Here is a 230,221-nt window from a genome sequence, read left to right as displayed (position 1 = left end):
GGCCGGTGAGTACCGCTGGCTGACCGTGGTTTCGCCACAGGCGCCGGCCGGGGTCGAACTGCTACTGGAACCGGACGCCCATCCGGCTGCGAAACCGTTCAAGAACGCGCTGATGGAAGACGGTATCCCGTTCACCTCCTTCGCCGTCGACGATGTGCACGCCGAATACGACCGGCTGCGGGAGCTGGGTGTGCGCTTCACTCAGCCCCCGGTGGACCACGGCCCCGTCACCACCGCCGTTCTCGACGACACCTGCGGAAATCTCATCCAGATCGCGGAGCACAAGGCCTGATCCAGATCGCCGCTGGAGTTCGGCCGCTCAGCCGTTTCCGCTCAGAACCGATCCCGGTTTTCGCGCACCCAGTCGGCGAACCGCCGGACGGGCCGGCCGAGGACCCGGTCCAGGGTGCCGTCGGGAATCCGCGCTTCCGGCGGCGGGTCGGCGTACCAGCCCACCACGTACTCGGCGTCGGCCCGCGAGGCTCGAGCCTGGTCCACGCCACTCCCGACTGCTCGACCGCTTTTTCGGCCGGGCCGACATAGCCGCCCCACAGGATAGTGATCCGCCCGACCCCGGCGTCCACCGCGCGGCGTCGGCCTATTCGATGACCGCAGTCGCCTCGATCTCCACCATCAGATCCGGCTCACCGAGACCCGCCACCCCCAGCAGGGTGATCGGTTTCAGCGGATCGATCCCGCGTTTCGCGGCTGCCCGGGATACTCCCGCACCGAGCAGCGGATATTTGTCGGCACTCCAGTCGACTACGTAGATCGTCAACTTCGCGATATCGCCGAAGGTGCCCCCGGCCGCCCGGACCGCGGTATCGACATTCAGCAGGGCCTGTTCGACCTGCGCGGCGAAATCGCCGGGCCCCACCGGATTCCCGTCGGCATCACGCGCCACCTGACCGGCGACGAAAACCAGTTTCGATCCCTGCGCCACCGACAACTGCCGGTAGACGTCCGGCTTCGGTAGCCCCTCCGGATTCATCAGAGTTACGGCCATGACATCCCCTCTCGGTCCGCGGATGCACTTAACATAACACTGATATATATTGTTGTGCCATGGTTCGCACGAAAGATCCAGCGGTCCGGTCGATGCTGATCGAACGAGCGGCCGCCATGCTCGTCGCCCGCGAAACCGTCACCATCCGATCGTTGGTGGCCGGTACGGGCGTCTCCACCATCGCGGTCTACACATATTTCGACGGGTTGCCCGGACTGTGGTCGGCAGTCCGGCAAGAGGGCTTCACCCGATTGGCCGCCCAGCTCGACAGCGTCCACCCGACCGAAGACGCGGTCCACGATCTCGCCGCGCTGGGCGCGGTCTACCTGGACAACGCACTCGCCGCCCCACACCTCTACCGGGTCATGTTCGAGGCCGATTTCGAGCTCGCCGACCCAGCCGCCGCCGACGCCACCCTGCACCATCTGGTCGTGGCCGTGGAACGCGCCAAGGACGCCTCCCGCTTCCGCCCCGATATCGACCCGCTGACCCTGGCCACACAGACCTGGCTCATCGGCCACGGCGCCGCCTCACTCGTCTCGAACGGACCACTACCGGCGGAGACGATCGAGCTGACACTTCCGGTGCTGGCAGCCCTTTTCACCGCCGCCGGCGACGACACCGCGCGCTGCCGGCGGTCGGTGGAAGCCGGATGGCGCTCCCGATTCCCGACCCGGCCCCGCACCTGAACCGTCGGCGGTGGGGCCTCCGGGAATCTGCCAGGATGGCCGCATGAGAACCACGGCTCGCCCCGGCACGATCTCCGCCGGGACTCTGGTTCTGCTGACCGCGCTCTATTTCGCGCAGGGCCTGCCGTACGGGTTCTTCACCCAGGCACTGCCCGTCGTACTCCGCGAATCCGGTTTCTCCCTGATCGAGATCAGCGCCACCGGAATCCTGTTCGCCCCGTGGGCACTGAAATTCCTGTGGGCACCCTACGTAGACCACTACGGCACCCGCCGGCAGTGGTTGTTATCGCTGCAGCTCACCGCCTCGGCGATAACACTCGGGCTCGCCTGCCTCGACCTGTCGTCCTCGCTGCGCTGGCTGCTGGTGGGCATCGCCGTGATCAACGCAGTCTCCGCGACCCAGGACATCGCCACCGACGGCCTCGCCGTGCAACTCCTCGGACCTCGACAGCGCGGCCTGGGCAACGGTATCCAGGTCGGCGCCTACCGGATCGGCATGATCGTCGGCGGCGGCGCGTTGCTGTGGCTGTTCGCACTCGCGGGATGGCGGAGCCTGTTCCTCGCGATGTCGATCCTGCTGCTGATCACCGCGATCCCGGTGTGGTGGTCACCGCGCACCACGATTCGCAGCGCATCGGAGAAGACGCCGGTGAGTCCGAGCCGGTTGACGATGGGGTGGTGGAACCGGCTGCGGCGACCGGGGATGATCGCGTTCATACTGCTCATCGGCGGTTTCAAATTCGGCGACTCTATGGGCTCGGCGATGGTCGGCCCGTTCATGTCCGATACCGGACTCACCCTCGGTGAGATAGCCCTGGTCAAAGGCGTCCTGTCCTCTGCGGGCGCGCTCGCGGGCGCGGCCCTGGGCGGCTGGCTGTGCTACCGGCACGGCCGGCGCCGCGCCCTGCTCATCGGCGGTATCACCCAGACCCTGAGCCTGGCCCTCTATCTGCTCGCCGCGCTGGGCATCGGCGGATTCGAGTTGATCGTCACCGCGAGCCTCGCCGAACACATCCTCGGCGGCGCCGCGACAGTGGCGGTGTTCACCCTCATGATGGACGCCGCCGACCCCGACCACGCGGGCAGCGACTACACCCTGCTGGCCTGCGCCGTCGTGACGGTGCAGGGGATCGCCGGTTTCGCCGCGGGGACAGTCGGCGAACTGCTCGGCTACCCGGCACTGTTCGGAACGAGCCTGGTGCTGTCGGGAATCGGTTGCACGGCGCTGATCATCGCGACAGATCGCGGCGCCGGACCGGCTGGGGTGCACGCCGTGTGGACGGTGCCGGGCCGGGCGGACGCGCACCGGCGCCCGGTCGGTCGTGGATGAGCGCCGGATCGGTTCGACGATCACGGCACAGCCGCTGAACCCGAGTCCCGCGCCCGCACTGCCGAACGTCGCGCATCGCGGGTTGCGCGGAAATCGCGTTGTTCAGGCTTCATCCCGTGCGCATACACGGAGCAGGGCGACTCGCCGGTAAGTCGGCGGCCAGGCGGCCCAGCGCTGCGCTATCGTCGGCCCCCTGATCGACCTCCCGAACCCTCGATCCGCGGCCGCCCGGGATCCCGCGTCGTACACCTTCGCTAACAGCGCATCGCTGAGCCGGGTACGCCGACACCCGAAGGCACGATCAACTCCGATGATATCATTGATTGCATGGCAAGCATAACGATTCGGGAACTGGACAGCGCCGTCAAAGAGCGCCTGCGCCGCCGGGCCGCCGCGCACGGACAGAGCATGGAAGCCGAAGCCCGGGACATTCTCGCTGCGGCGGTGCGCCCGACGCGGTTACTCCACGAACTCTTCGAGCGCAGCCGCCCCTACGCCGCCGAGCTCGACATCCCGGAGCAGCCTGAAGCAGGAGCAGCGCCACTGTGATCATCGCCGATACGAATGTGGTGTCGGAGCTGTTCAAACCGGAACCGGATGCCCGCGTACTCGCCTGGCTGGAGAAGTCCGTCGATGTGGCCGTCACGACGGTGACCATCGGCGAAGTATGGGCAGGCATCGAGAATCTGCCGGAAGGGACTCGCAAGGCAGGCCTGGCCGCGCTGGCAACGGACCTGTTCGAGGAATTCGGCGACGAAGTCGAGGTCTACGATTTCCGGGCAGCTCGCGCCTACGGTCGAATTGTCGCCGAACGCCGTCGTATCGGACGCCCGATCGGCTATGCGGACGCACAGATTGCGGCGATCTGCATGGTGAACGACTGTCCGGTGGCGACGCGGAACGTCAAGGACTTCACCAACCTCCGCATCGCCATCATCAACCCGTGGGAAGTCTGACCGATCAGGGATACAACCGGACTCGTTCGATCTGCTCGAGCGAACCCGAGCACGGAATGCGAAGGTCGACCGGTCCAGGGATGCAGCCGATCCAGTTGATGGCACGGGAAGCGACGCGGGGCCCCATTCAGGGCTGCGCGGGGCAGCAGGCGTGCCTGTCACGAACGGTTCGAGTAACAAGCGTGGCGCGTGTGCGATGTGATCCAGACAACATCGATTCAGGAGGTTCGGAATGCTTTCTGCGAAACGACTCGCTGCCGATACCGCCGTTGTGGCCGCAACTGCGGCCACTGTGCTCGCCGGTGGTGGCGTGGCCCAGGCCGACGTACCGGTGTGGCAGGCCAACTGTCACGTTTACAACGTCTTCAACACCGGCGGGATGGCCAATTGCGAGCTGCCGACCTGGCATCAGGTGAAGCTCACTTGCGTTGCGTGGCCGGTCCCGTTCACCTACTGGAAGTACGGCCCGGCGCAGTACGGCCAGAACCAGTCCTGGGCCAGTTGCGACTCATTGAACGCGATGGTGGGGATCGAGGTCATTCAAGCGTAGGTCGTTTTCGGGCCGATCTGCCCGGCGATCTCGTAGGTGTCGAGCCACCGCACTCTCACTCGCCGCGGTTCCTGTTCCACAGCTGATGCGTCAGACCGCTGGGGGTGCTGATGGACTCGACACTGAATCGCTCTTCCAGTCCGGCGAGGTGATCCCAGATCCGAACACCGGCACCGAGCACGATCGGAATGATCGACACGTGCAGAAAGTCGATGAGATCGGCTTGGAGGAACTCGCTCACGGTGGACGGCCCGCCGCCGATCCGGACGTCCAACCCGCCGGCCGCGTCTTGCGCCAAGCGAAGCGCCTCCTGCGGCGAGGCATCCACGAAGTGGAAACTGGTGCCGTTGTCGAACTCGAGTACTTCATGCGGGTAATGGGTCAGCACGAAGACCGGGGTGCGGAAGGGCGGCGCGTCTCCCCACCATCCCGTCCAGCCGTCGTCCGGCCATTCGCCCGCCTGCGGGCCGAACTTGCGACGACCCATGATCTCCGCCCCGATGCCCTGGCCCCACATACTGAACATGGCGCGATCCACGGTGACCGGTTCGTCGATTCCGTGAATGCCGTGGATGAAGCGGCCGTCGAACTTGCCGAAGAGTGCCCCCGCTCCGCCGATCGGCGCTTCGAGCGTCACGTGATCGCCGGCGGCATACCCGTCCGAGGAGACGAAGAGGTTGTGGACTCGCGTACGGGACATAACGACTCCGATACAGGTGGTTGCAAAATGAAATCACTCGCATCCTAACGTAGAGTGATTTCCATCTGCAATCACTTTGGAGGTCGGATGGCGAGAGAACAGCCCCGATCGGGGTGCGCAATCAATGCGGCGGTCGAGGTGCTGGGCGACGCCTGGAGCCTCATCGTGCTTCGCGACATCGTTTTCGGCGGTCGCCGACACTTCCGCGAGCTCCTGACGCGCAGCGACGAAGGCATCGCGTCGAACATCCTCGCCAACCGCCTCCGAAATCTGGTCGAGGAGGGCCTGCTTTCTCGTGACGATGCGACGCGGGGGCAGCGAGCGGCGTATTCGCTCACCGAGGCAGGGATTCAGACGGTTCCGGTGATGGTCGCCCTCGGGGCCTGGGGCATGCGTCATCGACCCACGTCACACGCCTTGACCGTGCGCGCTCGCATTCTGGCCGAGTCCCCGGAGCTCGTCGACGACCTCATCGACGAGCTCCGCGAGATTCACCTCGGCATTCCGCGACCCGCCCCCGAACGCCCCCTTGCGTCCGAACGACTGCAGCACGCGTTCGAGGCCGCCACAGAGGGAGCGGGGACCTGGTCCAGTGGCAGCGACGCGCCCGAACCAGCAACCTCGAACGCCGACGCCTGAACGTTCGGGCGGGGCGATTGCGGGAGCGTGGACATGATCCTGGCTACACAGATGACTTTCGGGTGGATCTCCCGTCGGTACCTCTGGGTAGACCGACAGACAGGAGTCCAGGCATGACAAGACCACTTCGATCTGACGTGACCTCGGTACGGACGAACGGTGTGGATCTGGGCATCGAGAGTTTCGGCCGCGCGGACGATCCGCTGGTCCTGCTCGTCGGCGGCACAACGATGTCCTGCGGGATCTCGCCGCCGACGCGGCCGCGCTCGTCGAGGCGCTCGGTGCCGGGACCGCCCATCTCGGTGGAGTCGGCGTCGGCGGGATGGTCGCTCAGGTGGCCGCACTGGACCACCCGGACGTGTTCTCCGCACTGACCCTCGTCGGCACTCGGCCGGTGGCCCCGGGCCCGGTCGACGAGGACCTGCCCGACCACGACCTCGCGGTCATGGCCCCGTTGTTCTCCCGCCCACGGCCGGACTGGACCGACCGGGACGCTGTCGCGGCGTTCGCCGCCTCCGGGTCCGAGGCGATGGGCAATAATCCGGAGGAGGCACGATCGACGGCGGCCCGAATCTGGGACCGGACGCGGTCGAGCCATCCCGTGGTGCACCAGGCGAATCAGCTCGGGATGGTGTTCTCCCGGATCGACTGCGCCCCACGCTGGCGTGGCCGGCTCGCTGAGCTCGACGTGCCCACGCTCGTGGTGCACGGCCGCGCCGACCCGTTCTTTCCGCTCGGCAACGGCGAGGCCCTCGCCGCCGAAATCCCTGAGGCGCGACTGCTGGTCCTCGACGACATGGGTACCGCTCTGCGACACACCGCGGCCGACCGGGTCGATGCCGCCATGCTCGCCTTGTGACCGCCGGTTGGGAGGCATCCGGAGCCGGCGGAACGCACCACAATGCCGCAGACCGCGACGACCGGATCGCCCAGCGTGCGGCGCACGAGAAACTGATCCCCACCCCGACACCACATGAGGCTGAGTAGAGCTTCTACCAGCAACGATAGATGCGCCGCACTACTTCCTCCCAGACGCTGACCGTCTACACGTTGAAGCGGAACTCGACCACGTCGCCGTCGGTCATGACGTAGTCCTTGCCCTCCATCCGGACCTTGCCCGCCGCCTTCGCCGCGGCCATGGACCCCGCCTCGACCAGATCGTCGAAGGCGACTACTTCGGCCTTGATGAAGCCGCGTTCGAAGTCCGTGTGGATAACCCCGGCCGCTTTCGGCGCGGTGTCACCCTGGTGAATAGTCCACGCCCGGGCCTCTTTCGGGCCCGCGGTGAGATAGGTCTGCAGGCCGAGGGTGTGGAAGCCGGCGCGGGCGAGGGCGTGCAGGCCCGGTTCGGTCTGGCCGATGGATTCCAGGAGTTCGGCGGCGGATTCTTCGTCGAGCTCGAGGAGTTCGGATTCGACCTTGGCGTCCAGGAAAACCGCATCGGCGGGCGCGACAGAGGCTTTCAGCTCCGCGACCTTCGCCTCGTCGCTGAGCACCGACTCGTCGGCGTTGAACACATACAGGAACGGCTTGGTGGTGAGCAGAGACAGCTCTTTGAGCAGTTCCCCGTCGATCTCCTTCGCCGCCGAGAAGAGAGTTCGGCCGCCGTTGAGGATCTCCTGTGCCTGTTTGGCGGCATCCGCGTACGGCTTGCGGTCCTTCTTGATCTTGGCTTCCTTCTCCAAGCGGACGACCGACTTTTCGAGGGTCTGCAGGTCCGCGAGGATCAGTTCGGTTTCGATGACCTCGATATCGGAGGCCGGGTTCACCTGGCCATCCACGTGCACCACATCGTCGTCGGCGAAAACGCGGACGACCTGGCAGATGGCGTCGGCTTCGCGGATGTTGGCGAGGAATTTGTTGCCCAGACCGGCGCCCTCGGAGGCGCCCTTCACGATCCCGGCGATATCCACGAAGGAGACCGTGGCGGGGACGATGCGGGCGGAGCCGAAGATCTCGGCGAGCTGGCCCAGGCGCGGGTCGGGCAGCGGGACCACCCCGACGTTGGGCTCGATGGTCGCGAACGGATAGTTCGCGGCGAGCACGTCGTTGCGGGTCAGCGCGTTGAACAGCGTCGATTTTCCGACGTTGGGCAGGCCGACGATTCCGAGGGTGAGACTCACGAGGACAGCAGTCTACGCGGGCGGCCGGGTGGGTCGGCGGTCGGCCGTGCCGTGTGCGCGAGCGCACGCTCGGAGGCTCCGCGAGCGCAACGCTCGGTGGCTCCGCGAGCGCACGCTCGGAGGCTCGCAGCGAAGGCAGCGAACTTCAGGCGGTCTCCGGTCTGCGGGGTGATCTGGAGCAATTCGGCGGGCGCTCGTGCTGGGCGGCACGGGCGGCGAACCCGGGGACGAGTCCGATGTCACCGGACCGGCGTAGCGTGACAGCCATGGAGCCGACCTCACAGGTGGTGACGGCCCACCCCGCCCCCGCACTGTCCGCCTTCATAGACCGGTATGTCGGATACCGCATGACCGGATACGAGGCGGGCCTGCATCGGGGGCTGCCGTCCCGGCACATGACTTTCATCGCCGCGATCGGTGCTTCCATCGATGTGATCGGCCAGACCGACACCCACCAGCCCCCGGACGACTACCGCTGTGTGCTGAGCGGGCTCCAGGACACTCCGGCGATGATCGCGCACGACGGCACCCAGGAAGGGGTGGCCATCGAGCTCACCCCGCTGGGCAGCCGCGCGTTGTTCGGGCTGCCCGCGGCAGAGTTGTGGAGTACCTCGATCGAGTTCGCCGACCTCATCGGATCGCCGGGGCGGCAGCTGTGGGAGGAATTGCAGGAACAGTCCGGGTGGACGCAGCGATTCGCGGCGTGCGATCGAGTACTGACTCGGCTGCTGGTGCCGGAGCGGGCGGTGGGGCCCGAACTCAGCTGGGCGTGGCGGGCGGTCGCGGGATCACACGGCACGATCGGAGTCGAAGCGCTCGCCGACCGTATCGGCTGGAGCCGCCAGTACCTCACCAAACGGTTCACCGGCGAATTCGGCGCCAGCCCGAAGGTGGCGGGGCGGGTGGCGCGGTTCGAACGGGCCAAACAGATGCTGCTGCACACCCCGTCGTTCGTATCGATAGCCCAGGTCGCGGCCACCTGCGGCTACTACGACCAGCCGCATCTGAACCGCGAATTCGCGCGACTGGCCGGTTGCAGTCCGACGCAGTGGCTGGCCGAGGAGATTCCATCTGTCCAAGACCCGGAGATGGTCGGAGAGCCAGGCTGAAACCATGACCTCAACAGCGAAAACCACCAAGACAACAGCCCCCGCGCCGACCGTCTGGCCGTGCCTGGCCTTCCGGGATGCCCGCGGCACCGCGGACTTCCTGGTCCGGGCGTTCGGCTTCGAACCGACGGCGATGTATGCCCGCGAGGGCGATCCGTCGGTGATCGAACACGCCGAGCTCCGCTGGCCGGAAGGCGGCGGAATCATGTTCGGCACCGCGGCCAAGGGCGGCGGACTGCCGGAACGCCGGACGCCGGGAACCGAGTCCGTCTATATCGTCTGCGCCGATCCGGACGCCTTGTACGAACGGGCCACCGCGGCCGGTGCCGAGACCATCGCGGGATTGAAGGATGAGGACTACGGGTCGCGCGGATTCACGGTCGCGGACCCGGAGGGCAACTTCTGGAGTTTCGGAACCTATCGGGGCCAGTGAACCGCGTCGTTGCACAGGATCGGGACCGGCGCATGGTTCGCTGATCCGGGTGGCCGCGGCGGTGTCGAGCCCTGCCGCGGCGCCTCTGCGAATCGGCACCCCATACAGCTTGACCTTCAGGTTGCTCGAAGCCCGATGATGGGCGGGTGCCCGAATCCGACCTGATCACCATCGGCGCGTTCGCCCGCTCATGCGGCATCACGGCGAGCGCGCTGCGTTTCTACGACGACTCCGGTCTGCTGTCCCCGGCCGGAGTCGACGAGGTCACCGGCTACCGCTACTACGCCCCCGCCCAGGTGACCCGGGCGGTGACCATTCGACGGCTGCGCAATATCGGTATGCCGCTGGACGGTATCGCCCGGGTACTGGCGTCCGACGCACACGATGCCGCCCGGTTGATCGACGACCATATGACGCGAGTGGTCGATCGCACCCAGCAGGCGCGGCGGACCGCCGAAGTCGTGAAAGCCACACTGGGCGAACCCTCCGGATGGTGGATGGCGACTGTGCGGGGGCCGGTACTGGCGGCCGCGGTCGAGCAGATACTGGCCGCCACCGGGACCGACCCCGAGATCCCGGTCCTGGCCGGTGTGCGCCTGGAGGCGACACCCGAATCACTGACCCTCACCGCCACCGACCGTTACCGGCTGTCCACCCGCACCCTCGTTCCCGAGCAGGCCGGGTCGGGCGACTGGGCCGCCACCGTGGACGGCACCGACCTGAGCGCGGCGCTGCCGGAGATCCGAGGCGCCCACCTGCTCGATATCGAAGCCGGTGAGCACAGCATCCGGTTCCGTACCGCCGAGGGGTTCGCGCGCGGCTGCCGGACACTGCCCGGCCCCTTCCCCGATCACCGTTCGCTGCTGGCGGCGTTACCCACGGCCCGGACCCATGTGACGGTGTCGAAGCAAGAGCTGATGGGCGCACTGGAAAAGCAGCGGGCGCGATACCTGCGGCTCACGATCGCGGCCGGCTCGCTCGCGGTCTCGAGTGCCGCGGAGCGACCCGGGACGGGGCTGCCCGCGCTGGTCACCGGCCCACCCGGCGATCTCGTCTTCGGTTTCACCAACTTGTACCCAGCCGTCGCCACCGCCATCGGACCCGATGTGCGACTGGATCTCGGCGGTCCCACCGACCCGATGGTCGTCCGGTCCGCGGACCACGGCGACCTCACCACCCTGGCCATGCCGGCCGGCCCGGCCGCTATCGACGCAGAGAACGGATCCCCCAGTTGACCTCCACCGAACCGCTGTCCCCCGACGCCACCATGAACGCGATCACCGAAGCGGTCGCGCTCGGCCGAACCGGTGATACAGCGACCGCCCGCGGCCGCCTCCTGAAGATCTGGCACGGAATCGGCACGGGCGGCGATCCGCTGCACCGCTGCACCCTCGCCCACTACCTGGCCGACCTCTACGACGACCCAGCCCTCGCCCCTGGCCTGGGATATCCGCGCCCTGGACGCGGCCGACGCCCTCACCGACGACCGGGTTCAACGCCATCACACGAGCCTGCGGGTCGCGGGGTTCTACCCCTCGCTGCACCTGAACCTGGCCGACAATTACCGGCGGCTCGGGTCGTGGGACGCGGCGGCGGAGCACCTCGCCGCCGCCCGGGCACGACTGGAGACCCTCTCCGACGACGGCTACGGGACGATGATCCGGACGGCGCTCACCGAGGTCGCGGAAGCGGTCACCCAGCGGTCCACCACGCGACGCGCGAGCGCGCCGGGCCCGCAGTCCTGACGATGGACACCGCGAGCGTGATCAGTCCGCGGTGAGCTTCGCGAAGTCGGGGGCGTAGACGGTCATCCAGTGCGGACGCAGACGGAAGAAGACCACATCGTTGTCCCAGTCGAAGGCCTCCTCGCCGTAGAGATCCTTGAAGTACGCGAGCAGTTCCGGCCACTCCGCGTCCGGTTCACCCCCTGCCGGATTCAAGGTCTCCGCGGTGCCGTGGGTGAACACACCCAGCTCCTCACCTCGCATATGCGCGACACTGGCGGCCGGCCGAGCGGTGAGGTGGCGCGCCTTGGCCGCGGTGCGCGCGGTGCCGAAATACCACCGGCCGTGCAGGAAATGACCATCGACGCCACTGATCCGCGGTTCCCCTTTCACGGTGACCGTGGACAACGCCAGGGTGCGCATACCGGTGAGAATCGTGGTGAGCTGCTCGGCGGTCAGCGTTCGGTCGGGGGCGATGATCGAGCGGAGATGACTGGTCGACCCGGCGAGGGACGCGTCGAGCAGGGCCTGTAATGCGGTGAGTTCTTCCGGGGTTTCGCGCATTGCACCACCGTAAGCACGCCGGACTTGCCGTCGCCCGACCGAAATTGCTCGATTCCGCGTCGGCCCGAGTTATCCCGAGCTCCGGGATTGTCCGGTGAATCCCGCCTACCCCGATTCGTCGGCGGCCCGGGCGATCCGGGCAGCCAGTTTCCGGGAGTAGCTGATGAGTTCGTCCGGTCCTTCGATGGTATAGGGCACGCCGACCGTGGCGAGCGTGACGGACAGCCATTCCCAGGAGTCGGTACCGGCGGTGTAGCGGCAGCTGGTGTCGTCGATGGCTTCCAGCGATCCGGCGTCGGCGATGAGCCGGTCGGCGACCACTGCGAGCGGCGCCGCGAAGGACACCACACCGCGGTGGCGGGTGCGGGGAAACCGAGCGCTGTCCTGGACGAAGCTCACCGGGTGGGTGGCGGGCAGCTCGCGGGGAGTGAAGGTGGTGCCCGGGAGGGTGAGTGCGTCGATCCGGTCGATGCGGTAAGTGCGCCAGTCGGCGCGGTCGCGGTCCCAGCCCAGCAGGTACCAGCGGTGGCCGAGGAGTACCTGGCGGTTGGGCTCGACGCGACGTTCGGTGTGCTTTCGGCTGCGGCTGGTGTAGCCGAAGCGCACGTCCTGATGCAGGTGGGCCGCGGTGGCGAGCAGTTGCACGGTACGCAGATCAAGGGATCCGGGGGCATGGGAGGTGACTTCGGTGGCGGCGGTCAGCGCCTGTATGCGGGCGCGCAGCCGGGTGGGTACAACCCGTTCGAGGGTGCGCAAGGCGCCCTCCGCAGCATCTCCGGCGCGGCCCGTCAGGGTGAGGGCGGCGATTCGGAGGCCGACAACCGTGGCGGCTGCCTCGTCGTCGGTGAACAACAGCGGTGGCATGGCGCGCCCGGCGACCAGCCGGTAGTTGCCGCCGGGCCCGCGCGTCGACGAGACGGGGTAGCCGAGAGTACGCAGGCGGTCGAGGTCGCGCCGCAAGGTGCGTGGTGATATGTCCAGCCTTGCCGCCAGTTCGGTCGCGGGCCAACTGCGCCCACTCTGCAGCAACGACAGCAGCTCCAGAGTCCGTGTGCTCGGATCGGTCATCAGGCTCAATGTAAACGCAATTGTGGTCAGGATTCGACCACAACCTGTCCTATCGTCGCGGGCATGGCAAACGAACATCCGCGTCGGAAGATCGTCGTCACCACCCCCACCGGACACGTCGGATCCCGAGTCGTGCAACTTCTTCTGCAGGCAGGTGTGCGTCCGACACTGCTGCTGCGCGCGCCCGACCGACTCGATGCGCAGACGCGTGACCGCGTCGACGTCGTGCAGGGCGACCAAGGAGATGCCGATATCGTCCTGCGCGCAACTCGAGGAGCCGATGCCCTCTTCTGGGTGGACCCACCCACACCGGATGACGACCCAGCTTCCGGTTATGCCCGCATGGGCGCCAACGCCGCGCGCGCGGTCGAAGAGAACGGCATCGCCCGCACCGTATTCCTCAGCAGCGTGGGCGCGGAGAAGCGGCACGGGGCCGGTGAGATCGACGGACTGGCCCGCACCGAGGAAATGCTGGATGCCACCGGCGCCGGCGTCCTGCACCTGCGGTGCGGCTATTTCTTCACCAACCTGCTCATGGGGCTCGAGGCGCTACGCACGGGCGTACTCGAGACCACGTGGCCACTCGACTACTCCATGGCCTGGGTCGATCCCCGCGACATCGGCGATATCGTGGCCACCCGACTGCTCGCGGACAGCTGGTCCGGCCGCCGGGTACAGGCCGTGCACGGGCCCCGAGACCTGACCTTTGCGCAGGTGGCCGAGATCCTGAGCCGAGCGCTGGGACGCGAGATACGCGCTGCGCGCATCTCCGATGACGACGTCCGCACCGCACTGCGCGCCGCCGGCGCGAGCACCGGACAGATCGAGGGGATCGTAGGCATGTCGATCGGGCTGCGCGAGAACTTCGTCCCCGAGAACGAGCGGACCGTCCTCACCACGACGCCGACGACGCTCGAGGCTTGGGCCCACGCGCATCTTCGACCTGCGCTCTGAGATATTCCTGTCTCGGTCCGGGCAGTCCCGCTTGCCGCGTCGTAGCGACCGTTCGTCGCAATCATCGCGGCGCCGAACGGTGATCGGTTACGTTCTTGTGACCGGCATGTCCGCTCGCTGTACAGGAGTTGCCCGATGGGGACTATCGAATATCTCAAGACCGACCCCGGCCTACCCCCCGTGGGTGTGGTCGACCGGTCCCCGATCACGCCGGCGAAGAAGGCGATCTTCGCGGCCATCGGGGTGCTCGGCGCCGTGGCCTGGACGGTTCTCGCGATCGCCCGGGGCGAATCCGTGAACGCCGTATGGATCGTGATCGCCGCGGTGTGCACCTACATCGTCGCCTACCGGTTCTACGCGCGGCTGATCGAATACAGGGTCGTCAAACCCCGCGACGACCTGGCGACTCCGGCCGAGATCCTGGACAACGGCAAAGACTTCATGCCGATGGACCGGCGAGTGTTGTTCGGGCACCATTTCGCGGCCATCGCCGGCGCGGGTCCGCTGGTCGGGCCGGTACTGGCGGCGCAGATGGGATATCTGCCGGGCACGATCTGGATCATCGTCGGTGTCGTATTCGCCGGTGCGGTACAGGACTACCTGGTGCTGTGGGTGTCGATGAAACGACGCGGCCGCAGCCTCGGGCAGATGGCACGCGACGAACTCGGCGTGATCGGCGGCGTGGCCGCGATCATCGGCGTGCTGGTGATCATGATGATCCTGCTCGCGGTCCTGGCACTGGTCGTGGTGAACGCGCTGGCGCACAGCCCCTGGGGTGTCTTCTCCATCGCGATGACCATCCCGATCGCCCTCTTCATGGGCGTGTACCTGCGGTATCTGCGCCCCGGCGCGGTCGGCGAGATCTCGGCCATCGGTTTCGTCCTGTTGATCCTGGCGATCATCGCGGGCGGCTGGGTATCGCACAACGACACCTGGGCGGGCTGGTTCACCTTCCACCCGGTCACCATCTCCTGGATGCTGATCGGCTACGGCTTCGTCGCGTCGGTACTGCCGGTGTGGTTGCTGCTCGCGCCGCGCGACTATCTGTCGACGTTCATGAAGATCGGCACCATCGGCCTGCTGGCGGTCGGCATCCTGGTGACGATGCCGGTGCTGAAGGCACCCGCGGTCTCGGAGTTCGCGACCTCCGGTACCGGCCCGGCCTTCGCCGGGAGCCTGTTCCCGTTCCTGTTCATCACCATCGCCTGCGGTGCGCTCTCCGGTTTCCACGCACTGGTGTCCTCGGGTACGACACCGAAACTGCTGGAGAAGGAATCGCACGCCAAGGTGATCGGCTACGGCGGCATGCTGATGGAGTCGTTCGTCGCGGTGATGGCGATCATCACGGCCTCGATCATCGATCAGCACCTGTACTTCGCGATGAACGCCCCGGCCGGGGCGACCGGCGGAACCGCGGAAACCGCCGCCGCCTATACGAACGGCCTGGGCCTCTCCGGTCCGCCTACGACGGGCGCCGAATTGAGCCAGGCCGCGACGGATGTCGGCGAGGAATCGGTCATCTCCCGTACCGGTGGTGCTCCCACGCTGGCGATCGGGATCTCCGAAGTGTTCTCCGGGTTCCTGGGCGGCGCCGGGATGAAGTCGTTCTGGTACCACTTCGCGATCATGTTCGAGGCGCTGTTCATCCTCACCACCATCGATGCCGGCACCCGCGTGGCGCGGTTCATGCTCTCCGATTCACTCGGGAACCTGCGGGGTCCGGCGCGGAAGTTCGCTGATCCGTCGTGGCGGGTGGGTGCCTGGCTGTGCTCGGCGGTCGTGGTGGCGGCCTGGGGTTCGATCCTGCTGATGGGTGTGACGGATCCGCTGGGCGGTATCAACGCACTGTTCCCGCTGTTCGGTATCGCCAACCAGTTGCTGGCCGCGATCGCGCTGGTGGTGGTGTTGACCATCCTGGTGAAGAAGGGTTTGACGAAATGGGCCTGGATCCCCGGTATCGCCCTGGCCTGGGATCTCATCGTCACCATGACCGCTTCTTGGCAGAAGATCTTCTCCGCCGATCCGAAGGTCGGGTACTGGAAGCAGAACAGCATCTGCCGAGCCGCCCGCGACGCCGGTGAGCTGTGTTTGACGGCGAAGACGCCCGGCGACGTGGACGCGGTGATCCGTAATACGTTCATCCAGGGTGTGCTGTCCATCGTCTTCGCGGTGCTGGTGCTGATCGTGGTGCTGGCGGCGGCGTGGGTCTGCTACCGGACGGTGAAATCGGGTGATACCTCGACCACCGAATCACCGGAGGAGCCGTCGAAGATCTTCGCGCCCAGTGGTTTCCTGATCACCTCGGCGGAGAAGGACGTGCAACGGCAGTGGGACGAGCGGATCGCGAAGGGCGAGGCCGCGGTACCCGGCGCGGCGCACGCGGAGGTGCGGAGTTGACCGGGTGGCCGCGGCTGCGCGGGATTCCGGCGACGCTGGCGCGGGGTGTCCGGGCGGTGTTCTGGTATCTCGATTCCGTGGTCGGCGGACAGGACTACCAGCGCTACACCGCGCATATGCGCCGGACGCACCCCGGCCACGCGGTCGCGAGCGAGCGGGAGTATTGGCGTGAACGGTACGCCGACGCCGAACGCAACCCGGGCGCACGCTGCTGCTGAACACCTACCGCGTGAAACGGCGGGGCCGGTCCGACCGGCCCCGCCGTCGCGTTACCGCAGCACCCCCACCGGCCTCGGTGGACCACGCGGCAACTAGCGGACCTGCGCCTCCCGTTGCCGCGGCTATTACCCCGCGTTCGGCGGTGGTGTCCGTTTCCCGCTAGCTCGAGGCTCCGTGAGCTGACATCGTGTGTGGGGTGAGCATCACGGCCCTGGATTTCGAACGTTGCTATCGCGCGGTCTCGTCCCGCGACTCCCGTTTCGACGGACAGTTCTACACCGCCGTGCGCACCACCGGAATCTATTGCCGGCCGTCCTGCCCGGCGATCACTCCGAAGCGCACCAACGTGAGCTTCCTGCCGACCGCCGCGGCGGCCCAGCAGGCGGGTTACCGTGCCTGCCGCCGCTGCCTACCCGACGCCGCACCCGGATCCCCCTTGTGGAACACCCGTGCGGACCTCGCCGCCCGCGCCATGCGCCTGATCGGGGACGGCGTGGTGGAACGCGGGGGCGTACCCGCGCTGGCATCGGCGCTCGGCTATTCGCAGCGCCAGCTCACCCGAGTACTGACCACCGAACTGGGCGCCGGACCGCTGGCGCTGGCCCGAGCGCACCGGGCGCATACCGCGCGCCTGCTGATCCAGACCACGGCCATGCCGATGTCGGATATCGCCTTCGCCGCGGGCTTCGCGAGTATCCGACAGTTCAACGACACCGTCCGCGAGGTGTTCGCCGTCAGTCCGAGCACCATGCGCACCGAAGCACAGCGCACCGCCGGCCGCGCCGCCGCGGCCAACGGGACACTCGCCCTACGCCTCCCCTACCGGGCGCCACTGGACCGCGACTGGCTCGATTGGTTCATGTCCGCCCATGTGGCGCCCGGTCTGGAACTCTGGCAGACCACCTCCGGCGGCGAGAACCACTATCTACGCAATATCCGCACCCCACACGGCCACGCCGGAGTACGGCTGGCAGTACGGCCCGGATATGTCCAGGCGGAACTGACTCTGCGCGATATGCGCGACCTCGCGCCCACAGTCGCCCGCGTCCGGCATCTGCTCGACCTGGACGCCGACCCGGTGGCGATCGACGAGGCGCTCACCCGGGCCGGTGAGACGACCGGCGCACCGCACGCTTCCCGCACCCGATTCGATCCCGGGATACGGGTGCCCGGTTGTGTGGACGGACCGGAATTACTGCTCCGCACCATGATCGGTCAGCAGATCTCGGTGGCCGCTGCCAATACCCACACCGCGCGGCTGGTCGCCGCGCTCGGCGATCCGGTGGAGGGACCCGTGAGCCGTCTCTTCCCCACTCCGGACGCGATCGCCGAACGCGGCGCCGAAATACTCACCGGCCCGGCCCAGCGGGTCAGGTCCATCACCGCCGCCGCGGCGGCCCTCGCTTCCGGTGATCTGGTCCTGCACCAGGGCCGGACCGCGGCCGAGCTGCGGCGCGACCTGCTGGCCCTGGACGGGGTCGGCCCGTGGACCGCGGACTACGTCACGATGCGGCTGCTCGCCGACCCCGACATCATGCTGCACACCGATCTCGTCGTCCGCCGCGGCGCCGCCCGGCACGGTATCGATCCGACCGATACGACCCACTGGTCACCCTGGCGTTCCTATCTCTGTATGCACCTGTGGCGGACCGAACTGCGCACCCGGACCGAATCCGGGGCCCCCGCCGCGCCCGCCACCGATTCCGATGCGAAAGCGAGTACCGACTGATGTCCGCCTCCACCGCCACCCTGCCCGCACCGACCAACACCGGCACCGCCGATTTCGCGATCGTCGACACCCCGCTGGGCCCGTTCACCACGCTCGTCGCGTCCGACAGCGCGGTCCTGGCGTCCGGGTGGACGGCCGATCCCGAAGAGCTCCGCACACTGGTCCATCCCGGGCTGCGTCCGACCGGGCTGCGTGCCCGGCGCGAACTGGGTGCCGTGACCGATGCGGTCACCGCCTACCACCGCGGCGAAACGATCGCGATAGACCCGATCCCGGTGCGTCAGCGGTCGGGCGAATTCCTCCAGCACGCGTGGGATGTGCTGCGTACCGTGCCCGCCGGCGAACCGATCACCTACACCGCTTTCGCCGCGCTCGCCGGCCGCCCGGCGGCCACCCGCGCCGCGGCGAGCGCCTGTGCCCGCAACGCGGCCGCGCTGTTCGTCCCCTGCCATCGGATCCTGCGCACCGACGGCACCCTCGGCGGTTTCCGCTGGGGCCTGGACATCAAGCGACAGCTGCTCGATCTCGAAGCCTGAGGTCCGGGTCAGGCGATGGTGGCGTGCAACCGGGAACCGTTGCGGCCGCGCACGACGTGCAGGCGGCTGGGAATGCGCTGGCGCATCTCGTCGACATGGCTGACCACTCCGACCACCCGGCCCCCGGCACGGAGCTCGTCGAGTACGCCCATGACCGCGTCGAGGGTGTCCGCGTCCAGGCTCCCGAATCCTTCATCGATGAACAGCGTGTCGAGGATGATGCCACCGGCCTCGGCCGCGACCGTATCGGCCAGCCCCAGCGCGAGCGCGAGTGACGCCATGAAGGTCTCACCGCCGGAGAGGGTCCGGGCGGGCCGGATGGCGCCGGTGTAATCGTCGCGGATATCGAGGCCCAGCCCACCGCGCCGGCCGTGGGTGCCGGCTCGGTCGGTGTGCACGAATTCGTACCGGCCGCTCGACATCCGGCGCAGCCGGGCCGAACCCGCCACCGCGACCTCCTCGAGCCGCGCCGCGAGCACGTAGGAGCGCAACGACATCCGCCGGTTGTTCTCGCCCCGGCCGGCCACCACTTCGGCCAGATCCGCCAGTTCCTGATGAGCCCGCTGCGCGGGCGCGATCAGGTCCACCGCCGCCCACAACTGTCCGCACAAGGTCTCCAGCTGGGTGACCCGGTGCACGGCGGCCGAATGGGCGGCTACCGCCCCGTCCAGGGCGGTACGCGCGCTCCGCACAGCAGCGGCCGAGACTTCCGGATCGCCGGGGGCGACGGTCGCGGCGGCCCGGATCTCCGGTTCATCGAGTACGGCCTGGGCGGCGGCGCGGATCTCGTCGGCGGCGGCGAGATCCGCGCTCAGCGCATCCTGCCGCTGCGGGGTCCGAGTCGCGGCACCGACGAGCGGGGAGTACACACGCAGGGTCGCGAGCATCTCCGCCGAAGTGGAATCGGTTTCGCCCGCTCCGTTACCCGGATCCCCGGCTGCTGTGTCCGTCGGGGCGGCCGAACTCGTCGGCGGGACCAGCCCCGCCGATCTCGCCAGCCTTTCGACCCGTACGACGCAGTTGGCGACCCGCGCCCAGGCCGTCCGCACCCCGGCATACGCCTCCCGACGGTCGCCGGCGGCGCCGATCAACGCGTGCAGACGCTCCCGGCGACGCCCGATGGTCCCGTCCCGGCCGGCGGCGGTACGCAGCTTGGCTTCGATCTCGGCGAGCCGGGCCGCGGCAGCCTCGCTCCGGGCCGCCACGGATCCGGCTCGGGTCTCGGTGTCCCGCAACGTGTCGTGCAGCCGGGTCTCGTCGGTGCGCAGCCGCGCGAGCTCGCCGGCGCATGCCTCGGCCGATTCGGCCAGTTCCTCGGCGTCCTCGCACTTTTCGGTGGCAGCCCGCAGGGCCGCGGCGAGTTCGACCCGGTCGGTATCGCCGCCGCGCGCGAGCAGCGCCTCGATCTCCCGCTCCACCTCGGCCAGCGCCTCCTGGGAACGATCACGCGAGGCCTCGGCGGCGCGTTCCGTGGCGACCGCCGCCGCCTCGTCCCCTTTCGATACCGCGCCCGCCGCCTGCTGCGCGGGGTGGGGGTGTTCGGCCGATCCGCAGACCGCACACGCCTGCCCGTCCACCAGGTTGCCGGCCAATTCCGCCGCCATTCCGGCCAGCCGTCGCTCCCGCAGGTCCAGCACATGTTCGCGGGCCGTCAGGTGCCGGGCTCGTGCGGTATCGAGATCCACCCGAACCCGATCGAGCGTGGACCGCGCCCGGGCCAGGTCCACGGCCGCTGTCGCAGCCTCCTGCAACCGCTTACGTTCGGCACGCAAGCCGGGTAGCGCCGCCTTCGCGTCGTCGGCATCGCGCGCTCGCGCATGCGCTCCGGCGATGACCTCGGGCAGCCGGGCCCGGCGATCGGTGAGTTCGGCCGCCCGCCGGCCGAGCTCTTCCGCGGAGGTGCGCAGTGTGCCCAGTTCCTCGCGCAACTTGTCGGCGGTCGCCGCGTCGGCGCGGATCTCGTCGAGCTTGCCCAGTACCGTGCTCCACCCCCGGATCGCGGTGTCCAGGCCGAGATCCTCGTCATAGCCGGCCCGGTCGGGGTCTTCGGGCCCATCACCACGCTCCTCCTCGGAGTGATTCAGTACCAGGTGGATCCCCGGAACATCGGCGCTGTCGGGTTCGGCGGCCAGCCGGGCCAGCCGTTCGGCCGCGGCCACCGATTCCGTTTCACAGCCACGAACCGCGCGGACCGCGGTCTCGGCCTCGCCCAGCGCGGCGGCCACCGGTTCGGCCCGCCGGGCACGATCCAGCTCGCCCCGATCCGCGGCTCGCATCTCGGCCGCGGCGGTGTACTGCACCAGTTGCTGTCGCGCCGACTCCAGCCGGCGCCGCTGCTCGACGGCCCGGCGTTCCCGTTCCGCATTCTCGTCGGCGGTGGCCGACTCTTCCCGTCGCCGGTCCAGTTCGTGCTGTGTGGTCTCCAGGTCGCCGCGGGCACCGGTCAGCAGATCCTGTGACCATTCGACCGCGTCGAGGATATCGATCCGCTCGGTACGGTCGATCCCGGCCGTCACCGCGACCCGGGTGATCAGATCCTCCACATTGCGCTGCTGAGAGCCGATCTGCTCCCCCGACGCCTTGCGCTGGGCGGCGAGCCACTGTTCGGCCGATCCGAAACGACCCGTATCGAAAAGTTTCTCGAGCAGTCGTTCGCGATCCTCGTTCTCCGCGCGCAGGAACTTCGCGAAATCACCCTGCGGCAGCAGCACCACCTGGAAGAACTGATCGGCGCTCATCCCCAGCAGTCGCACGATCTCGTCGCCGATCTCGTTGATCCGCGACAGATTGGTGCCCTGACCGTCCAACCAGGCCAGGGTGGCCTTGGCGTTCTCCACCCGGGTCCCGCTGCCGCGCAGTTTCGGCCGCTCGAATTCCGGCCGTCGGGTGAGCCGGAGTCGCCGGCCGCCCAACGTCGCCTCGAGCATCACCTCGGGGCGGATATCGGCGGGCGCGTGATCGGAGTGCAGTCGCTTGTCGCCGCGAGCTCCCGGGACCCGCCCGTAGAGCGCGTAGGCGATGGCATCGAGCACCGTGGTCTTACCGGCCCCGGTCCGGCCGTGCAGCAGGAAGAGCCCATCCGCGCCGAGTTCGTCGAAATCGACCGAGGCCGTCGCGGCGAACGGGCCGAAGGCCGTCATCTCCAGCCGGTGCAACCTCATGCGGTGAGTTCCGTATCAGCGACCGCCGGCTCGCCGATATCGTCGCGAACCACCTCGGTTTCCCGTACAGCCGCGGCCATGGCGCGGGCCAGCCAGTCCATCTCGGCGGGGTTCGGCTCACCGCGCACATCGGTGAGGAAGGTGCGGGCGATATCGGTGTCGTCGCGGCCGCGCACCCGCTCCCGGTAGTGCAGGGCCGGGTCGCCCTGCGGTCGCTCCCATTCCACGTGTACCGCGTGCGGGAAGCGCTCGCGTAGTTTGCGCATGGCGTCGACCGGCCGGGCATAGTCGGTGAGCGTTACCGAGACGTAGTGCTGTTCGGCCGTTTCCCACGCGGGGTCGGCCAGGAGTTCCTCGAGAGTTCCAGTGAGGCGGCTCAGGCCACGGACCAGCGGTAATTCGTATCCGACGACGCGGGCGGGGCCCGCGGCGTCCAGTTCCACGAGCCATACCTGCTTGCGGTGGGTGCTCTCCCCGAACGAATACGGCAGCGGCGACCCCGAATACCGCACCGCCTCGGCGAGGGTCTGCGGCGAGTGCAGATGCCCGAGCGCCACATAGTCGAATCCCGGCTCGGTGAACATGCCCAGCGGCACTGTCTCCACTCCACCCACCGAGATCGACCGCTCCGAACCGGTCGCCGCGCCGCCCACCACGAACGCGTGCGCCAGCAGCACCGCCCGGATGCCGGGCCGTTCACCCATATCCGTCCGGATCCGGTCCACCACCGCCTCGAGCACCTCGGCGTGCGAGCGTGCCTGCGGTATCCCGAGCTCGCCGCGGCATATCTCCGGCTCCAGGTACGGGATGCCGTAGAAGGCGATCTCACCGTGCTCGTCGGACAGCAGTACCGGCCGGGCCGAATCGGCCACCGTGGTCCGCAGATACAGCCCCCCGGCCGCAGCGAAACTGGCGCCGGCGCCGAGCCTGGTCGGCGAATCGTGATTACCGGAGGTGGCCACGATACGAGCCCCGGCCGCGCGGATCGCCTCGAAACCCCTGTTGCACACCGCGATCGCGTCCGCACTGGGGATCGATCGGTCGTAGACGTCGCCGGGAACCACGACGGTGTCCACGGCTTCGGCCGCGACGAGCTCGGCGATCGCTTCGAGTACCCGCGACTGGTCGGCCAGCAGGTCCACGCCGTGAAAGGTGCGGCCGATATGCCAGTCCGACGTATGCAGGATTCGCATGACCGCGAATTTAGGGCAACTCACCGACAGCTTCAACGCCGGTGCCGATACCCGGGACGCCACACCGGCAACACGCCGAGGTTGTCCGCTCCGTTGACGGTGCCGAACCCATAACCCGCGGAGGACATGTCTCGAATGCGCCATCGTGTTGCGCGCCACCCAGGTCCGTGGCGCCGCCTGCGGCGATGAGGTCGGAGTCGTCGCGCCCCCGACTCGTCCCTCTCCCACTCCGCCGGTCCGGAGCCGGGGCCGGCTCCTGATCACTCGACAGGATGAATACCGCCGCCGACCACACTTTCCGGACAATCGTGGGACCGGACCCGCCGTGCCGTAACACGGTCGACCCTTCCGGACGATAGTGTTCAATCCGTGGCTGCTTCCCAACGAGTGAATTCCCGGGTGCCCGCGCCGCAACGTTCGTTATTGCCGACGGTGCCGGGTGTCCCGGCCTATGCCGCGGCTCTCATCGCTGCGGCCTGCACCTTCCTGGGTTTCCTCATCGATGCCCTCGGCGATGTCACGGACCTGACCGGCACCTTCAGCGCGTTCTACATCCTCGGGTGTCTCGCGGCGGTGGCGGCGGTGCGGTTCCGCGGCCTGTTCACCACGATGGTGTTACCGCCCCTACTACTCTTCGTGGCCGTACCGATCGCCTATCGCCAGCTCACCGGGACCAGCACCGCCTCCCTCAAGGACATCCTGCTGAACCTGGCGATCCCACTGGTGCACCGCTTCCCGCCCATGATGCTGGCCACTGCGCTGGTGCTGATCGTCGCAGGTATCCGGATCGCGCAGTTCCGCTCGGAGAACGCGGCCCAGGAGACCGCCGCCGCGCGGCGCGGGACGAGCTGGGGCCGCAGCGAACGGCGCGCGACGCGTGGCGAATCCAAGGAGCGGGCAGCGAACCGGACTCGGCGCGATACCGCGAAGCGGCCGAGCCGTGGACAAGCGAAACGTTCCACGGGCGGCGAGGGGAAACCGGCACGTGCGAACAAACTGTCGCGCGCCGAGACCCTCGCGGCCCGTTCGAAGACCAACGGCAAGACCAAGGCGAAATCGCGGCCGAAGCGGCCCGAGCACCCCGAGCCCGATTACACCCGCGAATCGTTCGACGAACCTCCACGCCGCGGGGACCGGGGCCGTCCGCCCGCCGAACCGACCGTACGGGGCGCCGCACCGCGCACCCGTGAGATGCGCCAGCACCGGCCCGCCCGCCCGGGAGCTCCCGTCCAGGAGGAACCGGCGCGCGCGAACGCCCGTCGTGGGGAGCCGGCGCGAGCACCACAGGCCGCCCGCGTCCGGGAACCGATCCCGGAGCGGCAGCGGCCCGAACGCGGGTGAGGGCGGCGGGTCAGCTCCGGGCGGTCCGCAGTTCCCGTGGCAACGAGAAAACGAGTGTCTCATTGGCGGTGGTCACCGGCTGGACCTCGCCGAACCCGTGTTCGGCGAGCATATCCAGCACCCCGCGCACCAGGATCTCGGGAACCGACGCGCCGGAGGTGATGCCGACCGTGCGTACACCCTCGAGCCACGCGGGGTCCACCTCGCGCGCGTAGTCCACCAGATACGACGCCCGGGCGCCCGCGCCCAGCGCGACCTCCACCAGACGCACCGAGTTCGAGGAGTTGCGCGAGCCCACGACGATCACGAGATCGCATTCCGGTGCCATCGCCTTCACCGCGACCTGCCGGTTCTGGGTGGCGTAGCAGATATCGTCACTGGGCGGATCCTGCAGCGCCGGGAACTTCTCCCGCAGCCGCGACACCGTCTCCATGGTCTCGTCCACACTGAGCGTGGTCTGCGACAGCCAGATCACCTTGGACTCGTCGCGCACGGTCACCTTCTCGACCGCGCCGGGGCCGTCGACCAGTTGTACGTGTTCGGGGGCCTCACCGGCGGTTCCCTCGACCTCCTCATGACCTTCGTGGCCGATCAGCAGGATGTCGTAGTCGTCGCGAGCGAAGCGTTTGGCCTCCTGGTGAACCTTGGTCACCAGCGGACAGGTCGCGTCGATGGTGCGCAGACTGCGCGCGGCGGCGGTCGCGTGCACCGCGGGTGAGACACCGTGCGCGGAGAAGACCACGAGTTCCCCCTCGGGCACCTCGTCGGTGGTGTCGACGAATATCACTCCGCGTTCGCGCAGAGTCTCCACCACGTGGCGGTTGTGCACGATCTCCTTGCGGACATAGATCGGCGCGCCGTGTTTCTCGAGTGCCTTTTCCACGGTCTCCACCGCGCGGTCCACACCCGCGCAGTATCCGCGCGGTTCGGCGAGCAGCACTCGTTTTTCTTCGGGGCCGGCGGGCGCGGCGCCGGCCGAGCGAGTGATTCCGACATTCAACGGTATGGCCGAGGACATGCCCCACAGAATACGTGCGTACCGCCGCGGCCGCTCCCGGCGTACGCTCCCCCGCTCGCGGCGCAGTCCATACCCTTGTCCGGCTATATTCGCGCCGGTCATCCGCCACCCGCGTCGCCAACGCGGGATGCGAGCGAGCGGTTGTCCCCGTGCCGTCAGGGTGGGCGGATTCACCGCCGAGAGCACAACGCCGAGCGGTCTACCTCAGAAGTCGGGGCCCGCCCCGGTTCTGGAGCGACAGAGCGAAGGAGCGCAGCGACTGAGCGCCGGAGTGAAGAACCGGGGTCACGAGGGCCCCGACCGCCCCGCCGCAGGCGGGGCAATCAGACACAGTCGGGGCCCGCCCCGGTTCTGGAGCGACAGAGCGAAGGAGCGCAGCGACTGAGCGCCGGAGTGAAGAACCGGGGTTAATAGGGCCCCGACCCGCCCCGCCGCAGGCGGGGCAAAACAACACAGCCGCCCTCTTTTGCTGATCACGCCATATCGGGCAGGCTATTACTATGTTTCGACCACCGTTCCTGGCCCGCGTCGCCGCCGGAGCCGCCGTCTACGTTCTCGAGGAGACGCGACGGCTGCCTTCGACCGCGGCGAAACTACCTCTGACCGCGGTGAGCCAATTACTGCAGACGGGTATGCACGTCCAGCAGTTCGTCACCAGTCTCGCGATCAAAGGCGATTCGGTTTTCGACCGGATCGTCAATCGTCCGGAAGAGCGGCCCGAATGGGCCACCTTCGAGGAGGACGACGACGACCCGCCGGTCCGCGAGCCGGGCGCCGCCGCCCACGGCCGCAGCAGCGGTTTCGACCGTTTCGAATCCGATCCGGTCGAGGTGGAGCTGGCCCTGCAGGAAACTCTGGCGGGTTTGCGCGCGATCCAGAACAACGGTAGTGCGGTGCCCGCGGCGCACATCTTCGACGCCGAGGCCACCTTCGATATCGGTGCCTCGGACGATCCGGGCGATGACGTGGTCGTCGGCGCTGCCGCGGTCGACGGGCCCGAATCCGCCGCGTCGGCGGATCCCGAACCGGTTGCCGAACCGGAGCCGGCGGCCGGACCCGTACTCCCCGAGGTCGGCGCCCGCTACGACTATCCGAATATGACCCTCGCCCAGCTGCGCGGCCGGCTGCGCACGCTCACGGTCGCCGATCTGGTCACCCTGCTCGACTACGAGCAGCGCACCCTGGACCGCGCGGCGTTCGTGACGATGCTGACCAACCGGATCGCCACCGTGCGAGCCCAGTGACCGGGGCCGATCCCGCGCCCGCGGCCGGCCCGACCCGTTCCGGCCGGCCCGGGCAGGCACCCGCCCCCGCCAATTCCGCCGAGCAGCCGTGGCCGGTGCGCTCGGTGTCGATGAAGGTCGTCCAGTGGATCGACCGGCTCGGCAGTATCTGGGTGGAGGGGCAGCTGACCCAGATCAATCTGCGGCCCGGCACCCGCACCGCCTTCCTCGTCCTGCGCGACCCGGCCGCCGATATGTCGCTGTCGGTGACATGCGATCCCGCGCTGCTGCGTAATTCCGCCGTTCCGCTGCAGGAGGGCAGCCGGGTGGTGGTGTACGGCAAACTCTCCTTCTTCCCCGGCCGCGGCACCCTGTCGTTGCGGATCTCCGAGATCCGCCCGGTCGGTATCGGCGAACTGCTGGCACGGATCGAACAGCTCAAGGCGCTGTTGGATGCGGAGGGCCTGTTCGATCCGCGGCTCAAACGCCCGGTCCCGTTCCTCCCCGGCACGATCGGGCTGATCACCGGCCGCGGCAGCGCCGCCGAACACGATGTGCTGAGTGTGGCCCGGGATCGTTGGCCCGCGGTGCGCTTCGAAATCCGCAACACCGCCGTGCAGGGTCCGTCCGCTGTCCCGCAGATCCTCGACGCCCTGGGCGCGCTGGATCGCGATCCGGCGGTCGAGGTGATCGTGCTGGCCCGCGGCGGCGGCAGTGTGGAGGATCTACTGCCGTTCTCCGATGAGACGCTGTGCCGGGCCATCGTCGCCGCGACGACCCCCGTCGTCAGCGCCATCGGACACGAACCCGATTCGCCGGTCTCCGACCTGGTCGCTGATCTGCGGGCCGCCACTCCGACCGATGCCGCCAAACGGATCGTCCCGGATGCGGCCGCGGAGACCGCGACCGTGCGTGAACTGCGTTCCCGTTCGGCGGCGGCGCTGCGCGGCTGGGTCGAACGGGAGACCGCGGCGCTGAAACAGCTGAGGTCTCGACCCGTGCTGGCCGACCCGCTGCGCGATCTCGGTCACCGAGACGAGGAGATCGAACGTCTGCGCACCGCGACCCGCCGGAGCGCCGAGAGCCTGATCCGGACGGAGTCGGTGACCACCGGCCATCTGCGGCGTCAGCTGACCGCGGTCGGTCCGGCCGCGACCCTGGCCCGCGGCTACGCTGTCGTGCAGCGGGTGAACGGTCCCGAACGGCATGTGGTGCGTGGAATCGGCGATGCCCCTACCGGAAGCCAGTTGCGTATCCGGGTCGGCGACGGCGCGATCTCCGCGGCCGTTCTCGGCACCACCCCGCTCGGTGAGCGCGGCTCCCCGACCCGCCGGACCGACGACCCCGAGAGGACTTGACCGTGTCCGACACCAGCGCCGACGACCTGGCCGATATTGCGGGCCTCGGCTATGAACGTGCCCGTGACGAGCTCGCCAACGTGGTGAAGATGCTGGAGCAGGGCGGGATGGATCTCGACGACGCCCTCGCATTGTGGGAACGTGGCGAGGCGCTCGCCGATCGTTGCGAGGAACATCTCGCCGGGGCGCGACAGCGGGTCGAGAAGGCACTCGCCGAATCCGCCGACGCGGATTGACCGGCCATCGTCGCGGCCTACGGATCACCCGCCCGCAGTGACCTGAGCGGCACCGGCTTGCGGCAGCCTAGGTGGCCGGCAGCGGCCGCGCGGTCCCCACCGCGGCAGCCAGCGTCTCGAACGCCTCGGCGTTACCGGCGCCCCGGATCAGCACCCGACTGTCACCGAAATCCGCGACCCACGCGGGTTCGGCACCGGGCTCTTCGTAGACCACCCATTTCTGCCCGGCGATCTCCCGGGTCCCCGCGGGATAGCGGCCGGCGACGATATGCCCGGCCAGCACCTCTTCCTTGGCATCGCTCTGGTCGAGTTCCATATAGGTGCCCGCGCCGGTGACGTATCCGATGGTGCTCACCGTGCCGCCACCACGTTGGGTGATGGTGTCGCGGCTGCCGGAGTTGGCCTGCCAGTTCGGCGGGAGCTCCGGTTCGCGGATCGGGAACGAGAGGTTCTGTGCGTCCGAGCGGAGTGCCGCGGGGGCGTCGAAGCTGGGAACCGTGCCCTGGGTCGGCCCGCCCGCGGAGAAACTGCACTGGCTGGTCAGCCCGGCGAACACCACGGCGATCAGCACCAACGGGATCAGCGACCAGACCAGATCCCGGTAGTCGTTCATGATGCGTGGCTTCTTGTTCGGCACGATTCCAGTATCCATTGTGGTAAGAGCGAGGCCCCGCGCCGCCCCCGGTACTGCCGTACCAGGTGAACACCGGCACGTATTCCGGCGATGCGACAATTACGGCAAGTTACACAACCTAGGAGGCACCCGCTATGACGGCATCTTGGACCGCTTCGAGCCGCCGCGAGGCACCGGATCGCAACCTCGCGCTCGAACTCGTCCGCGTCACCGAGGCCGGCGCCATGGCGGCGGGGCGCTGGGTGGGTAAGGGCGACAAAGAGGGCGGCGACGGGGCCGCCGTGGATGCCATGCGACAACTGGTCAGCTCGGTTTCCATGAGCGGCGTGGTGGTGATCGGCGAGGGCGAGAAGGACGAAGCGCCCATGCTGTACAACGGTGAGGACGTAGGCGACGGCACCGGTCCCGAGGTCGATTTCGCGGTCGATCCGATCGACGGGACCACCCTGATGTCGAAGGGTTCGCCAGGCGCCATCTCGGTGCTCGCGGTCGCCGAGCGCGGTGCCATGTTCGACCCGTCGGCTGTGTTCTACATGGAGAAGATCGCCGTGGGACCCGACGCCGCCGATGTCATCGATATCTCACTGCCGATCCGGGAGAACATCCGCCGGGTGGCCAAGGCCAAGAAGGCGTCGGTCTCCGATATCACCGTGTGTGTCCTGGACCGCCCTCGGCACACCGGGCTGATCCAGGATATTCGCGATACCGGGGCCCGGATCCGCCTGATCTCCGACGGTGACGTGGCCGGCGCGATCGCCGCCGCCCGACCCGATTCCGGCACCGATATCCTCGTCGGTACCGGCGGCACCCCCGAGGGCATCATCGCCGCGGCGGCGATGCGCTGTATGGGTGGTGCGCTCCAGGGCAAGCTCGCGCCCAAAGACGACGAAGAGCGGCAGCAGGCGATCGACGCGGGTCACGATCTGGACCGGGTGCTGAGCACCGAGGATCTGGTGGCCGGTGACAATGTCTTCTTCTGCGCCACCGGCGTCACCGATGGTGATCTGTTGCGCGGAGTCCGTTACTACGGTGGCGGCGCGTCCACTCACTCCATCGTGATGCGGTCGAAATCGGGCACCGTGCGGATGATCGACGCCTACCACCGGCTCACCAAACTGCGTGAGTACTCGTCGGTCGATTTCCACGGCGACGAGCACGCGGCCCCGCCGCTGCCCTGACCTCCCCCCGTGGTCCGGGGCTCGAGAGTGCCGGACCACGTGCCGGAGTTCCACCGATCGCGATCGCTACCGCCAACCGCCGCGTCACAGCAAATTTCCGGCATCCGGCCAAATCCTCGACTGTTGCGGGTAATATCCGCGTGGCCACCGAACTGGCAGCGTCACGGATCTTGCGCTGGGTAGCCGTTGCGTTGCCGAATTCACAGCCGGAGTGATGAACCACCAGGACCAGTCCGTCCATCACACCGGCCTGTCGCGAGAGGATGGACATGCACCACTTCGCTCGACGTTCGGCCGGATTCACCATGGCACTCGCCGCCGCGGGCCTACTCGTCGCCGGCTGCGGTGACGACGACACCTCGGTGTCGGACACAGCCGGCTCCCTTACCTCGGCGGTCATGCCGGGCAACGGCAGCGCCACCAACGAACCTTCCGCGTCCCCCGGCGCCGAGGGTTCGGCCACCGAGACGACGGGCGCCGAGGGCTCGGCGACCCCCGACGAGGACCCCAATGCCGATGCCGGGGAAACCACCGTGCAGACCCCGGACGGTACCGATGTCACCGTGAAGGGCAGCATTTATCAGAAGTACACCGACGCGGGCGGCCCGACCGGCACACTCGGTATGCCCGAGGGCGAGGAGCAGGTCGCCGGGGACGGCGGTCGCTACCAGAACTTCGCCGGTGGCACCATCTTCTTCAGCACGGACACCGGTGCCCATATCGTCTGGGGCGATATCCGCGAAGCCTGGGAAGCCAACGGCGGCGCCGATGGCGAACTCGGGTTCCCGACCTCCGACGAGGAGACCACCCCCGACGGCAAGCAGAGCCAGTTCGAGGGCGGCACCATCACCTGGAACTCATCGGACCGCTCCACCACGGTCACCGAGAACTGAGGACCACGGCACGGGGCGTCCGCTACGGCGGGCGCCCCGTCGCTGCCCGGGGGCTTCGCACGGCGCTTTCCGGAATCTGCGTTCACATCCTGTGAGCAGCGCGCATTGTGCGCGGACCTCATCCGGGACGGCCGGATCGCCCATATCCCCCAACCCGACCCCGGGGCTCACGCCATTCTCCGGACAACCCGCTACCGTGTGTGCGTGCAGAAACTGTTGACCGACCGCGACCTGCTCGAATCGCTCGCGGTAGAGGTGGAACTGACCATGCGGCGCCATACCGAGATCGCCGATGAATGGCAGCCGCACGACTTCGTCCCGTGGGACGACGGCCGCAACTTCGCGTTCCTCGGCGGTGAGAACTGGGATCCCGCACAGTCCGAGATCGGCGATACGGCCCGGCTGGCGCTCACCGTGAGCGTGCTGATCGCCGACAATCTGCCCGCGTATCACCGGGAGCTCGGCAAGTATCTGCGCACCGGTGCGTGGTGGCGCTGGGTCGGCCGCTGGACCGCGGAGGAGGCCCGGCACTCCATCGTGATCCGCAACTACCTGATGGCGACCCGGGCCTGTGACCCGGTGGAGCTGGAGCGGTTGCGGATGGGCCATATGACCGACGGATTCCGGCGCGAGCCGCTGCATCTGCTGGATGTGCTGGCCGCCTGCGCGTTCGAGGAGACCGCCGCGGCCATCCGCCACCGCAATACGGCCGCTCTCGGGGAGAACCCGCTGATCACGGCGATCAGCGAGCAGATCGCGAAGGACGACGAGAGGCAGGCCGCGGTCTTCGCCGACCTGGTGGCCGCCGGTTTCGCCGAGACCCCGGACCAGACCATGCGGGCTGTCGCCGATCAGGTCGCCGCATTCCGGGTCCCGTCGCTCATTCTGCCCGACGGGCGCAGCAGCGACGTGGCGCTGGCCGAAGCCGGGATCTACGATCCGGCGAAACAGGACGAACTGGTCCTCGCGCCGTTGCTGCGCCGCTGGGATGTGTTCGGCCGCACCGATCTCGGCGAGACCGGAGAAGCGGCTCGCGAGGAGCTGGCGCGGTTCCGGTCCTGAATCCCCCGGTGCGACGCGATCGATGATTTGCGATCGCGTCGCACCGCACCTCTCCGCGCATGCCGAGGCGACGCACGCCGTCCCGCGGGCGGCGGGTCCGTTCGTCTGCTTCAGCTGTTGTCGATATTCGTCATGGACAGAACATCCAGGCGTCGATCGAGTTCGGCTTCGCTGAGCTGGTCCCCGATCAGCCCACGATCGATCACCGTCTGCCGGATGGTCTTCTGTTCACGCAGCGCCTGTTTGGCCACCGCCGCCGCCTCCTCGTAACCGATCACCGAATTCAGCGGAGTCACGATCGACGGGGAGGATTCGGCCAGCGTCTGCAGGCGTTCGACGTTCGCGGTCAGCCCGTGCACACACCGGTCGGCGAACAACCGCGACACCGCCGCCAGCAGCCGGATCGATTCGAGCACATTACGTGCCATCACCGGGATGTAGACGTTCAGCTCGAAATGTCCGCCCGCCCCGGCGAACGCGACCGCGGCATCATTTCCGATCACCTGTGCTGCCACCTGGGTAACCGCCTCCGGCAGTACCGGATTCACCTTCCCCGGCATGATCGAACTACCCGGCTGCAGATCGGGGAGTTGCAGCTCACCCAGTCCGGTCAGCGGACCCGAACCCATCCAGCGGATATCGTTGGCGATCTTGGTCAGGCTCACCGCGACGGTCCGCAGCGCCCCGGAGACCTCCACCAATCCGTCACGGGCCGCCTGCGCCTCGAAATGATCCTCGGCCTCGGTCAGCGCGTCGATCCCGGTGGTCCGGACCAGCTCCGCCACCACCTTTTCGCCGAACCCGGCGGGCGCGTTCAGGCCGGTCCCGACGGCTGTGCCGCCGATCGGCAGTTCACCCAGCCGCGGCAGCGTCGCCAGTAGCCGCTCCATACCGGCTGCGATCTGCCGCGTATAACCGCCGAACTCCTGACCGAGCGTCACCGGAACGGCATCCATCAGATGAGTGCGCCCCGATTTCACCACTGTGCGCCATTCGGTCGCCTTGTCCAGCAGCGCCAGCCGCAGATGTTCCAGGGCCGGCAGCAGATCCTTGATCACGGCCTCGGTGGCGGCCAGATGCGTCGCAGTCGGGAAGGTGTCGTTCGACGACTGGGACATGTTCACATGATCGTTCGGATGCACAGTGACCCCGTGACCTGCCGCGATCGAGGCGATCACCTCGTTGGCGTTCATATTCGAACTGGTCCCCGACCCGGTCTGGAATACGTCGATCGGGAACTGGTCGTCGTGACGCCCCTCAGCGATCTCACCAGCGGCCGCGACGATCGCCGCGGCCCGCGCCTCGTCGAGCAATCCCAGGTCGCGGTTGACGATCGCGCAGGCACCTTTCAGCAGCCCGAGCGCCCGGACCTGCGCCCGCTCCAGCCCACGCCCGCTGATCGGGAAGTTCTCGACCGCCCGCTGAGTCTGGGCACGCCACAACGCGTCCACCGGAACGCGGACCTCGCCCATAGTGTCGTGCTCGATGCGGTACTGCTTCTCCTCGCTCATGATTCCGACCCTATGCCGCTTCCGGGCTGTGTCGGCGTGCCACGCGTGAGGTCTGGGTCACCGGGTTACCGAACCGGCTCGACATCGGCGAGGCTCCCCCGCTGCCTCGACCGGCAGCGACGCTTCCGACAGGGAGTGGCGGTACTACGCCCGGCATCCCGGCCGGCTTCGGCCCCTACTGCCTTCCGGACGAGATCAACCGTTCGATCTCACGGCTCAGCTCGGCATGCGAGATCGGGTCGATATGAAAATCCTGATAACGATGCTGGTAGACATAGCGCCCGTCATCGGCGATATCGAACCAGCTCAGATACCGGGGCGGCGGTGGATCCGCTTCTCGCACCCGGTGGCGTGCCTTGAGAAAACCGGAACCCGCGCGCGGCGCCTTCAGCAACCGGCGCATCCGGTCGGCAGGCTGTGGCGTTCCGCCGTTCCAGACTTCGTAGGTGTCCCGGAGCCTGTCGATACTCTCCACAAGTGGTGGCCGGGTCCCCTTCGGCAGTTCACCGAGAATCTGCAGGAATATCTTGGGAACGATTGCGGGCGAACCGGTCTGGATCACGAATTTTCCGTCGAAATCGGTAGTGGTGCCGGGGAACTGCACTGCGGTGACGGCGGTATTGCCGGCGAACGCGCCGTAGGCGCGGATCCGGAGCCGGCGGGAACCGGAAAGACTGAGCGTGTACTCGGGATCGGCCGCGATCCGCAGCGCGCCTGTGAGATTCGGGTCACCGCCGCGAGGGTATGCGGTCGCGATCCTGGCAGCCAACTGCTGGAACTCGTCCTCCCAGCGCATCGACGACCGCACCTCCATCGGGTACGGATACCGGTCCATACCCGTCTCCTGCCAGACGTGCATGAACTCGTCCGGGGTGAACTCCCACTTCACCGCCGGTCCCCGCGATCGTCGGCAGGCTGCGCGGCGGGCGCGTCCGCCCCGAGAACCCCGCCCAGGGAGACGATCCGAGGTCCGAACAGTTCTTCCTCTCGGTCCTGGATCAGGTAATCGGGAGTCTTGTGCTCATCGTCGTCCTCGCCGCGTTTGCCCGCGCCCGGCGACATCATGCCCGGCATCCCGGACGTACCTCGGTTGGCACCTGCGGCGGTAGAGGCCGCGGCAGGACCACCCGTGGAAGTGCCGGGGGTGCCGGGTGCGCCCGCGACCGTCTTACCCGGGGTCCGGGTCTGGGGAGTACCACCCGGCGTTCCGGAAGGCGCCCCCGACGGCACCGACGGTGCGCCGGTGGTCGTGGTCGATGAGGTGGTGCGTTGCGGATCGCCGGTCGGGGTGCCGGTGGTGGCGCTCGGCTGCCGAGTGGTCGGGCTCTCGTCGGTGCCCGCGGCTGTGGTCTGGGAATCCTCCTCGTTACCTGCGGTTTCCGTATCCTCGCCCGGAGTTTCGTTCTCCCCGGGCGTTTCGGCACCGGGAGTCTCGGTGGAGGGGTTGGCAGAGGTCGTATTGCTACCGTTGGGGCCGGAGGTCGAGGTTCCCCCCGGAACAGACGAATCCGACTGATCCCCCGGACCCTGGACAGGTACGAAAGTCGGAACACCTTCGCCCGCAGGCTGATAGGTCGGTTTGTAGGCCAAATTCATGGCTTCCACCGCGACCAGCCGCTGCTCTTCCTTGAACCGATCGAGTGCGGCGGCGGCGACAGGGTCGGTGGCGCCGACGACAGTCTGGGCAATCTGGGCCGGGTCGTTTACGGACGTGGTGATCGCGGGGTCGGTTCCGGGTATTCCCGGCAACTGGGTAGGCGGTGGCGGCACGGATTTGCGCACGACCTCGGCACCGTATGCGGCCGCTTTGATCCGCAAGCCGACTGAACGGATCACTTCCTGCACATCGGTCGACTGGTCGTAGAACTTGCGGGCGGCCTGGTTGGCGGCGTCGGCGAACTGGCCATCCATACCATCGGAGAGCTCGCGCTGGATGGCCAGGTGGGCGCCGAACAACCCGCCACTGAGAGCGATTGCGACTTCCTCGTATGTATCTGAGAACTGTCGCATAACTCCCGGGCGCATTTTCCCGACTTTCTCATATATCTCTTGATGCGAGAGCCCCTCGAACTGCTCCATAGCAGTGATATAAGAAGGATCACGATCGCCATGAGATACTTGGCTTCCGAAGTACTCCGCACCCGATTGACTCTGCTGCCCGGAGAGCCGTTGCTCGACCGCCGAGGGAGCGATTCCGAGCCCTGGACCGAAGAGCCCCGGCAGCGCAGGCTGCTGTTCTCCGCCCACCGCTAGTTCTCCATTCCGATCGACGGCTCCAGAGTCTCCGCGATGTGCAGAACGCCATCGCAACGCGCGAGCCCGGCTTCTGAACCCTCGAAAGTCATTTCAGTACTGAAGATTACAAAGCCGACCTCGGTTCGTACGTGAATATCGCAAGTCTTCACCAACTGCGGGTCGCGAACCCATACCGCTTCACGACCATTGACTTTCAACGGCTCACTGTTTGCACTGTTCTTGTCCAGGTCTTCTTGCCAGCTCACATTGCCTGAATCGATCTGCAAGTCCCAGTTCGACCCATCAAAATCGCAGGTCAAAAAGGTGTACTCCGCGACGAGATCCCGGCCTCTTCGCCGGCTTTCAGGATCCAAGCCCGCAGCTGTGATGGCGTCATCGCTGATCCAGGTGCACGGGTCGAAAACGACCTCCGGCCGTCCCTCGGTCGTGTACTCGTTCTGCTGCGAAGGCGGCTGCAACCGGGGTGCGGTGAGAGTCGATCGAGGTGACGCACTCTCCGAACTGCCCGACACAACTGCCGAGGCCGAGGGCCCTTCGGTAGGCGTCTGCGACTCCTGCGCACATCCAGCGCTCAGCAACACCAGAGCACAAGACGCGGCAGCTGTCGCAAGTTTGGATCGTGTCGTCACTATTGGACCTCCGCCACTGCGGCGATTGCACGCCGGTTCATTTGATCGGCCTCTTCGAACGCACCACCGGCCTGGAGAAAGGCTGCAGCCATACGCAAGGCAGCTTCTTTCAACCCAACCATCGCCTCAATCGTGCGGGAGTGCTTGCCGTCGAAACCGTCTCGGAGTTCCGAGGCCGAGTCGAATCCTCCGAAGCCATCCAACCGGTCGATGCGTCTCATCACGTTGAGCTGCTGGTCCACACACGAATCGACCAACCGCGTGTACACCGCCGCACACCGCTCCGCGGCCCCCCGCTCCATCCGGAATGTCCCCGCCACAGCCTGCTGATACAGCGCGGTCGCGGTCCCCTGCCCCACTTCCATACCGCTCGGCCCACCCTTCCGTAAACTTCACTCACCATACTGGACGCACCCGACCCCACTCCGGTTCCCACAGAGCCTCCAGAACCGCCACACCACAGATCGACTCGCTCACCCGGCGGCTTCCGGGTGACCGTGCGATCAGTCGACCCAGAGCACCACGCAGCCTCGGCAGCCGCCGTTCATCCGAGTGGGTTGCCGCCGACGCGGGCTTTCGTCGGGATGAACCTTTCTCTCCTCGCGCGACAGACCGATCCAGAACTGTCTTCGCTCGGTAGCAGGAAAGACCGTGCCGGCTCTCGAGCACACCACTGTCCGAACCGGCGCGCATCAACCCGCGGCAACGCGGGAATTCCCGACTCCGCTGCCCGCACCGGCCCGATCTCCCCGCCCACGGAATCGAACCCACGATTCACCGCGAACGCCGCGTGGCGCCCCGCGATAGGCGGCATAGTGAGGTACATCACGCTTATCCGGCGTGCGTTAAGCGCCCGAGTCGACCGAGGAGTTCGTTATGACCTACGCCAAGCCCGGTGCCGACGGCAGCATCGTCAGCTATGCCGCCCGATACGACAATTTCATCGGCGGCGAGTGGACCGCGCCGGTCGAGGGTAAATACTTCGACAATCCGTCACCGGTCGATGGCCGGACATTCTGCGAGGTAGCCCGCTCCACCGCCCCCGATGTGGAGTTGGCTCTCGATGCCGCGCATGCGGCCACCGACAGCTGGGGGGCTACCTCCACCACCGAGCGCGCCAATATCCTCAACAAGATCGCGGATCGGATCGAGGAGAATTTGGAGGCTCTCGCCGTCGCCGAGACGTGGGAGAACGGGAAACCGGTCCGCGAGACGAAGGCGGCGGACCTGCCGCTGGCCGTGGATCATTTCCGGTACTTCGCGGGGGCGATCCGCGCCCAAGAGGGCGGGATCAGCGAAATCGATGCGGATACCATCGCCTATCACTTCCACGAACCACTCGGCGTGGTGGGGCAGATCATTCCGTGGAATTTCCCCATTCTCATGGCCACTTGGAAATTGGCACCGGCGCTGGCTGCCGGTAACACAGTTGTGTTGAAGCCGGCGGAGCAGACTCCGGCGTCGATCTTGAAAGTGGTCGAGTTGATCGCGGATCTGCTGCCGCCGGGTGTACTCAATGTGGTGAACGGGTTCGGGGTGGAGACCGGCAAGCCGCTGGCGTCGAGTCCACGGGTCGCGAAGGTGGCGTTCACCGGCGAGACCACCACCGGCCGATTGATCATGCAGTACGCGAGCGAGAACATCATCCCGGTCACCTTGGAACTGGGTGGGAAGAGCCCGAATATCTTCCTGGCGGATGTCATGGCGGCCGATGACGATTTCCTGGACAAGGCCGTCGAGGGTTTCGTGATGTTCGCGCTGAACCAGGGCGAGGTCTGTACCTGTCCGTCGCGGGCGCTCATCCATTCGTCGATCTACGACGAGTTCATGGCCCGCTGTGTGGAGCGCACCGAAGCGATTGTCAGCGGTGATCCGCTCGACGACGCGACCATGATCGGCGCGCAGGCGAGCAACGACCAGTACGAGAAGATCATGTCCTACATCGATATCGGCAGGAAGGAAGGCGCCGAGGTGCTGACCGGTGGCGGCTCGCGGTCGGTCGAGGGCTATCCGGACGGCTTCTATGTGGAGCCGACCATCTTCAAGGGCAGCAACGATATGCGCATCTTCCAGGAGGAGATCTTCGGCCCGGTGGTTTCGGTCGCCACCTTCGATTCCACCGAGGAGGCTCTGAAGATCGCCAACGACACCCTCTACGGTCTCGGCGCCGGGGTGTGGACCCGTGACGGCAATACCGCCTATCGGCTCGGCCGGGGAATCAAGGCCGGCCGGGTGTGGACGAACTGCTATCACGCCTACCCGGCGCATGCGGCGTTCGGCGGCTACAAGAAGTCGGGTATCGGCCGCGAGAACCACGCCCAGATGCTGGACCACTACCAGCAGACCAAGAATCTGCTGGTCAGCTACTCACCGCAGAAGCTCGGTTTCTTCTGATGCCGGATCCGAACCGAGTGGAACTCACCGGCGGTGCCGCCGATCTGCTGCACGACCTGATCGAACGGCACGGCCCGGTGATGTTCCATCAGTCCGGCGGCTGCTGCGACGGCAGCGCACCCATGTGTTACCCGCGCGGCGAGTTCCGGGTCGGCGCGCAGGATGTGCTGCTCGGCCGGGTGGACGTGGACACTCCGTTCTGGATGAGCGCTGACCAGTACGAATACTGGAAGCACACTCATCTGACGGTGGACGTGGTGCCCGGGCGCGGGAGCGGGTTCTCGCTGGAGGCACCGGAGGGTGTCCGGTTCCTGATCCGTTCCCGGCTGCTCACCGACGAGGAATTCCTCCGCCTCGAAGCCGCATCGCCACCTCCGACGGGCGCGGATATCTCCGAATGACGTGCCCTTGCCGGACCCGGATCGGAACCGACCGGGTCCGGCGAGTCGGGCCGTCTGCGAGACGCCGGTGCCGGAGTATCGATCGAACCCGCCGGCACCGATCAATTCCGGCTCCGGGATTCGTCGTCAGTACATACCGGCCGTCCGCTGAGGAGGATCGTCATGCAGAAGATCGTCACCAATCTCTGGTACGACACCCAGGCCGAGGAGGCCGCCGAGTTCTACTGTTCCCTGTTCCCCGACAGCAAGGTCACCGGGGTCCAGCGCTATACCGAGGCGGGTATGCGCGAGGCGGGAACAGTGATGCTGGTCGATTTCGAGCTCGCCGGGCAGCAATTCACCGCGATCAACGGTGGCGGCGACTACCACTACACCCACGCGATGTCGCTGCAGGTCAACTGTGACGATCAGGCCGAGGTGGACCGGTTGTGGGAGGCTCTGCTCGCCGACGGCGGCGCGGAGGTCCAGTGCGGCTGGCTCAACGACAAATACGGTGTGCCGTGGCAGATCTGGCCGAGCCAGGCCAACGAACTGCTCTCCCGTGACGACCCGGCCGCCGTCGATCGTGCTCTCGCGGCCATGTACCAGATGAAGAAGATCGATCTGCGGGTGATGCAGGACGCCTTCGCCGGCGGGTAGACCGCCGACACGACCCGGCCGCCGGTCGGTTCAGGCGCGTTTCCAGCGCCAGGCGAACTCGCCCGGCCGCGGTGGCGGACCCGGCAGGTCGCCGTCGGTGGTCAATCCATCGACCAGGACGGCCAGTACCCGACGCCGCAATTGTGTGGTGCGCTCCTTGCGGGGCACCGCGATGGCTGCGCACGCCTCCAGCATCAAGCCGATATCCTGCGGCGTCACCCCTTCGCGCAACCTCCCGGTCTCGCCTGCTCTACGCACCAACTCGGCGGTTACCGTGTCGGCGTGCTCGACATCGGGCCCCATTTCCGGGTCCGGTGTGAAGGTGCCCGCCAGGTGGACCGTGAGCGAGTGCACATCGGCGTCAACGATCCGCTCCAGGAACCCCACCAACGCCTGCCAGCCGTCCGGTTCGGCCAAGGCCGCATCGGCCTCCGCGTTGTAGCGACGCAGCCCTTCGTGGCAGAGCGTGCGCAGTAGCGCCTCTTTGCTCGGGTAGCGGCGGTAGAGCGCGCTGATCCCGACCCCGGCCCGTTCGGCCACCGCGGAGATCGGGGCCTTCGGTTCGGCGAGGAACACTTCCCGCGCCGCCTCCAGGACAAGGCTGTCGTTGCGTGCGGCCTGCGCCCTACGGCCGGACAGTGGCTTGTGTGCAGGCGTTTCCGCTGATTTCGGCATACATCGACCCTACCATTTGAAACGGAATGCTCCATTCTGATATCGTTCTAACAGAACAAAACATTCCGTTCCGAAGAAGAGGATTCGACATGGCCACCGTTCAGCCCTTCCGCATCGAGGTCCCGCAGGCCGATATCGACGATCTGCACAACCGGCTCCAGCGCACCCGCTGGGCAGATCAGATCCCCGGTTCCGGCGACGACTACGGCGTGAGCATCGACCGGGTGCGCGCGCTGGCGGACCACTGGCTACAACTCGATTGGCGGAAGCTGGAGGAGCGGCTCAACACCCATCCCCAGTTCGTGACCGAAATCGACAGCCAGCGGATCCATTTCCTGCACATCCGCGCACGGCAGGGCGTCGGCTTCCCGCTGGTCCTGACCCACGGCTGGCCCGGGACCTTCGTCGAATTCCTGGACCTGATCGATCCGCTGACCGCGGCGGGCTTCGATCTCGTGATCCCCTCGGTGCCCGGTTACGGGTTCTCCGGCCCCACGACCGAGGCGGGCTGGAACGACCAGCGGATCGCCCGGGCCTGGGCCGAACTGATGAGCCGATTGGGCTACGCGCGCTACGGCGCGGTCGGTAACGACGGCGGCTCGTCGATCTCGGTGGAATTGGGCCGGGTCGCACCCGATCGTGTGGTGGGCATGCATGTGGCGCAGGTGTATTCGTTCCCGTCGGGCGATCCGGCCGAGATGGCGGACCTCGATGCCGACGAGCAGCGGTCGCTGGACACCCTGAACTGGTTCGTCGAAAACAAGATGGGGTTCAATGTGCTGCAGTCACAGCAGCCGCAAACCCTCGCGCATGCTCTGGCGGATTCGCCGTCGGGCCTGCTCGGCTGGAACAGTCAGCTACTGGGCCCGGATCTGGACGACGAGTTCGTGCTCACCAATATCGCCGTGCACTGGTTCACCGGCACCGCGGGTTCGTCCATCCGGCACTACTTCGAGAAAGACAAGGCGACCACCCCTGTCGAGCCGTCGACCGTACCGCTGGCGCTGTGCGGGTCCGCGGGTGATTTCCACGGAATCCGGCGGTTCGCCGAACGCGACCACAACATCGTGTCGTGGCGGACGCACGAGGTGCACAGCCACTACCTGCATCATGTCGCGGCGGATCTCATGGCCGCCGAGATCACGGAGTTCTTCGGCGAGCACCGGAGGTCATGAGTGCTCGTTCAGATATTCCAGATAGAACCCGCGCAATGCCTCCGCGAGTTCACCCTCGCCGGCGTGTGCGTAATCGTCGAGCATCGGCACCACCCATTTGATATCGGCTTCACTCTCCCCCGTTCGCCCCGCCGTGGCCTCCGCGGCCGGGATTCGGGTCAACAGGTCCCAGAGGAAGCGGATATCACCGTGCCGCACCGCGAGCTTGACCGCGCGGTCGTGCAGCTCCTTCGACGAGAGCTTGTCCAACTCCTCGTGCTGGGTCATATCGCCGACTCTAATCCCGGAACGCGGGTCCGGGTCCGTTTTCGGCCCGGGTCGCCAGGGACGAACGCCGCGTGGCGCGCCCGCTTCCGCCGGATACCGTGTTGCGATGACCGGATGACCGACGAAACCCTGACCACGCCCCCCGGCTTCCAGGTCAAACGTCACTCTGGTCACGGCCGTCAAGGAGCCGGGTCACAGTCATGTTCCGGTACTGATGGAACAGTTGCACGATTGACACGACACGGAGGCGAACCCGGAGCGAACACACCGTCGGGATGAGAGACACGACAGATTGGACCCATACCCGATCCGAATCGGCCGAGAGTCGAAAATATCCATCCTGAACTGCGCAAATCCAGCCAACCCGAGCCGCGTTCACAGCGAATTCATCAAAGCCTCCCGCATTTCTCCGAGCGCTCAGGGGTGGTGACGAGGTAGCTTCGGAGTGGCGGGTCGCACGTTGCGGTTCGCTCGGGAGGTCCTGACCGTGACTGAGAAACTCAGTACGAGGGGGCCGGCACCCGGTCCTCGTGGCCGCTGACGCACTCCGCCAGCCGCCATCCGGACCTACCGGCCCAGCGAGACTGTCTGTGTGGGTGCCGCGCAGACCCTAGGAGCCTACCGTGACTGATAATCGCTCCGTATCCGCCCCATCGGCGAATTCTCGCTTCATTCAGAAAGGTTTGAAAACCTTCGTCATCGACACCTCGGTACTGCTGTCCGATCCCTGGGCGGTAACCCGATTCGGCGAACACCATGTGGTGTTACCGCTGGTCGTGATCAGCGAACTCGAAGGTAAACGGCATCACCACGAACTCGGCTGGTTCGCCCGCGAGGCCCTGCGCATGCTCGACGATCTACGCGTGGCCCACGGACGGCTCGACGAACCGCTGCCGATAGGCACCGAGGGCGGCACGTTGCAGGTGGAACTGAACCACACCGATCCCTCGGTGTTGCCGATAGGCTTCCGCACCGAGAGCAACGACTCCCGCATCCTGGCCTGCGCGCTGAACTTCGCGGCCGAGGGACGCCAGGTGGTGCTGGTGTCCAAGGACATCCCGATGCGGGTGAAGGCCAGCGCGGTAGGTCTACGGGCGGAGGGCTATCACGCACAGGATGTGGTGACCTCCGGTTGGACGGGCATGGTCGAGATCGACACCGCCTCCGAAATCGTCGACCGGCTCTACAGCGAATCGGTGGTCGACCTCGACGATGCCCGAGAACTGCCCTGCCACACCGGAATCCGGCTCCTGGGCAGTAGTTCGAGCGCTCTCGGACGGGTGACCCCGGATAAACGGGTGCAGTTGGTACGGGAACGGGAGGCGTTCGGCCTGCACGGCCGGTCGGCGGAACAGCGGGTCGCACTGGACCTGCTGCTCGACGAGAGTGTCGGCATAGTCTCGCTGGGTGGCCGGGCCGGCACCGGTAAATCGGCGCTGGCGCTCACCGCCGGTTTGGAAGCGGTGCTGGAGAAGCGCACTCAGCGCAAGGTCGTCGTGTTCCGGCCGCTGTACGCGGTGGGCGGACAGGAACTCGGCTACCTACCCGGCACCGAGAACGAGAAGATGGGCCCGTGGGCGCAGGCCGTCTTCGACACCCTGGACGGCCTGGTCAGCCGCGAGGTGATGGAGGAGGTACTCAGCCGGGATATGCTAGAAGTCCTTCCGCTGACCCATATTCGCGGCCGATCGCTACACGATTCCTTCGTGATCGTCGACGAAGCCCAGTCGCTGGAACGCAATGTCCTGCTGACGGTGCTGAGCCGGCTCGGCGGCGGTTCCCGGGTCGTCCTCACCCACGATGTCGCCCAGCGCGACAATCTACGGGTCGGCCGCCACGACGGTGTCGCCGCGGTGGTCGAAAAGCTCAAGGGGCATCCCCTGTTCGCACACATCACCCTGACCCGCAGTGAACGGTCCCCGATCGCCGCACTGGTCACCGAGATGCTGGAGGAATACGGGCCCAACTCCTAGGACCGACGCACAGCCGTTCGGGAGCGCCGCGGCGTTCCCGAACGGCGTGGCGTGTCACCGGGACCCGGAGGATCAGCGACCGAAGAGCGCCTTCACGACCCCGACCGCGGTGCCGCGCAGGAAGTTCTCCCAGCTGAAATGGTCGTGCCACAACACGATCCGGCCGTCACGCAGCTCGAACGTCCCCATCACCCAGAACGAGATGTTCACCGGCCCGAACCGCAGCACATCGGTGCGATCGGTGAGCACCACCGATCCTTCCGCGGCGATATGGTGCATCTCCGCGGCGAAACCGAACTGATCCCGGTCCAGCCCGCGCAGCACCTTCCCGACCCGGCGCGCCCCGCGCACATCCGGCAGCGAGGTGTTCTTCCAGACGATATCGGGATGCACCAACTCCAGCGCCTCGTCGAGCGCGCCGATCTCCATCGCGGTGAAGAACTCACGGACGGTGGTGACAGCGTCCTGATTCAGATCGGTATCCATCACCCGAGCCTAAGGCCGTCGCCGGGCAGGGGCCAGGGTTGAAGAAGCGGACTGTGTCTTTCGGCGCCGCCCGCGGCCGCCACGCGATCCGCTGACCGGCGTTGCACGTCCGACCGACGACGACTGACCCACGGACCAGGAGTGAAGCCAGCGGTGAACTCGAGCCCCGCGGTGGTCGTCGACACAGGCCGACCTGTGCGTACCCGCCACCCCGGACCGGCGTTGCACGTCCGACCAGGAGCACGCCCCGACGCCGACAGCGCGAGCAAGCCACATACAGACCGAGACCTCGAGTCCCGACGCAACCCGCATGAGTCGAGTTTTACGAGACACCCCAAAGGGTTGAGGCCGTCTCGCCGTTCAGCGCCCGAAGCGCATGCGACGTGCGGTCGGCCATCCGATGGACCGACCGTTGAGCACCTTCGGCCGAGGTGAACCCACCCAGGCCAGGGTGCGAGTCTCGAGGCCTGAACGGCGAGACCTCAGGGCCTCAGCCCCCGCGCCGCCGCAGGCGGCGCCGAAAACACAGCAACATCACAGCAGGTTCCAGTCCTCCAGGCCCTGGTAGAGCGGGAAGTCGTTGGCCAATTTCTTGACCCGGCCGCGGAGGGCGTCCAGGTCGGCGTCGCCGGCGAGGGCGGTGGCGATGATATCGGCGACCTCGGTGAATTCGGTATCGCCGAAGCCGCGGGTGGCCAGAGCGGCGGTGCCGATACGCAGGCCGGAGGTGACCATCGGCGGGCGGGGATCGAAGGGGACCGCATTGCGGTTCACCGTGATGCCGACCTCGTGTAGCAGGTCTTCGCCCTGCTGGCCGTCGAGGGCGGAGTTGCGCAGATCGACCAGGACCAGGTGGACATCGGTGCCGCCGGTGAGGACGCTGATGCCCTTACCCGCGACGTCGGTGCCGGTGAGGCGTTCGGCCAGGATCTTCGCGCCGGATACGGTGCGCTGCTGGCGTTCGGCGAACTCCGGTGTACCGGCGATCTTGAACGCGACCGCTTTCGCCGCGATGACGTGCATCAGCGGCCCGCCTTGCTGGCCGGGGAACACCGAGCTGTTGAGCTTCTTGGCGTAGTCCTGCTTCGCCAGGATGAGTCCCGAACGGGGGCCGCCGAGAGTCTTGTGGACGGTGGAGGACACGATATCGGCATGCGGTACCGGGGAGGGGTGCAGACCGGCGGCGACCAAACCGGCGAAGTGCGCCATATCCACCCACAGGTAGGCGCCGACCTCGTCGGCGATCTCGCGGAACGCCGCGAAGTCCTGGTGCCGCGGGTAGGCCGACCAACCGGCGACGATCACCTTCGGCCGCGATTTCCGCGCGATGGCCCGCACATTGTCCATATCCACCCGGTGGTCTTCTTCGGAGACGCCGTAGGAGTGGACTTCGTAGAGCTTGCCGGAGAAGTTCAGCCGCATACCGTGGGTCAGGTGGCCACCGTGGGCCAGGTCGAGGCCGAGCAGACGGTCGCCCGGATCGAGCAGCGACATCAGCACGGCGGCATTGGCCTGCGCACCGGAATGCGGCTGCACATTCGCGAAGTCGGCGCCGAACAGCGCCTTGGCGCGCTCCCGGGCGAGGTTCTCGACCACGTCGACGTGTTCGCAGCCGCCGTAGTAGCGGCGACCGGGATATCCCTCGGCGTACTTGTTGGTGAGCACACTCCCCTGTGCTTGCAGCACCGCGCGCGGGACGAAATTCTCCGACGCGATCATCTCCAGGGTGTCGCGTTCACGGGCCAGCTCACCCGCCATCGCGGTGGCGAGCTCCGGGTCGAGCTCACCGAGAGACTGGGTATTGACAGAGGCGGTCGTCTGCGTCACGAGGTAAGTGTATGAGCCACCTCCGTGCTGTGTTCAATTGCCCCGCGGCTTCGGTCGTGGAGATGAGAGCCGGTCGATCGCGGATTCGTCTTCGCGGGCCGGCGCAGCTGACTACGCGGCAGCGCGCAGGGTAGAGGGGATGAGGGGTTCGTCGAGCAGGCGGCGGAAACGGTCGGCGCGTTCGTCCTCGTCGGCGGCGCGGTCCAGCCAGCCGCCGAGCAGCTTGTATCCCTCGACGTAGGTGCTCGTATAGGCGCGCCACAGCGGCGAGGACAGGAAGCGCAGGGACTGGCGGGCCCGGTCGGCAGTGGTGAGCGACCAACGTTCCAGGAAGGCGGCCACCTCGTCGGCGTCCTTGCCCTGGTCGTGCAACATGAGCGCGGCGTCCTGGCGGACTCCCAGCAGCCGGCCCGAGGCCTCGGACAACCGCTCGGCGCGTTCCCCGTCGAATCGCAAGCCGAGGTCCGCGTAGATCTCCTGCGCCCACCGACCCCATCCGGGTCCGACGATCGAGCGCAGGGCGAGATCCGCGAGCCCTTCGGCCATCAGGCACTGCGGGGTGTTCACCAGGAAGATGGTCTGCTCGGCGTGTCCGGCGGCCACGAGTCCGGCTTCCTTGCGGCAATGTTCGGTGTGGTGACCCGGGTAGGACTCGTGCGAGATGAGCCGCGGCAGGTTCGCCATATGCTGGCGCAGATCGGAGTTGATCGCGACCGTGGACCGGTAATCGCCGAGGTAATAGTTGAATCCGGACCACGGTTTGTCGCCGACCACCTCGTAAGTGACATGTTCGTGGTCGGGCAGCGGGTATCGCGCCCGCACGAGTTCGCGCAGCGCGCCGGAGAACGCCTGCACGCAGGCTTCGAGCCGGTCGGGTGGGATCTCGTCGGCTTTGCGATGGGCCGCCATCCGTTCGGCCAAGGGCCCCGAGCCGCCCAGGACCTCGTCGATCCTGCGGTGTGCCTCCTGGTAGTCGTCCGGGTTACCGGCAGCGATATCGACATCGAAGTAGGCCCGGACCTCGTCGACGAAGCCGATTTCGTCGCCGGCGAATTTGCGGCCCGAACATTCCAGTGCCCGCAGATGCACATCGATGAACTCGGTGCGCTCCGGGGTCAGGCCCGCGTTCGGCAACTCCGAGCGCAGGCGCGCGGCCGCCCGGGCCAGATCCCGGGGTTCGGGCTTCGGCGCGTTCTCGACCTCCTGCCGCAACCGGGGATCGGCCGTGTAGGCGTCGACGAATCCCTCTTCGATCCGGTCGAATGCCAGACCGAGCCGCAGGTATTCGATCACCAGAGGATGGGCTTCCATGGCACCGACCCTATCCGGCACGGTTGGGCGAAACCATCCGCGATCCGGGCGCAGCCGGAGCGAAGACGGCGCCGCGCGGGCGATCCCGCTGGACGCTCTTGCCACGACAACCGGTAATGGACCCCCTCGTGCGCCCGCTCCCCCATGAGGGGCAGAATTCAGCCATGAGGGCACAGCCAGAGCGCCGGACCTGCCGGGGTCGCGACAGCCACAGCGGCGGAATCCCACGAGAACGACACCGTGAACACGAGTGTCCGGCCGAGTGGGAGCGCTGAATAGATGGCCAAGGCGAGCGAGCCGAGTCCGTATGTGGAATTCGACCGGAAACGGTGGCGGGAACTGCGCAAATCGACTCCGCTGGTGCTCACCGAAGAGGAACTGATCGGGCTGCGGGGTCTGGGCGAACAGATCGATCTGGAAGAAGTGGCCGAGGTCTACCTGCCTTTGGCGCGACTGATCCATCTACAGGTGGCGGCCAGGCAGCGGCTGTTCGCGGCCACCGCCACCTTCCTCGGGGAATCGCATCCGGACAAACAGGTGCCGTTCGTGATCGGGGTGGCCGGCAGTGTCGCGGTGGGCAAATCCACCACCGCCCGCGTCCTGCAGGCGCTGCTGGCCCGCTGGGATCACCACCCCCGTGTCGACCTGGTGACCACCGACGGATTCCTGTATCCCACGGCGGAACTCACCAGACGCGGCATCATGCATCGTAAAGGTTTTCCGGAGAGCTACGACCGCCGCAAACTGCTGCGATTCGTCACCGAAGTGAAATCGGGCGCCGAAGAAGTGTGCGCGCCGGTCTATTCACATATCTCCTACGATATCGTCCCGGGCGAATTCCACTGCGTACGCCAGCCGGATATCCTCATCGTCGAAGGTCTGAACGTATTGCAGACCGGCCCCCGGCTCATGGTTTCGGATCTCTTCGACTTCTCGATCTACGTCGACGCCCGGATCGAAGATATCGAAACCTGGTATGTACGCAGGTTTCTCAGCCTGCGGGCGACCGGATTCGCCGACCCGAAAGCTCATTTCCACCACTACGCCAAATTCACGGACGCCGAGGCGACGGCGGCCGCGAAAGACATCTGGAACTCCACCAACCGACCCAATCTGGTGGACAATATCCTGCCCACACGGCCACGAGCGACGCTGGTCCTGCGCAAGGATTCCGACCACACCATCAACCGGTTGCGGCTGAGAAAGCTGTAGTACGGGAGGGGCTGGGGTCGCGAAGGTGAGAAGTGGGCCCACTGGCGAACGTCAGAGGCGAGCCCACCCGCGAACCTCAAAGGCAAGCCCACCCGCGAAGGTGAAAGGTGAGCCCACCCGCGAAGGTGCTGTGTTTTTGGCGCGCTGGCGCGCGCGGGGTTGAGGCCCTGAGGTCTCGCCGTTCAGGCCTCGAGACTCGCGCCTTCGGCGCATGCGCTTCGAGGCCTGAACGGCGAGACGGCCTCAACCCTTTGGGTGTCTCGTAAGACTCGACTCGGGTGGTTGTGTCAGCGGTCGCGGTCGCGGTGGCATGCGGACCGGCCGGGAGGGGCGGGACTCGTATCTGGGCATTTTATGAACAGCCGCGCGATCACTGTGATGATTTTGCGAGGCTCGCGAAGGTCGAGGGCCTGTGGCCTGTGGCGCGGCAGTTAGGTGCCGTAGCGGCGGTGGCGAGCGGCGTAGTCGCGCAGAGCTCGCAGGAAGTCGACCCGGCGGAACTCCGGCCAGTAGACCTCGGTGAACCAGATCTCCGAGTAGGCGCTCTGCCAGAGCAGGAAGCCGGAGAGTCGTTGTTCGCCCGATGTGCGGATCACCAGGTCGGGGTCGGGCTGGCCCGAGGTGTAGAGGTGCTGGCCGATGGCGCTGACCGTGATGGACTGGACCAGGTCTTCGCCTGTTTCCCCGGCCGATATCTCCTGGCGGACCAGTTGGCGGACCGCGTCGGCGATTTCTTGGCGGCCGCCGTAGCCGATGGCGACGTTGACGTGGGTGCCGGTGCGTTCGCGGGTGCGTTCGGTGGCGGTACGCATACGTTTGGCGACGAGGTCGGGGAGGCCGTCGAGGGTGCCGACGATACGGACTCGCCAGTTCTGTTCCGGGGCGGCCAGTTCTTCGACGACGTCGGTGATGACTTCGAAGAGGGTTTCCAACTCTTCTTGGCCGCGGCTGAGGTTTTCGGTGGAGAGCAGGTAGACGGTGACGAGCTCGATTCCTTCGCCTTCGCACCAGCTGACCAGTTCGGCGACTTTGAGGGCACCGACACGGTGTCCGTGGGTGATATCGGTGAACCCGTTCTCCCGGGCCCAGCGACGGTTACCGTCGCACACCACGGCAACATGGCGCGGATGCTGTTTACCCGCAAGCTGCTTGGCCAGACGGGCCTCGTAGATGCGATAGGGAAAGCCCCGCAGCCGACTCGGAAATTCCACGACGACCAACAGTACGCCTTTTCCGGTCCGTGCCCGTAGTTGCCGCGGAATGCGCTGGCGCCCACGGCCGGGGACAAGACTGCCCGTCTCCGGTATCGAGCCGGTACAGTAGGCCGAGATAAACCTACGCTGCCGTAGGTTACCCACGGGTTGTCTATCGATCGCTGGTCGGGCCGCGGCTACTGTCCGCGGGCCCGACCGGCGGCCGGACCCGTCGTGCTGCGGCCGGAGGCGGTCCAGCGCAGAGCCGACCAGGAGGTAACGTGCCCGACCAGTCCCCCGGCGGTCCTTTCGATCCCGGCAAACTCGATCCACCCGGCGCTGTCCTCGATACCGGGAGCGATCCACGGCCCCGCCCCGACAACGACGATCCCGTTCCGAATCCGGCCGACTCCTTGGTCGCGCTGGTCAAACCCACGATGCGCGGCTGGATCCACACCTGGGCCGCCGGTATCGCCGCGCTGGCCGTGATCGCCCTGGTCGCGAAGGCGACCACGGTCTCGGCAACCGCGGTGGTGGCGACGCTGATCTACGGGCTGACCATCTGCGCCCTGTTCGGGGTCAGCGCCATCTATCACCGCATCACCTGGACCACGGTCCGGGCGCGAACCCGGATGAAACGCGCCGACCATTCGATGATCTTCCTTTTCATCGCGGGCACCTACACCCCCTTCGCGCTGCTCGGACTGCCCGAACCGACCGGCCCGATCCTGCTCGCCGTGGTGTGGACGGGAGCACTGGCCGGGGTGGCACTGAAGGTGCTGTGGCCGCACGCCCCACGCTGGGTGGGGGTGCCGCTGTATCTATTGCTGGGCTGGGCGGTGGTGCCGGTGGGCGGCGAACTCTATCGGTCGGTCGGTCTACCGGCAGTGTTGCTGCTGGTCGCCGGTGGGCTGGCCTACAGCTTCGGCGCGATTCTCTACGCGACCAAATGGCCGAATCCGTGGCCGAGCACCTTCGGTCACCACGAGTTCTTCCACGCCGCCACCGTGGTGGCCGCGCTCTGCCACTATCTGGCTGTCTGGCTGGTGCTGATCGGTTGAGCAGGTCGTGTCGGTAGGGAGCAGTCGTTCACGGACATATGCCCAGCTGCGTCGATTAGGCTCCTTGTTCGTGTCCTCCGATACCGGCCGCCCGTGCTCCAGCGGCCACCGCGGGTAGCTGTCCGATGGCCTACAGTCTCGGGTCCCGGCCCCGGTCCAGGTCGATCACCCGGCTGATGCAGTGGACCGTCCGCGCCCGCTGGGGGCTGGCATCGGTCGTCATCGCCGCGCATCTGAGCGGTCTCGCGGTGATCGTCACCCAGCTTGTGCTCATCGGGTTCCCCGGTCGCGTCGGCGCCCATCAGCTGGCCGGGCTGGCGCTTGTCACCGTCTACCCGATCTTCGCCTCGCTGATCGGTATCGGTCTGGCCGTCCGCGACCGGATGAGTTATTTCTCCTGGCTGGACGGGGCACGCAAACCGACACCGGAGGAAGCCCGGCGGATCCTGCACCTACCTGCCGGAGTGACTCTGCGGTCGCTTGTGCTGTGGGTTCCCGGGGTGGTGCTGTCCGCATATCTGCTGGCCCGGCTCACGACCGAGAACGATTTCACCGTCCTGGTGGCCATGTTCTCGATCGGCGGGCTCGAATCCGCCGGTCTGACCTACCTGATCGTGGACCGGGTGATCCGGCCCGTGGTGCCGATCGTCGCCGGAGTGCTCGGTGTGACCATGCACTGGAGTTCGTCGGTATTCGTCCGGGTGGCACTGGCCTGGGCGGTATCCGGTGCCATGCCACTCAGCGCGCTGATCGTGGTGCTGGCCGATCCGGCCACGACCATGGAACACCGCATCCGGACCGGCATCTACCTCGCGGCCATCAGCCTCCTCGTCGGAGTGCTGGCCACCTGGGCGCTGGCCCGCGCGGTGGCCGCGCCGCTGCGGACGCTGCGGATCGCGGTGGACCGGATCACCCGCGGCGATCTCGATGTCCGAGTCTCGGTCGGCAGCGCCAGCGAGATCGGGCGGCTCGAGCATTCGGTCAACGAGATGTCGGCGAATCTGCGCGAACGGCTGCGGATGCGCGATGTGTTCGGCCGACACGTAGGCGAGGAGGTGGCCGAACGGGCGCTGGCCGGCGGTATCGATCTCACCGGTGATGTGCGGGAGGTCTCGGCGCTGTTCGTGGACGTCACCGGATCGGTGGCGATCTCCACCGGTCTGCCCCCGCAGGAGTTCGTGGACATGCTCAACCGGCTGATGGCCACCGTGGTCGCCGCGACCGAGGAGAACGACGGGCTGGTGAACAAGTTCGAGGGCGATGCGGCGCTGTGTATATTCGGTGCCCCGATCGCGCTGGCCGACAATGCGACTCCCGCCCTGCGGGCGGCCCGGCGGATCCGTGACGAGATCCTGGCTGCGGGCGAATTCGATATCGGGATCGGCGTGGCGCGAGGGCGGGTGTTCGCCGGGGATATCGGAACCGACACCCGCCGGGAGTACACCGTGATCGGGGACGCCGTGAACGCGGCAGCCCGGCTCACCAGCCGGGCCAAAGAGGTGCCACGACGGATTCTGGTCTCCCAGAGCGTTATCGACGCGGCCGACCCGAGCGAACGCGCCGAATGGGTGAAGTACGGCGCCGTGGCGTTGCGCGGCATCGACGCGCCGACCCCGTCCTGGACCGACCGCGAAGACACCCCGCCGCACTGACCCCCCGCGCGAAGGTCACAGCATCGTCAAGCTCTCCGCGTGGAAGACCACCGCACCGACCGGGTTTCTACGCCGAGGCCGCAGGCCCGGTCAGCGCGGCACGCAGCGCGGCGGGGGTGGTCACCGGCAGATCGCAGACCGAGCCGCGGCAGACGTAGGCGGCCGCGGTGCCCTCGATCGAGGGCCGATCGGCGAGCAGCGGGACGGTATCCACATCGGCCCGGACGACGACGGTGCCGCCGGGCGCGTAGGCCCGCGCGATCTCCAGCAGTTCCGCGTCACCCACCGGTTGGTAGCCCGTGGTGGAGATGGCGATCTGCAGCGGACCCTGTAGTGCGGCTTCGGCCACCGTCAACCACTGTCCGGCCGAGCGGGGCGCCTTCGCCAGCACCACCGCACCGCGTGCCAGCGTCTGTTCGGCCAGTTCGCGGTAGCGGGCAGCGCGGTCCGGTTCGACGACAGCCGATGCGGTCAGCAACGCCTCGGCCAGTACCGACGCCCCGGCCGGGGTGGCGCCGTCGATCGGATCGCGGGGGCGCGCGATGAGCGTTTCGGCGTCATCGGCGGTATCGAACCAGCTGCCGGGTTCGTCCGGGTCGGCGAAATGCGCGACGGCCGAGTCGAGGATGCGGTGGATATCCGGTAGCCAGCCCGCCGAGCCGGAGTACTGGTGCAGGGCCAGCAGCGCGGTGGCCAGCCAGGCATAGTCCTCGAGTACCCCAGGCGCGCTACCGGCGACTCCGCCGAGCGAGGCCCGCAGCACCCGATCATCGACGACGTGCAGGTCGAGGATCACCCGGGCGAGGTCGTAGGCGGAGTCGAACCAGTCGCGCCGGTCGAGGGCGCGCGCCGCCTCGCACAGCGCGGTGATCGCCATACAGTTCCAGGCGGTGACCGCTTTGTCGTCGCGATCGGGTTGTGGGCGACGTTCCCGGGCGGCACGCAGCGCGGTGCGGGCCTGCGCGAACCGGTCCGCGTCCTCCGGATCGGCGCGCAGGGTCAGCACCGAACAGCCCTGTTCGAAATTCCCGGCCGTCGTGACCCCGAATACCTCCCCGGCCCAGGCACCTTCGATAGGCCCGAGCTCTCCGATCAGCTCGGCGGGGTTCCAGACATATGTCGCGCCCTCCACACCGGGCTCACCCGGTTCCACATGGGTGTCGGCATCCAGGGCGGAGGCCAGACCGTGCGCGGTGGACAGATCGTCGAGCAGGAACCCGACCAGTTCCTCGGTGATCCGGCGCGGCAGCCGGTCGTCGGGACTCCGGCGCGCGAGGTGCGCGTAGAAGCGCAGCAGTTGCGCATTGTCGTAGAGCATTTTCTCGAAATGCGGGACCACCCAGGCCGCGTCCACCGCATAGCGGGCGAACCCGCCGCGCAACTGGTCGTAAATACCGCCGCGGGCCATGGCCTCGGCGGTGCGGTCCACCACGGCCCGTACCGCGGGATCGCCGGTGCGCTCCCAGCTGCGCAACAAGCCCTCGAGCAGCGCGGCGGGCGGGAATTTCGGGGCGCCGCCGAAACCGCCGTGGGTCTCGTCGAAATCGCGCAGGACGGTGCCCGTGGCATTGTCCAGCAGCTCGGCGGTGACGGTGAGCTCGGATTTCGGGATCCCGCCCGCCTGCTCGCGTAAAGCCGCGGCCACCTGTTCGGAGGCGGTGTCGACATCGGCTCGGCGGTTCCGCCAGGTATCGGTGATCGCGGTCAGTAACTGGGTGAACGACGGCATCCCGCCCCGCGGCACCTTGGGGTAGTAGGTACCGCAATAGAACGGTTCGCCCGCCGGGGTCAGAAAGCAGGTCATCGGCCAGCCGCCCTGGCCGGTCATCGCGACGGTGGCGTTCATGTACACCGCGTCCAGGTCCGGACGCTCTTCGCGGTCGACCTTGATGCAGACGAACTCGTCGTTCATCTGCGCGGCGGTGGCCTCGTCGGCGAATGATTCGTAGGCCATCACATGGCACCAGTGACAGGACGCGTACCCGATCGACAGCAGGATCGGCACATCGCGCGCCGCGGCTTCGGCGAGCGCGTCGGCATCCCATTCCCGCCAATGGACCGGGTTGCTCGCGTGCTGACGCAGGTACGGCGAGGTGGCACCGGATAGACGGTTCATACCCTCCAGCCTTCCACAGTCACCCGCGACCGCGCCCCGGCAAACCGGTGCACGATCTCTCGACAGCCGGGTCTCGCTGATCAGCTGACCACCACTGCCGATTCGACAGCCTGCCGCCTCTTGTCCACCTTCCCGCGCCAGAAGCCCGTTGAAAACAGGTTTCAGTATATTGCGGAATCGCTGACTGTTCCCGAAGGAACAGGCGGGCAGCCCAACCCTACGACCCCGGCAGCCAAACCATCTGTCAGTACCGCGCGGACCTGCGCAGCGGCGTCCGCAAGTGTGCGGAGCCCCGCGACCTGATCGTCGACGGCATTCATGGTTGTGCCGATCCAGCGTTGTTCCTCCAAGGAAGGAAGGATGATCGTCTGACAACCCAGCGCATCCTTGCTCAGGGTAGCGACCGCAGTGCCGGTCGTACGGGCGGCTATGTCGGCCAGAATCCGGGGACTCGACAGGTAGACGAGCAGGTAGAGCGGATCGACCTCGGCATTGCCCTGGACTCGAATTCGAATCAGGTTATTACCCAACAACATCCGAGACTGATCGGCGTCGACAATGGCCGGTGGGATCATGGAACCGGAGCGGGCCAGCAAAATATCGTTCGGTTCGAGGAGGTACTTGCCGAGCCGGTCGGCCGCCCTCTCACCGATCGCCTCGGCAGAGGCGCCATCGACCCGGAAGTCGCGCAGATGTTTCCGCTTCACCACCGGCACCGAGCGTTCCTCAGCGGCCTCTCCTTTCGGCATGAGGTCGTGCGAGAGTCCCGGTTGAATGTCACAGATAGCGTCCAGCCGGACTACTCGCCGGGCCTCCGGATCGTCTCGTAGAGGTCCGTCATCTGAACACAGCCGATCGAGCACGGCCCGCGGCTCAGTCGATTCCCGTGATCGCCCGAATGCGGCGATTGCTCGACCGATATCGCCCAGCAGAGCATCGGTCCCGTTCTGCGCCGCACGACGGATATAATCCGCGGGGCGCAGCCCGAACCCTGCCTCACCGATCATGTCCAGGTCCGCGTTGATCGCCGACCCACCCCCCGCCAGTTCCACGACGTGCTCCGGCGGCAGAGAGCGCCGGTTACGGAAGCAGTCGGTGATCGCTGCCACCGCGTGGTCCGGCAACCGGATGCGGTTACCATCCCGCACACCCATGTTCCCTGCGTCCATTAGCAACACAGCTTCAAAGTCCGTCACGCCACGGGCGACGATCCACACCGATGCCGCGATATCGGTGTTCGGGAATATTCTGGCTGGCAAAGTGACCACTGCGCGTACCGCGCCCGCTGCCACCATTCGACGACGGATTTCCATCTCGGAGCGGTCGGCGGAGACTGCTGCCTGCGCGGGCATCAGCACCACTGCCACGCCGTCCGGCGCCAGACTCGCCACAGCGTGCTGCAGCCAAGCAAAGTTGTCATTGTGTGACGGCGGAACACCGAAATCCCAGTCTTCGGATCGATAGTCCGAGCGGCGTTCGGTCCGATTGTTGAACGGCGGATTCGTCAGGACTATGTCCGCGCGGACACTGTCGGAGTCCTCATCTTCCCACGGCGCCGAATCCCTCTGCCGAAAGTCGCCGGTTCGGCCCGCGATCGCGGTCCGCATGGCAGCTATCCGCAGTGATTGCATTGCCTGACCGACACCCCGGACACGGACATCTGCGTCCGGATCACACTCGCCTATGGCGGCCAGCAGCAATTCACCACCGCGGGCATATGGGTCGTACAACAGCCCGGATACCCGGCCGTCGGCGCTCGCGAGCGCTGACATGAGAGCGGCCGGCGAGGCCGGTGTGAAGTACCCGGCGCTGCCCGAGTCAGTGATGGCGGCGTAGCGGTCGACTAGGCTGGAGAATGCGTGCGGACCCAGATTTTCGCATCCATCGAGCATTTCCCGCACATCGCGGACCCGCCGCGCGTGCAGTCGTTCCATTACTGGACGCACACCTGGTGCGATGGCGTGCGAGCGGAGCACGACGTCGATGCGCCAGCCGGCCTCCCGAAGCAGTTCCTCACCCTGTTGCTGCCCTGCCGCACGCCGCAACTCGCACCAGGAGTCGTTATCGCGCACCCGAAGAAATATCAGGCACATCAGAATGACCAGGTAGTCCGGTTCGGACACCGCTCCCGCACGTAGCCGGAACCCGCTCGGCCCCAGCAGATTCGCCAGCACACGATTCCGGCTCTTCGCATCGACTTCACTGTTGACCGCGGTGGTGTGTTCCGCTTGCTCGGCAGCGAAGCGGCCACGGACCCGCTGCCCGTAGGTGATACCCGCCGGCTCTCGCACCGCATCCCGCTCCTTGTCTGGAACGGTACGGTCCGCCAACCAGTCGACAATCTGGTCGAGCCGGTAGTACGCGCCTCGGTCATCGGAACCTTCCGGGCGCGGAAAGGTCGCGGAATGCCGTTTCTCCCACATGGTGACGGTGGGCCGGCGCACCCCCGCCAACCTGGCGATATCCGGCTTGTGGACATAACTGAGGCGCTGCGTCCGGTCGGCGTGGTTCAATTCTGTCCCTCGGGTGAATCGTGTTTCTGATGGCATTCAGCGCGGCACGCGTCCGGCGCGCCGGGGTCGCAATCGCACCGCCGGGCCGGTTCGATCTCTTCAGCCAGATCCTTCGGCAGCAGACGATCGAGTACGCCACCGGCATCTCGGCGACGCGACCGGTCCGGATGCCATACCGCGCACAGCGCGGCCATGAGTCGTTCCGGCCCGAGGTGAGTGGCCCACCAGGCGACGGCAGGAGTGGCTGAGATGGCGATCAATTCCAGCACCATCGGCGGCATTCCGTTCCGGGCCGCCGAGACCGGCAATATAGCGCCGCCGGCAGCGGCGCGAGTCGACGAGTCATGACCTCTCGTTCAGGGCGTAGTAGTGGGTTGACACCAAAGACGCTATCGTCTCCGGCACCGCTCGACCGATAACCTGATTATCACCAAACCAAGCCGACTCAGCAAAGATTTCACATGGCGATCCGGGCAACTGCTGGCAGATATGCACTTCACAAGGCATTTACGGCACCCACGCAACAGGCCAGTGCACGCTGAAACATATCTGAGCACCGCCAATGGTCAGCAGGTCAGTTCGTCAGTAACTCCGGACCGATTGCTCTCCGTACCGCCCTTACCGACCCTTCGATAGGGTTCACCGGTGATCACCGGCGAACTCCGCACCAAGATAGACAGCCTCTGGGATGCCTTCTGGTCTGGCGGCATCTCCAACCCCCTCGAAGTGATCGAGCAGATCACCTACCTGATCTTCCTGCGGCGATTGGATGACATCCAGACCGTCAAGGAGCGCAAGGCGAATCGCACATCCAGCCCGATCGATCGGCCTATCTACACCGACGAGACCGACTCGCTACGGTGGTCGAACCTGAAGAACCTCCACCCGGACCTGATGTTCCCGCGGTTCCAGGACGGGGTGTTCCCCTGGTTGCGTAACCTGAGCGGCGCGGACGCCAGCGACGAATCCACCTACGCCCACCACATGCGCGACGCCCGCTTCACCATCCCCACCCCCGGCCTGCTCGGCAAAGTGGTGGACCTGATCAACGAACTTCCGCTCGACGCGGGCGACACCAAGGGCGACCTGTACGAGTACATGCTCGGCAAACTCGCCACCGCCGGCCAGAACGGCCAGTTCCGCACCCCTCGCCACATCATCGACCTGATGGTGCGAATGATGGCCCCCGGCCCAAACGACGAGGTCTGCGATCCGGCCTGCGGCACAGCCGGGTTCCTAGTCGGCGCGGCCGAGTACATCGCCCAGACCCACCACGAGGACCTGCTCGATCCGGCCATCCGCGACCACTACGACCACGGCATGTTCCACGGCTTCGACTTCGACCGCACCATGCTGCGCATCGCCAGCATGAACATGCTCATGCACGGCGTCGACCAACCCGATATTCGCTACCGAGACTCCCTGGCCGAAAGCGCCGCCGGCGAGGCCGACAAGTACTCCATGATCCTGGCTAACCCACCCTTCGCCGGCAGCCTCGACTATGCGACCACCGCCAAGGACCTCCAGACCATCGTCAAAACCAAGAAGACCGAGCTGCTCTTCTTGGCCTTGTTCCTGCGCCTGCTCAAACCCGGCGGCCGGGCCGCCGTCATCGTCCCCGACGGCGTGCTGTTCGGATCCACCAAGGTACACAAGGAACTTCGCAAGATGCTGGTAGAGGGCCACAAGCTCGACGCTGTCGTGAAACTCCCGAGCGGGGTGTTCAAGCCCTACGCGGGTGTATCCACCGCCATCCTGTTCTTCACTAAAACCAACAGCGGCGGCACCGATTCCGTATGGTTCTACGAGGTGACGGCCGACGGATTCAGCCTCGACGACAAGCGCACCCCGTTACTGCCGGACAGCAAGCTCGGCGCGGCCCCCACCACTGCTCTCGCTGATGACGAGCATGCCGAGAACAGCCTTCCCGACGTACTGACCCGCTGGGCGCTGCGCAACGGCAGCGAGCACGACCGGCCCCGGACCGCCCAGAGCTTCTGTGTGCCAAAGGCCGATATCGCCGCCCAGGACTACGACCTGTCGCTCAACCGGTACAAGGAAATCGTCCACGAGGAGATCGAACACCGACCACCGATGGAGATCATCGAGGAACTGGAGCGGATCGAAGCGGAGATCCAGCAGGGCATGTCGGATTTGAAGGGGCTGCTGGGGTGAAAATACCTGCAAGGCTAGACGAAGTCGCAGAAATCATTATGGGCCAGGCACCCCCCGGAGAGTCGTATAACTCAAATTTTCACGGTCTACCGCTAATCGCTGGAGCGGGCGATTTCAGCAAAAATGGGATCCAGCCGAAAAAGTATACAACAAGCCCATCCAAACAGTCTATTCCAGGCGATATAATCCTTGGGATCCGGGCGTCGATCGGCGACAAGAGAATTGCCGACAAAAAGTACGCCTTAGGCCGGGGAGTTGCTTCGATTCGCCCGACCGATCAGCTCTCCCCTAGATTTCTGTGGCATTGGATCGGCCACTTTTCAAAGAAACTCTCAGAAAAAGGAAAAGGTGCAACCTTCAAGCAGGTGAACCGCAAAGATATCGGAGAGTTACCGATCCATGTGCTCCCATTATCCGAGCAACTCCGGATTGCGGACGTGCTGGATCGGGCGGATGAATTGCGAGCGAAGCGACGGCGGGCTATCACCCTCCTCGACGACCTCGCCCAATCCCTCTTTACTACAATGTTCGGAGACCCGGACAAATATCCGGTGGTATCTCTCGGCGAACTGGCGGAGGTAACTTCAGGCATCACCAAAGGACGAAAAATATCGAGCAATATCGCGACAAGAAGAGTCCCATATCTTGCTGTCCTCAACGTGCAGGACAAATATCTCGACCTCACCACCGTGAAAAGCATTGATGTTACACATTCCGAGCTGGATAGATACCGACTTAGACACGGAGATCTAGTGTTGACCGAGGGCGGTGACCCAGACAAGCTAGGTCGAGGAACCGTGTGGCAGAACGAAATTGAACAATGCATACATCAGAATCACATATTCAGAGTACGAATCAACAGCTATTCACCCATAAAGTCAACGTATCTAAATTGGCTGATCGCATCTAATCGCGGCAAGCAGTACTTCCTCCGATCAGCCAAACAAACCACCGGCATTGCGTCGATCAACGCAACACAACTTCGCAATTTCCCGGTCGCGGTTCCGTCCGCGGATCTTCAGGAACGGTTCATCCAACAAATAGAAGCTGTGGCCGCGGAGAAGCGCACACACCTTTCACACCTCGCCCACCTGGACGCCTTCTTCGCCTCTCTCCGATCCCGTGCCTTCCGCGGCGAACTCTGGCAGACTGACCTCGAACACCTTGAGGGGGAGGGATTGTCGTGAGCAACTTCGCGTTCCTGCGGGCAGAGTGGCCGAATCTGTTCGAGGAAGCGGCGCGGGCCGAGCGGGCCGGGGTGGCCGATCCACGGGTTACGTGCATCTGTGCCCGTAGAACGCTGGAGTTGACCGTCGAGTGGTTGTACGACGCGGATTCCACGCTGAAGAAGCCGTACTACAACGACTTGAACGCCAAGATCAATGATCCGTCCATGGTGGCGCTGATCGGTCTCGATATGCGGGCGAAGATGGAGCTGATCCGCAAAACCGGCAATGACGGGGTGCACGGGAAGAAGCCCATCGCCGAGAAGTCCTCGATGGAGACTCTGGGTGAGCTGTTCCAAGTGATGTACTGGGTGGCCCGGCGCTATGCCCGCAACCCCGCGAATCTCCCACCTGCGGCATTGGCTTTCGACCCGAACCTGGTGCCCCGGCCGGTTCCCTCGGAGGTGGGGCGTAAGAAGCAGGGCGAGATTCAGGTGATGCTGGCCGAATTCGAGCGGCAGCGCAAAGATCTCGCCGCCCAGCGAGCAGCAAACGCCGATCTCGAGGCAGAGCTGGCCGAGTTGCGGGCGCAGATCCAGGCGGCCAAGCAGGCCAACCGGACCGTACCCGACACACACGACTACACCGAGAACATCACTCGGAAGCTGTACATCGACCGCCTGCTGGCCGAAGCCGGGTGGCAGCTCGACAGTCTGGAGGATCGGGAGTATCCGGTAACCGGGCTGCCGACGCCGAGCGGCAAAGGACGTGTCGATTATGTGCTGTGGGACGACAACGGCAAGCCGTTGGGGCTGATCGAGGCCAAGCGCGCGTCGAAGGACCCGGATGTCGCCGGCAAGGAGCAGGCCCGCCAGTACGCCGACGCGCTGGAGCAGCAGACCGGCCAGCGTCCGGTCATCCTCTACACCAACGGTTTCGAGACCTGGATCTGGGACGACCGGCTCTATCCGCCGCGCCGGGTTCAGGGTTTCTACACGAAAGACGAGCTACGGCTGCTGATTCAGCGGCGCGCCGGCCGCAAGAAGCTGGCCACTGAAACCATCAATGAGCAGATCGTCGACCGGCATTACCAGACTCGCGCAATCCGCCGTATCGCGGACAGCTTCGAGTCCGATAATCGACGCCAGGCCCTGCTGGTGATGGCGACGGGCACGGGCAAGACTCGCACCGCCATCGCCCTGGTCGATCTGCTGGCCCGGTCAGGCTGGGTGAAGCGGGTACTGTTCCTGGCCGACCGGCAGGTACTGGTGAATCAGGCGGCAAAGGCGTTCAAGACCCACGTTCCGGGGCTCACCACGGTAAACCTGCTGGCCGACAAGAAAGCCACCGGCCGGGTGTACGTCTGCACCTATCAGTCGATGATGGCGCTGGCCGACGAAACCGACTCCGGCGGCGTGAAGCGTTTTGGGCCTGGTCATTTCGATCTGGTCATCATCGACGAGGCACACCGGTCGGTGTATCAGAAGTACGGAACATTGTTCACCTACTTCGATTCGCTGCTGGTCGGATTGACCGCCACCCCGCGCGACGATATAGACCACAACACATACCAGCTTTTCCACCTCGAAGACGGGATGCCGACCGACCACTACGACCTCGATGAGGCGGTGTCCGACAAGAACCTGGTGCCGCCCACCGTCGTCGACGTGCCCTTGAAGTTCCCGCGCCTCGGCATCAAGTACGACGAACTCCCACCTGACGAGCAAGACCAGTGGGAATCCACGGACTGGGCCCCCGACGACGGCGATATTCCCGACGTCATCGAGCCCGACGACCTTAATAAATTCCTGTTCAACGCCGACACCGTCGACAAGATGCTGGAAACAGTGATGGAATTCGGGTTGAAGGTCGATACCGGCGATCACATCGGAAAGACCATCGTGTTCGCCCGTAATACCAAACATGCCAAGCTCATCGCCGAACGCTTCGACAGCCTGTACCCGCATTACCGGGGCGACTTCGCGACCATCATCACGAGCAAGGCCGACAACGCGCAAAGCCTCATCGATACGTTCGAGAAGCCCGGCAGCTCGCCCTATCTCGCTATTTCGGTCGATATGCTCGACACCGGGTTGGATGTACCCGCCGTAGTGAACCTGGTGTTCGCCAAGCGAGTGCGCTCGAAGACCAAGTTCTGGCAGATGCTCGGACGCGGGACCCGACTGTGCGAGAAACTTTTCGGCCCCGGACAGCACAAGACCGGATTCGTCGTGTTCGACCTGGGCCAGAATATCGAGTACTTCAACCAGAACCTTCCCACCACAGCCGGCCGGTCGACGCTCTCTTTGCGCGAGAAGCTGTTCCGGCAACGTGCTGACCTGTTGTTGGAGCTGGATCAGCTGGAGAATCCCGGCGATACACCGGCCGAGATCCCGACAGGTGAACCGGAAAGCACCGGTGATGTGCGTTGGCAGTTCGCGCAGGCACTGCACCAGCAGGTGGCCGGAATGAATCCCGACAGCATCGAAGTACGCCACAAGTTGCGGCAGGTCGAAGCCTTTGTCGATCCCGCCACCTGGCGGCGGATCACACCGCAGAGGCGCAGGGAACTCGATGAGATAGCCGGGCTGCCGACCGAATTCGTGGAGGATGGCAACAGCCCTCAGGCCAGACGCTTCGACTACCTCATGCTGCGGCTGGAGTACGCGTGTCTCAATGGAGAGCCAAGCTTCGCTGCGCTGCAGGAGCAGGTGCGCGATATCGCCACAGAATTGCTCAGCCCGGCGTTGCAGAACATCCCGGCAGTCTCGAAGCATCATGACTTCCTCGAGGACGTCTGCTCCGATGCATGGTGGGATGATGTCACCCTGCCCATGCTCGAGATCGTGCGCCGACGCCTGCGTGCCCTGATCACCAATATCAAGCCAACACGGCGCAGCCCGGTCTACACCGACTTCACCGACGAGCTCGGTCAACTGCACATCCAGGAACTCACCGCGCTCAGCGGCATTCGTGGCAAGTCACGATTCGAGGCGAAAGTCCGCGCTTACCTCACTGAACACGCCGACCAGATCGCGGTGCAGAAGCTGCGGCGTAACCGGCAGATCACCACGATGGACGTCGCCTTTCTGGAGCAAGTATTCCTCGCCGAGGGCTTCGGCACGGCCGAGGACCTGGAGCAGGCGAAGTCCGAGTACGACGGGCAGCTGGGCCTATTCGTACGCGCGATCGCGGGCCTCGATGAAGAAGCCGCCATCGCCGCGTTCGACAAGTTCCAGGCTGGTCGCACACTCTCGGCGAATCAGCTCGACTTCGTCAAACTGTTGATCAAAGTGATCACCAAGAGCGGTGTCGTCGATGTCGGCGCGCTCTACGATCCCCCGTTCAGCAGCATGGCTCCACGCGGCCCCGAGGAGTTGTTCTCCGACAAAGATCTCGACGCGATGCAGGAAGTGCTCACCCACCTGCGTACCACAGCCATTCCCGTCGATACGCAGACAGCTTGACTGGTTCCATGCTCAGCACGGACCGGCTACAACCCTGGACGTGACGCAGTGGCAACTATCGACGTGACAGCCCTACGATCACGCCGTAACTACACTCGTAGGGCCGGAACTGGCGATTGGAACCAATCCGATCATGCGCTATGCACCGGGCTCCCATCGCCGAGCTCCGGCCACCCATGTTCCGCCGATCACTCTGCCTTCGATAAGCGGGTCCGCAAACTCGGCGACCAGTTCGAAAACGTGGAGGAACAGATCAGGGTAGCCCGCCCCTGCCGGGCCCTGACGGCGGCGCCAAGCCACGTACGAGCGCTGACGGAGCTCAGGGAGCTGGGTTACCGAGCTACTGAGTGATCTCAAGGTGATTCCTCGATGGGTAGCGGTAGCCTCCAGCGCGTTCGCCAGTTCGTTGCCGAGGAGGTCATTGGAGGAGATCAAGCGATGCAGGTCTGCGTAGTCGCGATCGCGGGTGTTCAGGTCGCCCAGTGCCACCGCGGTCGACAGCTTCCCGGCGATAACCGTGGCGAGCGGATATCCGAAAAGCTGAAAACTGGTGCCATCGAGCTGTTGCGGATACTCGATCAGCATCGGCTCCGGAGTGACCGGATCTCCGAAACTGACGTCGAGCTGGAGCTTGAGGCGGGCCCGGGAAATGGATGCGGCCATCGTCAGACGTAACCCGTGGTACTCGTCGCCCTCCCGGATCGGGACAGTCTTCAGTGTGCTGGGATCGAAAACGACCCCGTCATCTACCTCGGTCGCCGCGATCATCGAGATCCGCCGGACAATCTCATCCTCATCACCGCCGAAGAACCGCCCGAGGATGTCGATGTCGCGGGTCATCCGGCGAGCACCGAACTGAGCCAGTAGTAGACCACCCTTGAGAACGAAGAACGGGCCGCCCATCGGTGACAGCGCAAGCCGGAACAGGAAGCGTTCGAGCACATACTCCACCATGAGCTCGTCCGCCGACCGCGCACCACGGCGAGCCAGATTGCGCAGGTCGTTGTAGATACGGCCTGCTGTGCTGTCACGTGCCGGATTGGGCATCAGGCGATCACCGCCTCAACAGCGGGACGAATGATCGACATCGCATTGAGTTCGCCGGCGATGCCCTGCAACTCGGCCACACCTGCGGAGCCGGCACGACGTAAGTAGCGGCCGAGTGCGGCCAACGCGAGAGTTTCACCGATGCGGTGACGATGACGCATGGCGTCGACCACAGAGCGTGCGGCGTCATACACCGGGACGGTTTCGCCCGGAGCCACCTCGTAACGCTCAACATTGAGCGCAAAGGTCTTTGCCGAATACTGGGAGACAACAACGGGAGGAAACGAGATCGAAGGGCGCCGGGCGCCTCGTGCCACAGCGATATGCACTGACCAGGGAATATCGTCGATCAACTCGTGCAGCGCGAGAGCAGACTCACCGCAGACAACCGCATGTGGTGCTCGTGTGCACACTGCGAGAAGGTCAATGTGCGCGGACTTCGGGGCATCGGTACGGCGATAGACACCACGTGATAGCTCGTCCACTTCCCCGCGGTCCAGTAAGAGCGATAGGTCCCTGGAAGAAAGCGCGGTCTGACGCGCCTGCGCCGAGGTAAAGGTCGGGGGCAGCCCACCCAGCCTGGTCGGCAGCCTCGAATCCCCAGTAGAACTCATGTATCAAATCGTACCCACAGCATGGTTCCGTGGGTACGAATTGATACAAACGATCTACAACCGACTCGGGGACCGAGCCATACAAAACTGTGACTTACCTGCATAAATGCAACTTGCAACCTTAAACCATCACATGACACCAGTGGCAGGATGCGTATCCGATCGAGAGCAGGATCGGCACATCCCGAGCGGCTGCCTCCGTAAGCGCCTCCGCACCCCATTCGCGCCAGTCGACGGGATTATCCGCGTGCTGGCGCAAATACGGCGAAGTGGTACCGGCCGATCGGTTCATATTTCCCAGCCTCCCGCACCCGCCCGGCGGCCGATCCGAAAGACAATCGGCGCTGGTGACCGCGCTGTTCGGGTCGAGCGGAAAACCGCCGGGTGAGAGGCTCCCACCGCGACGATCACCGCCCTATCGGGCCCCGTACCCTTCGCCGCCGGGCAGCACCCGGCACCAGGTCTCCAGCACCGCCGCGCGAGCAACTGCGGCATCCTGTTCGAACCGGGCGAACAGCTCAGCTACTCCGACGGCGGCATGATCGTCGCGGGCCGCCCGCTGGTACGGCGCTTACGATGCCTCGGCTGAAGCCGGGATCCTGCTGGTCGCTGTCTCCCGCTCTGCCCGCCACGCGGCGGCGCAATCCAGCGTGGCCAGCGGATGCAGCATCTCGAAGTCGAAGGCGTCGAGTTCCTCGCCGGACGACACACGCTGCGGCAGATCCGGATTCGCCAAGGCACCACGCCCCAGCGAGAGCACGTCGGCATGCCCGCCGGTCAGTACGTCGGCGGCCTGAACTAGATCGTGCATGCCGCCATTGGCGATGACCGGGCGGCCGGACACCTCACGAGCCAGCCCGGTAATCGTCGCCCCGCTCGGGAAGCGCGCAGTCTCGATGAAATTCCGTCCCTCGCTGGCGATGTGCAGATAACTCGCCTCGCTCAGTGCCTCGAAGACGACCCGTGCGTCGGTCTCGCCCCCCGGCCAGCGATAGGTGAAGTCGTTGACCTTGGTCTGCGACAGCCGCACCCCGACCGGGAAATCCCCCACCGCATCCCGCACCGCCGCCAGCACCTGCGCGATCAGGCGAACCCGATTCCGCACCGGACCTCCGTACTCGTCGGTGCGTAGATTGGTGTAGTCGGTGAGGAACTGGTCGAGCAGGTAGCCGTTGGCCCCGTGGATCTCGACACCGTCGAAGCCCGCGTCCCGGGCGTTCGCGGCGGCCACCGCGAAGCCGGTGACGACCTGGTCGATATCGCGCACGGTCATCTCCCGCGGCGCGCTCCACGGCCCACCCGCACCGCCGTAGTCGGCCATCATCTGCCCGCGCGGCACTACCGCAGACGGCCCGATGGTCTCGAACCCGAGCGTATTGCCTTGCGAGATCGCCCCCGCGTGCATCAACTGCGCCACAATGGCAGCCCCCGCCTCGTGCGCGGAGTCGGTCACCGCTCGCCACCCGGCGATCTGCGCGGCGGTGACCATGCCCGGCTGACCGAAGTAGCCCTGACTGTGCGTGGCGTCGGTGTAGACGCCCTCGGTCACGATCAAGCCGAATCCACCTGCGGCGTATTCGCGGTAGTACTCGGACATCTGTGCGGTCGGCACGCCTTCGGGCGTTGCCGAAACACGGGTCATGGGCGCGACGGCGAACCGATTGCGCAGCGGTAGCGAGCCGAGGCCGAAGGGTTCCAGCGCGGGGTGGGCGGATCCTGGCCCGGCGGTGGTCATCGTTGCTTTCACAGGAAGCAGCCTCCCCGACCGCGAGACCCGGGACCAGCGCCTGGTTCACCGCTGTCCCGCGAACCAGGGTCTCGCGGACCTACCCTTCGCCCGATGTGAGGAGCCCGCGCAGGCCCTGTTCCGTCGCGCTGCCCCGGGGCGCCGTGTAGGTCACCAAGGCCCGCACGCCGGGATCGGCGACCAAGGGCATGAACTCATAGTCGACCTCGATCGCACCGAGCCGCGGATGCCGGAAATGGTAGGTGCCGTAGGCGACCTCGGTGACATCGTGGCTGGTCCACAGCTCGTCGAATTGCGTACTGGCGAAGCGCATGTGACCGATCAATTCGCGCAGGGCCCGATCGTTCGGACGGTGGCTGTTGCGCAATCGCAGATCGGAGGCCACCTGCCGGGCTATCACGGGCTGATCGTCGGCGAACAGCGCCTGTATACGCGGATCCATGAAGAGCAGGTACGCCCAATTGCGTTGCGTCGGCGGCAAATCAGCGAAATCGATGCCGAACAGCAGTTCGGCGGCCCGGTTCCAGCCGAGGATATCGGTGTGATGCCCTACGACGTAGGCCGGAACATGTTCCATGGCGTCGAGCAGCGCGCGCAGGGCGGGCCGCAGCACCGGCCGATCCTCACCCGAGTCCTCCGACCGGGGCGGCCGGGCCAGGTTGAAGAGGTGAGTGCGTTCTTCGGCGCTGAGCCGCAGGGCGCTCGCGACAGCATCCAGGACGGCGGGCGAGACGTTCTCCAACCGACCCTGCTCCAACCGGGCGTAGTAGTCGACACTGACGCCCGCGAGCTGGGCGAGTTCCTCGCGCCGTAGTCCCGGCACACGGCGGCGGGTGCCGAAGAAGGGCACGCCGACGTCCTCCGGACGCAGACGGGCACGCCGGGAGACGAGGAACTCCCCGATTTTCTGAGTGCTGTCCACGATTACCGAATCTTAGGCTGGGTGTCCTGGACCTAGGTTCGGTGGCCAGCGGTTCAGCAGGCGCTGGTTCGTTTTCTCGCGGATCGTCAGGCTGGGCGCATGAGTATCCGCAATGCCCGTATCGAGAAGATCGAAACCAGTCCGGACTGGTATCACCCGTACCGCATCTCGCAGGCGATCGCCGTCGACGGGCTGATCTACGTGTCCGGCCAAGCCGGTTTCACCGAGGACGGCCGCACCGTCGAGGGCAGTTTCCGTGCCCAGGGCCGCCAGGCGTTCCGCAATCTCGAACGTGTCCTGGCTGCTGCGGGCGCGGGCCTCGGCGACATCGTGAAGGTCGGTATCTTCGTTCGGGATATGGCTGCCAACCTGTCCGAGGTGATCGAATTACGCGGCGAATTCCTCAGCGAGCCTACCCCGCCGACACGCTGCTGGAGGTATCCGCGCTCGCCCAGCCCGACTGGCAGATCGAGATCGAGGCCATCGCGCTCGCTCCGCGCTGACCGATCGTTTCGAGGACCGCCCCACCTCGGCATCCATGAGACGCCGGTAAGCGGGCAGACCTGAGCCGAGCCCGCGTCCGCACCGGATCTACCGTGGACCCGTGATCAGAACCGCCGCCCTGGCCCATATCCGTCACCGCCGCCTGATCCAGACCCGCTCGACCGGAAAATCTGTCTTCTACATGGCCGGCGGCAAGATCGACTCCGGAGAGAGCGCGCTACAGGCGCTGCACCGGGAGGTCCGTGAGGAACTCGGCGTCGGCGTCACCGACGTCAGCGAACTCGGTGTTTTCGAGGCCGAGGCCTACGGCCACACAGCCGGGACACGGCTGCATATGACCTGTTTCCTGGCCGAGGTCACCGCCGAACCCGGCGCGTTCGGCGAGATCGCCGAGTTCCGCTATTTCACCGGCGGTGAATACGCGGCCATGTCCGAGGTCGCACCCGGTTCACTACTCGTCTTCGAACACCTGCACCGGTTGAGCCTGATCGACTGGTAGCCGGGTACGACCCCTACCACCAGCACTACAGCGATCGACCGCGGTCGTCGGAGCCACCGTCGATCGTCGGCTCCGCACGTTTGGTCACCCCGGGTTCGGTGCCCTCATCGGCCTCCTGATCCGGCTCCGGATGTTCGGGCTCGAAGGTCTCCGGCAGGTTCTTCAGATGCTTGTTCATCGAACGGACCAGCAGGAAGGTACCGGCCAACAGGATCAGCACCAGCGCCAGACCGAGCGGGGACGCTTTACCGAATTCCGGTCCGGTCGGTGTACCGGGCGTCTGTGCCAGCAGCGCGGTCGCGAATACGGAGAGCTGGGCGGTCGCCATCAGCGCTTCTCGTCGGTGATACCGGCGAACAGGTCGGTTTCCGGGATATCGGTGCTCACCCGGGTACGCGCCAACTCGAATTCCTCGGTCGGCCACAGCCGCTGCTGCATCTCCAGTGGAATGGCGAAGAACGCACCGTTGGGGTCGACCTGGGTGGCGTGCGCGCGCAGCGCGTCGTCGCGGCGTGGGAAGTACTTGCCGCATTCGACCTGGGTGGTGACCCGGGCCATGATGTCGCCGCGTTCCACGGCGTACTTGCGGGACCGGTCCAGCCATTCCTGCAGCGGGAAGGGTTCGCCCAGCTTCTCGTACTCCTCGGCGAACAACTCCATGCGCCGGATCGAGAAGCCGTGGTCGTAGTAGAGCTTCAAGGGTGTCCACGGAGCGCCCGCATCCGGGAACTTCTCCGGATCGCCCGCCGCCTCGTACGCGGCCACCGATACCTCATGGCACCGGATATGGTCCGGGTGCGGGTAGCCACCCATCTCGTCGTAGGTGGTGATGACGTGCGGTCTGAACTCGCGGACCACACGCACCAGCGCCTCGGTGGCCTCGTCGAGCGGAACAAGCGCGAACGACCCCTCCGGCACCGGCGGCAGCGGATCGCCCTCGGGCAGTCCCGAGTCCACGAAGCCCAGCCAAGTCTGCCGGACTCCCAGCGCCGCGGCCGCGGCCGCCATCTCCTCACGCCGGATCTCGTCCATCCGTTCCAACACCCCGGGTGTGTCCATGGCCGGGTTGAGGATGCTGCCACGTTCCCCGCCGGTCAGCGTGACGACGAGGACATCGTGTCCCTCGTCGGCATAGCGGGCGGTGGTCGCACCGCCTTTACTGGACTCGTCGTCGGGGTGGGCGTGCACCGCCATGAGGCGAAGGCCACTCACTTCTCGTTCACCGTCGCTCTCGGTCGCGGGCGTTCGGACTTCATTACCTATAGTTCCATCTGGACCGATTCTGTTCCGACCTACCCCCCGGGAGCACGCGATCATGACCGAGCCCACGCCGGACCCCGGGCACGCCGACTCCACCGGGTCTCCCACGACGGCTTCTCCGGAGGCCGCCGATTCCGCACGGGACCGGTACGCCGACCGCTACGGCCGCCGTACCGCCCGGCCGAATCGACGCCTGCTCGGCGCGGCGCTCACGGGTGTGGTGGTCCTGGCCGGTATCGGTGTCGCCTACCTGGGCTGGACAAAGTTCGGTCCCGAGGACATCGAATTCGAGGAGCTCGGCTACACCGTGCTCGACGATTCTTCGGTCGAGGTGCAGATCCGCCTCACCCGAGACGACCCGTCGAAGCCGGTGGTGTGCCTGGTGCGCGCCATGGCCCGTGACCTCGAAGAAGTGGGCCGGCGTGAAGTACTGGTCCAGCCGGCCACGGGCGAGAAGACAGTCCGGGTGAGTACGGTCGTCGAAGCGTCCGAACCCCCGGCCTCCGCGGCGATCTACACCTGTACAGACCAGGTCCCCGGATACTTGCGCACCGAATAATTCGTGGTCACAGCGATCCGCGCCGGGGTAGTGCCCTGGCCCGCGGAATCAGGTCGAAAAAAGCGGACCCACCGGTAAAAACTTCTCCGACCTGCATTTTTGTGAATCATGCTAAAATGGCCTGACACACGGTTCCGGGGCTCGGAGCCGTGTTTGCTGCATTGGCGGCCAGCGCGGTCGATGCCGGGGAGGGTCCCGGCTCACACCTGTCGGGGTTCTTCGGACTTCCCGCAGATCGCGATAGCCGTCTGCTGAAGCATGCCTGCCTGCGGGTGGGTTGTGCCGCAGTGACAGGGAATCCCGGCCTGCCGGGGACAACTACTAGGGAGTGATCGAGATGACTGAGACCCAAGTGACCTGGCTGACCCCGGAGTCGCACGACAGGCTCAAGAGCGAACTCGACGCGCTCATCGCCAATCGTCCGGTCATCGCCGCCGAGATCAACGAGCGTCGCGAAGAAGGCGACCTCAAGGAGAACGGCGGCTACCACGCGGCGCGCGAGGAACAGGGCCAGCAGGAAGCCCGGATCCGGCAGCTGCAGGAACTTCTGAACAATGCCAAGGTCGGCGTGGCCCCCACCAAGTCCGGTGTCGCTCTGCCCGGGTCCGTGGTGAAGGTCTACTACGACGGTGACGAATCCGATACCGAGACCTTCCTCATCGCAACCCGCGAGGAAGGCCTGGGCAACCCCGACCTGGAGACCTACTCCCCCAGCTCCCCGCTCGGCGGCGCGCTGATCGACGCGAAGGTCGGCGAGACCCGCGAGTACAACCTGCCCAACGGCAACCTCATGAAGGTGACGCTGGTCAGCGCCGAGCCCTATCACAGCTGAGACCACCGGCCGGGCCGCGGTGCAGACCACCACCGCGACCCGGCCGTATGACGACACGAGCGGCCGCATCCGACTTCCCGGATACGGCCGCTCGTTCATATCGTGCGTGTACTCCCGACTGTTCTGGTGGCGCCCGAGCGAGTCAGCTCAGGGCTTGTTCGAGGTCGGCCAGCAGGTCGCTGATGTCCTCGATTCCTACAGACAGCCTTACCAGATCGGCCGGGACCTCGAGATCCGACCCCTCCGTAGAAGCGTGGGTCATGGCCGCCGGATGCTCGATCAGCGACTCCACACCGCCCAGTGATTCGGCGAGCGTGAACACCTTCGTCCGCGAGCACAGATCCCGGGCCGCCTCGACGCCGCCGGCCAGCCGCACCGAGATCATCCCGCCGAAGCGCCGCATCTGCTTGTCGGCGACGGCGTGACCGGGATGCTCGGGCAGACCCGGATAGATCACCTGACTGATCGCGGGGCTGCGGGACAGGAACTCGGCCAGGGTCTCGGCGTTGTCGCAGTGCCGGTCCATCCGCAGCGCCAGCGTTTTGGTGCCGCGCAGCGTGAGGAACGCGTCGAAGGGACCCGGTACCGCGCCGGCACCGTTCTGCAGGAACGCGAAGGCAGCGTCGAGTTCGGCGTCGTCGGTGATGAGGGCGCCGCCGATGACATCGGAGTGACCCCCGAGATATTTCGTCGTCGAATGCAGCACGACATCGGCACCGAGCAGCAGCGGCTGCTGCAGGTACGGAGTAGCGAAAGTGTTGTCGACGACCAGCTTGGCGCCCGAGGTGTGCGCGATATCGGCCAATGCCGGGATATCACCGATATTGAGCAGCGGGTTGGTCGGCGATTCCACCCAGATGAGTTTGGTGTTCGGCCGGATGGCGGCGCGCATCGCGTCGATATCGGTGACGGCCGCCGGGGAATGTTCGATACCCCACTGGGTGAACACCTTGTCGATCAACCGGAAAGTGCCGCCGTAGGCGTCGTCGGGAATGACGATATGGTCGCCGGGCCGCAACATGGCGCGCAGCGCACAGTCGGTGGCGGCCATACCGGAGGCGAATGCCCGGCCGTAGCGGCCGGACTCGAGCGCCGCCAGATTGGCCTCCAGCACCGTGCGGGTGGGGTTGCCGGTACGGGCATATTCATAGCCGTCCCGCAATCCACCCACCCCGTCCTGGGCGAAGGTGGAACTGGCGTAGATGGGCACGTTCACCGCGCCGGTCCGGGGATCGGGATCGTAACCGGCGTGCACAGCCCTGGTGGTGAATCCCAGTTCGCTCATACCACCACCCTAAACGGCCGGGACCGTGCATCCGCACGCCGGTCGGCCTTCACGTGAACCATTTCACGCGCCGATCGGAGCCCGTCCGCACGGCGGCCGTTCCGATTACCCTGGGGCCATGCTGACCGTCGCCGAACTGTTCGCCACAGATTCACTGCTGACCGGGGAGGAACGGGAGATCCGCGATACGGTGGCCGCCTTCACCGAACGTCATATCCGCCCGAATATCGCGCGGTGGTTCGAAGCGGGGGAATTCCCGGTCCGCGAGATCGCCCCGGAACTCGGCAAGCTGGGCGTGCTCGGGATGCATCTCGAGGGTTACGGCTGCGCCGGCCTCCCGGCCACCAGTTATGGATTGGCCTGCCAGGAGTTGGAGGCCGCCGACTCCGGGCTCCGGTCGCTGGTCTCGGTGCAGGGATCGCTGGCGATGACAGCGGTGCACCGATACGGCTCCGAGGAACAGAAACAGCAGTGGCTACCGGACCTGGCAGCGGGCCGGAAACTCGGCTGTTTCGGTCTCACCGAACCGGATTTCGGTTCCGATCCCGGCGGAATGCGCACGCGAGCCCGGCGTGACGGCAGCGATTGGATCCTCAACGGATCGAAGATGTGGATCACCAACGGGTCGGTGGCCGATATCGCCGTGGTGTGGGCCCGGGCCGAATCCGACGGCAAGAACATCGTGCGCGGTTTCCTGGTGCCCACCGATACTCCCGGATTCACGACCCGGGAAATGAAGGGGAAGCTCTCGCTGCGCGCCTCGATCACTGCCGAATTGGATCTCGACGGGGTTCGGCTGCCCGCCGATGCGGTACTGCCCGGCGCATCCGGTCTATCGGGTCCGCTGTCCTGCCTGAACGAGGCCCGGTTCGGGATAATCTTCGGCGCGCTCGGCGCCGCCCGGGACTGTCTGAGTGCAGCGATCGAATATTCGCGTAGCCGCGAGGTTTTCGAGAGGCCCCTGGCGGCGTATCAACTCACCCAGGCGAAATTGGCGGATATGGCATTGGAATTGGGGAAGGGTCAGCTGCTGGCACTGCATCTGGGTAGGCTCAAGGATCGTGGCGAACTGACACCGGAACAGGTGAGCGCCGGAAAACTCAACAGCTCACGTGAGGCCATCGCGATCGCCCGGGAGTGCCGCACCATATTGGGTGCCAACGGAATCACCCTCGACTATCCGGTATTGCGGCACGCGAACAACCTCGAATCGGTCCTCACCTACGAGGGCACCGCGGAAGTCCATCAGCTGGTACTCGGGAAGGCGCTCACCGACGCCTCGGCGTTCCGCTGAGGGTCGAGGACACCGGGAACCACCGGCCATTTCGCGCGCATCCACATTCCGTTGTCCGATATCCGGCGCCGAACCGGTCCGGTGTCAGGCCTGATCCGCTTACCGGCTGCTACCTGCGAGAATGCGCGAAATATCACAATACGATAAATGAAGGCGCGTTGTTACCATTGGGTTATGTTCGCCCTGGTTCCCCGCTTGTTCGAAGTCTCCGCCCGCCGTTATCTGGAGGGCATCCACCGGACCCACGGGGCGCCGGCGTTCGCCGCTGCCACCGCATCGCCGGGGCTGTCCGCGGAGCTCGACCAGCATGCCGCCGCCGTACGCGACATCCTCGACCTCGGAGTGACGACGGCGGGCCGGGTCTCCCCGGCCGTGCTGCTGGCCGGGTACATGCGCGGGCTGCTCGAGGACCGGACCACTCCCCTCACCGGACCCGCGGATTGGGCATGCGCCGAATGGCTGCATCTGCGGCTGGCCGGAACCTGTCTGCAGGCGGGTCTTCAGGACCGATGAACGACTTCCGCCGTGAACCGGAGCCCGGTTCACGGCGGAAGTGGGTCGATACCGGACGCTCAGCGCAGGTGGCGCGGTTCACCGCCGCCGTAGGGCGGCTGACCAGCATCGCCGTAGGGCGGCTGACCACCATCGCCGAACGGCGACCGACCGCCGTCGCCGTAGGGCAACTGCCCGCCGCGGGGTGACTGCGGGCCACCGTAGGGCGACTGACCGCCACGGTAGGGGTTGCCGAACTGGCGGTACTCACCGCCGGACATCTGCTGCCCGTAACCACCGGATTCGCCCTGTTCGCCCCGGTAACCGCCCCCGCGGGCGGGCTGGGGTTCGTCCCACTGTTCCGGATCGCGACCGGCAGGTGCCTGTCCACGCCCCGTCTGCTGCGCACCCGTCCGCTGCCGCTCCCGCGACGCGTCCTCGCGGCCGCGCTGGTAGGCCTCGGCATGACCACGCACCGCCGGCATCTCCTCTTCGAGCCCGGTCAGCCAGGACTCCCAGCGCTGCTGCATCGGCCGCACCAGACCACCGCCGACACCGACCACCAGAATGCCGCCCAGTGTCGCCAGAACCGCGATGAGGACGGGCGTGGTGACTGTGGTAGCCACACCGATCTGGTTCAGCGCGGCGACGATACCGATACCCCAGATGAAGACCGCGGCGATCCGGCCGATCATCGGGCCGTAGCTCAGTCCGCCGAGCGCGTTGCGCACCAGATCGCTGACCGCGTGCGCGATAGCGCCCGCGACCACCACGATCAGAATGGCCACCGCCGCCCTGGGCAGCCAGGCGACGATCCCGTTGATCAAATTGCTGACCGGGTTGGGCCCGAAGACCCCGAAGCCCATCTGCAGCGCGATCAGCAGAATCGCGTAGAAGGCCAGCTTTCCGAGAAGATCCGAAGCGTCGTACTTACTGCGCGACAGCATCCGCTGGATTCCGCCCCGCTCGACGAGCCGATCGAAACCTACTCGTTCGAGGATCTTGTCGACGATCTTCTCGACCACTTTGGCGATGATCCAGCCGATGAGCAGGATGACCAGGAAGCCGAGGAGCTTGGGTACGAATGTCGCGATCGAACTCCACGCGTCAGAGAAACCCTGCTGGAAATCGATTGCCAAACTTGAGGTTTGCACAAGCCCTTCCCTTCGCTCTCCGATCGGACGCAGCGTTTGCCACGAACGGCATACGAAACGTTATACCCCGCCGGAGCTGGATGAACCTGTGATTGCGGAATAATTGCTAATGCGCCGTACGGCCGGTGCTGACAAATCCCAGCAGATCGTGGCGGGTGATCACCCCGACCGGTTTGCCGTCCTCGACGACCATCAGCGCGTCGGTATCCGACAGCGCCTTGGTGGCCGCGGAGATCGGTTCACCCGATCCGATCAGCGGGAAGGATTCGCTCATGTGCTGGGCCACCGAATCGGTGAGATTCGCACGACCGGTGAACACCGCCGAGAGCAGATCCCGCTCCGAGACGCTGCCAGCCACCTCACCGGCCATCACCGGGGGCTCCGCGCCGACCACCGGCATCTGCGAGACGCCGTATTCGCGGAGGATCTCGATGGCGTCGCGCAGCGTCTCCGAGGGATGGGTATGCACCAGATCGGGCAGTTCCCCGGATTTACCGCGCAGTACATCGCCGACCAGAGTTTCCGCGGTCGACCCGTCGAGCGGGGTGCGCAGGAACCCGTAGGAGCTCATCCAGCGGTCGTTGAAGATCTTGGACAGATAGCCGCGCCCGCCGTCGGGCAACAGCACCACCACCACGGCCGCCGGGTCGCGGCGGGCCACCTCGAGTGCCGCCACCACGGCCATCCCACACGAACCGCCGACCAGCAGGCCCTCCTCACGGGCCAGGCGGCGGGTCATATCGAAGGAATCCGCGTCGGTGACGGCGATGATCTCGTCGGGGATCGCCGGGTCGTATGCCGAGGGCCAGAAATCCTCGCCGACACCCTCGACCAGGTACGGGCGTCCGGTGCCACCCGAATACACCGAACCCTCGGGATCGGCGCCGATGACCTTCACCTTTCCGCCGGATACCTCTTTGAGGTAGCGGCCGACACCGCTGATGGTGCCGCCGGTACCGACACCGGCGACAAAATGGGTCACCGTACCGTCGGTGTCACGCCAGATCTCGGGGCCGGTGGTCTCGTAATGGCTGTTCGGACCGCCGGGATTGGAGTACTGGTTCGGTTTCCAGGCGCCGTCTATCTCCTGGACCAGACGGTCGGAGACGCTGTAATAGCTGTCGGGGTGCTCCGGGGGCACCGCGGTCGGGCAGACCACCACTTCGGCACCATAGGCCCGCAGCACATTGCGCTTGTCCTCGCTCACCTTGTCCGGGCAGACGAAGACACAATGGTAACCACGCTGCTGCGCCACCAGCGCCAGACCGACACCGGTATTACCCGAGGTCGGTTCCACGATCGTCCCGCCGGGACGCAACTGTCCGGACTTCTCCGCGGCCTCGATCATCTTCACCGCGATCCGGTCCTTGGAGCTGCCACCCGGGTTCAGGTACTCGATCTTGGCGGCCACCAGCCCGGCGCCCGAGGGAACCACCGAGTTCAATCGGACCAGTGGGGTGTTGCCGATGAGGTCCACGACATGATCCGCGATGCGCATACCCCCATCGTTGCAGAGGCGTTGCCGAAGGCTTCGGTGTGGTCCGCCACGGGTGCCGCACCGCACTGCCGAATCCGGCGAGTTCGTCGGCCACCCTCTAGTATCTGGGACCTATGAGGCTGCCGAAGCTCGCACGCGCCACTGTGCTCCTGGCCGGGTCCGCCTTCGCGCTGGTCGCCGGTCCGGCCGCGACGGCCGGTGCCGCGACCACCGCGTTCCCCGATGTACCGACCCTCACCTACGGCGGTCTGTGTGGGACCAGTATCCGCACCTGGGCCGATACCAGTCCACAGTGGCCGGGCCGGGCGGTGCTGAATGTACGCGCCAACCCGGTCACCGGGATCGGTCCCGGTGCGTATCCGCTGGCACCGCTGTGCGAGGTACTGACCACGGTGACCTGGCGCAACCTCGACACCGGGGCCACCGGCACCTACGTCAACAATGTGGCGACCGGGATCTACGGCAGCATCCAGTACTCGCTGTTCCAGGACACCGGCCCCGGCCGGGTGGACGTCGTCGTCACCACGAACCATGCGAGCATCCCCGCGTACGGCAGTTTCATCGTCCCGGCTTGAGCCCCGCCGATCGAATACGAACTCGGGGCTCGCGCGCGGTCGCACGAGATCATTCCCGCTCGTAAAATTCCGGCTCATGGGCGAAACTCGGATCGGTTGGCGCACTGCCGCGGCGGCCGGCGCCGCCACGGCTCTGCTCGGCTCCGGGGCGGGGACCGCGTCGTGGGCGGCCTATCGGCTACTCACCACCCAGGCGGGCACCGCGCGCGGAATGATCGGCCGCGACACCTCCAAACCACCGGAAGCCGACGGCATCTACGCACCGCACGGATACGAACGCTGGCGGAGCGGTATGCACGCCGACCTGCACCTGATGATCTTCGGCGACTCCACCGCAGCCGGTCTGGGCTGCCGCAGCGCCGCCGAGGTTCCCGGGGTCCGCATCGCGCACGGCCTGGCCGATGCCACCGGGCAGCGGATCCGGCTGAGCACCAAAGCCATCTCCGGCGCCACCTCCAAAGGTTTGGCCGGGCAGGTGGACGCGATGTTCGTGGCGGGACCGCCGCCGGACGCGGCGATCGTCCTGGTCGGCGCGAACGATGTCACCAAGAAACACTCGATCGCACGTTCTGCCGAGCGCCTCGGCTCGGCCGTCGGCCGGTTGCACGGCGCGGGCAGCGTCGTCGTGGTCGGCACCTGCCCGGATCTGGGCAGTGTCACCGCCATCCCCGAACCGCTGCGCTCGGTGGTGCACCGATGGAGCGTCCGGCTGGCCCGCGCGCAGATATCGGCCACCCGAGCCGCCGGTGGGCGCGCCGTCGCGATGGGCGACCTGCTGAGCCAGGACTTCCGGGCCGCCCCGGAGCAGTTGTTCTCGGCCGACGGTTTCCATCCCTCGGCCGCGGGCTATGCCCTGGCCGCCAACCATCTGCTGCCCGAAGTGATGAGAGCGCTCGCTGACCGGGATATGGCCGCAGCGGATATTTCCTCGTAGCCGGGCGCGACGTAGATTCGAAGGGATCGTACCCGCGAGTAGTGTTCGGTCCGGCCTTTTCGGCCGAGCACGCTCCTCGACAAAGGAGTCCTCATGCCAGAGGCCGTCATCGTTTCCGTTGCTCGCTCCCCCATCGGCCGGGCCAACAAGGGGTCGCTGGTGAGCATGCGGCCCGACGACCTGGCCGCGCAGATGGTGCGCGCCGCACTGGACAAGGTCCCCGCCCTGTCACCCGCCGATATCGACGATCTGATGCTCGGCTGCGGCCAGCCCGCCGGCGAATCCGGTTTCAATATGGCGAAGGTCGTCGCCACCCAGCTGGGTTACGACTACATGCCCGGCACCACCGTGAACCGCTACTGTTCCTCGTCGCTACAGACCACCCGGATGGCATTCCACGCCATCAAGGCCGGTGAGGGTCACGCGTTCATCTCCGCCGGGGTGGAAACCGTCTCCCGGTTCCCGAAGGGCACCTCCGACGGCTGGCCCGACACCCACAACCCACTGTTCGGCACAGCCGAGCAACGCACCGCGACCTCCGCGCAGGGCGGAGTCGAATGGCACGACCCGCGCAACGATGACGCCATTCCCGATGTCTATATCGCCATGGGCCAGACCGCGGAGAACGTCGCCTCGTTCACCGGGATCTCCCGCGAAGACCAGGACCACTGGGGTGTGCGCTCGCAGAACCGTGCCGAAGAAGCCATCGAGTCCGGTTTCTTCGAACGCGAGATCACCCCGGTGACCCTGCCGGACGGCACCGTCGTCTCCACCGACGACGGCCCCCGCGCCGGCACCACCTACGAGAAGATCTCGCAGCTCAAGCCGGTCTTCCGCCCGGACGGCACGGTCACCGCCGGTAACGCCTGCCCGCTCAACGACGGCGCCGCCGCCCTGGTGGTCATGAGCGACACCAGGGCCAAGGAATTGGGCCTCACCCCGCTGGCCCGGATCGTCTCCACCGGCGTCTCCGGCCTCTCCCCCGAGATCATGGGCCTGGGTCCGATCGAAGCGGTGCGCAAAGCGCTGAAACTCGCCGGTAAGACCATCGGCGATATCGACCTCTACGAGATCAACGAGGCGTTCGCGGTGCAGGTCCTGGGCTCGGCCCGGGAACTGGGCATGGACCTGGACAAACTGAACGTCTCCGGCGGCGCCATCGCCCTGGGCCACCCGTTCGGTATGACGGGCGCCCGCATCACCGCCACTCTCCTCAACAACCTCCAGACCCACGACAAGCAGTTCGGCCTGGAGACCATGTGCGTGGGCGGTGGCCAGGGCATGGCGATGATCATCGAACGCTTGAGCTGAGTCGTCTGCCCCGCCTCCGCCGGGGGCAGTCGAGAAGAAACCGCCCTCCACAGACATTCGCAATCTGTGGAGGGCCTTTTCTTCTCGATAGCCTGCGAGACCCGAGAGCTTGCTACTCGCCGTTCCGCCGACGCACCATCTCGGTGATCCAGATGGGCGCGAACGGGGAAGTGCAACCCGGGGACGTCGGATAATCCTCGAGCACCTTCAGGCGTTCACCGATTTCGATCGCCCGGGCCCGGTACTCGGGGTGCTCGATCCCGATCTGGGCCAGGCAGGTGTTCATGGCCCACTGGAGACGGTCGGGCGCGTCCTTCATATCCGCCTCGACGATATCGAGCAGTCCGGTGAGGTCGAGTCCGGCGGGCTTCTTCGCCACCCGTTCGGCGGTCAACCCCCAGCTCGCGCTCGCCACCACAGGATCCGGATCGTCGAACCAGGTGAGACGCAGTTCTTCGACATGCGGGTTCTTCTTCACCACATAGTTCACGAGCCAGTCCTGCACCTTGGGGGTGCATGCCTCGCGCAGCATGGCGTCCAACTCGTCGCGCTCGAACGCCTGGGGACGACAGATCAACAGCGCCAGCAGTCGTGCTGCCGTGTCGCCGGTGTCCCACAGCCCGCGCGCGAGTTCCTGCTGTGTTCTCAGCCGCTTCGCGACCGCACGCAGTTTCGTGAGATTCACACCGTGATCGTCGCCGTGCCGCTCGTTCACCTCGCGGATCCTCGGATCCTCTAGGGCAGCGAGTTCTGCCATCACCTCGGCCACAGTCGTGCCCGGCGTCGTCTCGGTCACCACGGCCTCCTGCCCGTCACATGGGACTTCAGCCTAGGGCGACACGCAGAACCGGGACAACGTATCGCGCAGCGCGGCCTCGCCGGGCGCGTCCACTGTGCTGGTGACTGTGCGCCCCGGACCGACCCCCACGATCGGGGTCGGTCGAGCTTTATTTTCATAGCCCGCATCCGAGGACCCCGGTCGCGGTCACCAGATCCGCGAACCAGGTGACCATCCGCCAGGCCCCGTTTTCCCGCGCCTCCCGTGCGGTCAGGTACGGGATGACGATCGCCTCCGCGTCGTGGTCCAGTATGTGTTGAACAGCGATCCGCACCGCGAGCTCCGGCCCGGTGTCGGTGTACACCGTGTACACCACCCGAAGGCCGTGTGCCCGGGACAGCTGCTCGATATGCCCGCTGTCGCTGCCCGGCCGGCAGAGCACGACCGCCCGTCTATCAGGAGTCACCAGTTCGACCCGGCGGCGTACTCCGCTGCCGCCTCGTAGCGCGGGCAGCGATGTGCGGCGTGGACGTCCATCACCTGGTGCGCGTGCGCGTACCCGCGGATAGGTTCCCGCGAACGGCAGTAGGCGGTCGAATGGTCGAGGGGTAACGCTCGGAGGCCGTCGGCGACCCGGCGTAGCACCGCCGGGTCGGCGGTGACCCACTCCATGCCCGCTTGCCACAGACGAACAGTGGCTGCCATGGCGAGATTGTGCGGGGCTCGGGTGGGCAGGGACGGTGACTCCTCACACATCAGGACCTCGTCTCGTAGTCGTTGTCGTGGCGCCCCACTCCCGATCAGAGAATTCGAACCGGGCGGCCGGATGACCGTAAGAACCCGTCAACCGCGCGAGGGGTACGGTTTGTACCCCTCGCCGTTACCCTTGACAGACAGGATCACCAGCGAAAGGGGCTGCGGTGGCGATCAATTCCTCTGAATCCACACCGGTCGGTACTCGGATAAAGAGGCTGCGTGAGAGAGCCGGTATGTCCCGGCCCGTTCTCGCCGGACTCCTGGGACGGTCTCCCGAATGGCTGAAAGCCGTGGAGAACGGGCGCTTACAACCGCCCCGGCTACCGATGCTGCTGCGGATCGCGCGAGCGCTGGAGCTGGAGGACTTGGCGGACCTCACCGGAAACGGGCACGCGGTCCCGGTCTCGGTATTCGCCGGCGAGCAACACAGCGCCCTGTCCGATGTTCAAGCGGCGCTGACCGACTACCGCATGTCCCCGCCGACGTCCCCGCCGAACGTCCGACACCTCGAGGAACGACTACGGCAGGCATGGATCGTCCGGCATGCCAGCCCGGACCACCGAACTCAGCTCGGCGCGCTACTCCCCGGCTTGATCAAGGACGCCCAGGGTGCCGCGCGGGTGCCGGGGGACGGCAGCAGGCAGGCCCGTCGCGTGCTGGCCGGCGTCTATCAGCTGGCCGATTTCTATGTCGCGTATCAACCGGCCACGGAACTGGTGTGGATGGTGGCCGACCGCGCACTGTCCGAGGGATACGCGGCGGACGACCCGTATGTGATCGCGTGCGGGGCCTGGGCGATGACCCAGGCATTACGGGATTCGGGGCGCTGGGAGGAGGCCATCGCCCTGGCTCGGGCAGCCGCCGAGCAGTTGGACCCGTATCTGGATCGCGACGGAACTCCGGACGATTGGCGTGGAATCCACGGCGCGCTGTACGCCGAGATCGCTTATGTGCACGCGCGCCGCGGCCGGCACGGCGACGCCTGGGCGAATTGGGAGAAAGCCGAACTGACAGCTCGGGCACTCGGCCCGGGGTATCGACACGTGCAGACCTCGTTCTCCGTGCCGGTGATGACCGCGCACGCGACGACCCTGGGCGTGGAGTTGCGCAGGCCGGGCGAGGCGGTGCGGTCCGCGCATTCGTTCGATGCCGACCTGATCGCCTCAGTCCCACGGCGCAGCAGGCATTTCATCGAGGTGGCCCGGGCCCATTTCCAGCGGGAGGAGTCGGTTGCCGCATTGGCCCTGCTGGACAAGTCGGCCCACACCGCACCGGAAACCATCCGCTACAACGGGTACGCCCGCCAGATCCTGCACGCGCTGAGGGAGCAGCCGCCATCGGGTATGCGCGCCGAGGTGATCGAGCTGTGTGAAAAAGTCGGGCTCGCCGCAGCGTGAGGCGTCGCCGCGACAATCGGTGAACGACCGAGTCGATCGACGACCATTGAACACCTGCGCGACGAAATGGCGGGCTGAAAGATGATGGCGCAGAACGTGTTCCCGGCCCGGAAGCTGCCGGATGCCACGACCTGCACCGATCTCATGGCCGGCGACTCCTGAGCCGGACCCGGGCCGCGGCAGGCGACGGATCCTGGTAGACGGGTTGTTCCGGCAGCGAACAGTCCGGGTCTCTGCACGGCGGCTTCCCGCTACGCTGCTTGGTTACTCGAACAAGGACAGGCGATGGGGAGGACACCGAAATGCCGAATCCCGATGGGCAGCTGCTGATTCACACCGACGGCGGCCCCGACACTGCCGCGCAATTGCTGGACTGGCTGTACGACGACGACAGCCTGCGAGGCCGAGCCCGCTTTCAGGGCACCCCGGGCCGCGAGGGCGAAATGGGTGCGGTATCCGAAGTCGTCACCATCGCACTCGGCTCGGGTGCCACCGTCGGAATCGTCACCGCGCTGGCTCGATCGCTGACGACCTGGCTGACCCATCGCCGCTCCGACGTCACCGTCACCGTCACCCGTGCGGATGGCAGCTCGGTCGAATTCAACGGCAGCCGGGTCGATGCCACCGACGTGCTTCGCGGAATCCGAGATCTGACCGGCCCTGCAGACGCCCCCCGATGAGCTCCCGACACCCGGACCGGGAGAACTCCCGCGCCGTCCTGATCGGCGTCGGCGCCTACGACCACTACGAACGCCTGCACCACATCCCCGCCGCCACCAACAATCTCACCGACCTGCGCCGACTACTCACCGCTCCCGACGGCATCCTGAGCCCGGAGAACTGCTGGACCGTCGCCGATCCGAGCAGCAGCGCGCATATCGGCCACATCCTCGAAGACGCCGCCGAGCAGGCCGGCGACACCCTGCTGGTGTACTACACCGGTCACGGCGTGCTCGACCGCCGCGGACGCCTGCATCTGGCACTGACCGGCACCCACCCCGACCGGACCCGCTGGACCGCGCTGCCCTTCAGCACCTTGCGCGAAGCGGTCCTCGACAGCCCCGCCGCCACCCGCATCCTCATCCTGGACTGCTGCTTCTCCGGCCGCGCGTTCGAAGCTCTCACCGACGGTCCCGACGCCGTCCTCGGCCAAGCCGATATCGCCGGCACCTACACCATTACCTCGTCCGCCCGGAACGAACCTTCGTTCGCCCCGACAGGGGACCGGCATACCGCCTTCACCGCAGCGCTCCTCACCGCAGCGACCGCCACCCCCGGGCTCGCCCTGGACGATCTCTACACCCACACCCGACGCCACCTCCAACGCCACGGGCACCCCGAACCCCAACGCCGCACCACCAATGCCGCTGGCCGGATCGTCCTGTTCCCCAACGCGAGTTCCGCACCACAAACCATCGAGGAACTCGAGAACGTTCTCACCAACCAGCGAGAATCCCTCGGTGATGACGACCCTTCCACCTTGCTCACCGGGCACAATCTCGCCTACGGCTACGAGCAGGCGGGGCGGGAGGAGGAGGCGATCGAACTGTACGAGCAGATCCTCGAAAATCGCCGTCGAGTACTCGGCGAGGACAATCTCGCCACCCTGATCACCGGGCACAATCTCGCACACACCTACCAGAAAGTGGGTCGGGTCGAGGAGGTGATCGAGCTGTACGAACAGGTCTTCGCCAGTGAGCGTCGGATCCTCGGCGAGGACGACCCTGCCACCCTCACCACCGGCCACAACCTCTCCCACAGCTACCAGAAAGTGGGTCGGGTCGAGGAGTCGATCGAGCTGTACGAGCAGATCCTCGAAGCTCGCCGCCGAGTACTCGGCGAGGACGACCCCGAAACCCTCACCACCGGGCACGGCCTCGCACACACCTACGAAAAGGCGGATCGGAACACCGAGGCGATCGAGCTGTACGAACAGGTCCTCGAAGCTCGCCGCCGAGTACTCGGTGAACAGCACCCCGACACCTCGGCCACCGAACGAGGACTTGCTGCTGCTCGAGACGCAGCGAGAAAACTCGATGAAGCAGTTGCGCTGCTCGATGAAGTTCTGGGGCCCTTGGAAAAAATCCTGGGACAGGATCACGTCAAGGTCGAGGACTTCCGCGCTTTCCTCAGTACCTTCCGAAAGCGTTCGAATTCTTGATCGGACCGGCTACGCGCAGCCGGTGACGGGGCTCGAAGAATGCGACTGATCGGCACCCGGAATGTGCGACGGCCCCCACCGGAGTGGGGGCCGTCTTCATACGGTTGCGATTGCTACTAGTCGCTCTGGAAGTAGCTCAGCAGGCGCAGGATCTCCACGTAGAGCCAGACCAGGGTGACTGTGAGGCCGAGGGCGACGCCCCATGCCGCCTTCGGCGGAGCCTGGGCGCGGATGAGCTGATCGGCGGCGTCGAAGTCCAGCAGGAAGCTGAACGCGGCGATGGCGATGACCACGAGACTGAAGATGATGGCGATCGGGCCACCGTCGCGCAGGCCGAAGCCACCGTCGGTGAAGAAGCTCGCGACCAGGTTGCCGACGACCAGGACCAGAATGCCGATCATGGCGCCGATCAGCATGCGGGTGAATCGCGGGGTGACCCGGATGGCTCCGGTCTTGTAGACGACCAGCATGCCGGCGAACACACCGAAGGTGCCCAGGACGGCCTGGCCGATCATGCCGGCGCCGCCCGCGCCACCGAAGCTGATGTCGGTGAACATGAACGACAGGGCGCCGACGAAGACACCTTCGGCGACCGCGTAGGAGAGCACGAGCGCCGGGTTGTCGGCCTTGTTGCCGAAGGTGGCGACCAGTACGAGAACCAGGCCGATGAGGCCACCGCCGATGACGAACAGCGGAGCCAGACCGGTGTTGGCGCTGGTCAGCAGATAGGTGACCAGCGCGGAGAGCGCGAGGACACCCAGCGTGATACCGGTTTTGGTGACCACGTCGTCGATGGTCAGCGACCGGGTCGGCGCCTGCGGATACGGCTGCTGATATTGCTGCGGGTACTGCTGCTGGTTGCCGTACTGGTAGCCCAGCTGTCCCGCGCCGGCGGCCGCCGAGCCGAAGCCCGCGTAGCCGGTTTCCTGCTTCGGCAGATTCTTGAATACCGGATTGCTTGTGGCGCGCACCGCAAATCCCTTTCTCGGAGTTCGTTGGCCATACCGGGGCACGACCGTCGGCTCGAGCTGTTACTCGATATCCAACTGTCCATCCAACGATCACGGACCCCGGTGGAGTTCCCGGCGAGACGACAAGACAGACAAACCGGACCTTACCGCCGGTCGGGTCCCAATGGACCACGGACCGGCATAAACGCCGACCGTAACCACTTCGAATACGGATATCGCCTGTCCCGGAGTGTCCTATCCAATTGTGCAATCACCTTGCCTATAATGGTGCGCCGCCTCGGTCGGCTCATATCCAGGCATCGGCGGAATACGGAAACGAGGCGATATGCTCCCCGGAGCGGAGAATCGGTCGTCATGAGCGAGTCCACCGCCGCGACATCATCGCCGGCCGTACTGATGTACCGGCTGACCCGCGCCACCAGCGTCCGGCTGGCCACGGCGTTCACCGCCGCGGGTATGACCGATCTCCATCCACGCCACGCTCTGCAACTCTTCCCGCCGCTGCTGGCGGGCGGGCAGCGGGTGTCGGAGCTTGCGCCACGGATCGGGGTCACCCGGCAGGCCACCGCCCAGGTCGTGGGCACACTGGAACGCGGCGGCTATCTCATCCGCGCCGCCGACCCCACCGACCGGCGAGCCAAGCTGATCTGTCTGACCGACCGCGGGCGCGCGGCGTTCGGCATACTGCGCGACAGCATGGTCGCGGTGGAACGCGATTGGGCGCGGATCCTGGGCGCCGGTCGCGCGGCCGAATTCCGGGAGACGCTGGGGCTGCTGCTCGACGAATCCGCTAGCGGCGGAACGCTACCGGGCTGATCCGGTTCGGCTCTACATCACCATGACGAGGATCATGATGATGATGAGCAGCCCGATCAGCAGGCCGACGGTGACGGCCACGGTCGGACTGAGCTGACGCGCACCGGCTCGTGGGGCCGGAACCGCGACGGCGGCGGGCCGCGGCTGGTGCGGCTGCGCGCGCCGGGGCAACGGCCCGGAGCGGGGGCTGCGCAATCCGGCGGCGGAGTTACGGGCCGCCCATGCGGGAATGGTGCCGTCCTCGGTACGCACCGGCGCGCCGAGGATATTTCCGGCCGCACCGGGACCGAACGCGGCGGCCAGGATCTCGTCGCGCGCCTCGGCCATGGTGGGTCGTCGCTGCGGGGCGGGTTCCATCATGTGCAGCAGCGCCCGGGTGAGCACCCCGCTACGACCGGGCGGAATGATCTGCGCCATGGCGGCGCGTTCCACGATGGCACCGGTGTCGTCGTCCATCCCGAACGGCGGCTGCCCCTCGATGGCGGTGTAGAGGGTGGCGCCGAGGGAGAACACATCACTGGCCGCGGTGGGCTGGTGGCCGCGCGCCACTTCCGGCGGTAGATAGGCGGGCGTACCGGTGATCATTCCGTCCGGTTCGTCGTGGGCCTCGGTGACATTGCGGGAGATACCGAAATCGCTCAGCTTCGCCATCCCGACTCCGGGTCCGCGGTCGGCGACGAGGATATTTCCCGGTTTGATATCGCGGTGCACGATCCCGACATGGTGCGCGGCGGCCAGCGCGTCGGCGACCTGGGCGCCGATCTGGGCCACCTCGATCACCGGGAGGGCGTTCACCAGCGAGAGCGCCCGGGCCACGCTGCGCGAGGGCAGATGCTCCATCACCAGCCAGGGCTCACCGGCCTCGAGCACCACGTCGTAGACGGCGATGGCATGCTCGTGGGACAGTTTCGCCGCGACCCGGCCCTCGTGCACGATCTGGTCGCGGATGCGCCGGGCCTGCGCCTCGTCCATTCCAGCGGTGGACAGCACCTGTTTGATGGCGACTTCGCGGTCCAGCAACCGGTCCTTGGCCAGCCATACCGCACCCATACCGCCCCCGCCCAGTTTCGACTGCAGGCGGTATCGGCCGGCGACCAGATAGTCCGGGCCGACGATGGGACGGGCGCGATCGATCATGGGAGTGAGACTAGCCGAATTCGGTGGTAGCTGGCCGGATTCGGAGCCGGACCGTATAACACGTGACTGCGTTCACTACAGCGGGTCGTAGCTATCCCGCGACGGTGCTTCCGGGGGCGGGTTCCAGCCGATAGGCTGTCGAATGTATGTTCGAAACAGGAGGTAGCTGGGGCGGTGCCGGCCACTTCGGTGCGACCGGCCGACTGTCCGGCATCCGTCGCGGAAGTGGGTGAGGAGTATGACGGCACGGCCCCCGAAGGCCAGCGGCGCGCAACTGCGTGAACTGGCGCAGTTGCGGCGGGCGCGGGCGGCGAGCGGCGGATGTGTACCCGGCCCCGCGGCAGCACTACGCGGCGAGAACGGCCTGTCCGCGCCGGTGGCCCCGGCAGCGGGCCTGCGGCGGGAGATCCTGCCGGTCCCCTCGGCCCTGTCTCCCCTGTTGCCCGAAGGCGGCCTGGTCAAGGGCACGGTAGCGGCCTACACCGGTGCCGGGTCGTTGCTGGCCGGTCTACTCGCCGCGGTCACCGAATCGGGTGGGCACGCGGCCGCTGTCGGACTTCCTCGGCTGGGCCTGCTCGCGGCCGTCGAGATGGGCGCCCGGCTGGACCGGCTCGCCGTGATCGCCGACGCCGGCCGGGATCCGGTGGAGGTGGCGGCGGTATTGCTCGACGGTATGGAGTTGGTGGTGCTCGGTCTCGGCGGCGGCGCGGTGGCGCCCGCGCGCGCCCGGGTACTCGCCGCGAAAGCCCGCGGGAAGGGTGCCGCACTGATCGTCACCGGCGGTTCCTGGCCGGCCCCGGACCTGAGCCTGGAAGCGAAGGTATCCGGCTACACCGGGCTCGGCACGGGCAGCGGGCGTATCCGTTCGATCGCCCTCGACGTCGAGGTCCGCGCCGAATCCGGTATCCCACAGCGGGGCAGGCTGGTCGCCCGCCCGCTGAGCGGCCGGGTGGAGTGGACCGTCCCCGGCGACGCGGCGACCGGCGACGGGAACGCCCCGCAACGACGGGAGCGTTCGGTTGCCTCCTGACCGGACCGCAGCCACAACGCGCGGCGGCCCCCGCGTACTGGCGGTGTGGTGCCCGGACTGGCCGGCGGTCGCGGCGGCGGCGAGCGCGGGCCTACCACCGGAACAAGCGCTGGCGGTCCTGCACGCGAACCGGGTCGTCACCTGCTCGGCCACCGCCCGCGAAGCCGGGGTCCGCCGCGGTATGCGCAAACGCGAAGCCCAGGGCCGCTGCCCGGAACTGGTCGTCGCCCAACAAGACCCGGACCGCGACGCCCGGCTTTTCGAGCCGGTCGCCGCGACCGTCGATACGCTCGCCTCCGGCGTGGAAGTACTGCGGCCCGGCCTGCTGGCACTGTCCGCGCGCGGTGTGATCCGCTACTTCGGTTCCGCCGAGGCCGCGGCCCGCCGGTTACTCGCCGCGCTGGCCACGGCCGGAGTCGAGGCCAGGGTGGGTATCGCCGACGAACTGTCCACCGCGCTCATCGCCGCGCGGCACGGAACCCTCGTACCCACGGGGCAGGACGCACAGTTCCTGGCGCCGCTGCCGATCGGGGAACTGGCGGCCGAACCCGGCCCGGCCGCCGCGGAACGGGCCGCGCTCCTGGACCTACTGCACCGGCTGGGCCTGCGCCGCATCGCCGATTTCGCCGAGCTGACCCCGGCCCAGGTCACCTCCCGGTTCGGCACGGACGCGATACTCGCTCACCGGGTGGCCCGCGCCCTACCGGAACGACCACCGGCGCCGCGACGACCAGCACTCGAACTGGAGGTCCGGCTGCCCTGCGACCCGCCGATCGACCGGGTCGACCGGGCCGCGTTCGCCGGACGGATACTGGCCACCCGGCTGACCGCGACGCTGTCGGCGGCCACCCTGGCCTGTACCCGGCTGGAGATCCGCGCCGAAACCGAAACAGGCGAGCACCTGTCCCGGGTGTGGCGCTGCGCCGAACCGCTGACCGCCGACGGTATCGCCGACCGGGTGCGCTGGCAGCTGGACGGCTGGCTGACCCAGCCCCCGGACGGCCGTCCCACCGGCCCCATCATCCTGCTGCACCTTGTCCCCGTGGAGCTGGTACCGGCCGCCGCCCTGCAACTGGGCCTGTGGGGCGATACCGGATCGGGTGACGAACGCGCGCTGCGCGCACTGGTCCGGGTCCAGGGCCTGCTCGGCGGGGACGCGGTACAGATGGGAGTACTCAGCGGGGGGCGCGGACCGGCCGAACGGGTCACCATGGTCGCCTTCGGCGATGAACAGGCCCCGCGTACCGATCCGGCACCGCCCTGGCCGGGCCGGATCCCCGAACCCGCCCCCGCCGTGATCATGCTCGACCGCCCACCGGTCGTCCTGGAATCCGCCGACGGGGCACCGGTGCGCATCACCGGACGAGGGCGGTTCAGCGGACCCCCGGTCCGGTTGCGCTGGGGACGATCCAGCTGGCGGCTCACCGCGTGGGCCGGACCCTGGCTGCTGGACGAACTGTGGTGGTCGCCCGGCGCGACGCCCAGCGCTCGAGCGCAGGTGGAACTACCCGGCCCACACAGTCTGCTGCTGCTCGTCCAGGACGACCGATGGTATGTGGAAGGGCTCTACGAGTGAACGGCGGGTCAGTACCCGTCACACGAGTCGAACGCGCCGTCCTTGTCCTTGTTGAAGGTATCGATCTGACCGTTCACCTCTTCGACCGAGGCGTTGCGTTCCAGCAGGTCGGCCAGTGATTTCAGATTGTCGCGGTAAGTGCGCATCGGGGTGGAGACATCCTTGGGCACATCCGGGTTCAGGCTTTGATCGATCTTGTTCGCAGTATTGCGCAGCGCGGTGATCGCGGCCTGCTTCTTCGGCTCGAGATCGGGCGCCTTCGCGTCACTGGCGTCGATGTAGGCGTTGAAAGCGTCGACCGCGGGATTGTTGTTATCGCGCAACGCCTCGCAGACATCGGTGGCGGCGGCGGCCGCCGCGGCGGCCCGAGAGGAGGAGGCCGCGGCCGACGACGATTCGACCTCGGAGGTGTACAGCTGCAACTCGGACTGGTTCACCTGGGCGGTACCGGTCACGGTGTTCGCGCAGGCAGCGACGAAACCGCCCGCGACCAGTGCGGTCACGGCGGCGGCGAGGCCGGCTCGTTCGAATCGTCGCATAGGTGTTGAACTCCCCTCGGATGCCCACGACCCCGTATTTCGCACCGGCGCGCCGGACATCTGAGCCACCGGTGCTGTCAACCGTACTGTGTCGGGTCGTATTTCGACTGCCCAGCCTGGCCATTGATGATCAACCGATACCGCGGTCCGCCCGCGCTAACCCGTCGCGATATCGATGACCAGGCGATTCGGCATCACGGCGCTCGATACCGTGAAGCCGGGTTCATCGGCGGCGACCCCGATGAACGACTGCGTGACCCCCTCGTAGACGGTGGTCCGGTACACCCCGGCGATCCCGGGGACCGCCGGATCGGTGGCCGGGTCCGGGCCGGCGTACGGAACCACCGCACTGTCGAAGGGATAGGCCGACCCGGTGATCCGCACCTCGAGCACCGAATTGCCCGCTACCTCCAACTCCCGGCCGCTGCCGTCCTGGAGAGCCCGCCCGGTGTACCACACGCTCCAGCCCGGAGTGCCCGCTCCGCCGAGTTCGTACTCCACCCGGTCGAACCCCGGGTGCCGGCTCAGCCGGATATCGGTCACGGTCAGCTGCGCCCCGGGCGAAGCTTCGGCCTGTTTGGGCACCGTATCGTCCGGCGCGGGCACCGCCACGCCCGGCAACGGAATCGGCGGCACCGGCAACGCCGGCGTGTCCACCTCCGATGTCGGCACCGCCGGCACCAACTCCGGGGAGCTGACCGGTGGTGTGGACCCGGAGTCGGCGCATGCCGAGAGACAACCCAGCATCGCCGCCACTACCAGAACCCGCCCGGTACGCATAGGGCCGATGCTAACCGCCGTGGCTGCTGTCCTGCGGGAATACACGCTCCTCCGGTGTGCCACGGGGGGCACGTGCACCGGTCACGGGCCCGATGACCGAGGAGCCCGGATCTGCCGCGCGATACAGCCGGAGCCGGACCGGAGAGCCGGACGCCGCCGGGCACGGACGGATCCGACGGGGTGGTCGGCGGGCCACCGCAACGATCTAGCACACTTGTCGCGTGCGAGACGTGGAGGACCTATTGGGAAGGTTGCGCCGCTATCCGGATGTGGAGGCCGCCAATCTGTATGCCGTCGATGCCGCCGACCGCCTGATTCTCGACGTGGCAGCCGTCGCCCTGGCCGAAGCCGCCGCCGCCCGGGAAACCGTCGCCGTGATCGGCGACGGATACGGCGCCCTCACCCTCGGCGCGGCCGCAGCCCACGACCTGCACGGAATCCGGGTGCACCAGGACCTGCTCACCGGCGAACTCGCCCTGGCGGCCAACGCCCGCGCCCTCGGACTGGCCGACCGCTACACGGCACACCCACTGGACGAAAACCTGCTCGGCGGCGTAACCGTCGTACTGCTGCGGCTGCCGCGGGTACTGGCCGGTCTGGCCGAAATCGCCGAGGCCGTCGCCCGCTACGCCCATCCCGGAGTCCGCGTCATCGCCGGCGGCCGCGACAAATACCTCACCAAGGCCATGAACGACGTACTGGCCGAATCGTTCTCCGAGGTACGGGCCAGCCGCGGTCGACAGAAATCGCGCACTCTGCTGGTCAGCGGCCCGAAACCGGTGGGCGAGTCCCAATTTCCGCTGCACGAGCACATCGGCGAACTCGGTATCGACGTCGTCGCCCACGGTGCGGCGTTCTCCGGCACCCGCCTCGATATCGGCACCCGCTTCCTACTGGAACACCTACGGGCCATGAAGCCCGACGCCCGCGACGCCGTCGACCTCGGCTGTGGCACCGGGATACTGGCTGTGGCCCTCGCCCGATCCCGGCCCGGCCTCACTGTGGTCGGCACCGACCAATCCGCCGCCGCCGTCGCTTCGGCCACCGCCACCGCCGCCGCCAATCAGGTCACCGATCAGGTCCGGGTGGTCCGCGACGACGCCATGTCCGGCGCTCCCGACAACAGCGCCGACCTGGTCGTATGCAACCCACCGTTCCATGTCGGCGCGGCCGTGCACACCGGATCGGCCATCAAGATGTTCACCCAGACCGGCCGGGTGCTGCGCCCCGGCGGCGAACTGTGGACCGTGTACAACAACCATCTCAACCATCGCACGATGGTCGAACGGATGGTCGGGCGCACCGACGTGATGGGCCGCAACCGGAAATTCACCGTCACCCGCTCGGTCCGCGGCCTGCACGACCCCGCCCGCCCCTGAGACCCGGCGCGTCAGTCGATACGCCGCCGATGCGCCCAGCGTGTCAACGCGTTCCGGTTGGACTGCTGGGTTTTGCGAAGCACATTCGAGGCGTGGGTCTCCACCGTCTTCACCGAGATGAACAGTTTCTCGGCGATTTCCCGATAGGTGTAACCACGGGCCAGCAGCCGCAGAACCTCCAGCTCGCGCGGTGTCAGCGAATCGAGTTCCGGATCCAGCGGCGGCTCGGGCACCGGCGACTTCCCGGTGAACGAATCCAGCACGAAACCGGCCAGCCGCGGACTGAACACCGCATCACCCCCGGCCACCCGGCGGATCCCGTCGGCCAGTTCGGCCCCGGAAATCGTCTTGGTCACATAGCCCCGGGCACCGGCGCGGATCACCGCGATCACATCCTCGGCGGCATCGGACACGCTCAACGCCAGACATACCGGCCCACTGTCGATACCGTGCAATACGGCCACGCCGCCCCCCTCGGGCATATGCACATCGAGCAGTACGACATCGGGTTTCGCGCTGTTGATCCCCGCCACGGCCTCGACCACACCGCCTGCCTCCCCGACGACCTCCATATCCGTCTCCCGGCTCAACTCGGCCCGCACACCGGACCGGAAGACGGCGTGATCGTCCACCAGAAAAACCCGCACACTCAACCTCGCTGTGTTCATGGCGCCGCCTTCGGCGGCGCGGGGTCGAGGCCCCGGAAAGTCCCGCCGTTGCGCGCCCGAGACTCGCGCCTTCGGCGCATGCGCTTCGGGCGCGCAACGGCGGGACGGGCCTCGACCTCTGTGGGCCTCGTAAGACTCGGCGCCGGGTGGGCGACCGGGGCGGACGGGGCGTTATCGGTAACTATTGTGCGGCCCATCGTTCCAGGTGCGGTGTGGCGGCAGCTCGGGCACCGGCGAATCGGACTCGCGGCGACCGTCGCGGCAGCCGGCCGTGGCCGAGTCCGTATGCCGGTCGGCGGCGCACCGGCAGTACGCGGGGGCACACGGCGACGCGATCGAAATCGGCCGGGCCCCGAGGGGCCCATCAGCGGTGACCGTACGGGCGCGCCGGGTCCGCGGCAGCCCGATGCGTCCCGGCAGTGACAACCGCACCGGAACCTGTCCGTTCACGGGAGAGCCCGTCCGCCCCGGCGATCGTGGCAGGTCCGGAAACCTCCGTGGCAGCGGCACTCGCCGCCTCGTCCCGGACGCCGTTCGCCGAATCCTCAGGTTCGGAGGTCCCGGAATCGCTGCGCGGCATGATGATACGTACCTCGGTACCCCGCCCGGACTCCGAGACGATCTCCACCGTGCCCCCGCGTCGCTCGACCCGGGCGCGAATGGAACGCGCCAGCCCGTGCCGGTCCTCCGGGACGGACTCGGGATCGAAACCGGCGCCGCGGTCGCGAACGAACACACTGACCTGGTGCGGTTCGGCCTCGGCGAACAGGTCGATATCGGCGACGCCGGCGTGTTTCGCGGCGTTCACCAGGGCCTCCCGGGTGGCGCCCAGGACTGCGGTGAAATGTTCCTTCGGCAGGCCGGAACCGCGCTCCGCCCCGTCCATCGCCACATCGCCCACCGTCACCGGCGTGACCTTCACCCCGTGCTGATCCTCCACCTCACCGGCGATCGTGCGCAGGGCGGCGGCCAGACTGGATTCGGCCGGCCCGGAATCGGCGAACAGCCAACGGCGCAGTTCGCGTTCCTGACTGCGTGCCAGCCGCAGTACTTCCTGCGGATCGCCGGCCTGACGCTGGATCAGCGCCAGCGTCTGCAAAACCGAATCATGCAGGTGGGATGCTATTTCCTCACGTTCCTCATTGCGGATTCGGGCGGCGCGTTCGGCATTGAGCGAATGCATCAGCCGCAGGCCCAGCGGAACGGTCAGCAGACCCACCCCGATCAGGGTGGCGGCCACCGCCAGCAACGCCGAGCCGAGTGAACCCCAGTCCACCTGCGACAGCACCACCACGGCGAGGCCGGTGACCACCAGCGTCACGCCCGCGATGATCCGCGACCAGGTCACCATCGACGGTTTCGCCGGCATCCCGACCAGCGACCGCGGACCGTCGGCATCGTATTCCCGCCATACCAGCGCCGCGCCCACCGCGATCACCACGAGCGGCGCGATCACCCGGGCCGCCGCCCCGCTGAACGCCCACGACACCGCCACCGACAAACCCAGGCCGAGCAGCGCCAAGCCGATCGCCTGCCGGCGTTCGGTGCCCGACGGGCGCCCGGAATCGGCACCGTCGGGGGTGAAGATCCACAGCAGGCCGTACGCGACTATTCCGGCCCCGGCCAGCGCGGCCAGCAGGACGAACACCATCCGCACCTTGAGCACGTCGATACCGAGATGGTCGGCGATACCGCCGGCCACCCCGCCCACGATCCGGCCGCCGGAGCGGCGTACGAGCCGTGGTGTGTCGGTACCGGGAACCGCCCCGGACCCGGCAGCGGCCCCCCGCGTGTAGAAGGCAGGTCCGAACGGGCACATACCCTCGATACTGGCACGGGACCGCCTGCGGCAGCCATGGGGAAACACCCTGATATCCGGGTCGACCGCCCTCATCGACGGTGCTCAGGAGGTTTTCCGGATCAACTTCAGGGTTCCCCCCGATGCGCGCGCCGGTATTCCGAGCGGACCATGGGATCCATGACGAGAACGAGCTTCGGTGATCAGCTCCAGCAGATGTGGCAGACACGGCCGGTTCGGCTGCCCCGGCGGGGCCCGATCGCCGGAGTCGCGGCGGGATTCGGCCATCGCTACGGGGTGGATCCGGTGCTGGTGCGGGTGGCCTTCGTGGTGTCCACCATTTTCGGTGGTGCCGGAATCGTGCTCTACCTCGCCGGATGGCTTCTTTTCCCGGAACCCGGGGGCGGTGGTTCGATGGCGGAGTCGCTCACCCGCGGAGACCGGCAACCACAGAATCAGACCAAGACGATCGTGCTGATCGTGGCGCTGGCGATCGCGGTGAGCACGATGGGCCCGGTGGGTATCGGGCTCGGCGGGTCCGGGGTCATCGCGCTCGCGCTCATGCTCGCCGCCTGGTGGATGCTACATATGCGCTCCCCCGAACCGCCGCCACTGCCGCCCGGGATGTTCGAGCCACAGTCACTGGGCAATCCGGGTACGACCGGATATCCGGGCGCCATGTTCCCGCAGGGCGGAGTCGACCCCCACGCGACCTCCGATATCTACACGCCGTACACGAGACTGCCGGACCGCTATACCCCCGATCCCCCGGCCGCCGGGCCGCAGCAGCCCGCCGATTCCGGCGACAGCCCCGCGGAACCCACCGGTGAGCGACCGCAGCAGAGTCGCCCGCTGCTGACCAAGAGCGGCAACGCGACCACTGGCCACTCGATCGGCACCGGAACCGAGCAGCTCGCGGGCCCGGCCGACGATACTGCCGCACCTTCGGGCGACCACGGCCCATCCCCGGCCACCGGCGCCACGATCGATATGAGCAAGCCCGGCACCGAACGGTTCGAAACCCGCACCCCGCCCTCCTGGGATCCGCTGGGTGCCGCCCCGCTGGCCTGGGATCTTCCCGAACCGGCTCCGGCCCGCACGATGGTCGCACCGGCCGACGAGCAACGCCCACGGTCCCGTTTCACCCCGGTCGTGCTCGGGCTCGCAGTCCTCGCCGCAGCGGGCGCCGGCGCGGCGGCTGTGGCCGGAGTCGAATGGATGACGCCGGGCCGCATCGCCGCGATCGCGCTGGCGGTCGTCGCGCTGGGGCTGGTGCTCGGTTCCTTCCGGCGCCGCGGGCACGGGCTGCTCCTGGTGACCGTGCCCCTGGCTGCCTTCGTCCTGCTGGCCGCGGTGATCGGGCCGGTGGACCTGGACAATTCGACCATGGGCGACCGCACCTGGGCTCCGGCTTCGGCCACCGAAATACGACCGGAGTACAAGGTCACCATGGGGTCGGGCACGCTCGACCTGCGCGGTATCGACCTGACCGGGGACAAAACGGTCGATGTCGACGTGCAGATGGGTGAGGCGGTCGTCCTGGTGCCCGAGAACATGAACGTACGCACCGATTGCGCCGTCCGAATGGGTGAGACGAGCTGCCCCGACGGTCTGACCGGGCCCGGCGGCGACGCACCGATCCTGAATCTGAATGTGCACGTACAGATGGGCAATGCGGAGGTGCGCCGTGGCTGAACAGCAGACGAGTCACCGACCCGGCCGGCGTGGGGCGTGCGGACGCGTGCAGGATCCCACCTTCACCCCGTCGGGGCGACGCGGCGGCTTCTCCCCCGGACTGTTCTTCGCCGGTCTGCTGGCACTCGTACTCAGTGTTTGGGCGATGGTCGGGGCCGGCCGCTGGGAACTCACGACCATGGTCCCGATCGGCTGGATCATCGTCACAGTCGCGATCGTGGTCGGTCTGGTGCTGGTCGTCTCGCCCCGGAGACGCCGCTGACAGACCTGCCGGAGACCTGGCCGAAAGAATCGGCCGGACCCGCACAGGTCCGGCCGATTCGATGTCACTCCCATTCGATGGTGCCCGGCGGCTTGCTCGTCACGTCCAATACCACTCGGTTGACCTCGGCGACCTCGTTGGTGATCCGGGTGGAGATCCGTTCCAGCACCTCGTAGGGCAACCGGGTCCAGTCCGCGGTCATCGCGTCCTCGCTCGACACCGGCCGCAGCACGATCGGATGCCCGTAGGTGCGGCCGTCGCCCTGGACACCGACACTGCGCACATCCGCGAGCAGTACCACCGGGCACTGCCAGATCTGTCCGTCCAGGCCGGCCGCGGTCAGTTCCTCACGCGCGATGGCGTCGGCCTGCCGCAACGTGCGCAAGCGGTCCTCGGTGACCTCGCCGATGATCCGGATCGCCAGACCCGGCCCCGGGAACGGCTGGCGAGCCACGATCTCCTCCGGAAGTCCGAGTTCCCGGCCGACCGCCCGGACCTCGTCCTTGAACAGCAGCCGCAGCGGTTCGACGAGTTCGAACTCGAGGTCCTCGGGCAGCCCGCCCACATTGTGGTGCGATTTGATGTTCGCGGTACCACTGCCGCCACCGGACTCCACCACGTCCGGGTACAACGTGCCCTGGACCAAAAACTCGACGGTCGGCGTCGTTTCGCCCGCCGTCTGTTCACCGACGACCTCGGCCACCGCGTCCTCGAAGGAGCGGATGAACTCACGGCCGATGATCTTGCGTTTCTCCTCGGGGTCGGTGACCCCCTTCAGTTCGCCCAGGAACTTGTCCACCGCGTCCACAGTGACCAGCCGGGCACCGGTGGCCGCCACGAAATCCCGCTGCACCTGCTCCCGCTCTCCGGCACGCAACAGACCGTGGTCGACGAAAACACAGGTAAGCCTGTCGCCGATGGCACGCTGCACCAGGGCGCCCGCCACCGCGCTGTCCACGCCGCCCGACAGAGCGCAGATCGCGTGCTTGTCCCCGATCTGCTCACGAACCTGCCCGATCATGGCCTCGGCGATATTGGCCGGCGTCCAACTCGGTGCGATACCCGCCATCTCGTGCAGGAACCGGCTCAGCACCTGCTGCCCATGCGGCGAATGCAGCACCTCGGGGTGATATTGCACGCCCGCCAGCTTCCGCGCCCGGTTCTCGAACGCCGCGACCGGCGCACCCACCGTCGTACCGGTGACCTCGAACCCCGCCGGCGCGTCGGTGACCGCGTCCCCGTGACTCATCCACACCGGCTGCACTCCTGGCAGCCCCTCGTGCAGCAGACCACCGTCGATATCGAGCTCGGTGCGCCCGTACTCCCGCGTCCCGGTATTGGTGACGGTCCCGCCCAGCGCCTGCGCCATGGCCTGGAACCCGTAACAGATCCCGAAGACCGGCACATCCAGATCGAACAGCCGCGGATCGAGCGCAGGCGCACCGTCGGCATACACACTCGAGGGGCCGCCGGACAAGATCACCGCGAGCGGCTGCTTCGCCGCGATCTCGGCAACGGTGGCGGTATGCGGTACCACCTCGGAGTAGACACTCGCCTCCCGGACCCGGCGGGCGATCAACTGCGCGTACTGCGCACCGAAGTCGACGACAAGAACGGGCCTCTGGGAATACGTCACCCGCGTGATTCTAGTGATGCCCCAGCGGACCCTCACAGGTCGGTCATCAGGGGCCGAACCGGGGGTCTGTCTACCGCACGCTGAGCCCGACCTTCTGGAATTCCTTCAGGTCGGAGTAGCCGGCCTTGGCCATGGACCGGCGGAGGCCGCCGACCAGGTTGAGGGAGCCGAACGGATCGTCGGAGGGTCCGGTGAGTACCTGTTCGAGGCTGGGGCGCACCGTGGCGGGCCGAGAGGCATGTCCGGAGAGGAGTTCGTCGGCGAAGTCCCAGGGTTCGTCCAGCGACAGCAGTGAGCCGCGCGGTACCGACGGGTGAGCAGCCGCGGAGGGCCAGTACCAACCGCGGCCAGGGGCTTCGGCGGCCAAAGCGAGCGGGGCACCGAGCATGGCGGCGTCCGCCCCACAGGCGATGGCCTTGGCCAGGTGGCCGGAAGTGTTGATATCGCCGTCGGCGATGACGTGGACGTATCGGCCACCGGTCTCGTCGAGGTAGTCGCGACGGGCTGCGGCGGCGTCGGCGATGGCTGTGGCCATCGGTACGCCGATTCCGAGGACTTCCCCGGTGGTGGTGGCACCTTCTTGGGATCCGTACCCGACGATGACACCCGCGGCGCCGGTCCGCATCAGGTGCAGCGCGGTCCGATGATCACTCACGCCACCGGCGACAACCGGTACGTCGAGTTCGGCGATGAAGGTTTTCAGGTTCAGCGGTTCGCCCGCACCGACGTGTTCGGCCGAGATGATCGTGCCCTGAACTACCAGCAGATCGATTCCCGCCCGCAGCAGGCCCGGGGTGAGGCTCTGCGCGTTCTGCGGGCTCACCCGCACCGCGACGGTGACCCCGGCAGCCCGGACCTGCGCTACCGCGGCGGCGAGGAGATCGGGCTGCATCGGCGCGGCGTGCAGTTCCTGGAGAAAAGCGACCGCCCGCTGGTAGCTGCCCTTGTCGGCGAGCTCCACCAGCTGTTCGATCTTGCTGGCGACATCGGCGTGCCGCGCCCACAGACCTTCACCGTTGATGACCCCCAGCCCGCCGCGCCGCCCGATCTCGATGGCGAATTCCGGGGAAACCAGTGCGTCGGTGGGATGGGTGAGGAACGGGATATCGAATCGGTAGGCGTCGAGCTGCCACGCCAGCGAGACCTGGCTCGCCGAGCGGGTTCGGCGCGACGGAACGATATCGACATCGTCCAGTCCGTAGGTTCGGCGGGCAGTCCGGCCCATTCCGATCTCGACCATATCGCGCACGAAATAACTCCTGTGTTGATGGCGCGCTGCCGCGCGCGCGGTCTGGGCCCCCCGGCCTCACGTTCTCCGTCCGCGATGCGCCTGCCGCGCATACGTTCCGAGGGCGGAAACGCGGAACGGGCCGAGACCCTGTGTCGCCCCGTGCAACGGGGCACCGATGTCATGGTTTCACCAGGTGAACCGCGTAATTACACGTAAACCTTACACAGTGTTTTCGGCGCCGCCTGCGGCGGCGCGGGGTCGAGGCCCCTGAGATCCCGGCGGAACCGGGGTGAGGTCATCGGCGGACGGTCACAGACACCGAGTAACGGGCAGGCACGCCGACCCCGCGACACCCGGATCGACGTTGTGCGGCCGCCCGGGAACAGGAGTCCCACTTTCGCGGTGCGCGCATCGCACCGGAATCCGGCCCATTCGTTCGCGGCCGGATCACCACGAGCGAATGGGCCGGTTTCGTCTACCGACCGGTGTAGTTCGGAGCCTCGACGGTCATGGTGATGTCGTGCGGATGACTTTCCTTGAGGCCCGCCGCGGTGATCTGCACGAACTGCGCTTCTTGCAGGCCGGGGATCGACTGGGCACCGGTGTATCCCATAGCCGCGCGGAGACCGCCGACCAACTGGTGGATCACTTGGTTGACCGGTCCGCGGAACGGCACCCGGCCCTCGATGCCCTCCGGTACCAGTTTGTCCTCGGCGAGCACATCGTCCTGGAAGTAACGGTCCTTGGAGAAGGATTTCGCCTGACCGCGGCCCTGCATAGCGCCGAGCGATCCCATTCCGCGGTAGCTCTTGAACTGCTTACCGCCGACGAGGATCAGTTCGCCCGGGGATTCGGCGGTTCCGGCGAGTACCGAGCCGAGCATCACGGTGGAGGCGCCTGCGGCGATGGCCTTGGCGATATCGCCGGAGAACTGGATACCACCGTCGGCGATGACCGGGACCCCGGCCGGTTTGCAGGCCGATACCGCTTCCAGGATGGCGGTGATCTGTGGGGCGCCGACCCCGGCGACCACGCGGGTGGTGCAGATGGAACCGGGGCCCACACCGACCTTCACCGCGTCCGCACCCGCTTCGACCAGTGCCGCGGCGCCGGCGCGGGTGGCGATATTGCCGCCGACGACCTGGATCCGGTCGCCGACTTCGGCCTTCACCTTGCTGACCATGCTGAGCACCTGACGCTGGTGCCCGTGCGCGGTATCGACCACGAGGACATCGACGCCGGCGTCGGCGAGGGTCATCGCGCGCGACCAGGCGTCGTCACCGACACCTACCGCGGCGCCCACCAACAGCCGGCCGTCCCGGTCCTTGGTGGCGTCGGGGAACTGATCGGTCTTGACGAAGTCCTTGACGGTGATCAGTCCGCGCAGCCGGCCTTCGCCGTCGACGATCGGCAGTTTCTCCACCTTGTGGCGGCGCAACAGTCCGAGCGCGGCCTCGGCGGTGACGCCCTCTTGAGCGGTGATGAGCGGCACCTTGGTCATCACATCGGCGACACGCCGGTTCTGGTCGACCTCGAAGCGCATATCGCGGTTGGTGATGATGCCCACCAGCGCCCCGGTCTCGTCGACCACCGGCAGACCGGAGATCCGGAAGCGGGCGCACATGGCGTCGACTTCGGCGAGGGTATCGGTGGGGCGACAGGTGACCGGATCGGTAACCATTCCGGCTTCGGACCTCTTGACGGTTTCCACCTGGCCCGCCTGGTCGGCCACCGACAGGTTGCGGTGCAACACACCCATACCGCCCGCCCGGGCCATGGCGATGGCCATCCGGGCTTCGGTGACGGTATCCATGGCGGAACTGACCAGCGGGGTCCGCAGGGTGACCTCGCGGCTGAGCTGGCTCGATGTCTCGACCGAGCTGGGGATCAGGTCCGAGGCCGCGGGGAGCAGCAGTACATCGTCGAAGGTGAGGCCGAGCATGGCGATCTTGTCCGGATCGTCACCACCCGTATGAGGGCGGACTACGGTGCGCTCGCCCGGTACGGGATTACTCATTCGGATCGACCCCTCCTGGACGTCGGCAGAGCTACGGGGTACGACAACCCGATAGCGAACTGTTACTGGGATTGGACTGCGGCACCGGTTGTGTTCTTTGCCGGTGGTGGCCGGGTGATCGGTACTCGTCGGCGCCGTGACACCATGGTATCGGTCCGCTCGGACCGTGGATCAACTGAGGGCTGTGGCGTTCGATAGAAGGGCAGCGGCGAAACTGACGGCGCGGACGGCTGGCGCAGACCACCCTGTTCTGCGTACCGTGGGGATGTGCGTGACCATCTACCACCTGGCTTGCCGCCGGATCCGTTCGCCGGAGACCCCGCCGACCCGTCCGCCGCGCTCGATGCCATCGAGCCGGGGGAACCGCTGGATCCTCACGAACGCCTTGCGGTCGAGGAGGATCTCGCCGATCTCGCAGTCTACGAGGCACTACTGGCCCACCGCGGAATCCGCGGGCTGGTGGTGAGCTGCGAGGATTGTCGGCAGGATCACTACCACGACTGGGACATGCTCCGCGCCAATCTGTTACAGCTCCTCGTCGACGGCACGGTCCGCCCGCACGAGCCCGCCTACGACCCGACTCCGGAAGCCTACGTCACCTGGGATTACTGTCGCGGATACGCCGATGCCTCGATGAACGAGGCGTTCCACGGCGACGGGTTCGACGCCTTCGACAGCTGAGTCCGGGGCCGGCCCGTCCGGCGTGATCGGCCCGTATGACGCGGCCGATCGATTTTTCATGGCTACGACTTTTCCTGGCTACGACCGGTTCCACCGGCACACACACCGACCGTGGCCCGACATACGAATGGCCATCCACCTCTCGCCGAGATGGATGGCCATTCGTATGTCCACCGCTCAGTTCGTGCCGACTCCCGGCAGGGTGGTCGGGACCTGCAGCGGGATCGACGGAGCGGGAACTCCGGTCTGCGGTACCTGCGGCGCGGACGGTTGGGCCGGTCCGGGCGAACTGATCGTGGACGGCGGCGCCTGGGTCGGCGGTTCCACCGAGTCCACGCCCGGCCCGCTCGGAGTGGACGTGCCCGGCCCCTGCGGGACGGTGGTCACCGGCGGGGCGATATCAGGCGCCTGGGTATCCGGCGCCTGGGTATCCGGCCGGTCGGTGCCGGGTCCCGGCCGATCGGGCGACTGGACGTCGGGCGTACTCGGCTTGTCGCCGCCACCGGGACCGCTCGGGCGGTCGAACGGCAACTGACTGTCCGGCCCGGGGGTCGTGGATACCGTGCTGCCGGGACGCTGTGTGCTCTCACCCGGCGAAGTCGGTTGTACCGGCGCGCCGGGGTCGGGAGAGGGTGCCGACTGCTCCAGCTGGGCGGCGATCTCCGGGGGGATCACCTTGCGGACCTCTTCGAACAGCTGGTTCCAGCGATCGACGAGTTCGTTGCGCTTGGCCGGGTCGTTCACCTGAGTGGTGTTCGCCGAAGCCTGTTCCAGCCGTTCCCGGGCCTCGTCCGGCTTGCCCTGATCGAGCAATGTCTGCGCGGCCGCCAGATCATCACCGGCGTACTGCACGACCGTGCTCTGGGCCTGTTCGCTGAACACGACCTCTTTGACCCGCCACAGCGCGTCACCGGGTTCGGCCTGATACGAGAACGCGGAGAGCCCACCGAACACCAGCGCCAGTGCGGCGGCGGTCGTCGCTATGGGCCGGAGTAGCCGCAACTTTCCGCCGGATTGCGCGCCGATTCGCGCTTGCCGGGCACCTATCTCCTGGTTGACCGCCGCGACCACGGTGTCGAGGTCGGGCGCGTCGGGTAACGGCGGTGCCACGATCTCGGCCCGCCAATCCGCCAGCAATGTCGCCAGCTGGAGTTCCTCGGTGCTCTCGGTGGGGACGGGTCCGCCACGGGCGATAGCATCGATCAGTTCGTCATCACTACGAACCGCGACGATATCCACCGGTTCGGATCCGGCACCGGAGCCCTCGGCATAGGGATCGGTGTTCCGCGATGCACGCCGCGCCCATTTGTCGCCCCGACCGCGCCCGCCATCCCTAGCCATACATTTCACCTGCCCTCGCCACTTGTGCCTTCAATTTTGCGAGCGCCCTGTGCTGGGCGACCCGAATCGCGCCCGCCGTACTGCCCACGGCGATTGCGGTTTCTTCTGCTGACAGACCCATGACCAGACGCAGGATCAAGATCTCTCGATGCTTCTCCGGAAGAGTGGCCAGCAGGGTGTTCATCTGCCGGCTGGTCTCCGATTCGAGAGCTCGTTGTTCCGGGCCGTGGTCGGTGGATATGACATCTGGTACTTCGGCCATCGCCTCCGCCTTGTTACGGGAGGCGTTGCGATGGGCGTCGGCAACCTTGTGCGAAGCGATTCCATATACAAAGGCCATGAACGGCCTACCCTGGTCCTGATACCTGGGTATCGCGGTCATGACCGCTAGACAGACCTCCTGTGCGACATCGTCCGCGGAGAGTTGTCCACGCTCCGCGGCACCGATCCGCGCGCGGCAATAGCGCATCACCAGCGGGCGGACCATTTTCAGTACCTGAGCTAGAGCAGACCGGTCGCCCTGCGCAGCGGCGGCGACGGCGCGGTCCAACTCTTCGCCCGTATGCGTCATCGTCAGCGGAATTCCTGGCGTTACAAGTGGCACGGTCTGTGCTGACCGATGCTTCCGCCGGTCCAGCGGAACGGGTCCACAATAGGACACCGGTGGTGGTACGGGTCGAGACGGTAGAACTCGGGTTACCGACCGACGTCGCGAAATAGCCCGCCACGCCGGGAGATCACTGCTCGACACGCGGCTGCGTCGCTGGTCGCCGTGTCGCGATCACCCGATGTGGCGGCCAGGCCGCCGCGCAACATGGCGCAGGCCCAGCGCAACGGAACGAGCCCGGCGGCGCGGCACTCCTCATCTATCCGGTCCGCCAGCGCGCGAGCACGATCCGGCTGCCCGGTGGCGCTCGCGGCCGCGGCGAACAGCAACCGCGACTTGACGCGATGGCGGGCCGACGGCCCTTGTTCGGCCAGCGTCAGCGCGGCGTCCGCTTCGGCCAGCGCGGGCGTACCACGACCGTCGGCCAGCGCAGTTTCGGCACGAACCCAGTGCAACCGCACCCGGGCACGTGGGCGCTGGGTTACACCGGTGCCGAGCGCGGTGTATCCGCCGGGGTCGGGTGCCGCTCGGTCCAGCAGAGCGGTACAGCGATCCAGCAGCCGGGCGGAAAGGGCGGTCCGGCCGACCCCCAGAGCATCCGCCGCCAAACCGATCAGCGCGTCGGCCGCGGCGTCGACCGCGTCGGGCCGGTCGCCATAACCGACCGGCGCCACGGTTCCCTCCGAACCTGGATGTGGCGGCCGCGCCGCGGCCGCGGCCACCGCCGGGAGCACAAGCGCGGCGGCCTGTCCGTCGTATCCGGCGGCCCGTTCGTGCCAGCCGAGCTGGCGCAGTAGTGAACCCCGGGTCGACGCGGCGAGTGAGAGCAGTACCGGATCGGTGGTCGCCGCGGACAAGCGGCGCAGCGCGGTGCGGCCGGCAGCGTAGTGACCGGCGCCACCCAGCGCCACGGCTCGCCACCACATTTCGAGCGGATCGGACGGCTCCGGCAACTCGGCAGCGGATCGATCCGGTCGCGGGCCGAACGCGGCATCGGCGAAGGCGGAGAAAACGGGTACGGGGCGGGTGACAGGGTCGATCACCGATGCACTGTACCGATCACCGAATCGGCCGGTGGGGATTATCGACGACCCGTATCGAATCGGCGATGATCCAGCTATCTTTCAGCACAAACCGGAAAGACAGTGTTTCCATCAGGTTAATCTCCGCCTATCAATCCATGAGCGACCGCGCATCGAATTCGGTGACGTTTCGCTTAATTAACCCGAAGGCCTCCCGGTGGCCATCTGTGATGGTATCGAGATCGGGGCACCTTAACCCACCGAAGCGATCCATGGCGGGGAATTCGGTCCGGACCTATCGAAGATCCCGCGGCAGATCGCGCTCACCTGCAAATACCTCGACCAGCAGGTACATGCCGAAGACACCACGATCAGGGCAACCCCACAGTATCGCCCGGCGATTAGCAAAAGTAAACAGTCAACGAGGTTAAATTCAGTGCGTAAAGCAGCCGATAAATCAGGGCGTCAAACTGTTGACGGAATTTCCTCGGTACCCTTAACGTAACTCATCGCCACGAACGGCGCCGGGTGAAACGCAGGCGGCCGCCGGCCGGCAGCGGCGCACGACGACCGACGCATGTGGCCCCGCGCGCTCATACGAACGCCGGGCACCGCCCGAGAAGCTGTACCCATCACTCGCTCGACAATGCCGACGAGCTCGCGTCAACGAGGAGTTCCCCCATGCCCATGCCCACCCACCTTCCCGGACCGAACGCCGATATCTGGGACTGGCAGATGCGCGGTTCCTGCCGGGGTGTGGACTCGGCGGTGTTCTTCCACCCCGACGGTGAGCGCGGCAGAGCCCGGGCCGCACGCGAACTGCGCGCGAAAGAGATCTGCAGGTCGTGTCCGGTATTGTTGCAATGCCGTTCGCACGCGCTGAAGGTCAGCGAGCCCTACGGAATCTGGGGCGGAATGTCGGAAACCGAGCGGGAGACGCACGCGCGACGCAACCGCCGCCGGATGGCGGTGTAGCGAGCCCGGAACACGCGCCACGCCCGGAGCGCGCGACACCACGTGTTCTGCGGGGCCGCATACGCTCTCGGTTATAGCTTGTGGTTATTGTTATGACCGATGACACAGGAGAGTATCGAGCTCTCAGCGCTCCTGCAGCGCTGCGGCCACTCGGATGCCGAGGCCTTCGCCGAACTGTACAACCGGACCCGCACCCGGGTCTTCGGTCTGGTGTTGCGTGTTCTACAGGATTCGGGGTTCGCCGAGGAGACCACGCAAGAGGTCTACCTGCAGACTTGGCGCACGGCGGCGAGTTTCGATCCGTCGCGTGGTTCGGCGGTGACCTGGCTGATGACCCTCGCCCATCGCCGCGCGGTGGATCGGGTGCGTGCTGAGCAGGCACATACCCAGCGTGAGATCGCCTACGGTGCCCGGATACTCGGGCACGACTACGACCAGGTCATCGAGGAGGTCGAGCGCAAACTCGACCATCAGGCGGTGGTCGTCGGACTACGCACCCTGACCGACACTCAGCGTGAGGCGATTTCGCTCGCCTACTACGACGGCCGGACCTACGCCGAGGTGGCTCGCCATCTCGATATCGGACTACCGACCGTCAAATCCCGGATCAGAGACGGGCTGACCAAGCTCAAGAAGAGTATGGGGGCCCCGGCCCCACTGGGCGGACCCATACGAGAACGGGCCGTTCACATTCCACAGCGGATGTGAACGGCCCGTTCCGGTTCGGTGGCCGGTTCTCGCGGCTACAGCGGGAACCGATGCACCGAACTGCGATCAGTGGGCGTGGCCGTGCCCGTGGCCGTCTTCGGTTTCCGCGGGCTTCTCCACCACGGCACTCTCGGTGGTGAGCACCATGCGGGCGACCGAGGCCGCGTTGATCACGGCCGACCGGGTCACCTTGACCGGGTCCACCACACCGTCGGCGAGCAGATCACCGTAGGTGAGCGTGGCAGCGTTGAAGCCGTCTTTGCCGTCGCCGACCTTGCTGACGACGACAGCGCCGTCGACACCGGCATTGGTGGCGATCCAGTACAGCGGCGCCTTCAGCGCGCCGCGCAGCACCTCGGCGCCGATGGCCTCGTCACCGGACAGTCCGGCGATCAGCCCGTCGAGCTTGGTGCCCGCCTGAACCAGCGCGGTGCCACCACCCGGGACGATGCCTTCTTCGACCGCGGCCTTGGCAGCGCTGACCGCGTCCTCGACCCGGTACTTGCGCTCTTTGAGCGCGGTCTCGGTGGCCGCGCCGACCTGGATCACCGCGACACCGCCGGCCAATTTGGCCAGGCGCTCTTCCAGCTTCTCCCGGTCCCAGTCGGAATCGGTGGCCTCGATCTCGCGGCGCAGCTGGGCGCTGCGGGCGGCGATATCGTCGCCACTGCCCGCACCGTCGATAATCGTGGTGGTGTCCTTGGTGACCACCACCCGCCGCGCGGAGCCCAGCACGTCCAGACCGGAATCGCGCAGATTGATACCGAGATCCGGGTTGACGACCGTGGCCGCGGTGACGACAGCCAGATCGTCGAGGAACGCCTTGCGGCGGTCACCGAAGAACGGCGCCTTGACCGCGACAGCCTTGAGAGTCTTGCGGATCGAGTTGACGACCAGGGTGGACAGCGCCTCACCCTCGACGTCTTCGGCGAGGATCAGCACCGGCTTACCGGATTCGGCGATCTTCTCCAGCAGCGGCAACAAGTCCGGCAGGGAGCTGATCTTCTCGCGGTGCAGCAGGACCAGAGCGTCCTCCAGCACGGCTTCCTGGCTGTCCCCGTCGGTGATGAAGTACGGCGACAGGTAGCCCTTGTCGAACTGCACACCCTCGGTGACGACGAGTTCGGTCTGCAGCGTCGAGGACTCCTCGACGGTGACCACGCCGTCCTTGCCGACCGTGGTCAGCGCCTTGCCGACCATTTCGCCGATGACCTCGTCCCGTGAGGAGACGGTGGCGACCTGGGCGATGGCCTTTTCGCCGTCGACCGGGGTAGCCGCGGCCAGCAGCGCCTCGGAGACCGCGTCGGCGGCCTTGGCCAGGCCCGACCCGATCGCGATCGGGTTGGCACCCGCCGCAATGTTCTTCAGTCCACCGCGCACCAGCGCCTGGGCCAGCACGGTGGCGGTGGTGGTGCCGTCGCCGGCGACATCGTTGGTCTTGGTGGCGACGCTCTTGACCAGCTGGGCGCCGAGATTCTCGAACGGGTCCTCGAGATCGATATCACGCGCGATGGTGACACCGTCGTTGGTGACGGTGGGGCCGCCGAACGATTTGGCCAGCACCACATGCCGGCCACGCGGGCCGAGAGTGACCTTGACCGCATCGGCGAGCTTGTCGACACCGCGCTCCAGTGCCCGGCGAGCCTGCTCGTCGAACCGGATCTGCTTTGGCATATGTCTTCGCTCCTGTATCTGGTGCGCTTCGAGTTGTGTGGCACAACGCACTCCGCCCCGGGCCAGATTTCGACACCGGGGCGGAACGCATGCGCGGGAGTCGAATTACTTGCCGACGACAGCCAGCACGTCGCGCGCGGACAGGATCAGGTATTCCTCACCCTGGTACTTGATCTCGGTACCGCCGTACTTGCTGTAGATGACGGTGTCGCCCTCCTGGACATCCAGCGGGATGCGCTTCTCACCTTCATCGGCCCACCGGCCGGGGCCGACGGCGACAACGGTGCCCTCCTGCGGCTTCTCCTTGGCCGTATCGGGGATGACCAGGCCGGAGGCGGTCGTCGTCTCGGCCTCGTTGGCCTGGACGAGGATCTTGTCCTCGAGCGGCTTGATGTTCACGCTCGCCACGTTGAGCCCTCCACTTTCAGGGGATAACGGTCGTCCGGAACTGTTGTCCCGGACCATCGATTCGGTCACGATGCTGACCCTGCGCAAAGCCCCGTCGTCGCGGGTGCCGGGACCGTCTGCTCAGTAGTCAAGCCTGGCACCGGGCAACAATCGGTGCCGACTAGCACTCTATACATGCGAGTGCCAGCACTCAAGACCGGGCGCTGCCGATATCGTGCCGATCTCGATCGAGTCGACCCCGCTGTCACCAAGACGCCACCCGCTGTGCCTCCCTGGTCGCCGGGTCGGCGGCATATCCGCCGGGTAGGCCGAGACAGAGAGGGCTTCCCAATAATTCGCCGACTCTGTAACGTTCGGATAACAGATCGTGACACCATGTGTGATGGTTGTTCGCGAAGCCACCGTTCACCGCTGACAACGACGGTTTCACGAACACCTTTCGGTATGTCCGGACATCGCCGTCCACCACGACCGCCGCATCCACTCGAAGGGAGGTGAAGAGAGTATGCGCACATCGCTCGGCATCTCGGCCGGCAACGAAGTGGTGTGCTCCGCACTGGTCACCACCGCCACCAACGGCGCGCGCACCTTCGACTACCGGGTGGTATCCGCGGACGCGCATTCCGATCTGGGGGACATCGTCGCCTCGTCCATCGAGTTGATGACGACCCAGCTGCCCGCGAGCCACCCGCACGAGGCGGTTTTCGGTGCCCAGGTTCCGGCGGCCAAGACCTCCGGACTCGATGTGATAGCCGATCGTCCGCCCACCGGCGTCGCGGTCGCCTACCGCAGCAAGGAACAGGCGCAGGCGATCCGGCTCGCCACCGGAAAACACCGCGACCCTCAACTGGTTCCGGAGACCACAGCGGCACTCACCTTCCTGCGCGACACCGGATTACTGGACCGCTACGGCACCGTGGCCGTGGTGGATCTGGGCGCGTCCGGCTGCACCGTCTCGGTGGCCGACCCGGCCGACGGCGCTGTACTGCACACCGCGCGTTCCAGCGCCGTCAGCGGCCGCGCGATCGACGATCTGCTGTACCGGCATCTGGTCGATCAGCACTACGCCCGGCGCGGCACCCGGCCCAATCGCAGCGTGCTGGTGAACCGGGCCCGCACCGCCAAGGAACACCTGTCGGTGACCCAGGCCGTCACCATCGACCACATCGCGGGCCGCCCACTCAAACTCACGCGCACCGATTTCGAATCGCTCACCGCCGCTCTGATGCGCGAACTCGCGCGCTTCGCCTCGATGACCTTCGGCCTGGCCGACCGGGCCCCGGAGGCGGTGGTGGTGATCGGCGGCGGCGCGAACATCCCCGCGGTGCTGGAAACACTGCGCGCCGAACTGGATCTACCGGTGCTCACCGTGCCGGATCCGGACGCGGTGATCGCCAAGGGCGCGGCCCTGCTCGCCGATACCGCGCGGTCCAACGCACCGATCGGCGCCCTGACGTCGGACAAATCCGGGAACACGCTACTCAAGGCGTTCGGCACGGTGGCCGGCGCGATCGTGGTGGTGGGATTGATCATCGGATACGGGGTGAACACCATGGCCCCCAGTTCCGATGAAGAGGTCTCCCCCGCCGGCACCACCAGCAGCGCCCAGTTGCCGACCACCACGACGATCGCTCCGACGACCACGAGCGTGGTGCAGGGCACCACCGAGGAGGTCCCCCAGCAGACCGTGGAGGAACCCGCGGACGCCGGTGAGCCGGGTACGACCTATACCGAGCCGCCGGTGACCGCCGACCCCACCACGGGCGGCTATCCGTCGACCGGAGACACGCCCACGACGTCGGGCGAACCGGCACCGCCGACGAGCACCACACCGTCGGGGACCGAACCGCCGACGCTGCGACCGGATCCGAACCTGCCGCATATCCCGTTCCCGGAGGGTATCGGGCCTGCCCCGTCGCCGCCGCCATCGGACCAACTGCCGACAGACGAACCCTCCACCCCGGATGTTCCGCCGCCGACCGGTTCGCAGCGAACCCAGACAACGCTGGAGATTCCGCCCCCGGCGCCGCGTCCGCGGCTGCCCGGATCCGGTTCGGCGGGATAGTCGATCACCCGGGACGGGGACGCCCAGCAGCCGCGTCCCGGCGGCGCGCCCTGGCGTCCCGGACCGGCTGCCGACGTACTGCGTGGCCTCCGGCTCAGCCCACCTGACTGACCGATACCGGCAGCCCGGGATCGGAAGCCACCGACAACGCCGACGGTGCGGCACCGCCGCCTATCACATGTGCTCCCAGCGCCGCGATCATCACGCCGTTATCGGTGCACAGCCGCGGCTTCGGGATGCGCAATGTCAAACCGGCTGCGGCACAGCGTTCTTCGGCAAGCGAACGGATCCGGGTGTTGGCCGTCGCGCCCCCACCCAGCACCAGGGTGTCCACGCCCACGTCCCCGGCCGCGCGCACCGCTTTCATGGTGAGTACATCGGCGACCGCTTCCTGGAACGAGGCAGCGATATCGGGTATCGGCAGCTGGTCCGGGGCGACACCCTGCCGGGCCTGCGCTTCCACATAGCGCGCGACCGCGGTTTTCAGACCGGAGAAGGAGAAGTCGTAGCGCGGATCACGCGGACCGGTCATTCCGCGCGGGAACGCGATGGCCGCCGGGTCACCGGCGGTCGCGGCCGCGTCCAGGGCCGGACCGCCCGGATAGCCGAGCCCCAGCAGCCGGGCGACCTTGTCGAACGCCTCCCCGGCGGCATCGTCGACCGTACTGCCCAATTCGATCAACGGCTCGGACAGATCTTTCACGTGCAGTAGATGGGTATGCCCGCCGGAGACCAGCAGCGCCACGCACGGCGGCATCGGCCCGTGCTCGAGCGTATCCACCGCGACGTGCCCGCCGAGATGGTTCAGGGCATAGAACGGAATATCCCAGGCCGCCGCATAGGCTTTCGCGGCAGCGACCCCGACCAGCAGCGCGCCGGCCAAACCGGGACCGATCGTCACCGCCAACGCGTCGGGCGCGGCGATCCCCGCCGTCGCCAACGCACGCCGCATCGCCGGCACGATCGCCTCGAGATGTGCCCGCGAAGCGATCTCGGGCACTACACCGCCGAACCGGGCATGTTCGGCGACACTGGAGGCGACCTCGTCGGCCAGGAGGTCACAGCTGCCGTCGGCATTGCGGCGCACGATTCCGACGCCGGTTTCGTCACACGAACTCTCGATTCCCATGACGATCACGACAGCACCCCGTCCGGGGTGCGAGTGCCGAAGACCACGGGGACGTCTTCCAGCGCGGGACGGCGCATCGTGTACGCGTCGGCCCCGCTGGGATGGTAGTAGTTCTTGCGCAGACCGATGATGTGGAAACCGTGTTTGGCATACATCGCGATCGCGGCGGCGTTATCGGTGCGCACCTCGAGGAAGACCGGCCCACCGCGGCGCCCGGCCTCGGTGAGCAGCGCCTCCAGCAGCAACGTGCCGATACCCGCGCGGTGGCACGTCGGATCGACGCCGATGGTGTGCACCTCGGCCTCCGGGTGCTCGGCATCGCCGAGAAGCGCGATCCCCGCGTAGCCCACCATGTTCCCGGCATCGTCGCGGGCGGTGATGTAGCGGTTGTACCGGGCGGCGAGTTCGGAGCGGAACGATACGGCCTGCCACGGATCGTCCTCCGGGAACAGCAGTTGTTCCAGTTCCACGCAACCCGCGATATCGGTCGGCTCCATGGGTTCGATACGAATTCCCGTGGTACGGATTCCCATTGTCACGCTCCCATCCGGTCGAGAGTGCGGTAGCTGCGTTCGACCGCGTCGGGGCGGCGCAAATACAGCGGGACCAGCGGTTCGGGCGATGCACCGGACAGCAGCGCGGACGCCGCCACCTGCACGAGAGCAGCGGGCGAAGGTGTCTGCACGGACAGCGCGGGAAGGTCGAACAGCACGGTATGCGCGGGCGATCCGGCGACCGCGGTCGCCCCGGCCACCGGCAGTTCGCCGGGCTTGCAGACCTCGGGTCCGACGACCCGGGTCCGGCCACCGTCGCGGTAACGCGCGGCGTACACCTCGCGGCGACGTGCGTCGGTGACCACCAGCAATTCATCACCGGGCCCGAGTCCGGCCGCGCATTCGACGGCGATCGCGTCCAGACTGCAGACGCCGTACACCGGGATACCCAGCGCGTCACCGAATGCGGCGGCGGTGGCCAGCCCGACCCGCAAACCGGTGAACGGACCCGGCCCGATACCGGCGACCACAGCCGCGATATCGGTACGCGACACCCCGGCCTCGGTCAGGCATTCCAAGATCTGTGGTGTGAGAGCCTCGGCGTGCGCGCGGGCATCGACGAGCACCCGGGCGGCCAGAGTGCGCGAGAGAGCGGCGTCCGAGGTGTTCGCACCGGCGGCCGCCTGCTCCAGTTCGACAAGGCCCGCCGTGACGGCAGGCGTCGCGGTGTCGACAGCAAGTGCAAGCATGGTCTGGTCAACGATACCGGGTGACCCGCTTCACACGGCGGTGGCGCACGGCGCCCGAACAGCCCGGTTGCCGATTCCGCCCGACCTATCCGGTCTCCGCGGTGTGCACCCACTCCCAAGATGCCGTACGGACTTCGGATTCCGGCTCCCGCGACATTCGCACCAGCAGATGCCGACCGGTGAGCCGCTCCGCCATTCCACTACCCCACTCGACCACCACGACCGCATCGTCGAGTTCGGTGTCCAGATCCAGGGCGTCGAGTTCGTCCAGACTGCCGCCGAGCCGATAGGCGTCGACATGGACCAGCGGTACGGGCAGACCGTCGGCGCGCACACCCGCCGGGTGCCGGCGAGCGATGACGAAAGTCGGCGAACTGACCCGGCCCCCGACGCCCAGACCGGCCGCGATCCCGCGGGTCAGGGCCGTTTTTCCGGCCCCCAGTGGCCCGTCCAGCACCACCAGATCACCTGCTCGGAGTCCGGTGGCCAGTTCCCGCCCGAGACCCTCGGTATCGGCGACCTCCGGAAGTCGGCGCTCGCCGCGGTCAGCCACCGGTCGCCTCCCACCGGCCGTCCTCGCCGACCACACCGGCGCGGATCAGCAACCGGTCCAATGCGGAATTCGTCTCGTCCGGATACTGCAACTGCGGCATATGCGCCGCGTCGGGCAGCCGGACGAGTTCGCAATCGTCCAATTCGCGTGCCAGCACACGGGAATTACGAAAAGGGATGACCAGATCCCGGGTACCGCCGAGGACCAGCGCCGGGGTTTCGCGCAACACCGGCAATGCCGCCGCCTCATCGTGTAATTCGATGGCCTTCAGGAATTTCACGACCGTCTCCACCGGCGTGCGGTCGATCATCATGGTGGCGAACCGCGACAGCGTCGGGCTCACTGGCCCGTGAAACGAACTCACGTGCAGTATCGGCGTGATCACATGCCGCGCGGTGGCCCGCCCGGCCTGCACCAGCGCGGGCGCGGTGTGCACGGCCAGGCGGAATCCGTCGATCGCCGGGTTGCGCAGCAGTTGTCCGATACCCGCGGAGGTCACCTCGGCCGCAGCGGTGGACAGCAGTGCGACGCCACGAACCCGCTGCGCGAACAGTCCGCCGGCGTGCGCGGCCGCGGCGAGCACCGCCATCCCGCCCAGCGAATGTCCGACCAGGATCAACGGTCCTCGCGGTGCCCGGGCGTCGATCACCGTGAGCAGATCCCGGCCGAGCTGGGAGACCGTACAGCTATCGGTTTCCGGTGTGCCCGAACGGCCGTGGCCGCGTAGATCGAACAGCACCAGGCGCACTCGCGAACCCCAGCGTTGCGCCAGGTGGCGTCGCTGGAAATGGAACGACTCCATGCTGTTGCAGAAGCCGTGCACGAAAACCACTGTGGCGTCGGCGTCACCGGACCCCCATTCACGGGTGGCCAGGCACACACCGTCGTCGGCGATCACCTCACCGGCGCGGTCGAGATCGACCAGGGCGAAGTTCTCGTCCCGGTATTCGTCGCGTACGGGGGGCCACAGCACCTTCGCACCGGCCCGGCGCAAAGCGTGCACGCCGGCCATGGCGCCGACCACTCCGGCGGTGGCCAGTCCCCCGCGCAACAGGGTTGTTCGTCGTGTCATCGCGTACCCCCTCGATACCGCCGGTGTACCCGGCCACGCGGCGCGCACACCACCTCGTAGTGGATCGTGCCGAGCAGATCAGCCCAATCCTGGGCTCGGGGCTCGCCGCGGTCACCCGATCCGAACAGGATGGCGGTATCGCCCTCGACGACGCCGTCGGCATTGTCGCCGAGGTCCACCACCAACTGATCCATGCAGACCCGGCCGCGATTCGGGTGACGGCGGCCACCGACCCACACTTCCATCCGCCCGCCGAGCGGACGGAACACACCGTCGGCGTAACCGGCGGGGATCAGCGCGACGTTGGTGTCGGCCGGGGCGATCCATTCATGCCCGTAGGAGATGCCCTCGCCCTTCCGGACTTGTTTGACCAGCGCCACCTCGGCTCGGAACGTCATCGCGGGCCGGAGATCGAATTCGCCGATATCCGGTACGGGGGTGAGGCCGTACACCGCGATACCCGGGCGGACCATATCGAAAGCCAGATCGGGCCGGGTGAGCGTGGCCGCGGAATTGGCCAGGTGCACCAGTTCCGGCTCGAGCCCGTATTCCTTCGCCGCGGCGATGGCGTCGAGGAAGCGGTCGCGCTGTACATCGATGGTCGGGTGATAGGGCTCGTCCGCATGCGCGAGATGGGAGAAGATCGCCCGGAATCGCACGACCTCCTCGTCCACGAGTTTTCGCAGAGCCGCCAGCACCACGGGGTAGACACCCTGCTCTATCCCGTTGCGATTGAGCCCGGTGTCGACCTTGAGGCTCACGACGGCCGGTTCGCCCACTTTCCGGGCGGCCGCGCCGACCGCGGCCAACTGCTCCGCGGAAGAGATCCCGATTTCGATATCGGCGGCGACGGCTGCGGCGTAATCGGAATCACAGATATTGAGCCAGCACAGGATCGGTGCCGTGATCCCGGCCTCACGCAGGGTCACCGCCTCGGCCACCGTGGTGACCCCCAGTTCCGCCGCTCCCGCGGCCAGTGCGGTCCGCGCGACCTCGACAGCGCCGTGGTTGTAACCGTCCGCCTTGACGACCACCATCACTGCGGCGTCGCCTGCGTGCGCACGCAGTACTCCGACGTTGTGTGCGATGGCGTCCAGGTCGACGACTGCTTCCACTTGACCGTTCACACCTGCCGATACTGCCATCTCTGCGGGTGGCCCCGACGGGGGCCACCCGTGGGTCCCGGCGATGCGTATCTCAGGCGGCCGACGCACGTAACGTCGCGATGGCGGCGGGCAGATGACGCTGCAACGGTGACGCCGAGATGGGAGCGGCGGTCCCACCCGGGGTGTCGTGGGCTGCCAGCCCCGCGGCCAGCGCGTGTACCCGAGCTGCGGCCGCCGCGGCGAGAACCGAGTCGCGGCCCGCGGCGAGGAGCGCACCGATCACTCCGGAGAGCACGTCACCTGCTCCGGCCGTGGCGGCCCACGAGCCGCCGGCTTCGTTGACCAGCACCTGGCGGCCCGGCGCGGCGACAAGAGTCGCCCGGCCCTTCAGCAACACAGTGACCTGCCATGATTCGGCGAACTCACGGACCGCGGCGACCCGGTCGGGCCCCGGCTCCACGCCGGTCAGTCTGCGGAACTCCCCGGCATGCGGGGTGAGCACGGTGGGCGCCCGGCGGCCCCGGGCCAAGTCCGGTTCGCTCGCCAGCAGCGTCAGCCCGTCGGCATCGACGACCACCGGAAGATCGGTGGCCAGGATCGCGGCGAGATGATCGCGGGCGGTGCGGCCGGTACCGGAACCGGGGCCGAAGACCCAGGACTGCACCCGCCCGACTTCGGCCGGATCGGATACCGCGATCACCTCGGGATGCTGCGCGAGCACAGCCGACGCGGCGGTGCCCACATAGCGCACCATCCCGGACGTGGCGGCCACCGCGGCACCGGCGCAGAGCACGGCCGCGCCCGGATACGTCGCGCTACCGGCGTGCACACCGGTGACACCCTGCGAGTACTTGTCGTCCGTGGCCTCCGGAACGGGCCAGTCCGCACCCACCGCCGCGGGATCCAGTGCCGCCAGTCCCGCGGCGGGCAGCCGTAAATCGATGGGCACCAGCTCTATCCGGCCGCACCACGGCGCGGCCAGCGCGTGCACCGGTTTGAGAGCGCCGAAGGAGACGGTCACCGCCGCCCGGACAGCCGGACCGGTCACCGCACCCGTATCCGGGTCGACGCCGCTGGGCAGATCGGCGGCGACGATCGGAACATTCAGTTCCGCAACGATTCTCGCCGCTTCCGGGCGCAGCGGGCCGCGCCCCGATATTCCGACGATCCCGTCCACGACCAGATCCGCGCGAGCCGATTCCGCCACTGCCGCAGCTGGATCGATGCACAACTGTCCGCCGGTACGCCGCAACGCAGCCAGTCCGGCCGCATGCGCCCGCGCCGGATTCAGCAGGACCGCCGTCACGGCGACACCCCGCCGGCGCAGCATCGACCCCGCCCACAGCGCGTCGCCGCCGTTGTCGCCCGACCCCACCAGCAGCACGACCGACCGCCCCGCGACTCCGCCGCTGCGAGCACGGAGTTCGGCCGCCACTACGGTCGCCAACCCGTAGGCGGCGCGGCGCATGGGCACTCCGTCGGGAACTCTGGTGAACAATTCGGCCTCGGCGAGGCGCACCTGGTCGGCCGTGTAATAGCCGCGCGGCTGGGTCACCGAACACACCTCCGCAGTTGGACGGGCAGCGATGCCAGCAGACTACGCTTGACCTCCATGCCCCGAGCTCACCGCGCCGTAGTCGTCCCGGTCGCCGGATTCGCCCTGGTCGCGGCACTGTTGTCCGGCTGCGATTCCGGTGGTTCGGCGGAAGGGCCGGCGAAATCCGAAACCTCCGGCGTGCATTCGCAGCGGGAACCGGAGGCCACCGTCACAGTGGAGGTCGAGGAGGACCGCTTCTCACCGACCGATATCACCATCGCCGCCGGCGATACGGTCTCCTGGCATTTCGACGGCGATCTGCCACACGGCGTGCAGGGCATCGGCGACAAGGCGATGGGAATCAACAGCCCGTTGTTCGAGGTGGGCGATTGGAGCCACACCTTCACTCAGCCGGGCGAATACCGCTATCTGTGCCCGATCCACCCGGATATGCGCGGGACGATCACGGTCGAGGAGTGACGGGGGTAACCGGCGAGCCCGCTACCCCCTCAGCTATTCCACGGTGACGGATTTCGCCAGATTTCGCGGTTTGTCCACGTCGTAGCCGCGCGCCTGCGCCACCTCGGCGGCGAAAATCTGCAACGGAACGGTGGACAGCAACGGCTGGTACAGGGTCGGCGCGGAGGGAATCTCGATCAGATCGTCGGCGAACGGCCGCACCAGATCGTCGCCTTCCTCGGCGATCACGATCGTGCGCGCCCCACGGGCTTGGATCTCGCGGATATTGCTCAGCAGCTTGGAGTGCAGCACCCCGCGCCCCTTCGGCGACGGCATCACGATGATCACCGGCAGCCCGCCCTCGATCAGTGCGATCGGACCGTGTTTGAGCTCACCCGCGGCGAAACCCTCCGCGTGCATGTACGCCAGCTCCTTGAGCTTGAGCGCACCCTCGAGCGCCACCGGGTATCCGACATGGCGACCGAGGAACAGGATGGTCCGCTCCCGGGCCAGTTCCCGCGCGATGGCCCGCACCTGCGGCGCCGTTTCCAGCACCTGCTCGACCAGCTTCGGCATCGCCTCGAGCTCGGCGAACTCGCGCGCCACCTCATCGGGGTACTTGGTCCCGCGGGCCTGCGCCAAAGCCAGCCCGACCAGCAGGTTCGCCGTCACCTGTGCCAGGAACGCCTTGGTGGAGGCGACCCCGATCTCCGGCCCCGCCCGGGTGTAGAGCACCGCGTCGGATTCCCGCGGGATCTGCGCGCCGTTGGTATTGCAGACCGCCAGCACCCGAGCCTTCTGGCTCTTGGCGTGCCGGACGGCTTCGAGGGTGTCGGCCGTCTCGCCGGACTGGGAGACCGCCACCACCAGAGTCGAGCGATCCAATACCGGGTCCCGATAACGGAACTCACTGGCCAGCTCTACCTCGACAGGCAGCCGGGTCCAGTGCTCGATGGCGTACTTGGCGACCAGGCCGGAGTGGTAGGCGCTACCGCAGGCCACCACGAAAACCTTCTCCACATCACGCAGTTCCTGATCAGATAGGCGCTGTTCGTCGAGCACGATCCGACCGGCCCGGCTGGGGGTCTGATCGAAATGTCCGATCAGCGTATCGGCGACCGCGCCGGGCTGTTCGTCGATCTCCTTGAGCATGAAGTAGTCGTGGCCGCCCTTCTCGGCGGCGGCCAGATCCCAGTCGATGGTGAACGGCCGGGTGCTCACACCATCGGTGGAACCGTCGAAGTCGGTGACGCGGTAGCCGTCGGCGGTGATGACCACGGCCTGGCCCTCGCCCAGCTCGACCGCTTCGCGGGTGTGCTCGATGAACGCGGTCACATCGGAGGCGATGAACATCTCGTTCTCACCGACACCCACGACCAGCGGGGTCGAATGACGCGCCGCGATGATCTTTCCCGGGTGGTCGGCGTGCGTGAACACCAGCGTGAACGCACCCTCGAGCCGCCGCAGCACCGAGAGCGTGCTGGCCTCGAAATCACCCGCGGTCGGCCCCTCGGCGTATGCCCGGGCGACCAGATGCACGGTGACCTCGGTATCGGTCTCGCTGCGCAGTTCGACCCCGGCGTCCTCGAGTTCACGCCGCAACTGGGCGAAATTCTCGATGATGCCGTTGTGTACCACCGCGACTTTGCCGCTCACATCCTGGTGTGGATGGGCATTACGGTCGGTCGGCGCGCCGTGGGTGGCCCACCGGGTATGCCCCATACCGGCACTGCCCGCGAATTCGTCGACGCTCACGGCCGCCAGAGCCGCTTCCAGATTGCTCAGCCGCCCGGCGCGCCGCTCGACCGCCACGCCGCCGGCACCGTCGAGAATCGCCACACCAGCCGAGTCGTAGCCTCGGTACTCCATGCGGCGCAAGGCAGCGACGACGACGCCCAACGCGTCCCGGTACCCGACGTACCCCACGATTCCGCACATGGCTCCCCAGCCTACTTATCGGCTAACGTTCTCGTCGTGTCGGCGTCTGTGAAATCACTTCTGAGCACTCTGACCAGCCGTGGCCCGCATCGGGTGCTCCGCGGCAATCTTGCCATCGCGGGGCAACCCGGGGTGGTGTACACGCCGGAAACCGGCCGCGACCTACCCGCGGTCGCCTTCGGCCACGGCTGGTTGAACGGTGCCGGTAACTACCGCACGCTGCTCGAACACCTCGCGTCCTGGGGGATCGTGGCGGCGGCACCGAACACCGAGCGCGGCCCGGTGCCTTCCCACCTGAACCTTGCCACCGACCTGATCACCACCCTCGATATCTGCACCGGGGTCCGGCTGGGCGACGGCACTCTCACCGTGCACCCTGACCGCCTGGCCCTGGCCGGGCACGGGATGGGAGCGGGCGCAGCCGTACTCGCCGCGGCGCAGCGCCCGGTGGCCGCGGTGGCTCCGCTGTTCCCCGCACCCACCGCACCCGCCGCCACCTCGGTGGCTGGTGAACTCACCGTCCCGGCCTTGATCCTGGCCGGCGTGAGTGATATCGACTCGCTGAGTTCGGACGCGGTCCCGCTGGCTGCCGCCTGGGGCGGTCCGGTGATCCTGCGCACCCTCGACGGCGCGGGCCCCAACGGTCTCGCCGAGGGCCGCCGCCTGCTGTCCGCGCTCGGCGGCGGCAAACACGAGGAGAAGACCTCCCGCGCCACCCGCGCCCTGCTCACCGGCTACCTGCTCCACACCCTGCTCGGCGACAAAGCCTACAAGCCGCTCGCCGACCCGGAGGCCTCGATCGAACACACACACGTGGTCGACCCGGCGGCTGCCCTGTTGGACCAGGAAGCGAGCCGGCGGGCGGCGGGGACCCCAGACCCGGCTACGGTCGGCAAGCTGGTCCGGTCGCTCCGCAAATAGCGCCTCGCCGGAGACGAACCGTCCGGACGCCCCCTGCCGAGCTGTCTACATGACCGGTTGAAACCAGCGACGTTCCAGCCGGGACAGCAGTGGCACGGAAGCCGGCTTCATCGGTTCGATTCGCGCCCGCGACTTCCGATATCGCAGCGGCGGACACTCACGATATTCGGCACGCCGTTGCGACCCACCGCACGACCTGACAACAGATCACCCCAGCCGGGCCACGCCCCGTCACGACCGCGAATCTCCACCAGCCCGAAAATCAACCCCCCGACACTCGCATGCACCCATTTCCGCAGCAGGATCCGGTTCCCGCCGATGATGGCAAGTGGTATCGGCAGCAGCGCATAGCTGTACGCTTCCGGCATTTCCACCACCAGTTCCAGCACGCCGAACACAAGAATCGAGCCGACCAGCAAGACGAGGTCGATCGACGCGGCACCCACCGACCGCAGTTTGCGTGGCGACGGATATCGCGTATCCCCGTCGGACCCGTGGTATCCCGGCAGAAAATTGGGCGTATCCGTCAACCCGAAGGTATCCCCCAGACTCATCGGATGATGATGACACAGCAGGCGAAGTCGCCCTCGGCGGAATGACCGGTCGCGCCGGAATTGATCGGCTCCGACACCCGTCGTAGGATGCCGAAGCAATTGGCGCTCAGATTCTTTCGTTGCCGGGTCGGGCAAGCTGGAACGTTCTGTGAGGGGGAAGTTGTCGATGGCCGCCGAGATGGATCTGGACGGCGCGATAGCAGGTTTCGCGCGCATGGCCGCCGATGCGGAGCGGAGAGCTCAGCAGTTCGCCGAGTTACAGCAACGGATGACGGCTCTGACGGCGACCGAATCCGGGGCCGGCGGACGAGTCAGCGTCACCGTGGACAGTAGCGGGGTTCCGACAGCGATCGATCTGGCACCGAGTGTGCGGGAGATGGATTCACGTGTGCTGTCCGCCGAGATCCTGACGTGTATGCGGCGAGCGCAAGGAAAGCTTCGGCCGGGCGTGGCCGGACTGGTGCAGGATATCGTCGGCGCAGATCCCGCTGGTGCCGCACTCGTCGACGGCTTCGATCGGCGCTTCCCGGAGCCGGAGACCGGTGCGGCGTCGGCGCAGAACTCCGGTCCGCCGCAAGCCGACCGTCCGCCGCCGCCGGCCGCCGACCCGACTTCCCCTCGGCATCGTCCGACGCCACCCACATGGGGCTCCGCGTTCGCTCAGCAGGCCGCCGACCCGACTTCCTCCCAGCATCGTCCGACGCCACCCACAGGGGGCTCCGCACCACCTCCGGCGCCGCGCAAGCCCGACCGCGATCAGGTCGTCACTCCGGACGAACCCGACGAAGAGGATGAGTACTACCGCCGGAAATCGTGGTTGGAGTGAGCGATGACCGATAATCCTGACAGCGTCTCGGTCGATCCCGAGGAAGTGCGAAATCACGCGGGCAATGTCCAGGCCCTCATGGGCAGCCTGGACAAAAGCCTCGAGGCCGCGAACTATCTCGCATCGGCAGACGATGGATACGGCGCCTGGCTACAGCCACTGATGGCTTGGCTCTTCGAGGACAACCATCAATCGATCGTCGAGCTCATCCGCGCCGCCGGTGAGCGTGCCGCCCAGGTGCCGGAGAAACTGAAGGCGACGGCGACATCCTTCGAAGACGCGGACGGATCGTTCGCCACGACGCTGCAGGGACTGCAGGCAACGATCGGAGAACCCCGATGAGCTTCGACGACGCGGCGCCGCCCGCCAACGAGCTCATCGACAACAGTTCCCATCACAGCAATACGTACTTCCAGGAGGATGTCTCCTGGCTGTCCAATGTCGGGCTCGAAGGAGACCAGAAGACGGGCGGTCTGGGTGTACTCAAAGGCACTGCCGCGGGCGACGCGTGGGATATCTACGGAAACCTGCGAAACGCCGACTACGGTGCGGCGGTCTTCGGTGCAGCCGGTCTGTCGGCGTCCGTTGCCGACGCGGTCAAGGATCCGTTCGGTTTCGCGGGTACCCAGATCGCCAAATGGATGTTGGAGCATATCGAGCCGCTCCGGCAAGCGTACGAGGAGCTGTCCGGCAACCCCACGATCGTGGAGGGGTATATGCGATCGTGGCAGGAGATTTCGAACGAACTCTCCACGATGAAGAACAACTGGCTGAGCACCATAGAGAAGGACATCAGCACTTGGTCCGGTAGTGCGGGCGATGCGTACCGCAGTCATACCGAAGAAGTCCTCATCGGGATCGACACCGCTGCGGCCGCAGCCGCTTCGCTCAGCAAGCAGATGGAGTTGGCGTCGAAAGTCATTGCCATCGTCCGAGATCTGGTGCGCGATATCATCGCGGCTCTGCTCGGCGCGGCCATCGGATACACCATCGAGCTCGCGGTTACCGCAGGCGCCGCGGCGGGACACGTCATCGCCTCGTTCCTGGCGAAGCTCGCAAAGAGCAGCCTGGACACCATGAACTACCTGAAGAAGCTCAAGGACGTGATCTACAGTTTCGGCACGTATCGCGAGCCACTCACCAAAGTCCTCCAAAACTTGCGGCCTCTTATCGAGTCCTGGTGGAACTCCCTGAACAACGAGGGCGAGCAGCCCGCGGCGGCAACGTAGCCGGGCCGGTACTGCTCGCCTTCGTGCCGACCGCGTTCACCGCCGCAGTTCCAGGGTGAACTTCGGCTGCCCGGGCCGGATCAGACGAGCCAGCTGTTACGCCGGTAATACTCGCCCTCTTCGTCTCCGTCGTCGTCGATGGGGGTGACGACATTCCGGCTCTGACGAGCGGCGGCCGCACGAGCAACCGCTTCCTGCTGTTGCCGCAGTTCCTCTGATTGCGTCCTGTGGGCGGGCCGGAGCATTCCGGACTGTTGCTCCTGAGCCGGCCACGGTTCTTCCCGGTGCGGCGATTGCACCTCTTCGGCCTGGCGTTCGCGCGCTTCGGCTTGCTGAAGCGTCCGCCGAATACGCTGAGCCGACTGTTCGACCAACGCCCGATTCTCCGCTGAGATCCGCTGATTCGCGGCGCGCAATTCGTCGAGTCTGGCTGCGCTCCGCCGGTAGACGGTCTCGGCTATCTCATCGATATCCCGGAAACTCATCGGGTCGGTCCTCCTCGGATCACAGCGGTCCCGCCTCGGCCAGTTGCGCACCGGTATCGACCGGCACAGCGGGGGGCGGAGGCTGCGCACTTTCAGGTGGCGCGGCGGCGACATCGTCTTCCGGTGCGACATCGTCTTCCGGTGCGACACCGCCTTCCGGTTGGACGTTTTCGCCCTCGGCGGGTGCCGGATAGTCCTGCGGGTGGTGTTCACCATCCTCGGACCTCCGTCCGGCGGGCATACCCGGCGCACCGGACGGTTGACCGGAATTCTGTTGGTCTCCGGTGTTCGAATCATCGGTCCCCGAGCCCTGCTCGCCTTCGGGTGTTTCGGCGACGATGGCCGGCTTTCCGTCGGGCCCGATCTCTACCCTGTACTGCTGCGGTTGTCCGTCCTCGCCGGTCACCACCAGTTGAAGCCTGCCATCGGGCCCGAGTTCGAGCTTGTACTCTTTCCCGTCCAGCTCGATCCCGGAATCCCTACCGGGTTCTTCACCCGGGCCGGCCGGATCGCCTTCGGCAGATTCGTCGGGTTGCCCGTCGCCATCTTTGTCTTCGTCCGGCTGCCCGTCTCCGTCGAGGTCTGTTTCCTGTTCGGCTTCCGCGCGCAGTTGCTCCAGAGCCCCCGAGACCTGCTCGGTCGCGGAGCTCACCAGCTCACTCAACCCGGTGGCGAGCTGAGTCCCGAGGCCCGATGAGGCGAGCTGTGTACCCAGATCCGTCAACGCCGACAACGGATTGTCCTCGTCATCGGCGTTCTCGGGATCCTCGGTCTCGGTTCCGGGGACGTCGGTGGTGCTCGGCGTACCGGTACCCGTCGGCGTACCGGACGGTGATCCGGACGGCGCCTGGGTCGTCGGAGTATCGCCGCCGGGTGTGCTCGGAGTCGGCGCAATACCCTGCGGACACGGGTACGGCGTCTCCGACAATGTGCCCAGGAGGTCGATGAGCGAGCCGTATTGCGTCTTCACCCCGTCGTTCACCTCCGTGCAGGTACGAACGAACTCGGTCACCTTTGTCTCGTAGTGGCTCTTGAATTTGTTCAGCCAGTCGCGGCAGTGATCTTCGATATCTTCTGTCCCGGCCCAAGGAGTGGAATAGGGGAGATATTCCCCCGGACCGGGAAGATCCGGAAATATATTCTGAATACGTCCCAGCAGATGACCATCGGAACTCGTACTCCACCCGATACCTTGCGCAGCCGAGATAATGGAATCGACGTCTTCCGGAGACTTCTTGTCGTAAGTGATCTGGTAGATGTCCTCCAAGATTCCCTGTACCAACTCCGCTTTACCTTTGACGGCCTTGCGGAGGGCGTCGGGGGCCATGTCGAACTGCTCGTGGATCTTTCGCACCGCGTCGATATCACCCGACGACAACGACAGCTGTGTCGCGATCATGTCGGCTGCGTTGGCCGCACCCTGGCCCGACCATATCGATGGTAGGTTCTGCGCATATTGATTCAGAACGTTGTGCTGAACATCCACATTGTTCAATACATCGGCCAGAGCATCCGCAAAGTCGCGAAATCTTTGCTCATCCAGCCCGTTCTGCGCATAGAAAAGGGTGTGCAGATCTTTATATCCGAGAATGTTCGCGGGGGGATTCGAAACCCACCGGAGATAGCGGGGTTCGAACTTTTCGAAATAACGCAGAGACTTCGAACCTTCGTCGAGAAGCTGGGAAACAGTCCAGCTCTCGCCGATCGGCGGATACCCGACGCACTCTTCGATTTCCGCCATCGGAGTCAGCTCGCCGCCTTCTGGGTCCCGTCGGAGTTCTCCTTGTCCACAGTGGACATGGAGACGACATCCTGCCCGATGGCATCACCGGTCAGCTCCGTGGCCTCGGCCCAATCGTTCAGCCACGACTCCACTTCCCGGAGGCCGGCCTCGATCTTCGCGCCCTCGCTCTCATAGGCAGCGCCGACGTGCGCCTTCCCTATGATGTTGTCGGCCACTTTCGTGGCCTGGCTCTTGATAACCCCCGCGCTGGTGCAGAAATCGGCACCCATCTTCTCCAATGCGTCGGGCTGCATCCCGACCGGTTGATCGCCCGTACTCATGCGCCGATTCCCCTCCGCCCCCGAGCGGGACCTCCCCGCTTCGGCCGAGCTGTGCTGTCACTGATTCCGACGCGCCCGTCGTCCGATTGGTTCCGTCACGCGCGATTCGGCACCCGGATACGGGGCTACCCCCCGGGGGAACTCTCCTGATGTAGGCATAGATCCTCCTGAGCTCCACTGGCCGATTACGAACGATTCCCGTCCATCTTTCCATCGTCGACGGTACAGCGCAGCCCCGTTCCCGGATGGGGACGGGGCTGCTGATGAGTATGGGGCGCAGAGGGTTACACCGTTGCCGCGCCGAGCCCGGTGACCGGCGATGTCAGCGTTTCGGCATGAATATCCACAGCGCCAGATAAATGAGGAACTGGGGGCCGGGCAGCACACAGGACACCACGAACAGCAGCCGGACGAGTCCGGAGCTCCAGCCGAAGTATTCGGCGATACCGCCGCAGACTCCGCCGATCCACTTATCGGCGGTGGAGCGGGTGAAACGGCGTGCGGGGGCGGTCATGGCGGTCCTTTCGATCGCGGTTGCTACACCGTCCACTATCCGCACCGCTACCGGCCGCTCGCATCGGTAGCGCTACCGACCCACACCCTGATTTCCGGGGTCCGCGGCTCAGGGTGGATCCCTGAGCCGCGGATCGGTTCAGACCGCCGCGACCAGTTTCGCGAGATCGTCGGCGAGCTGCTGGGCTCGGTCGTGATCGGTGGCTTCCACCATCACCCGGACCAGTTGTTCGGTTCCACTGGGCCGCAGCAGGATTCGCCCGGTGTCACCGAGCAGGGCCTCCGCGGCGCGGACCGCGTCGAGGACTCCCGGGTCGGCGGTGACGGCGGCCTTGTCCGAGACAGGGACGTTCACCAGGACCTGCGGCACCTTCTCGATCACTCCGGACAGCTCGGCCAGCGGCTTTCCGGTCCGCGCCATCCGAGCCATCAACTGCAGACCGGTGAGGATACCGTCGCCGGTGGTGCCGTGGCGTGGGAAGACGACGTGCCCGGACTGCTCACCCCCGAGCGTGTAACCACCGGTACGTAACTCTTCCAGTACATACCGGTCGCCGACGCCGGTGGTGCGCACGGTGATTCCGGCGGCGCGCATCGCCAGATGGAGTCCCAGATTGCTCATGACCGTCGCAACGAGGGTGTCGTCCACCAGGGCCCCGGATTCCCGCATACCGATGGCCAGGATCGCCATGATCGCGTCACCGTCCACGACATCACCCGCCGCGTCCACTGCCAGACAGCGATCGGCATCGCCGTCGTGGGCCAGGCCCAGGTCGGCCCCGTGCTCCCGGACAGCCTGTTGTACCTGCTCGATATGGGTCGACCCACATCCGGCGTTGATATTGAGCCCGTCGGGGTCGGCGTTGATCGCGATGACCCGGGCACCGGCCGCGCGGTAGGCGGCGGGCCCGACCTCGGACGCGGCACCGTGCGCACAGTCCACGACGACCGTCAGCCCGCTCAGATCCTGACCGGTGACCTCCACCAGATGCTCGATATAGCGCTCATGGGTATTGCCCACACTGAACTGTCCGAGCAGATCCGAACCGGGCCGGGGCGTTCCGGCGGCACCGAGCACCCGGCCGATCGCTGACCCGGTCGGACGATCGAACCCACCGGCGGCAACCCGCGCCTCGATACGTTCCTCGACGGCGTCCTCGAGCTTGTGCCCGCCCGCCGCGAAGATCTTGATTCCGTTGTCCGGCATCGGATTGTGCGAGGCGGAGATCATCACACCCAGACTCGCGTCGTACAGACCGGTCAGGTAGGCGACGGCCGGAGTCGGCAGCACGCCGACCGGTAACACATCCATTCCCGCGGCGGCCAGACCCGCGGTCACCGCGGCTTCCAGCATCTCCCCGCTGGCGCGCGGATCCCGCCCGAGCACCGCGACCTTGCGGTGACCGGAGCCAACGTCCCCGCCCAGTACCTGCGCCGCCGCCCCGGCGACCCGTAACGCCAGCTCCGGGCTCAACGAATCGTTGGCGAGCCCGCGTACGCCGTCGGTGCCGAACAGATGTCCCATACCTTGCCCCTCGTCAGTGAATCCACAGCGCGCGACGATCCCTGCCGAGACTGTTCCCGGAACAGCCGCCGACGAACACCGCGGTAGATATAGCACGAGAGCAGGCGACCGGCCGGGCCGGTCGCCTGCTCTCGGAACCGACACCGGCACGTCCACCCGCACGCGGCGGGCGGACAGCCGACATCGGTGATATCAGCGCTTCGAGTACTGCGGCGCTTTACGTGCCTTCTTGAGGCCGTACTTCTTGCGCTCGGTGGCACGCGGGTCACGAGTGAGGAACCCGGCACGCTTGAGCGCGGGACGATCGTCCGCGTTGACCACGGTCAGCGCCCGGGCGATGGCCAGGCGCAGCGCGCCGGCCTGACCCGAGGGGCCACCGCCGTGCAGGCGGGCGAACACATCGAAGGATTCGACACGCTCGACGGTGACCAGCGGCGACTTCACCAGCTGCTGGTGCACCTTGTTGGGGAAGTAGTCCTCGATCGAACGGCCGTTGAGCACGAAGTTGCCGGTACCCGGCACCAGGCGCACGCGAACCACGGCTTCCTTACGGCGGCCGACGGTCTGTACCGGGCGGTCCAGCGGGACCGCGTACTCGACGAACTCGGCCTCGTCGTCGTAGACGACGCCTTCGTCCAGCACCTCGGCCGCGGCGTCCTCGACGACCGCTTCGTCGTATTCGGTGAATTCCTCGGGAGCGGTCACTGGGCCACCTGCTTGATCTCGAACGGAACGGGCTGCTGAGCGGTGTGCGGATGGCTCGGGCCCGCGTACACCTTCAGCTTGCCGGCGATCGCGTTGCCGAGTTTGTTCTTGGGGATCATGCCCTTGACGGCCTTCTCCACCAGCCGGTCGGGGCGGGTTTCCAACACCTGGCCGACAGTGCGGGACTTCAGGCCACCGGGGTGCCCGGAGTGGTGATGGATGAGCTTGTCCTGCCGCTTGTTGCCGCTGATGGCAACCTTGTCGGCATTGATGATGATGACGAAATCGCCACCATCCATATGCGGTGCGTAGGTCGGCTTGTGCTTACCGCGCAGCAGATTCGCTGCTTGAACGGCAAGACGGCCGAGCACTACGTCAGTGGCGTCGATGACGTACCACTGCCGGGTGACGTCACCCGCCTTCGGGCTGTACGTAGGCACAGTGCTTCCCTGTCTGTCGTCGATGCTGCCGGCCCGATGTGTGGTCGAGGGACTCCCGGCGGCCGGTTGAGACCCAGGCCTCGGCGTTCCACACACCAGCCGGTCACGATACCAGCCGGGTATCGACATCCGGAAACCGCCCGGACGCTGCTCAGATATCGATCGGTGGGCCCGGGTCGGCGATACCCGGCAGCCCGGGCACCAGGTACCGGAGGGTGTCGATACCGGGCTCCGCGCATTCGGCCCGGTCCTGTTTCTCGGTGGACCCGGGCTCCGGAGCCACTCCTCGCACCGAATCTCCCGGCCCCGGGGCGGTGGGGACACGGGCGTAGAGCGGGCGGTCGGGATCACCCGGCCCGTCGTCGCCGGTGGCCGACCGGCCGTGCGGTTCGATGGCCGCCCGCGGCATCGGCACACACCCGGCGGTCACGGTCGATACCGTCGCGGTCGATATCGAGGAGCCGGGAGCAGCCCACCCGGCGAGCGCGATCCCGGTTTCCGGGTAAGCCGGCGCGGTGCCCGCTCCCTGCGCGCCCCAAGCGGTGGCGGCGAGCGCGGCCACCCCGATGACGGCGTGCGCGCCGAACAGGTTGTCCTTCATCTTGTTCCAGAGCTTGCCCTTGCCCCGGTCGCCGTCCGGCTCGGCACCGGCCCGCGAGTCACCGGCAGCCGGTCCGTTGCGGCCGGGGTCCGGCCGGCCGGACCCCGGCGGTACCGCCGACTGGTTACCGGTCGCCGGATCCGGCGGCCGGGTGAACCGGCTCGGGGGTCCCGTTATGGGCGGCGGCAGCTCGCCACGCTCGACCTTCACCGTGGGGTCCTGATCCGGCGGACCGTAGGGAGAGGGCCCCGGTGGGCCCGGCGGCGCGATATTCGATACCGGCGGGTGAGGTCCCGGCGCGGGTCGATACGAGCCCGGCGGGTTCGGTCCCGGAGCAGGGCCGTTCGGCCCGGGGCCGCTCGCCGGCCGCCCGGGAACCGCGTAGTTCGCCGCGGAGGCGCCGGGGTCCGGCTGCGGCATCGGCGCGTTCGGGCCGGGCTGCGGATAATGGGCCGGACCGTCGTCCTCGTCTTCCTCCTCGTTCTCGCTGATCAGCAGATGGGTGGCGCCGAGAACCAGTGCGTGCATGGGATGTTCGGCCTTCTTCAGCCGCTGCCCCAGATGGTTACGGAACGCGAACCGCAGGGTTTCGTTGAACACCACTTGCCCGGCCAGCAGCACCGTCGAATTATCCGCGCCGATCGACCGCGCGGCAGCCATCACTTCGATCACGGTGTCGTCGGCGACCCGGGGGTCGCGGGTCGATTCGGGATCGATCGGCACGTACACCGATTCGGTGGGGCGTTCGTCATCCCCGTGCACGGCCACGACGAGCACGTTGGCGCGGCCGTCCACGACGTGCCCGTCGAAATGGACCGCGGTGGCCCCGACTCCCTCGGGCAAGGCGGGATCGGGCGGCCGGACCAGACCGAGCGCACGAACATACCCGGACAGTGCGATGGACTCCGGAATCGGCTCGACCTCGACGTCGAGTTGTTCGACCAGCTGGGCGTACGCGTCGATCTTCTCGTCCGGCCAGTCGTCCGGATAGGGCAGCGCGACCACATCCGGTTTACCCCGCAGATAGGTCCCCACCGCCGCCAGCGGGTTGTAGAGCCGCGCCCGGAACACCAGCTCGGCCGGCCAGGTGGCCCCCGCTATCACGATCTGTGGATGCCCGAGGATTTCCCGCACATCCGGGATCGCCATCCCGAGATCGGGCCGCTGGCGGTCCGCACCGGCGGTGTAGAGCCGGCCGGAGGCGTCGGCCAGCAGATAGGCGGGGGGGTTGTAGCTTCCCTCGACCTGCACGGGGCGGATGGGGACGCCGGATCCGCCCGCGGCCACGGACACCACATCCCACCCGAGATGTACCGCCCCTACTCGCACCATCACAGGCATCAGTGTGCCTGGTGTGTGGTCGTCGCGCTCGCCGCCCCCACCCACCGGGGGGACGGGTACTGGATCGGGCCGGTCAGTGGTCTCATCTCGCGGACTTCTTCAGCCGCAGACGGGTCCAGGTGATGAGCCCGAGCACCACTGTGATGGCCACCACCAGGCCGATATCCAGGAACCACGCACTGCGCGTGTGTTCCCAGAACCCGTCCTGTTGAGATTGGACGAACAGTGAGCGGATATCCACCGTCGAAGCCGCGGCGGCGTAACCCCAGCGCGACGGGAACAGCCACGAGACCTGTTCCAGCACCACACGGTCGGTCACCGGGATCAGGCCCCCGGCCATCACCAACAGTCCCATGATCGCCACCACCAGCAGCGGCATCACCTGTTCACTGGATTTGGCCAGACTGGACAGCAACAGCCCGAACACCACGCAGGCGACGGCCGTGGCGGCGATATCCAGATAGAGTTCCGCGCCACCGATCGCCAGTACCGACCCTTCCTCCGGCCGTTTCTTGCCCAGCAGCACGAACCCGATCATCACGCCCGACTGCAGCAGCGCGGCCACGCTGAAGACGACGATCTTCGCCGTCAGGTACGCCCCGGAGCGCAGTCCGACCGCGCGTTCCCGCAGGAAAATGGTCCGCTCCCCGACCAGATCCCGGACGGTGAGGGTGGACCCCATGAAGCAGGCGCCGAGGATCAGTACCACCAGCAACTGCTGTGGTTCGGAACTGCCGACGCGGATGAAGGACCCGTCGTCGGTCTGGGTCAGCGGCGGTGGTGAGAACCCGTACTGTCCCGGTACCACCAGCGACAATCCACCGAGCACGAACGGCAGCAGCACCAGGAAGGAGAGGTAGCCGCGGTCGGCCAGGATCAATCGCAATTGCCGCCGGGCCAGGGTGGAGAACTGTTTCCAGGCGCCGGATTGCGGAGGCGACCCGCCGCCACTCTGCCGTGCGGCGGGTGGCGGTGCCGGCGGCAGCGCCGCCTGCCGGGATCGGTAGTGCGCGAACGCGGCGTCCGGGTTGGCAGCCACATCGGCGAAGATCTTGGCCCAATCGCTGGTGCCCAGCGCGGCTTCCACACCCGCGGGGTGGCCCGCGTAGGCGGTTTTCCCTCCGGGCGCCAGCAATACCACCTGATCGCACATGTCCAAGCAGGCCACGGAGTGGGTGACCACGATGACCACGCGACCGGCGTCGGCCAGTTCCCGCAGCATCATCATGACCTGCCGGTCCAATGCCGGGTCCAGGCCGGATGTCGGTTCGTCCAGGATCAGCAGGGCGGGGCCGGTGAGCAGTTCCAGTGCCACCGACGCGCGTTTGCGCTGGCCTCCCGAGAGCCGGTCGACCCTGGTATCGGCATGTTCGGTGAGTGAGAGTTCGCGCAGGACACCGTCGATGACCTGCTGCCGGTCCGCTCTGGAGGAGTCCGGCGGCAACCGGAGTTCCGCGGCGAAACCCAAAGCCTGCCGGACGGTGAGCTGACGATGCAGTACATCGTCCTGCGGGACCATGCCGATCCGGGAACGCAGCGCTTCGTATTCGGCGTGCAGATCACGACCTTCGAAGCTGACCGCGCCGCCGGAGGGCTGCGTACTGCCCGCGATCAGCCTCGACAACGTGGACTTACCGGCGCCGGAGGGTCCGATCAACGCGGTCAGCGTGCCGCGCGCGGCCTGCATGTTCACATCGACGAGCAGCTGTTTGTTGCCCTCGACGGTGAATCCGACTCCGTGGACGGTCAGCCCCTGTTCGGCGACCGGCCGTTGCCGATGTACCAGGGTGCCCTGCTGCACCTCGAAGTCGATGTTGCCGATGGTGATGATGTCGCGTTCGCGCAGTGCGGTGCGCTGCTGCCGGACGCCGTTGACGAATGTTCCGTTGGCCGAACCCAGGTCCTCGAGGGCGAGGCCGTCGGCACCGGCGACCAGGCGGGCGTGCTTACGCGAGGCCAGCGGATCGTTGACGACGATCTGATTGTCCGAGGTGCGCCCGATCGCCAGACCTCCCGGCGGGATCCGGTCGGCACGGGCGATCGGCCCTTCGGTGGCGCGATGGCGCACCGGCGGTACGGCCGCCACGCTCGCCTTGGCGGTCATGTTCACATTGACGGGCTGCGGCGGTACCACCGGCGGCTGGACACCGGTCGCCGCCTGCGGCGGCTGGACACCGTGCGCCACCTGCGGCGGCTGGACACCGTGCGCCACCTGCGGCGGCTGGGGGGGCCGACCACCGTGCGACGGCTGCTGCGGCGGCGCCGGACGTTGCGCGGGTAGTGGCCGGCCGGGCGTGGGTCCGCGCCGGCCGTGCCGCGGCACCTGCGGTTGCGCACCGGATTGCGGCCGCGGCGGCGCCGCGGGTCGTTGCAACGGCTGCGACTGGGGTGTCCGCGCCTGCGCCTGCGGGCGTTGCGGCTGCTGAGGGACTCCGGCGGGAACGAGCCAGAGCAGTGGACCGCTGATCGCGTCACCGAGCCGGACCTGGGTGGGCCGGTCGATCGGGACGGGCCCGCCGACTCGGCGCGCATCGACGAACACCCCGTTGGTACTGCCGTTGTCGGTGAGTACCCAAGCCCCCGACTGCCAGGCCAGTATCGCGTGTACCCGTGATACGAGCGGACTGTCGACGAACAGCGTCACCTCGGGCGCCCGGCCCAGCGTGATCTGCTGATTCGAATCGAAGACTCGTTCGGTTCCATCATGGCGCACGGTGATGGTGCGCACCCCCGGTGCAGACATGCAGCGGATACTATTCCATTACCCGGGCGTCGGAGGTGCCCTCGAGCGGGGGCGACAGCTCCGCTCCGGAGGCGACGTTCAGCACTCGAACCGGCCGAAATGGGGGAGAATCCATGCCGAAACTCACGACCTCTGCTGTCGTCGTCTCGGCGCTGTGCGCACTACTGCTGGTGACCGGATGTACCCGGTTCGTGGACGGCCACGCGGTATCGATCTACGACAATCCCTTCCAGGTCGCCGGCTTGCCGACCACGAGCGGTCCCAGCGGTCCACGGGAGAACGCACCCACCTCCGATCTGGTCGCCGAGCACGGCGACGGTGGCGATGTCGATACGCTGGCGCTGAACGCCGTCACAGACGTCCAGGCCTACTGGGAGGACCACTACGACGCCGAGTTCGAAGGCGAGTTCGAACCGGTGGACAAACTGATCTCCTGGAGTGCCCGGGATTCGCGACGCGATTCGGTGGAGTTCTGCACCGAATCGACCTACCGCATGGTGAACGCGGCCTACTGCCGGCTGGACAACTCCATCGGCTGGGACCGGGCGCTGCTACTGCCCACCATGACCGAGACCTTCGGGCAGATGTCGGTGGTGATGGTGATCGCCCACGAGTACGGGCACGCGATCCAGAACAACGCGAAAATCGTCGACCGCGACGATCCGGTAATCGTGAAGGAACAGCAGGCCGACTGTTTCGCCGGTGCGTACATGCGCTGGGTGGCCGAAGGGAAATCGGATTACTTCACCATCAACACCTCCGACGGCCTGAACTCGGTACTGGCCGCCACGGTGGCGATCCGGGATTCCGATCCCGACGATCCCGAGAGTGTGCACGGTTCGGCCTTCGAACGGGTCTCGGCCGTCCAGATCGGTTTCACCGACGGCGCCAAGGGCTGCAAGGGCATCGATATGGACGAGATCGAGCAGCGCCGCGGTGATCTGCCGCAAAGTTTCGAGGGGGCGTCCGGAGAGTTCGAGATCACCGAGAAGAGCCTGGTCGAATTGAGCGAGGCCCTGTCGGTGATCCTGCCGACCTCGAAGGAACCGATCTACCGCTACGACGGAGCGGAAATAGAGTGCAGCGACGCGGTTGCCACCGAACCCGTCACCTATTGTCCGGCGAGCAATACCATCGCCACCAATATCGACGGGCTCGCCGAGCGCGGAACTGCCACCGACGATGCGGAAGTCCCGCTGCCGGTGAAGGTCACCGGCGATTTCAACGGGTACGTGGTGTTCATCTCGCGCTATACCTTGGCCGTACAGCAGAGCCGAGACCAGGATCTGGTGGGCGCGAAGACCGGACTGCGGGCCGCCTGCCTGTCCGGGGTGGCCACCGGGAAGCTGGCGGAAACCGGTCGCGCGCAGGGTGATATCACGCTGGCGGCCGGCGACCTGGACGAAGCGGTCTCGGGTCTGCTGGCCGACGGCCTGGCGGCCAGTGATGTCGAGGGAAAAACGGTACCGAGCGGATTCTCACGGGTGGACGCGTTCCGCGCCGGGGTTCTCGGCGGTGAGGACACCTGTAGCGCCCGGTACGAATGAACGGCCCGGTACGAATGAACACAGGCGCGCCGCTTCACAAGCCGAACGGCGGCGGCGCGGCCGATTCGTACCGCAGCATCCGGTGACCGATCAGGATCTCGGTCCCCGGGATCAGTACCACGGGCCGGCGCGGCGGGATACGGACCCAGTCGCGGTAGCCCATGGCCCGGGTGCGAGTGCCGTTGGTGGAGCCCCGATCGACCAGCGTCACATCCCAGTTCACCAGCCGCAATTCCGCGTGTGCGCGTGACATCCCGCCGGAATTGTCCACCACCTGCAGCGGGGTGAGCCCGCCCCGGGCGGGCTCGGAGTTCTCCGGGTCGCGGCCGAGTACGGAATCACCCTCCAGTAGATAGGTCGCGCCGTCGTCGAGGACCAGGATGCCCAGCGGTGGCCGGACCACTTCGATCAGCGGTTGGGTCTGGTCCACCGGCATCCCGCAGACACTGCAGAAGGCCGCCCGCGGATCGGTGGGATGAGCCCGCGCGCATTTGAATCCCATGACCTTGATGGTGAGCGCGTTGCCCTTGGCGGTCGCTTCGGTCCGGCGGCGCAGCTCCGGGTCCAACGGCGGGGTACCGCGCTCCACCGGACCGTGTGCCGCGTACGGCAGATCCCGGCGCGGAGTGGGATGTGCGGGAGAACGCCGGGGCGGCTCGGAATCGCCTTTCCGAGAGCCCGGCGTGCCCTCCGGTCCGGTATCGCCGCGTGCCGGCTGCCGTCCGCTCATCGCGGTCTGCGCCCGGTGTGGATCGGTATCGCCGCCGCCCCGCGACCCGTCGGTGGGTGCGGGGTCATCCACGGTGCCTCGCTCGGAGAGTTCGACCGTATCCAGCAGCGGAGTCGATATCGCCGTGGCCACAGCATCCGGGTCCGGAGGCGGTACCGGCTGCCGGTCCGGCGAATCCCGGGGCGGCCGGACAGTATCCGCGGTCTGTCCCGGTTCGGGGGCCGCCGCCCGGATCATCCGGCTCCCGGTCCAGGTGTCCGACGATGTCGCGGTCGCGTCCGGACCGGCGGGTGTCCAGACGATCACCCCGGCGGCCTCGGCGATCCCGTCCACCAGTCGGCCGATACCGCGCGTCGCCGGCAGTACGGGCCGGAATTCCCCGTCCGCGTCGACGGAGGTGTCGTCGACGAACAGCGCGACCGCGCGAGCCGGTGCCACCGCCGTACGGTCGACGGTGAACATCGCGTCCCGGCCGTGGAAGTACTCGCTGTCCATACCGTCGAGCACCGCGGTGACAGCGCCGTGCAGGAAGATCGCGACACGGCCGGGGCCCGCGGCGGAGAGAATACCGAAATCCGTCGAGCTTCCCGGGCCGGTCCGGTCCCCCTGCGTCATGAGCCACCTGGTCGCTTCCCGGGCTATCAACGCCCCGGGGCCTTCGGGCCGCCGCACAGCGGCCTCGCGTACCAGCTCGGCCAGAGCCACCAGCGCTCGCATCACGGGTGTGTCCTCGGTGGGACGGCCTGCGCCGCGATGGGCGACCAGAACCACAGCACTCGCGACCCGGGCCGCCGCGTGCGGGCCGGTGACGACCTCGACCTGCTGATCCCGCACCGGATCAGCCTCCGTCGGAGTCGCGCTGCGGATCGCCTGCCACCGCTCCAGGGTATGGCACAGAGTCCCGGTGCCCTTCCCCGATATCGCCCTCGGTCGGGTAACTTCGACACCGCAGTTTCGATCGGAACGAGGGGCCGGCCCATGGTTCGGATATCGCGTGTCAGCACCGTCACCGCGGTCATCGCTGTCGTAGCGGCCGCGCTGTCCGGATGCGGTTCGCTGGCGGGGACGGCGGTCCCGGGGGAAATCGACGTACGTTCCCTGGCAGTCGGCGATTTCCCGGTCGACAAGTTCAGCTATCCGAGCGACGGCGACGACGACGGGCCGATGCTGGAGGGTATCCGCATGTCGGAGGCTGTAGTAACCAGCAACCAGGTCGACCCCGCGCTGAAATTCGGCCGGGGTTCCAAAGTGCTCGCCGATCCGGCGGCCGCGATCGGCTTCCTGGCCAATGTGTCCGAGCCGGTGCTGAAGAACCGCAAGATGGTGGTCGGTTACGCGGCCAGCGGGGCCGACCTCGACGATCCGGAGGGCCAGACCAGCCCGGAGTCCGGCGCCACCGCGATCACTGTGGTGGCATTGCGTTTCCCCGACACCGCGGCCGCCACCGCGGCGGCCGAGGAACTGGAGGACGCCGATATCGGTGTCTCCCCCGATAACCGGCGGCTGCGATCGGAGAAATATCCCGATGCGCTGGTGCACTGGCGGCCCGGTGTCGCCAGTGTCGGCGCGTTCCTGGCCCAGGACGAATTCGTGATCTCGCTGTTCGTCCAGCGGCCGAAGGCCGACAGTAAAGATCTGGTGTCCTGGGTGGACAAGACGCTCGCCGCCCAGCTCGCTCAGCTCGGCCGGTTCCGGCCCACTCCCACCGCTGATATCGCGGATCTCCCGGTCGATCCGGAGAACATGCTGTCCCGGGTGGTGGTCGCCGATCGGGCGGGGCAGGTTCCCGATCCCGACAGGTTCGCCGTCTACGGGCGGAACTATCTGATCGATTCGGCCGACGACCAGCCCGCCCGCGCCCGCCTGCTCGACGAATCGGGTTTCGAGAGCACCGCGTATGCCGATGGCAGTTCGGTGGCCCGTGTGCGCGATCCGGCCGGTGCGCCGATTCTGGTGGACGGTCTCGTCGAATCGACGGGCGAGGCCTACGAGCCGTATCCCGCCGTGGCGGGTGTTCCCGGTGCGAAATGCCTGCGGCTCAACGCGCAAGGCGATCCGCAGCACCAGTACCGGTTCCGGTGCTTCGTCCCGTACAAGCGGTATGTGGGTGTCGTGTCCAGCGATAACGAATCCGAGGTCGAGCAGAAGACCGCGGCCCAGTACGCGTTACTCGCCAACAGTCTCTGATCCCGCCCCGGCCGAGCGGTGGCCGGACGGAATTCGTTGTGGCGCGGACACTCTCGCCGCTCGGCGCGTCGTGCCGATTTTGCGCCAAGGGCAGGCTAGCCTTACCGTGTGCTGCGTCTGATCACGGACCCTTGCCACGGCCGCGCGAACGCACTGATTGCGCACCGTCTCCGCACTCCGGTACTCCGAACCACGCTTCCGAGAAAGGAAACTTTGGTGAAAAGCGTTCTCTCCGAACGTAAGACGTTTCACCCACCTAGTATCGAAGATATCGAGCACCGTGAGTTACCCGAAACCGCCGGACGGGCGGTGCGCGAACTGGCCGCTGAGATCGCGTTCACACTGGATCCCACGCCGGGCGATACCACGCGCACCCTCGCCGATCCCGCGCTGATCGAGCTGATCAGCGCTCGCTCCGCTGAACTTCCGGCGGAGGTCCACCGGGCGGTGCGCCCGCCGGCCACCCCGGCGGGGGCATGCGTGCTCCGGCGGCTGCCGCTGCGCGACGACGAGATCGGCCCCACCCCGCCGGATTGGCAGACCGCGACCGCGTGGACCGCCGAGCCGGATCGGCCGACCTGCTCGTTCGAGCTGGATATCGCCATGCTGCTGCTCGCCGCGGCAGCCGGTGAGCCATTCTGCTGGGCCGGCCAGCAGGACGGGCGCCTGGTCAACAACATCGTGCCGGCCGCCGGACACGAACTCGAGCAGTCCGGTGCCAGCAGTACCGTCCTGCTCAGCCCACATACCGAAGACGCTTTCCATCCGCAGCGAGCGAACCTGCTGTTGCTGGGCTGCCTGCGCAACCCCGATCGCGTCGGCACCACAATCTCCTCGGTGCGCCGAGTGGAACTGACAGCCGCGGAACAGGACACGCTGCGCGCACCCACGCTACCGATCCTGCCGGACGTCTCCTACGGGTCCGGATTCGACCGCGATACCGCCGTCTCCGTGCCCACGCTGTGGTGCGAGCCCGGATACGAAGGCGTATCCGAGGCGCTCACCACACGATTCGATCCCGCCTACACACCGCTCGACGACGCCGGTCCCGACTACCGCGCGGCGTACCTGCGGCTGGAGCACGAACTCGAACGAGTCTGTGTACTGGCCTGTCTCGAACCCGGCGAGCTGCTCCTCGTCGACAACGATGTCGCAGTTCACGGCCGGGTTCCGTTCGCCGCGCGCTACGACGGCACCGACCGCTGGCTCAAACGGGTGAACATACGGCTTCCCGAACGCCCTCGCCGCGCAGCCGAATCCGGGGAGAATGGATACGGTCAGCAGATCATCGCGCCCTTCGCGCCGCTACCGGCGCAACGGGCGCGAGCAGAGCGGAACGGTGCAGTAGATGATCGAGGATCCGTTGAGCACACGTGACCGAGCGACCCCCCTGCGAGTCCTGAGCCGCGGCGATCTCGCCGATGTGCCAGTGGCCCCGGCCGAGGTGGTCCGCGCGGTGGAGGAAGCGTATATCGCCCTGGCAGCAGGCGATTCCGACAACCCACGCAAGCTCAGTGTCGCCAATCCGGACGGCTGGTCGGTCGCCTACGCGATGTTGGGCCGCGACGGCCGGCGGCGAGTGGTCGCGATGAAGACGTCGTACAAATTCGACCCTGGGCACGATCGCACCACCAAGCGCTACTACACGACCATCACGCTCTACGACGACACCACGGGTGCGCCCATCGCCATGATGGACTGCTCCCGGGTGGGCGCGTTGCGGACGCCGGCGGTCTCGGCGCTGCTGGTACGTGAAACGCTGCGTCGAGATGCGGATACCGTGCTGCTCGTCGGCACCGGCACTCAGGGTCGCAACGCACTGCCGCATCTGCTGGCCGCCAATCCGCAACTGCGCAAACTGATGCTGTACGGCACTCATCCCGAGGGTATCGAGTCGGTACACCGGCAACTCGCCGATTACGCACCACACGCGCTGCTGGAGAACGTCGACGATCCGTATGCCGCGGCACGGACGGCGGATGTGGTCCTCGCGACCGCCGGCCCGGGTACCGAGGTGGCTATCGAATCCGAGCATCTGAAATCGGGTTCGGTGGTGGTGCTGGTGGGTTATGGACTCGCCCCCTCCACCCTGCGCGACGCCGATCGCGTCGTTGCCACCAGCGCCGAGCAGATGACACTGACCGGGACCGATATGGCCGACGACAACGGTGAACTGCGCCGGGTGGACGCGGAACTACCGCAGATCCTGAGTCGGCGCGCCGTGGGCCGGCGGCGGGCGGAGGAAAAGATCTTCGTCTACAACAGCGGGCTGGTGCTCACCGATGTCGCGGTGGCCCACGCGCTGGCCGAACGCGCGATCGCCGAGGGCCGCGGCACGGAGGTAGCGTTATGGGATTGACCGGAGCCGATGCCCCCGCCGGGGCCGACCCCAGCCCCTCCCGCCTATCCGAGGGGACCGTGGCCGCCCCGGTGCCCGCTCATCGCGACCACTGGGAACAACAGGTCCTCACCGATCCGCAACTGCTCGGCGATATCGCCTTCGCGGTCGGGGGCCCTTTCCATCTGATGTATCCGGCCCGGGTTGTCGACAATATCCGCGCCTTCCAGCGGGTTTTCACCGAATCCCGCATCTCCGGCACTGTCTGTTACGGCAAGAAGGCCAACAAGGCTGCCTGCGTGGCGCGGGCCTGTGCCACCGCCGGGGCGGGTATCGACGTATCGAGCACCGGCGAACTCACCGCTGCGCTGAGCCAGGGAATTCGCGGAGCGGACCTACTGGTCACCGGGCCCGAGAAATCCGACGATCTGCACTGGCTGGCCGCCCGGCACGGATGCCTGATCACGGTGGACAGTATCGGCGAGCTGAAACGCCTGGCTGCACTGGATATTCCGACGAGCGTGCTGCTCCGGGTGCTGCCCGCCGCATCGGCCAGTCGATTCGGAATGTCGACCGAGGAACTGGATCACGCAGTTTCCGAAGCTACTGATCACTCGTCGATCTCACTACAGGGCTTCAGCTTTCATCTCTCCGGCTACGACCCGCTACTCCGCGCCGATATGGCCGGGCAACTCATCGACCGCTGCCGTGCCGCGCGATCGATGGGTCATCCGGCCACCATGATTTCCATCGGCGGCGGTTTCGGTATCGACTATGTTCCCGCCGCCGATTGGTCGGCATTCCAGCAGCAAGTAACCCGCCGCTGGTTCCACTCCGGCAAAGCATTCGAGTCGTACTATCCGTATTCCTTCCCCGAGCCCGGACCGGCCATGCTGGCCGCGATTCTCGAACGTGACGATCTCGCCGGTCGCCTCCGCCGCACGGATACGACGCTGGCGGTCGAACCGGGGCGCGCCCTGCTGGACCGCGCGGGCAGCACGGTTTTCCGGGTACAGGGCGGAAAGACCCGCCACGAACACGGGCAGCCCTACCGGATTCTGACCGTGGACGGCTCCAGCCTGAGCCTCTCCGAACAATGGTTCGACAGCGAATACCTCCCCGATCCGGTGCTCTGGCCGGACGGGCCGGGAACCCCGACGGCAACGGTCGTCGGTGCCGCCACCTGCCTCGAATCGGACATGCTGAGCTGGCGCCGGATTCCGCTGCCCCGCGCAGCCGAAACCGGCGATCTGCTGATCTACCCGAATACCGCCGGATATCAGATGGATTCCAACGAATCGCCCTTTCACGAATTGCCCCTTCCACCGAAAGTGGTGCTCTCCGAAGCGCCGGGTGGCCGGTATCGCTGGGCCCTCGATCAATCCTTTCAGTGAGACCGTCAGTCCAGGTCTCATCGCACCGCCCGCAATCGACGCCCAGGAGATCCGCCATGTCCCTCGTCACCCGTGTCACGGACCTGATCGGCCGCACCCCTCTCTTCGAATTGGCCGCGACCCCGTCCGGTACTCGATTACTTCTCAAGCTCGAACAGTTCAACCCGACCGGCGCCGCCAAGATCCGGATGGCGCGAGAAATGGTTCTCGACGCGGAGCGTCGGGGTTTGCTGCGCGATGACGGACATATCATCGAATCCACATCCGGAAATACCGGGCTCGGTCTCGCGGTGGTCGCCGCCGAACGCGGCTATCGTTTCACCGCGGTGGTCGACCATCACGCGAGTAAGGACAAACTGCGGGCGATGCGGGCAATGGGCGCGGAGCTGGTTTTCGTCGCCGCCGACGGCGACGACGAGCTGGCGACCTCGGCGCGGGAGGATCACGCGGCCGCGATGGCGGCCGCGCTTCCCGACGCGTTCTTCACCGAACAACACAACAACGACGCCAATGCCGTGGGCTATTACGCGGTTGCCGAGGAAATACTGGCCGAAGTGGATCGCGTCGATATTCTGCTTTCCGCGGTCGGCACCGGTGGTTCCCTGTTCGGCACCGCGACCCGGTTGCGGCAACTGGGCTGTGTACCGCGGGTGATCGGGGTCGAACCGGTCGGTTCGATCGCCTTCGGCGGGCCGGGTGGACCGTACTGGCAGTCCGGCACCGGCACCCCGCCGGGCGCCACCATCGGGACCGCCGTGGACTACGACCTGCTCGACGAGGGAGTCAAGGTGACGGATCGGGCCGCGTTCGCCACCTGCCGCGCGATATCGCATCGGCTGGGCCTGATGCTCGGCGGTTCCGCGGGTGGTTCGGTCCATGCCGCACTGACCCGGCTCGAGGAGTTCCCGGCCGGGTCCACCATCGTCACCATCGTCTGCGACGGCGGCGAGAAATATCTCGACACCGTCTTCGATGACGACTGGATGGCCGCCCGGGAACTGCTCGATTCCGAGACCGAACGCGATGTGCACGCCATGCTGGCGCGCTACGCACCCGCGGGTAGGGGAAGCCGGCCGGTGGGGGCGGCCGTTTTGAACGATGCCGTTACCGGGAATACCCCCGCCGTCCGCGTCACCCGATCGGACGATCACGAACACAGGGAGGAATCGGACACTATGGTGCGGGCCCGGTGATCGGCACACCTCTCTCGCGATATCGTCCAGACGGCCGGCGGCTGGCCGCCCTGGCCACCCCCATCGCGCTGACCCAGCTAGCGCAGGTCGCCGTATCCACCACCAATATCGCCCTGATGGGCGGCCTCGGCGTACGCGCGGTCGCCGCGGGCGGCCTCGCCTTGGTGCTGTTCAACCAGATCCGCACCATGTGCGTCGGACTGATCACCGGTAGCGGTAACCAGATCGCCGCCGCGGTGGGCGCCGCCGGGAAACGCGGCGACGATCCCGACCCCGAGATCCGCGATGTGGTGCGGTCGAGCTTCCTGATCGCCACCGTCGCCGGCCTGCTCGGCGGCGCGATACTGATCGGCCTGGGCTGGTCGCTGCAATGGCTCGGCCAGGACGCCGGTGTCCTGGCCGATGCCCGGCCGCTGATGGTGGCGCTGGCCCCGGGCCTGTTGCCCTGCCTGTGGTTCCAGGTGCTGCGCCAGTACACCGTGGGGATGCAGCGGCCGCAGGCGCTGCTCGCGGTCACCTTGGGTTCGATCGCGGTCAATCTCGTGCTCGCCATGGCCCTGATCCACGGCTGGGCCGGGCTGCCCGCGCTCGGGTTGACCGGTGTGGGGGCGGCGACCTCGCTGGTGTTCCTGCTGATGTTCGCCGTGTTCTGGACGATGGTGCGTCGCGATCCGGAACTGGGCCCTACTCTGCCGGTCTGTCCGTGGCCGGTGCGGATGGCGACCGTTCGCGGCGAACTGCGGCTGGGTACACCCATCGCCCTGACCTACGGTTCCGAGGCCGGGATGTTCTCGGTGCTCGCACTGGTCATGGGTGCGTTCGGACCGGCGGCACTGGCCGCCCACAATGTTGTGTACCAGGTGATCTACATCGTGTTCCAGATTGCCATCGGTATCTCACACGGCGCTTCGATCCTGGTCAGCCACAGTGTCGCCCGGGACGAGACCGCGCACGCGCGGGGCCTGGCCTGGCTGGCACTTCAGTTCGCCGGGGTGGTTGCGCTGGTCACCGGTCTGGCTTACGCCTTCGTCCCCGACCTGGTGCTGCGCCCGTTCCTCGATCCCACCGATGCCGCGACCCTGGAGGTTGCGCGGGCGCTACTGCTGATCGGTATCGTGCTGCAGTTCTTCGACGCGGCCCAGAACATCGGCACCGGACTGCTGCGCGGATTGCAGGCCACCAACGCGGGTTTCCGGCTGTCGGTGGTCGGCTACTGGATCGTCGGGCTGCCGACGGCACTGGTGCTGGCCTATCCGGCAGGCATGGGTGCGGCCGGAGTCTGGTGGGGGCTGACCGCGGGCCTGGCCGCCACCGCCGCCCTCATGCTGCGCAAATACTTCAGCCTGTTGGACGAGCAGGACGCGGTGCTCGCGCCCCGCCAGCGGGAGGCCGTAAGTTAGGATTGCCTTTCCAAAGTTTCAGCGGAAGGAGAGGCGCGGTGCGGATCGTCGTCCTGTTCGGTTCGGAAATGGGCACAGCGGAGAAAGTTGCCGAGGCAGTAGCCGAGGAGCTGAACGAACACCAGATCACCGTCTTCGATATGAGCGAGTTCGATATCACCGAACTCGACCCGGAGATCTTCCATATCATCGTGTGCTCCACCTACGGCGAGGGCGATCTGCCCACCGGCGCCGAACCGTTCTTCGAAGCGCTGGAGGCACATCGACCGGACCTGACGGCCCTACGTTTCGCGGTGTTCGGGCTGGGCGATTCGGTGTACGACAACACCTTCAATCGCGGCGGCGAGATCGCCGCCGCGAAGCTCACCGCACTCGGTGGCGTTCAGCTCGGCGACCACGCCCGCCACGACGCGTCCACCGAAATCAAGCCCGCCGCGATGGGCCGCGAATGGTCCAGAACCCTCCCCCTCGAGTCCATCACCCTGGCCCCCGCCTGACGGCTGCGCACATCGTGAGCCGTCGAGGACGGCCACCGCCCACCACCCCTTTCCCGGCATCTCACCGATTCCGGTCGGTATCAGCGCGTTCCGTTGCAGGTCGCGGTCGGTACTTCCCCCGCGCGTGTCCGCGCCGACCTCTAGACTGGTGCGTGGTACGGCATACCCCCGCGGTACCACGTCGATCCAGGAGGGGACGATATGGCAGCCGGACTCAGCCCTGCGGAAAATCCCGCAACCGACCATCCCGAGCTGGAAGCGCTGCCGCAGTGGCCGCAGGAGACGATCGCGGTTCTGGTCACCACAGATCCCGCGCCGCATGCCATTCCGGTGTCGTGGCCGGTGCGTGCCGGTGACCGGCGGATCCTGCTCAGTCTGAAGTTCGATCGCGGTTCACTGGCTCGGCTGCGGGAGCGGCCGCAGGTCGCCCTGCTCATTCTGGGTGGCGGCGATGTGGCGCTGTGCGCGCGCGGCGCGGCCAAGGTCATCGCCGAGGAGATGCCGGGCGCCGACGACTATGTCGCGGTCCGTCTCGATGTGGATGTCATCGACGACCACCGGCAGTCGGCTTTCGTGGTCGCTCAGGGTATTCAGCGCACCGTGCTCGACGACAGCGAACTGCGCGCCCTGGAGCATCGGGTGGCGACGCTGAAGTCCTGGGCGGAGAACGAAGAGAAGTTCTGAGTCCGGCTGCCCGGCATTCGACCCGTCCGGCGCAGCGGCGCCTCATCTGTTTTCGCCGGGCGTCCGGCGCTCTCGGTCGTCGGGCGTGTTCGGCGCTTCGGGAAGGTGAACATGAGTGTCTCACTGGCCAAGGGCGGCAATGTCTCGCTGTCCGAACAAGCCCCCAATCTGACCGAGATCGCTGTCGGACTCGGCTGGGATGTGCGCACCTCGGTGGGTGCCGACTACGACCTCGATGCCAGCGCCCTGGCGACCGGTCCGAGCTCGAAGGTCCTGTCGGATCAGCATTTCGTCTTCTACAACAATCTCCGGTCACCGGAGGGCAGCATCGAGCACACCGGTGCCGAATTGGCCCGCTACGACCTGTCCGAGGATGCTTCTTCCGAAACCGCCATGGTGTTCGGCGAGCTGTATCACCGTCTGACCGGGCGACGGTCGGCGAGAGTGACCTGCGTCTCACTCGCTTGATCTAAACAAAAGTTCAGGTTCTAGCGTCTTCTGGGTAACCACCAGAACGGGAGAATCATGACAGTCGCAGTAATCGGTTTGGGTGAAATGGGATCCGCACTGGCTACGGCCATTCTGGATGCCGGTCACCAGGTCGTGGTGTGGAACAGGTCGGCGGAAAAAGCGGAGCCGCTGGTAGCCAAGGGGGCCCGGGCGGCCGCGTCCCCGGAGTCGGCTGTGAGCGAGGCCCAGTTATTGATCGTCAATGTCCAGGGCGCGGCGGTGGCAGCGGAACTGTTGCAGTCGGTGGGCACGAAGTTGGCGGGCCGAACCGTGGTCAATCTGACCGACGGCCCGTCCGATCAAGCGACGGCGGCGGCTGAACTGGTGACCGCACACGGTGCGGATTATCTGCACGGGCAGATCATGACCATCGCGCCCGCGATCGGCTCGCCGGACGCGGTGATCTTCTTCGGCGGACCTCGGCGGGTGTTCGATCGTCACGAAGCGGAGTTGCGGGCTCTCGGCGGGCGTGCAACTCATGTGTCGACCGATCCGAGTGTGCCCTTGGTGTACGGAATGGCTTTCCACGGCATCATGTGGGGTCTGTTGAACGGATTCCTCCATGCCGCGGCACTTCTCCGCAATGCCGGAATCTCGATCGAGAGTTACAGCGAACAGGCGGAACCGTCCCTCGCCGCGCTGCCGTCCTTGTTCCCGATGTTCGGCGCCGAGATCGATCGCGCCGAGTACGCCACCCCGTTCGGTGCGCTCAAACATCACCTGCCCTCCATCGACGACCTGATCGCCGAGAGCCGGGCCCGGGGAGTCGACGACACGCTGCCGTCATACACCAGGCAGATGGTCGCGGATGCGCTGTCGGCCGGCCACGGCGACGACAGCTATTCCCGACTGATCGAGCACTTCGACCGCGGATAGACCCGAGGAGAGCATGAGTACATCCATACATCCGTCCTACCGCTGGAGCGGTGAGGATCTGGACTTGGACGCATATCTGGCCCGTATCGGTTTCGACGGGGAACGTACGCCGACCCTCGCGACGCTGCGCGGACTGGTACGCGGGCACACCACGACGTTCCCATTCGAGAACCTGGAGATCATCCTGGGCCGGCCGGTGCGACTGGACGTGGAGTCGATGCAGGACAAGATGGTTCGGCGTCGACGGGGCGGATACTGTTTCGAGAACTGCGCGTTGTTCGCCGCCGCGCTGGAACGGCTCGGCTTCGGTGTCACCGGTCTGGCCGGGCGGATCTTCATGGGCCAGGACAGTCGTCTGCTACCTGCCACGCACGCACTGCTGCGGGTGACCACCGCAGACGACGGACGGGCCTGGTTGTGCGATGTCGGTTTCGGTTCGGGCCCGCTGGAACCGATCGAACTGACCGCGCGCGATGATGAATTCACCGTAGGTGCCTGGCGGTTCAGGCTCGAGCACGGCGTGGACGAACTGGGCGAAGAGCTGTGGACACTGCACCACTTCTCCCGCAACGGCTGGCTGACCCGGCGAACGTTCACCATGAACCCGCAGTACCGGATCGATCAGACAGTCGGTAATCACTATGTATCGACGTCCCCGCATTCACCGTTCACCATGCGCCCGATCGCACAGAGATTTCATCCGGAGGCGCATCACATGCTCGACGGCGTCACACTGATCACCGGATACCCGGATGGGACCGGCGAGACCCGTGAGGTGGAACGAACCGACGTGCCGAAGATCCTCGCCGAGATATTCGACATCGAGCTGGACGAAGCAGATGCGACAAAACTCGTCCGGGAGCCCTGGCCCGCAGACCATCGGCCAGTGGATACCGACTGACCCGGCCCGGGCGAAACGGTCCATCGTCCGGACGCGTACGAGGTGGTCAGCGCACCTACACGCCGACGGCGGGCCAGTACACGAGCCAGTCCTCGGCGGATAACGGACGGCGGGCGCCGCGAGCGGCTTCGGCGGCGTCTTCCGTATGACGGATAGCGGCGGCGAAGGCGAGGGTGGCTTTGCGCAAGCGTTCCTCCGCGCTCTCCGGGCCGCCCAGATGGACGATACGCAGATCCGCCGGAATCAATTCCTCCGGTAGACCGGCGCGGGCGCTACGGGAACAGACCTTCTCGGCCAGCGCCAGCGCCGGTTGCGCCATGGCGATACCGTCCAGACAGGAACGCCGGGTCTTCTCCGCGGATTTCTTTTCCTCCCACGCCTTTTCCTGTGCCGCAACCTTCTCTTCGACCGTGGCCGCCGTACCGAAACCGTATTCGTCGGGTCCAGCGGCCAGATGCGGACTGCGGTTCACCAGCTTGGCGACCAGTGCCGCGGCCACATCGCCGATGGTGAATTCGCCCGCTGCTTCGGCGATCCGCGAATGGAACAAGACCTGTAGCAGCAGGTCGCCCAGTTCCTCGCGGATCGTGCCGGCGTCCTCGTCCTGGATCGCGTCGAGCAGTTCGTAGGTCTCCTCCAGCAGATACGGCCGCAGCGAATCGTGGGTCTGGGTGACCTCCCAGCCACCGAATCGCCACAGCCGATCCATCACCTCCACCGCTTCGGTCAGACCGGCGGCGACGGTGGCCGTTTCCGATTCGAGCAGGCCGGGGTCCGGCCCGTCGGCGCCGACCGCACCGGGATCGGTTGTCATCGAGCCGGACTCACCTCGGTCGCGACCGTGAGATCCACCGCACCGGCGGCTTTACCGTCGAGTGCGAGCAGTAGATCGGCGAGATACTGGAGCAGCACCACATCACGCAGCCGGTCGGCACCGACACTGTCCTGAACCCGGGGCAGCGGCAGCTGCACCACCGAACTGGCCGCACGATATGTCGCGCTCGGGTAGATGCGCTTGAGCCGCATCTGCTTCGAATCCGGCAGCGACAGCGGCGAAACCTTCACCGTCGTACCGGTAACCGCGATCTCGGTGACCCCGTACTCGCGTGCCAGCAGCCGCAGTCTGGCCACCGAGACCAGCCGGCCGACCTCGACCGGCAGCGCGCCGTAGCGATCGACGAGTTCCTCGACCACCGCCGCCAGCGCCGGATCGTCATGGGCGGCGGCGAGTTTACGGTAGGCCTCCAGCCGCAGCCGATCGCTGGCGATGTAGTCGGGCGGGATATGCGCGTCCACCGGGAGGTCGATACGGACCTCTTTGGTCTCCTCGGCGGTGATCGGTTTCCCGTCCGCGGCAGCCCGGTAGGCCTCCACCGCCTCGCCGACGAGTCGCACGTAGAGATCGAACCCCACGCCCGCCACATGTCCGGACTGTTCGGCCCCCAGCACGTTACCGGCGCCGCGGATCTCCAGATCCTTCATCGCCACCGCCATACCCGCGCCGAGGTCGGAGTTCTGTGCGATGGTGGCGAGCCGGTCGTAGGCGGTTTCGGTGAGCGGTTTCTCCGCCGGGTACAGGAAGTAGGCGTATCCACGTTCCCGGCTACGGCCGACCCGCCCACGCAACTGGTGCAACTGGGAGAGACCGAGCGTATCGGCCCGCTCCACGATCAGCGTATTGGCGTTGGAGATATCCAGACCGGTCTCGATGATCGTCGTACATACGAGGACATCGAACTCGCGCTGCCAGAAACCCTGCACGGTGCGTTCGAGAATGTCCTCGTTCAATTGTCCGTGCGCGACCACGACCCGGGCCTCCGGGACCAGATCTCGGATCCGCTTGGCCGCCTTCTCGATCGAGGACACCCGGTTGTGCACGTAGAACACCTGGCCGTCGCGCAACAACTCACGCCGGATTGCCGCGGTGACCTGCTTATCGTTGTACCCGCCCACATAGGTGAGCACCGGATGCCGCTCCTCGGGCGGAGTCAGAATGGTCGACATCTCGCGGATACCGGCCAGGCTCATCTCCAAAGTGCGCGGAATCGGGGTCGCGGACATGGTCAGCACATCCACATGCGTCCGCAGCGCCTTGATGTGCTCCTTGTGCTCCACCCCGAAACGCTGCTCCTCGTCCACGATCACCAGACCGAGGTTCTTCCAGCGCACCGCGGTCTGCAGCAGACGGTGGGTGCCGACCACGATATCGACCTCCCCCTCGGCCATCCCCGCGAGCACCTCCCGCGATTCCGCGGGATCGGTGAACCGGGACAGGCCCTTCACGGTCACCGGGAACCCGGCGAGCCGTTCGGAGAAGGTCTGCAGATGCTGCTGGGCCAGCAGAGTCGTCGGCACCAGAACCACAACCTGCTTACCGTCCTGCACAGCCTTGAACGCCGCCCGCACCGCGATCTCGGTCTTGCCGTATCCGACATCGCCGCAGACGACGCGGTCCATCGGTACGGCCTTCTCCATATCCGCCTTCACATCGGAGATGGCGGTGAGCTGATCGACGGTCTCGGTGAACGCGAACGCGTCCTCCATCTCCCGCTGCCACGGGGTGTCCGGGCCGAACGCGTGACCGGGCGCCGCCTGCCGGGCAGCGTAGAGCTGCACAAGTTCCCCGGCGATCTCCCGGACCGCTTTACGTGCCTTGCGCTTGGTGTTCGACCAATCCGCGCCACCCAGTTTCGACAAGCTGGGCAGTTCGCCACCCACATACCGGGACAGCTGGTCCAGCGATTCCATCGGAACGAACAACCGGTCACCGGGCTGGCCGCGTTTACCGGGCGCGTATTCGATCACCAGGTATTCGCGCCGTGCGCCACCGACCGTGCGCTCGATCATCTCGACGAAACGGCCGATGCCGTGCTGGTCGTGCACCACCATGTCCCCGGCGTTCAACGCCAGCGGATCCACCTGGTTACGGCGTTTGGCGGGCAACCGCTTCCCGTCGCCCGGGGCGGTGACGCGGTTACCGGTGAGATCGGATTCCGCGACCACCACCAGACCGGCGTCCGCGAAGATCACCCCGTCGTGCAGCGACCCGCACAGCACCCCGACCACTCCGGGCACCGGCTCCGCACCGGCAGGCAACTCCGCGGACGGAACCTCCGCCTCACCGAGCCGCTCCAGGGTGCGTTGAGCCGTACCGTGCCCGGCCAGCACCACCACGGCACGGCCACCGGTCGTCACGTGCGCACGCAGTGAGGCGAAAATGGTCGCCACCAGTTCGTCGGAGCCCCGCGCGGTGGGCCCGGACTGCACCGGCAACTCCACCTCCGACGAAGCGCCGGACGACAGCGGACTCACCGTCCACCAGGGCAGCTCCCGGGCCGCGGCACTCGCCTGGATATCGGCGAGCGGACGATAGGCCGACGCGGCCAGATCCAGCCCGTGCGCGCCCAACGGCGCATCACTGCCGAAGGAGGCCGCGGTCCACGAAGCCTCCAGGAATTCCTCACCTGTCCGCATGAGATCGGCCGCCCGGGTACGGACCTTCTCCGGATCACACACCAGCAGATGGGTACTTTCGGGCAACTGCTCGGTCAGCAACCGCAACTCACCCGGCTGCAACACCGGCAGCAGCGCCTCCATCCCCTCGACCGCGATACCCTCGGCGAGCTTCGCCAGCATCTCCACCAGCGCGGCATCTGCCGGATTCGCCGCCGCCACCGCCGCGGCCCGCTCCCGCACCGCCGGGGTGAGCAGCAGTTCCCGGCACGGCGCCGCGACGACGGTATCCAGCGAAGTCTCCCCCAGCGACCGCTGATCGGCCACGGAGAACGGTCGCAGTTCGGTGACCTCGTCCCCCCAGAACTCCACCCGGACCGGGTGGTCCGCGGTGGGCGGGAAAAGATCCAATATGCCGCCGCGTACCGCGAACTCGCCGCGCTTACCGACCATGTCCACCCGCGTATACGCGAATTCGACCAGACGCGAGACCAATACGTCGAAATCGGCTTCTCCGCCGATCCGCAACACGACCGGTTCGATATCGCCCAGACCACTCGCCATCGGCTGCATCAGCGACCGCACCGTGGTCACCACGACCCGCAACGGCTCCGCGAACACCGGATCCTCCGGATGCGCCAGCCGCCGCAGCACCTCTAGCCGACGTCCGACGGTATCGGCGCCCGGCGAAAGCCGCTCGTGCGGCAGCGTCTCCCAGGACGGGAACTGCGCGACCGCCGACCCCAGCATCTCGCCGAGCTCCAGCGTCAGATCATCGGCCTCCCGGCCGGTCGCGGTCACCACCACCACGGGCCGCTCGGCCGCCATCGTCGCCGCGACGAACGACCGCGCCGCAGCCGGCGCCACCAACTCCACCGGCGACCGCCCGAGCATCCCGGAAACGGTCCGCAACGCGGTATCGGCACCGGCCGCAGCGGCCAATCCCGCCAGTGGTGGACGTGGGGCAGACATTTTCTCTCCTGAACGCCGAACGAAAGCGATTCCACCGAGCTCCGCGAGTCTATCTGTGCTTGTCTGCGCACTGGCGTGCGCGGGGTTGAGGCCCTGAGGTCTCGCCGTTCAGGCCTCGAGACTCGCGCCTTCGGCGCATGCGCTTCGAGGCCTGAACGGCGAGACGGCCTCAACCCTTCGGGGTGTCTCGCAGAACTCGACTCGTGTGGTTGCGTCGATCCTCGATTCGGGATCTGCGGCCGACGGCCCGACCCCCGTAATCGGGGCCCACCCGGTTCCGGAGCGACCGCAGAGAGGGAGCGCAGCGACGGACGGACGGGAGTGGAGAACCGAGGTCAGAGGGCCGACTCACGCCGCCGGCGGCAGCGCGAAATTACGGCACGTAGCGCCGCAACCGTCTCGCCGCGAACTCGCGGAAGTACGACACCTTGTCGTCGGGGACTACGGACGGGAGTAGGAAGTACCAGGCCCGTTCCATCCGCGACGCCATCTGGTCGACCGATTCCGTGCCGACCGCGACGATGTGGATTCCCGTGGTGAGCCCGTACAGCAGCAGGCCGATGGTCTCCGGGTCGAGGTCGGGGAGCAGGTCGCCCTGGGCGATCGCCCGTTCCGAGAGGACGCGGTAGGTGTCACCCCAGGTTTTGGCGATGTTGTCGCCGTTGGCGCCGCGGTAGTCACCGATCTGATGGGTGAGTTTGAGCATGGCGCCCACCATCGGATCGTTCATCGACAGATCTGCCACCACGTACGTGATGCCGATCGCGGCCTCGAGGGCCGGGACCCGAGAGTCGAAGAATCCTTTGCAGGATGCGATGAGGCGTTCGTTGCCCTGGTCGACCACGGCACGGGCCAGTTCTTCCTTGGACCCGAAGTGAAAGTACAAGGCGCCCTTGGTCACGTTGGACTGCGCGATGATCTCGCTGAGGCTCGCATTGGCGTAGCCCAAGCGCAGAAAGACGTCGGCAGCGCCCGCCAGAACGGAATCGCGGGTTATCTCCGCGCGCGCTTGCCTAGCCATCAGCTCCGCCTGTCATCCCAATAACCAGCCATCCTGAAGTAGACCGACATTGTCGAAGTAGACCGACTTACCGCCCGAACAGCACCCAGAGGATGGGTGAACCGTACCATCCGTATTCGCTACGTCTCTCGATTCACCGGGCCACCCGATTTCGCGGGTAGTTCATTCACGGTTGCCCGAACTGCGCTGCCCGCCCGGGGAGTTCGCCGGCTGTGGGCCGGGCACGGCGGGCCATTCCGAGCTGAGCTGGGGGTCGGCCTCGAGGTGGCTCAAGCCGTTCCAGCACAGGTTCACCAGATGCGCGGCGACGACTTCTTTGGACGGGCTGCGCACATCCAGCCACCAGGTGGCGGTGGTGGCCACCATGCCGACCAGAGCTTGCGCGTAAAGGGTGGCGAGGCTGGTGTCGAGGTCGCGGCGTTCGAAATCGCCGGCGAGCAGATGCGCGACCTGGTTGACCGCTTCGTTGAGCAGGCTCGAGTACCGCCCGTCGGTGGAGGACACCGGCTGGTCGCGCACCAGGATGCGGAATCCGTCGGTGCGCTGCTCGATATAAGTGAGCAGGGCGAGTGCCACCTGCTCGAGCCGGACCCGCGACCTGTTGTTGGTGAGCGAGGAGGTGATCATATCCAGCAACATCGACATCTCGCGGTCGACGACGACGGCATAGAGCCCTTCCTTACCGCCGAAATGCTCGTAGACGACGGGTTTGGACACCAGGGCGCGTTGCGCGATCTCCTCGATGGAGGTGGCGTCGTAGCCGCGTTCGGCGAACAGGGCGCGGCCGATCTCGATCAACTGCCGGCGCCGCTGGGTACCGGTCATCCGCTGCCGGGCCGCCGGGACCTGTTCGATGTCACCGGTGGCCCGCAACTCCTCGGTTGTTCTCGGTTCTCCCGACGACACGTTTCCCGCCTCCCTGGTTATCGGGGTCACGGGCGGCCGAAGCCGGACCTGCGACCAGAACCATCGAGATCAACTGTCTCAGACCCGTGGCGACCGGAGTCACCCGGGCGGCGCCGGTTGCTCGCCGACCACGGAAAGGAGCCGTCACGCGTTCCGCTGGCGTGTCGCCACCACCACGGTTCGACGTATCCCGGGGTGGCATGCGAGTATCGTTGCCGTGCCGGGCACAGCGGTGGGATTCGGGTACCCACCGGTGTGAACAGTCCGCCGTAGTGTAATGGCAGCACCTCTGATTTTGGTTCAGATAGTTCAGGTTCGAGTCCTGGCGGCGGAGCAGCTCGTGTGCACGATGACCATCGTCGGCCCGAGGGAGATTCATGCAGGAGCAGACCGCCGTCATCGTGCTAGCCGCAGGTGCCGGTACGAGAATGCGGTCGAAGACCCCCAAGGTGCTGCACCCGCTGGCCGGGCGCAGCATGCTGGCCCACGCGTTGCACGCGGCTCATTCCATCGACCCCCATCATCTGGTGACGGTGGTGGGTCACGACCGTGAGCAGGTCGGCGCGGCCGCGGCCGCGGTGGCCACGGAACTCGATCGGGAGATCGTGCCGGTAGTGCAGGAACAGCAGCTCGGTACCGGGCATGCCGTCCAGATCGGGCTCGCCGGTCTGTCCGCCGATTTCACCGGCGATGTCATCGTCACCTCCGGAGATGTTCCCCTGCTGGACGGGCACACCCTGTCCGCGTTGCTGGACGAGCATCGGAGCTATCCCGAACGTCCCGCGGTCACGGTCCTCACCTTCGTGCCCGACGATCCGAACGGCTACGGCCGGATCGTGCGCGACGCCGACGGCGAGGTCGCCGAGATCGTGGAACACGCCGATGCGACTCCCACACAGGCCGCGATCCGCGAGGTCAATTCAGGTGTGTACGCCTTCGACGCCGCGGTGCTGCGCACCATGCTCGGCCGGTTGTCCACCGCCAACGCCCAGCACGAGCTCTATCTGACCGATGTCCTGAGGCTCGCCCGCGAGGCCGGATACCCGGTGCAGGGCGCCCGGCTGGTCGATTCGGCCAAGGTCACCGGGGTGAACGACCGGGTGCAGCTGGCGGCCGCGGCGCATACTTTGAACCGCTACATCCTGGAGCGACATATGCGCGCCGGGGTGACGATCATGGATCCGGCCACCACCTGGATCGATACCGATGTCCGGATCGGCCGCGACACTGTGGTGCGCCCCGGTACCCAGCTGCTGGGTACCACGGTGATCGGCGAGGACGCCGAGATCGGGCCCGACTCCACGCTCATGAACATGGTGGTCGGCGAGGGCGCCCGGGTGATCCGCACCCACGGGGAAGCCGCGACGATCGGCGCGAAGGCGATGGTCGGACCGTTCGGCTATCTGCGGCCGGGGACCGTGCTGGGCGAGTCCGGGAAGATCGGTGCCTTCGTGGAGACCAAGAACGTCGATATCGGCCGGCACACCAAGGTCCCGCATCTGACCTATATCGGCGACGCCACCATCGGCGAGCACAGCAACATCGGAGCATCCAGTGTGTTCGTGAACTACGACGGGGTGAGCAAACACCGGACGGTGGTGGGCTCCCACGTGCGTACCGGCAGCGATACGATGTTCATTGCCCCGGTGACCGTGGGTGACGGTGCCTACACTGGGGCAGGTACTGTACTGCGGGAAGACGTTCCGCCGGGCGCGTTGGCAGTGTCCGGGGGTGCGCAGCGCAATATCGAGAACTGGGTGCAGCGGAAACGTCCAGGTACCGCGGCAGCAGACGCGGCGGCGAAAGCTATCGCGGCCGATGAGAACACCGGATCGGGCAATAAAGCTTAAGGATGGCAACCAGCAGTGACCGCGTCATGGATCGACAACCAGAAGAACCTGATGCTCTTCGCCGGACGGTCGCACCCAGAACTAGCCGAGCAGGTGGCCAAGGAACTCGACGTTCACGTCACCCCGCAGATCGCGCGTGAGTTCGCGAACGGGGAGATCTTCGTCCGCTTCGAAGAGTCGGTCCGTGGGTCCGATGCCTTCGTCCTGCAGAGTTTCCCGGCGCCGCTGAACCAGTGGCTGATGGAACAGCTGATCATGATCGACGCGCTCAAGCGCGGTTCGGCCAAGCGGATCACCGCTATCCTGCCGTTCTACCCCTACGCCCGCCAGGACAAGAAGCACCGCGGCCGCGAGCCCATCTCGGCCCGTCTGGTCGCCGACCTGCTCAAGACCGCGGGTGCCGACCGCATCGTCACGGTCGACCTGCACACCGATCAGATCCAGGGTTTCTTCGACGGCCCGGTCGACCACATGCATGCGCAGCTGCAGCTCGCCGAGTACGTCCGCACCAACTACAGCCTCGACAACATCACCGTGGTCTCCCCCGACTCCGGCCGGGTCCGGGTGGCGGAGAAGTGGGCGGATTCGCTGGACGGCGCGCCGCTGGCGTTCATCCACAAGACCCGCGACCCGCTGGTCCCGAACCAGGTGAAGTCGAACCGGGTGGTGGGCTCGGTCGAAGGCCGCACCTGCATCCTCATCGACGATATGATCGACACCGGTGGCACCATCGCCGGCGCGGTGAACGTGCTGCGTGAGGCGGGTGCCGGTGATGTGGTGATCGCGGCGACCCACGGTGTGCTCAGCGCTCCGGCCGCCGAACGGCTCGCGTCCTGCGGTGCCCGGGAGGTCGTGGTGACCAACACCCTGCCGATCACCGAGGACAAGAAATTCCCACAGCTCACCGTGCTTTCCATCGCGCCGCTGCTGGCCCGCACCATCCGCGAGGTGTTCGAGAACGGTTCTGTGACCGGGCTGTTCAACGGCAACGCCTGATCTCTTCTTCCGAACGGCCCCGGACCAGCTGGTCCGGGGCCGTTCGCCATTTCGCGGCGAAACCCGACATCGCTGGTCACGGTCCCGCGGGGCGGCCACGAGGCAGCGCATACTGGGTGGTATGGATCGCGAACCACGAGAGCCCGATATGGGTGACGACGAGCAGGAGGACGAGGTCCGCGCCTACGAACGGTATATCGAGGACCCGCCCTCCGACCTGCGTATTCGCAACCGCGAAGGTGACGACGACGGCCGACTCGGCATAGCCGAGGAACTTCGGCTGGAACCGGACCGCCGCGACCGCGCCGCCGCCGCCGACGACGACCGTCCCGCCGAGGCCGCCGCCATCCATATAGAGAACGAACCCGACAGCTGACGCTGCGCCCGCACCGCGGTACCGGCCTACGAGCCCTCGACGCTACGAACGAGGAGACGTGATGAGCACACCGCAGGACCCGCGCGACTCCGGCGAGACTCCGGAGGAGAAGAGCACAGACCGGCCGGAACCCGATTCCGGCGCGGCCGATCGACCGGCCGCGGAACGGCCCCGGGAATCTCCGGGCGAACCGTTCCTCGCCCCCGGCGCCCCGCAGCCGCCCGACGTTACCCAGACCCCCGCGCACGCCCCGGAACCGTCGGTGAGCGGCGCCTCGTCCGCCGCCCCACAGCCGCCGGAATCCACCGGGCCGTCCGAGGCACAGCAGGCCGGGCCGTACGACCCGCCCACCGAGTACCTGCCGAAGCTGCTCGGCCGCGAACCTCGCGCCGCCGACTCGGCGCGGCCGGGTACGGGCGAACAATCCGCGCCGCCATCCGACCCGGGCTCGGCGGCGTTCGCGCACGGCCGGCAGTCCGGCTCCCCGGAGCAGCAGCCTCCCGGTGGTGAGGTACCCCCGCAGGCGTGGTCGGCCCGGCCCGAGGAACAGGAGCCGGGACAAGCCTGGCGACAGCCACCCGGCGGGCAGCAGGGTTACGGACAGCCGCCGGGCGGGTCGCCCTATCCACCGCCGGGCGGTCAGTATCCACCGCAGGGCGGTCAGTATCCACCGCAGGGCGGTTATGGGAGTGGGCCGGAGCAACCCGGCGGCGGATATGGCGGACCACCGGGGGCCGGATACGGCGGGCAGCCGGGCTGGGGCGCGCCGGAGGAGCAAGGCTGGGGTGCGCCGGCGCAGCAGGGCTGGGGTGGCCCGCCCGGCGCACAGCAGGGGTGGCCCGGCACCGGTGCGCCGGGCGGACAGCAGGGGTCGGGCGGCTGGACCGGAGGGGCGCCCGGCGCCGGCGGTTATCCCGCCTACCCCAAACAGCAGCAGTACCAGCCCTACGGCGCCGCTGCGCAACCGGAACGTTCCGGACCGCAGGTTTTGTCCATCATCGGCTTCGTATGCGCCGCGGTATCGCTGCTGTTCTGCCCCATCGTGTTCGGCGCCGCCGGAATCGTGCTCGGTGTCGTCGGCCATATCCGGGGCGAACCGCTCGGCAAATGGGCGGCCATCGCAGCCGCGATATGCCTCGTCGTGGGTGTGGCCATCGGGTTGCTTCTCACCGGGGCCGAGATAGTGCCCAACGAATCGCGCGGCTGACAACGGCAGGCCCGGCAACGAGGGGCCAGGAAATGCGTCACCCCGGCAGGCTTCCTGCCGGAGCTGTACCGGGAGTTCCGTATCCGATCCGCGGCCGGTCGCCTCCGATCCGCATTTCCGCCCAGGCGCCGCGTACCGGCGCGACGGCGGATATCGTCTGGCCCATGCCCGACGAACTAGGAGCCGGCGGATTCACGGCGGCGACAGGGGCGGCGCGGCCGCCGAGGTGCGGATAGATGTCGCAGCGGGAACTGGTCGTGCTGGGCACCGCGAGCCAGGTGCCGACCGCTCAGCGCAACCACAACGGATACGTACTGCGCTGGGGTGGCGAGGCCGTACTGTTCGACCCGGGCGAGGGCACCCAGCGGCAGATGATCCGGGCCGGTATCTCCGCCACCGATCTCACCCGGATCGCGATAACCCATTTCCACGGTGATCACAGCCTCGGCCTGGCCGGGGTCGTCCAGCGGATCAACCTGGACCGGGTGCCGCATCCGATCGACACCTACTATCCCGCCTCGGGTCAGCGGTTCTTCGACAATCTCTGTGATGCCACCGCCTACCATCGCGCGGTGGATCTACGGCAGCGCCCGATCACCGGACCGGGCGCACTACCGGCCCCCGGCGCCCCCTTCGAGGTCACCACCGCGCGCCTCGACCACCCAGTTGAGGCATTCGGCTACCGGCTGACCGAGCCGGACTATCGCACCATCCGGCCGGAGCGGCTCGATGAGCTGGGCCTGCACGGCCCTGTCGTAGGTCGGCTGCAACGGGAGGGCGAGGTCGATTGGCAGGGCCGGATCGTGACTCTCGACGAGGTGAGCACATTGCGGCGCGGACAGAGTTTCGCGTTCGTCATGGACACCCGGATCTGCCCGGGCGCACGCGAACTCGCGGCGGGCGTGGACATGCTGGTGATCGAAGCGACCTTCCTCGACGCCGACGCGCATCTGGCCGCCGAGCACGGTCATCTCACCGCGGGACAAGCGGCCCGGATCGCCGCCGAGGCCGGTGCGCGAACGCTGGTCCTGACCCATTTCTCGCAGCGCTACCCCGACCTGGGCCGGCATCTCGCCGAAGCGCGACAGGTGTTCGGCGGAGAGATCGTGATCGCCGCGGATCTGGAACACATCCCGTTCCCGTCACGTCGCTGACCCGTACCGGCCCCGATGGCGATCGGCCGTCACGGTCCGGCGACCGGCTCGATCCGGGTACCGTCGCGCAGCCCGATCGACATGATGTCGGACGGCTGCTCCAGTTCGAGCCGGTGCCAGCGGTTACGTGGCACGACGAAGGCGGTTCCGGCGGTGAGGCGCACTTCGGTTTCGGTATCGCCGGGACCGGCCGGGCGCAGATAGAGCCGCAGCGCCCCGGACAGACAGCACACTGCTTCCTCGGATGCCGGGTGCATCTCCCAGTGGTCGGCGTGGATTTCGGTGTCGGTCTCCACGTGGAAGGTGGCCAGCTGCCAACCGTCCGTGCCCTCGCTCATCCGCCGTTCGCCGTCACGTACCCGGCCGTCGGGGTGGAAACTCAGCGCGCGGGCGAACATATCGATGGAGGAGGTCATGATGATTTCCTTTCGTACTGCGTGAAATCTGCTGGAATACAGGGGCTGCCGGGCAGTCGTACCGCTACGGCGCGGGACGGGCCGGTACCGCCGGTGTCGCGGCTCCATTCGGCAGCGCAATCGGTGCGGTGCCGGTTTGCGGTCCGGACGAAATACGACGGGGCAGCACTACCGTGGCCACGAACGCCGCCAGGACGAACACCGCCGCGGAGATCGTCAGGGCGAGCGCGTAACCGCTGTTGAACGCGGCCGGATCGGTGGCGGTACCGGTTCGGCTCGCTGCCACGGTGGCCAGCACCGCCACCCCGATACTCCCGCCGAGTTGCCGGGAACTGTTGAACACACCCGAGGCCATGCCGGCTTCCCGGGCCTCGACACCCATCGCCGCCGCGACCGCGGCCGGGGCCAGGCACAACCCGATTCCCAGACCGCCGACGATCGACGGGCCGAGGATATCGGTGAGAAAGCTGCCGTCCGGGCTGATGGCGGCGAACCAGGAAAGACCGGCTGCCGTGAGCATTCCACCGATCATCAGCGCCGCCCGCGGGGATCGGCGCGCGCCCGCTTTCGTGGCGATCACGGTGCCGAGCACGATCATCACCGAAAAGGGCAGGAAGGCCGCCCCCGTCGCGCCCGCGCTCATCCCCAGCACCTGCTGCATGTACAGCGAGACCGAATAGAACGCGGCGAATTGTCCGGCGGCGGCGAGGAAGACGAAGAGATTCGCCCCGGCGACCCAGCGGTTACCGAACAGCCCGAGCCGCACCAGCGGTGCGAGGGAACGGTTCTCGACCACGAGGAAAGCGGCCAGGAGCAGCGCACCGGCGGCCAGGGTTGTCACGGTGACCGGCGCCGACCAGCCGTACCGGTCGGTGCGGATGACCCCGGTGACCAGCAGACCGATCCCACCGGTGGCCAAGACCGCCCCGAGCAGGTCGAGCCGGCTACCGCCACGGCCGGCGTCGGAGCCGATCCCGGCCGTTGTCGCACCGACCGCGACGGCCACCAGCGGCACGTTGATCAGCATCACCCAGCGCCAGCCGGCGTATTCGGTCAGCAATCCGCCGACCAGCACACCGCTCGCGCCGCCGACGGCGTTCACCGCGCTCCAGATCCCGAGCGCCCGGACCCGGGCGGCGCCCTCGGGGAAGGTGGTGGTGAGAACCGCCAGCGCGGCCGGCGCGAGCGCGGCGGCAGCACACCCCTGAACCGCGCGGGCGGCCACCAGTTGCCACGGCTGCTGCGCCAGCCCACCCGCCAGCGAGGCGATCCCGAAGACCACGAGTCCGGCGGTGAGCAGGCGGCGGCGGCCGAACAGATCGCTCGAGGTGCCGCCGAGCAGCAGGAATCCACCGAATGTCAGGGCATAGATATGCACTATCCAGGCCAGATCCAGCGGAGCGAAGCCGAGATCGGTGCGGATCGACGGCAGCGCCACATTCATCACCGCCATATCCAGCGCGACCGTGAACTGGGCCGTCGCGACGGCCGCGAGGGCGAGAGAGGGTCGCCCACCAAAGTTTTTATACACGTATAAAAACTAGCCGTGCCGCGGGGCCGTGTCCAGCGCCCAGCCGACGATGCGCGAAGATGACCCCATGACCGAGTCCGCGCCGCGCACCGGCAGACCGCCGAAGATCTCCCGCGCGGACATCGTGGCCGCCGCCGACGCGGTGGTCGCCGCCGACGGCTCGGCGGCGCTCAGTATGCGCCGGGTCGCCACCGAGCTCGGTTGCACGCCGATGGCCCTCTACCACCACGTTCGCGATAAAGACGAACTGCTGCGCTTGCTGCTCGCGGACTATGCCGACCGGGTGGAATGGCCCGCGCTACCGGCGGATCCGCGCGAACGGATGGTCACGGCAGCCCGCGCTGTGCACGATGTGCTCACCGCCCGCGCCTGGTTCGTCGAGATCCTCGCGGCAGACGACCTGCTCGGCATTTCGGCGCTCTGGGTCCCCGAAGCCATCATCGACGGCGCCATCGGCTGCGGCCTCACACCCGAGGAAGCGGTCCGTGCCTATCGGATCATCTGGCAGTACACGGCGGGCGAGATCATCATCCGGACCCGCTCCGCCCGCCGCGCCGCCGACGGCCGACCCACCTTCCGCGAGCAGGTCTTCGCGGATCTGGATCCCGAAACCCTGCCGCGCCTGGCCGAGGTGGGCCCGCGCTGGGTCGAGCTCACAGCCGAGGACACCTACCTGCTCGGCCTCCGGGCCCTGATCACCGGCCTGGTCGGTCCGGCGCCACTCTAGACGGCGCACGGACGCGGAGGTACGCAAAAGCGCGGCCGGAGCGCACGCGCAGATACGCAAAAAGCGCACGGCCGGAGCGCACGCGCAGGTACGCAAAAAGCGCACGGCCGGAGCGCACGCGCAGATACGCAAAAAGCGCACGGCCGGAGCGCACGCGCAGGTACGCCTAGGCCGGACCGCTGACGGCTTCCCGCGCGGGTGTCGCGAGATCGAACCTCTCGCGGTTGTCCTGCACCTCGTCCATATGGGCCTCCGCCCAACTCTTGATTCCGCGCATGATCTCGTGCAGCGACAGTCCGAGTTCGGTCAGTTCATAGGTGACGGTGACAGGAACGGTCGGCGTCACCGTGCGGATGACCAGTCCGTCGCGTTCCAGAGTGCGCAGGGTCTGGGTGAGCATCTTCTGGCTGACCCCGGCCAGCCGCCGGGCCAGCTCGGAGTAGCGCATCGCCCGCGGCTCGCCGCCGCATTCGGCGCCCGCGTGTGGACCGCCGCTGCCGAGCGCGGACAGGACCAGCGCAACCCACTTCCCGGAGATCCGTTCCAGCAGCTGACGACTCGGGCAGCCGTCGAAGAACGCGTCGTAGTCCACCTTGTCCCGGGCCCGCCTCTGGGCCGCTGTCATCGTCGCCACGACCGCTCCTTCCTACCGCGCGGTGGGATACGCACTTCCAGGTGCCTACTTCCCGATGGAGAGTTACCACCCCATTGTGGAGCTACAGCACAGAAATCTCCACAGGAGGCGATATGTCCAGTACATTCCGTAGCGCGGTCGTCCGTATCCCGGCCGGCCCCGATTCCATCGAGATCATCGACGTACCCGTAGCCGAACCCGGACCCGGTCAGGTCCGGGTCGATATCGCCGCCGCGACTGTCAACCCGGTCGATCTGGCCCTGACCGCCGGCGTCTTCCACAGCCTCGGCCTCATCACTCGGTCCGCCTACACCGGTATCGGCACCGACTTCGCCGGTACCGTCAGCGAGACCGGGCCCGGCGTCGAAATTCCGGTCGGGAGCCGCGTCGCGGGTCTGCTGAGTGGATTCGATCGCGATTTCGGTACCTACGCCGAACAGGTGATAGTCGCGGCGAGCGATATCGCCCGCGTCCCGGACGAACTCGATCCGTCCATCGCGGCGACCGTCCCGCTCAACAGCCTCACCGCCGCCCAACTAGTGGATCTGCTCGGCGCCGGCGACGGCCGGGGTCTGCTGGTGACCGGTGCCGCGGGCGCGGTCGGCAGTTATGTGATCCGGTTCGCGCAGGAACGCGGCTGGCGGGTCACCGGGCTGGCCCGGGCCGGCGACGAGGAGTTCGTCCGCGGACTCGGCGCGGACTTCACCGTCGCCGCGTCACCTTACTGGGACGCGGTGGCCGATGCCGCGACACTGCAGGAAGAGGGTCTGGCCCTGGTCCGCGACGGCGGACTGTTCATCGGTGTCCGACCGGGTGCCGAACCACCCGCCGAGCGCGGGATCACCGTCCGGGCCGTCGCGGTCCAGGCCGACGGGGCTCGGCTGGCCGGGTTCCTCGCCGATACCGCGAACGGCCGCCTCCCGGCCCGAGTGCACGCGGTGCTCCCACTCGACCGGGCCGCCGACGCCCACCGGGAGCTCGCCCGGGGCGGGATCCGAGGGAAATACGTTCTTCGGCCCTGAGTCCTGATTCCGGGCCCGGGCCGAGTCCTGATTCCGGACTCGGCCGGGGCGGGCCCGGTCAGCTGGATTCGCCACTCGGCGTGGTACTTCGACTGCGGGTCTCACCGGTTCGCCGCGAGTTACGATGGCTGCCCATCGCCGTCGCCCTCCAGGCGTTGTACATCATGCGAGCTCTGATTCGAGCAGCCGTTCGCCCGATCGCGGAACGAGGAGTCCAGGTGAGTTTCCGACTGGCGGCGTACGCCGTGTGCATCCGGGACCGGCACGTGCTCCTGGCCCGGCATGTACGCCCCGACGGCGCGAGAAACTGGACGCTTCCAGGAGGAAGGGTCGAGCATGCGGAAGACCCGTTCCACACGGTGAGGCGGGAGGTCCGGGAGGAGACCGGCTACATCGCGGAGGTGCGACGACTGCTCGGCGTCGATTCGAGACTGATCCCCGCGGCTGAACGCGCTGTGCCCGGTGGATCCGAACATCAGAACATCGGCATCTTCTACGAGGTCCGGCTGGTAGGCGGGCGGTTACGTGCGGAGCCGAACGGCGAAACGGACGATCCGACCTGGACGCCTATCTCCGAAATACCGGATCTGCGCCGGTCCTCGCTGGTCGATATCGGTATCGCCCTCGCCCGGTCCCGTCCGGCAACCGGCCGTACCGCCCCGGTACCGGTCGGCGGACTGATCCAGCACTGAGGCAGGGACACGGACGCGGGCATGGCGTTCGAATTCATACCCGGCGCAGGGAGGCCCCCGGACCCTTCGGGGACACCGGTGGTACCGCCGAAACCGCGCCACCGATGGTCCGATCACGGCCGCCACAGCACATCGGACCCTGCGTCGGGCTGAATCCCGTCACTTCCGGAGAAGTGGAGGATCGCCGCCCGCTGTGATCGTATACCGGAACAGGAACCTCTGCGGCACAACGTGAGAGCATCCCGTACCACGCCAACGGCCGATTCCGCCGCGCCCGGTTTCGCGACCGCCCGCGAAATGGTCGAATCCGCGCCGGATGTACTGGCCGGGACATCCACACGACGCACCGACGACTCGAATGCGCCACCTCCCGGCGACCTGGCCGTCAGGTAGCGAAAGTGGCGAACGCCGACCACAGCACCGGGGAGTTCTCGATGGCCCCGGTACCGCGCCAGGCGCGCAGCCGGGCACGTTGCCATTGCGCGAGAACCGCGACCGGATCGGTCGTTTCGTGAGCCGCGTCCACCGCGCAGACGACCTCCTGTAGCGGGGTCGCGCCGGTCGCGCCGCCGAGGCGCTGGAAGGCTAGGTCGGTGGGGAGCGGCCAACGCGTCGCGGTGACCAGTTCGGCGCCCCCGGTGATCATGGCGGCGATCAGGCCCAGAGCCTCGGTGAACCGCAGGTCGCCACCGCTTTCGCAGGCGATGAGTGCGACGCGGCTGGGCACGGGCCACAATTCGCGGCCCGCTACCGGTTCGGAATCGAGTGTATGGGTGCCCAGCAGCAGATCCTTGGCCGACAGCGGGCGGTGGGTTCGGTGCGGTTCGGCGAAACCGACTGTATCGGCGGTGCAGGCCAGGTGGAGTTCGGTGTTCTCGCTCTGCCCGGATTCCGGTGACGCCGCGGTGACATGGCCGACGTACAGCAGCCGGGCGGCACCGCCGCGCAGCGCGCGCGAGAGCCACGCACGGTCGAGATCGGTGCGGCGGAAGATCTCGGTGGGCTCGCCGACCTCCGGCCGGATCCGGCCCGCACCGATATGGTCCGCGATCCGTTCGGTGAGCGGGGTCGGATGGTTCATCCTGCCCAGCACCGAACCGAGCTCGGAATCGGCGCGGAATCCGGGCACCCGGGGATCCAGAACGGCCACCACCGGCAACTCGCGTGTCTCGGCCCAGGACTGCGCGATACGGGTTGGCGCATGCACGATTCCGGCCGGGGCCAACAGCCCGATATCGGCGATATCGATCAGCCGGACTTCCGGTGCCGGGGCCAGGATCTCCCACGGCACCTGGGCGACCCGCGGAGAGGGCTGGAGCCGGATGAGTGGACGGATCCCCTGTAGGTAGAGCGTATGCAGCTGGCCGGCCAGCTCATAGGGCAGCAGCGCTCGGGAGAGATCGCGCGCCAGCAGGTACTCGGAATCGGGGGCGGCGAGGGCGGCGGCGGTGAGCGTACGTTCGAGACTGCCGGGAACACTCGGGTCCGGCAGGGCAGCCGCGAGTTCCCGGACCACCGCGTCGATATCGGCGCCGGGCAACGCCGCGACACCTGGTGCGGCGTCGTATCCGAGCCAGCGCCAGGAGATGTACACATCGCCCGCGTCGGCCATCCGCACCAGCACGGTCGGCCGGTCGGCCACCGCACCTCCCCCGTCGCCACCCACGCTGTATCCATGCGTCATGAGCGAGGGCCCTCCATGGTCACGCTCCGCTGCCGCCTCCGGGCCTGACTCACTCATGCCGTATCCATGTGTCATGAGCGAGGGCCCTCCATGGTTACGCTCCGCTGCCGCCTCCGGGCCTGACTCACTCATGCCGGAATCACCCGGTCTTCCCGAACGCGCTGCCCATAGCGCTGCTCGGCGGCGGCGATGTAGTCGCCGAGCGCGATACGGGAGTCGGGCGCCACGGCCAGACGCGGCGGCGGCGACACCGGGAGCCCGGCGGATGCCGCGACCCGCGCCAGTGCGGCGCCGAGATGCAGCGGGCCCGGCTGCGGCTCGCCGGCGGGTGGCTGCGCGGGAGTGTCCAACGGGAACTGCGGGCGCTCGGTTCGCTCACCGGAATCGGTATCCAGTGTGGTTCCCGCGCATTGTGTTTCGATGAGATCGGCGAGCAGTTGACCGTCCCCGCACAGGTAGGCGAACCGGAAGGCCAGCCGGACCGCGGGATCGGCGACCTCCCGGTTCCACTGATCGCGCTGGCTGCCGCCCGGCAGTGTGTAGCGCACCGCGTCGATGGCGATCGCGGCCGGCACCGCGAGTGCGCGGCCCAGCGCCAGCAGTTCATCGGGCGGGGAATCCATATCGTCGACCACCATCTGCACCAGCACCGCGTGCCAGTAGTCGAGCTGGGCACACCGCAAGCCGAGACCGCGTTCGGCATAGACGGTGAACGCCGCATCGAGCAGTTGCTGCCCCTCTCCGACCAACCCCCGCGCATAGGCCACCGTGGCGAGCCGACACTGCACCGAAGCGGAATCCAATACCGCACCGGATTCCCGGAAGCAGTCCAGGCTGCGGCGATACCATTCGTCGGCACGGTCGGCCTCGCCGCGGCATTCGGCCAGGAAACCGCGGATCTTCCAACCGACTCCGGCCCGATACCCGAGTCCGGCCCGCTCGTAGTAGTCCTGGCCGGCCATCACCAGTTGCTCCGCCTCGTCCAGCCGGTCGAGCCGGCTGAAGAGCTGAGCCAGATTCTGCTGGGTGTCGGCGACCGCGCCGTGGTCTCCCGCCGCGGTGAACGCCGCCAGTGCCTGCTGCGCGAAATCCACGCCGAGCTCGCGGCGACCGGTCTCGAAATACGCGCCGGCCAGGTTCATCAGCGGGTGCCCGGTCAGGTGCGGGGCGAAGCGCAGGGCCGCGTCCAGGGATTCGGTGGCGATTTCCACGACCTGGTTCCACTGACTGCGGTGGGCTGCCACGGCACTGAGCGAGAGCAGACACGATATTCGCAACACCCCGAGATCTTCGGCGTCGGCGAGCAGGTCCCGCGCCCGTTCCAGGGCCGACTGGGCGTCGTCGAGCGCGCCGAGATGCTGGAGGGCCTGCGAATAGTTGATCAACGTGGAGGCCAGTTTCTCGGTGGCGTCGTCCGGGATCTGGCCGAGCGCGGATCGAAACCGGGTCGCCGCGCCCTGGTGGTCGCCGAGTTCGTCGTACATGCTCGCGGCATTGATCAGCGCGCTGGTCTGGACACCGTCGGTGGTGGTCGCCGCCGCGTGCTCGAAAATCCGCAGCGCCTCGGCGGTATCACCGCGCTGGTAGGCCGCCGCGCCCTCGTACAGCAGTTCGAGCCCGGGCGGTTCTTGTTCGCTCATCTCAGAAATCCGAATCCGTTTCGGCGGCCGTGATCTCGGCACGCAGGAGTTCGATATCCGCTGGTCCCGCGGCAGGTTCCGCGACGGCATAGGCGACGGTGTGTCCGGCGCGGTGTAGCCGGGCGCGGGCGAGGTCCCTGATCAGGTCGCGTCGGCGGGCCTCGGCTGCCGGATCGGTGTGACGCACCCCCTGCGCGGCGTCGGAATCGAGATCGGGAGACACCGCCCCTTCCGGTGGCGACGGTCCGACCCCCGGCACATAGATCTCGATAGCGGAGACCGCCCCGTCGGAATCGGCCACCGCGGCCGTCCAGGTATCCCCGGTCGACACCAGTGCGGCGTCGTGTACCCCGGCCGGGGTGCGGACCAGAGCCCGAGGTCGCAGATACTCGGGCAGATCTCCGTGCAGGCCCGGAGCGGCGACCACCCGCACCCGGAGGGTATTGGCACCCGCGGCCCGGACGAGTTCCCACGACACCGCCCGTTCGGAAGCGTCGACGACACCGGGCGGACAGTGCCGCCAATCCCATCCGGAGCTTCCCCTTTCGACGATCAGTGCGGTCCCCGAGTCGCGCGGCTGCCCACCTGCCGCCAGCGCATAGTCGACGGCACGACCGAGATCGGGTGCGAGGGCTGCGAGAGCGTCGGGTGCGTCGGCCTCCCCCGGTGCGTCGGCGCCGTCGACGACGCTCTCGCAGTACTCGCTCAACTCCGCGATCTCGCGGTCGAGTTCGGCCGGGTCGAGCGCGGGAATACCGTCGACCGTCGAGGCCGGCCACCAGCGTGCCGCCCAGTGCGCGTAGCCGAGCCGCCGCACTGCGGCCGCCAACTCGGGCCGTTCGGGACGGATGGGCAGCTCCACCGGCTCGGTGTAATCGTCGGCGGCCACCGCTACTTCGGCGCCGTAGAGGGCCCACAACCACTCCTGGGCGCTATCGAGATCGTGCAATATCGCCGCCGGAACCCGGTGCTCCGCCAGCAGGCTCCAGCTCAGATGGCCGCCGCCTACCTCCAGTACAGCGGTGTCCGGGCCCGGATCCGCGGCCGCCGGATCGGGCGAACCGGCGGGCGCGATACTCCACAGGCCGGGACCGATCAGCTGGATACGCACGGTGTCGACCATCAGACCGCCCTCGGTTCGGCCGTACCCGGCTCCTGCACCGTCTGCGCGCTCAACGCCTTCCGGACCCGGGTGCGGTGATCCAGCACCACCGAACGCGCCACCCCGTCCAGCAGATCCCAGAGCTCATCGAGTTCGGTGACCGGCATCTCCCGCACATCTCGCCCGTACAAGCGGACCCACAGCCGTCGCAGGTACGGACGCCACGGGGTGCGTAGTTCGGCGGCGATGAGCGCGAGCGGATTACGTTCCCCGGGCACCGGATGGATCGCCAGCCGGCGCGCCTGCAGGACATAGGCCTCGCGCCGCCACCTGCTGTTGACCAGCTGATGTGCGGCCGACTCCGCAGGCTGTGGTAGCACGTGCCGGGGGTCCGGCGGTGCGAGCGGTGCGAGCCCGAGCGCCAACTCCACCCCGGCCGCCGCGGCGACCCGCAGCGATTCGCCGAGCAGCGCCCACGGTGCGCAACTGCGGGCGATCTCGGTGGTGACCAGGTCCGGAATCGGCGGCAGTTCGGCACGTTCGGTGGATACCTGCAATATCGTGAAGACCCGCTGGTGGACGGTGCGATCGAACGGCAGCCCCAGAGTGGCGGTGGACGCCGACGCACCGACCTCTGGACGGCACGGAGCCGCATGGACCGTCAGCCCCAGTTCGTGCGCGTGATAGCGCGAGAGATCGGCGACCGCCGTCGGGGTTCCGCGGCGCCACAGTTCGATTCCCGTATGTGTTCCCACCGTTTTCGCGACCAGCTCGCCGAGCAGCCGCCGGCCGGTGCGGGTATCGATCTCGGTGCGGGTCGCGACCGCGTGTTCCAGCAGTTTCCGCAACGCCTCGGCGTGCTCGCCCGGTACCGCCGGCGGCACCGGGCGTCGACCCCAGGCCTTGCTGAGCAGGTCATCGAGCAGCGCGACCCGAGCGGGATCGGTGAGATGGTCCTTCAGCGCCTGGGTGGTCCGCCCGGCCGCGAACCCGTGGATCTCGCGCAGGACCGCTTCGGCGCGAACCCGGTCCCGGTTCGAGTCGGGGTGGCCCCGGGTGGCGGCCAGTTCGAAACACCGCTGGAAATAGAGGTCCTGGGCGGTGCCCTCGGTGATCCGCAGCCGGCGACGGACCTGTTTGAGCAGGGTGAACCAGGCCGCGGTCGCCCGCAACGCATCGGCGTGGGCGTAGAGGCGGGCGGCGAGCAGTGTCGCACCGTCGGCGGTCAGTACCGCGCCCCCGCAGCTCGGATACTGCACCGGCCGGATGACCAGCGGATCGAGGATCAGTTTCACGGTCCGGCGCAACGGTCCGCCCGCGGTTCCGCTCAACGCCTCGACACCCTCGAGACCGCGCCACACCTCATCGAGCACCATGGCCCGGGGTCGTCGCATGAGCCCAGGTTATCGGAGTTACGTCACCGTGGCGGTGCCGAAAGTTGGGATCGGTAGGCGCGCGACGATTCCTACTTTTCTCGTAACGGCCACGAACACCGGGCCGGAACACCGAGAGAACAGGAACCACCATGAACACCACGATCTTCCGCCTCGGCGCCGTCGCCCTCACTGCCTCCGCCACCCTGCTGCTGTCCGCCTGCGGTGACGACGCGAGCACCACCGCCGCACCGGCGGACTCCGGCTCGTCGACCTCGGCACCCACCGCTGGTGCGTCGGCTGCCCTGGTCGACGGGAAGGCGTTGGACGGGAATTTCGAGACCACCTGCGCGAAACAGGGCAACACTCTGGCGCTGGCCCTGACCGATACCGCCAACACCCAGTACGGCCAGCTCAGCGTCAGCGCCAGCATTCTCGATGACAAGACCGTGCAGGCGGTGGCCATCGCGGGCAGCCAGGACGGCTCGAACGCAATGCCCTACGCCGTCGGCTACGGCAACGGCCAGCCCGGTGGTTCGGCCCAGCTGACCAAGGACGGCGATACCTACACCGTGACGGGCGAGGGCATCAGCGCTCCCGATATGGCCAACCCGCTCGCGGGCCCCGCCACCGCGGCCTTCGAGATCACCTTCGCCTGCTCGACCATCGTCGGCGGCTGAGCACGGCCCGGACATCCGGCTCCTCGTCGCCCCGCACGCTCGGTGCACACCGAACGCCCGGAGCGACGAGGTGGCCAGGTATCCGGACCACACCCCTCAGGAGAAATCATGATCCGCACCCTGCGCATCGCCGCTCTCGTCGGCGCCGCCCTCGCCGTCGGCTTCTACCTCTGGCACGGCGCGACCTACGAACCCGACAGCGTCTACGAACCCGCCGAACTGGCCTGGCTCAACGGTTTCCTGGCCCTGCCGATCATCGCGATAAGCCTGGTGGTCACCGTTTTCGCATTCACCGGCACGGGTATCGTCACCGCGCTCACCGGCCGTAACACCGGTGAATTCCGGGACGCGCCACTGGGGCTGGGTACGGTGCGGTCGTTCGCGCACACCGGGGTCACCCTGAACGATCAGCCGCAGATCCGGATCGAGTTCAGCGTCGAAGGCGCGCACGGCGAACGATTCGACGCGGCCGCGAAATCGGTGGTGCCCCTGACCGAACTCGCTCTGCTGGCACCCGGGGTGGTGCTGCCGGTGCGTTACCGGCCGGACCGGCCGGGCGTCGTCGAACTGGATCTGTCGGGTGACAGCGCGGCGGCGCAGCGGGTGATGAATGAATCGCTGATCCGCAAGGGATTCACGACGAAGGCGAAGGTGGATATCGCCGCCCGCGGTATCGCCGCCCAGGCGGTGGTCCAATCGCTCACCGTCCCGGGTGAGATCCGCGACGGCTATTCGAAAGTCGCGGTCGGCCTGGCGGTCACCCGTCCCGACGGCAGCACCTTCAGCACCGTCTCCGAGAAGTTCCTGCCGCCGACCGCGATCGGGAACGTGCAGGTTGGCCGGATCGTCACCGCGCATTATCTGCCCGGAAACGAGCAGGAGATCGTGCTGTCGATCCCGGTCAACGCGTGAATAACCGACCCGGTGCGCCCGTCCCGATGGGACGGGCGCACCGACGTTCGCGGGACGGGTGCACCGATCGTCACAGTGCGGCGACCGCGCCGACGAACCGGTCCAGTTCGTCGGAACCCACGAAGCAGTGCGGCGACGCCCGCACCACCGAATCCAGGCCGCGAGCCGACATATCGAGCAGCGTGGAACCACGATGGCTGACCGTCACCGTGATGTCCTTGCCGAGCAGCCGATCCCGAACTTCCACCGGCGCCGTGCCGGCCACCGTGAACGAGACGATCCCACTGTGCTCCACCCCGAGATCGCGCACCGTCACCCCGGGCAGCTCGCCGAGCGCGCCCCGCAGATATTCGGCGCGCTCGGCGATCCCCGCGTACACCTCTTCCGGACCGAGTTCGAGCAGGTACCGTACCGCCGCGCCGAGCCCGAGCCGGGCCGCGACATCGTGTTCCCAGAACTCGAACCGGGACGCGTCTCGGGCCATCCGGTATTCGTGCGGACCGGTCCACTGGGCACTGTGCAGATCCAGCCGGCCCGGTTCCAGCGCAGCGGCCAGTTCGGGCCGCAGATAGAGGAACCCCGTGCCCCGGGGGCCGCGCAGCCATTTGCGGCCGGTGGCCGACAACGCGTCCACCCCCAGCTCGGCGACATCCAGCGGCAACTGGCCCGCGGACTGGCACGCGTCGAGCAGTACCAGGGCCCCGGCCTCGCGCGCGATCCGCGCGGCCGCGGCCACCGGGTTCACCAAGCCCCCGTTGGTGGGCACGTGCAGCAGTGACACCAGCCGCACCCGGTCGTCCAGCATCGCCGCCAGCGCGTCGACGTCGAGCCGGCCGGCCGCGTCACTGGGGATCTGTTCGACCCGGGCGCCGGTGGCCCGGGCGCGTTGCAGCGCCGCTATGGCATTGCTGGCGTAGTCGGCTCCGGAGAGGAGAATCCGGTCGCCGGGATGTAGCGGAACGGCATAGAAGAAGTCCGACCAGCCGCGCGTCGCGCTGTCGCTGAGGGCGATCGTGTCGGGTGTGGTGTTCAGCAGGGTCGCTATCGCCGTCTTGACCCCGGCCAGATCCTCGAGGCGTTCGTTCGCCGCCCGGTACCCGCCGATCTCGGCCTCCCGTCGCAGATGGGCGATCACCGTCTCGGTGACCACCCGCGGCGGAAGCGAGGACCCCGCACTGTCCAGAAAAACCGACCCGGCCCCGATACCGGGCGTATCGTCACGTACTCGCTGCTCATCGACCATGTACGCGAGCCTATGACGGATCCGTGACACGTTCGCGCCGCGAACGTGTCCGTCCCCCTCGCTACTCTGGATTCCACGCGGAGCTCGGCCGGCCACCCGGATCGGGCCCCGCCGTCGACGATGACGAACCGATAATCGAACACATCGCTCGGACAGTGCCCCCGGACCGAACACGCGAGTCACGAACCAGCGAGAAGCCGCACGGAGGTTGGTATGGCGGTCACCCTCGAACATCCGGAATCGACCAGCGACCTATCAGCGCACCCGGCCCTGTCCAGCCGAGCGGCTGCCGAAGCCTATATCGGCGGCGTCTGTTTCAAGGTGGGTCCACCCCACCTCATCGGCGCCGAACTGGAATGGTTCACCGTCTGTCGTACCGGTCGTACGGCACGCCGAAGCGCACGAAGGCCGGCCACCGACAGTACACATCAGCTGTTCACCGGTCCCCGGCCCACGACCGAACTGCTGGCTCAAGCTCTGGGCCCCTACGCACCCCGCGCCATCGCGCCCGATTCCCCCGCCCACGCCCTGCCCGGTGGCAGCCGCGTCACCGTAGAACCCGGCGGGCAGATCGAACTCTCCAGCATCGCCGTCTCCGACGCCGCCGACCTGTGTGCCCGGCTCCGCGCCGACGAACAGCGGCTGCGCGAACTCCTCGGCACCCGGTCCATCCGGATGATCGCCGCCGCCGCCGACCCGGCCCGCACCCCCCGATGTCAACTGGGACTACCCCGCTATCGAGCGATGGAGCACTATTTCACCCGCATCGGCCCGTACGGCCGGCTCATGATGAGCAATACCGCGGCAGCCCAGGTCAGTCTGGATATCGGCGCCGACCACGCCGAACTCACCGCCCGCTGGGCCGCCCTGCACGCCGTCGGCCCCGCCCTGATCGCCGCTTTCGCTTGTTCACCGGCGTTGCGCGGCGCACCCACCGGTGAGTGGGCCTCCCAGCGGATGCGCACCTGGCTGCACTTGGACCCGGCGCGCGCCTGCCCACCCGTCGCCGACTGGGCCGACCCGGTCACCGGTTACGCGTCCTGGGCACTGGATGCGCCGCTGCTGTGCGTCCGCCGCCCCGAACCGGCCGAACGGGTCGCCTGGGCAGCCCCGCCGGACGCCACTTTCGGCGACTGGCTGTCGGGTGAGCTGGACGAGGTGATCGGCCGCCGCCCCGATATCGGTGACCTCGACTACCACCTGACCACACTTTTCCCGCCGGTCCGGCCCGCCGGATACTTCGAGGTCCGCTATCTCGACGCCCAGCCCGGCGACGGCTGGACGGTCCCGATCACCGTGCTCGAGGCCCTGCTCTCCGCGCCTGCCGCTGTCGCCGACGCGATGACCGCGGCAGGCGACACATCCGGCCGCTGGCAAGAGGCCTCCCGCCTCGGTCTCGCCGATCCGGAGCTGCGGGCAGCCGCCGTCGCGGTGCTGGAGGCCGCAGCCGCGCACAGCGCGGACCCCGGCCCACAGCTGCGGACCGCCATCCGGCGGTGCGCGGCCGGCCGGGCCCCACAGGACGAATCGCACCATGCTTGACCGCGCCGGACCGGTGCGCGACACCACCCACCGATTACCCGTCGACGAGCGGAGAGCATCGTGACCGTCACCCAGCCGAACGCCGACCTCATCGAAACCGAACGACTGCGCGAGAACATCGCGGCCGCCCTCATCCGGGCCAGGCTGCGTACCGCGGCCCTCACCGACTGCGTGGACGAGGCCGAACTCCGCGCGCAGCATTCCCCGCTGATGAGCCCTCTCGTCTGGGATCTGGCCCATATCGGCAGCCAGGAGGAGTTGTGGCTGGTCCGTGACGTCGGCGGCCGGGAGCCGGTGCGCCCCGATATCGACGAACTCTACGACGCGTTCAAACACGCCCGTTCGAATCGGCCGCAGTTGCCGCTGCTGGGTCCCGACGAAGCCCGCGGCTACGTCGGAACGGTGCGCGACAAGGTGTGGGACATCCTGGACCGCAGCCCACTGCGGGGCAACGACCTGATCGCGGGTGGTTTCGCTTTCGGAATGATCGCCCAGCACGAACAGCAGCACGACGAGACCATGCTCGCCACCCATCAGCTGCGGACCGGGACACCGGTACTGACCGCCCCCGCGCCGCCCGCCCCGACCGCGGTGGTGCGCGGTGAGGTGGTGATCCCGGCGGGTGAATTCGTGATGGGTACCTCCACCGACCCCTGGGCGCTGGACAACGAACGTCCGGCCCACCCGGTGCACGTGCCGGCCTTCGCGATCGACGCCGCACCCGTCACCAACGCGCAGTACCTGGCGTTCCTCGCCGACGGCGGCTACGAGCGGCGGGAACTGTGGTCCGAGCGTGGCTGGGCACACCGCCGCGAAGCCGGGCTCACGGCACCGCAGTTCTGGGAACGCGATACGGATGGGCGGTGGTGGCGGCGGGTGTTCGGGGCACTCCGCCCGTTGCGACCGGAACAGCCGGTGGTGCACGTGTGCTGGTTCGAGGCGCAGGCCTACGCGAACTGGGCCGGTAAGAGGCTGCCCACCGAGGCGGAATGGGAGAAAGCGGCCCGCCACGACCCCGCGACCGGCCGCACCCGCGCCTACCCGTGGGGTGATGCCGAACCCGGGCCCGGCCTCGCCAACCTCGGTCAGCGCCATCTCGAACCCGCCGAGATCGGCGCCTACCCCGCGGGTGCTTCGCCCGCCGGGGTGCACCAGCTGATCGGCGATGTCTGGGAGTGGACCTCCTCCGGGTTCGATCCCTACCCCGGATTCCGTGCCTTCCCGTACCGGGAGTACTCCGAGGTGTTCTTCGGCGGCGACTACCGGGTGCTGCGCGGGGGTTCCTTCGGTACCGACCCCGTCGCCTGCCGGGGTACCTTCCGCAACTGGGACCACCCGATCCGCCGGCAGATCTTCGCCGGGTTCCGACTGGCCCGCACCGTGGGCCCGGAAGAGGTCTGATGTGCCGGCACATCGGCTATGTGGGTGCCCCGATACCGGTGGGCGAGGTACTGACCCGCGGTCCGCATTCCCTGCGCACCCAGGCGTGGGCGCCCCGTGAGATGCGCGGCGGCGGAACGATAAATGCCGACGGGTTCGGGGTCGCGTGGTGGAGTCCGGACGCGGGTTCGCTCACCCGCTACCGCAACGCCGACCCGATCTGGACCGATCCGGCGGTCGACGAGGTATTGCCGCAGCTGACCTCGCACGCGGTCCTGGGATCGGTACGCTCGGCCACCGTCGGTATGCCGGTGGAACGTTCGGCCTGCGCACCGTTCGTGTGGAACACATGGGCGTTCAGCCACAACGGTGTGGTGCCCCGGTGGCGTTCGGTGCTCACCGCCGTCCTTTCCGATCTGGATGTGGCCGCCACCCGGGCCGGGATGAACCGCCGCTACGAGACAAGTCATCTGCTCGAAGCCGAGGCACTCACCGATTCGGCCGCACTGTGGGTCCTGCTGCGCCGGTTACTCGATCCGGAGCCGCCGGCGGGACCGGCCGAAACACCTGGTATCGCATTGCGTCTGCTCGTCACCGGGATCCTGCACCACGCGCCCGACGCCCGGGTGAACCTGATGCTCGGCAACGGTGCACGGTTGTGGGCCACCACCTGCTATCACTCGCTGTACGCCCTGATCGGCGACGAATTCGCCGTGCTGGCCTCCGAACCCTACGACGACGACACCCGGTGGCAGCAGTTACCGGATCGAAGTCTCGTCCACGCCGAACCCGGCCGGCTGAGTGTCGAAACCCTCGACCTCGGCCGATCCACCGCGACCGAAAGCCTACCGCTATGACCCAGCCGATCGTGGAAGTCCATCTCACCGACGCCGATCTCACCGAGGCGCTGCGCGCCGACGCACGCCGCGGTCTCACCGCGAGCCCGAAATGGCTGCCCCCGAAATGGTTCTACGATGCCCGCGGTAGCGAACTGTTCGAGCAGATCACCGCCCTGCCCGAGTACTACCCGACCCGCACCGAACGGGCCCTGCTGGAATCGGTGGCGTCGGCGATCGCCCGCACCGCGAAGGCGGAGGTCCTGGTCGAACTGGGTTCCGGATCGGCGGCGAAGACCCGGATCCTGTTGAACGCCCTCACCTCGGAGGGCCCTCTCAAAACCTATGTTCCACAGGATGTCTCGGCGACAGCGCTGCGCGCTTCGGCGGCGGAGGTCGCCGCGGAGTTCCCCGGCCTGACGGTGCACGGGGTGGTCAGCGATTTCACCGATACCCTCGGCGCACTGCCGCGCGGCGGACGCCGGATGATCGCTTTCCTCGGCGGCACCCTCGGCAATATGGTCCCCGGTGAGCGCGCCGAATTCCTCACCGGAATCCACGATGTGCTGGAGCCGGGCGAGCAACTGCTGCTCGGCGCCGGACTCGTCGTGGACCCGGATATCCTGGTCCCCGCCTACGACGATGCGGCCGGGGTCACCGCGGAATTCAACCGCAATGTACTGCGGGTCCTCAATTCCCGGCTCCGGGCCGATTTCGAACCCGGATCCTTCCGCCATATCGCGCACTGGGATCCGGACAACGAATGGATCGAGATGCGCCTCGAAGCGACCCGGGAGATGAGTGTGACGGTTGCCGATCTCGGTTTCACCGCACGCTTCGCCCGCGGCGAGCAGATACGCACCGAGATCTCCGCGAAATTCCGGCTGCCCGGCCTCGACAGCGAACTACGCGCCGCCGGATTCGTCACCGAACACGCTTGGACCGATCCCGACAACCGTTTCGCCCTCGTGCTGGCGGCCCGAGTCTGAGCATGCACTGCGGCCGCCCCGTCCAGCGAACGGCTACGTGTGAGCACTGACAGTGTTGTGGGCCTGATCGGGCTGGTCAACGCGCATGCACGCACCTCTCCGACACCGGCTGGTCGTAATCCGTCGTCGGGGGCTCGCCCGGTTCCGGGCGACAATGCCGAGGAACGCAACGACCGATCCCACGGCTACCGCCGTCCATAGATCGGCGACCATCGAAGACTGACAGACCCCTGGGGCCTACCCGGGCTGATCACCGCTCACCCGACCACACACCTACCTTTTATCTACTCCGAATGGTCGACCTCAGTGGGCGGGGCCCGCCCCGGTTCTGGAGCGACGTAACGAAGGAGCGCAGCGACCGAGTGAAGGAGTGAAGAACCGGGATCACGAGGGCCCCGCCCCCGCGGCGCCGAAGGCGACGCCAAGAATTCAGTGCAGCCGGTTCTGCGCCGTCTCCAAGCCAACTCGCAGCAGCAGTTCCACAGCGTCGGCGGCCTGCTCGACCACCGTCGGTACTTCCTTGCGCTCGGCCGACGAGAACGGTTTGAGCACGAAATCGGCTGGATCCTGGCGACCCGGCGGGCGCCCGATTCCGATACGGGTGCGCAGATAGTCCTTGGTGGTGAGGGCACCCGATACCGATCGCAGGCCGTTGTGCCCGCCCTCGCCGCCACCGCGTTTCAGCCTGATCTCACCGAACGGGAGATCCAGCTCGTCGTGCACGACGACGACCTCGGTCGGCGGAACCGAGAAGAACCGGGCCAGTGCCGCCACCGGACGGCCGGACAGATTCATGAACGACCGCGGTTTCGCGATCAGCACCTGGCGTCCGTCCAGGTGCGCCTGCAGCAGATCGGCGCCCGATTTCTTGTGAGCGGTGAACCGGCCGCCGACCCGCTCCGCGAGCGAATCGGCGACCAGGAAGCCCACATTGTGTCGGGTCCGCTCATAGGCGGGACCCGGATTACCGAGGCCGACGATGAGCGTCGGCGCGGTATCGGCCATCGAAAGGAGACCGGGTCCTTATTCGGCGCTCTCGGCCTCGGCGCCCGCGGCCTCGGGCTCCGGCTCGGCGGCGCGGGGCTCGACGACGTTCACGATGAGCGCCTCGGGGTCGCCGGCCAGGCTGACGCCCTTGGGCAGGGCGATATCGCCCGCGGTGATCTGGGTGCCGACCTGGGCACCGGCGACGGAGACCTCGAGGGACTCCGGAATGTTGAAGGCGTCGGCCGATACAGAGACGGTGTTGGCTTCCTGGGTGACCAGGGTGCCGGGGCCGGCCTCACCGGTGAGGGTGACGGGGATATCGGCGTTGACGGCTTCGCCCCGCTGCACGATCAGCAGGTCGGCGTGCTCGATGTAGCGGTGGATCGGATGCACCACGACCGACTTGGTCAGCGCGAGCTGCTTCTTACCCTCGATGTTCAGGTTCAGCACCGCATTGGTGCCGTGCTGACGCAGGATGGCCGCGAACGACAGCGCGTCCAGCGACAGATGCTGGGGATCCGACTGGTGCCCGTACAGCACGGCCGGCACGTTGCCCGCCCGGCGGGTGCGGCGCGCTGCGCCCTTGCCGAACTCGGTGCGGATCTGCGCTTCGAGAAGGTTGACGTCGGACATGACTGGATAACTCCTACGGCTCTACCGGGCTGGTGGGCGGTGCCAGGGTAATCGCGCCCCTGGTCGGTTGGTCTGCTCGTCAGGCGAAGACCGATCGGAGGCGGCCGGAAGCCGCGCCGCGTCGATCACGGTGCCGCAGAAATGCGGACCCTCGCCGAGACAACCCGAATACTGTAACTCAGTCACCGCATAAGTCCTGAATCGGGTGAGGTGTTCGATCGCGGCGCGTGCGGCGCCGGGGGTAGGGGCCCTCGTTATCCGGTTGTTCACTCCTCGCTCCGGACCCTCGGGCAAGCCCGGGTAGGTGCACGGCCGGACGCTCCCGGGCCGTCACGTAGCCTGAACGGTTGTCCCGCTCTTCCGCCGAAAGGTTGTTTCCGTTGACCGCCTCCACCGAGGGCCCCGTCGCGCCCGCTGCGCGCGGATTGGCCGCCGAGGTGTCGCGACGTCGCACCTTCGCTGTGATCTCCCATCCCGACGCGGGTAAATCGACACTGACCGAAGCGCTCGCGCTCCATGCCCGCAAGATCTCCGAGGCGGGCGCGATCCACGGCAAAGCGGGACGTAAGTCGACAGTGTCGGACTGGATGGAGATGGAGAAGGCGCGCGGTATCTCGGTGAGCTCCACCGCGCTGCAGTTCAATTACCGGGCCGCCGGATCCGAGGTCGATCATGTGATCAACCTCGTCGATACCCCCGGCCATTCGGATTTCTCCGAAGACACCTACCGTGTCCTGACCGCGGTGGACGCCGCGGTGATGCTGATCGACGCCGCCAAGGGTCTGGAGCCGCAGACGCTGAAACTGTTCCAGGTGTGCCGCCACCGCGGGATCCCGGTGATCACCGTCGTCAACAAATGGGACCGGCCCGGGCGCGCCCCACTGGAACTACTCGACGAGATCGAGGAACGGATCGGGCTCACCCCGACTCCGCTTTTCCTCCCGGTCGGTATCGCCGGAGACTTCCGGGGCCTGCTGCGTCGCGGACCCGATGGGACCGCCGCCGAATACATCCATTTCACCCGGACCGCCGGTGGCGCGACCATCGCGCCGGAGGAATCGCTGACTCCCGAGGCCGCGGAGACCAGGGAGGGCGAGCCGTGGAGCACGGCCGCGGAGGAGAGCGAACTGCTCTCGGCCACCGGCCAGGACCACGATCAGGAACTTTTCCTCGCCGGGCAGACCTCCCCGGTCATCTACGCCTCGGCCATGCTGAACTTCGGCGTCCGGCAACTGCTGGAGACCCTGGTGTCGCTCGCGCCCGCGCCGCGCTCGCGCGCCGCGGTCGACGGCACCCCCCGCGAACCCGCGGACCCGTTCAGCGCGGTGGTGTTCAAGGTGCAGGCCGGTATGGACACCGCGCATCGCGACCGGCTGGCGTTCATGCGGATCGTCTCCGGTGAGTTCGAACGCGGAATGGTGGTCACCCACGCCCAGACCGGTCGCCCGTTCGCGACCAAATACGCGCTCACGGTGTTCGGCCGCGAACGCGCGACCGTGGACACCGCCTATCCCGGCGATGTGGTGGGCCTGGTGAACGCGACCGCCCTGGCGCCCGGTCACACCCTTTTCGTGGACAAGAAGGTCGAATTCCCGCCGATCCCCTCGTTCGCGCCAGAACATTTCGCGGCGCTGCGGGCGCAGAGCGCCGGTAAGTACAAGCAGTTCCGCAAGGCCATCGACCAGCTCGATTCCGAAGGCGTGGTGCAGGTACTGCGCAACGATTCGCGTGGTGACGCCGCACCGGTACTCGCTGCCGTCGGCCCCATGCAGTTCGAAGTGGTGACGGCCCGAATGCAGGGTGAGTTCGGGGTCGAGACCCAGCTGGACAACCTTGCCTACACGATCGCCCGGCGGACCGACACCGAATCGGCGCCCGAATTGGATCGCCAGCGCGGGGTGGAGGTTTTCACCCGTACCGACGGCGCGATCCTGGCCGTGTTCAGCGATAAGTGGCGGTTGCAGTACATCCAGAAGGAAATGCCCGATCTCACACTGGAACCGCTGGTTGCCGCCGCCGACTGAGCCGACTCAACCGGCCGCCCGCTCCTCGGGACCCGGATACTCGCGATCGGTATCGTATCCGCCGGTTTCGGGCGGGGTGGTCGATGCGGGGTAGTCGCGCGGGCTCCGTTCGACTTCCTCGACCCCGTTGGGCTGCTGGATCAGACCCCAGCGGTTGGCGGTGAGCCGCAGACTGGGCAGATCGCTGAGCGAGAGCACCACTTCGTAGGTGCGTTCGTATCCGGTGCGCGCGATCCGCCAGCGGCCGTCGTCGCAGCGCACATATTCGTCGTTGTAGAAAGCAGACCCGCGCAGCAGCATATTGTTCTCGGGAATCAGCGCGGTATCGGACAGATACCAGATTCCGGCCGCCCGATCGCCGTCCACATCTATCTCGGGATGATCGCATCGATGTTCGGTGATGACATGCGGCCCGAGAGTATTGCGCAGAAATGTGAGGAATGCTTCCCTGGATTCGAACTGGAGGTATTCGCTATAGGTGGCCGTGGCCTCCGGAATCATTGTTTCCGCGAGATCGTCCCAGAGTTTCGTGTCCAAAGCACGGAGGTACCGGAATTTCAGGCGATGTATCGCGAGTATGTCGTCGGCTGCCACTGTGGTCACCCCGGATCGTTCGCCGGGCCGCATGGGCCCCATCGTCAACGGCACATCCGGCTCGGGCTCGAGCCGCGGTGGCAGCGAGACGTCGAGTCCGGCTCCCAACGCGGCCGCGAGCGCGGCACCGGAGAAGGCCATGGTTTCGCTGCTCTGGCCCGGCCGCCGCGGAAAGCCACCCGGGCTCGGCCCGGGATCGTTGCGCTCCTCGCCCTGGTCCATATCTCCACCATCCCACCTGAAATGGACAAATAGGGAGGTAATTCAGATCTGTATCGGATTGCTATCCTGCGTCGGCGGTATCACGGGCCACAGCGTCCCGGCCGGTCGGTTCGGAACAGCTCCAGGTAGATAGGTCCGAACTCCGTTTCCGAAGGCCGATATCAGGGCCGTTCGCTGTTGCCGATCGTGAAGCAGGTGCGGCAGAAATCCGCACCGAACTCGGTCAGGCGCAGGCTTTTGCGGACGATTTTCGGTGCCCGGCCCGCCTTTTTCAGCGCCGCCTCGACGATCGGCTGGACTTCCAGCACCATATAGCGGCTGAGCACCACCGGATCGTCGGAATTATCGGTCAGGCCCAGCCTGCTCAGGTTGATCAGATACGAGCGCGCACGATCCATATAGCGCACTCCGGCCTGCTCCGGGACCGAGGTCAGGCCGCCCGCGATCAGCTCCGATCCGATGCCCAGGGGTCGGTTGGTGCGCACATCGACCGTCGGCTGGGGGCCGTTGAGGGCCATATAGCGGAGGATGCGGGCCTCGTCGGGGGCCAGTTCGTCCAGAATCCGATCGTAGGCCGGATGCACCTCTTCGGTGAAGTACACATCGGCCGAGCGGGCCAGTAGCGCATCCCCACGTTTGCGCAGTTCGGCCACGGTGGCCGAGCGCAGGTAGGAACCGACCGCCACGGTCTGCGGAGCGGAGGTCTGCCCGGTCGGCACATAGCTGACGATCTCGCGTACCGATCCCTCGGTCACCCCGAGCGCGCTGCGCGCGATGGAGCGCAGCGCGTTACCGGTCCGTTCGGCGATCTCGGCCGACGATTCCCCGTCCAGCGCGGCCTGAGTGATCTCCCGGGTCACCTCGTAGGAGGTTTCCGCCGCCCACTGGCCTCCGCGCACCACACTGCCCGCGGCCAGACCCGCCGCCCGGAACACTCCGCGGATGAGCCGGGCCTCGTTGCTGATCTGCCGCTGCTCGACATCGGAGCTGCGTTCCACGCTCGACGGCGGCCGGCGTTCGACGTCGGCGGCGGAAACGCGCGCGCCGCCGGACCCCGCGCCCTCGGACCCCGCGCCATCGGACGAGGAACCGCGTGCCGTCGCCGGGGTCGACCCCCGTACGGCGCCCGGGGACGCGCTGCGTCGCACGGCTCGGGAACCGGTTCGGGGAAACTCCTGTCCGGTCCTGTCGTCTGCCACGTCTACTCCGATATCGCCAGATGAACGAATCCGCTCATCGATTATTGCCCATTCGCCGCGATCGCCCTCCGCCGGACCATGAATCCGACTCACGTCTGAGACACTGGTGAGGCGCAGCTGGGCCGAGCCCATCGATAGACCGCGCACGGCCGGAGCGAGGGCGGAGGTACGCCTGATGTGCCGGGCCCGAACGCGCTGCCGGTGGGACGGCCGCCGCAACGCGGACGCCCTCCGGCAGTGGTGCTAATTTGAGGGTCCCGGTGAGGCTGCGATCACCGGAGCAGGAGGGTGTCGTGTTGGAGAGTGTGTTCGGGGTGCACCCGACGATCCTCCTGGAATTGCTGACCATTCCTCTGTTCACCGGAGTCATCGGCTACATCACCAACTGGACCGGTGTGCTGATGTTGTTCCGGCCGATCGCATTCCACGGTGTCCGGGTGCCCGGCCTGCGGTACCTGTACCCGTACCTGCCCAAGCGGATCCAGATCTTGCCGCTGCTCAGCGACGACGGCCGCTTCGGCTGGCAGGGCATCGTGCCCTCGCGCGCCGACAAGATGGCCAGTATCGCGGTGGACAAAGGACTTTCGAAACTCGGTAGTGTCGCCGACTTCTATCGGGAACTGGAGCCGGACGCGCTCGCCGAACACCTCGCGGTGACCGCGGAGACACAGATCCGCGATATCGTCGAGACAATCCTGCGCCGCGAACATCCGCAGCTCTGGTACAACCTGCCGATACAGGTCCGGGAGTTGGTCCACGAGCGGGTTCGCGGGCAACTACCGGATATTCTGCGTGAACTCACCGCGGAACTCGGCGCGAACATCGACCAGTTGCTCGATGTCAAACAGATGGTGATCCGATATTTCCAGTCCCGTCCGCAGCTGCTCAATCAATTGTTCCAAGTGCTGGGCGCCAAGGAATTGCGATTCATGCAGAACTTCGGTCTGTACTTCGGCGCGCCGATGGGTGTCGTATTGGTGGGCATCCTGCACCTGACCGGATGGCCGACCCTCGCTGTCCTGCCGATAGGTGGCGTGATCATCGGCTGGGTGGTCAACTGGGTCGGTCTGAACATGATCTTCGCGCCCGCCGAACCGAAGTGGTGGTGCCCGTGGCGGCAGGGTCTGCTGATCAAACGCCAGGGCGAGATCACCACCGGCTACGCCGAGCTGGTGTCCACCCAGGTCATGACGCTGGCCAATATCGGGGACGAACTGCTGAACGGCCCGAAATCCGACCGCACCCTGCAGATGCTGGAGGACACCTTGCGCCCCGCGGCCGACCGGGCGATGGGCCCGGCCCGGGGCGCGGTGAAACTGGTGCTCGGCAGCCGCGAATACCAGTCGCTGACCCGGACCCTGACCTCCGAGGCGATGGCGATCGCCCCACTGGCGTTCTCCGACCAGGATTTCAACGTGCGGCAGGGTAAGCAGATCAGCGCCTATATCGCCAAGCAGATGTCCGAACTGTCGCCGAACGATTTCGTCGATATGCTGCGGGCGGCGATCAAACAGGACGAATGGCTGCTGTTCGTGCACGGCGGCGTACTGGGACTGTTCGCCGGATACGCGCATATCCTGGTCTTCGGAACGGGGGTGGCGACCACATGGCTGTGAACCGAGAATCGCGGGACAGCGGCGAGCCCGGGCGGCCCGGTGGCCCCGCCGCGACGATCCGCGCGGTGAGCGGCGTCGCGCGGGTCGCGGCATCCGCGGTATCGGGAACGACGCGCTGGGGTGTGCACACCGCCCTCGATGTCACCGAAACCGTGGTTCGCGGCAGTATGGCCGGACTCCCCCCGGCCGAGATCCGCGACGAGGCGGTCCAGCAGATGCAGGGGGCACTACGCCGGGCGCTCGGTGTCCCGGCAGCCGAACCACGAGCGGAATCCCCGACCGAACGATCGTTGCGGGAACAGGGCGCCGCCCTGCTGCGCTTGGCCGCCAGTCCCCGCGCCGCCGACGAGGGCCATCCGGCGTTCGCCCGGATCCTGGCCGAACTCACCTCCGACGAAGCCCGCATCCTGCGGTTGCTGCGGCTCGACGGCCCCCAGCCGGCGGTGACCGTACGTGGCGGCCGCCGGGCGCGGCGCAGCAGCCGCAAGGCGGAACAGGCGTCCGGCACAGCCGAGATCGGGGTGAGCATGATCGGTGAACACGCCGGACTCCGGCATCCCGAGCGGATCCAGCGCTACCTGACCAATCTGCGCCGGATCGGCGTGATCGAACTACTGCCCGATCCGGTGGGCGCACCCGAGCGCTATCAACTCCTGGAGGCCCAGGCACCCGCGATCGAACTGTTGAAACAGGCCGGTGGTCGCGGCAAATTCCAGCACCGCGGTATCGCGCTCACCGTATTCGGCGAGGAGTTCGTCCAGGCCAGCCTGCCGATCACCGGCGAAGTCGGACCGACGGCCGAGAACCACTGACCGTCGGCCGGCGCGTCACACTTCGTCGGCGAGTTCCATCCAGCGTTCCTCGGCAGCTTCCTTCTGCGCCTGCACATCCTTGAGGTCGGCGCCCAGGGTCATCAATTTGTCCGGTTCGGTCGCGGCATCGGCCAGCGCTGCGTGTAGCACCGTCGCCCGCTCGCCCAGTTTGTCGATGGTGCGTTCCAGGCGGGTGAGTTCCTTGCGGGCGGCGCGGTAGGCCGCGGAATCCGTTTGCGACGTGGCCGTTTGCGGGCCGGATTGTGGGGCTGCCGACGAGCCGGCCGACAGTTCGGCGCGGCGACGCAGGTATTGGGTGATCCCACCTGGCAGGTTGGTGAGAGCGCCGTCGCCGAACAGCGCCCAGGTGGTATCGCAGATCCGCTCGACGAGGTAGCGGTCGTGACTGATCACCACCAGGGTCCCGGCCCAGTTGTCCAGCAGATCCTCCAACTGCTGCAGAGTGTCGATATCGAGGTCGTTGGTGGGCTCGTCCAGTAACAGCACATTGGGCTCTGCCATCAAGATGCGGGTCAGCTGCAGCCGGCGTCGTTCCCCGCCCGACAGATCCCGTACCGGGGTGCGCTGGCGGGCCGGGGTGAATCCGAGCCGTTCGGCGAGCTGCCCGGCCGACAGGTCGAGCGCTTTGCTGCCCTCGCCCAATGTGATGCGCATAGCGATCTGCTGGACGGCCTCGAGTACCCGCATATCGGTCGGGAGATCGTCGAGTTCCTGCCGCAACCAGCCGATCCGCACAGTCTGGCCCTGTACCCGCTTACCGGTCACCGGGTCGGTATCACCGGCCAGCACCCGCAAGAGCGTGGTCTTTCCCGACCCGTTCACCCCGACCAGACCGACCCGTTCCCCGGGGGCCAACTGCCAGGTGAGATCGCGCACCAGTTCACGACCGTCCGGCGTGGTGAGGGTGGCGTCCTCGAGTTCGATCACCACGCGACCCAGCCGCTTCTTGGCGAACGCGGCCAGCGAGACCGAATCGCGCGGCGGCGGCACGTCGGCGATCAGCGCCTCGGCGGCCTCGACCCGGTAGCGCGGTTTGGAGGTCCGGGCCTGCGGGCCGCGACGCAGCCACGCGAGTTCCTTACGGGCGAGGTTGCGGCGCCGAGCCTCGGTGGCATCCGCCTGGCGGGCGCGTTCGGCGCGCGCGAAGATCCAATCGCCGTAGCCGCCCTCGTAGGTTTCCACCCGGCCGCCGACGACCTCCCAGGTTCGGGTCGCGACAGTGTCCAGGAACCAGCGGTCGTGGGTGACGACGACGAGCGCGCTGCGCCGGGCCAGCAGATGCTCGGCCAGCCACTCCACCCCCTCGACATCGAGGTGGTTGGTGGGTTCGTCGAGTACCAGCAGGTCCAGTTCACGCACCAGCGCGGCGGCCAGCGCGACCCGGCGGCGTTCACCGCCGGAAAGATTGGTGACCGATGTACCCAGCCCCAGGTCGGCGATGCCGATACCGTCGAGCACCGACCGGATCCGCGGATCGGCGGCCCATTCGTGTTCGGCGAGATCGCCGGTGGGCGCGTCGTCGGCCAGACCGGCCAGCACCACTTCACCGATGGTCGCGCCCTCGGGCAGGACTCCGCGCTGGGTGACCACGGCCATCCGCAACCCGCCGACGCGGCTGACCCGGCCGCTGTCGGGCCCCTCGATCCCGGTCAGCACTTCCAGCAGGGTGGTCTTACCGCCCCCGTTGAGGCCCACGACCCCGATCCGGTCGCCGGAATGCACGCCCAGCGATACCGCGTCGAGCAGCGGAGTGACCCCGAAACTCTTGCTGACCTGTTCGAGGTTGATCAGGTTGGACATGGATCCTTCCGCCTACAGCTGCCGGCCACGCCTGTACGGGGCCCCGGCCAGCCTAATAGGCACTGTTGGGCGTAGCCCATCCGCAGCCCGCGCATGGCCGCAGCGAAGGCGGAGGTACGCCTAATAGGCACTGTTGGGCGTAGCCCATCCGCAGCCCTGTGCATGGCCGCAGCGAAGGCGGAGGTACGGGTGATCCGCCGATCAAGCGCGGCGTGGGCCGGGCCCCGGGTCCGGCACCGGCGGATGCGGCTCCTCGTGACTCGTCACCCGCGCGCCGGGCACCGGTCCGGTGGCCGTGCGCACGCTGCGGGCCACGCCCGCGCCGGACAGTTCCGCCGCGACCTCGACCGCCGATTCCGCCGATTCGCACAGGAACGCACAGGTCGGGCCGGAACCGGAGACCACTCCGGCCAGCGCGCCGACCTCCACTCCGGCGCGCAGGGCGCGGCGCAGATCAGGTCGCAGCGAGACGGCGGCGGCCTGCAGGTCGTTGCCGAGCAGTGGCGCGAGTTGTTTCGCGTCCCCCGAGGCCAGCGCCTGCATGATCTCCTGGGGTTCGCGGAGCCTGGGCGGATCCCCCTGGACTCGCAAGCGGTCGAGCTCGGTGAAGACTTCCGGGGTGGACAGGCCCCCCTTGGCCAGCGCCAGCACCCAATGGAAGGCGTTGCGCGACAGCACCGGTAGCAGGCGTTCGCCACGCCCGGTCCCCAGTGCGGTGCCGCCGTGCAGCGCGAAGGGCACGTCGCTACCGAGTTCGGCGCCCACGGCGGCGAGTTCGTCGCGGTTCATCCCGAGTTCCCACAGCTCGTTCAGCCCGACCAGGGCAGCGGCCGCGTCGGCGCTACCACCGGCCATCCCCCCCGCCACCGGGATGCCTTTGTCGATGGTGATCTCCACCAGCGGCGCACGCCCGGCCAGCTGGGCGAGCCGCACCGCGGCCTTCCACACCAGGTTGGTCCGATCGGTGGGTACTTCGGCGGCGCCTTCCCCGGTGACCCGCAGGGTGAGCGAGGTGGCGGGGGTGATCTCCAGGTCGTCGGCGAGCGAGAGTGCCTGGAAAACGGTGGTGAGCTCGTGGTAGCCGTCGGCGCGCAGGTCACCTACTCCCAGATGGAGGTTCACCTTCGAAGGAGCCCGTACGGTGACGGGACTGGGCACAACGGACAGCACGGTGACCCAGCCTAGTAGGCACAGCTGGGCGAAGCCCATCTATAGCCCGCGCACGGCCGCAGCGAAGGCGGAGTCACGCTCCTCGCGGCGTGACCTCATTGCGTCCGTTTACCCCCCGGGGGTATAGTGACGGTACCGTCCCCAGGACGGGCGACGAGCACAAAGGAGACGCCATGGCCACGACCAGCACCTACACCGTCACCGGCATGACCTGCGGACACTGCGTCCAGTCGGTACAAACGGAGATCGGGAAGATCGACGGTGTCACCAGCGTCGATGTGGACCTCGCGTCCGGCCGGGTCGTCGTCGTGGGCAGCACCCCCGTCTCCGATGCCGATATCGCGGCAGCGGTGGACGAGGCGGGCTACGAGATCGCCGACTGAGCGTCAGGGAACCCGGCCGTTCAGCGATCGAGGCCGCCCGCCGACCGGCGGGCGGCCTCGAGTTCATAGTGTCGTGCCGATCGCCCGCACCTCGTCAGCCACGAGGAGGTGCGCGCCGAACACCTTGTACGACACACTGTTGCAGCACCGGGCCTCCAACACGTTCGAGAGCTCCATGACGAAGGCCCGCGCGCGGACCGCTCCACAAGGACGTGCGGAGCGTTCACTTCGCCGAAAATTGTGACCTGAATCACTCATTGGAACCGGAAGCTGTTCCGCCGCATCCAATTCAGTAGTTCAACCGAACACTATCGGTGCGGAGGGGGGAATCGAGTCGACCGGCTTTGCCGATCCGCGCCATCGAACCACGAGGATGAAAATGAAGAAGAAGATTTCAGCCGCCCTTTTCATCGGAGCGGCCGCAGCGGGTATCGCAGTCCAGCTTTCGGGCGTCGCGGGCGCAACCGAAGCGGATGGGACATACGACACCTCGGAGCAGTGCTGGAACGCGATTGCGGAAAAGACACGAAATGGGACATACGACGCCCCGCCGATGACGTATTACTGCAAGCAGACAGCGAGCGGTAAATGGATCATTACACGCTAGTTTCGGGAGACGGCGCGGTTCACCCCGCGGCCTCGCGAAACGCTGCGGGCTACCCGGACGAACCGACCGGCCCGCGAAAATCACGAATTCGGTAGCCAGAGATCTTCCCATCGACCGAGCCGGTCCGCACCGAAAGCCTTATGGAGCATTGCTGGGCGACCAGCGCCCACAACATTTCGGTTCACACGCGAACCGGCCCAACGCCAGATCGGTGAATCGAGGCCGAGCTACCACGAGGCCCGCGCGAACGCGCGGGCCTTCGGCGTTGCCGCGACGGCGAAAACGGGAATTGCCCACAGACCATGGGCGACAAGCCGTTACACCACCCGGTTCCCCGACACGTTCCGAGCCGGGACCCGTTCAGGACTGCGCGGCGAGACGGACGAACGCCGCGGTATCCAGAGTCTCCCCGCGGGCGGTCGGTGCGATACCGGCCGCGAGCAGCCGGCGTTCGGCCTCCGCCGGGCTACCCGCCCATCCGGCCAGGGCGGCCCGCAGCGTTTTCCTGCGCTGCGCGAACGCCAGGTCGACCACTTCGAAAACTCGCCGCCGATGCGCCACATCGACCGGCCACGGCGATTCGGCGAACCGATCGATACGTACGAGACCCGATTCCACCTGCGGAACCGGCCAGAACACGTGGCGACCCACCGCGCCCGCCTTGCGCACGGTTCCGTAGAAGCCCGCTTTCACGCTCGGCACCCCGTACACCCGGCTTCCCGGTTTCGCAGCGAGCCGGTCGGCCACCTCGGCCTGCACCATCACCAGCGCGGTGGCGATACTCGGGAACTCGGCGAGCAGATGCAGCAGGACCGGTACAGCCACGTTGTACGGCAGATTCGCGACCAACGCGGTGGGCGGCACCGATAGCGCGTCCGACCCGATCCGTAGTGCGTCACCCGGGATCACGGTCAGCCGAGACGCCAACTCTCCGGCCCGATCCCGCACCGTCGCGGGCAAATGTCCGGCCAGCACCGGGTCGATCTCCACCGCCAGCACGGCGTCCACCACATCCAGTAGGGCCAAGGTCAGTGAACCGAGCCCGGGCCCCACCTCGAGCACGGTATCCGCCCGCCCGACTCCGGCCGCGGTCACGATCCGCCGGACGGTGTTGGCATCGTGCACGAAGTTCTGCCCGAGCTGTTTGGTCGGGCGTACCCCCAACTGCTCGGCCAGTTCGCGCACTTGCGTGGGGCCGAGCAGAGCGGCCTGGCCACGCACCATCATCTCGGCATCGGACACCGGGAGAACCTACCAACCCGGTGCGGACGCGAGATCAGGCCGCGTCGATATCCAGCGAATACGAAATACCGGCCGGCGCGGAGTGCGCCCGATCGCTGCCGGCGTCGTGGGTGGCGATCGCCGCACCGGCACCGGCGATCAGGGTCAGCAGCACAGCGGCGATGACCAGGTACAGCAGCGGCGAGCGTGAGGAGTTGATCCTCGCAAAGGGTGGCACGGTCACAGGACGATAACGACGCCCGTGCCGCCCCACAACCGCTACGAACCGACCCGCTGATCCTTCACATCGCACACCCGAGTCGGCACCCCAGGTCGACGAGACATTCGCTCGCGGATATGTGATTCGAGTCACTCAAGATCAACAGGGTTCAGCCGCGCCCGAATCGATATACACGGCGCGCGTTCGCTGTACTGATCTCGGCCAGTTCACCCGGATCCTGACCACGGATCTCGGCCACCGCGCGCACGGTGTAGGGCAGGCAGTACGGCTCGTTGGGCGCGCCCCGGTACGGGTGCGGAGTCAGGTACGGCGCATCGGTCTCGAACAGCAGCTGATCGTCGGGCACCACCTTTACCGCCTCCCGCAATTCGTGCGCGTTCTTGAAGCTCGACGTGCCGGAAAAGCTCAGGACATACCCCTCGGCCACACACGAGACCGCCATATTCGCATCCGACGAGAAACAGTGGAAGATCACTGTCTCCGGCGCGCCCTCGTCCAGCAGGACGGTCAGCAGGTCGTGATCGGCCTCCCGGTTGTGGATCATCAACGGTTTACCGATTCGCTTGGCCAGGTCGATATGCCAGCGGAAACCCTCGATCTGGGTTTCGATATCCGCGCACCCCTCGAGCTTCCCCGGCCAGTAGTAGTCCAGCCCGGTCTCGCCGACCGCCACCACCCGCGGATCCACGGCCAGTTTCTCCAACTCGGTCCGCGCAGCGTCGTCGAGAGCGTTCGCCCGAGTCGGATGCAGCGCGACCGCCGCGTACACCCGGTCGTCCCAACCGGCCGCGCGCACCGCCCAGCGCGCGGCGTCCAGATCGTCGGCGACCGTCACCACCCGGCCGACTCCGGCCGCGGCCGCCCGGTCGAGCATCTCTGTGACCGAGGCCGCATCGGTGGCGCCACAGGCGTCGAGATGGGTATGCGCGTCCACCAGCGGTATCAGCGGTTCGGGCAGCGGAGGCGCGGGACGTTTCGAGGTCATCGGCCCGCCCCCCGGAGGGCGAGTGGACCGGCGAACAGAACGAGGGCCGCCCCGCGGGCGGACCGGGGCGCACGCACACGATCGAGAAGAGGCACGCCACCACAGTAGAGACCCCGCCCCGGCACCGCGGCGTGGCAGTTCGGCCGTCCGGCGCCCCGAGGCGGGCGTCCGGCCGATTCGATTCCGGTCGGCGAGGCCCTGCCAGTAGCCTCTGATGGCATGAACACGCAGTCGAGTCGAGTGCACTGCGGTCCTCATGATGGAATCGACGGACCATGAGCGCAGTCGATCGTCCCGCCTTCTACCTGACCACGGCCATCGCGTACCCCAACGGTGCGCCGCATATCGGACACGCCTACGAGTACATCTCCTCGGACGCGCTCGCCCGATTCAAGCGGCTCGACGGGTACGACGTGTTCTTCATGACCGGTACCGACGAGCACGGTCAGAAGATGCAGCAGACCGCCGCCGCCGAGAACATCCCGGTGGAGGAACTGGCCGCCCGTAATTCCGATGTGTTCGAGCGGATGGACAAAGCCCTCGACGTCTCCTTCGACCGCTTCATCCGCACCACCGACACCGACCATCAGGTCGCCAGTGCCGCCATCTGGCAGCGGATGCTGGACAACGGCGATATCTACCTCGACAACTACTCGGGCTGGTACTCGGTACGCGACGAGGCGTTCTACACCGAGGAGGAGACCACGCTGCTCGACGACGGCAGCCGTATCTCCACCGATACGAAAACCCCGGTCACCTGGACCGAGGAGTCCAACTTCTTCTTCCGGCTCTCGGCTTACCAGGACAAACTGCTCGCGCTCTACGACGAGCACCCGGAGTTCATCGCCCCGGCGACCCGCCGCAACGAGATCGTGAGCTATGTGAAGGCCGGTCTCAAGGACCTCTCGATCTCGCGGACCACCTTCGACTGGGGTGTGCCCGTCCCGGGCCATCCCGACCATGTGATGTACGTCTGGGTGGACGCGCTCACCAACTACCTCACCGGTGTCGGTTTCCCGGACACCGATTCGGCTGCGTACCAGAAGTTCTGGCCCGCCGATGTGCACATCATCGGTAAGGACATCACCCGTTTCCACACCGTGTACTGGCCGGCGTTCCTGATGTCGGCCGGCATCGAACTGCCACGCCGCGTCTTCGTACACGGGTTCCTGTACAACAAGGGCGAGAAGATGTCGAAATCGGTCGGCAATGTGGTCGACCCGCTCGACCTGGTCGACACCTACGGGCTCGACGCGGTGCGATTCTTCCTGCTGCGCGAGATCTCCTACGGACAGGACGGCAGCTACAGCCACGAGGCGATCGTCTCCCGGATCAACGCCGACCTCGCCAACGAATTCGGCAACCTGGTGCAGCGCAGCCTGACCATGGTCGCCAAGAACTGCGGTGCGGCCGTCCCCACTCCGGGTGAGTTCACCGCGGCAGACCGGGCGCTGCTCGACCGCGCGAACGGGCTGCTGGAACGCTGCCGGGCCGAATTCGATGTCCAGCAGATGCATCTGGCGCTCGAACAGATCTGGCTGACCCTCGGCGAGACCAACCGCTACTTCAGCGCCCAGGCACCGTGGGCACTGCGCAAATCGGGTACCGACGCCGATCTCGCCCGAATGGCGACGGTCCTCTACGTCACCCTCGAGGTCGTCCGGATCGTGGCTATCCTGGTCCAGCCGGTGCTACCGGGATCGGCCGCACGGATCCTGGACCTGCTCGCCCAGCAGGACCGCGAATTCGCCGCGATCGCCATCCCACTGGTTCCCGGCGTCGCGCTGCCGGCCCCCGAACCGGTGTTCCCGCGCTACGTGGAGCCGAAAACCGACGACTGATCCGGCCGGATTCAGTCCATCGCGGCGCGGCGGGCAGCCAGCACGGCATCGTAGAGTTCCCGGCGGGAAACCCCGGCGACCTCAGCGATCTCCGCGCTCGCGTCTTTGAGACGCAGGCCCGCCGCGGCGCGTTCCTCCACCTGCGCCACCAGATCGTCCGGATCGATCACGGTGGCCGAGGCGCCCGCGAGCACCACAGTGATCTCGCCGCGCGCCCCGTCCACCGCCCATTCGGCGAGCTCGGCGAGGGTGCCGCGAACCACCTCTTCGTAGGTCTTGGTGAGTTCCCGGCATACCGCTGCCCGGCGGTCACCGCCCAGCACCTCCACGGCATCGGCCAGGCAGTCCGCCAACCGGTGCGGCGCCTCGAAGAAGACACACGCCCGCTTCTCCCCCACGAGAGTTCCCAGCCACTCTTTGCGGCGGCCCGATTTCCGGGGTGCGAAACCGTCGAAACAGAACCGGTCCACCGGTAGCGCCGAAAGCGCCAGCGCCGTGGTCACCGCCGATGGACCGGGCAGACAGGTCACCGGCAGCCCACGCTCCGCGCACGCCGCCACCAACCGGTACCCGGGATCGCTCACCGACGGCATACCGGCATCGGTGACCAGCAGGACACTGCGGCCCTCCGCGATCTCGGTCAGCAGCGCCGGAATCCGCGCCTCCTCGACATGGTCGTAGAAGCTGACCACCCGCCCCCGGATCTCCACGCCGAGCGCATCCGCCAGCGACCGGGTGCGCCGAGTGTCCTCGGCCGCGACGATATCGGCGCTGCCGAGTGCGTCCCGCAGCCGCAGCGAAGCATCCCCGATCGCGCCCAGCGGTGTCGCCGCCAGTATCAGCCCGCCGTCGGTCACCACGCTCCTACCCGGCCCGGCCGGGCCTCTGTATCTTCGGCGCGCCGGCGCGCGCGGGCGTCGAGGTATCTCGGAAGGACTCGACTCGTACAGGTTACGTCGGCATCCGACGTCCGAGGGCCTGACCCCACCACGCTGGAGCCGGGGCTATGACACATAAGCTCGGAGCGTGACCCAGCTGACCGAATCGCGCCGCAGTCCGGCCTGGCGGCCGCCGCGCACCTGGTCGAGCCCGGCGCCACTGCGGCCCGCACCCGACTTCGGTCCCACCGACACCGCGCGCGGCTGGGTGGTCACCCTTTTCCTTACGGTGATCGCGGCCATCACCCGTTTCACCATGCTCAACTATCCGACCGACGCGGGTACACCGGTTTTCGACGAGAAGCACTACGCGCCGCAGGGCTGGCAGTTCCTCACCGGCGGGATCGAGGACAACCCCGGTTATGGGCTGGTGGTGCATCCGCCGGTCGGCAAGCAGATGATCGCCGTCGGGGAAGCGCTGTTCGGATACAACGGCTGGGGCTGGCGGTTCTCCGCCGCGCTCGCCGGAACCGTACTGATCCTGCTGGTCATCCGGATCGTGCGGCGGATGACGCGCTCCACGATGTTGGGCGCCCTGGCCGGGATCATGCTGATCGCGGACGGGACGACATTCGTATCGTCGCGGATCGGGATGCTCGATATCTTCATCACCGTTTTCGTCACCGCCGCCTTCGGCTGTCTGATCGTCGACCGTGACCAGATGCGCGCACGGCTCGCGAGAGCCGATGCCGAGGGCCGGATCGGCGAAACTCCGTGGGGTCCGCGCCTGGGCGTGCGCTGGTGGCGATTCGGGGCCGGGGTGTTGCTGGGGCTGGCCTGCGGAACCAAATGGTCCGGGCTGTATTTCATCGCCGCGTTCGGGCTGATGAGCGTCCTGTTCGACCTGTTCGCGCGCCGCACCTACGGTGTCCGCAAACCGGTGTACGGCACCGCCGTCCGCGATCTGGGCCCCGCGCTGTATGCGCTGGTGCTGATCCCGCTGGGCGTGTATCTGGCGAGTTATGCCGCCTGGTTCCGCAGCGAAACCGCTGTGTACCGGTACATGACCGGTAACCCGTCGGCCCCAGAGGACGGTATCGGCGACGGCGGTTTCTGGTCCCAGGTGATGCCCGACGCCATGCGGTCACTGTGGTACTTCCAGTCCCGCACCCTCACCTTCCATTCCGAGCTCACCAATTCCGCCGGCAACCATCACCCGTGGGAATCCAAACCCTGGACCTGGCCGATGGGGTTGCGGCCGATGCTGTACTACTACGCCGATGACGGCGTGACCGGCTGCGGTCAGACCGAATGTGTCAAGGCCGTCATGCTGGTCGGCACCCCCGCCCTGTGGTGGGTCTCGCTGCCGGTGCTGGCCTGGGGTTTCTGGCGCTGGATCGTGCGCCGGGACTGGCGGTACGCGGCCGTCCTCACCGCCTACGGCGCGGCCCTGCTGCCCTGGTTTCTTACGCTGGACCGGCAGATGTACTACTTCTACGCGGTGACCCTGGCGCCGTTCCTGGTGATGGCCGTCGCGCTGGTCCTGGGCGACATACTCGGCACCGCCAGACGCCCGGTGGCCCGCGGACCGGGCGGCATGTTCCTCCCTGCCGAACCGAGCGAACGCCACAGCTTGGGCCTCTTGGCGGTCTGCCTCTACCTGGGCCTGGTGATCGCGAACTTCATCTGGCTGTGGCCGATCCTCACCGGCCTCCCGATCACAGCCGGTAACTGGCAGGACCACCTATGGCTCCCCAGCTGGCGATAACGCGCGCACCTCGCCCGGACGTCCGACGCGACGGGGTCCGGCCCTACGATGCGTTCAGCGCTACTTCGACGAAGTGGATCGCGGCGTCGGCGCCGAGGCCCAGCCGCCGGATCGCCGCGATGTACTCCGAGGCGGCCCGACCCGCGGCATCGGCGGTGGGGTCGCCGGAGGAGGCGATGAAAGAGCCCAGCCGGCCGCGGGTTTCCAGGACTCCGTCCTGTTCCAGTTCGCGGTAGGCGCGGGCCACCGTATTGGGAGCCAGGCCCAGTTGCGCGGCCAGGGCCCGCACCGTGGGGATCTTGGTGCCCGCGGCCAGTTCACCCGCCCGGACCCTGGCTATGACGGCGAGCCGCAGTTGTTCGTACGGCGGGACGCCCGAATCGTGGGACACCGTGATCTCGAGCATGGCTCGTTCTTACCGCATCCGGCCTGATTTCATACCGGATCCCGGGCAAGCGGGCAGGACAGACAGCGTGGCCCGCCACGGCCCGAGCCCAGTTCCGATCCGGGGATACGCAGTACTTCGATACCGGAGTCCTCGAGCCGGGCATTGGTCATCTCGTTGCGTTCGTAGGCGACGACCACTCCCGGGCGCAGGGCCAGGGTGTTGTTGCCGTCGTCCCACTGTTCCCGTTCGGCGGTGACCCCGTCGAGTCCGGTATCGATCACCCGGAGTTTGCCGATGCCCATGGCTGCTGCGGCGGCGGGTAGGAAGGGGTCGGGACCGGTGACCACACAGCCGTCGGAGTTCTCGTCGGGGCGGATCGTGTATGCCGTGAGACTTTCGCGCACACCCGGATACATCACGACGGCGTCGGTATCGACCATCGTGCACACCGTGTCGAGGTGCATCGTGGCACGGTTCTGAGCGATCGGCACCACCAGCACAGTATGCGCCAGCCGGTCGTCGAACAGGCTGCGCGCCAGCGCTTCCGCGCCCGCCGGGGAGGTTCGCTCGCCCACCCCGACCGCCACCACACCGGGTGCCAGCAGCAGGACATCGCCGCCTTCGATCGGCGCGGTATGCGACTCGTAGGCCCGCCGGACGCCGAGGAACCGCGGGTGGAAGGCGTAGACGAGATCGGTGAGCGAGGTCTCCCGGGCCCGGGCCGGTAGCGCCAGCGCGGTGATGGCGACCTTGGGCCCGATCCAGAACGAGGAGTCGCGGGTGAAGAGCAGGTTCGGCAGCGGATCGATGACGAAATCGCCGCCCTGGTGCATCCGGCGGACCAGCGAGGTGTTGTCCGCGGCGAAGGGTAGTTCGTCGAAGGTCATCCCCGCCATGAGGATTCGCGCCAGTTCGGGTGCGGGGACCCCGCGCAGGTAGCCGGCCAGATCGTCGGCAAGGGCGTGCCCGAGGCGGCGGGCGTGTACGGCGGCGGAGATACCCTGGATACGGGCGGCGCCGCTCACCTCGAGCGTTTCGGCGAGCACATCGGCCACCAGCAGGACCTCGACCCCACGGTCGCGCAGTACCTGCGTGAATTGGTCGTGTTCCTGCTGGGCGCGTTCCACCCAGGGAATTCCGTCGAACAGCAGTTGATCGTTGTTACGCGGGGTGAGGCGGCGCAACTCGTCGCCGGGGCGGTGCAGGAGTACCGCGCGCAGGTCGCCGACCTCACTGGTCACCCCGTAGGCGGCGGGGTAGGTCCGGTTCTCCTCCCGGGCGGATATCGGATCGGGCACGGCGTCTGGTCCCATGTCCCGACACTAGTGCGCGAACGGAGCGCGGGCACGGCGGCGCCCATCGGTTCGCGGGGGAGTTGCCCCGATTCCGCCCCGGCCTCCAGCAACCTGAAGTATGGTTCAGATAAAGGAGGAGTATCGATGCCGACAGCGGATTGGAAGATCAAAGAGCTGACCCCGGGCCAGCTTTCCGAGCGTAGTGGAGTAGCCGTGTCCGCGCTGCATTTCTACGAACGCGAAGGCCTCATCAACAGCCGCCGGACCAGCGGAAATCAGCGGCGCTACACCCGTGAGACGTTACGCCGGGTGGCGTTCATCCGGATCTCGCAACGAGTCGGCATCCCACTCAGCGATATCCGAGCCGCCCTGGACCGTTTGCCGGAAGGTCGCACACCCACCCGGCGCGATTGGGAGACGCTGTCCACAGACTGGCGCGAGGACCTGGACGATCGGATAACCCAGCTGGTCCGGCTGCGCGACAACCTCACCGGATGCATCGGCTGCGGCTGCCTGTCCCTGGGTAGCTGCAAACTGGTGAACGAGTACGACAGGCTCGGCGCCGAAGGGCCCGGAGCGCGTGTACTGGACGTGCATCTCAATTGCCCGGAGCCGGACCACGACAGGTCCGACGAGACGCTCGATTGCCCGGAGCCGGACCACAACGGGTCCGACGAGACGTTCAACTCGCCGGCGGAGAACCCGAATCTGTTGTGTTCGCCGCTGGCAGATCCCGGTTCACCGACTGCTTCAGCGTGCTGAACTGCTGATTGGCCTGCCGCATCAGCAGTTCGTACGGGAAGGCGAATTTCCGCTTCCACCAGTACCCGAAACGGATATCGAAGGAGCTGTACACCAGGAACCGGTTGCGTTCGATCCCCTTCAGGATCACCGCGGCGACCTTCTCCGGCGCCACCGCGTGCCGGGTGAACAGCGAGACGACCTTCTGTACCCGTGGATGCTCCTTGTCCACACCCACCAGGTCGAACGACCGCACCAGCGGGGTGGCGACCGCGCCCGGTGTCACCACGTGCACCGAGATCCCGTGCTCGGCCAGCTCGAAACGCAGCACCTCCGACAACCCGCGCAGCCCGTATTTGGCGGCGCTGTAGGCGGCGTGCCACGGCAGGGCCAGCAGACCGGCGGCCGAGGAGACGTTCACCAGCGCCCCGCCCCGACCGGCTCGCACCATCGGCGGGACGAATCGCTCGATGATATTGATCGGCCCCAGCAGATTGATATCGATCATCCGCCGCCAGTGCCGGATCTCCAGACTGTCGACCGTCCCCCATACCGAGGTCCCGGCGACGTTCATCACCACGTCGAGGGCGCCGAACTCCTCGTGCACGCGGGTGGCGAACCCGGCGACGGAGTCGTAATCGGTGATATCGAACGCTTCGGCGATGAGCACCGTGCCACCGGCCCGTTCGATCTCGGCGACCGTATCGGCCAGTCCGGCGGCATCGATATCGGTGAGCACGAGCCGCCCCCCGCGCGCCGCGGTCGCCAGTGCGGTCGCCCGGCCGATACCGCTGGCCGCGCCGGTGATCAGCGTTTTCGCGTCCTGAACCGATTTCCTGCGGTCGATCCGCCCCATACTGAACTCCCGATCGTCCGGCTGCGCTGTCGGCAGCAGCCTACGGCCCGACCGGCACCCCCACTCCGAAAGGCCCTCATATGCGACCGTTCACGGCCCGGAAACGCGCGCTGCTCGTTCTCGCCGTCACCCTCGCCGCCGCCCTCGGCGCCACGGGCACCGTCGGCTACCTCACCTTTCTCCGGTCGCCGGTGGACTCACCGCCTCGGGCCTGCCGCGGCGCGGAAACCTCCGGCGGGCCCGTGGTCGTCGCGGCCGGCGCCAGCATGACCAGGGGCATCCTCGGCGCGGACTGGGTCGGCGCGCTCCGGAAACGGGACGAATTCGGCGGTCACCGCTTCGTCAACGCCGGCGTCAACGGAAACACCAGCGCGGACCTGCTCGACCGGCTCGAAACCGATGTCCTGGACTGTCGTCCGGACGCGGTCATCGTCCTCGTCGGCACCAACGACGTCCGCAACGACGTCGCGCTGGACACCTACCGGGACAACCTCACCGCCATCGTCGGGCGCATCACCACAGTGGGCACGGCCCATGTGGCATTGATGTCGCTGCCCCCACTGGGCGAAGATCCCGACGATGAAACCAATCGGCGGCTGGCCGGATACAACCGGGTCATCGCCGAAACAGCCGCCGGCGCCGGTATCGATTACATCCCGCTACATGAGCGGATCGCCGAACTAGTCCAGCAGCCCGCCGATCCGAGCGCGCGATACGACTTCGGTTTCACCCTCGCGTTCGCCGCCGCCGCACAGCACTATCTGTTCGGGCGCACCTGGGATCAGGTCGCCCACAGCCGGGGCTCGGATCTGTTCGTAGACAGGATCCATCTCAGCGATCGCAGCGGCGCGGTGGTCACCGAGCTCACCGCCCACTGGCTGGCGACAACGCTGCGCTGAACCGGACCGATCCGGCTGTCCCCCCGGCCGGGGCGGTGCCCGGAAGTGCGAGCGCTCGAGTCCTCGCGCCATCACATGTTCCAGGGATCCAAGCCGAATTCGGGCAACATATGGTCCAGGTTGGCCAGCCGCCCGACCGAGGTCAGGAGAGCGTCCCGATTCGCGAGCGTCGGATTGTCATTGAAGGCGCGCGAGATCGCGTAGTGATCGGTGGCCACCCGGTGGCCGATCGCGGCCCGAGTCTGCCGGCCGACCGAGTTCCATTCGTCGGGACTGATCTCGGCCCGCAGCGCGCGGTCGGAATCCCAGTTCCGCTCTACTCGCGCGATGAATTCGCGGTTCAGCTGTGCACCGGGAGCGGGCGCCAGGCTATGCCGGGCCAGACTGTCGGCATCAGCGACGGCCTGCGCGGCGAAGGCCGCCTGTGCCGGGGTCCCGGCGTGGTTGATCACTCCGTAGCCGGAGGCGACAGCCTGCTGTAGCGGAGCGAAACCGTACGGGTTGCGGGATTTTGTATTGTCGCGGACCGATCGCGCCCGCAGCCCCTGATCCACACTCTCGTTGCTCGCCCCGGCGTCGAGCAGCACGGCCGCTAGGTGCAGGGTCGGCACCCGGTTGTTGCCGAGGTACTTGATCGCGCGGGCAAGTCCGAGTTCGGTGTGGATACCGCCCCATTCGTCGGCTTCCCGCCGCGCCAGCAATCGCCAGTTCTGCCGGGCCGCCGCCGACCACTGGTGCCCTTCCAAGCGGCTGGCCGCCGTGGCCGCGTTCACCCGGTCGTTGCGCATCTTGGCGAATGCCAGGGGGCTCAGTGGATTGACGGTTCGCCCGATGAGCCACGCGGTGAGCGGCGAGGAATTGACCGTGTTCAGAGCGGCCAGACTCGCGATCGTGCTCATGCCCGACCCACCACCGGAACTCTTGTCGCCACCCCCGCCCATACCGAGCGCGGTGCCACCGGATCCGGGGCGCGCGCCCTGGATCGCGAGCGAGAATCGGTTGCTCATCCAGTACGAACCGCGGGACAACCCGCCGGCCAGCCGCCCGAACTGCAGGATCGCCACGATTTCGACCACTGCCGCGATCACGATGACCGCGAGTACCTGCCCATGCGCCTGCTGGAAAAGGTTGCCGAGAAACAGCAGGTACACCCCGATGAACACGGTGTAAGCACTCATCCGGGCCGCGGCGATACCGGAGTTCACCAGGTTGCGTACCAGGAAGGTCTGCGTGGGCCCGAAGACGAATCCGCCTGCGGCGAATCCGAAGACAGCCATGAACCCCTGCGTGATCGCGTCGAGCGCGGCCCGCATCAACCGATAGGACAGCACCACCGCGAACAGCAGCAATACGGCCGCGGAGACCAGCAGCAGTAGACCGGTGCCGATCTGGCCCAGGCTCGGATGCGCCGCAGCCGCAGCCGCGGCGGCGTCCCCGCAGGTTTCCAGTGCGTACTGGGTGCGATCGGTGTCGCCGGCGGTCACACCGGAAGACCATGCCGCGGCGCACGAGGAGTTGTTGTCGACGACATGACCGAAGTTCCACACCTGCACCGGACGTCGCGCGAAGTTGTCGGCCATATCGCCCTGCAGTGCGCTCACCGCGAGATCCGGGTTCTGATTGATCGACCCGTCCAGCCCGGACGCGATGGCCAACCCTACGTCGCGCCCCTTGGCGAGTAGACCGTCCGAACCCAGCGCGGCCGCCAGCGGATCGGCCAGGAAGAACGGACCCGATACCGCCACGGCCAGCATCGTGACCGTCTGGATCACGGCGCGGGCGTGGAAACCGCGCACGATGAACCAGGCGACGAAGAACGCGCCGATGGTCGCCGCGGTGATCAAGACGGCCGGAGTCCCGAGCTGGCCGGCGAACGCGTCAGCGGTGCCGCGCAGCGCGTCGGCGAACAAGTCCAGCCAGGCGAAGCTCAGGACGAAGCCGATGAACCAGATCGCGGTGGTCACGATGATCATGTAGCCGACGAATTCCAGCCCCACGATCGTCCATACCACCGTCGCGCCGGGGTCGCGCAGTCCTCCTTTGTCGCTGGCGAAGGAGTAGTCGGCGAGGGAAACGCCGAACGAATCCTGGATGTTCATCCAGGCGACCCCGTCTATCCGGGTCAGCTCGGTCGAGCCGTCCTGTGCGACGGCCACCGCCCCGAGTGCGCCCGGCAGCACGGTCAGTACGAAAAGTCCGGCGAGACACCAGAGGAAGCGACGCCCCCATTCCGCTGCTGTTCGCGATGTGCTGGTCCCGCGTTCACCCCACAGGCTCATCGCCGTCGTTCCGGTCAGCGGAATGCGCGTTTCGCGCGCTCGACGAGTGCGGGCACAGCCCGCCGATCTGGTCTGCCGATCATGCTGGCATTGGTATCGACGCCGAATGAAGTTCAGCTGAACTGGTAGTGGCTGATCGGGCCCACCGCGATGAATTGCGAAACAATAACCGGAAAGATTCCCAACTTTGAGAACCAAAGTATAATGCCGAACTCGGCTCTCCGGATCGTGGCACATTCCGTCGGATGCCGACCCGCCTCCACCACCGGGCGGCAGCGCCACGACGGTGGACGCGGGCAACCGGCCGGCACGGCCGCCGGTTGATAGCATGGCGGATCCAGCCGACCATTCGGTCGGCTTGCCGACCAGGACACATCTCGAAAGAGTCGTTCCATGCAGTTTGAATTCGTCGAGCGGGCCGAGACGTGGGTGGCCGGACTTCCGGTACGCAGCCCCAAGCGTGCGCTCGGCGAGTTGCACGACCGCGATCTCGAGGGCGCCTGGGCCTCGGTACTGCACCACGAGCTGGGCGGCCCGCTGGCCACTGCCTATACCGATTACTCGACGGAACTGGGCACCTACAACACTCAGATCGTCGGTTATCGGTGCACGACCTTCGACGAGGTCACGCGCGGCCACCTGGTCGCCCGCCTACCGCGTGGCACCTATGCGAGATTCTCCTCGGTGGGCAACTTTCCACAGATCATGACCAGCTTGTGGACACAGATCGCCTACGCGGAGGAACACAACCAGATCAACCGGACCTTCTCCGGCGATTTCGAGTTCTACCCACACGCCTACAAGATCGACCTGTATCTGGCGGTCGAACCGCGATGACCTACACGATCGTGGTACGCGGTGAATCCGTGTACGCCGGCCTCGTCTTCCCGAAGGTCCGCCCCAGCTTCAAAGTCAGCAACAGCGAGCTCATCGAGTTCCTCAAGGACCGGGTACGGGAGCGGTTGGACACCGGCGCCGGCTCGGCGGACTCCCAGCGGCCGATGTACACCGTGTACGTCCGGACGCCGACCGGGACCTACAACGCGCTGGTGTGCTTCGAGTACACCGATCCGGGCGAAGCCCCGGTCGGTGATGTCCTGGTCCGGGTCCCCAGGGGCGTGTACGCCCGGTTCGTCCCCAACGGCGACTATCACGATGCCGTCGAGGACGTCTGGGCCCAGGTCGACGACGCGACCGCGTCCGCGGAGATCACCCGCGCCTACCGCGAGGAGATCGAGATCTGGCACGGTTCGGAATCGGTGGAACTGTTCATCTCCATCACCCCCTGATTACTCGAACCACTCGTTGCCCACCGGTAACTAACTCAGTACCAACCGGTCTGGTGGTAACGGTAGATTCCTACTTCATCCGGGCTGACCTGCGATAACAACCCGACCGAGGGCTGGTTTTCGGAAGATTAACCAGAGTTCTGGTCAATTGTGTTCCGATGACGGATACTGCACAGGGCACGCCGACGAGCCGGGGCGTCGGACGGGCTGCTGGACAACAGATCCCGCACAACCCATGGACCGTGCGGCGAAAGAGTAGGAACTGCATGACTGTCGAAACAATCGCAGTCGGCCAGGAAGACCCGTGCCGTGGCCGCACTATGAGATTTCGCGACAACGTCTCCGGCTACGACATCCGCGTAGCCACCCCCAATCGCTCCCCCGGCCTCTGGCACCGATACCTCGCCGGAGCGCGGGACGCTTACCGCCACTTCGGCAACGAGACCACACTGGATTACGACGGCGTGCTCGACGGGGCGTCCACGGCACTGTTCTTCGCCGCCACCGACTCCCACGACCGGGTGGTGGGCGGTCTGCGCGTCCAGGGCCCCTACATCTGGGTTTCCGAGGTCGGATCCCTCACCCCCTGGGCCGGCCGGCCGGGCGCGGCGGATCTGGGACTGATGATGGCCCGGCGCATTCCCCGCGGCGTGGTGGAATCCCGTGCGGCCTGGGTCGCTCGGGACGCGCCGCGGCGCGACGATCTGGCCGCGGCGATCTCACGCTGCATGGCCCACGCGCCCCGCATCCTCGGCGCCCGGTACGGCTTCGCCACGGTGGCCTCCTTCACCACCGGACGACACAGCGCCAGTGGGGGCGTCCAGGCCCAGTCGATCCCGCCGGTTCCCTACCCCGACGAGCGCTATCGAACCCTGCCGATCTGGTGGGACACGAGGACCTATCACGTATTTGCTGACAAGTTGCAGTATCTGCTCATGCGTGGTGAACTTCGCACTATGGGATTAGCTGAGCCGAGGTCACGGCGACCGCATCGGCTACCGGGCCACGGCGGGGAGGAGTGCTACGCATATGGTCGGTGAGGCAGATCTCGGGGTGGAATACCGGCCGCTGATCCTGGACCCGAGCGATCCCGACGATGAACGTGCCCTGGCGGGGCTGCGCGCCACCCCGCATATCGAATTCAACGATCTGCGTGGCCTGCTGGCCGCGGAATTCGGTCGGCTCAACGATCCACCTGACACCGGCGAGAGCGCCTCCGACGACCGCTGGGTGTACTACCCGTGGCGGCGCAGCGTGCTCGTCCTGCCGGGGCCGCGGACCTTCCGCGCGATTCGCCTGGACCGCAACCGCAACAAGCTGACCCGCGCCGAACAGGAAAAGCTCAGCACCGTCACCGTCGGAGTGGTCGGCCAGAGCGTGGGACACGCCATTGCCTACACCCTGGCGCAGGAGGGGGTGTGCGGCGCCCTGCGGCTCGCCGATTTCGATGAACTCGAATTGTCCAATCTCAACCGGGTGCCCGCCACCCTGTTCGATATCGCGGTGAACAAAGCCATCGTCACCGCCCGGCGGATCGCCGAACTCGATCCATTTCTGCCCGTGGAGGTGCGCGGCGGCGGCGTGGACGCCGAAACCGCAGACGAATTCGTCGAGGGTCTGGGAATCGTTGTGGAGGAATGCGATTCCCTCGATATCAAACTGCTCATCCGGGAATCGGCGCGCCGCCGCCGGCTGCCGCTGATCATGGAGACCAGTGATCGGGGTCTGCTCGATGTGGAGCGATTCGACCTGGAACCGGACCGAGTGCCCTTCCACGGTCTGCTCGGCGATACCGCGGCCGAACAACTGCGCGGCCTGTCCACCCGCGACAAGGCCCCCTATGTCGTCGGCCTGCTCGGTGCCCGCGATCTGTCGGCCCGGATGGCCGGCAGCCTCGTAGAGGTCGGCGAAACCCTCAACAGCTGGCCGCAGCTCAGCGGTGATGTGGTGCTGGGCGCGGCCAGTGTCGCCACGGCGATCCGGCGTATCGGACTGGGCCGCCCACTGCGGTCGGGCCGCACCCGCGTGGACGTGGAGCAGGCCCTCGACGCGCTCGCCGACCCCGAGCTCGATACCGGCGAATACCCGGCCGATCCCGAGTCCGACGACCCGGCCGACACCACCGTCGACCGCATCCTGGTCTGTGCGCAGCGCGCACCCTCGGGCGGCAACATCCAGCCGTGGTCGCTGCACTCCACGCCGCAGGAGACCCGCATCGCTCTCGAACCCCGACACACCACCGCCATGGATATCGGCTGCCGGGGCAGTGCCGTGGCGGTGGGCGCCGCCCTGTACAACGCCCGGGTCGCGGCCGCGGCCTACGACGTACTCGGACCCCACGAGTACGTCGAGGACGCTCAGCAGCGCACCCCGCTCACCGCGGTGCTCCGGCACGGTACCGGCACCGACCCGGTGCTGGCCGCGGACTACCCCTACGCGCTCGCCCGCGAGACCAATCGCCGACTCGGCTACGGCGGCCAGATCCCGGCCGCCGTGCTGACCGGGCTCGCCGCCGCCGCGGCGGCGGAGGGCGCCCGGATGCGGGCGGTCGCCGATTCGCCGGGGATCCGGGCCATGGCCGCGGTCCTGGCCGAATCGGACCGGATCCGTTACCTCACACCGCTGCTGCACCGTGAGATGTTCGCGGAGATGCGCTGGCCCGGCGACGACCTGACCGACGGTATCGACACCCGTTCGCTGGAACTGGCACCCGACGAGCGGGTCGCCCTGCAGATCGGGCGACGCGCCGATGTGATGGCCCGATTGCACAGCTGGTCGGCCGGTGCCGCACTGGGCGACTACGCCCGGGACAGGGTCCGCTCGAGCTCGGCCGTCGTGGCCCTGACCTTCACCGACGATCCCTGGGCCGAGCCCGGGGCATTGACCGGATACGCCCGCGCCGGGGCCGCCGTCGCGCGGCTCTGGATCCAGGCGCAACGGTCCGGTCTGGCCGTCCAGCCGATGTCCCCGGTCTTCCTTTTTTCTCGATCCCGTACCGAACTGGACGCACTTTCCCCGGCATACGCGGATAGACTGTCCACACTTCAGGGTCGTTTCCTGGAAATACTGGAAGTGCCGGAACAGGACAGCGTGGCGCTGGTACTACGCCTGAGTTACGCGGCGGCTGCCAGCGTGCGGAGCCGACGGCGCCCGATCCCGGGCGCGGATAGCCGCAGATAGTGTGATCGGAGATCAGGTGCCTCGGCGGACACTCGACTCGCTGGTGACCGAAGTCGCCGCGGAGCTGATGGGCGTCGATTCGGCGACCATGGTGTCGGCGACCGAGCAGGTGCTGGCCATGCTGATCGACTATTTCGATGTGGACTTCAGCTACCTGCGGCACAACGATCCCAAGAACCGGTCCACAGTACTGGTGGCCGAATGGCCGCCCCGGCCGGACGTGCCGGAACCGGATCCGCTCAAGATCGTGTATTTCGATCAGGCGGATTCGGTCTTCAAATCGCTCGAGCACGCCACCGAGCCGTTCCTCATCCCCGCCAGCGCCGCCGACTACCAACAGACCATCCATTCGGCGTCCGGACTGGGCGATATCAGCTCCGCGGCGGTTCCGCTGGTATCCCGGGGCAGATCCACCGGCCTGCTCGGCTTCGTCAAGGTGGGCGACCGTGACTGGAGTACCCGCGAGTTGAATGTCCTCAAGGCCATCGCCACTCTGTTCGCACAACTGCAGGCCCGGGTGGAAGCCGAGGAGAAGCTGCGGTTCATCGCCCTGCACGACGATCTGACCGGCCTCGCCAACCGCCGCGCGCTACTGGAACATATGGAACAGCGGTTGCAGGCGGGCAGTCCCGGGCCGGTCGCGGCCTTCTTCCTCGATCTGGACCGGCTCAAGGCGCTCAACGATTTCCTCGGCCATACCGCCGGGGACAAGTTCATCCGGACCTTGTCCGAGCGACTGACCGACAATTTGGATCCCAACGATATGATCGCCCGCCTCGGCGGCGACGAGTTCGTGATCGTGCCCGCCAAACCGATGGATACCGTCGCCGCCGAACACGAGGCGACCCGGATCCAGGAATTGATCAGCCGCCGGGTCACCGTGGGCGGCGAATCGGTGAGCCGGGGCGCCAGCGTAGGGGTGGCGGTCGGAATTCCCGGTGAAACCACTGTCGCCGACGTGCTGCGGCGCGCCGACCACGCCCTGTTATCGGCCAAATCCGGCGGCGGCAACGGGGTGGCGCTGTTCACCGACGCCATGCGCGCGCAGTTCGAACTCCAAGACGATGTGGAGCTGAACCTGCGCAGTGCGGTGGCCGACGGATCGCTGATCCTGCACTATCAGCCCGAGGTCGATCTGCGCACCGGCCGGATCGTCGCCGTGGAGGCCCTGGTCCGCTGGATGCACCCGACCCGAGGCCTGCTCCCGCCCGGCGCGTTCGTCACCGTCGCCGAGGCCACCAACCTCGCCGGTGAACTGGGCCGCTGGGTACTGCGCACCGCCTGCGCGCAGTTCGCGCAGTGGCGGCGGCAGGGGCTGGCGGCGAATATGGTCATGCGGATCAACGTGTCGCCGGTACAGCTGGTGAGCCTGGATTTCGTGGAACGTATCGAGGACATCCTGCGACATTTCGGGATCGACGGGAGTTCGATCTGCCTCGAGATCACCGAACATGTGGTGGTGCAGGATCTGGCTCGCACCCAGGTCACGTTGCGCGGGCTCAAGCGGATGGGCGTGCAGATCGCCATCGACGATTTCGGGACCGGCTACTCCTCGCTCTCACACCTCAAAGCGTTGCCGGTGGACGCGGTGAAGATCGACCGCGGTTTCGTCCAGCGACTCGGCGCCAGCACCGACGATCTGGCCATCGTGAAGTCGATCATCGGCCTGGCCGGGTCGTTCGGTCTCGGGGTGGTCGGTGAAGGGGTCGAGACCCCGGTCGCGGCCCGCACCCTCGTCGGGCTGGGCTGTTACCGGGCTCAGGGCTTCCTCATCGCGCGCCCGCTGCCCGCCGACGAGGTCTGCGAACATCTGGCCCTCGGCCGGATCCCGCTGAACCTGGACCTGCCGCGAGCGGGCCGGGGCCCGGCCGCCCCGTAGCCCGCCGGTGACCGAATAACATCCGCCCTTCACCGCGAATTCAGCGCCACGGTTCCGGTGGTAATCCGGCCCGCGCCACGATCGGCGATGTGCGCATCGTGCAACTGGCGAATTTCTACGGCCCACGCTCGGGCGGGTTGCGGACCGCGCTGCACCATCTCGGTGCGGGGTATGTGGCGGCCGGACACGAAGTCGTGCTGATCGTGCCCGGGCCACGGCGCCATGAGGAGATCCTGCCGAGCGGAGTCCTGCGCATCACTCTGCCCGCGGTCGGGATCCCGTGGACGGGCGGATACCGGGCCGCGGGCCCACGCCGGGTCGCCGATGTCCTCGACGGTCTGCGGCCAGATGTCCTGGAGGTCTCCGACCGGCTGACCCTGCGTGGTTTCGGACGCTGGGCCCGCCGCCGGGACGTGGCCGGGGTGATGATCTCCCATGAACGCCTCGACCGGCTGCTGGGGCAGATCATGCCCGACCGGATAGCTCGGCGCTGCGCCGATATCGCCAACCGTCACACCGCCGCCGAATACGACATGGTGGTGTGTACCACCGAATTCGCGCAGGCGGAGTTCCGGCGGATCGATGCCCCGAATGTCGAGATGGTCCCGCTGGGCGTCGATCTGGACCTGTTCAGTCCGCACCGCCACGACCTCGGCCTACGAGCCGACCTCGGCGTGCCGGGCCGTCCCTTGCTGGTGCACTGCGGCCGGCTGTCGGTGGAGAAACGCGCCGCCCGCAGTATCGAGACGCTCGCCGAACTACGCCGGGGCGGGGTCGACGCGCGCCTGGTGGTCGCGGGTGACGGCCCGCGACGAGACGCGCTCGAACGTCGGGCAAAGCTGTTGCCGGTTCTCTCGGGTGGGCTGCCCGCGGTGCATTTCACCGGATTCATCAGCGAGCGGACGAATGTGGCCAGATTGCTGGCGACCGCCGATATCTCACTTGCTCCGGGTCCGCACGAAACCTTCGGGCTGGCCGCGCTGGAAGCGCTGGCCGCGGGGACCCCGGTGGTCGCCAGCAGATCCTCGGCGCTGGCCGATATCCTCACTGCCGACTGCGGTGCGGTCGCCGCAGACGATCCGGTGGCTTTCGCGGACGCGATCACCGATGTCCTGGCCCGCCCACCCGCGCAGCGGCGCGACGCGGCGCGACGGCGGGCCGAACAGTTCACCTGGCCCGCAGCCGTTTCGGGAATGCTGGCCGTACTCGACCGCTGAGATGTGCAGCGAATCGCTCAGGGCGACAGTGCGCGCCGTGAGCGCGGCGTCACCCCCGGTCGGGGAGCCGCCGCCCGCCCCGGAGAAGATCGCCGATCAACTCCGTGTAACCGTCGATGAGCTCGGCTAGTCGATGCCAGCGTTTGCGGGCCTGATGATCCCGCGCTCCGTCGATCTCGACCACCTGGTTCGCGTCCACCCACCCCCAGGCCATGCGATCGATCACCGTTCCGAGTGTTTCGGCGTGGATCGTCGCGTCACTGTCGTGACACGGGGACCGCGAGCCGATCCAGTCGTCGATATCCTCGATCAGTTCCCGGCGGCGGTCGTCGACCTCGGCGACCATGCGTACGTCCCGCATGGCCACCCGGTGGCCGTGCAGGACGGCCAGCGCCCGAGCCGAACGGAGCACCTCGTGATCCTCGAACCGGGTCCCCTGGAAGCTGCACAGCAGTTGGGTCGCCGTCGGCAGCCCCGGGGAGGCCGCGATCACCACCGTCCCCACACGAATGTCATCCGGCAGCATCACACTCTGTTCAAACACGATCGGCTCTCGATTCGGTCGTACCGCATATCGGACAGGGTTTGTTCAGTCACTGACAATAGTTGATGCGCATAACTCCAGCAGAGTGAAACGCATTATTGCATTCGCTGATTTGAGGTCAGGAGGCCACCGCTCTCTCATCGAATCGATTGCGCACGAACACAACCGGCGACTCACGCACCGTGGGAATCGGCCGGTCGGCGGCGCCCGCCCGAACCAGCGCCGCCGATGGGGTGTTCAGGCAGCCGCGACCGTTTCGCCTGCTGTGGTGTCGTTCTCCGCGTCGACCGTTCGGGGTAGCAGCCTCGCAGCGAGCAGACCGAGGAAGGTGAGCGCGGCCGCGACGAAGACCGTGGTGCGCAGCGCGTCCGCGCTCGCGAGCCGCAATGCGTCACCGTCCAGCCCCGCCGAACCGGCATTCGCGATGCCGACGAGCACCGCCAGCCCCACACCGATGCCGACCTGCATAGCGGTGTTGGCCATCCCACCGGCGCTACCCTGCTCGTGTTCGGCGACACCGGTTCCGGCAGCGGCGAACATCGTCGGGAATACGGTGCCCATGCCCGCGCCGTAGACCAGAATCCCGGCCAGGATCGTCCAGTAGGAGCCGTCGGCGATCATCCCCGCGGCCAGGAGCGCGCCGCCCACCGCCCCGAGGAGTACACCACTGATCAGCGTGGTGCGGATGCCGATTCGGACGATGAGTCGCTCGGCGACAAAGTTCGCGACCGCGATGACCAGCGAAAGGCTCAGGAACACCAGTCCGGTGACCGGTGCGCTGTATCGCCACACGTTCTGCAGGAACAGGGTGAGGAAGTAGACGATGTTCTGCATGGTCGCGCCGAATACGAAGATGACGGCGAGCACCGGGCCCAGTGTGCGTACCAGCCGCAACGGCATGAGCGGGCTGGGACTACGTGACTCGATGACCAGGAACGAGGCCAACAGCACCACCGCCAGTACGCCGCCGCCCAGGACGGGTGTCGAGGTCCACCCGGATTCCGGCCCCTGTGCCACGGTGAACACGAGCAGGGTGATGCCCACGGTTCCGGTGAGTGCGCCGGGCACGTCGAAACGCCCACGATCGCGGGGCCCGTCCGCGTGCAGCACCGGTAAGGCCGCCGCCGTTGCGGCGATGACGAGTGGGACGTTGATCAAGAACACGGCCTGCCAGCCGAACGCACTGGTCAGCACCCCGCCGAGCAACGCGCCGAGGCTGAGTCCGCCGGCACCGGCCATCGCCCATACCGCGAGTGCCCGAATCCGCTGCCGTCCCTCCTCGAACATGGTGTTGACCAGCGACAACGTTGCGGGGAACAGCACTGCCGCGCCGATTCCCTGCAACGCTCTGGCAGCGATCAACGCGGTCGTGGTGGTGGCCAGGCCGCCCAGCAGGGACGCGGCACCGAAGACCACCATTCCGAGCACGAACATCCGCCGCCTGCCGAGCAGGTCGGCGGACCGTCCGCCCAGCAGCAGCAGCCCGCCGAAGAAGATGGCGTAGGCGCTGACCACCCACTGCATGGAGTGGTCGGAGAAGCCGACATCGCGGGCGATGTCGGGTAAGGCGACGTAGATGATCGTGAAGTCCAGCGAGGTGATCAGGCTGGAGAAGGCCAGCAGGGCCAGGGCCGGCGCCGGTCGTTTCGGCATTGGTGTCTTCTTCCGGGCTCAGAACGGATACGGCTGCGCGGTTCGGGCTGTGCGCAGGGCGCGGGCCCACCAGGTGAGTTGATTGAGCAGTGTCGTCGCGGCGGCACTCGCCCCGGCGACATCCAGCGGTCGGCCGCTGTCGTCGAACTTGTTCCAGCACGAGTGGAAGCTCACGGTGTCGCGGATCGTGACAGCGTGCAGTTCGCCCAGCACTTGGCGGAGCTGTTCGGCGGCTCGGAGACCGCCGGAGACGCCGCCGTAGGACACGATGCCGACCGGCTTCGCCTTCCACTCGTCGACGTAGGAATCGATCGCGGTTTTGAGTGAGGCGGGATAGCCGCGGTTGTATTCGGGCGAGACGATGACGAACGCGTCGGCCTGGGCGAGGCGCGGCGCCAAGGCCTCCACAGCGTCGTCGGGGTCGCCCAGAACCTCGGACAGCCCGGTCTCCACGAGATCGATCAGATCCAGGTCGAGCCCGCCGTGCTCGAGCGCGTGGTCATGGAACCATTCGGCCACTGTCGGGCCGAATCGCTGCGCCCGCGTGCTGCCGATGATGACCGCTACCCGCAACGAGTCGGTCGTATGCATAGGATCCGCCTTTCCAGCTGTCGTCGTTGTACGGTCACGACCTTCGCCCGGCCGGCCTACAGCTCTCCTACAGCCGCCCTACCCGCCCCCTATACGAGTCCGTATCGTCACGGATATGAGGTTCGGCGTGCTCGGCCCGCTGATGGCGTGGACAGATCAGGGTGAGCCGGTCACGATCCCCGCCGGGCAGGTGCGCACGGTCCTCGCCGTTCTCCTCGTCCACCGCGGGCGTTCGGTGTCGACGGACCGCTTCGTAGACGTCCTGTGGCCGCAGCGGGCGCCCCGTGACCCGTCGGCCGCGGTACAGGTCAAGGTGTCGCAACTGCGCCGGGCCCTCGCCGCCGCCGAGCCGAGCGCCCGCGCCCTGGTCGTGGCACGGGCCGCGGGCTACAGCTTGGATGTCCCGGCCGATGCGGTGGACGCCGGCCGGTTCGAGTCGTTGCTCGGGGCCGGCGGAACGGATGCTCGGGCGCGGGCCGACGCCCTGAGCGCCGCGCTCGACCTCTGGCGTGGCAGCGCGTTCGTCGAGAGCGCCGACGAAGAGTTCGCGGCGGTCGAAGTGGCCAGGTTGACCGAACTCCGACTGTCCGCGGTGGAAGCCCGGGCCGAAGCGCTGCTCGAAACAGGCGAATACGCCGGCCTGGTCGGCGAACTGGCCCCCGTGGTCGCCGAACATCCGCTGCGCGAACGATTACGCGCAGCGCACCTACGTGCGTTGTACCGCGCCGGACGTCAGAGTGAGGCACTGGCCGGCTTCACCGATCTACGGGAGCGACTCCGCACCGAGCTCGGTGTCGATCCGAGCCCTGAGATCGTCGCCGTGCAGCGCGCGATCCTGGCGCAGGACCCGCTGATCGCTCCCCGCCCTGCCACCACCGCGACGAACCTGCCCAGCCAACTGACCGAATTGATCGGCAGGGCCGAAGCGGCGCACGACGTATGCGCGCTGGTCCGCGAACATCGATCGGTCACTCTCATCGGGCCCGGCGGCGTCGGCAAGACTCGATTGGGAGTCGAGGCGGCCCGAGCCCTGATCGCCGACCACCCCGACGGCGTGTGGTTCGTCGAGCTGGCCGGGATCGACGGGAACTCCGCCTCGCACAGCACCATCGTGGACGCGGTGCAGGCGGTGCTGGGTATCCGCGACGCCGGCCGGACCGCCTCCGGACCGGTCGAACAGCTCATCACCGCGCTGGACGGCAAACGGGTCCTGCTGGTCCTGGACAACTGCGAGCATCTGGTGGACGTGATCGCCGCACTGACCGAACAGCTGCTGCGATCGGTGCCCGGGCTGCGTGTGCTGGCCACGAGCCAGGAACCCCTCGGTATATCCGGCGAAGCCGTATATCCGGTCGCGGCACTCGAATTGCCGCACTCGCCCGCGGATACCGGTGCCGAGGCGCTACCGAAGTTCAGCGCCGTCCGATTGTTCATCACCCGAGCGGCCGCCGCGGCTCCCGGCTTCACCATCGATGCGGGCAATGCCGCGGCCGTAGCCACCATCTGTCGTCGGCTGGACGGCATCCCGCTGGCGCTGGAACTTGCCGCCGCCCGGGTGCGGGCGCTCGGGGTCCGGGAACTCGCCGCGCGGATGGACGATCGATTCGAGCTGCTGGTCGTCGGACATCGGGGTGGTCCCCGTCGCCAACGGACGCTGCGCGCGATGATCGACTGGAGTTGGGAGCAGCTGATCGAGCCGGAGCAGGCTGTGCTGCGAAGACTTTCGGTGCACACCGATAGTTTCGGGCTGGCCGCGGCCGAGCATATCTGCGCGATCGGGGATCTGCCCCGAGGGCAGATCCCCGACCTGCTCGCACGCCTGGTCGATCGGTCACTGGTCGCGATGACCGACACCGAGCACGGACCGCGCTATCGGTTGTCGGAGTCGGTCATGCTGTACTGCTCGGATCGTCTGGTCCAGGCCGGGGAGGCCGATCCGGTCCGTGACGTGCGCAACGGGTACTACACAACCCTCGCCGAACGAGCGCGTGACCGGCTGCGCGGCGCCGACCAGCGCAGGTGGCTCGCGGTGGTCGATACCGAATACGCGAATCTGCGCTCCGCCGTGGAAGATTCGGCGCGCAGCGGCAATTCCGAGGGTGCGCTTCGACTCGTCGACGCGCTGGCCTGGTACTGGTTCCTGCGTGGACGACTCACCGACGGTGTCCGACTGCTCGACGTCGCGCTGAGCACCCCCGGGGATTCCCGCTCGGCACTGTGGGCGCGGGCCAATGGCTGGCGTTCCGCGTTGATGCTGCTCAGCAGCAGCGATGCGGACCGGGCTGCGTTGGTGGACGCCGGGCTGGCCGGTTTCGACCGAGTGAACGATCCGGCGGGCCGCGCGTTCACCGAATGGCTGCTGGCGGAGGTGCTGCTCGGCGGTGGGGACCAGTCGATCAGCGACACGCTCGCGCAGCGCGCCCTGGCCGGGTTCCGCGCGGCCGCGGACGATTGGGGGGTAGCCGCGGCGTTGAGCAGCGCCGCGCACCATGCCCTGCTGCGCGGGGACATCGCGGCGATGGCTCGTGACGCGCGTGAGAGTGCCGAGTTTTTCGCAGATCTCGGTGATCGGTGGGGGCAGCTTCGGGCCGCCGACCTCCTTGCCCGTAGATCCGAGATCATCGGCGACTACGCCGAAGCGACGCGCCTGCGTCGCGACGGCCTGCGCCGGGCCGAAGAACTCGGGCTGTGGCCACAGGTGGCCGATATGTTGTCGGGGCTCGGCAGGCTCGCCTTGCTGGCCGGAGATCTGGCCCGAGCGCGCCTGTTGCACGAGCGTGCCCGCGATCTATCGGTCGGCCAGGGCCACATGCTCGGCCGAGTCTTCGCGGAAGTGGGCCTCGGCATCGGGGCCCGACGGGCGGGCCGGCTCGATGATGCCGAGAAGCACACACGGGTGTCGCTCGACTGGAACCGAGAAGTGGGCTACGCGCCGGGCATCGCACACAGCCTCGCCGAGCTGGGCTTCATCGCCGAATTACGCGGCGATCCAGAGCAGGCACGCGAGCTGCACCGACAGGGTCTGGCAGTGGCCCGGGACATCGGCGACCCCCGCGCGGTCGCCCTCGCGCTGGAAGGACTCGCCGGAGCCGCCGTCCTCGCCGGAAACGCCGAGCAAGCCCGTCAGCTGTTGTCGGCGGCCGCAGCGGAACGGGACAGCTCGGGAGCACCGCTGCCAGACCAGGAACGGGCCGATGTGGACCGCATCTCGGCGGCGATCCGCGCGGCGCAATAAAGTGTCCGTGCACGTCATCGGCCGATAGCGCGATCACGAGGGCTCATGCGCTGCGTGCCGAGCAAGCACGAGACCTACTCATCACACCAACCCCACTGACCACAACACCCTGGGTACCAGAACACCGAAACCGACCTGAACAGAAAAATAACCCCAGCCGCACCGGCGGCTGGGGTTAGCTCTGTGTCAGAAAAGCTGGTCAGATATCACTTGAACAATCGGTGGAGCTAGGGAGAATCGAACTCCCGACCTTCTCGATGCGAACGAGACGCGCTACCAACTGCGCTATAGCCCCGTGCGGCTCTGCGAACCGCGCTGTGCCACTCTAGCAAACCGGGTTACCAGAAGCCGAATCGGGGACCTGACCTGGAATAATGCACCCATAGTGGGCGCCCCGGGACGGGCCGTGACCGCGGATGTTCAGGCACCGGCGGCCCGGCGGATATCGCCGCCGGTGGCCCGGTTGCGTACCGTCCGGGCGATGCTCGCGTCATAGGCGTCCAGATGCTCGAACGCCGGATCTTCATCGTCGGGCTCGAGCAGTTGAGCGCGACGGCGCAGGGCGCGCGCGGTGTCGCGATCCATCCCCGGCCGGGCCGTCCGCACCGCCCCCGATTCGGTGTCGGCGGGACCGTACTCGGCAGAATCGTGACCCCGGCCGGACAGCCGGGCGCTGCGCCGCCTGCGGATCTCCTGTTCGATCCGGACCTGTTTGCGCAGATAACCCAGATAGGTGCCCAGCGACAGCACCGCACCACCGCAGCCCCACCAGAAGATGGGCGCTACGGCCACCGCCAGACCACCGCACAGGATGGCACCGAGCACGAGAGCCACCACGGCTCGCTGCCGGAAGGTGTAGCGCGCGGCCCGAGCGACGGCATCGGCTTCGGGGTCGTAACCGCCGCGCCCGCGCCGAGTCGGCACGAATTCCTCGTCGTCGTATTCGTATTCGTATTCGGCTTCGGGTATGGGCGCGCGCACGGTGGCCCGGACCGGAGGTATACGTGCGGGAACATTCCCCTCGACCGCGGCCGCGGCATTCTCGGCGCCCTCGGCGGGGAACAGTGTCCGCTCGTCGCTTTCCGCGGCGCGTTCGAGTTCCCCGTCGTCCACGGCCTCGCCGGACTCCGACATATGGGCGGTGTCGTCGTCATCGAGCTCGGCCACGACCTGGTCGCCGACGCCGTGGTCCGGCTTTTCCTCGTCGGCCGCGGTGCCGTTCTCCTCACCCGACGCACTCATCGGATCCTCCGCATCGTTGGCGTGGTGACGCTTTCGATAGGGTCGGGTGGTCCGCTTCTTACGAGCATGTCCACTTCCCTTACGCCGTTTGGAATCTCCACGATGCAGTACCCGCGTGGCCAGGGCCGTATCGGTTGTCCGGCGGATTCTGGGATGCCGGTCGGCGAGGATAGGAAACAGGACGAAGACCCACAGCACGACCAGGCCGATCCACAGGATCGAATTCGGCATCGTCGTCAGCACCTCCGTCACGCCTGGTCGTCGTCCGAGCCCCCGCCACGAACCGTGTGCGCCCCGGCGTCGGAGTCCCTCCCCGCGGGTACGTCTCGCAGATCGTGGTACGAGCTCTCCGCCGGTGGCGCAGGGCGCACCACCGACGTCCGTAGGTTAATTCCGAGTAGGGGTACAACACGGCAGGCGCGCCGTGCACATCCGCCACATGAGTCACATTTCCACCAAAGCCGGTTCCGGGCAGGCCGGTTTCCGGCGCCGCTTCACCGCAGCGTCAACCGCCCTTCCCGCGCCAGGCGATCGACCACCCTGCCCGACAACTCCTCCACTGTCATGCCGACCAGCAGATGATCGCGCCACGCCCCGTCCACATCGAGATACCGACGCAGCAGCCCTTCTTCGCGGAACCCCACATTGCGCAGCACCGCCTGGCTCGCCAGATTCTCCGGCCGCACCGTGGCCTCGACCCGATGCAATCCGACCGGGCCGAAACAGTGATCGAGCCCCAGTGCCAGCGCGGCGGTCGCGACGCCCTGCCCGCCGAGATGCTTGGCCACCCAATACCCGATCCATGCCGAACGCAGTGCGCCGCGCACGATATTGCCGACCGTCAACTGCCCGCTGAACGTACCGTCGACCTCTATCACCAGCGGGATCATCGCGCCGCGACGCGCCTCCGCCTTCAGGCTCGACCACAACGGCGGCCAGTTCGAGGCGTGATTGCGCGCGTCCCAGGCGCCGCGCCCGGTGGGCTCCCATGGCTCCAGATGGTTCTGGTCGTGCAACCTGATCCGGCTCCACGCCGCCGCATCCCGCAACCGCACCGGCCGCAAGGTCACCTCCCCGGCCACTACCCGCACCGGGCCGAGGTGCGCGGGCCACCCTGGATGCTGGGTGGCCCGGAAGACATTCATGGACTCCACTTCTAGCCGCGCTGTGCCAGGAACGCGACCCGAACCTTGTCACCGGTGCGAATTTCGATGTCGTCGGGCTCGACCACGATCAGACTGTTGGCCTCCGACATCGCGGCCAGCAGATGCGACGAAGCGCCCGCGCTGTTGCCGAGCGGCTGCACCAAATACTCACCGGTGGATTCGTCCCGCATCAACTGGGCGCGTAGATAACCCTTACGACCCGCCATCGACTGGATCGGAGTTATGGTCCGAGCCCGGACGATCCGGCGCATCGGCTGCCGTCTTCCCAGCGCGATCCGGATCAGTGGGCGCACCATCACCTCGAAAACCACCAGGGCACCCACCGGGTTCGACGGCAGTAGGAAGGTAGGCACCTCGTCACGGCCGAGCCGGCCGAACCCCTGCACCGAACCCGGATGCATCGCGACCCGAGCGATCTCCAGCTCACCGAGCCCCTCCAGCGCCTCGCACACCTGATCCGAGGCCCACCCGCCGACCGCGCCGGCGATCACCACGACCTCCGCCCGCACCAACTGGCCCTCGACCACATCCCGCAGCCGACGCGGGTCGGCATCCACGATGCCGACCCGGTTCACATCCGCACCGGCATCACGGGCGGCGGCAGCCAGGGCGTAGGAGTTCACGTCGTAGACCTGGCCGGGCCCGGGAGCACGGTCGATATCGACCAGTTCCTCGCCGATCGAGATCACCGACAGCCGCGGCCGCGGATGGATGAGCACCTTGTCCTGGCCGACCGCGGCCAGCAGACCCACCTGAGCGGGACCGATGATCGTTCCGGCATGCACTGCGACGTCTCCGGGTTGCACATCGTCACCGGCCCGGCGCACATAGTCGCCCGAACGCACCGATTCGTACACCTTGAGCCGACCTCGGCCGCCATCGGTGAAATCCATCGGCAGCACCGCGTCCGCGAGGGTGGGCAGCGGCGCACCGGTCGCCACCCGCACCGTCTGCCGTGGTTGCAGCCGGATCGGCTGCCGGGAACCGGCGAGCACCTCACCGACCACCGGTAACGTCAGATCGACGAGTTCGCCGTCCTCGTCGCGGATATCGGCACCGGCGGACGCGACATCCACACTGCGCACGGCGTACCCGTCGATGGCGGCCTGATCGAACCCGGGCAGCGGCCGCTCGGTCACCACATCCTCGGCGCACAGCAGACCCTGGGCCTCGGAAATAGCTACCCGTACCGGCCGCGGCGCGACAGCCGCAGCGGTCACTTTGATCTGCTGATCCTCAACAGAGCGCATCCAGCCCTTCCCGATGTCCTCGCCCCGCAGGCGATCTCATTCGTCCGCGGTGAGTTGCGGGTTCCACGCCGGATCGAGCCGGTGCTGGAGCCACTCGCGCAGCGCAGGACCGTATTCCTCGCGCTCCAACGCGAAATCCACCGCAGCACGAAGATAGCCGCCCGGGTTGCCCAGATCGTGGCGCGACCCACGGTGGACGACAACATGGACCGGATGGCCCTCATCGATGAGCAGCGAAATCGCATCGGTGAGTTGCAGTTCCCCACCCGCGCCGGGGCCGATCCGGCGCAGCGCGTCGAAGATCGCCCGATCGAGCAGATAGCGGCCGGCGGCGGCGAAGGTGGACGGCGCGTCGGCCAGGCCGGGCTTCTCCACCATGCCCTTGACGCGCAGCACATTCGGATTGACCGCGTCGGGCACCGGCGCCACATCGAACACCCCGTACGCGCTGACCTGGTCCTTGGGCACGTCGATCGCACACAGCACGGATCCGCCGCGCTTACGACGAACCCGATTCATCACGTCCAGCACCCCGCACGGCAGCACCAGATCGTCGGGCAGCAGCACCGCGATCACATCTTCTTCGGGATCGAGCACCGCTTCGGCCTGCGCCACCGCGTGCCCGAGGCCGAGCGGTTCCTCCTGCACTACCGAGGTCACATCGAGCAGCCCCGGAGCCTTGCGCACCTTCTCCAGCAGCTGGAATTTCCCGCGCTCGGCGAGGGTGCTCTCCAACACCAGATCCTCCACGAAATGCGCGACCACTCCGTCCTTACCTGGGGAGGTCACGATCACCAGTCGGCTGGCTCCGGATTCGGCCGCCTCGCTGGCCACCAATTCGATACCGGGGGTATCGACCACCGGCAGCAGCTCCTTGGGGACCGTCTTGGTCGCGGGCAGGAACCTGGTCCCCAGCCCGGCCGCGGGCACGACGGCCGTCCGGAAGCCCTGCTCCGACGGGGCGGCGCCCTCGTTGCCCTGTTCTGCGGCCTTTTCTGTCATATACACACCCTATCCATCCACGGCGCCGTCCAAACGGCTGTACACCGGCTCGCCGCGGACTTTCGCCGACGTGACCGGCACTGGTGAGAGCCTATGGTTGTCGCCGTGCCCATGCCCGACGAGTGTGACAAGCAGGCCTGGCGCGCGGAGATCCGCGCCCGCCGGGCGGGATTACCCGAACTCGTCCATGCAGCGGAGGCCGCGGCGCTGGCCGCGACAGCCGCCGACCTCGGTCCCGCTGAGTGGGTGTGTGCCTATGTGCCGATGCGCGGGGAGCCGGGATCGGTGGCCATCCCCGAGGCACTGCGGGATTCCGGTAGCCGGGTACTGCTCCCGGTGACCGGCCGACCCGGCCCATTGAGCTGGGGCGAGTTCACCGGCGCGGGATCGTTGCGCCCGGCCCGCTTCGGCCTGCTCGAACCGACGGGTCCGGTGCTGCCGCCGGAAACTGTCGCCCGCGCCGAGGTGCTGCTGATCCCGGCGCTGGCGGTGGACCGGCGCGGCGTCCGACTCGGCCAGGGTGCGGGCTACTACGACCGGACGCTCGGGATGGCCGATCCGGCCGCCCGCCGGATGGTTGTGGTCCGCGACGACGAGCTGGTGGAGCGGCTACCCGAGGAACCGCACGATATCCGGATGACCTGGGTGCTGACCCCGGTCGGCGGGATGCGGCGGCTCGACGCCGCACTGTAGCGATCACCTTCCCGGGTGGCGCTCGGCACAATAGTGGGTATACCGGAATCAATGGGCGATTGGCACTGTTGGCACTGTCGGCTGTAGAGTGCTAAATCTCGAATACTGCGGAGGACCCAGTGCCAACCTATTCATATGCGTGCACCCAGTGCGACAACCGCTTCGATATCGTTCAGTCCTTTACCGATGAGGCTCTCACTGTCTGCTCGGAGTGCTCCGGCGCCCTGCGTAAGCTCTTCAATTCGGTGGGCATCGTCTTCAAGGGCAGCGGCTTCTACCGGACCGACAGCCGCAGCGGCGCGTCGACCGCCAGCGAACCGGCCAAGTCCGACAGCTCCGCGTCGAGCTCTTCGGCTTCCAGCTCGAAAGCCGGCTCCGACAAGGGCTCGGCCGGTACTTCGTCGGCCCCGGCCGCCGCGGCCAGCTGAGAGAAGGATCTCGCGCCGATCCGGCGCCGATCGACCGGCGATAGCGGCCGGGCACCGATGTGATCCATCCACACCCCCCGAGTTGTCCACAGTTGTGCACAACTCCGGTTCAGTACCGGAAAGCGCTCATACGCTCGACACATGAGCCGCTTCCGAACCTCCGCCCACACGGCCATCGGCGGCCGCGCCCGTCTCGGCGCCGGTGAGACCTGGCGTGATGCGTTCGACAATCGCCCGCCTTGGGCCGACGGGGTCCTGCTGCGGCGCATCCTGGCCGCACTGTGCGCGCTCGCGGCCGTAACGCTGTTCCTCCGCGGCGATCCGGCCCACGCGCGTTCCACCGTCGTGGTCGCGGCCCGCGACCTCCCACCCGGCCACCTGCTCGGCGCCGCGGACCTCCGGCTCGCTTCCTATCCGCCGGATGTCGCACCGGACGGCGCGGCCGCGGACCCCGCGCCGCTGCTCGGCGCCGTACTGACCGCCGCCCTGCGCGCGGGCGAGGTGCTCACCGACGTTCGCGTGGTCGGGCCACGTCTCGCCGAGGTCGCGACGGGGCGCCCGGATTCCCGAATCGTGCCGGTCCGGCTGGCCGATACCGCGATCACCGAGATCCTGCGAGCCGGCGATCGGGTCGATGTGGTGGCCGCCGGATCCGAAGATCCGACCCTCGCGCAGACCCTGGCCGTCGACGCAGCCGTGGTGCTGGTGTCGGGACCGCCCGAAGACTCGGGCGCGCACCGTCACGCCGAACGGGTCGTGCTGGTGGCGATGGACGCGCGCCGGGCAGCGGTCGTGGCCGCGGCCTCGCTGAACAGCGCGCTCACCGTGATCTTCCATTGATCGCCGGAGATGTGGCCGGGCAGACGGAAGGGACCTGCCGCGGTGCGCGTCAGGTCCCTTGACCAAGATGTGGGGCTGGGCCGCATCCCGGCCGGATGAGCCGTCCGCCGGGTCAGCCGAGGCTGAACGGCTGACCCCACAGGGTCACCACGGACATCACGTGATCGGTCTCGACCTTGACCCGCACGAATGAACGCGCCTGCGCGTAGCCACCGCAACCGTTGACACCGATGGTCTGATCGGACCAGGTCACCGAACCGCTGTTGCCCTTGAACTTGTTGTTGGTGGCGTGGTCTTCGTTGCCGTAGTCGTCGGGCTTCTCGATATCGAGGACGTAGAACGACTTCGCCTGCCCGGGCCCGACGGTCAGATTGGCGCCGCCCTCAGCGCTGGGGCTGATTTCGGCGCTGTCGCCCTCGACGCTCACATCAGCGTCGGCGCCGCCCTCGACGCCGCCACCGTCGATATTGACCTGGCAACCTACGACGTAGCCGGGGTAGATCTTGCCGCCGACCTTCTGGCCGCCCGCGATCTCGACCTGCGCGCTCGCGGAGGCCCACGCGTTGCGGTGCACCGGGGTGGAACCCATGGACGGGCTGATGGTGGCGGACTCGCCGACCAGGCGCACCGTCACCGCGGTGCCGTCGGACAAGGTCTTGGTGATTTCGCCGCCGGGCAGCGGAATGAAGGTGTCGGCATTGGCAGCACCGGCGGAGAAGAGGCCCAGCGCAATCGAGGCGGTGGCGCCGACAGCGGCAAGGCGCGCCGGATTCTTACGGTAGAACATGTGTTTGTGCCCCTCTGGGGTTGAATTCGCTACAGCGAGAGATGTGGTGGGTGAATTCGACCGGTGCCGGTATCAGCCGATGCTGAACGGCTGCCCGTAGAGGGTGGTCTTCGAGTAGTGGTCGCCGATGATCTCGACCACGGTGTAGGCGCGGGCCTGCGCGTAACCGGCGCAACCCTGGATCGCCATTTCCACATCCTGGTACTCGACCGAGTAGACACCGGCCTTCTCGATGTCCTTGTACTCGATCTGTACGAACTTCACCTCGCCCGGGCCCAGCTCGAGGCCGACCGAGCCGCCGATGCTACCGCCACCGACCTCGATACCGACCGAACCGCCCAGGCCGATCGCGTCATCGGCGATGCTCACCTGGCAGCCGACGAGGTAGCCGGTGTTGATCTGCGAGGCACCGTGCGTAGAGGAGTTGTTGGTCCCGTCGGCGCCGGTGGGGCCGTTGTTGGGACCGGCTTCGCCCTCCGGGGTCACCGAGACATCGGCAGTGGCGGTGCCCGATACCCAAACGGTCCGGCCCGCGCCGTTCGCGGCCAGCGACGGCGAAATGATCGCGCTTTCCTGGCTGCGGGTGATCTTCACGCCCGGCCCGGCTTTTTCACCGGCGGGCAACGGTACGAAGGTATCCGCGTTCGCGGCACCGGTCGAGAAAAGACCCATGGCCACGGCAGCGACAGCGCCGGCGCCCAGGGCGCGCACGCCGCAGCGCAGACCAGTGGTGCGGTTCTTGCTCATATTTCCCCTCATCAAGGTTTTCAGCGACACCCGGCATCGCAGCGATTCGATGCCGGGGCGGCCCGAGAACAGGCTTCATAGAGCTTGAGGGATAGCTGTAGCCACGAGATGAACCCGGAACCGCACAGCCGGTGAACACTCGAATACCGTGCCGTCGATACGGTGTGTCACTCGGATGATTGCCAGGTAGCCGGGAGGTGACGGCGCTGGGGAGCCACTCGCCCTGGGCGCCGGTTCCCGTTCTGCGCCGAACGAATACGGGCCTGCCGCAGCTGCGGCAGGCCCGTATTCGTGCCGATATGTCGGTTCAGCGCTCGGTCAGCCGAGGCTGAACGGCTGACCCCACAGTGTCACGAAGGTGATCACGTTCTCGGTCTCCACCTCGACCTTGACGAAGGACCGGGCCTGCGCGTAGCCACCGCAGCCGCTCAGCCCGATGGTCTGATCGGACCAGGTCACCGAACCGCTGTTGCCCTCGAACTGGTTGTTGGTCGCGTGGTCCTCACTGCCGTAGTCGTCCGGGCTCTCGATATCGAGGACATAGAAGGACTTCGCCTGGCCGGGCCCGACGGTGAGGTTGCCGCCGGTTTCGGCGCTCGGGCTCACGGCGCCCTCGGTATCGACCTCCGCGCCGGCGCCACCCTGGGCACCGCCGCCGTCGATGTTCACCTGGCAACCCACGACATAGCCGGGGAAGATCCTGCCGCCCACGTCCTCGCCGCCGGCGATCTCGACCTGCGCGCTACCGGAGGCCCACGCGTTGCGGTGCACCGGAGTGGCACCCATGGACGGGCTGATGGTGGCCGATTCGCCGACCATGCGCACGGTCACCACCGTGCCGTCGGACAGTGTCTTGACCAGTTCGCCGCCGGGCAGCGGCACAAAGGTGTCGGCGCTGGCGGCCCCGGTCGAGAACAGGCCCAGCGCGATGGTGGTGGCGGCGCCGACGCCGGCCAGGCGCGCCAGATTCTTGCGGTTGATCATGGGGTCATACCCTTCGAAGGGAGAGCTCGCGGGCTGCGCGAGGAAGTTCGGTTCGATGCGACGTGGACGGGGCGCGACAGCTCAGCCGATGCTGAACGGCTGCCCGTACAGCGTGGTCTTCGAGTAGTGGTCGCCGATGATCTCGACGACCGTGTACGACCGCGCCTGCGCGTAACCCGCGCAACCCTGGATCTCGATCTCGGCATCCTGGTACTCCACGGAGTACCGGCCGGGCTTCGTGATGTCCTTGTAGTCGATCTGCACGAACTCGACGTCGCCCGGGCCCAGTTCGAGCCCGACCGAGCCGCCGACTCCACCGCCGTCGAGAGACAGATTCGCGGAAGCTCCGAGACCGATCGCATCCTCGCCGAGGCTCACCTGGCAACCGACGATATAGCCGGTGTTGAGCTGCGAGGCGCCGTGCGTGGACGAGTTGTTGGTGCCGTCCGCCCCGGTCGGACCGTTGTTCGGGCCCGGCTCACCTTTGGGCGTCACAGCCACGTCGGCGACAGCGTTTCCGGAGACCCAGACCACGCGGCCCGCGCCGTTGGCCGCCATGGAAGGCGAAACGACGGCATGCTCACCCGTACGGGTGATGGTCACTCCGGGGCCGGCTTTCTGGCCGTCGGGCAGAGCCACGAAGGCATCGGCATTCGCGGCGCCCGTCGACAGCAGGCCCACGGCCACAGCGGCCGCGGCACCGACACCCGCGATCCTGCCGCCATTACGTACACCGGCGGTGCGGTTCTCGCTCATATTTCCCCTCATCACTTCGGACAAACAACATGGCCTACGAGACTCGGACATCGACTCGCCGGCTCCGACCAGTGTTTCGCTTGTTTGTTACCTACAGGTGACCTGTTGTTATTTCGGTGCAACGCCGCAATTCGGACAAATGCACGCCAATACGACCGGCGGGATCCACAATCCGAAACCTCACCGGACCGCCATTGCGGCGGTCGACGAACCGAGATTAACGGTCGGCAACAGATGGGACAAAGGTTGTTTTCGCTATACGTTAATGTGATCCAAATCTCATACCCCGCAGAGCGGACTCATCCGCAGGAAAATGCAGGTAGTCCGGGCGAACACGGCAGCAGGCTGCGGAAATTCACCACAAAGAAAGCGTCAAGAGAATCGGTTATATAAAACCGGAACAAAGGTGACCGAAATTATAATCTCGCACATTCCGCGCTGAATGAATTCAGAAAAATCAGCCTCCCCTTTACTACCCGGAGATAGCGCGTTCACACCCTGTGCGACCGAAAAGCGTTATGCGCCAATATGTTTCCGTAATCAGTAGATGCCGCCGTGATGCGGCGGTACCTGCGAACGCAACCAATCGTCACCATCGGCGCCCGGCCCCGCGCCCTCGTCTCGCTCGTCCCGGGTGGTGGACGGCAGCACCTCACCGAATACCCGGTCCAGACGCGCCGGGTCCCCCGCCCGGCGGTTCGCCCGGCGGGGGACCTCAGGGGTCGCACCCTCACTCATACCGCACGCTCCGGCTCATTCCAGCAGTCCGGACAATTCACCGATCACCCGGCTCGCCAGCGGACCCAACGTCGCCATACCGTCGCGGATCGCAGCCCGGGTACCCGGCAGGTTCACCACAAGGGTGCTCCCCGAAATACCCGCCAGGCCACGGGACAGCCCCGCGTCCAGCGAACCGGCGACCCGGCCCGATGCCCGCAGCGC

At 67.2% G+C, this 230,221-nt stretch carries 213 protein-coding genes, 2 tRNA genes and 3 pseudogenes (2 of these 218 only partly in view); 109 read left to right on the top strand and 109 right to left on the bottom strand.

What is annotated here, in order from left to right; translation table 11 throughout:
• On the top strand, positions 1-292 hold the 3' portion of the coding sequence (locus OG405_RS01315) for a VOC family protein (protein WP_327149815.1). The gene continues 98 nt to the left of window position 1, outside the view; 292 of the gene's 390 nt are visible here — the last part of the coding sequence; its start codon lies off the left edge, out of view; it ends in the stop codon at positions 290-292.
• A gap of 41 nt (positions 293-333) precedes the next feature.
• Here OG405_RS01315 and OG405_RS01310 read toward each other — a convergent pair whose 3' ends face one another.
• Both OG405_RS01310 and OG405_RS01305 read right to left on the bottom strand, forming a co-directional pair.
• Positions 334-498 (bottom strand): hypothetical protein, encoded by a 165-nt coding sequence (locus OG405_RS01310; protein ID WP_327149814.1) that lies wholly within the window; start codon positions 496-498, stop codon positions 334-336.
• 100 nt (positions 499-598) lie between these two features.
• The gene (locus OG405_RS01305; RefSeq protein WP_327149813.1) at positions 599-1,006 is read right to left on the bottom strand and encodes a RidA family protein; all 408 of its coding nucleotides are present in this window, start codon (positions 1,004-1,006) and stop codon (positions 599-601) included.
• A 59-nt stretch (positions 1,007-1,065) separates the two neighbouring features.
• On the opposite strand from OG405_RS01305, the gene OG405_RS01300 reads away from it, so the two are divergent.
• From OG405_RS01300 to OG405_RS01280, 5 genes are all read left to right on the top strand, one after another.
• Entirely contained in the window at positions 1,066-1,695 is a 630-nt protein-coding gene (locus OG405_RS01300) for a TetR/AcrR family transcriptional regulator (RefSeq protein WP_327149812.1), read from the top strand.
• Between the two features lie 43 nt (positions 1,696-1,738).
• Positions 1,739-3,025 (top strand): MFS transporter, encoded by a 1,287-nt coding sequence (locus OG405_RS01295; protein ID WP_327149811.1) that lies wholly within the window; start codon positions 1,739-1,741, stop codon positions 3,023-3,025.
• A 327-nt stretch (positions 3,026-3,352) separates the two neighbouring features.
• Positions 3,353-3,574, top strand: coding sequence for a FitA-like ribbon-helix-helix domain-containing protein (locus OG405_RS01290; RefSeq protein ID WP_327149810.1), 222 nt, complete (start codon positions 3,353-3,355; stop codon positions 3,572-3,574).
• The gene (locus OG405_RS01285) at positions 3,571-3,981 is read left to right on the top strand and encodes a type II toxin-antitoxin system VapC family toxin (RefSeq protein WP_327149809.1); all 411 of its coding nucleotides are present in this window, start codon (positions 3,571-3,573) and stop codon (positions 3,979-3,981) included. The genes OG405_RS01290 and OG405_RS01285 overlap by 4 nt, the downstream gene beginning before the upstream one ends.
• Positions 3,982-4,213: 232 nt before the next feature.
• Entirely contained in the window at positions 4,214-4,531 is a 318-nt protein-coding gene (locus tag OG405_RS01280) for a hypothetical protein (RefSeq protein ID WP_327149808.1), read from the top strand.
• Positions 4,532-4,586: 55 nt separating this feature from the next.
• Here OG405_RS01280 and OG405_RS01275 read toward each other — a convergent pair whose 3' ends face one another.
• A complete protein-coding gene (locus OG405_RS01275) occupies positions 4,587-5,231 on the bottom strand; it encodes a dihydrofolate reductase family protein (RefSeq protein WP_327149807.1) in 645 nt (214 codons plus the stop codon).
• An 87-nt stretch (positions 5,232-5,318) separates the two neighbouring features.
• On the opposite strand from OG405_RS01275, the gene OG405_RS01270 reads away from it, so the two are divergent.
• Positions 5,319-5,870: a winged helix-turn-helix transcriptional regulator gene (locus tag OG405_RS01270; RefSeq protein ID WP_327149806.1), complete on the top strand. Its 552-nt coding sequence runs from the start codon at positions 5,319-5,321 to the stop codon at positions 5,868-5,870.
• A 113-nt stretch (positions 5,871-5,983) separates the two neighbouring features.
• Positions 5,984-6,729, top strand: a pseudogene (locus tag OG405_RS01265) (alpha/beta hydrolase).
• Positions 6,730-6,913: 184 nt separating this feature from the next.
• On the opposite strand, the gene ychF reads toward OG405_RS01265, so the two are convergent.
• Positions 6,914-7,993: a redox-regulated ATPase YchF gene (gene ychF / locus OG405_RS01260; protein ID WP_327149805.1), complete on the bottom strand. Its 1,080-nt coding sequence runs from the start codon at positions 7,991-7,993 to the stop codon at positions 6,914-6,916.
• A 266-nt stretch (positions 7,994-8,259) separates the two neighbouring features.
• Between ychF and OG405_RS01255 the strand changes: the two genes are divergently transcribed.
• From OG405_RS01255 to OG405_RS01240, 4 genes and pseudogenes are all read left to right on the top strand, one after another.
• Positions 8,260-9,102 carry an AraC family transcriptional regulator gene (locus OG405_RS01255; protein WP_327149804.1) on the top strand — a complete coding sequence of 281 codons (843 nt, stop codon included), beginning with the start codon at positions 8,260-8,262 and terminating at the stop codon, positions 9,100-9,102.
• 4 nt (positions 9,103-9,106) lie between these two features.
• The gene (locus OG405_RS01250; protein WP_327149803.1) at positions 9,107-9,535 is read left to right on the top strand and encodes a VOC family protein; all 429 of its coding nucleotides are present in this window, start codon (positions 9,107-9,109) and stop codon (positions 9,533-9,535) included.
• 146 nt (positions 9,536-9,681) lie between these two features.
• Positions 9,682-10,770 carry a DNA polymerase III subunit beta family protein gene (locus OG405_RS01245; protein WP_327149802.1) on the top strand — a complete coding sequence of 363 codons (1,089 nt, stop codon included), beginning with the start codon at positions 9,682-9,684 and terminating at the stop codon, positions 10,768-10,770.
• A 32-nt stretch (positions 10,771-10,802) separates the two neighbouring features.
• Positions 10,803-11,280, top strand: a pseudogene (locus OG405_RS01240) (hypothetical protein).
• 21 nt (positions 11,281-11,301) lie between these two features.
• On the opposite strand, the gene OG405_RS01235 reads toward OG405_RS01240, so the two are convergent.
• Both OG405_RS01235 and OG405_RS01230 read right to left on the bottom strand, forming a co-directional pair.
• Entirely contained in the window at positions 11,302-11,823 is a 522-nt protein-coding gene (locus OG405_RS01235; RefSeq protein WP_327149801.1) for a pyridoxamine 5'-phosphate oxidase family protein, read from the bottom strand.
• A 105-nt stretch (positions 11,824-11,928) separates the two neighbouring features.
• On the bottom strand, positions 11,929-12,891 hold the full coding sequence (locus OG405_RS01230; RefSeq protein WP_327149800.1) for a helix-turn-helix transcriptional regulator: 963 nt from the start codon (positions 12,889-12,891) through the stop codon (positions 11,929-11,931).
• 63 nt (positions 12,892-12,954) lie between these two features.
• On the opposite strand from OG405_RS01230, the gene OG405_RS01225 reads away from it, so the two are divergent.
• The 5 genes from OG405_RS01225 (at position 12,955) to OG405_RS01205 (ending at position 18,726) form a co-directional block, all read left to right on the top strand.
• Entirely contained in the window at positions 12,955-13,845 is an 891-nt protein-coding gene (locus OG405_RS01225) for an NmrA family NAD(P)-binding protein (RefSeq protein ID WP_327149799.1), read from the top strand.
• A 135-nt stretch (positions 13,846-13,980) separates the two neighbouring features.
• On the top strand, positions 13,981-16,242 hold the full coding sequence (locus OG405_RS01220) for a carbon starvation CstA family protein (protein WP_327149798.1): 2,262 nt from the start codon (positions 13,981-13,983) through the stop codon (positions 16,240-16,242).
• A gap of 56 nt (positions 16,243-16,298) precedes the next feature.
• Positions 16,299-16,460 carry a YbdD/YjiX family protein gene (locus OG405_RS01215; protein ID WP_442790808.1) on the top strand — a complete coding sequence of 54 codons (162 nt, stop codon included), beginning with the start codon at positions 16,299-16,301 and terminating at the stop codon, positions 16,458-16,460.
• A gap of 197 nt (positions 16,461-16,657) precedes the next feature.
• Positions 16,658-18,190: an Ada metal-binding domain-containing protein gene (locus OG405_RS01210; RefSeq protein WP_327149797.1), complete on the top strand. Its 1,533-nt coding sequence runs from the start codon at positions 16,658-16,660 to the stop codon at positions 18,188-18,190.
• Positions 18,190-18,726 (top strand): methylated-DNA--[protein]-cysteine S-methyltransferase, encoded by a 537-nt coding sequence (locus OG405_RS01205; protein ID WP_327149796.1) that lies wholly within the window; start codon positions 18,190-18,192, stop codon positions 18,724-18,726. Before OG405_RS01210 ends, OG405_RS01205 begins: the two co-directional genes overlap by 1 nt.
• Positions 18,727-18,734: 8 nt before the next feature.
• Here OG405_RS01205 and OG405_RS01200 read toward each other — a convergent pair whose 3' ends face one another.
• Together OG405_RS01200 and OG405_RS01195 are read right to left on the bottom strand one after the other, a co-directional pair.
• Complete coding sequence (locus tag OG405_RS01200; protein WP_327149795.1) at positions 18,735-21,887, bottom strand: AAA family ATPase; 3,153 nt, start codon at positions 21,885-21,887, stop codon at positions 18,735-18,737.
• A complete protein-coding gene (locus tag OG405_RS01195; protein WP_327149794.1) occupies positions 21,884-23,080 on the bottom strand; it encodes an exonuclease SbcCD subunit D in 1,197 nt (398 codons plus the stop codon). Before OG405_RS01195 ends, OG405_RS01200 begins: the two co-directional genes overlap by 4 nt.
• A 369-nt stretch (positions 23,081-23,449) precedes the next feature.
• Here OG405_RS01195 and OG405_RS01190 point away from each other — a divergent pair, with 369 nt between their 5' ends.
• On the top strand, positions 23,450-24,421 hold the full coding sequence (locus tag OG405_RS01190) for a DUF6542 domain-containing protein (RefSeq protein WP_327149793.1): 972 nt from the start codon (positions 23,450-23,452) through the stop codon (positions 24,419-24,421).
• A 10-nt stretch (positions 24,422-24,431) separates the two neighbouring features.
• On the opposite strand, the gene OG405_RS01185 is transcribed toward OG405_RS01190, so the two are convergent.
• On the bottom strand, positions 24,432-25,439 hold the full coding sequence (locus OG405_RS01185; protein ID WP_327149792.1) for a 4-hydroxy-3-methylbut-2-enyl diphosphate reductase: 1,008 nt from the start codon (positions 25,437-25,439) through the stop codon (positions 24,432-24,434).
• 500 nt (positions 25,440-25,939) lie between these two features.
• Between OG405_RS01185 and OG405_RS01180 the strand changes: the two genes are divergently transcribed.
• From OG405_RS01180 to OG405_RS01170, 3 genes are all read left to right on the top strand, one after another.
• The gene (locus tag OG405_RS01180) at positions 25,940-26,683 is read left to right on the top strand and encodes a lipid droplet-associated protein (RefSeq protein ID WP_327149791.1); all 744 of its coding nucleotides are present in this window, start codon (positions 25,940-25,942) and stop codon (positions 26,681-26,683) included.
• Between the two features lie 95 nt (positions 26,684-26,778).
• The gene (gene xseA, locus OG405_RS01175) at positions 26,779-28,020 is read left to right on the top strand and encodes an exodeoxyribonuclease VII large subunit (protein ID WP_327152590.1); all 1,242 of its coding nucleotides are present in this window, start codon (positions 26,779-26,781) and stop codon (positions 28,018-28,020) included.
• Positions 28,021-28,022: 2 nt separating this feature from the next.
• Positions 28,023-28,256 (top strand): exodeoxyribonuclease VII small subunit, encoded by a 234-nt coding sequence (locus OG405_RS01170; protein ID WP_327149790.1) that lies wholly within the window; start codon positions 28,023-28,025, stop codon positions 28,254-28,256.
• Between the two features lie 67 nt (positions 28,257-28,323).
• Here OG405_RS01170 and OG405_RS01165 read toward each other — a convergent pair whose 3' ends face one another.
• Positions 28,324-28,893, bottom strand: a complete 570-nt coding sequence (locus tag OG405_RS01165; RefSeq protein ID WP_327149789.1) for a DUF4245 domain-containing protein — start codon at positions 28,891-28,893, stop codon at positions 28,324-28,326.
• 131 nt (positions 28,894-29,024) lie between these two features.
• Between OG405_RS01165 and glpX the strand changes: the two genes are divergently transcribed.
• From glpX to OG405_RS01150, 3 genes are all read left to right on the top strand, one after another.
• Positions 29,025-30,068 carry a class II fructose-bisphosphatase gene (glpX, locus tag OG405_RS01160; protein ID WP_327149788.1) on the top strand — a complete coding sequence of 348 codons (1,044 nt, stop codon included), beginning with the start codon at positions 29,025-29,027 and terminating at the stop codon, positions 30,066-30,068.
• Between the two features lie 269 nt (positions 30,069-30,337).
• On the top strand, positions 30,338-30,961 hold the full coding sequence (locus tag OG405_RS01155) for an LGFP repeat-containing protein (protein WP_327149787.1): 624 nt from the start codon (positions 30,338-30,340) through the stop codon (positions 30,959-30,961).
• A gap of 204 nt (positions 30,962-31,165) precedes the next feature.
• On the top strand, positions 31,166-32,023 hold the full coding sequence (locus tag OG405_RS01150) for an acyl-ACP desaturase (protein ID WP_327149786.1): 858 nt from the start codon (positions 31,166-31,168) through the stop codon (positions 32,021-32,023).
• Positions 32,024-32,133: 110 nt separating this feature from the next.
• Here OG405_RS01150 and OG405_RS01145 read toward each other — a convergent pair whose 3' ends face one another.
• From OG405_RS01145 to OG405_RS01135, 3 genes are all read right to left on the bottom strand, one after another.
• A complete protein-coding gene (locus OG405_RS01145) occupies positions 32,134-33,534 on the bottom strand; it encodes a class II fumarate hydratase (protein ID WP_327149785.1) in 1,401 nt (466 codons plus the stop codon).
• Positions 33,535-33,709: 175 nt separating this feature from the next.
• On the bottom strand, positions 33,710-34,423 hold the full coding sequence (locus tag OG405_RS01140; protein WP_327149784.1) for an ESX secretion-associated protein EspG: 714 nt from the start codon (positions 34,421-34,423) through the stop codon (positions 33,710-33,712).
• Positions 34,420-35,544, bottom strand: coding sequence for a hypothetical protein (locus OG405_RS01135; protein WP_327149783.1), 1,125 nt, complete (start codon positions 35,542-35,544; stop codon positions 34,420-34,422). The genes OG405_RS01140 and OG405_RS01135 overlap by 4 nt, the downstream gene beginning before the upstream one ends.
• Positions 35,545-35,643: 99 nt before the next feature.
• Between OG405_RS01135 and OG405_RS01130 the strand changes: the two genes are divergently transcribed.
• Positions 35,644-35,787, top strand: coding sequence for a hypothetical protein (locus OG405_RS01130; protein WP_327149782.1), 144 nt, complete (start codon positions 35,644-35,646; stop codon positions 35,785-35,787).
• Here the strand turns inward: OG405_RS01130 and OG405_RS01125 are convergent.
• Both OG405_RS01125 and OG405_RS01120 read right to left on the bottom strand, forming a co-directional pair.
• A complete protein-coding gene (locus OG405_RS01125) occupies positions 35,784-36,419 on the bottom strand; it encodes a DUF3558 domain-containing protein (protein ID WP_327149781.1) in 636 nt (211 codons plus the stop codon). The two genes, OG405_RS01130 and OG405_RS01125, sit on opposite strands and share 4 nt — an antisense overlap.
• The gene (locus tag OG405_RS01120; protein WP_327149780.1) at positions 36,419-36,784 is read right to left on the bottom strand and encodes a hypothetical protein; all 366 of its coding nucleotides are present in this window, start codon (positions 36,782-36,784) and stop codon (positions 36,419-36,421) included. Before OG405_RS01120 ends, OG405_RS01125 begins: the two co-directional genes overlap by 1 nt.
• A 511-nt stretch (positions 36,785-37,295) precedes the next feature.
• On the opposite strand from OG405_RS01120, the gene adh reads away from it, so the two are divergent.
• The 3 genes from adh to OG405_RS01105 all read left to right on the top strand — a co-directional run bounded on the left by adh (position 37,296) and on the right by OG405_RS01105 (position 39,853).
• A complete protein-coding gene (adh, locus tag OG405_RS01115) occupies positions 37,296-38,813 on the top strand; it encodes an aldehyde dehydrogenase (protein ID WP_327149779.1) in 1,518 nt (505 codons plus the stop codon).
• Positions 38,813-39,214 (top strand): DUF779 domain-containing protein, encoded by a 402-nt coding sequence (locus OG405_RS01110; protein WP_327149778.1) that lies wholly within the window; start codon positions 38,813-38,815, stop codon positions 39,212-39,214. Before adh ends, OG405_RS01110 begins: the two co-directional genes overlap by 1 nt.
• A gap of 162 nt (positions 39,215-39,376) precedes the next feature.
• Positions 39,377-39,853: a VOC family protein gene (locus tag OG405_RS01105; protein WP_327149777.1), complete on the top strand. Its 477-nt coding sequence runs from the start codon at positions 39,377-39,379 to the stop codon at positions 39,851-39,853.
• 30 nt (positions 39,854-39,883) lie between these two features.
• On the opposite strand, the gene OG405_RS01100 is transcribed toward OG405_RS01105, so the two are convergent.
• Complete coding sequence (locus OG405_RS01100; protein WP_327149776.1) at positions 39,884-40,528, bottom strand: TetR/AcrR family transcriptional regulator; 645 nt, start codon at positions 40,526-40,528, stop codon at positions 39,884-39,886.
• A gap of 89 nt (positions 40,529-40,617) precedes the next feature.
• Here OG405_RS01100 and OG405_RS01095 point away from each other — a divergent pair, with 89 nt between their 5' ends.
• On the top strand, positions 40,618-41,703 hold the full coding sequence (locus OG405_RS01095; protein ID WP_327149775.1) for an epoxide hydrolase family protein: 1,086 nt from the start codon (positions 40,618-40,620) through the stop codon (positions 41,701-41,703).
• Here the strand turns inward: OG405_RS01095 and OG405_RS01090 are convergent.
• A complete protein-coding gene (locus tag OG405_RS01090) occupies positions 41,698-41,970 on the bottom strand; it encodes a hypothetical protein (protein ID WP_327149774.1) in 273 nt (90 codons plus the stop codon). The two genes, OG405_RS01095 and OG405_RS01090, sit on opposite strands and share 6 nt — an antisense overlap.
• A gap of 623 nt (positions 41,971-42,593) precedes the next feature.
• Here OG405_RS01090 and OG405_RS01085 point away from each other — a divergent pair.
• Positions 42,594-43,943 carry a PhoH family protein gene (locus tag OG405_RS01085; protein WP_327149773.1) on the top strand — a complete coding sequence of 450 codons (1,350 nt, stop codon included), beginning with the start codon at positions 42,594-42,596 and terminating at the stop codon, positions 43,941-43,943.
• Between the two features lie 72 nt (positions 43,944-44,015).
• Here the strand turns inward: OG405_RS01085 and OG405_RS01080 are convergent, their stop codons facing one another.
• The 3 genes from OG405_RS01080 to OG405_RS01070 all read right to left on the bottom strand — a co-directional run bounded on the left by OG405_RS01080 (position 44,016) and on the right by OG405_RS01070 (position 47,567).
• The gene (locus OG405_RS01080; RefSeq protein ID WP_327149772.1) at positions 44,016-44,429 is read right to left on the bottom strand and encodes a limonene-1,2-epoxide hydrolase family protein; all 414 of its coding nucleotides are present in this window, start codon (positions 44,427-44,429) and stop codon (positions 44,016-44,018) included.
• Positions 44,430-44,963: 534 nt separating this feature from the next.
• Positions 44,964-46,256, bottom strand: coding sequence for a serine hydroxymethyltransferase (gene glyA, locus OG405_RS01075; RefSeq protein WP_327149771.1), 1,293 nt, complete (start codon positions 46,254-46,256; stop codon positions 44,964-44,966).
• Between the two features lie 111 nt (positions 46,257-46,367).
• Positions 46,368-47,567 (bottom strand): DUF885 domain-containing protein, encoded by a 1,200-nt coding sequence (locus tag OG405_RS01070; protein WP_327149770.1) that lies wholly within the window; start codon positions 47,565-47,567, stop codon positions 46,368-46,370.
• Between the two features lie 279 nt (positions 47,568-47,846).
• Here OG405_RS01070 and coaA point away from each other — a divergent pair, with 279 nt between their 5' ends.
• Positions 47,847-48,779 (top strand): type I pantothenate kinase, encoded by a 933-nt coding sequence (gene coaA / locus OG405_RS01065; protein WP_327149769.1) that lies wholly within the window; start codon positions 47,847-47,849, stop codon positions 48,777-48,779.
• Between the two features lie 431 nt (positions 48,780-49,210).
• On the opposite strand, the gene OG405_RS01060 is transcribed toward coaA, so the two are convergent.
• Positions 49,211-49,999, bottom strand: coding sequence for an isoprenyl transferase (locus tag OG405_RS01060; RefSeq protein ID WP_327149768.1), 789 nt, complete (start codon positions 49,997-49,999; stop codon positions 49,211-49,213).
• Positions 50,000-50,409: 410 nt separating this feature from the next.
• Here OG405_RS01060 and trhA point away from each other — a divergent pair, with 410 nt between their 5' ends.
• Positions 50,410-51,033 carry a PAQR family membrane homeostasis protein TrhA gene (gene trhA / locus OG405_RS01055; RefSeq protein WP_327152589.1) on the top strand — a complete coding sequence of 208 codons (624 nt, stop codon included), beginning with the start codon at positions 50,410-50,412 and terminating at the stop codon, positions 51,031-51,033.
• Positions 51,034-51,158: 125 nt separating this feature from the next.
• The gene (locus OG405_RS01050) at positions 51,159-52,685 is read left to right on the top strand and encodes an adenylate/guanylate cyclase domain-containing protein (RefSeq protein WP_327149767.1); all 1,527 of its coding nucleotides are present in this window, start codon (positions 51,159-51,161) and stop codon (positions 52,683-52,685) included.
• Positions 52,686-52,752: 67 nt separating this feature from the next.
• Here the strand turns inward: OG405_RS01050 and OG405_RS01045 are convergent, their stop codons facing one another.
• The gene (locus tag OG405_RS01045; RefSeq protein WP_327149766.1) at positions 52,753-54,801 is read right to left on the bottom strand and encodes a thioredoxin domain-containing protein; all 2,049 of its coding nucleotides are present in this window, start codon (positions 54,799-54,801) and stop codon (positions 52,753-52,755) included.
• Positions 54,802-54,962: 161 nt separating this feature from the next.
• On the bottom strand, positions 54,963-56,924 hold the full coding sequence (locus OG405_RS01040) for a type I restriction-modification system subunit M/S (protein WP_327149765.1): 1,962 nt from the start codon (positions 56,922-56,924) through the stop codon (positions 54,963-54,965).
• Positions 56,925-57,959: 1,035 nt separating this feature from the next.
• Here OG405_RS01040 and OG405_RS01035 point away from each other — a divergent pair.
• From OG405_RS01035 to OG405_RS01025, 3 genes are read left to right on the top strand one after another with little or no spacing between them, the layout of a single operon-like run.
• Positions 57,960-59,489, top strand: coding sequence for a type I restriction-modification system subunit M (locus OG405_RS01035; protein ID WP_327149764.1), 1,530 nt, complete (start codon positions 57,960-57,962; stop codon positions 59,487-59,489).
• Complete coding sequence (locus tag OG405_RS01030) at positions 59,486-60,676, top strand: restriction endonuclease subunit S (RefSeq protein WP_327149763.1); 1,191 nt, start codon at positions 59,486-59,488, stop codon at positions 60,674-60,676. Before OG405_RS01035 ends, OG405_RS01030 begins: the two co-directional genes overlap by 4 nt.
• Positions 60,673-64,122, top strand: coding sequence for a DEAD/DEAH box helicase family protein (locus OG405_RS01025; RefSeq protein WP_327149762.1), 3,450 nt, complete (start codon positions 60,673-60,675; stop codon positions 64,120-64,122). The genes OG405_RS01030 and OG405_RS01025 overlap by 4 nt, the downstream gene beginning before the upstream one ends.
• A gap of 138 nt (positions 64,123-64,260) precedes the next feature.
• On the opposite strand, the gene OG405_RS01020 is transcribed toward OG405_RS01025, so the two are convergent.
• The 5 genes and pseudogenes from OG405_RS01020 to OG405_RS01000 all read right to left on the bottom strand — a co-directional run bounded on the left by OG405_RS01020 (position 64,261) and on the right by OG405_RS01000 (position 68,452).
• The gene (locus tag OG405_RS01020; RefSeq protein WP_327149761.1) at positions 64,261-65,076 is read right to left on the bottom strand and encodes a nucleotidyl transferase AbiEii/AbiGii toxin family protein; all 816 of its coding nucleotides are present in this window, start codon (positions 65,074-65,076) and stop codon (positions 64,261-64,263) included.
• A 92-nt stretch (positions 65,077-65,168) separates the two neighbouring features.
• Positions 65,169-65,783, bottom strand: coding sequence for a type IV toxin-antitoxin system AbiEi family antitoxin domain-containing protein (locus tag OG405_RS01015; RefSeq protein ID WP_327149760.1), 615 nt, complete (start codon positions 65,781-65,783; stop codon positions 65,169-65,171).
• A gap of 127 nt (positions 65,784-65,910) precedes the next feature.
• Positions 65,911-66,075 (bottom strand): annotated as a pseudogene (locus OG405_RS01010) (DUF255 domain-containing protein); the annotation flags it as partial.
• A gap of 279 nt (positions 66,076-66,354) precedes the next feature.
• Positions 66,355-67,530 carry an NADH:flavin oxidoreductase gene (locus OG405_RS01005; RefSeq protein ID WP_327149759.1) on the bottom strand — a complete coding sequence of 392 codons (1,176 nt, stop codon included), beginning with the start codon at positions 67,528-67,530 and terminating at the stop codon, positions 66,355-66,357.
• Between the two features lie 79 nt (positions 67,531-67,609).
• Positions 67,610-68,452, bottom strand: a complete 843-nt coding sequence (locus OG405_RS01000; protein WP_327149758.1) for a helix-turn-helix domain-containing protein — start codon at positions 68,450-68,452, stop codon at positions 67,610-67,612.
• A 99-nt stretch (positions 68,453-68,551) separates the two neighbouring features.
• Between OG405_RS01000 and OG405_RS00995 the strand changes: the two genes are divergently transcribed.
• Both OG405_RS00995 and OG405_RS00990 read left to right on the top strand, forming a co-directional pair.
• Positions 68,552-69,019, top strand: coding sequence for a RidA family protein (locus tag OG405_RS00995; RefSeq protein ID WP_327149757.1), 468 nt, complete (start codon positions 68,552-68,554; stop codon positions 69,017-69,019).
• Positions 69,020-69,056: 37 nt separating this feature from the next.
• The gene (locus OG405_RS00990) at positions 69,057-69,455 is read left to right on the top strand and encodes an NUDIX hydrolase (protein WP_327149756.1); all 399 of its coding nucleotides are present in this window, start codon (positions 69,057-69,059) and stop codon (positions 69,453-69,455) included.
• 25 nt (positions 69,456-69,480) lie between these two features.
• On the opposite strand, the gene OG405_RS00985 is transcribed toward OG405_RS00990, so the two are convergent.
• Together OG405_RS00985 and mca are read right to left on the bottom strand one after the other, a co-directional pair.
• A complete protein-coding gene (locus tag OG405_RS00985) occupies positions 69,481-69,783 on the bottom strand; it encodes a hypothetical protein (protein WP_327149755.1) in 303 nt (100 codons plus the stop codon).
• The gene (gene mca / locus OG405_RS00980; protein ID WP_327152588.1) at positions 69,783-70,649 is read right to left on the bottom strand and encodes a mycothiol conjugate amidase Mca; all 867 of its coding nucleotides are present in this window, start codon (positions 70,647-70,649) and stop codon (positions 69,783-69,785) included. The genes OG405_RS00985 and mca overlap by 1 nt, the downstream gene beginning before the upstream one ends.
• Positions 70,650-70,770: 121 nt before the next feature.
• Here mca and OG405_RS00975 point away from each other — a divergent pair, with 121 nt between their 5' ends.
• Both OG405_RS00975 and greA read left to right on the top strand, forming a co-directional pair.
• A complete protein-coding gene (locus tag OG405_RS00975) occupies positions 70,771-71,274 on the top strand; it encodes a DUF4307 domain-containing protein (protein ID WP_327149754.1) in 504 nt (167 codons plus the stop codon).
• Positions 71,275-71,611: 337 nt separating this feature from the next.
• Complete coding sequence (greA, locus tag OG405_RS00970; protein WP_058854743.1) at positions 71,612-72,106, top strand: transcription elongation factor GreA; 495 nt, start codon at positions 71,612-71,614, stop codon at positions 72,104-72,106.
• Positions 72,107-72,248: 142 nt separating this feature from the next.
• Here greA and OG405_RS00965 read toward each other — a convergent pair whose 3' ends face one another.
• Complete coding sequence (locus tag OG405_RS00965; protein WP_327149753.1) at positions 72,249-73,391, bottom strand: cystathionine gamma-synthase; 1,143 nt, start codon at positions 73,389-73,391, stop codon at positions 72,249-72,251.
• A gap of 118 nt (positions 73,392-73,509) precedes the next feature.
• Between OG405_RS00965 and OG405_RS00960 the strand changes: the two genes are divergently transcribed.
• Positions 73,510-74,685 (top strand): acyl-CoA dehydrogenase family protein, encoded by a 1,176-nt coding sequence (locus OG405_RS00960; RefSeq protein ID WP_327149752.1) that lies wholly within the window; start codon positions 73,510-73,512, stop codon positions 74,683-74,685.
• 174 nt (positions 74,686-74,859) lie between these two features.
• The gene (locus tag OG405_RS00955; protein WP_327149751.1) at positions 74,860-75,198 is read left to right on the top strand and encodes a DUF6401 family natural product biosynthesis protein; all 339 of its coding nucleotides are present in this window, start codon (positions 74,860-74,862) and stop codon (positions 75,196-75,198) included.
• Positions 75,199-75,257: 59 nt separating this feature from the next.
• On the opposite strand, the gene OG405_RS00950 is transcribed toward OG405_RS00955, so the two are convergent.
• Together OG405_RS00950 and OG405_RS00945 are read right to left on the bottom strand one after the other, a co-directional pair.
• Positions 75,258-76,316 (bottom strand): mechanosensitive ion channel family protein, encoded by a 1,059-nt coding sequence (locus tag OG405_RS00950; RefSeq protein WP_327149750.1) that lies wholly within the window; start codon positions 76,314-76,316, stop codon positions 75,258-75,260.
• Between the two features lie 121 nt (positions 76,317-76,437).
• Positions 76,438-77,829 (bottom strand): cystathionine beta-synthase, encoded by a 1,392-nt coding sequence (locus tag OG405_RS00945; RefSeq protein ID WP_327149749.1) that lies wholly within the window; start codon positions 77,827-77,829, stop codon positions 76,438-76,440.
• Positions 77,830-77,942: 113 nt separating this feature from the next.
• Here OG405_RS00945 and OG405_RS00940 point away from each other — a divergent pair, with 113 nt between their 5' ends.
• From OG405_RS00940 to OG405_RS00930, 3 genes are all read left to right on the top strand, one after another.
• Entirely contained in the window at positions 77,943-78,404 is a 462-nt protein-coding gene (locus OG405_RS00940; RefSeq protein WP_327149748.1) for a hypothetical protein, read from the top strand.
• Positions 78,405-78,480: 76 nt separating this feature from the next.
• Positions 78,481-79,338: an SGNH/GDSL hydrolase family protein gene (locus OG405_RS00935; protein WP_327149747.1), complete on the top strand. Its 858-nt coding sequence runs from the start codon at positions 78,481-78,483 to the stop codon at positions 79,336-79,338.
• Between the two features lie 93 nt (positions 79,339-79,431).
• Positions 79,432-80,649: an acetyl-CoA C-acetyltransferase gene (locus tag OG405_RS00930; protein ID WP_327149746.1), complete on the top strand. Its 1,218-nt coding sequence runs from the start codon at positions 79,432-79,434 to the stop codon at positions 80,647-80,649.
• 112 nt (positions 80,650-80,761) lie between these two features.
• Here the strand turns inward: OG405_RS00930 and OG405_RS00925 are convergent, their stop codons facing one another.
• From OG405_RS00925 to OG405_RS00915, 3 genes are all read right to left on the bottom strand, one after another.
• Positions 80,762-81,406 (bottom strand): DNA alkylation repair protein, encoded by a 645-nt coding sequence (locus OG405_RS00925; protein WP_327152587.1) that lies wholly within the window; start codon positions 81,404-81,406, stop codon positions 80,762-80,764.
• A 196-nt stretch (positions 81,407-81,602) separates the two neighbouring features.
• Positions 81,603-81,893: a hypothetical protein gene (locus tag OG405_RS00920; RefSeq protein WP_327149745.1), complete on the bottom strand. Its 291-nt coding sequence runs from the start codon at positions 81,891-81,893 to the stop codon at positions 81,603-81,605.
• Entirely contained in the window at positions 81,890-82,132 is a 243-nt protein-coding gene (locus tag OG405_RS00915) for a hypothetical protein (protein ID WP_327149744.1), read from the bottom strand. Before OG405_RS00915 ends, OG405_RS00920 begins: the two co-directional genes overlap by 4 nt.
• 284 nt (positions 82,133-82,416) lie before the next feature.
• On the opposite strand from OG405_RS00915, the gene OG405_RS00910 reads away from it, so the two are divergent.
• The 3 genes from OG405_RS00910 (at position 82,417) to OG405_RS00900 (ending at position 85,741) form a co-directional block, all read left to right on the top strand.
• The gene (locus OG405_RS00910; protein ID WP_327149743.1) at positions 82,417-83,580 is read left to right on the top strand and encodes a helix-turn-helix domain-containing protein; all 1,164 of its coding nucleotides are present in this window, start codon (positions 82,417-82,419) and stop codon (positions 83,578-83,580) included.
• 302 nt (positions 83,581-83,882) lie between these two features.
• Positions 83,883-84,260: an effector-associated constant component EACC1 gene (locus tag OG405_RS00905; protein ID WP_327149742.1), complete on the top strand. Its 378-nt coding sequence runs from the start codon at positions 83,883-83,885 to the stop codon at positions 84,258-84,260.
• Positions 84,257-85,741 carry a caspase, EACC1-associated type gene (locus tag OG405_RS00900; RefSeq protein WP_327149741.1) on the top strand — a complete coding sequence of 495 codons (1,485 nt, stop codon included), beginning with the start codon at positions 84,257-84,259 and terminating at the stop codon, positions 85,739-85,741. The genes OG405_RS00905 and OG405_RS00900 overlap by 4 nt, the downstream gene beginning before the upstream one ends.
• A 116-nt stretch (positions 85,742-85,857) precedes the next feature.
• On the opposite strand, the gene OG405_RS00895 is transcribed toward OG405_RS00900, so the two are convergent.
• Positions 85,858-86,712 (bottom strand): Bax inhibitor-1/YccA family protein, encoded by an 855-nt coding sequence (locus OG405_RS00895; RefSeq protein ID WP_327149740.1) that lies wholly within the window; start codon positions 86,710-86,712, stop codon positions 85,858-85,860.
• A 354-nt stretch (positions 86,713-87,066) separates the two neighbouring features.
• On the opposite strand from OG405_RS00895, the gene OG405_RS00890 reads away from it, so the two are divergent.
• Positions 87,067-87,528 carry a MarR family winged helix-turn-helix transcriptional regulator gene (locus tag OG405_RS00890; protein ID WP_327149739.1) on the top strand — a complete coding sequence of 154 codons (462 nt, stop codon included), beginning with the start codon at positions 87,067-87,069 and terminating at the stop codon, positions 87,526-87,528.
• Between the two features lie 12 nt (positions 87,529-87,540).
• Here OG405_RS00890 and OG405_RS00885 read toward each other — a convergent pair whose 3' ends face one another.
• Complete coding sequence (locus OG405_RS00885; protein WP_327149738.1) at positions 87,541-88,665, bottom strand: serine/threonine-protein kinase; 1,125 nt, start codon at positions 88,663-88,665, stop codon at positions 87,541-87,543.
• Positions 88,666-88,903: 238 nt separating this feature from the next.
• Between OG405_RS00885 and OG405_RS00880 the strand changes: the two genes are divergently transcribed.
• Positions 88,904-89,695 carry a hypothetical protein gene (locus OG405_RS00880; RefSeq protein ID WP_327149737.1) on the top strand — a complete coding sequence of 264 codons (792 nt, stop codon included), beginning with the start codon at positions 88,904-88,906 and terminating at the stop codon, positions 89,693-89,695.
• Positions 89,685-91,271: a DNA polymerase Y family protein gene (locus OG405_RS00875; RefSeq protein ID WP_327149736.1), complete on the top strand. Its 1,587-nt coding sequence runs from the start codon at positions 89,685-89,687 to the stop codon at positions 91,269-91,271. The genes OG405_RS00880 and OG405_RS00875 overlap by 11 nt, the downstream gene beginning before the upstream one ends.
• An 8-nt stretch (positions 91,272-91,279) precedes the next feature.
• Here OG405_RS00875 and OG405_RS00870 read toward each other — a convergent pair whose 3' ends face one another.
• Together OG405_RS00870 and OG405_RS00865 are read right to left on the bottom strand one after the other, a co-directional pair.
• Positions 91,280-91,810 (bottom strand): hypothetical protein, encoded by a 531-nt coding sequence (locus OG405_RS00870; protein WP_327149735.1) that lies wholly within the window; start codon positions 91,808-91,810, stop codon positions 91,280-91,282.
• 156 nt (positions 91,811-91,966) lie between these two features.
• Complete coding sequence (locus tag OG405_RS00865) at positions 91,967-92,590, bottom strand: AMIN-like domain-containing (lipo)protein (protein ID WP_327149734.1); 624 nt, start codon at positions 92,588-92,590, stop codon at positions 91,967-91,969.
• Positions 92,591-92,811: 221 nt separating this feature from the next.
• Here OG405_RS00865 and OG405_RS00860 point away from each other — a divergent pair, with 221 nt between their 5' ends.
• Complete coding sequence (locus tag OG405_RS00860; RefSeq protein WP_327149733.1) at positions 92,812-93,969, top strand: class I SAM-dependent methyltransferase; 1,158 nt, start codon at positions 92,812-92,814, stop codon at positions 93,967-93,969.
• 11 nt (positions 93,970-93,980) lie between these two features.
• Here OG405_RS00860 and OG405_RS00855 read toward each other — a convergent pair whose 3' ends face one another.
• Together OG405_RS00855 and OG405_RS00850 are read right to left on the bottom strand one after the other, a co-directional pair.
• Positions 93,981-94,637 carry a response regulator transcription factor gene (locus OG405_RS00855; protein WP_327149732.1) on the bottom strand — a complete coding sequence of 219 codons (657 nt, stop codon included), beginning with the start codon at positions 94,635-94,637 and terminating at the stop codon, positions 93,981-93,983.
• 364 nt (positions 94,638-95,001) lie between these two features.
• Entirely contained in the window at positions 95,002-96,456 is a 1,455-nt protein-coding gene (locus OG405_RS00850; protein WP_327149731.1) for an ATP-binding protein, read from the bottom strand.
• 159 nt (positions 96,457-96,615) lie between these two features.
• Between OG405_RS00850 and OG405_RS00845 the strand changes: the two genes are divergently transcribed.
• Both OG405_RS00845 and OG405_RS00840 read left to right on the top strand, forming a co-directional pair.
• Complete coding sequence (locus tag OG405_RS00845; protein ID WP_442790638.1) at positions 96,616-98,130, top strand: PspC domain-containing protein; 1,515 nt, start codon at positions 96,616-96,618, stop codon at positions 98,128-98,130.
• The gene (locus tag OG405_RS00840; RefSeq protein ID WP_327149729.1) at positions 98,123-98,392 is read left to right on the top strand and encodes a hypothetical protein; all 270 of its coding nucleotides are present in this window, start codon (positions 98,123-98,125) and stop codon (positions 98,390-98,392) included. The genes OG405_RS00845 and OG405_RS00840 overlap by 8 nt, the downstream gene beginning before the upstream one ends.
• A 64-nt stretch (positions 98,393-98,456) precedes the next feature.
• Here OG405_RS00840 and guaA read toward each other — a convergent pair whose 3' ends face one another.
• The 3 genes from guaA to guaB form a co-directional block, all read right to left on the bottom strand.
• Positions 98,457-100,028: a glutamine-hydrolyzing GMP synthase gene (gene guaA / locus OG405_RS00835; RefSeq protein WP_327149728.1), complete on the bottom strand. Its 1,572-nt coding sequence runs from the start codon at positions 100,026-100,028 to the stop codon at positions 98,457-98,459.
• 70 nt (positions 100,029-100,098) lie between these two features.
• Positions 100,099-101,277: a GuaB3 family IMP dehydrogenase-related protein gene (locus OG405_RS00830; RefSeq protein ID WP_327149727.1), complete on the bottom strand. Its 1,179-nt coding sequence runs from the start codon at positions 101,275-101,277 to the stop codon at positions 100,099-100,101.
• A gap of 457 nt (positions 101,278-101,734) precedes the next feature.
• Entirely contained in the window at positions 101,735-103,276 is a 1,542-nt protein-coding gene (guaB, locus tag OG405_RS00825) for an IMP dehydrogenase (RefSeq protein ID WP_327149726.1), read from the bottom strand.
• Between the two features lie 267 nt (positions 103,277-103,543).
• On the opposite strand from guaB, the gene OG405_RS00820 reads away from it, so the two are divergent.
• On the top strand, positions 103,544-103,957 hold the full coding sequence (locus tag OG405_RS00820; RefSeq protein WP_030522220.1) for a DUF5319 domain-containing protein: 414 nt from the start codon (positions 103,544-103,546) through the stop codon (positions 103,955-103,957).
• Between the two features lie 177 nt (positions 103,958-104,134).
• Here the strand turns inward: OG405_RS00820 and OG405_RS00815 are convergent, their stop codons facing one another.
• From OG405_RS00815 to OG405_RS00805, 3 genes are all read right to left on the bottom strand, one after another.
• Entirely contained in the window at positions 104,135-105,298 is a 1,164-nt protein-coding gene (locus tag OG405_RS00815) for an anti-sigma-D factor RsdA (RefSeq protein WP_327149725.1), read from the bottom strand.
• A complete protein-coding gene (locus OG405_RS00810) occupies positions 105,291-105,869 on the bottom strand; it encodes a sigma-70 family RNA polymerase sigma factor (RefSeq protein ID WP_327149724.1) in 579 nt (192 codons plus the stop codon). Before OG405_RS00810 ends, OG405_RS00815 begins: the two co-directional genes overlap by 8 nt.
• Before the next feature lie 125 nt (positions 105,870-105,994).
• Positions 105,995-106,948, bottom strand: coding sequence for a hypothetical protein (locus OG405_RS00805; RefSeq protein WP_327149723.1), 954 nt, complete (start codon positions 106,946-106,948; stop codon positions 105,995-105,997).
• Positions 106,949-107,608: 660 nt separating this feature from the next.
• Between OG405_RS00805 and OG405_RS00800 the strand changes: the two genes are divergently transcribed.
• Entirely contained in the window at positions 107,609-107,902 is a 294-nt protein-coding gene (locus OG405_RS00800; RefSeq protein WP_327149722.1) for a WhiB family transcriptional regulator, read from the top strand.
• A 99-nt stretch (positions 107,903-108,001) separates the two neighbouring features.
• Positions 108,002-108,610 (top strand): ECF RNA polymerase sigma factor SigK, encoded by a 609-nt coding sequence (gene sigK / locus OG405_RS00795; protein WP_327149721.1) that lies wholly within the window; start codon positions 108,002-108,004, stop codon positions 108,608-108,610.
• Positions 108,611-108,676: 66 nt separating this feature from the next.
• Here the strand turns inward: sigK and groL are convergent, their stop codons facing one another.
• Together groL and groES are read right to left on the bottom strand one after the other, a co-directional pair.
• A complete protein-coding gene (gene groL / locus OG405_RS00790) occupies positions 108,677-110,284 on the bottom strand; it encodes a chaperonin GroEL (protein ID WP_327149720.1) in 1,608 nt (535 codons plus the stop codon).
• A gap of 105 nt (positions 110,285-110,389) precedes the next feature.
• The gene (gene groES, locus OG405_RS00785) at positions 110,390-110,692 is read right to left on the bottom strand and encodes a co-chaperone GroES (protein ID WP_327152586.1); all 303 of its coding nucleotides are present in this window, start codon (positions 110,690-110,692) and stop codon (positions 110,390-110,392) included.
• A 505-nt stretch (positions 110,693-111,197) separates the two neighbouring features.
• Here groES and OG405_RS00780 point away from each other — a divergent pair.
• Positions 111,198-112,757, top strand: a complete 1,560-nt coding sequence (locus OG405_RS00780) for an Hsp70 family protein (RefSeq protein ID WP_327149719.1) — start codon at positions 111,198-111,200, stop codon at positions 112,755-112,757.
• Between the two features lie 94 nt (positions 112,758-112,851).
• On the opposite strand, the gene tsaD is transcribed toward OG405_RS00780, so the two are convergent.
• The 7 genes from tsaD to OG405_RS00745 form a co-directional block, all read right to left on the bottom strand.
• Positions 112,852-113,895, bottom strand: coding sequence for a tRNA (adenosine(37)-N6)-threonylcarbamoyltransferase complex transferase subunit TsaD (tsaD, locus tag OG405_RS00775; protein WP_327149718.1), 1,044 nt, complete (start codon positions 113,893-113,895; stop codon positions 112,852-112,854).
• Complete coding sequence (gene rimI / locus OG405_RS00770; RefSeq protein WP_327149717.1) at positions 113,892-114,419, bottom strand: ribosomal protein S18-alanine N-acetyltransferase; 528 nt, start codon at positions 114,417-114,419, stop codon at positions 113,892-113,894. Before rimI ends, tsaD begins: the two co-directional genes overlap by 4 nt.
• Positions 114,420-114,421: 2 nt before the next feature.
• Positions 114,422-115,129 carry a tRNA (adenosine(37)-N6)-threonylcarbamoyltransferase complex dimerization subunit type 1 TsaB gene (gene tsaB, locus OG405_RS00765; RefSeq protein ID WP_327149716.1) on the bottom strand — a complete coding sequence of 236 codons (708 nt, stop codon included), beginning with the start codon at positions 115,127-115,129 and terminating at the stop codon, positions 114,422-114,424.
• A gap of 85 nt (positions 115,130-115,214) precedes the next feature.
• Positions 115,215-115,682, bottom strand: a complete 468-nt coding sequence (gene tsaE, locus OG405_RS00760; RefSeq protein ID WP_327149715.1) for a tRNA (adenosine(37)-N6)-threonylcarbamoyltransferase complex ATPase subunit type 1 TsaE — start codon at positions 115,680-115,682, stop codon at positions 115,215-115,217.
• Positions 115,675-116,754, bottom strand: a complete 1,080-nt coding sequence (locus tag OG405_RS00755; protein WP_327149714.1) for an alpha/beta fold hydrolase — start codon at positions 116,752-116,754, stop codon at positions 115,675-115,677. The genes tsaE and OG405_RS00755 overlap by 8 nt, the downstream gene beginning before the upstream one ends.
• The gene (gene alr, locus OG405_RS00750) at positions 116,751-117,899 is read right to left on the bottom strand and encodes an alanine racemase (RefSeq protein WP_327149713.1); all 1,149 of its coding nucleotides are present in this window, start codon (positions 117,897-117,899) and stop codon (positions 116,751-116,753) included. Before alr ends, OG405_RS00755 begins: the two co-directional genes overlap by 4 nt.
• A 52-nt stretch (positions 117,900-117,951) precedes the next feature.
• Complete coding sequence (locus OG405_RS00745) at positions 117,952-119,415, bottom strand: NAD(P)H-hydrate dehydratase (RefSeq protein WP_327149712.1); 1,464 nt, start codon at positions 119,413-119,415, stop codon at positions 117,952-117,954.
• 57 nt (positions 119,416-119,472) lie between these two features.
• Here OG405_RS00745 and OG405_RS00740 point away from each other — a divergent pair, with 57 nt between their 5' ends.
• Complete coding sequence (locus OG405_RS00740; protein ID WP_327149711.1) at positions 119,473-119,877, top strand: cupredoxin domain-containing protein; 405 nt, start codon at positions 119,473-119,475, stop codon at positions 119,875-119,877.
• 33 nt (positions 119,878-119,910) lie between these two features.
• Here the strand turns inward: OG405_RS00740 and glmS are convergent, their stop codons facing one another.
• Positions 119,911-121,794, bottom strand: a complete 1,884-nt coding sequence (gene glmS / locus OG405_RS00735) for a glutamine--fructose-6-phosphate transaminase (isomerizing) (RefSeq protein ID WP_327149710.1) — start codon at positions 121,792-121,794, stop codon at positions 119,911-119,913.
• A 36-nt stretch (positions 121,795-121,830) separates the two neighbouring features.
• Between glmS and OG405_RS00730 the strand changes: the two genes are divergently transcribed.
• A complete protein-coding gene (locus OG405_RS00730) occupies positions 121,831-122,715 on the top strand; it encodes a poly(ethylene terephthalate) hydrolase family protein (protein WP_327149709.1) in 885 nt (294 codons plus the stop codon).
• Between the two features lie 107 nt (positions 122,716-122,822).
• Here OG405_RS00730 and OG405_RS00725 read toward each other — a convergent pair whose 3' ends face one another.
• Positions 122,823-123,269 carry a hypothetical protein gene (locus OG405_RS00725; RefSeq protein WP_327149708.1) on the bottom strand — a complete coding sequence of 149 codons (447 nt, stop codon included), beginning with the start codon at positions 123,267-123,269 and terminating at the stop codon, positions 122,823-122,825.
• Positions 123,270-123,435: 166 nt separating this feature from the next.
• On the opposite strand from OG405_RS00725, the gene OG405_RS00720 reads away from it, so the two are divergent.
• Genes OG405_RS00720 through OG405_RS00710 form a run of 3 tightly spaced genes read left to right on the top strand, consistent with a single transcriptional unit; the run spans position 123,436 to position 125,324 of the window.
• Positions 123,436-124,095: a YbaB/EbfC family nucleoid-associated protein gene (locus OG405_RS00720; RefSeq protein ID WP_327149707.1), complete on the top strand. Its 660-nt coding sequence runs from the start codon at positions 123,436-123,438 to the stop codon at positions 124,093-124,095.
• Positions 124,096-124,098: 3 nt separating this feature from the next.
• Positions 124,099-124,437 (top strand): type VII secretion target, encoded by a 339-nt coding sequence (locus OG405_RS00715; RefSeq protein ID WP_327149706.1) that lies wholly within the window; start codon positions 124,099-124,101, stop codon positions 124,435-124,437.
• Positions 124,434-125,324: a hypothetical protein gene (locus OG405_RS00710; protein ID WP_327149705.1), complete on the top strand. Its 891-nt coding sequence runs from the start codon at positions 124,434-124,436 to the stop codon at positions 125,322-125,324. Before OG405_RS00715 ends, OG405_RS00710 begins: the two co-directional genes overlap by 4 nt.
• Positions 125,325-125,404: 80 nt before the next feature.
• Here the strand turns inward: OG405_RS00710 and OG405_RS00705 are convergent, their stop codons facing one another.
• The 9 genes from OG405_RS00705 to OG405_RS00665 all read right to left on the bottom strand — a co-directional run bounded on the left by OG405_RS00705 (position 125,405) and on the right by OG405_RS00665 (position 135,741).
• The gene (locus tag OG405_RS00705; protein ID WP_327149704.1) at positions 125,405-125,809 is read right to left on the bottom strand and encodes a hypothetical protein; all 405 of its coding nucleotides are present in this window, start codon (positions 125,807-125,809) and stop codon (positions 125,405-125,407) included.
• A 19-nt stretch (positions 125,810-125,828) separates the two neighbouring features.
• Complete coding sequence (locus tag OG405_RS00700) at positions 125,829-127,550, bottom strand: hypothetical protein (protein WP_327149703.1); 1,722 nt, start codon at positions 127,548-127,550, stop codon at positions 125,829-125,831.
• Between the two features lie 5 nt (positions 127,551-127,555).
• Positions 127,556-127,873, bottom strand: a complete 318-nt coding sequence (locus OG405_RS00695) for a hypothetical protein (RefSeq protein WP_327149702.1) — start codon at positions 127,871-127,873, stop codon at positions 127,556-127,558.
• A 322-nt stretch (positions 127,874-128,195) separates the two neighbouring features.
• A complete protein-coding gene (locus tag OG405_RS00690; protein WP_030522246.1) occupies positions 128,196-128,387 on the bottom strand; it encodes a PspC domain-containing protein in 192 nt (63 codons plus the stop codon).
• Between the two features lie 138 nt (positions 128,388-128,525).
• Complete coding sequence (gene glmM / locus OG405_RS00685; protein ID WP_327149701.1) at positions 128,526-129,911, bottom strand: phosphoglucosamine mutase; 1,386 nt, start codon at positions 129,909-129,911, stop codon at positions 128,526-128,528.
• 192 nt (positions 129,912-130,103) lie between these two features.
• The gene (gene rpsI / locus OG405_RS00680; RefSeq protein WP_442790637.1) at positions 130,104-130,616 is read right to left on the bottom strand and encodes a 30S ribosomal protein S9; all 513 of its coding nucleotides are present in this window, start codon (positions 130,614-130,616) and stop codon (positions 130,104-130,106) included.
• Positions 130,613-131,056, bottom strand: coding sequence for a 50S ribosomal protein L13 (rplM, locus tag OG405_RS00675; RefSeq protein WP_327149700.1), 444 nt, complete (start codon positions 131,054-131,056; stop codon positions 130,613-130,615). The genes rpsI and rplM overlap by 4 nt, the downstream gene beginning before the upstream one ends.
• 151 nt (positions 131,057-131,207) lie before the next feature.
• Complete coding sequence (locus OG405_RS00670) at positions 131,208-132,989, bottom strand: hypothetical protein (RefSeq protein ID WP_327152584.1); 1,782 nt, start codon at positions 132,987-132,989, stop codon at positions 131,208-131,210.
• Positions 132,990-133,080: 91 nt separating this feature from the next.
• Positions 133,081-135,741: an FHA domain-containing protein gene (locus OG405_RS00665; protein WP_327149699.1), complete on the bottom strand. Its 2,661-nt coding sequence runs from the start codon at positions 135,739-135,741 to the stop codon at positions 133,081-133,083.
• Positions 135,742-135,854: 113 nt separating this feature from the next.
• Here OG405_RS00665 and OG405_RS00660 point away from each other — a divergent pair, with 113 nt between their 5' ends.
• Complete coding sequence (locus tag OG405_RS00660) at positions 135,855-137,288, top strand: metallopeptidase (protein WP_327149698.1); 1,434 nt, start codon at positions 135,855-135,857, stop codon at positions 137,286-137,288.
• Positions 137,289-137,322: 34 nt separating this feature from the next.
• Here the strand turns inward: OG405_RS00660 and OG405_RS00655 are convergent, their stop codons facing one another.
• Complete coding sequence (locus tag OG405_RS00655; protein WP_327149697.1) at positions 137,323-138,852, bottom strand: FHA domain-containing protein; 1,530 nt, start codon at positions 138,850-138,852, stop codon at positions 137,323-137,325.
• Positions 138,853-138,996: 144 nt separating this feature from the next.
• Here OG405_RS00655 and OG405_RS00650 point away from each other — a divergent pair, with 144 nt between their 5' ends.
• The 11 genes from OG405_RS00650 (at position 138,997) to OG405_RS00600 (ending at position 149,998) form a co-directional block, all read left to right on the top strand.
• Complete coding sequence (locus OG405_RS00650) at positions 138,997-140,205, top strand: DUF7373 family lipoprotein (protein WP_327149696.1); 1,209 nt, start codon at positions 138,997-138,999, stop codon at positions 140,203-140,205.
• A gap of 216 nt (positions 140,206-140,421) precedes the next feature.
• Entirely contained in the window at positions 140,422-141,582 is a 1,161-nt protein-coding gene (locus OG405_RS00645) for a TauD/TfdA family dioxygenase (protein WP_327149695.1), read from the top strand.
• Positions 141,554-142,564, top strand: a complete 1,011-nt coding sequence (locus OG405_RS00640; RefSeq protein WP_327149694.1) for an ornithine cyclodeaminase family protein — start codon at positions 141,554-141,556, stop codon at positions 142,562-142,564. Before OG405_RS00645 ends, OG405_RS00640 begins: the two co-directional genes overlap by 29 nt.
• Positions 142,555-143,937: an alanine racemase gene (locus OG405_RS00635; RefSeq protein WP_327149693.1), complete on the top strand. Its 1,383-nt coding sequence runs from the start codon at positions 142,555-142,557 to the stop codon at positions 143,935-143,937. Before OG405_RS00640 ends, OG405_RS00635 begins: the two co-directional genes overlap by 10 nt.
• Before the next feature lie 56 nt (positions 143,938-143,993).
• Positions 143,994-145,130 (top strand): PLP-dependent cysteine synthase family protein, encoded by a 1,137-nt coding sequence (locus tag OG405_RS00630; protein ID WP_327149692.1) that lies wholly within the window; start codon positions 143,994-143,996, stop codon positions 145,128-145,130.
• Positions 145,127-146,530, top strand: a complete 1,404-nt coding sequence (locus tag OG405_RS00625) for an MATE family efflux transporter (protein WP_327149691.1) — start codon at positions 145,127-145,129, stop codon at positions 146,528-146,530. Before OG405_RS00630 ends, OG405_RS00625 begins: the two co-directional genes overlap by 4 nt.
• 38 nt (positions 146,531-146,568) lie before the next feature.
• A complete protein-coding gene (locus OG405_RS00620) occupies positions 146,569-147,027 on the top strand; it encodes a flavodoxin domain-containing protein (RefSeq protein ID WP_327149690.1) in 459 nt (152 codons plus the stop codon).
• Positions 147,028-147,228: 201 nt separating this feature from the next.
• Positions 147,229-147,711, top strand: a complete 483-nt coding sequence (locus OG405_RS00615) for a hypothetical protein (RefSeq protein ID WP_327149689.1) — start codon at positions 147,229-147,231, stop codon at positions 147,709-147,711.
• 111 nt (positions 147,712-147,822) lie between these two features.
• Positions 147,823-148,179 (top strand): TerD family protein, encoded by a 357-nt coding sequence (locus OG405_RS00610; protein WP_442790636.1) that lies wholly within the window; start codon positions 147,823-147,825, stop codon positions 148,177-148,179.
• A gap of 57 nt (positions 148,180-148,236) precedes the next feature.
• Entirely contained in the window at positions 148,237-149,097 is an 861-nt protein-coding gene (locus OG405_RS00605) for an NAD(P)-dependent oxidoreductase (protein ID WP_327149688.1), read from the top strand.
• Between the two features lie 13 nt (positions 149,098-149,110).
• Complete coding sequence (locus tag OG405_RS00600) at positions 149,111-149,998, top strand: arylamine N-acetyltransferase family protein (RefSeq protein ID WP_327149687.1); 888 nt, start codon at positions 149,111-149,113, stop codon at positions 149,996-149,998.
• A 55-nt stretch (positions 149,999-150,053) separates the two neighbouring features.
• On the opposite strand, the gene OG405_RS00595 is transcribed toward OG405_RS00600, so the two are convergent.
• The 4 genes from OG405_RS00595 to OG405_RS00580 all read right to left on the bottom strand — a co-directional run bounded on the left by OG405_RS00595 (position 150,054) and on the right by OG405_RS00580 (position 156,269).
• Positions 150,054-150,812, bottom strand: a complete 759-nt coding sequence (locus tag OG405_RS00595; RefSeq protein ID WP_442790635.1) for a MazG family protein — start codon at positions 150,810-150,812, stop codon at positions 150,054-150,056.
• On the bottom strand, positions 150,809-154,423 hold the full coding sequence (mfd, locus tag OG405_RS00590) for a transcription-repair coupling factor (protein ID WP_327149686.1): 3,615 nt from the start codon (positions 154,421-154,423) through the stop codon (positions 150,809-150,811). The genes OG405_RS00595 and mfd overlap by 4 nt, the downstream gene beginning before the upstream one ends.
• Before the next feature lie 373 nt (positions 154,424-154,796).
• Positions 154,797-155,444: a TetR/AcrR family transcriptional regulator gene (locus tag OG405_RS00585; protein WP_327149685.1), complete on the bottom strand. Its 648-nt coding sequence runs from the start codon at positions 155,442-155,444 to the stop codon at positions 154,797-154,799.
• A 162-nt stretch (positions 155,445-155,606) separates the two neighbouring features.
• Positions 155,607-156,269 carry a TetR/AcrR family transcriptional regulator gene (locus tag OG405_RS00580; RefSeq protein ID WP_327152582.1) on the bottom strand — a complete coding sequence of 221 codons (663 nt, stop codon included), beginning with the start codon at positions 156,267-156,269 and terminating at the stop codon, positions 155,607-155,609.
• A gap of 344 nt (positions 156,270-156,613) precedes the next feature.
• On the opposite strand from OG405_RS00580, the gene OG405_RS00575 reads away from it, so the two are divergent.
• From OG405_RS00575 to OG405_RS00550, 6 genes are all read left to right on the top strand, one after another.
• Positions 156,614-156,684: transfer RNA gene (locus OG405_RS00575), tRNA-Gln, on the top strand.
• A gap of 43 nt (positions 156,685-156,727) precedes the next feature.
• The gene (gene glmU, locus OG405_RS00570) at positions 156,728-158,200 is read left to right on the top strand and encodes a bifunctional UDP-N-acetylglucosamine diphosphorylase/glucosamine-1-phosphate N-acetyltransferase GlmU (protein ID WP_327149684.1); all 1,473 of its coding nucleotides are present in this window, start codon (positions 156,728-156,730) and stop codon (positions 158,198-158,200) included.
• Positions 158,201-158,251: 51 nt separating this feature from the next.
• Positions 158,252-159,196: a ribose-phosphate diphosphokinase gene (locus tag OG405_RS00565; RefSeq protein WP_442790807.1), complete on the top strand. Its 945-nt coding sequence runs from the start codon at positions 158,252-158,254 to the stop codon at positions 159,194-159,196.
• Between the two features lie 121 nt (positions 159,197-159,317).
• Positions 159,318-159,572, top strand: coding sequence for a hypothetical protein (locus OG405_RS00560; RefSeq protein WP_327149682.1), 255 nt, complete (start codon positions 159,318-159,320; stop codon positions 159,570-159,572).
• A 61-nt stretch (positions 159,573-159,633) separates the two neighbouring features.
• The gene (locus OG405_RS00555; protein WP_327149681.1) at positions 159,634-160,779 is read left to right on the top strand and encodes a hypothetical protein; all 1,146 of its coding nucleotides are present in this window, start codon (positions 159,634-159,636) and stop codon (positions 160,777-160,779) included.
• Positions 160,780-161,015: 236 nt separating this feature from the next.
• On the top strand, positions 161,016-161,933 hold the full coding sequence (locus OG405_RS00550; protein ID WP_327149680.1) for a ribonuclease Z: 918 nt from the start codon (positions 161,016-161,018) through the stop codon (positions 161,931-161,933).
• Positions 161,934-161,962: 29 nt separating this feature from the next.
• Here the strand turns inward: OG405_RS00550 and OG405_RS00545 are convergent, their stop codons facing one another.
• Together OG405_RS00545 and OG405_RS00540 are read right to left on the bottom strand one after the other, a co-directional pair.
• Entirely contained in the window at positions 161,963-162,349 is a 387-nt protein-coding gene (locus tag OG405_RS00545; protein ID WP_327149679.1) for a cupin domain-containing protein, read from the bottom strand.
• 64 nt (positions 162,350-162,413) lie between these two features.
• On the bottom strand, positions 162,414-163,880 hold the full coding sequence (locus tag OG405_RS00540) for an MFS transporter (RefSeq protein ID WP_327149678.1): 1,467 nt from the start codon (positions 163,878-163,880) through the stop codon (positions 162,414-162,416).
• 67 nt (positions 163,881-163,947) lie between these two features.
• On the opposite strand from OG405_RS00540, the gene OG405_RS00535 reads away from it, so the two are divergent.
• The gene (locus tag OG405_RS00535) at positions 163,948-164,607 is read left to right on the top strand and encodes a TetR/AcrR family transcriptional regulator (RefSeq protein WP_327149677.1); all 660 of its coding nucleotides are present in this window, start codon (positions 163,948-163,950) and stop codon (positions 164,605-164,607) included.
• A 166-nt stretch (positions 164,608-164,773) separates the two neighbouring features.
• On the opposite strand, the gene OG405_RS00530 is transcribed toward OG405_RS00535, so the two are convergent.
• The gene (locus OG405_RS00530; protein WP_442790806.1) at positions 164,774-165,232 is read right to left on the bottom strand and encodes a winged helix-turn-helix transcriptional regulator; all 459 of its coding nucleotides are present in this window, start codon (positions 165,230-165,232) and stop codon (positions 164,774-164,776) included.
• Between the two features lie 122 nt (positions 165,233-165,354).
• Here OG405_RS00530 and OG405_RS00525 point away from each other — a divergent pair, with 122 nt between their 5' ends.
• The gene (locus tag OG405_RS00525) at positions 165,355-166,263 is read left to right on the top strand and encodes an NADP-dependent oxidoreductase (protein ID WP_327149675.1); all 909 of its coding nucleotides are present in this window, start codon (positions 165,355-165,357) and stop codon (positions 166,261-166,263) included.
• Between the two features lie 218 nt (positions 166,264-166,481).
• Positions 166,482-166,955 (top strand): NUDIX hydrolase, encoded by a 474-nt coding sequence (locus OG405_RS00520; RefSeq protein WP_327149674.1) that lies wholly within the window; start codon positions 166,482-166,484, stop codon positions 166,953-166,955.
• 385 nt (positions 166,956-167,340) lie between these two features.
• On the opposite strand, the gene OG405_RS00515 is transcribed toward OG405_RS00520, so the two are convergent.
• The 4 genes from OG405_RS00515 to OG405_RS00500 form a co-directional block, all read right to left on the bottom strand.
• On the bottom strand, positions 167,341-168,639 hold the full coding sequence (locus tag OG405_RS00515; protein WP_327149673.1) for a hypothetical protein: 1,299 nt from the start codon (positions 168,637-168,639) through the stop codon (positions 167,341-167,343).
• A gap of 128 nt (positions 168,640-168,767) precedes the next feature.
• Positions 168,768-170,279, bottom strand: coding sequence for a tetratricopeptide repeat protein (locus OG405_RS00510; RefSeq protein WP_327149672.1), 1,512 nt, complete (start codon positions 170,277-170,279; stop codon positions 168,768-168,770).
• 1 nt (position 170,280) lies between these two features.
• A complete protein-coding gene (locus OG405_RS00505) occupies positions 170,281-171,402 on the bottom strand; it encodes a hypothetical protein (RefSeq protein WP_327149671.1) in 1,122 nt (373 codons plus the stop codon).
• Positions 171,402-172,757 (bottom strand): hypothetical protein, encoded by a 1,356-nt coding sequence (locus tag OG405_RS00500; protein WP_327152581.1) that lies wholly within the window; start codon positions 172,755-172,757, stop codon positions 171,402-171,404. Before OG405_RS00500 ends, OG405_RS00505 begins: the two co-directional genes overlap by 1 nt.
• Positions 172,758-172,906: 149 nt before the next feature.
• Here OG405_RS00500 and OG405_RS00495 point away from each other — a divergent pair, with 149 nt between their 5' ends.
• Positions 172,907-173,434 (top strand): lipoprotein LpqH, encoded by a 528-nt coding sequence (locus OG405_RS00495; RefSeq protein ID WP_327149670.1) that lies wholly within the window; start codon positions 172,907-172,909, stop codon positions 173,432-173,434.
• A gap of 108 nt (positions 173,435-173,542) precedes the next feature.
• The gene (locus OG405_RS00490; RefSeq protein ID WP_327149669.1) at positions 173,543-174,346 is read left to right on the top strand and encodes a hypothetical protein; all 804 of its coding nucleotides are present in this window, start codon (positions 173,543-173,545) and stop codon (positions 174,344-174,346) included.
• A 70-nt stretch (positions 174,347-174,416) separates the two neighbouring features.
• Here OG405_RS00490 and OG405_RS00485 read toward each other — a convergent pair whose 3' ends face one another.
• Positions 174,417-175,589, bottom strand: coding sequence for an aminotransferase class V-fold PLP-dependent enzyme (locus tag OG405_RS00485; protein WP_327149668.1), 1,173 nt, complete (start codon positions 175,587-175,589; stop codon positions 174,417-174,419).
• Between the two features lie 213 nt (positions 175,590-175,802).
• Here OG405_RS00485 and egtA point away from each other — a divergent pair, with 213 nt between their 5' ends.
• From egtA to egtD, 4 genes are read left to right on the top strand one after another with little or no spacing between them, the layout of a single operon-like run.
• A complete protein-coding gene (gene egtA, locus OG405_RS00480) occupies positions 175,803-177,131 on the top strand; it encodes an ergothioneine biosynthesis glutamate--cysteine ligase EgtA (RefSeq protein ID WP_327149667.1) in 1,329 nt (442 codons plus the stop codon).
• A 60-nt stretch (positions 177,132-177,191) separates the two neighbouring features.
• Positions 177,192-178,532: an ergothioneine biosynthesis protein EgtB gene (gene egtB, locus OG405_RS00475; protein WP_442790634.1), complete on the top strand. Its 1,341-nt coding sequence runs from the start codon at positions 177,192-177,194 to the stop codon at positions 178,530-178,532.
• The gene (egtC, locus tag OG405_RS00470) at positions 178,532-179,368 is read left to right on the top strand and encodes an ergothioneine biosynthesis protein EgtC (RefSeq protein ID WP_327149666.1); all 837 of its coding nucleotides are present in this window, start codon (positions 178,532-178,534) and stop codon (positions 179,366-179,368) included. The genes egtB and egtC overlap by 1 nt, the downstream gene beginning before the upstream one ends.
• The gene (gene egtD, locus OG405_RS00465) at positions 179,365-180,336 is read left to right on the top strand and encodes an L-histidine N(alpha)-methyltransferase (protein ID WP_327149665.1); all 972 of its coding nucleotides are present in this window, start codon (positions 179,365-179,367) and stop codon (positions 180,334-180,336) included. The genes egtC and egtD overlap by 4 nt, the downstream gene beginning before the upstream one ends.
• A 429-nt stretch (positions 180,337-180,765) precedes the next feature.
• Here the strand turns inward: egtD and pth are convergent, their stop codons facing one another.
• Both pth and OG405_RS00455 read right to left on the bottom strand, forming a co-directional pair.
• Complete coding sequence (pth, locus tag OG405_RS00460; RefSeq protein ID WP_327149664.1) at positions 180,766-181,341, bottom strand: aminoacyl-tRNA hydrolase; 576 nt, start codon at positions 181,339-181,341, stop codon at positions 180,766-180,768.
• 18 nt (positions 181,342-181,359) lie between these two features.
• Positions 181,360-181,956: a 50S ribosomal protein L25/general stress protein Ctc gene (locus OG405_RS00455; protein ID WP_327149663.1), complete on the bottom strand. Its 597-nt coding sequence runs from the start codon at positions 181,954-181,956 to the stop codon at positions 181,360-181,362.
• A 380-nt stretch (positions 181,957-182,336) separates the two neighbouring features.
• Between OG405_RS00455 and OG405_RS00450 the strand changes: the two genes are divergently transcribed.
• A complete protein-coding gene (locus OG405_RS00450) occupies positions 182,337-183,980 on the top strand; it encodes a peptide chain release factor 3 (protein WP_327149662.1) in 1,644 nt (547 codons plus the stop codon).
• Between the two features lie 6 nt (positions 183,981-183,986).
• Here the strand turns inward: OG405_RS00450 and OG405_RS00445 are convergent, their stop codons facing one another.
• Positions 183,987-184,607 carry a nuclear transport factor 2 family protein gene (locus OG405_RS00445; RefSeq protein WP_327152579.1) on the bottom strand — a complete coding sequence of 207 codons (621 nt, stop codon included), beginning with the start codon at positions 184,605-184,607 and terminating at the stop codon, positions 183,987-183,989.
• A gap of 350 nt (positions 184,608-184,957) precedes the next feature.
• Positions 184,958-185,995 (bottom strand): Abi-alpha family protein, encoded by a 1,038-nt coding sequence (locus OG405_RS00440; RefSeq protein ID WP_327149661.1) that lies wholly within the window; start codon positions 185,993-185,995, stop codon positions 184,958-184,960.
• 293 nt (positions 185,996-186,288) lie between these two features.
• Here OG405_RS00440 and OG405_RS00435 point away from each other — a divergent pair, with 293 nt between their 5' ends.
• A complete protein-coding gene (locus tag OG405_RS00435; RefSeq protein WP_327149660.1) occupies positions 186,289-187,611 on the top strand; it encodes a hypothetical protein in 1,323 nt (440 codons plus the stop codon).
• A complete protein-coding gene (locus OG405_RS00430; RefSeq protein ID WP_327149659.1) occupies positions 187,602-188,423 on the top strand; it encodes an Abi-alpha family protein in 822 nt (273 codons plus the stop codon). Before OG405_RS00435 ends, OG405_RS00430 begins: the two co-directional genes overlap by 10 nt.
• A 15-nt stretch (positions 188,424-188,438) precedes the next feature.
• On the opposite strand, the gene OG405_RS00425 is transcribed toward OG405_RS00430, so the two are convergent.
• Positions 188,439-190,244, bottom strand: a complete 1,806-nt coding sequence (locus OG405_RS00425; protein WP_327149658.1) for an ABC-F family ATP-binding cassette domain-containing protein — start codon at positions 190,242-190,244, stop codon at positions 188,439-188,441.
• A gap of 201 nt (positions 190,245-190,445) precedes the next feature.
• Positions 190,446-191,414, bottom strand: a complete 969-nt coding sequence (locus tag OG405_RS00420) for a 4-(cytidine 5'-diphospho)-2-C-methyl-D-erythritol kinase (RefSeq protein ID WP_327149657.1) — start codon at positions 191,412-191,414, stop codon at positions 190,446-190,448.
• A gap of 173 nt (positions 191,415-191,587) precedes the next feature.
• Between OG405_RS00420 and OG405_RS00415 the strand changes: the two genes are divergently transcribed.
• Together OG405_RS00415 and OG405_RS00410 are read left to right on the top strand one after the other, a co-directional pair.
• A complete protein-coding gene (locus tag OG405_RS00415) occupies positions 191,588-191,797 on the top strand; it encodes a heavy-metal-associated domain-containing protein (RefSeq protein ID WP_327149656.1) in 210 nt (69 codons plus the stop codon).
• A 379-nt stretch (positions 191,798-192,176) separates the two neighbouring features.
• Positions 192,177-192,404 (top strand): hypothetical protein, encoded by a 228-nt coding sequence (locus OG405_RS00410; RefSeq protein WP_327149655.1) that lies wholly within the window; start codon positions 192,177-192,179, stop codon positions 192,402-192,404.
• A gap of 360 nt (positions 192,405-192,764) precedes the next feature.
• Here OG405_RS00410 and rsmA read toward each other — a convergent pair whose 3' ends face one another.
• The 3 genes from rsmA to OG405_RS00395 form a co-directional block, all read right to left on the bottom strand.
• Positions 192,765-193,631, bottom strand: a complete 867-nt coding sequence (gene rsmA, locus OG405_RS00405) for a 16S rRNA (adenine(1518)-N(6)/adenine(1519)-N(6))-dimethyltransferase RsmA (RefSeq protein WP_442790805.1) — start codon at positions 193,629-193,631, stop codon at positions 192,765-192,767.
• 49 nt (positions 193,632-193,680) lie between these two features.
• On the bottom strand, positions 193,681-193,863 hold the full coding sequence (locus tag OG405_RS00400; protein WP_327152631.1) for a hypothetical protein: 183 nt from the start codon (positions 193,861-193,863) through the stop codon (positions 193,681-193,683).
• Positions 193,864-194,014: 151 nt separating this feature from the next.
• Positions 194,015-194,851, bottom strand: a complete 837-nt coding sequence (locus tag OG405_RS00395; protein ID WP_327149653.1) for a TatD family hydrolase — start codon at positions 194,849-194,851, stop codon at positions 194,015-194,017.
• A gap of 275 nt (positions 194,852-195,126) precedes the next feature.
• On the opposite strand from OG405_RS00395, the gene metG reads away from it, so the two are divergent.
• The gene (gene metG / locus OG405_RS00390; protein ID WP_327149652.1) at positions 195,127-196,692 is read left to right on the top strand and encodes a methionine--tRNA ligase; all 1,566 of its coding nucleotides are present in this window, start codon (positions 195,127-195,129) and stop codon (positions 196,690-196,692) included.
• Positions 196,693-196,703: 11 nt separating this feature from the next.
• On the opposite strand, the gene rsmI is transcribed toward metG, so the two are convergent.
• Entirely contained in the window at positions 196,704-197,549 is an 846-nt protein-coding gene (gene rsmI, locus OG405_RS00385) for a 16S rRNA (cytidine(1402)-2'-O)-methyltransferase (RefSeq protein ID WP_327149651.1), read from the bottom strand.
• Between the two features lie 169 nt (positions 197,550-197,718).
• Between rsmI and OG405_RS00380 the strand changes: the two genes are divergently transcribed.
• Entirely contained in the window at positions 197,719-199,338 is a 1,620-nt protein-coding gene (locus OG405_RS00380; RefSeq protein ID WP_327149650.1) for a dolichyl-phosphate-mannose--protein mannosyltransferase, read from the top strand.
• A 43-nt stretch (positions 199,339-199,381) separates the two neighbouring features.
• On the opposite strand, the gene OG405_RS00375 is transcribed toward OG405_RS00380, so the two are convergent.
• On the bottom strand, positions 199,382-199,744 hold the full coding sequence (locus tag OG405_RS00375) for a GntR family transcriptional regulator (protein WP_327149649.1): 363 nt from the start codon (positions 199,742-199,744) through the stop codon (positions 199,382-199,384).
• Positions 199,745-199,773: 29 nt separating this feature from the next.
• Positions 199,774-201,039, bottom strand: a complete 1,266-nt coding sequence (arcA, locus tag OG405_RS00370; protein ID WP_327149648.1) for an arginine deiminase — start codon at positions 201,037-201,039, stop codon at positions 199,774-199,776.
• Between the two features lie 126 nt (positions 201,040-201,165).
• Between arcA and soxR the strand changes: the two genes are divergently transcribed.
• On the top strand, positions 201,166-201,783 hold the full coding sequence (gene soxR / locus OG405_RS00365; protein ID WP_442790633.1) for a redox-sensitive transcriptional activator SoxR: 618 nt from the start codon (positions 201,166-201,168) through the stop codon (positions 201,781-201,783).
• On the opposite strand, the gene OG405_RS00360 is transcribed toward soxR, so the two are convergent.
• Positions 201,704-202,618, bottom strand: a complete 915-nt coding sequence (locus OG405_RS00360; RefSeq protein ID WP_327149647.1) for an SDR family oxidoreductase — start codon at positions 202,616-202,618, stop codon at positions 201,704-201,706. The genes soxR and OG405_RS00360 overlap by 80 nt on opposite strands.
• 80 nt (positions 202,619-202,698) lie before the next feature.
• On the opposite strand from OG405_RS00360, the gene OG405_RS00355 reads away from it, so the two are divergent.
• Entirely contained in the window at positions 202,699-203,517 is an 819-nt protein-coding gene (locus OG405_RS00355) for an SGNH/GDSL hydrolase family protein (RefSeq protein ID WP_327149646.1), read from the top strand.
• Positions 203,518-203,588: 71 nt separating this feature from the next.
• On the opposite strand, the gene OG405_RS00350 is transcribed toward OG405_RS00355, so the two are convergent.
• Positions 203,589-205,796 (bottom strand): hypothetical protein, encoded by a 2,208-nt coding sequence (locus tag OG405_RS00350; protein WP_327149645.1) that lies wholly within the window; start codon positions 205,794-205,796, stop codon positions 203,589-203,591.
• Between the two features lie 393 nt (positions 205,797-206,189).
• On the opposite strand from OG405_RS00350, the gene OG405_RS00345 reads away from it, so the two are divergent.
• From OG405_RS00345 to OG405_RS00320, 6 genes are all read left to right on the top strand, one after another.
• Positions 206,190-206,633, top strand: coding sequence for a GyrI-like domain-containing protein (locus tag OG405_RS00345; protein WP_327149644.1), 444 nt, complete (start codon positions 206,190-206,192; stop codon positions 206,631-206,633).
• Positions 206,630-207,085, top strand: a complete 456-nt coding sequence (locus tag OG405_RS00340; RefSeq protein WP_327149643.1) for a GyrI-like domain-containing protein — start codon at positions 206,630-206,632, stop codon at positions 207,083-207,085. Before OG405_RS00345 ends, OG405_RS00340 begins: the two co-directional genes overlap by 4 nt.
• A 266-nt stretch (positions 207,086-207,351) precedes the next feature.
• Positions 207,352-208,125 carry a hypothetical protein gene (locus OG405_RS00335; protein ID WP_327149642.1) on the top strand — a complete coding sequence of 258 codons (774 nt, stop codon included), beginning with the start codon at positions 207,352-207,354 and terminating at the stop codon, positions 208,123-208,125.
• Positions 208,115-210,265, top strand: coding sequence for an Rv1355c family protein (locus OG405_RS00330; protein WP_327149641.1), 2,151 nt, complete (start codon positions 208,115-208,117; stop codon positions 210,263-210,265). The genes OG405_RS00335 and OG405_RS00330 overlap by 11 nt, the downstream gene beginning before the upstream one ends.
• Positions 210,266-210,332: 67 nt before the next feature.
• The gene (locus tag OG405_RS00325) at positions 210,333-212,144 is read left to right on the top strand and encodes a bifunctional diguanylate cyclase/phosphodiesterase (RefSeq protein ID WP_327152578.1); all 1,812 of its coding nucleotides are present in this window, start codon (positions 210,333-210,335) and stop codon (positions 212,142-212,144) included.
• Between the two features lie 89 nt (positions 212,145-212,233).
• Positions 212,234-213,361, top strand: a complete 1,128-nt coding sequence (locus OG405_RS00320) for a glycosyltransferase (protein WP_327149640.1) — start codon at positions 212,234-212,236, stop codon at positions 213,359-213,361.
• Positions 213,362-213,410: 49 nt separating this feature from the next.
• On the opposite strand, the gene OG405_RS00315 is transcribed toward OG405_RS00320, so the two are convergent.
• From OG405_RS00315 to OG405_RS00305, 3 genes are all read right to left on the bottom strand, one after another.
• Positions 213,411-213,905, bottom strand: coding sequence for a DUF4254 domain-containing protein (locus OG405_RS00315; RefSeq protein WP_327149639.1), 495 nt, complete (start codon positions 213,903-213,905; stop codon positions 213,411-213,413).
• A gap of 237 nt (positions 213,906-214,142) precedes the next feature.
• The gene (locus OG405_RS00310; RefSeq protein WP_327149638.1) at positions 214,143-215,558 is read right to left on the bottom strand and encodes an MFS transporter; all 1,416 of its coding nucleotides are present in this window, start codon (positions 215,556-215,558) and stop codon (positions 214,143-214,145) included.
• Between the two features lie 18 nt (positions 215,559-215,576).
• A complete protein-coding gene (locus tag OG405_RS00305) occupies positions 215,577-216,149 on the bottom strand; it encodes an NADPH-dependent FMN reductase (protein WP_327149637.1) in 573 nt (190 codons plus the stop codon).
• Positions 216,150-216,264: 115 nt separating this feature from the next.
• Between OG405_RS00305 and OG405_RS00300 the strand changes: the two genes are divergently transcribed.
• Positions 216,265-219,384: a BTAD domain-containing putative transcriptional regulator gene (locus tag OG405_RS00300; RefSeq protein ID WP_327149636.1), complete on the top strand. Its 3,120-nt coding sequence runs from the start codon at positions 216,265-216,267 to the stop codon at positions 219,382-219,384.
• A gap of 222 nt (positions 219,385-219,606) precedes the next feature.
• Here OG405_RS00300 and OG405_RS00295 read toward each other — a convergent pair.
• From OG405_RS00295 to OG405_RS00275, 5 genes are all read right to left on the bottom strand, one after another.
• A tRNA-Ala gene (locus tag OG405_RS00295) sits at positions 219,607-219,679 on the bottom strand.
• Between the two features lie 125 nt (positions 219,680-219,804).
• Complete coding sequence (gene sepX / locus OG405_RS00290; protein WP_327149635.1) at positions 219,805-220,857, bottom strand: divisome protein SepX/GlpR; 1,053 nt, start codon at positions 220,855-220,857, stop codon at positions 219,805-219,807.
• Positions 220,858-221,120: 263 nt separating this feature from the next.
• Positions 221,121-221,771: a GNAT family N-acetyltransferase gene (locus OG405_RS00285; RefSeq protein WP_327149634.1), complete on the bottom strand. Its 651-nt coding sequence runs from the start codon at positions 221,769-221,771 to the stop codon at positions 221,121-221,123.
• An 11-nt stretch (positions 221,772-221,782) separates the two neighbouring features.
• Positions 221,783-223,042: a molybdotransferase-like divisome protein Glp gene (gene glp, locus OG405_RS00280; RefSeq protein WP_327149633.1), complete on the bottom strand. Its 1,260-nt coding sequence runs from the start codon at positions 223,040-223,042 to the stop codon at positions 221,783-221,785.
• A gap of 36 nt (positions 223,043-223,078) precedes the next feature.
• Entirely contained in the window at positions 223,079-224,044 is a 966-nt protein-coding gene (locus OG405_RS00275; protein WP_327149632.1) for a UTP--glucose-1-phosphate uridylyltransferase, read from the bottom strand.
• Positions 224,045-224,155: 111 nt separating this feature from the next.
• On the opposite strand from OG405_RS00275, the gene OG405_RS00270 reads away from it, so the two are divergent.
• The 3 genes from OG405_RS00270 to OG405_RS00260 all read left to right on the top strand — a co-directional run bounded on the left by OG405_RS00270 (position 224,156) and on the right by OG405_RS00260 (position 226,005).
• Entirely contained in the window at positions 224,156-224,737 is a 582-nt protein-coding gene (locus OG405_RS00270) for a 5-formyltetrahydrofolate cyclo-ligase (protein ID WP_327152577.1), read from the top strand.
• Between the two features lie 119 nt (positions 224,738-224,856).
• Complete coding sequence (locus tag OG405_RS00265) at positions 224,857-225,165, top strand: FmdB family zinc ribbon protein (RefSeq protein ID WP_327149631.1); 309 nt, start codon at positions 224,857-224,859, stop codon at positions 225,163-225,165.
• 141 nt (positions 225,166-225,306) lie between these two features.
• Positions 225,307-226,005, top strand: a complete 699-nt coding sequence (locus tag OG405_RS00260) for an SAF domain-containing protein (RefSeq protein WP_327149630.1) — start codon at positions 225,307-225,309, stop codon at positions 226,003-226,005.
• A 112-nt stretch (positions 226,006-226,117) separates the two neighbouring features.
• Here OG405_RS00260 and OG405_RS00255 read toward each other — a convergent pair whose 3' ends face one another.
• The 6 genes from OG405_RS00255 to OG405_RS00230 all read right to left on the bottom strand — a co-directional run.
• Positions 226,118-226,792, bottom strand: a complete 675-nt coding sequence (locus tag OG405_RS00255) for an MspA family porin (protein ID WP_327149629.1) — start codon at positions 226,790-226,792, stop codon at positions 226,118-226,120.
• A 72-nt stretch (positions 226,793-226,864) separates the two neighbouring features.
• Positions 226,865-227,539 carry an MspA family porin gene (locus OG405_RS00250; RefSeq protein ID WP_327149628.1) on the bottom strand — a complete coding sequence of 225 codons (675 nt, stop codon included), beginning with the start codon at positions 227,537-227,539 and terminating at the stop codon, positions 226,865-226,867.
• Positions 227,540-227,857: 318 nt separating this feature from the next.
• Positions 227,858-228,523, bottom strand: coding sequence for an MspA family porin (locus tag OG405_RS00245; protein WP_327149627.1), 666 nt, complete (start codon positions 228,521-228,523; stop codon positions 227,858-227,860).
• A gap of 81 nt (positions 228,524-228,604) precedes the next feature.
• Positions 228,605-229,279, bottom strand: coding sequence for an MspA family porin (locus OG405_RS00240; RefSeq protein WP_327149626.1), 675 nt, complete (start codon positions 229,277-229,279; stop codon positions 228,605-228,607).
• A gap of 540 nt (positions 229,280-229,819) precedes the next feature.
• Positions 229,820-230,017, bottom strand: coding sequence for a hypothetical protein (locus OG405_RS00235; protein WP_327149625.1), 198 nt, complete (start codon positions 230,015-230,017; stop codon positions 229,820-229,822).
• A 15-nt stretch (positions 230,018-230,032) separates the two neighbouring features.
• Positions 230,033-230,221: the 3' portion of a MogA/MoaB family molybdenum cofactor biosynthesis protein gene (locus OG405_RS00230; RefSeq protein ID WP_327152576.1), read on the bottom strand. It continues 366 nt past the right edge of the window; 189 of the gene's 555 nt are visible here — the last part of the coding sequence; its start codon lies off the right edge, out of view — the gene reads right to left on this strand; its stop codon occupies positions 230,033-230,035.

Source organism: Nocardia sp. NBC_01329 (assembly GCF_035956715.1).
In the GTDB taxonomy this organism is placed as follows: Bacteria; Actinomycetota; Actinomycetes; order Mycobacteriales; family Mycobacteriaceae; genus Nocardia.
The sequence above is the reverse complement of the archived record's forward strand: the minus strand, read 5'-3'. Positions and strand labels throughout refer to the sequence as shown.

What these genes read in the sequence shown, in the direction of transcription:
- OG405_RS01305 (WP_327149813.1), bottom strand. Translation starts at nt 1,006, where the DNA reads ATGGCCGTAACTCTGATGAATCCGGAGGGGCTACCGAAGCCGGACGTC.
- OG405_RS01300 (WP_327149812.1), top strand. Translation starts at nt 1,066, where the DNA reads ATGGTTCGCACGAAAGATCCAGCGGTCCGGTCGATGCTGATCGAACGA.
- OG405_RS01295 (WP_327149811.1), top strand. Translation starts at nt 1,739, where the DNA reads ATGAGAACCACGGCTCGCCCCGGCACGATCTCCGCCGGGACTCTGGTT.
- OG405_RS01290 (WP_327149810.1), top strand. Translation starts at nt 3,353, where the DNA reads ATGGCAAGCATAACGATTCGGGAACTGGACAGCGCCGTCAAAGAGCGC.
- OG405_RS01280 (WP_327149808.1), top strand. Translation starts at nt 4,214, where the DNA reads ATGCTTTCTGCGAAACGACTCGCTGCCGATACCGCCGTTGTGGCCGCA.
- OG405_RS01275 (WP_327149807.1), bottom strand. Translation starts at nt 5,231, where the DNA reads ATGTCCCGTACGCGAGTCCACAACCTCTTCGTCTCCTCGGACGGGTAT.
- OG405_RS01270 (WP_327149806.1), top strand. Translation starts at nt 5,319, where the DNA reads ATGGCGAGAGAACAGCCCCGATCGGGGTGCGCAATCAATGCGGCGGTC.
- OG405_RS01255 (WP_327149804.1), top strand. Translation starts at nt 8,260, where the DNA reads ATGGAGCCGACCTCACAGGTGGTGACGGCCCACCCCGCCCCCGCACTG.
- OG405_RS01250 (WP_327149803.1), top strand. Translation starts at nt 9,107, where the DNA reads ATGACCTCAACAGCGAAAACCACCAAGACAACAGCCCCCGCGCCGACC.
- OG405_RS01235 (WP_327149801.1), bottom strand. Translation starts at nt 11,823, where the DNA reads ATGCGCGAAACCCCGGAAGAACTCACCGCATTACAGGCCCTGCTCGAC.
- OG405_RS01230 (WP_327149800.1), bottom strand. Translation starts at nt 12,891, where the DNA reads ATGACCGATCCGAGCACACGGACTCTGGAGCTGCTGTCGTTGCTGCAG.
- OG405_RS01225 (WP_327149799.1), top strand. Translation starts at nt 12,955, where the DNA reads ATGGCAAACGAACATCCGCGTCGGAAGATCGTCGTCACCACCCCCACC.
- OG405_RS01220 (WP_327149798.1), top strand. Translation starts at nt 13,981, where the DNA reads ATGGGGACTATCGAATATCTCAAGACCGACCCCGGCCTACCCCCCGTG.
- OG405_RS01205 (WP_327149796.1), top strand. Translation starts at nt 18,190, where the DNA reads ATGTCCGCCTCCACCGCCACCCTGCCCGCACCGACCAACACCGGCACC.
- OG405_RS01200 (WP_327149795.1), bottom strand. Translation starts at nt 21,887, where the DNA reads ATGAGGTTGCACCGGCTGGAGATGACGGCCTTCGGCCCGTTCGCCGCG.
- OG405_RS01195 (WP_327149794.1), bottom strand. Translation starts at nt 23,080, where the DNA reads ATGCGAATCCTGCATACGTCGGACTGGCATATCGGCCGCACCTTTCAC.
- OG405_RS01185 (WP_327149792.1), bottom strand. Translation starts at nt 25,439, where the DNA reads ATGTCCTCGGCCATACCGTTGAATGTCGGAATCACTCGCTCGGCCGGC.
- OG405_RS01180 (WP_327149791.1), top strand. Translation starts at nt 25,940, where the DNA reads ATGTTTCGACCACCGTTCCTGGCCCGCGTCGCCGCCGGAGCCGCCGTC.
- glpX (WP_327149788.1), top strand. Translation starts at nt 29,025, where the DNA reads ATGACGGCATCTTGGACCGCTTCGAGCCGCCGCGAGGCACCGGATCGC.
- OG405_RS01155 (WP_327149787.1), top strand. Translation starts at nt 30,338, where the DNA reads ATGCACCACTTCGCTCGACGTTCGGCCGGATTCACCATGGCACTCGCC.
- OG405_RS01145 (WP_327149785.1), bottom strand. Translation starts at nt 33,534, where the DNA reads ATGAGCGAGGAGAAGCAGTACCGCATCGAGCACGACACTATGGGCGAG.
- OG405_RS01135 (WP_327149783.1), bottom strand. Translation starts at nt 35,544, where the DNA reads ATGCGACAGTTCTCAGATACATACGAGGAAGTCGCAATCGCTCTCAGT.
- OG405_RS01130 (WP_327149782.1), top strand. Translation starts at nt 35,644, where the DNA reads ATGAGATACTTGGCTTCCGAAGTACTCCGCACCCGATTGACTCTGCTG.
- OG405_RS01120 (WP_327149780.1), bottom strand. Translation starts at nt 36,784, where the DNA reads ATGGAAGTGGGGCAGGGGACCGCGACCGCGCTGTATCAGCAGGCTGTG.
- adh (WP_327149779.1), top strand. Translation starts at nt 37,296, where the DNA reads ATGACCTACGCCAAGCCCGGTGCCGACGGCAGCATCGTCAGCTATGCC.
- OG405_RS01110 (WP_327149778.1), top strand. Translation starts at nt 38,813, where the DNA reads ATGCCGGATCCGAACCGAGTGGAACTCACCGGCGGTGCCGCCGATCTG.
- OG405_RS01105 (WP_327149777.1), top strand. Translation starts at nt 39,377, where the DNA reads ATGCAGAAGATCGTCACCAATCTCTGGTACGACACCCAGGCCGAGGAG.
- OG405_RS01100 (WP_327149776.1), bottom strand. Translation starts at nt 40,528, where the DNA reads ATGCCGAAATCAGCGGAAACGCCTGCACACAAGCCACTGTCCGGCCGT.
- OG405_RS01095 (WP_327149775.1), top strand. Translation starts at nt 40,618, where the DNA reads ATGGCCACCGTTCAGCCCTTCCGCATCGAGGTCCCGCAGGCCGATATC.
- OG405_RS01090 (WP_327149774.1), bottom strand. Translation starts at nt 41,970, where the DNA reads ATGACCCAGCACGAGGAGTTGGACAAGCTCTCGTCGAAGGAGCTGCAC.
- OG405_RS01080 (WP_327149772.1), bottom strand. Translation starts at nt 44,429, where the DNA reads ATGGATACCGATCTGAATCAGGACGCTGTCACCACCGTCCGTGAGTTC.
- OG405_RS01070 (WP_327149770.1), bottom strand. Translation starts at nt 47,567, where the DNA reads ATGGAAGCCCATCCTCTGGTGATCGAATACCTGCGGCTCGGTCTGGCA.
- coaA (WP_327149769.1), top strand. Translation starts at nt 47,847, where the DNA reads ATGGCCAAGGCGAGCGAGCCGAGTCCGTATGTGGAATTCGACCGGAAA.
- trhA (WP_327152589.1), top strand. Translation starts at nt 50,410, where the DNA reads ATGCGCGGCTGGATCCACACCTGGGCCGCCGGTATCGCCGCGCTGGCC.
- OG405_RS01050 (WP_327149767.1), top strand. Translation starts at nt 51,159, where the DNA reads ATGGCCTACAGTCTCGGGTCCCGGCCCCGGTCCAGGTCGATCACCCGG.
- OG405_RS01045 (WP_327149766.1), bottom strand. Translation starts at nt 54,801, where the DNA reads ATGAACCGTCTATCCGGTGCCACCTCGCCGTACCTGCGTCAGCACGCG.
- OG405_RS01020 (WP_327149761.1), bottom strand. Translation starts at nt 65,076, where the DNA reads ATGGTGGAGTATGTGCTCGAACGCTTCCTGTTCCGGCTTGCGCTGTCA.
- OG405_RS01015 (WP_327149760.1), bottom strand. Translation starts at nt 65,783, where the DNA reads ATGAGTTCTACTGGGGATTCGAGGCTGCCGACCAGGCTGGGTGGGCTG.
- OG405_RS00995 (WP_327149757.1), top strand. Translation starts at nt 68,552, where the DNA reads ATGAGTATCCGCAATGCCCGTATCGAGAAGATCGAAACCAGTCCGGAC.
- OG405_RS00985 (WP_327149755.1), bottom strand. Translation starts at nt 69,783, where the DNA reads ATGGCGACCGCCCAGCTCTCCGTATTCGCGACCGCGCTGCTGGCACAG.
- mca (WP_327152588.1), bottom strand. Translation starts at nt 70,649, where the DNA reads ATGGCGGTGCACGCCCACCCCGACGACGAGTCCAGTAAAGGCGGTGCG.
- OG405_RS00975 (WP_327149754.1), top strand. Translation starts at nt 70,771, where the DNA reads ATGACCGAGCCCACGCCGGACCCCGGGCACGCCGACTCCACCGGGTCT.
- greA (WP_058854743.1), top strand. Translation starts at nt 71,612, where the DNA reads ATGACTGAGACCCAAGTGACCTGGCTGACCCCGGAGTCGCACGACAGG.
- OG405_RS00965 (WP_327149753.1), bottom strand. Translation starts at nt 73,391, where the DNA reads ATGAGCGAACTGGGATTCACCACCAGGGCTGTGCACGCCGGTTACGAT.
- OG405_RS00960 (WP_327149752.1), top strand. Translation starts at nt 73,510, where the DNA reads ATGCTGACCGTCGCCGAACTGTTCGCCACAGATTCACTGCTGACCGGG.
- OG405_RS00955 (WP_327149751.1), top strand. Translation starts at nt 74,860, where the DNA reads ATGTTCGCCCTGGTTCCCCGCTTGTTCGAAGTCTCCGCCCGCCGTTAT.
- OG405_RS00945 (WP_327149749.1), bottom strand. Translation starts at nt 77,829, where the DNA reads ATGCGCATCGCGGATCATGTCGTGGACCTCATCGGCAACACCCCACTG.
- OG405_RS00940 (WP_327149748.1), top strand. Translation starts at nt 77,943, where the DNA reads ATGAGGCTGCCGAAGCTCGCACGCGCCACTGTGCTCCTGGCCGGGTCC.
- OG405_RS00935 (WP_327149747.1), top strand. Translation starts at nt 78,481, where the DNA reads ATGGGCGAAACTCGGATCGGTTGGCGCACTGCCGCGGCGGCCGGCGCC.
- OG405_RS00930 (WP_327149746.1), top strand. Translation starts at nt 79,432, where the DNA reads ATGCCAGAGGCCGTCATCGTTTCCGTTGCTCGCTCCCCCATCGGCCGG.
- OG405_RS00925 (WP_327152587.1), bottom strand. Translation starts at nt 81,406, where the DNA reads ATGGCAGAACTCGCTGCCCTAGAGGATCCGAGGATCCGCGAGGTGAAC.
- OG405_RS00915 (WP_327149744.1), bottom strand. Translation starts at nt 82,132, where the DNA reads ATGGCAGCCACTGTTCGTCTGTGGCAAGCGGGCATGGAGTGGGTCACC.
- OG405_RS00910 (WP_327149743.1), top strand. Translation starts at nt 82,417, where the DNA reads ATGTCCCGGCCCGTTCTCGCCGGACTCCTGGGACGGTCTCCCGAATGG.
- OG405_RS00905 (WP_327149742.1), top strand. Translation starts at nt 83,883, where the DNA reads ATGCCGAATCCCGATGGGCAGCTGCTGATTCACACCGACGGCGGCCCC.
- OG405_RS00900 (WP_327149741.1), top strand. Translation starts at nt 84,257, where the DNA reads ATGAGCTCCCGACACCCGGACCGGGAGAACTCCCGCGCCGTCCTGATC.
- OG405_RS00890 (WP_327149739.1), top strand. Translation starts at nt 87,067, where the DNA reads ATGAGCGAGTCCACCGCCGCGACATCATCGCCGGCCGTACTGATGTAC.
- OG405_RS00885 (WP_327149738.1), bottom strand. Translation starts at nt 88,665, where the DNA reads ATGATCGATCGCGCCCGTCCCATCGTCGGCCCGGACTATCTGGTCGCC.
- OG405_RS00880 (WP_327149737.1), top strand. Translation starts at nt 88,904, where the DNA reads ATGACGGCACGGCCCCCGAAGGCCAGCGGCGCGCAACTGCGTGAACTG.
- OG405_RS00870 (WP_327149735.1), bottom strand. Translation starts at nt 91,810, where the DNA reads ATGCGACGATTCGAACGAGCCGGCCTCGCCGCCGCCGTGACCGCACTG.
- OG405_RS00865 (WP_327149734.1), bottom strand. Translation starts at nt 92,590, where the DNA reads ATGCGTACCGGGCGGGTTCTGGTAGTGGCGGCGATGCTGGGTTGTCTC.
- OG405_RS00855 (WP_327149732.1), bottom strand. Translation starts at nt 94,637, where the DNA reads ATGAACACAGCGAGGTTGAGTGTGCGGGTTTTTCTGGTGGACGATCAC.
- OG405_RS00850 (WP_327149731.1), bottom strand. Translation starts at nt 96,456, where the DNA reads ATGTGCCCGTTCGGACCTGCCTTCTACACGCGGGGGGCCGCTGCCGGG.
- OG405_RS00845 (WP_442790638.1), top strand. Translation starts at nt 96,616, where the DNA reads ATGACGAGAACGAGCTTCGGTGATCAGCTCCAGCAGATGTGGCAGACA.
- guaB (WP_327149726.1), bottom strand. Translation starts at nt 103,276, where the DNA reads ATGAGTAATCCCGTACCGGGCGAGCGCACCGTAGTCCGCCCTCATACG.
- OG405_RS00815 (WP_327149725.1), bottom strand. Translation starts at nt 105,298, where the DNA reads ATGGCTAGGGATGGCGGGCGCGGTCGGGGCGACAAATGGGCGCGGCGT.
- OG405_RS00810 (WP_327149724.1), bottom strand. Translation starts at nt 105,869, where the DNA reads ATGACGCATACGGGCGAAGAGTTGGACCGCGCCGTCGCCGCCGCTGCG.
- OG405_RS00800 (WP_327149722.1), top strand. Translation starts at nt 107,609, where the DNA reads ATGCCCATGCCCACCCACCTTCCCGGACCGAACGCCGATATCTGGGAC.
- sigK (WP_327149721.1), top strand. Translation starts at nt 108,002, where the DNA reads ATGACACAGGAGAGTATCGAGCTCTCAGCGCTCCTGCAGCGCTGCGGC.
- groL (WP_327149720.1), bottom strand. Translation starts at nt 110,284, where the DNA reads ATGCCAAAGCAGATCCGGTTCGACGAGCAGGCTCGCCGGGCACTGGAG.
- OG405_RS00780 (WP_327149719.1), top strand. Translation starts at nt 111,198, where the DNA reads ATGCGCACATCGCTCGGCATCTCGGCCGGCAACGAAGTGGTGTGCTCC.
- rimI (WP_327149717.1), bottom strand. Translation starts at nt 114,419, where the DNA reads ATGGGAATCCGTACCACGGGAATTCGTATCGAACCCATGGAGCCGACC.
- tsaB (WP_327149716.1), bottom strand. Translation starts at nt 115,129, where the DNA reads ATGCTTGCACTTGCTGTCGACACCGCGACGCCTGCCGTCACGGCGGGC.
- OG405_RS00755 (WP_327149714.1), bottom strand. Translation starts at nt 116,754, where the DNA reads ATGACACGACGAACAACCCTGTTGCGCGGGGGACTGGCCACCGCCGGA.
- alr (WP_327149713.1), bottom strand. Translation starts at nt 117,899, where the DNA reads ATGGCAGTATCGGCAGGTGTGAACGGTCAAGTGGAAGCAGTCGTCGAC.
- OG405_RS00740 (WP_327149711.1), top strand. Translation starts at nt 119,473, where the DNA reads ATGCCCCGAGCTCACCGCGCCGTAGTCGTCCCGGTCGCCGGATTCGCC.
- glmS (WP_327149710.1), bottom strand. Translation starts at nt 121,794, where the DNA reads ATGTGCGGAATCGTGGGGTACGTCGGGTACCGGGACGCGTTGGGCGTC.
- OG405_RS00725 (WP_327149708.1), bottom strand. Translation starts at nt 123,269, where the DNA reads ATGAGTCTGGGGGATACCTTCGGGTTGACGGATACGCCCAATTTTCTG.
- OG405_RS00720 (WP_327149707.1), top strand. Translation starts at nt 123,436, where the DNA reads ATGGCCGCCGAGATGGATCTGGACGGCGCGATAGCAGGTTTCGCGCGC.
- OG405_RS00715 (WP_327149706.1), top strand. Translation starts at nt 124,099, where the DNA reads ATGACCGATAATCCTGACAGCGTCTCGGTCGATCCCGAGGAAGTGCGA.
- OG405_RS00710 (WP_327149705.1), top strand. Translation starts at nt 124,434, where the DNA reads ATGAGCTTCGACGACGCGGCGCCGCCCGCCAACGAGCTCATCGACAAC.
- OG405_RS00705 (WP_327149704.1), bottom strand. Translation starts at nt 125,809, where the DNA reads ATGAGTTTCCGGGATATCGATGAGATAGCCGAGACCGTCTACCGGCGG.
- OG405_RS00700 (WP_327149703.1), bottom strand. Translation starts at nt 127,550, where the DNA reads ATGGCGGAAATCGAAGAGTGCGTCGGGTATCCGCCGATCGGCGAGAGC.
- OG405_RS00695 (WP_327149702.1), bottom strand. Translation starts at nt 127,873, where the DNA reads ATGAGTACGGGCGATCAACCGGTCGGGATGCAGCCCGACGCATTGGAG.
- OG405_RS00690 (WP_030522246.1), bottom strand. Translation starts at nt 128,387, where the DNA reads ATGACCGCCCCCGCACGCCGTTTCACCCGCTCCACCGCCGATAAGTGG.
- glmM (WP_327149701.1), bottom strand. Translation starts at nt 129,911, where the DNA reads ATGGGACATCTGTTCGGCACCGACGGCGTACGCGGGCTCGCCAACGAT.
- OG405_RS00670 (WP_327152584.1), bottom strand. Translation starts at nt 132,989, where the DNA reads ATGGTGCGAGTAGGGGCGGTACATCTCGGGTGGGATGTGGTGTCCGTG.
- OG405_RS00665 (WP_327149699.1), bottom strand. Translation starts at nt 135,741, where the DNA reads ATGTCTGCACCGGGGGTGCGCACCATCACCGTGCGCCATGATGGAACC.
- OG405_RS00660 (WP_327149698.1), top strand. Translation starts at nt 135,855, where the DNA reads ATGCCGAAACTCACGACCTCTGCTGTCGTCGTCTCGGCGCTGTGCGCA.
- OG405_RS00650 (WP_327149696.1), top strand. Translation starts at nt 138,997, where the DNA reads ATGGTTCGGATATCGCGTGTCAGCACCGTCACCGCGGTCATCGCTGTC.
- OG405_RS00640 (WP_327149694.1), top strand. Translation starts at nt 141,554, where the DNA reads ATGATCGAGGATCCGTTGAGCACACGTGACCGAGCGACCCCCCTGCGA.
- OG405_RS00635 (WP_327149693.1), top strand. Translation starts at nt 142,555, where the DNA reads ATGGGATTGACCGGAGCCGATGCCCCCGCCGGGGCCGACCCCAGCCCC.
- OG405_RS00630 (WP_327149692.1), top strand. Translation starts at nt 143,994, where the DNA reads ATGTCCCTCGTCACCCGTGTCACGGACCTGATCGGCCGCACCCCTCTC.
- OG405_RS00615 (WP_327149689.1), top strand. Translation starts at nt 147,229, where the DNA reads ATGGCAGCCGGACTCAGCCCTGCGGAAAATCCCGCAACCGACCATCCC.
- OG405_RS00610 (WP_442790636.1), top strand. Translation starts at nt 147,823, where the DNA reads ATGAGTGTCTCACTGGCCAAGGGCGGCAATGTCTCGCTGTCCGAACAA.
- OG405_RS00605 (WP_327149688.1), top strand. Translation starts at nt 148,237, where the DNA reads ATGACAGTCGCAGTAATCGGTTTGGGTGAAATGGGATCCGCACTGGCT.
- OG405_RS00600 (WP_327149687.1), top strand. Translation starts at nt 149,111, where the DNA reads ATGAGTACATCCATACATCCGTCCTACCGCTGGAGCGGTGAGGATCTG.
- OG405_RS00595 (WP_442790635.1), bottom strand. Translation starts at nt 150,812, where the DNA reads ATGACAACCGATCCCGGTGCGGTCGGCGCCGACGGGCCGGACCCCGGC.
- mfd (WP_327149686.1), bottom strand. Translation starts at nt 154,423, where the DNA reads ATGTCTGCCCCACGTCCACCACTGGCGGGATTGGCCGCTGCGGCCGGT.
- OG405_RS00585 (WP_327149685.1), bottom strand. Translation starts at nt 155,444, where the DNA reads ATGGCTAGGCAAGCGCGCGCGGAGATAACCCGCGATTCCGTTCTGGCG.
- OG405_RS00580 (WP_327152582.1), bottom strand. Translation starts at nt 156,269, where the DNA reads ATGACCGGTACCCAGCGGCGCCGGCAGTTGATCGAGATCGGCCGCGCC.
- glmU (WP_327149684.1), top strand. Translation starts at nt 156,728, where the DNA reads ATGCAGGAGCAGACCGCCGTCATCGTGCTAGCCGCAGGTGCCGGTACG.
- OG405_RS00565 (WP_442790807.1), top strand. Translation starts at nt 158,252, where the DNA reads ATGCTCTTCGCCGGACGGTCGCACCCAGAACTAGCCGAGCAGGTGGCC.
- OG405_RS00560 (WP_327149682.1), top strand. Translation starts at nt 159,318, where the DNA reads ATGGATCGCGAACCACGAGAGCCCGATATGGGTGACGACGAGCAGGAG.
- OG405_RS00555 (WP_327149681.1), top strand. Translation starts at nt 159,634, where the DNA reads ATGAGCACACCGCAGGACCCGCGCGACTCCGGCGAGACTCCGGAGGAG.
- OG405_RS00550 (WP_327149680.1), top strand. Translation starts at nt 161,016, where the DNA reads ATGTCGCAGCGGGAACTGGTCGTGCTGGGCACCGCGAGCCAGGTGCCG.
- OG405_RS00545 (WP_327149679.1), bottom strand. Translation starts at nt 162,349, where the DNA reads ATGACCTCCTCCATCGATATGTTCGCCCGCGCGCTGAGTTTCCACCCC.
- OG405_RS00535 (WP_327149677.1), top strand. Translation starts at nt 163,948, where the DNA reads ATGACCGAGTCCGCGCCGCGCACCGGCAGACCGCCGAAGATCTCCCGC.
- OG405_RS00530 (WP_442790806.1), bottom strand. Translation starts at nt 165,232, where the DNA reads ATGACAGCGGCCCAGAGGCGGGCCCGGGACAAGGTGGACTACGACGCG.
- OG405_RS00525 (WP_327149675.1), top strand. Translation starts at nt 165,355, where the DNA reads ATGTCCAGTACATTCCGTAGCGCGGTCGTCCGTATCCCGGCCGGCCCC.
- OG405_RS00515 (WP_327149673.1), bottom strand. Translation starts at nt 168,639, where the DNA reads ATGACGCATGGATACAGCGTGGGTGGCGACGGGGGAGGTGCGGTGGCC.
- OG405_RS00510 (WP_327149672.1), bottom strand. Translation starts at nt 170,279, where the DNA reads ATGAGCGAACAAGAACCGCCCGGGCTCGAACTGCTGTACGAGGGCGCG.
- OG405_RS00505 (WP_327149671.1), bottom strand. Translation starts at nt 171,402, where the DNA reads ATGGTCGACACCGTGCGTATCCAGCTGATCGGTCCCGGCCTGTGGAGT.
- OG405_RS00500 (WP_327152581.1), bottom strand. Translation starts at nt 172,757, where the DNA reads ATGGTGCTCGATGAGGTGTGGCGCGGTCTCGAGGGTGTCGAGGCGTTG.
- OG405_RS00495 (WP_327149670.1), top strand. Translation starts at nt 172,907, where the DNA reads ATGAACACCACGATCTTCCGCCTCGGCGCCGTCGCCCTCACTGCCTCC.
- OG405_RS00490 (WP_327149669.1), top strand. Translation starts at nt 173,543, where the DNA reads ATGATCCGCACCCTGCGCATCGCCGCTCTCGTCGGCGCCGCCCTCGCC.
- OG405_RS00485 (WP_327149668.1), bottom strand. Translation starts at nt 175,589, where the DNA reads ATGGTCGATGAGCAGCGAGTACGTGACGATACGCCCGGTATCGGGGCC.
- egtA (WP_327149667.1), top strand. Translation starts at nt 175,803, where the DNA reads ATGGCGGTCACCCTCGAACATCCGGAATCGACCAGCGACCTATCAGCG.
- egtC (WP_327149666.1), top strand. Translation starts at nt 178,532, where the DNA reads ATGTGCCGGCACATCGGCTATGTGGGTGCCCCGATACCGGTGGGCGAG.
- egtD (WP_327149665.1), top strand. Translation starts at nt 179,365, where the DNA reads ATGACCCAGCCGATCGTGGAAGTCCATCTCACCGACGCCGATCTCACC.
- pth (WP_327149664.1), bottom strand. Translation starts at nt 181,341, where the DNA reads ATGGCCGATACCGCGCCGACGCTCATCGTCGGCCTCGGTAATCCGGGT.
- OG405_RS00455 (WP_327149663.1), bottom strand. Translation starts at nt 181,956, where the DNA reads ATGTCCGACGTCAACCTTCTCGAAGCGCAGATCCGCACCGAGTTCGGC.
- OG405_RS00445 (WP_327152579.1), bottom strand. Translation starts at nt 184,607, where the DNA reads ATGCGGCCCGGCGAACGATCCGGGGTGACCACAGTGGCAGCCGACGAC.
- OG405_RS00430 (WP_327149659.1), top strand. Translation starts at nt 187,602, where the DNA reads ATGGCTGTGAACCGAGAATCGCGGGACAGCGGCGAGCCCGGGCGGCCC.
- OG405_RS00425 (WP_327149658.1), bottom strand. Translation starts at nt 190,244, where the DNA reads ATGTCCAACCTGATCAACCTCGAACAGGTCAGCAAGAGTTTCGGGGTC.
- OG405_RS00415 (WP_327149656.1), top strand. Translation starts at nt 191,588, where the DNA reads ATGGCCACGACCAGCACCTACACCGTCACCGGCATGACCTGCGGACAC.
- OG405_RS00410 (WP_327149655.1), top strand. Translation starts at nt 192,177, where the DNA reads ATGAAGAAGAAGATTTCAGCCGCCCTTTTCATCGGAGCGGCCGCAGCG.
- rsmA (WP_442790805.1), bottom strand. Translation starts at nt 193,631, where the DNA reads ATGATGGTGCGTGGCCAGGCCGCTCTGCTCGGCCCCACGCAAGTGCGC.
- OG405_RS00395 (WP_327149653.1), bottom strand. Translation starts at nt 194,851, where the DNA reads ATGACCTCGAAACGTCCCGCGCCTCCGCTGCCCGAACCGCTGATACCG.
- metG (WP_327149652.1), top strand. Translation starts at nt 195,127, where the DNA reads ATGAGCGCAGTCGATCGTCCCGCCTTCTACCTGACCACGGCCATCGCG.
- OG405_RS00375 (WP_327149649.1), bottom strand. Translation starts at nt 199,744, where the DNA reads ATGCTCGAGATCACGGTGTCCCACGATTCGGGCGTCCCGCCGTACGAA.
- arcA (WP_327149648.1), bottom strand. Translation starts at nt 201,039, where the DNA reads ATGGGACCAGACGCCGTGCCCGATCCGATATCCGCCCGGGAGGAGAAC.
- soxR (WP_442790633.1), top strand. Translation starts at nt 201,166, where the DNA reads ATGCCGACAGCGGATTGGAAGATCAAAGAGCTGACCCCGGGCCAGCTT.
- OG405_RS00360 (WP_327149647.1), bottom strand. Translation starts at nt 202,618, where the DNA reads ATGGGGCGGATCGACCGCAGGAAATCGGTTCAGGACGCGAAAACGCTG.
- OG405_RS00355 (WP_327149646.1), top strand. Translation starts at nt 202,699, where the DNA reads ATGCGACCGTTCACGGCCCGGAAACGCGCGCTGCTCGTTCTCGCCGTC.
- OG405_RS00350 (WP_327149645.1), bottom strand. Translation starts at nt 205,796, where the DNA reads ATGAGCCTGTGGGGTGAACGCGGGACCAGCACATCGCGAACAGCAGCG.
- OG405_RS00345 (WP_327149644.1), top strand. Translation starts at nt 206,190, where the DNA reads ATGCAGTTTGAATTCGTCGAGCGGGCCGAGACGTGGGTGGCCGGACTT.
- OG405_RS00340 (WP_327149643.1), top strand. Translation starts at nt 206,630, where the DNA reads ATGACCTACACGATCGTGGTACGCGGTGAATCCGTGTACGCCGGCCTC.
- OG405_RS00335 (WP_327149642.1), top strand. Translation starts at nt 207,352, where the DNA reads ATGACTGTCGAAACAATCGCAGTCGGCCAGGAAGACCCGTGCCGTGGC.
- OG405_RS00330 (WP_327149641.1), top strand. Translation starts at nt 208,115, where the DNA reads ATGGTCGGTGAGGCAGATCTCGGGGTGGAATACCGGCCGCTGATCCTG.
- OG405_RS00325 (WP_327152578.1), top strand. Translation starts at nt 210,333, where the DNA reads ATGGGCGTCGATTCGGCGACCATGGTGTCGGCGACCGAGCAGGTGCTG.
- OG405_RS00310 (WP_327149638.1), bottom strand. Translation starts at nt 215,558, where the DNA reads ATGCCGAAACGACCGGCGCCGGCCCTGGCCCTGCTGGCCTTCTCCAGC.
- OG405_RS00305 (WP_327149637.1), bottom strand. Translation starts at nt 216,149, where the DNA reads ATGCATACGACCGACTCGTTGCGGGTAGCGGTCATCATCGGCAGCACG.
- OG405_RS00300 (WP_327149636.1), top strand. Translation starts at nt 216,265, where the DNA reads ATGAGGTTCGGCGTGCTCGGCCCGCTGATGGCGTGGACAGATCAGGGT.
- sepX (WP_327149635.1), bottom strand. Translation starts at nt 220,857, where the DNA reads ATGCCGAATTCGATCCTGTGGATCGGCCTGGTCGTGCTGTGGGTCTTC.
- OG405_RS00285 (WP_327149634.1), bottom strand. Translation starts at nt 221,771, where the DNA reads ATGAATGTCTTCCGGGCCACCCAGCATCCAGGGTGGCCCGCGCACCTC.
- glp (WP_327149633.1), bottom strand. Translation starts at nt 223,042, where the DNA reads ATGCGCTCTGTTGAGGATCAGCAGATCAAAGTGACCGCTGCGGCTGTC.
- OG405_RS00275 (WP_327149632.1), bottom strand. Translation starts at nt 224,044, where the DNA reads ATGACAGAAAAGGCCGCAGAACAGGGCAACGAGGGCGCCGCCCCGTCG.
- OG405_RS00270 (WP_327152577.1), top strand. Translation starts at nt 224,156, where the DNA reads ATGCCCGACGAGTGTGACAAGCAGGCCTGGCGCGCGGAGATCCGCGCC.
- OG405_RS00260 (WP_327149630.1), top strand. Translation starts at nt 225,307, where the DNA reads ATGAGCCGCTTCCGAACCTCCGCCCACACGGCCATCGGCGGCCGCGCC.
- OG405_RS00255 (WP_327149629.1), bottom strand. Translation starts at nt 226,792, where the DNA reads ATGTTCTACCGTAAGAATCCGGCGCGCCTTGCCGCTGTCGGCGCCACC.
- OG405_RS00250 (WP_327149628.1), bottom strand. Translation starts at nt 227,539, where the DNA reads ATGAGCAAGAACCGCACCACTGGTCTGCGCTGCGGCGTGCGCGCCCTG.
- OG405_RS00245 (WP_327149627.1), bottom strand. Translation starts at nt 228,523, where the DNA reads ATGATCAACCGCAAGAATCTGGCGCGCCTGGCCGGCGTCGGCGCCGCC.
- OG405_RS00240 (WP_327149626.1), bottom strand. Translation starts at nt 229,279, where the DNA reads ATGAGCGAGAACCGCACCGCCGGTGTACGTAATGGCGGCAGGATCGCG.
- OG405_RS00235 (WP_327149625.1), bottom strand. Translation starts at nt 230,017, where the DNA reads ATGAGTGAGGGTGCGACCCCTGAGGTCCCCCGCCGGGCGAACCGCCGG.